The 183,040-nt window shown below is 35.4% G+C and carries 166 protein-coding genes, 3 tRNA genes, 1 other RNA gene and 2 pseudogenes (1 of these 172 running past the window's edge); 134 read left to right on the top strand and 38 right to left on the bottom strand.

Annotation, left to right across the window (positions count from 1 at the left end; all coding sequences use genetic code 11):
- The 3 genes from pstB (RSC39_RS03780) to phoU all read left to right on the top strand — a co-directional run.
- Positions 1–197, top strand: the 3' end of a protein-coding gene (pstB, locus tag RSC39_RS03780; RefSeq protein WP_011676712.1) for a phosphate ABC transporter ATP-binding protein PstB. It extends 613 nt beyond the left edge of the window; 197 of the gene's 810 nt are visible here — the last part of the coding sequence; the start codon falls outside the window, past its left edge; the stop codon is at positions 195–197.
- 270 nt (positions 198–467) lie between these two features.
- Complete coding sequence (gene pstB / locus RSC39_RS03785; RefSeq protein ID WP_003130886.1) at positions 468–1,229, top strand: phosphate ABC transporter ATP-binding protein PstB; 762 nt, start codon at positions 468–470, stop codon at positions 1,227–1,229.
- Between the two features lie 157 nt (positions 1,230–1,386).
- Positions 1,387–2,040 (top strand): phosphate signaling complex protein PhoU, encoded by a 654-nt coding sequence (gene phoU, locus RSC39_RS03790; RefSeq protein ID WP_003130887.1) that lies wholly within the window; start codon positions 1,387–1,389, stop codon positions 2,038–2,040.
- A gap of 81 nt (positions 2,041–2,121) precedes the next feature.
- On the opposite strand, the gene RSC39_RS03795 is transcribed toward phoU, so the two are convergent.
- The 4 genes from RSC39_RS03795 to RSC39_RS03810 form a co-directional block, all read right to left on the bottom strand.
- Positions 2,122–2,703, bottom strand: coding sequence for a histidine phosphatase family protein (locus RSC39_RS03795; RefSeq protein WP_332535211.1), 582 nt, complete (start codon positions 2,701–2,703; stop codon positions 2,122–2,124).
- Positions 2,704–2,724: 21 nt separating this feature from the next.
- Positions 2,725–3,699 carry an LD-carboxypeptidase gene (locus RSC39_RS03800; protein ID WP_332535213.1) on the bottom strand — a complete coding sequence of 325 codons (975 nt, stop codon included), beginning with the start codon at positions 3,697–3,699 and terminating at the stop codon, positions 2,725–2,727.
- Between the two features lie 187 nt (positions 3,700–3,886).
- Positions 3,887–5,158: a serine--tRNA ligase gene (serS, locus tag RSC39_RS03805; RefSeq protein ID WP_332535215.1), complete on the bottom strand. Its 1,272-nt coding sequence runs from the start codon at positions 5,156–5,158 to the stop codon at positions 3,887–3,889.
- 399 nt (positions 5,159–5,557) lie between these two features.
- Positions 5,558–5,917: a DUF956 family protein gene (locus RSC39_RS03810; protein ID WP_231105796.1), complete on the bottom strand. Its 360-nt coding sequence runs from the start codon at positions 5,915–5,917 to the stop codon at positions 5,558–5,560.
- Between the two features lie 150 nt (positions 5,918–6,067).
- Between RSC39_RS03810 and RSC39_RS03815 the strand changes: the two genes are divergently transcribed.
- Positions 6,068–6,763 (top strand): YitT family protein, encoded by a 696-nt coding sequence (locus RSC39_RS03815; protein ID WP_332535219.1) that lies wholly within the window; start codon positions 6,068–6,070, stop codon positions 6,761–6,763.
- 24 nt (positions 6,764–6,787) lie between these two features.
- Here the strand turns inward: RSC39_RS03815 and RSC39_RS03820 are convergent, their stop codons facing one another.
- The 5 genes from RSC39_RS03820 to RSC39_RS03840 form a co-directional block, all read right to left on the bottom strand.
- Complete coding sequence (locus RSC39_RS03820; RefSeq protein ID WP_011676702.1) at positions 6,788–7,171, bottom strand: DUF956 family protein; 384 nt, start codon at positions 7,169–7,171, stop codon at positions 6,788–6,790.
- Positions 7,172–7,313: 142 nt separating this feature from the next.
- Complete coding sequence (locus RSC39_RS03825) at positions 7,314–8,237, bottom strand: PTS system mannose/fructose/sorbose family transporter subunit IID (RefSeq protein WP_021037643.1); 924 nt, start codon at positions 8,235–8,237, stop codon at positions 7,314–7,316.
- An 18-nt stretch (positions 8,238–8,255) separates the two neighbouring features.
- On the bottom strand, positions 8,256–9,068 hold the full coding sequence (locus RSC39_RS03830) for a PTS mannose/fructose/sorbose transporter subunit IIC (RefSeq protein WP_011834717.1): 813 nt from the start codon (positions 9,066–9,068) through the stop codon (positions 8,256–8,258).
- A 78-nt stretch (positions 9,069–9,146) separates the two neighbouring features.
- Positions 9,147–10,136, bottom strand: a complete 990-nt coding sequence (locus RSC39_RS03835; RefSeq protein ID WP_063281070.1) for a PTS sugar transporter subunit IIB — start codon at positions 10,134–10,136, stop codon at positions 9,147–9,149.
- A 269-nt stretch (positions 10,137–10,405) separates the two neighbouring features.
- Complete coding sequence (locus RSC39_RS03840; RefSeq protein ID WP_011676698.1) at positions 10,406–10,609, bottom strand: ferredoxin; 204 nt, start codon at positions 10,607–10,609, stop codon at positions 10,406–10,408.
- Positions 10,610–10,655: 46 nt separating this feature from the next.
- Between RSC39_RS03840 and RSC39_RS03845 the strand changes: the two genes are divergently transcribed.
- The 8 genes from RSC39_RS03845 to arcC all read left to right on the top strand — a co-directional run bounded on the left by RSC39_RS03845 (position 10,656) and on the right by arcC (position 19,367).
- The gene (locus RSC39_RS03845; RefSeq protein ID WP_063281071.1) at positions 10,656–11,174 is read left to right on the top strand and encodes an SAG1386/EF1546 family surface-associated protein; all 519 of its coding nucleotides are present in this window, start codon (positions 10,656–10,658) and stop codon (positions 11,172–11,174) included.
- Positions 11,175–11,293: 119 nt separating this feature from the next.
- Positions 11,294–11,956 carry a (d)CMP kinase gene (cmk, locus tag RSC39_RS03850; RefSeq protein ID WP_332535224.1) on the top strand — a complete coding sequence of 221 codons (663 nt, stop codon included), beginning with the start codon at positions 11,294–11,296 and terminating at the stop codon, positions 11,954–11,956.
- A gap of 79 nt (positions 11,957–12,035) precedes the next feature.
- Positions 12,036–13,427, top strand: a complete 1,392-nt coding sequence (locus RSC39_RS03855) for an LCP family protein (protein WP_081213882.1) — start codon at positions 12,036–12,038, stop codon at positions 13,425–13,427.
- Between the two features lie 282 nt (positions 13,428–13,709).
- Positions 13,710–14,642 carry a LuxR C-terminal-related transcriptional regulator gene (locus RSC39_RS03860; RefSeq protein ID WP_332535226.1) on the top strand — a complete coding sequence of 311 codons (933 nt, stop codon included), beginning with the start codon at positions 13,710–13,712 and terminating at the stop codon, positions 14,640–14,642.
- A 242-nt stretch (positions 14,643–14,884) separates the two neighbouring features.
- Positions 14,885–15,907, top strand: a complete 1,023-nt coding sequence (gene ptcA, locus RSC39_RS03865) for a putrescine carbamoyltransferase (RefSeq protein WP_332535228.1) — start codon at positions 14,885–14,887, stop codon at positions 15,905–15,907.
- A gap of 15 nt (positions 15,908–15,922) precedes the next feature.
- The gene (locus RSC39_RS03870; RefSeq protein ID WP_332535230.1) at positions 15,923–17,284 is read left to right on the top strand and encodes an APC family permease; all 1,362 of its coding nucleotides are present in this window, start codon (positions 15,923–15,925) and stop codon (positions 17,282–17,284) included.
- Positions 17,285–17,295: 11 nt separating this feature from the next.
- Positions 17,296–18,396 (top strand): agmatine deiminase, encoded by a 1,101-nt coding sequence (gene aguA, locus RSC39_RS03875; RefSeq protein ID WP_332535232.1) that lies wholly within the window; start codon positions 17,296–17,298, stop codon positions 18,394–18,396.
- A 23-nt stretch (positions 18,397–18,419) separates the two neighbouring features.
- Entirely contained in the window at positions 18,420–19,367 is a 948-nt protein-coding gene (gene arcC, locus RSC39_RS03880; protein WP_332535234.1) for a carbamate kinase, read from the top strand.
- Positions 19,368–19,753: 386 nt separating this feature from the next.
- Here arcC and RSC39_RS03885 read toward each other — a convergent pair whose 3' ends face one another.
- The 7 genes from RSC39_RS03885 to RSC39_RS03915 all read right to left on the bottom strand — a co-directional run bounded on the left by RSC39_RS03885 (position 19,754) and on the right by RSC39_RS03915 (position 26,770).
- Complete coding sequence (locus RSC39_RS03885; RefSeq protein WP_332535236.1) at positions 19,754–20,929, bottom strand: NADH-dependent flavin oxidoreductase; 1,176 nt, start codon at positions 20,927–20,929, stop codon at positions 19,754–19,756.
- A 100-nt stretch (positions 20,930–21,029) separates the two neighbouring features.
- Positions 21,030–21,332, bottom strand: coding sequence for a metalloregulator ArsR/SmtB family transcription factor (locus tag RSC39_RS03890; protein WP_021037633.1), 303 nt, complete (start codon positions 21,330–21,332; stop codon positions 21,030–21,032).
- Between the two features lie 91 nt (positions 21,333–21,423).
- A complete protein-coding gene (locus tag RSC39_RS03895; RefSeq protein ID WP_332535239.1) occupies positions 21,424–23,205 on the bottom strand; it encodes a MucBP domain-containing protein in 1,782 nt (593 codons plus the stop codon).
- 226 nt (positions 23,206–23,431) lie between these two features.
- Positions 23,432–24,232, bottom strand: a complete 801-nt coding sequence (locus tag RSC39_RS03900) for an LssY C-terminal domain-containing protein (RefSeq protein ID WP_332535241.1) — start codon at positions 24,230–24,232, stop codon at positions 23,432–23,434.
- Between the two features lie 27 nt (positions 24,233–24,259).
- Positions 24,260–24,754, bottom strand: coding sequence for a hypothetical protein (locus RSC39_RS03905; protein ID WP_332535243.1), 495 nt, complete (start codon positions 24,752–24,754; stop codon positions 24,260–24,262).
- 70 nt (positions 24,755–24,824) lie between these two features.
- A complete protein-coding gene (locus RSC39_RS03910) occupies positions 24,825–25,769 on the bottom strand; it encodes a hypothetical protein (protein ID WP_332535245.1) in 945 nt (314 codons plus the stop codon).
- A gap of 5 nt (positions 25,770–25,774) precedes the next feature.
- Complete coding sequence (locus RSC39_RS03915; RefSeq protein WP_332535247.1) at positions 25,775–26,770, bottom strand: hypothetical protein; 996 nt, start codon at positions 26,768–26,770, stop codon at positions 25,775–25,777.
- A 209-nt stretch (positions 26,771–26,979) separates the two neighbouring features.
- Between RSC39_RS03915 and RSC39_RS03920 the strand changes: the two genes are divergently transcribed.
- The 3 genes from RSC39_RS03920 (at position 26,980) to RSC39_RS03930 (ending at position 29,545) form a co-directional block, all read left to right on the top strand.
- Positions 26,980–28,185: a TPM domain-containing protein gene (locus tag RSC39_RS03920; protein WP_332535249.1), complete on the top strand. Its 1,206-nt coding sequence runs from the start codon at positions 26,980–26,982 to the stop codon at positions 28,183–28,185.
- 70 nt (positions 28,186–28,255) lie between these two features.
- Entirely contained in the window at positions 28,256–28,807 is a 552-nt protein-coding gene (locus RSC39_RS03925) for a hypothetical protein (RefSeq protein ID WP_043735483.1), read from the top strand.
- 132 nt (positions 28,808–28,939) lie between these two features.
- Positions 28,940–29,545 (top strand): CPBP family intramembrane glutamic endopeptidase, encoded by a 606-nt coding sequence (locus tag RSC39_RS03930; RefSeq protein ID WP_332535252.1) that lies wholly within the window; start codon positions 28,940–28,942, stop codon positions 29,543–29,545.
- Between the two features lie 249 nt (positions 29,546–29,794).
- Here RSC39_RS03930 and RSC39_RS03935 read toward each other — a convergent pair whose 3' ends face one another.
- The 5 genes from RSC39_RS03935 to RSC39_RS03955 form a co-directional block, all read right to left on the bottom strand.
- Positions 29,795–30,595, bottom strand: a complete 801-nt coding sequence (locus tag RSC39_RS03935) for a bacteriochlorophyll 4-vinyl reductase (protein WP_332535254.1) — start codon at positions 30,593–30,595, stop codon at positions 29,795–29,797.
- Between the two features lie 110 nt (positions 30,596–30,705).
- The gene (locus tag RSC39_RS03940) at positions 30,706–32,442 is read right to left on the bottom strand and encodes an FRG domain-containing protein (RefSeq protein ID WP_332535256.1); all 1,737 of its coding nucleotides are present in this window, start codon (positions 32,440–32,442) and stop codon (positions 30,706–30,708) included.
- A gap of 171 nt (positions 32,443–32,613) precedes the next feature.
- Positions 32,614–33,471, bottom strand: a complete 858-nt coding sequence (locus RSC39_RS03945) for a sugar ABC transporter permease (RefSeq protein ID WP_332535258.1) — start codon at positions 33,469–33,471, stop codon at positions 32,614–32,616.
- A gap of 3 nt (positions 33,472–33,474) precedes the next feature.
- Positions 33,475–34,833 (bottom strand): sugar ABC transporter permease, encoded by a 1,359-nt coding sequence (locus RSC39_RS03950; protein ID WP_332535260.1) that lies wholly within the window; start codon positions 34,831–34,833, stop codon positions 33,475–33,477.
- Between the two features lie 71 nt (positions 34,834–34,904).
- Entirely contained in the window at positions 34,905–36,134 is a 1,230-nt protein-coding gene (locus RSC39_RS03955; protein ID WP_332535261.1) for an extracellular solute-binding protein, read from the bottom strand.
- Positions 36,135–36,501: 367 nt separating this feature from the next.
- On the opposite strand from RSC39_RS03955, the gene RSC39_RS03960 reads away from it, so the two are divergent.
- The 21 genes from RSC39_RS03960 to RSC39_RS04060 all read left to right on the top strand — a co-directional run bounded on the left by RSC39_RS03960 (position 36,502) and on the right by RSC39_RS04060 (position 63,139).
- The gene (locus RSC39_RS03960; RefSeq protein ID WP_332535263.1) at positions 36,502–38,256 is read left to right on the top strand and encodes a glycoside hydrolase family 13 protein; all 1,755 of its coding nucleotides are present in this window, start codon (positions 36,502–36,504) and stop codon (positions 38,254–38,256) included.
- Between the two features lie 242 nt (positions 38,257–38,498).
- Positions 38,499–40,094 carry an alpha-glucosidase gene (locus RSC39_RS03965; RefSeq protein WP_332535265.1) on the top strand — a complete coding sequence of 532 codons (1,596 nt, stop codon included), beginning with the start codon at positions 38,499–38,501 and terminating at the stop codon, positions 40,092–40,094.
- A 26-nt stretch (positions 40,095–40,120) separates the two neighbouring features.
- Positions 40,121–40,726, top strand: coding sequence for a sugar O-acetyltransferase (locus RSC39_RS03970; RefSeq protein ID WP_332535267.1), 606 nt, complete (start codon positions 40,121–40,123; stop codon positions 40,724–40,726).
- Positions 40,716–42,290: an alpha-amylase family glycosyl hydrolase gene (locus tag RSC39_RS03975; RefSeq protein ID WP_332535269.1), complete on the top strand. Its 1,575-nt coding sequence runs from the start codon at positions 40,716–40,718 to the stop codon at positions 42,288–42,290. The genes RSC39_RS03970 and RSC39_RS03975 overlap by 11 nt, the downstream gene beginning before the upstream one ends.
- Positions 42,287–42,583 (top strand): hypothetical protein, encoded by a 297-nt coding sequence (locus RSC39_RS03980; protein ID WP_332535271.1) that lies wholly within the window; start codon positions 42,287–42,289, stop codon positions 42,581–42,583. The genes RSC39_RS03975 and RSC39_RS03980 overlap by 4 nt, the downstream gene beginning before the upstream one ends.
- A gap of 68 nt (positions 42,584–42,651) precedes the next feature.
- A complete protein-coding gene (locus RSC39_RS03985; protein ID WP_332535273.1) occupies positions 42,652–44,001 on the top strand; it encodes an MATE family efflux transporter in 1,350 nt (449 codons plus the stop codon).
- Between the two features lie 18 nt (positions 44,002–44,019).
- Positions 44,020–45,633 (top strand): alpha-glucosidase, encoded by a 1,614-nt coding sequence (locus RSC39_RS03990; RefSeq protein ID WP_332535275.1) that lies wholly within the window; start codon positions 44,020–44,022, stop codon positions 45,631–45,633.
- A gap of 22 nt (positions 45,634–45,655) precedes the next feature.
- Entirely contained in the window at positions 45,656–47,911 is a 2,256-nt protein-coding gene (locus RSC39_RS03995) for a glycoside hydrolase family 65 protein (RefSeq protein WP_332535277.1), read from the top strand.
- Positions 47,912–48,062: 151 nt separating this feature from the next.
- The gene (locus RSC39_RS04000; RefSeq protein WP_011834733.1) at positions 48,063–49,037 is read left to right on the top strand and encodes a LacI family DNA-binding transcriptional regulator; all 975 of its coding nucleotides are present in this window, start codon (positions 48,063–48,065) and stop codon (positions 49,035–49,037) included.
- A gap of 177 nt (positions 49,038–49,214) precedes the next feature.
- Complete coding sequence (locus RSC39_RS04005) at positions 49,215–49,883, top strand: response regulator transcription factor (RefSeq protein WP_011834734.1); 669 nt, start codon at positions 49,215–49,217, stop codon at positions 49,881–49,883.
- Between the two features lie 215 nt (positions 49,884–50,098).
- Complete coding sequence (locus RSC39_RS04010) at positions 50,099–51,469, top strand: HAMP domain-containing sensor histidine kinase (RefSeq protein WP_332535280.1); 1,371 nt, start codon at positions 50,099–50,101, stop codon at positions 51,467–51,469.
- Positions 51,470–51,617: 148 nt separating this feature from the next.
- Positions 51,618–53,360, top strand: a complete 1,743-nt coding sequence (locus RSC39_RS04015; protein WP_332535282.1) for a 1-deoxy-D-xylulose-5-phosphate synthase — start codon at positions 51,618–51,620, stop codon at positions 53,358–53,360.
- 119 nt (positions 53,361–53,479) lie between these two features.
- Positions 53,480–53,752 carry a membrane protein insertion efficiency factor YidD gene (gene yidD / locus RSC39_RS04020; protein WP_021037613.1) on the top strand — a complete coding sequence of 91 codons (273 nt, stop codon included), beginning with the start codon at positions 53,480–53,482 and terminating at the stop codon, positions 53,750–53,752.
- A gap of 118 nt (positions 53,753–53,870) precedes the next feature.
- On the top strand, positions 53,871–55,304 hold the full coding sequence (locus tag RSC39_RS04025; RefSeq protein ID WP_063281099.1) for a 6-phospho-beta-glucosidase: 1,434 nt from the start codon (positions 53,871–53,873) through the stop codon (positions 55,302–55,304).
- Between the two features lie 259 nt (positions 55,305–55,563).
- A complete protein-coding gene (locus tag RSC39_RS04030) occupies positions 55,564–58,269 on the top strand; it encodes a YhgE/Pip domain-containing protein (protein WP_332535286.1) in 2,706 nt (901 codons plus the stop codon).
- Between the two features lie 98 nt (positions 58,270–58,367).
- The gene (locus RSC39_RS04035; protein WP_332535288.1) at positions 58,368–59,108 is read left to right on the top strand and encodes a demethylmenaquinone methyltransferase; all 741 of its coding nucleotides are present in this window, start codon (positions 58,368–58,370) and stop codon (positions 59,106–59,108) included.
- Between the two features lie 31 nt (positions 59,109–59,139).
- Entirely contained in the window at positions 59,140–59,973 is an 834-nt protein-coding gene (locus RSC39_RS04040) for a helix-turn-helix domain-containing protein (RefSeq protein ID WP_332535290.1), read from the top strand.
- Positions 59,974–60,159: 186 nt separating this feature from the next.
- Positions 60,160–60,489 (top strand): lactococcin family bacteriocin, encoded by a 330-nt coding sequence (locus RSC39_RS04045; RefSeq protein ID WP_332535292.1) that lies wholly within the window; start codon positions 60,160–60,162, stop codon positions 60,487–60,489.
- A 17-nt stretch (positions 60,490–60,506) separates the two neighbouring features.
- Positions 60,507–60,821, top strand: coding sequence for a bacteriocin immunity protein (locus RSC39_RS04050; protein ID WP_332535294.1), 315 nt, complete (start codon positions 60,507–60,509; stop codon positions 60,819–60,821).
- Positions 60,822–61,198: 377 nt separating this feature from the next.
- Positions 61,199–61,432 (top strand): hypothetical protein, encoded by a 234-nt coding sequence (locus tag RSC39_RS04055; protein ID WP_332535296.1) that lies wholly within the window; start codon positions 61,199–61,201, stop codon positions 61,430–61,432.
- Between the two features lie 168 nt (positions 61,433–61,600).
- Positions 61,601–63,139: a ClC family H(+)/Cl(-) exchange transporter gene (locus RSC39_RS04060; RefSeq protein ID WP_332535298.1), complete on the top strand. Its 1,539-nt coding sequence runs from the start codon at positions 61,601–61,603 to the stop codon at positions 63,137–63,139.
- Between the two features lie 24 nt (positions 63,140–63,163).
- Here the strand turns inward: RSC39_RS04060 and menA are convergent, their stop codons facing one another.
- On the bottom strand, positions 63,164–64,123 hold the full coding sequence (gene menA, locus RSC39_RS04065; protein WP_332535300.1) for a 1,4-dihydroxy-2-naphthoate polyprenyltransferase: 960 nt from the start codon (positions 64,121–64,123) through the stop codon (positions 63,164–63,166).
- 670 nt (positions 64,124–64,793) lie between these two features.
- Between menA and RSC39_RS04070 the strand changes: the two genes are divergently transcribed.
- Positions 64,794–65,393 carry a transglycosylase gene (locus RSC39_RS04070; protein WP_063281107.1) on the top strand — a complete coding sequence of 200 codons (600 nt, stop codon included), beginning with the start codon at positions 64,794–64,796 and terminating at the stop codon, positions 65,391–65,393.
- A gap of 135 nt (positions 65,394–65,528) precedes the next feature.
- Here RSC39_RS04070 and RSC39_RS04075 read toward each other — a convergent pair.
- Positions 65,529–65,601, bottom strand: a tRNA-Arg gene (locus tag RSC39_RS04075).
- A 47-nt stretch (positions 65,602–65,648) separates the two neighbouring features.
- Complete coding sequence (locus RSC39_RS04080; protein ID WP_332535302.1) at positions 65,649–66,635, bottom strand: Gfo/Idh/MocA family oxidoreductase; 987 nt, start codon at positions 66,633–66,635, stop codon at positions 65,649–65,651.
- 296 nt (positions 66,636–66,931) lie between these two features.
- Here RSC39_RS04080 and udk point away from each other — a divergent pair, with 296 nt between their 5' ends.
- From udk to RSC39_RS04095, 3 genes are all read left to right on the top strand, one after another.
- Complete coding sequence (gene udk, locus RSC39_RS04085; protein WP_011676564.1) at positions 66,932–67,552, top strand: uridine kinase; 621 nt, start codon at positions 66,932–66,934, stop codon at positions 67,550–67,552.
- Between the two features lie 216 nt (positions 67,553–67,768).
- Complete coding sequence (pta, locus tag RSC39_RS04090; protein ID WP_063281109.1) at positions 67,769–68,749, top strand: phosphate acetyltransferase; 981 nt, start codon at positions 67,769–67,771, stop codon at positions 68,747–68,749.
- A gap of 137 nt (positions 68,750–68,886) precedes the next feature.
- Entirely contained in the window at positions 68,887–69,279 is a 393-nt protein-coding gene (locus tag RSC39_RS04095; RefSeq protein ID WP_332535305.1) for a hypothetical protein, read from the top strand.
- Positions 69,280–69,319: 40 nt separating this feature from the next.
- On the opposite strand, the gene RSC39_RS04100 is transcribed toward RSC39_RS04095, so the two are convergent.
- A complete protein-coding gene (locus RSC39_RS04100) occupies positions 69,320–70,105 on the bottom strand; it encodes a Cof-type HAD-IIB family hydrolase (protein ID WP_332535307.1) in 786 nt (261 codons plus the stop codon).
- Positions 70,106–70,296: 191 nt separating this feature from the next.
- Between RSC39_RS04100 and RSC39_RS04105 the strand changes: the two genes are divergently transcribed.
- The 7 genes from RSC39_RS04105 to RSC39_RS04135 all read left to right on the top strand — a co-directional run bounded on the left by RSC39_RS04105 (position 70,297) and on the right by RSC39_RS04135 (position 78,539).
- Complete coding sequence (locus RSC39_RS04105; RefSeq protein ID WP_332535309.1) at positions 70,297–72,543, top strand: DNA translocase FtsK; 2,247 nt, start codon at positions 70,297–70,299, stop codon at positions 72,541–72,543.
- Positions 72,540–73,118 carry a hypothetical protein gene (locus RSC39_RS04110; protein WP_332535311.1) on the top strand — a complete coding sequence of 193 codons (579 nt, stop codon included), beginning with the start codon at positions 72,540–72,542 and terminating at the stop codon, positions 73,116–73,118. Before RSC39_RS04105 ends, RSC39_RS04110 begins: the two co-directional genes overlap by 4 nt.
- A gap of 1 nt (position 73,119) precedes the next feature.
- Positions 73,120–74,124 (top strand): DNA polymerase III subunit delta, encoded by a 1,005-nt coding sequence (gene holA, locus RSC39_RS04115; protein ID WP_332535313.1) that lies wholly within the window; start codon positions 73,120–73,122, stop codon positions 74,122–74,124.
- A gap of 53 nt (positions 74,125–74,177) precedes the next feature.
- Positions 74,178–74,564, top strand: coding sequence for a cell division regulator GpsB (gpsB, locus tag RSC39_RS04120; protein ID WP_011676557.1), 387 nt, complete (start codon positions 74,178–74,180; stop codon positions 74,562–74,564).
- A 133-nt stretch (positions 74,565–74,697) separates the two neighbouring features.
- Positions 74,698–75,080: RNase P RNA component class B (gene rnpB, locus RSC39_RS04125), an RNA gene on the top strand.
- A gap of 119 nt (positions 75,081–75,199) precedes the next feature.
- Positions 75,200–76,354 (top strand): class I SAM-dependent RNA methyltransferase, encoded by a 1,155-nt coding sequence (locus RSC39_RS04130; RefSeq protein ID WP_332535315.1) that lies wholly within the window; start codon positions 75,200–75,202, stop codon positions 76,352–76,354.
- Positions 76,355–76,535: 181 nt separating this feature from the next.
- Positions 76,536–78,539, top strand: a complete 2,004-nt coding sequence (locus tag RSC39_RS04135) for a cell division site-positioning protein MapZ family protein (RefSeq protein WP_332535317.1) — start codon at positions 76,536–76,538, stop codon at positions 78,537–78,539.
- Positions 78,540–78,642: 103 nt separating this feature from the next.
- On the opposite strand, the gene RSC39_RS04140 is transcribed toward RSC39_RS04135, so the two are convergent.
- On the bottom strand, positions 78,643–79,731 hold the full coding sequence (locus tag RSC39_RS04140) for a Xaa-Pro peptidase family protein (protein ID WP_063281115.1): 1,089 nt from the start codon (positions 79,729–79,731) through the stop codon (positions 78,643–78,645).
- A 213-nt stretch (positions 79,732–79,944) separates the two neighbouring features.
- Between RSC39_RS04140 and ccpA the strand changes: the two genes are divergently transcribed.
- The 16 genes from ccpA (at position 79,945) to RSC39_RS04220 (ending at position 96,120) form a co-directional block, all read left to right on the top strand.
- Positions 79,945–80,943, top strand: a complete 999-nt coding sequence (gene ccpA, locus RSC39_RS04145) for a catabolite control protein A (RefSeq protein ID WP_332535318.1) — start codon at positions 79,945–79,947, stop codon at positions 80,941–80,943.
- A gap of 133 nt (positions 80,944–81,076) precedes the next feature.
- On the top strand, positions 81,077–82,042 hold the full coding sequence (locus tag RSC39_RS04150; protein ID WP_332535320.1) for an NAD(P)/FAD-dependent oxidoreductase: 966 nt from the start codon (positions 81,077–81,079) through the stop codon (positions 82,040–82,042).
- A 308-nt stretch (positions 82,043–82,350) separates the two neighbouring features.
- Positions 82,351–82,911, top strand: coding sequence for a CvpA family protein (locus tag RSC39_RS04155; RefSeq protein WP_011834758.1), 561 nt, complete (start codon positions 82,351–82,353; stop codon positions 82,909–82,911).
- A 43-nt stretch (positions 82,912–82,954) separates the two neighbouring features.
- Positions 82,955–85,285, top strand: coding sequence for an endonuclease MutS2 (locus RSC39_RS04160; RefSeq protein WP_043735416.1), 2,331 nt, complete (start codon positions 82,955–82,957; stop codon positions 85,283–85,285).
- 96 nt (positions 85,286–85,381) lie between these two features.
- The gene (gene trxA, locus RSC39_RS04165; protein WP_003129442.1) at positions 85,382–85,696 is read left to right on the top strand and encodes a thioredoxin; all 315 of its coding nucleotides are present in this window, start codon (positions 85,382–85,384) and stop codon (positions 85,694–85,696) included.
- A gap of 241 nt (positions 85,697–85,937) precedes the next feature.
- Positions 85,938–86,141 (top strand): DUF2969 family protein, encoded by a 204-nt coding sequence (locus RSC39_RS04170; RefSeq protein ID WP_011676547.1) that lies wholly within the window; start codon positions 85,938–85,940, stop codon positions 86,139–86,141.
- Between the two features lie 104 nt (positions 86,142–86,245).
- A tRNA-Gln gene (locus tag RSC39_RS04175) sits at positions 86,246–86,317 on the top strand.
- Positions 86,318–86,413: 96 nt separating this feature from the next.
- Entirely contained in the window at positions 86,414–87,103 is a 690-nt protein-coding gene (aroD, locus tag RSC39_RS04180; RefSeq protein WP_011834761.1) for a type I 3-dehydroquinate dehydratase, read from the top strand.
- Between the two features lie 213 nt (positions 87,104–87,316).
- On the top strand, positions 87,317–88,612 hold the full coding sequence (gene purB, locus RSC39_RS04185; protein WP_011676545.1) for an adenylosuccinate lyase: 1,296 nt from the start codon (positions 87,317–87,319) through the stop codon (positions 88,610–88,612).
- Positions 88,613–88,746: 134 nt separating this feature from the next.
- On the top strand, positions 88,747–89,730 hold the full coding sequence (locus tag RSC39_RS04190; protein WP_021037595.1) for a LacI family DNA-binding transcriptional regulator: 984 nt from the start codon (positions 88,747–88,749) through the stop codon (positions 89,728–89,730).
- A gap of 10 nt (positions 89,731–89,740) precedes the next feature.
- Entirely contained in the window at positions 89,741–90,661 is a 921-nt protein-coding gene (rbsK, locus tag RSC39_RS04195) for a ribokinase (RefSeq protein ID WP_332535325.1), read from the top strand.
- Positions 90,662–90,665: 4 nt separating this feature from the next.
- Complete coding sequence (gene rbsD, locus RSC39_RS04200; protein WP_063281121.1) at positions 90,666–91,064, top strand: D-ribose pyranase; 399 nt, start codon at positions 90,666–90,668, stop codon at positions 91,062–91,064.
- Positions 91,065–91,082: 18 nt separating this feature from the next.
- Positions 91,083–92,561, top strand: coding sequence for a sugar ABC transporter ATP-binding protein (locus RSC39_RS04205; RefSeq protein WP_081196131.1), 1,479 nt, complete (start codon positions 91,083–91,085; stop codon positions 92,559–92,561).
- Between the two features lie 2 nt (positions 92,562–92,563).
- Positions 92,564–93,505, top strand: a complete 942-nt coding sequence (locus RSC39_RS04210) for a sugar ABC transporter permease (protein WP_041168731.1) — start codon at positions 92,564–92,566, stop codon at positions 93,503–93,505.
- An 11-nt stretch (positions 93,506–93,516) separates the two neighbouring features.
- Complete coding sequence (locus RSC39_RS04215; RefSeq protein WP_332535328.1) at positions 93,517–94,491, top strand: substrate-binding domain-containing protein; 975 nt, start codon at positions 93,517–93,519, stop codon at positions 94,489–94,491.
- A gap of 198 nt (positions 94,492–94,689) precedes the next feature.
- The gene (locus RSC39_RS04220) at positions 94,690–96,120 is read left to right on the top strand and encodes an MFS transporter (RefSeq protein WP_332535330.1); all 1,431 of its coding nucleotides are present in this window, start codon (positions 94,690–94,692) and stop codon (positions 96,118–96,120) included.
- 64 nt (positions 96,121–96,184) lie between these two features.
- Here the strand turns inward: RSC39_RS04220 and RSC39_RS04225 are convergent, their stop codons facing one another.
- Complete coding sequence (locus RSC39_RS04225) at positions 96,185–96,865, bottom strand: GntR family transcriptional regulator (protein ID WP_011676494.1); 681 nt, start codon at positions 96,863–96,865, stop codon at positions 96,185–96,187.
- A 394-nt stretch (positions 96,866–97,259) separates the two neighbouring features.
- Between RSC39_RS04225 and RSC39_RS04230 the strand changes: the two genes are divergently transcribed.
- The 14 genes from RSC39_RS04230 (at position 97,260) to RSC39_RS04295 (ending at position 114,491) form a co-directional block, all read left to right on the top strand.
- On the top strand, positions 97,260–98,894 hold the full coding sequence (locus RSC39_RS04230; RefSeq protein ID WP_332535333.1) for a mannitol dehydrogenase family protein: 1,635 nt from the start codon (positions 97,260–97,262) through the stop codon (positions 98,892–98,894).
- Between the two features lie 156 nt (positions 98,895–99,050).
- A complete protein-coding gene (gene uxuA, locus RSC39_RS04235) occupies positions 99,051–100,127 on the top strand; it encodes a mannonate dehydratase (RefSeq protein ID WP_046124003.1) in 1,077 nt (358 codons plus the stop codon).
- A 185-nt stretch (positions 100,128–100,312) separates the two neighbouring features.
- Positions 100,313–101,839 carry an MFS transporter gene (locus RSC39_RS04240; RefSeq protein ID WP_332535337.1) on the top strand — a complete coding sequence of 509 codons (1,527 nt, stop codon included), beginning with the start codon at positions 100,313–100,315 and terminating at the stop codon, positions 101,837–101,839.
- A gap of 59 nt (positions 101,840–101,898) precedes the next feature.
- Entirely contained in the window at positions 101,899–102,780 is an 882-nt protein-coding gene (locus RSC39_RS04245) for an aldose 1-epimerase family protein (RefSeq protein WP_332535339.1), read from the top strand.
- Between the two features lie 12 nt (positions 102,781–102,792).
- On the top strand, positions 102,793–104,211 hold the full coding sequence (uxaC, locus tag RSC39_RS04250) for a glucuronate isomerase (RefSeq protein ID WP_332535341.1): 1,419 nt from the start codon (positions 102,793–102,795) through the stop codon (positions 104,209–104,211).
- The gene (locus RSC39_RS04255; RefSeq protein WP_332535343.1) at positions 104,208–105,158 is read left to right on the top strand and encodes a sugar kinase; all 951 of its coding nucleotides are present in this window, start codon (positions 104,208–104,210) and stop codon (positions 105,156–105,158) included. The genes uxaC and RSC39_RS04255 overlap by 4 nt, the downstream gene beginning before the upstream one ends.
- A 2-nt stretch (positions 105,159–105,160) precedes the next feature.
- Complete coding sequence (locus RSC39_RS04260; RefSeq protein ID WP_011676669.1) at positions 105,161–105,802, top strand: bifunctional 4-hydroxy-2-oxoglutarate aldolase/2-dehydro-3-deoxy-phosphogluconate aldolase; 642 nt, start codon at positions 105,161–105,163, stop codon at positions 105,800–105,802.
- A 174-nt stretch (positions 105,803–105,976) separates the two neighbouring features.
- Positions 105,977–107,917, top strand: a complete 1,941-nt coding sequence (locus RSC39_RS04265; protein WP_332535345.1) for a PTS sugar transporter subunit IIA — start codon at positions 105,977–105,979, stop codon at positions 107,915–107,917.
- A 1-nt stretch (position 107,918) separates the two neighbouring features.
- Complete coding sequence (locus RSC39_RS04270) at positions 107,919–108,218, top strand: PTS sugar transporter subunit IIB (RefSeq protein ID WP_063281130.1); 300 nt, start codon at positions 107,919–107,921, stop codon at positions 108,216–108,218.
- A gap of 52 nt (positions 108,219–108,270) precedes the next feature.
- Positions 108,271–109,671 (top strand): PTS ascorbate transporter subunit IIC, encoded by a 1,401-nt coding sequence (locus RSC39_RS04275; protein ID WP_096815791.1) that lies wholly within the window; start codon positions 108,271–108,273, stop codon positions 109,669–109,671.
- Between the two features lie 167 nt (positions 109,672–109,838).
- A complete protein-coding gene (tkt, locus tag RSC39_RS04280) occupies positions 109,839–111,815 on the top strand; it encodes a transketolase (RefSeq protein WP_332535349.1) in 1,977 nt (658 codons plus the stop codon).
- A gap of 79 nt (positions 111,816–111,894) precedes the next feature.
- Positions 111,895–112,965 (top strand): hypothetical protein, encoded by a 1,071-nt coding sequence (locus RSC39_RS04285; protein WP_332535351.1) that lies wholly within the window; start codon positions 111,895–111,897, stop codon positions 112,963–112,965.
- Between the two features lie 63 nt (positions 112,966–113,028).
- A complete protein-coding gene (locus RSC39_RS04290; RefSeq protein WP_063281134.1) occupies positions 113,029–113,280 on the top strand; it encodes a hypothetical protein in 252 nt (83 codons plus the stop codon).
- A 347-nt stretch (positions 113,281–113,627) separates the two neighbouring features.
- Positions 113,628–114,491: an MIP/aquaporin family protein gene (locus RSC39_RS04295; protein WP_332535354.1), complete on the top strand. Its 864-nt coding sequence runs from the start codon at positions 113,628–113,630 to the stop codon at positions 114,489–114,491.
- A gap of 874 nt (positions 114,492–115,365) precedes the next feature.
- Here the strand turns inward: RSC39_RS04295 and RSC39_RS04300 are convergent.
- Positions 115,366–115,731, bottom strand: a complete 366-nt coding sequence (locus tag RSC39_RS04300; protein WP_063281137.1) for a hypothetical protein — start codon at positions 115,729–115,731, stop codon at positions 115,366–115,368.
- A gap of 416 nt (positions 115,732–116,147) precedes the next feature.
- Here RSC39_RS04300 and RSC39_RS04305 point away from each other — a divergent pair, with 416 nt between their 5' ends.
- The 4 genes from RSC39_RS04305 to dapA all read left to right on the top strand — a co-directional run bounded on the left by RSC39_RS04305 (position 116,148) and on the right by dapA (position 119,460).
- A complete protein-coding gene (locus tag RSC39_RS04305) occupies positions 116,148–116,348 on the top strand; it encodes a cold-shock protein (RefSeq protein ID WP_011835124.1) in 201 nt (66 codons plus the stop codon).
- 348 nt (positions 116,349–116,696) lie between these two features.
- The gene (locus RSC39_RS04310; RefSeq protein ID WP_043735290.1) at positions 116,697–117,773 is read left to right on the top strand and encodes an aspartate-semialdehyde dehydrogenase; all 1,077 of its coding nucleotides are present in this window, start codon (positions 116,697–116,699) and stop codon (positions 117,771–117,773) included.
- A 9-nt stretch (positions 117,774–117,782) separates the two neighbouring features.
- The gene (locus RSC39_RS04315) at positions 117,783–118,238 is read left to right on the top strand and encodes an NUDIX hydrolase (RefSeq protein WP_332535359.1); all 456 of its coding nucleotides are present in this window, start codon (positions 117,783–117,785) and stop codon (positions 118,236–118,238) included.
- Between the two features lie 328 nt (positions 118,239–118,566).
- A complete protein-coding gene (gene dapA, locus RSC39_RS04320) occupies positions 118,567–119,460 on the top strand; it encodes a 4-hydroxy-tetrahydrodipicolinate synthase (protein ID WP_332535361.1) in 894 nt (297 codons plus the stop codon).
- Positions 119,461–119,500: 40 nt separating this feature from the next.
- Here dapA and RSC39_RS04325 read toward each other — a convergent pair whose 3' ends face one another.
- A complete protein-coding gene (locus tag RSC39_RS04325; RefSeq protein ID WP_043735285.1) occupies positions 119,501–120,172 on the bottom strand; it encodes an MgtC/SapB family protein in 672 nt (223 codons plus the stop codon).
- Between the two features lie 349 nt (positions 120,173–120,521).
- Between RSC39_RS04325 and RSC39_RS04330 the strand changes: the two genes are divergently transcribed.
- The 3 genes from RSC39_RS04330 (at position 120,522) to ffh (ending at position 126,986) form a co-directional block, all read left to right on the top strand.
- Positions 120,522–122,234 carry a ribonuclease J gene (locus RSC39_RS04330; RefSeq protein ID WP_011834838.1) on the top strand — a complete coding sequence of 571 codons (1,713 nt, stop codon included), beginning with the start codon at positions 120,522–120,524 and terminating at the stop codon, positions 122,232–122,234.
- A 48-nt stretch (positions 122,235–122,282) separates the two neighbouring features.
- Positions 122,283–125,351, top strand: coding sequence for a leucine-rich repeat protein (locus RSC39_RS04335; protein ID WP_332535363.1), 3,069 nt, complete (start codon positions 122,283–122,285; stop codon positions 125,349–125,351).
- Between the two features lie 78 nt (positions 125,352–125,429).
- On the top strand, positions 125,430–126,986 hold the full coding sequence (gene ffh / locus RSC39_RS04340; RefSeq protein ID WP_011676655.1) for a signal recognition particle protein: 1,557 nt from the start codon (positions 125,430–125,432) through the stop codon (positions 126,984–126,986).
- Positions 126,987–127,018: 32 nt separating this feature from the next.
- Here the strand turns inward: ffh and RSC39_RS04345 are convergent, their stop codons facing one another.
- On the bottom strand, positions 127,019–127,561 hold the full coding sequence (locus tag RSC39_RS04345; protein WP_332535366.1) for a GNAT family N-acetyltransferase: 543 nt from the start codon (positions 127,559–127,561) through the stop codon (positions 127,019–127,021).
- Positions 127,562–127,645: 84 nt separating this feature from the next.
- A complete protein-coding gene (locus RSC39_RS04350) occupies positions 127,646–128,221 on the bottom strand; it encodes an NADPH-dependent F420 reductase (protein WP_332535439.1) in 576 nt (191 codons plus the stop codon).
- 191 nt (positions 128,222–128,412) lie between these two features.
- On the opposite strand from RSC39_RS04350, the gene RSC39_RS04355 reads away from it, so the two are divergent.
- From RSC39_RS04355 to RSC39_RS04380, 6 genes are all read left to right on the top strand, one after another.
- On the top strand, positions 128,413–129,120 hold the full coding sequence (locus RSC39_RS04355; protein ID WP_046124016.1) for an AzlC family ABC transporter permease: 708 nt from the start codon (positions 128,413–128,415) through the stop codon (positions 129,118–129,120).
- Positions 129,107–129,433, top strand: coding sequence for an AzlD domain-containing protein (locus RSC39_RS04360; RefSeq protein ID WP_011676650.1), 327 nt, complete (start codon positions 129,107–129,109; stop codon positions 129,431–129,433). Before RSC39_RS04355 ends, RSC39_RS04360 begins: the two co-directional genes overlap by 14 nt.
- A gap of 115 nt (positions 129,434–129,548) precedes the next feature.
- The gene (locus RSC39_RS04365) at positions 129,549–129,791 is read left to right on the top strand and encodes a DUF1858 domain-containing protein (RefSeq protein ID WP_043735271.1); all 243 of its coding nucleotides are present in this window, start codon (positions 129,549–129,551) and stop codon (positions 129,789–129,791) included.
- Positions 129,788–131,245, top strand: coding sequence for a DUF438 domain-containing protein (locus RSC39_RS04370; protein ID WP_332535370.1), 1,458 nt, complete (start codon positions 129,788–129,790; stop codon positions 131,243–131,245). Before RSC39_RS04365 ends, RSC39_RS04370 begins: the two co-directional genes overlap by 4 nt.
- 161 nt (positions 131,246–131,406) lie before the next feature.
- Positions 131,407–132,213, top strand: coding sequence for a glutamate 5-kinase (gene proB / locus RSC39_RS04375; RefSeq protein WP_332535372.1), 807 nt, complete (start codon positions 131,407–131,409; stop codon positions 132,211–132,213).
- Positions 132,214–132,322: 109 nt separating this feature from the next.
- Positions 132,323–133,564 carry a glutamate-5-semialdehyde dehydrogenase gene (locus tag RSC39_RS04380; RefSeq protein ID WP_332535374.1) on the top strand — a complete coding sequence of 414 codons (1,242 nt, stop codon included), beginning with the start codon at positions 132,323–132,325 and terminating at the stop codon, positions 133,562–133,564.
- A gap of 239 nt (positions 133,565–133,803) precedes the next feature.
- Here RSC39_RS04380 and RSC39_RS04385 read toward each other — a convergent pair whose 3' ends face one another.
- The gene (locus tag RSC39_RS04385) at positions 133,804–134,721 is read right to left on the bottom strand and encodes a cation diffusion facilitator family transporter (protein ID WP_332535376.1); all 918 of its coding nucleotides are present in this window, start codon (positions 134,719–134,721) and stop codon (positions 133,804–133,806) included.
- On the bottom strand, positions 134,711–135,010 hold the full coding sequence (locus RSC39_RS04390; RefSeq protein WP_011676644.1) for a metalloregulator ArsR/SmtB family transcription factor: 300 nt from the start codon (positions 135,008–135,010) through the stop codon (positions 134,711–134,713). The genes RSC39_RS04385 and RSC39_RS04390 overlap by 11 nt, the downstream gene beginning before the upstream one ends.
- Before the next feature lie 104 nt (positions 135,011–135,114).
- On the opposite strand from RSC39_RS04390, the gene RSC39_RS04395 reads away from it, so the two are divergent.
- The 6 genes from RSC39_RS04395 to RSC39_RS04420 all read left to right on the top strand — a co-directional run bounded on the left by RSC39_RS04395 (position 135,115) and on the right by RSC39_RS04420 (position 140,343).
- On the top strand, positions 135,115–135,813 hold the full coding sequence (locus RSC39_RS04395; protein WP_332535378.1) for a M50 family metallopeptidase: 699 nt from the start codon (positions 135,115–135,117) through the stop codon (positions 135,811–135,813).
- Between the two features lie 274 nt (positions 135,814–136,087).
- Positions 136,088–136,609: a bifunctional pyr operon transcriptional regulator/uracil phosphoribosyltransferase PyrR gene (gene pyrR, locus RSC39_RS04400; RefSeq protein ID WP_011676642.1), complete on the top strand. Its 522-nt coding sequence runs from the start codon at positions 136,088–136,090 to the stop codon at positions 136,607–136,609.
- Positions 136,610–136,708: 99 nt separating this feature from the next.
- Positions 136,709–138,001, top strand: coding sequence for a uracil-xanthine permease family protein (locus tag RSC39_RS04405; protein ID WP_332535381.1), 1,293 nt, complete (start codon positions 136,709–136,711; stop codon positions 137,999–138,001).
- A 46-nt stretch (positions 138,002–138,047) separates the two neighbouring features.
- Positions 138,048–138,191: a hypothetical protein gene (locus RSC39_RS04410; RefSeq protein ID WP_155723366.1), complete on the top strand. Its 144-nt coding sequence runs from the start codon at positions 138,048–138,050 to the stop codon at positions 138,189–138,191.
- Positions 138,192–138,249: 58 nt separating this feature from the next.
- Positions 138,250–139,182, top strand: a complete 933-nt coding sequence (locus RSC39_RS04415; protein ID WP_011676640.1) for an aspartate carbamoyltransferase catalytic subunit — start codon at positions 138,250–138,252, stop codon at positions 139,180–139,182.
- 87 nt (positions 139,183–139,269) lie between these two features.
- Positions 139,270–140,343 (top strand): carbamoyl phosphate synthase small subunit, encoded by a 1,074-nt coding sequence (locus tag RSC39_RS04420; RefSeq protein ID WP_332535385.1) that lies wholly within the window; start codon positions 139,270–139,272, stop codon positions 140,341–140,343.
- 459 nt (positions 140,344–140,802) lie between these two features.
- On the opposite strand, the gene RSC39_RS04425 is transcribed toward RSC39_RS04420, so the two are convergent.
- Entirely contained in the window at positions 140,803–141,921 is a 1,119-nt protein-coding gene (locus RSC39_RS04425) for an NlpC/P60 family protein (RefSeq protein ID WP_063282386.1), read from the bottom strand.
- 1,460 nt (positions 141,922–143,381) lie between these two features.
- On the opposite strand from RSC39_RS04425, the gene RSC39_RS04430 reads away from it, so the two are divergent.
- From RSC39_RS04430 to RSC39_RS04490, 13 genes and pseudogenes are all read left to right on the top strand, one after another.
- Positions 143,382–143,455, top strand: a tRNA-Ile gene (locus RSC39_RS04430).
- Positions 143,456–143,856: 401 nt separating this feature from the next.
- Positions 143,857–144,219 carry a TIGR02328 family protein gene (locus RSC39_RS04435; protein ID WP_063282414.1) on the top strand — a complete coding sequence of 121 codons (363 nt, stop codon included), beginning with the start codon at positions 143,857–143,859 and terminating at the stop codon, positions 144,217–144,219.
- Positions 144,220–144,539: 320 nt separating this feature from the next.
- Positions 144,540–144,785, top strand: coding sequence for a type B 50S ribosomal protein L31 (locus tag RSC39_RS04440; RefSeq protein ID WP_003130760.1), 246 nt, complete (start codon positions 144,540–144,542; stop codon positions 144,783–144,785).
- 131 nt (positions 144,786–144,916) lie between these two features.
- Entirely contained in the window at positions 144,917–145,447 is a 531-nt protein-coding gene (locus RSC39_RS04445) for a DUF177 domain-containing protein (protein ID WP_332535389.1), read from the top strand.
- Positions 145,448–145,603: 156 nt separating this feature from the next.
- Positions 145,604–146,296, top strand: a complete 693-nt coding sequence (locus RSC39_RS04450) for a response regulator transcription factor (protein WP_011676631.1) — start codon at positions 145,604–145,606, stop codon at positions 146,294–146,296.
- 12 nt (positions 146,297–146,308) lie between these two features.
- Positions 146,309–147,781: a HAMP domain-containing histidine kinase gene (locus RSC39_RS04455; protein WP_332535391.1), complete on the top strand. Its 1,473-nt coding sequence runs from the start codon at positions 146,309–146,311 to the stop codon at positions 147,779–147,781.
- A 185-nt stretch (positions 147,782–147,966) separates the two neighbouring features.
- Positions 147,967–149,208 (top strand): annotated as a pseudogene (locus RSC39_RS04460) (ammonium transporter).
- A gap of 81 nt (positions 149,209–149,289) precedes the next feature.
- Positions 149,290–149,631, top strand: coding sequence for a P-II family nitrogen regulator (locus RSC39_RS04465; RefSeq protein WP_096815772.1), 342 nt, complete (start codon positions 149,290–149,292; stop codon positions 149,629–149,631).
- 168 nt (positions 149,632–149,799) lie between these two features.
- Positions 149,800–151,149: a UDP-N-acetylmuramoyl-L-alanine--D-glutamate ligase gene (gene murD / locus RSC39_RS04470; RefSeq protein ID WP_332535394.1), complete on the top strand. Its 1,350-nt coding sequence runs from the start codon at positions 149,800–149,802 to the stop codon at positions 151,147–151,149.
- Between the two features lie 243 nt (positions 151,150–151,392).
- Positions 151,393–152,466, top strand: coding sequence for an undecaprenyldiphospho-muramoylpentapeptide beta-N-acetylglucosaminyltransferase (gene murG, locus RSC39_RS04475; protein WP_063282390.1), 1,074 nt, complete (start codon positions 151,393–151,395; stop codon positions 152,464–152,466).
- Positions 152,467–153,633, top strand: coding sequence for a cell division protein FtsQ/DivIB (locus tag RSC39_RS04480; protein WP_063282391.1), 1,167 nt, complete (start codon positions 152,467–152,469; stop codon positions 153,631–153,633).
- A gap of 149 nt (positions 153,634–153,782) precedes the next feature.
- Complete coding sequence (gene obgE, locus RSC39_RS04485) at positions 153,783–155,096, top strand: GTPase ObgE (RefSeq protein ID WP_332535398.1); 1,314 nt, start codon at positions 153,783–153,785, stop codon at positions 155,094–155,096.
- Between the two features lie 27 nt (positions 155,097–155,123).
- Positions 155,124–155,294 (top strand): hypothetical protein, encoded by a 171-nt coding sequence (locus tag RSC39_RS04490; protein ID WP_011676623.1) that lies wholly within the window; start codon positions 155,124–155,126, stop codon positions 155,292–155,294.
- A gap of 48 nt (positions 155,295–155,342) precedes the next feature.
- Here the strand turns inward: RSC39_RS04490 and RSC39_RS04495 are convergent, their stop codons facing one another.
- A complete protein-coding gene (locus tag RSC39_RS04495; RefSeq protein ID WP_043735241.1) occupies positions 155,343–155,945 on the bottom strand; it encodes a hypothetical protein in 603 nt (200 codons plus the stop codon).
- 71 nt (positions 155,946–156,016) lie between these two features.
- Positions 156,017–157,054, bottom strand: coding sequence for a tRNA preQ1(34) S-adenosylmethionine ribosyltransferase-isomerase QueA (gene queA / locus RSC39_RS04500; RefSeq protein ID WP_063282393.1), 1,038 nt, complete (start codon positions 157,052–157,054; stop codon positions 156,017–156,019).
- A gap of 321 nt (positions 157,055–157,375) precedes the next feature.
- Here queA and RSC39_RS04505 point away from each other — a divergent pair, with 321 nt between their 5' ends.
- Entirely contained in the window at positions 157,376–158,347 is a 972-nt protein-coding gene (locus tag RSC39_RS04505) for an alpha/beta hydrolase (protein ID WP_332535402.1), read from the top strand.
- Positions 158,348–158,520: 173 nt separating this feature from the next.
- Positions 158,521–159,228 (top strand): glucosamine-6-phosphate deaminase, encoded by a 708-nt coding sequence (locus RSC39_RS04510; protein WP_015082636.1) that lies wholly within the window; start codon positions 158,521–158,523, stop codon positions 159,226–159,228.
- Positions 159,229–159,288: 60 nt separating this feature from the next.
- Here RSC39_RS04510 and RSC39_RS04515 read toward each other — a convergent pair whose 3' ends face one another.
- Entirely contained in the window at positions 159,289–160,443 is a 1,155-nt protein-coding gene (locus RSC39_RS04515; protein WP_332535404.1) for a hydroxymethylglutaryl-CoA synthase, read from the bottom strand.
- A gap of 303 nt (positions 160,444–160,746) precedes the next feature.
- Between RSC39_RS04515 and RSC39_RS04520 the strand changes: the two genes are divergently transcribed.
- The 21 genes and pseudogenes from RSC39_RS04520 to RSC39_RS04620 all read left to right on the top strand — a co-directional run bounded on the left by RSC39_RS04520 (position 160,747) and on the right by RSC39_RS04620 (position 179,229).
- Positions 160,747–161,886, top strand: a complete 1,140-nt coding sequence (locus RSC39_RS04520; protein WP_332535406.1) for a thiolase family protein — start codon at positions 160,747–160,749, stop codon at positions 161,884–161,886.
- A gap of 47 nt (positions 161,887–161,933) precedes the next feature.
- Entirely contained in the window at positions 161,934–163,166 is a 1,233-nt protein-coding gene (locus RSC39_RS04525; protein WP_332535408.1) for a hydroxymethylglutaryl-CoA reductase, degradative, read from the top strand.
- Between the two features lie 84 nt (positions 163,167–163,250).
- Entirely contained in the window at positions 163,251–163,523 is a 273-nt protein-coding gene (gene rpsP, locus RSC39_RS04530) for a 30S ribosomal protein S16 (protein ID WP_011834878.1), read from the top strand.
- A 95-nt stretch (positions 163,524–163,618) separates the two neighbouring features.
- Positions 163,619–163,858 (top strand): KH domain-containing protein, encoded by a 240-nt coding sequence (locus RSC39_RS04535; protein WP_011676598.1) that lies wholly within the window; start codon positions 163,619–163,621, stop codon positions 163,856–163,858.
- A gap of 199 nt (positions 163,859–164,057) precedes the next feature.
- Positions 164,058–165,013: pseudogene (gene hemH, locus RSC39_RS04540) on the top strand (ferrochelatase).
- Between the two features lie 25 nt (positions 165,014–165,038).
- Positions 165,039–165,884, top strand: a complete 846-nt coding sequence (locus tag RSC39_RS04545) for an alpha/beta hydrolase (RefSeq protein ID WP_332535411.1) — start codon at positions 165,039–165,041, stop codon at positions 165,882–165,884.
- Positions 165,885–166,068: 184 nt separating this feature from the next.
- The gene (rimM, locus tag RSC39_RS04550; protein WP_046781860.1) at positions 166,069–166,584 is read left to right on the top strand and encodes a ribosome maturation factor RimM; all 516 of its coding nucleotides are present in this window, start codon (positions 166,069–166,071) and stop codon (positions 166,582–166,584) included.
- A 4-nt stretch (positions 166,585–166,588) separates the two neighbouring features.
- On the top strand, positions 166,589–167,332 hold the full coding sequence (gene trmD / locus RSC39_RS04555; protein ID WP_063282415.1) for a tRNA (guanosine(37)-N1)-methyltransferase TrmD: 744 nt from the start codon (positions 166,589–166,591) through the stop codon (positions 167,330–167,332).
- A gap of 116 nt (positions 167,333–167,448) precedes the next feature.
- Entirely contained in the window at positions 167,449–167,841 is a 393-nt protein-coding gene (locus RSC39_RS04560) for a DUF1149 family protein (protein ID WP_063282398.1), read from the top strand.
- Positions 167,842–167,857: 16 nt separating this feature from the next.
- Entirely contained in the window at positions 167,858–168,703 is an 846-nt protein-coding gene (locus RSC39_RS04565; RefSeq protein WP_063282399.1) for a DegV family protein, read from the top strand.
- 129 nt (positions 168,704–168,832) lie between these two features.
- Entirely contained in the window at positions 168,833–169,615 is a 783-nt protein-coding gene (gene dapB, locus RSC39_RS04570; RefSeq protein ID WP_332535416.1) for a 4-hydroxy-tetrahydrodipicolinate reductase, read from the top strand.
- Between the two features lie 65 nt (positions 169,616–169,680).
- Positions 169,681–169,857 (top strand): hypothetical protein, encoded by a 177-nt coding sequence (locus RSC39_RS04575; protein WP_332535418.1) that lies wholly within the window; start codon positions 169,681–169,683, stop codon positions 169,855–169,857.
- A gap of 59 nt (positions 169,858–169,916) precedes the next feature.
- Positions 169,917–170,222: a GNAT family N-acetyltransferase gene (locus RSC39_RS04580; RefSeq protein WP_332535443.1), complete on the top strand. Its 306-nt coding sequence runs from the start codon at positions 169,917–169,919 to the stop codon at positions 170,220–170,222.
- 199 nt (positions 170,223–170,421) lie between these two features.
- Positions 170,422–171,630, top strand: coding sequence for a CCA tRNA nucleotidyltransferase (locus RSC39_RS04585; protein WP_332535420.1), 1,209 nt, complete (start codon positions 170,422–170,424; stop codon positions 171,628–171,630).
- Between the two features lie 123 nt (positions 171,631–171,753).
- Positions 171,754–173,178 carry a C69 family dipeptidase gene (locus RSC39_RS04590; protein WP_332535422.1) on the top strand — a complete coding sequence of 475 codons (1,425 nt, stop codon included), beginning with the start codon at positions 171,754–171,756 and terminating at the stop codon, positions 173,176–173,178.
- 110 nt (positions 173,179–173,288) lie between these two features.
- Entirely contained in the window at positions 173,289–173,807 is a 519-nt protein-coding gene (locus tag RSC39_RS04595) for a hypothetical protein (RefSeq protein WP_332535424.1), read from the top strand.
- Positions 173,808–173,912: 105 nt separating this feature from the next.
- Complete coding sequence (locus RSC39_RS04600; protein ID WP_332535426.1) at positions 173,913–174,992, top strand: iron-containing alcohol dehydrogenase family protein; 1,080 nt, start codon at positions 173,913–173,915, stop codon at positions 174,990–174,992.
- An 83-nt stretch (positions 174,993–175,075) separates the two neighbouring features.
- The gene (locus tag RSC39_RS04605) at positions 175,076–176,029 is read left to right on the top strand and encodes a LysR family transcriptional regulator (RefSeq protein WP_332535428.1); all 954 of its coding nucleotides are present in this window, start codon (positions 175,076–175,078) and stop codon (positions 176,027–176,029) included.
- A 147-nt stretch (positions 176,030–176,176) separates the two neighbouring features.
- Positions 176,177–178,048, top strand: coding sequence for an ABC-F family ATP-binding cassette domain-containing protein (locus RSC39_RS04610; RefSeq protein WP_332535430.1), 1,872 nt, complete (start codon positions 176,177–176,179; stop codon positions 178,046–178,048).
- Positions 178,049–178,054: 6 nt separating this feature from the next.
- Positions 178,055–178,237 (top strand): hypothetical protein, encoded by a 183-nt coding sequence (locus RSC39_RS04615; RefSeq protein WP_011676583.1) that lies wholly within the window; start codon positions 178,055–178,057, stop codon positions 178,235–178,237.
- A 17-nt stretch (positions 178,238–178,254) separates the two neighbouring features.
- A complete protein-coding gene (locus tag RSC39_RS04620) occupies positions 178,255–179,229 on the top strand; it encodes a Gfo/Idh/MocA family oxidoreductase (RefSeq protein WP_332535432.1) in 975 nt (324 codons plus the stop codon).
- A gap of 10 nt (positions 179,230–179,239) precedes the next feature.
- Here the strand turns inward: RSC39_RS04620 and msrA are convergent, their stop codons facing one another.
- The gene (msrA, locus tag RSC39_RS04625; RefSeq protein ID WP_063282406.1) at positions 179,240–179,791 is read right to left on the bottom strand and encodes a peptide-methionine (S)-S-oxide reductase MsrA; all 552 of its coding nucleotides are present in this window, start codon (positions 179,789–179,791) and stop codon (positions 179,240–179,242) included.
- 905 nt (positions 179,792–180,696) lie between these two features.
- Here msrA and RSC39_RS04630 point away from each other — a divergent pair.
- Positions 180,697–181,044 (top strand): helix-turn-helix transcriptional regulator, encoded by a 348-nt coding sequence (locus RSC39_RS04630; RefSeq protein WP_332535434.1) that lies wholly within the window; start codon positions 180,697–180,699, stop codon positions 181,042–181,044.
- Positions 181,045–181,244: 200 nt separating this feature from the next.
- The coding region (locus RSC39_RS04635) for a bacterial Ig-like domain-containing protein (protein ID WP_332535436.1) at positions 181,245–183,040 on the top strand (1,796 nt) is incomplete at its 3' end.

Consider the following 183,040-nt stretch of genomic DNA (forward strand, 5'->3'; position numbering starts at 1 on the left):
AAGAAACGATGATGGAACTTAAAGAAAATTATACGATCATTATCGTGACTCACAATATGGCTCAAGCTTCTCGAGCTTCTGATAATACAGCATTTTTCTATTCTGGAGATTTGATTGAGTATGATAAGACAAGCACTATTTTCACTCAACCTAGTTTACAATCAACAGAGGACTATGTTTCTGGTCACTTTGGTTAAGAAATAAAAACATCACACATTTATTCAATTTTGTTGTCAAAATTTGATAAAAATTACTGACAAAGCTACAAAGTTGCTAAAATATTTTCTGTCAGTAAAACATACTGATAGAAAGTCAAAAATTTTTTGTCATAGGACAGTCATTTGTACTTTGCCCTGCCAGCAAGCGCTTCAGCGCTTAGTTGGAATGGACAGCGTAGTGCGCAGCACGTAGATGGTACATTACGAATGTGCTAGTAGTTCTATCAGTAACTTATAAAAAGGTAAGATATGGAAAAAGAAGCAGTTTTAACCGTCAGCGACTTGTCGCTTTATTACAGCAAGAAAAAAGCGTTGAATACGATAAACATGACATTCTACAAGAATGAAATTACAGCGCTCATTGGTCCGTCTGGATGTGGAAAATCAACACTATTGCGCTCAATCAATCGTATGAATGATTTGATTCCAACAGTGACTATCACTGGAGCCATTGATTACAAAGGTAAAAATATTTATAGTCCAAAAGTTGATACCGTTGATTTACGAAAAGAAATTGGTATGGTTTTCCAACAACCGAATCCCTTCCCATTTTCAATTTATGAAAATGTGGTTTATGGACTGCGCTTAAAAGGTGTCAAAGATAAAGCACTTCTTGATGAAGTGGTGGAAAACTCACTTAAAGCAGCAAATATTTGGGATGAAGTAAAGGATATTTTGCACAGTTCAGCTCTTGGACTTTCAGGGGGACAACAACAACGGGTTTGTATCGCTCGTGTCCTTGCGGTCAATCCAGAAATTATCTTAATGGATGAACCAACATCAGCCCTTGACCCAATTTCAGCGGCTCGTGTCGAAGAAACCATGCTTGAACTTAAAAAAGATTATACAATCGCTATCGTGACGCATAGTATGCAACAAGCATCACGTATTTCAGATCGTACCGCTTTTATGTTAGACGGGAATCTGATTGAGTATAATGATACAAAAAGTATTTTCTTGAATCCAGAAAAACAAGAAACATCTGATTATATTTCTGGTAAATTTGGATAAATTTTACTGACAGCCTTTGATGCTGACTTTAGAATGGAATTGACCGTTTAGCCAAAAGGTGAAGCGAGATATTGCATTAGCATTCATTAAAGCGAAATATCATCGATTTAATGAATGTCTCATAATAACATTACTATAAAAACAAAGAGGGGTAATTATGTTGCGTACACAATTTGAAGAAGACCTTAATAAACTTCACAATCAATTTTACTCAATGGGCACGCAAGTTTCTGCTCAATTGAATAAGGCCGTTCGTGCCTTTGTTAGCCATGATCGTGATCTGGCTGAACAAGTCATTGAAGGCGACCATGCCATTAATGACCAAGAAAAAAGTCTTGAAAACCAATCATTAGAAATGATTGCACTTCAACAACCTGTTTCTAGCGATTTGCGAACAATCATCACAGTCCTTAAAGCGTCATCTGACCTTGAACGAATGGGTGACCACGTTGCATCTATCGCTAAGGCAACCATTTCACTTAAAGGTGAAGAACGAATTCATGTGGTTGAAGAAGATATTAGCTTACTCGGTGAAAAAGTTAAATCTATCGTTGATGCTTCGCTCAATGCTTATATTCAAGGCAATGATAAACGGGCTCATGAAATTGCTGAACAACAATATGTCATCAAAAGCATGAGTCATGAAATTCAAGAAAAAATTCTTGATGGAATGAAAGAAAACTCTGAAACAGTAACAACAGGTAAAGAATACCTGTTGACATTGGTTTACTTAGAACGAATTACCGGTTACGCGGTCAATCTCTGTGAGTGGATTGTTTACTTGAATTCTGGAAATATTATTGAACTTTAAAATAAAAAGTTACTGACAAGAATTGCTGTCATAGGATAGTCGTTTGTACTTTAGTACATTACGAATATCCTAGCAGTTCCATCAGTAACTTTTTTTATTGTCATAATCAATTTCAATGACTTGGTGGGTCAGATAATTATTTTCAGCAAAGTCCATTTTGATGACATAGGGCATTTTGCCAGCTAAAGATTGAAAATCTTGAAACTGAAAGTCTGGTTGATAAAAATTTAAAATGGTAGAAAGAGAAGTACCATGAGTTCCGATTGCAACTTTTTGATTGTTAGAAGTTGATAAAATCTGTTCAAGGGCTGAAATATTACGATTTTGCACTTCTCGCAAGGATTCTCCATCAGCAAGTTTATAATCAAAATCATTCCATTGTCGCTTAGCAAAGGGCCAAAAATCAGCTATTTCATGGCCAACATTTCTTTCTCTCAAATCAGAAATGAGTTGAATTTCAAGATTTTTAGAGTGAGCAAGAGGATTCAGGGTACGAACAGAACGTTGAAATGGACTGGAAAAAATTTGATCAATCGAAGTATGTTCAAAAGCATCAGCTAAGATAAGTGCGCGTTTTTCACCCTCGGCAGTCAGCGGAACATCCATATCGTCATAGGCTGCATTATCTCTAAGAGAATGTCGAATAAAATAAATTTCAGTCATGTGAATCTCCTTTTTGATGTTCTAACCTTCCAAAATTTCAATTTTTAAAGGTTGGGTTGAAATTTCCACTTGCCCTCCCAGAGGAAAAGTAAAAATCGGTTGAGTATGTCCAAAATCGACATCATAGACGACTGGAATTGTTTTTAAATGAGGGTATTTATCTAAAATAAAATATAAAATTTCTTCAGTCATCCCCTCTTCCTTTGGAAAACGACCAATGACTAAGGCAGAAATTTTAGGATAAACTTGTAAAAAATGAGCTAATTCTCGGTCCCAATCATAAAAATCTTCACCTTCAGCATTTTCTAAAAAAGCAATTGGTTGATTGGATTTGACCTGAGCACTAGTTCCTGTCACAAGCATCAGGGTATTGAGATTTCCGCCAATAATCTCCCCTGACGCTTTCCCATGATTATATATTTTCCAGGTAGCAGGCAGGAGATGACGAGCTTGAGTGGGGTCGTACCAAGCATCACTCGTGTAGAAATCGCTGGCATTTAAAGAATAAGTTGACTGACCAGCGACTGCATTTTGCCAGGAATTAGTTTGAAAGTCTTGCAATTCATCCATTAAAAAGGCGATGTAACCAGGACCATAGTAAGTGACTAAGCCAGTTTTAGCGAAGATTGCTTGATGAAGAACAGTGATATCAGAAAAGCCACAGAAAATTTTAGGATTATTTTTTACAATGTTCCAATCGATATAAGGGAGAAGTTCATTAGAGTTAAAGCCACCAATGGTACATAAAATAGCTTTGACATTAGGGTCTAAAAAAGCCGCATGGAAATCTGCAAGTCGTGAATTAATCGAACTTGATTCAAGCAAATCATTTTCTAAAATATGCTGACCAAAAGTAACCTGATAACCAAGTGCTTCAAGACGAGCTTTTGCTTTTAATTTGTCTTCAAATTTTCCGGTCCGAGTCAAAGAAGAACTAGGTGAAATCACGCGGATTTCATTGCCCTTTTGTAATTTTTTAGGAAATATTTTAGTCATTCATCAAAGCCCTCCGTCAGTAAATTGAACTAATTATAGCATTTACTGACAGCATTGTCATCAAAAATATTTGAAGATTTTAATTTAGGATTCTATTTTGAAAGTTACTGATGGAAATTCTGTCAGTAATCTTAAACAAAAAAATCTACTGACAAGTTATAAAAATTTCTGTCAGTAGATTTTTTTATTATTTAATTACTTCAAGTCCACCCATATAAGGACGAAGGACTTCAGGAACAGTGATTGAGCCATCTTCATTTTGATAATTTTCAAGGATAGCAGCCACAGTACGTCCAACAGCAAGTCCAGAACCATTCAAAGTGTGGAGGAGCTGAACTTTACCCTCTTCGTCACGATAACGAATTTGGGCACGACGGGCTTGGAAATCTTCACAGTTTGAACATGAAGAAATTTCACGATAAGTATTTTGAGCAGGAATCCAAACTTCTAAATCATAAGTTTTAGCAGCAGAAAATCCCATATCGCCAGTAGATAAAGCCACAACACGGTAAGCAAGACCCAATTTTTGAAGAATGTTTTCAGCATTTGCTGTCATTTTTTCAAGTTCGTCATAAGATTGGTCAGGTTTTGCAAATTTAACCATTTCAACCTTGTGGAATTGGTGCAAACGAATCAAACCACGAGTATCGCGACCAGCAGAACCAGCTTCAGAACGGAAAGAAGGGCTCATCGCTGTGAATTTAATTGGCAATTCGCTACCGTCCAAAATTTCGCCACGGTAGTAGTTAGTCAAGGGAACTTCAGCAGTTGGAATTAAGACAAAACCACGGTCATCTTTCAATTCAAAAGTGTCTTCTTTAAATTTAGGATATTGACCAGTTCCAAACATTGATTCTTGATTAACCATATAAGGAGTGATCATTTCAGTATAACCTTCTTTACCGTGCTCATCAAGCATGAAGTTATAAAGGGCACGTTCAAGTCTTGCTCCAGCACCCTTGTAGAAAAGGAAACGTGAACCAGTGACTTTACCACCACGTTCCCAGTCCAAAATTCCTAAATCTTCACCCAAATCCCAATGAGCTTTAGGTTCAAAATTGAAAGTTGGAGTTTGACCAACACGACGAACCTCAACATTGTCATCTTCATCAGCACCAATTGGCGTACTTTCATGAGGAAGGTTTGGCAACATGATGATGATTTCATTCAAGTTTTCTTCAATTTCAGTAAGTTCAGCGTCAATGGCTTTGATTTCAGCAGAAACTTTTTGCATCGCTGCAATTTGTGTGCTAGCATCACCTTTTGCACGTTTTACTTGGGAAATTTCATCAGAAACACTATTGCGTTCAGCTTTCAAAGCCTCAGATTTTACAATAAGTTCACGACGTTTAATGTCTAAGTCATGAAGTTTTTCAAGTTTTTCTTTTTCAACACCACGAGTAGCTAATTTTGCAGCAACGCCATCAAAATCAGCACGGATTTTTTTAATATCAAGCATAAGCTCTCCTTTATTTTTTGTTAATTTTATAATCAATCTACTGACGAAAATTTAAACGCTATAAGTAAGCTAAAAATCTTTTGTCAGTAGAAAAAAAGCGCCCAAATTCGAAATGAATTAGGGCGCGATAATCGCACGGTTCCACCTAAATTATCTATTGATTTACTGAAAAATCCGTCAGTAAAAATAGAACTCTGATGTTTGTAACGTAAACAGAACGTTCTCGTTTTCATGAGAAATTTAAAAGAAGTAGAAAGTCGTTGCTTAATTTTACTTGCTTTCACCAAACGCAAGCTCTCTAAAAAAAGTTCACAAGACCCTTTTCTAAAATTATTTTACCATTTTGTGAATTACTTTGTCAAAAATTTTAAAAGTGATTGCTGCTGGATTAAACATTTTCTATTTTTTGAAAGCACGACGGAAAGGGTCAAGTAAACTTGGGGCTCTGACAATGTTTTCCTTGCCCACATATTCAGCTACTCTCTTTAAAATAGGACCAGAATCTTTAGAAGAAAAGCGAACTTTTGCCTGAGTGTCCAAAATTAAAGAAAATTGCTGACCAAGTTTTCCGCTGATTGAAACATCAACTTCGGCACTTTTTATACTTTTCCAAGAAAAGAAAATATTTTTCCCACGGTGAGGATTTTTATATTGAAATTCAATTCCAGCATTTCCTAAAATAATTTTTCCATTTTCAACGACACCTAAATAAGCCGTTCCCTTTGTCTCCAAAAAAATTTCTGAATTATTAGCTTCCAAAATCGCCCTCATTTCCATTGATACTTGTATTATAACATATCTACAAAGGAGTAGATAATAAATTTTGATTCCAAAGAGGGATATGGTTTATAGATTAATTATAAAAATGTTATCATTAGATTATAAGAAAAAACTAATAAAGGAGGTAAGATGACTTTAATCGGAGTAAAAATTGATCGACTATTTCTCAGAGACTTATTCATACTACTCATTGGTGTAGGACTTTATATTTTATCCATTCAACTATTTGTTGTTCCTAATGCTATGGCAAGCAATGGAATTGCAGGATTTTCAGTCTTTATTCATTTTGTTTTTGGTCTCAATCCAGCCTTGACCTTTTTTGCGGTCAATATTCCATTGTTTCTTGTCAGTTGGAAATTACTTGAACAAAGAGAATTATTACTGACCATCCCAGGAGCATTAGCCATGAGCGGTTGGATGATGATATATGAGGCTATTGGAATTACAGGCTTTCAAATGGACTCATTAATTGCTGTAGGGGTGATTGATGGAATTCTTTCAGGGATTGGAGCAGGCTTAGTTGTCTTATCACAGGGGACATTTGGTGGCTCTATTCTCTTAGCTCGACTTTTTGAAAACAAATGGAAAATTTCTATTGATAAGACATTATTTGGGATTGATATTGTTGTGATGTTATTAGCACTTGTAACTTATCTGGCCCTTCCAAACTTTTTTGTGACACTCCTATCTTGTTTTATTTTTAGTAAAGTGACACGATTCATCGGACGTTCTTCTTATCGTCAGCAAGTTCTTGAAAAATTTGGATTAAGAAAAAGAGAAAGAAGTTGTACTTGCGCGACAAGTGACTGCTCATGTCCCAACTAATAAAAAAATCCCCAAACAGGGATTTTATTTTTTTTTCTTTCTTTTAAAAGCATTTTTAAAAGTTCCAAGGAAACTTGGCGATTTAACCACTTTTTCGTTTCCGAGATAGTGACGAATCCATTTTAAAACTGTTCCTGAGTTTTTCGAAGAAAAACGAACTTTAGAACCGTTTTGTAGAACGATTGAAAACTGACGACCGACTTTAACTTCACCCTTGAGTGTTTTAGAGACGTCACCCTCGACACGAGCAACTGAAGTCCAAGGAAAAGTCATATTTTTTTCAACATTGCGATCATTATAAAATTCAAAAGCAACATCGCCAATTAGAATTTTACCATATTCAGCAAAACCCAAATAAACAATTCCTTCTGTTGAATAATCAGCTTTAGTATTTAGTGATTGAGCCACAGATTCTCTCCATTTCATAGATTAATAATCTAAAAACCATTATACCATAAAAACGCTTTACTTGCTCTAAATATTCTAAAGTTCAAGTGATAAATTATAATAAAAAAACCAATCCGAAGATTGATTTTTGTTAATCCATTGATTACATGATTTGAGCCCAACGACCGAGGATACCCACGATGAAGAGACCAAAGATAATAACGATTGGAGAAACTTTTTTCTTAAGCAACCACATACAAAGGAATGTGATAAGCAAACCAGCAAGACCAGGAATCAATTGATTCAAGTTATCTTGAAGATAAGTTACTTTTGTAGGATCAAGAGAAAGTTTGTTACCTACTTGACCAAGAATCTCATGAAGTTGTGTACCAGATACAGAACCTTTAGGGAATTCTACGTAAGCACCTTTTTGTAAAGGAATTTTTGAAACAACAGCGTTAGCACCGTTGAAGTTGATTGTTACCCAACGTTGAATCAATACACCAAGGACGAACATACCAAGGATAGATGCACCTTTAGTAACAGTTTGGAGAAGTCCTCCACCAAGGTCTTTAGTGATTGCAGAACCTGATTTATAACCAAATTCTTGAGTGTACCACAAGAAAGCGATACGGATTGCATTCCACACGATGAAGAAGAAGAGTGGAGCGATGATTGAACCACCAACAGCCAATGAAGCTGCGATAGCACCAACGATAGGGCGAACTGTAAACCAGAAGACTGGGTCACCGATACCGGCAAGAGGACCCATCATACCAACTTTAACCCCTTGAATAGCGGCATCATCGATATCAGCACCGTTAGCACGTTCTTCTTCAAGGGCAAGAGTTACACCGATGATAGGAGCGGCAACGTATGGGTGAGTATTAAAGAATTCCAAGTGACGTTTCAAAGCTTCTTTAGCTTCTTCGCCAGAAGGGTAGAGTTTTTTCAATGCTGGAATGAGCGAGTAAGCCCAACCACCATTTTGCATACGTTCGTAGTTCCAAGAACCTTGGAGGAACATTGAACGCCACATAACGCTACGACGGATTTTCTTATCAAGAGTTACTTTTTTATCAGACATTTTTTAGATCCTCCTTTCTTAGTAGTCGTTCAAGATGTCGCCAATTGGGTCACCTGATGATGATGCAGTACCATTTCCAGAACCACCAGAAGATTGGAGGTTAAGGTAAACGATAGCGATAACAACACCGAGGACACCAGTTGCAATCAATGTTAATTCAGAGATTGGTGCGAGAGCGAAACCAAGGAAGAAGAAAGGCCATACTTCACGAGTAGCCATAAGGTTGATAACCATTGCATAACCAACGGCAACAACCATCCCACCACCGACAGCAAGACCACCAGAGATAACTGGAGGAATAGCAGCAAGTGCGTTTTGGATAGCTTCAGGTGAGATAACCAAAAGAAGTCCAGCAGGGATAGCGATACGCAAACCTTGACAGATAAGCGCGATGAAGTGCCACATTTCAACACCTGAGTAAGAACCATTTTCCGCAGCACGGTCAGCTTGGTGAACGAGCACAACTGAAAGCATACGTACAAGAGTAGTCAATACAAGACCAGCAGTTGCAAGCAAGATAGCAGCAGGAACGATAGTACCCATGATGTGAGTCAAATCAAAGTTGTTTGATTGAACCATCAAAATAGATGAGGCGATTGAGGCAAGGGCAGCATCGGGTGCGACAGCGGCACCAACGTTAGCCCAACCAAGAGCGATCAATTGAAGCGAACCACCGAGGATAATCCCTGCAGATGCGTGACCAGTAACAATACCGATGAGCGAGCAGGCGATAATTGGTTGGTGGAATTGCCATTGGTCAAGGATACCTTCAAGACCAGCAAGGAAGGCAACGAGAATGACCAAGATTACAGATAAAACACCGTATTCCATGTTTTTTATATCTCCTTAATTAATTAGCTGCCTAATATTCAATTTTATTAATCAGAATATCAGACGAGCATATTCTGATTATTGTACGTTAGCTTTGTTAATCAAACCAAAGAGGTCTGATTTAGAATCAGCCGGAACTTTACGTACGTCGAATTTAACTCCGAGGTCACGCAATTTTTCAAAAGTAGCAACGTCATCTTTGTCCATAGAAAGAACTTTGTTGAGCATTGTTTTACCAGTTGAGTGAGCCATAGAACCAACGTTCAATGTATCAATTGGTACACCACCTTCGATTGTTGCAAGAGCATCTTGTGGAGTTTCGAAAAGAAGAAGTGCTTTAGTGTCACCAAAGCGGGGGTCTTTAGCAACTTCGATCATTTTCTTGATTGGTATAACGTTAGCTTTTACACCAGTTGGGGCCGCTTGTTCAATGAGTTTCTTACGAAGTTCATCTTTAGAAACGGTGTCAGAAACAACGATGATGCGGTTTGCTCTTGAGTCTGGAGTCCAAGCAGTTGCAACTTGTCCGTGAAGCAAACGTGAGTCAATACGAGCGAGGTTAATTTTAATTTTACCATCACCGATGACTGTTCCTTCTGGGATTGCACCTTGAACAGCAGCCGGAGCAGCTGCAACAGCAGTTTCTTCAGCAGGTTGAAGTTCTTCAGGAAGTACTTTAATACCGCCTTTGGCTTCTTTCATAATATTTGCTACGACTTTATCCACTCCAGCAGACGCGTCCATCATGCGTTCTGTGTAGGCTTGGATAAGCATAGGCAGGTTGAGGCCTGTGATGATAGCGATCTTGCGCTCTGGATTTTCACCCATCACTGCACTTGCTTGGTTAAATGGAGAACCGCTCCATAAGTCAGCAAGGACAAGTACTTCATCTTCAGCATCAAATGTTGCGATGGCAGCTTCAATTTTAGCATGCAAATCAGTTGGTCCTTCGCTAGGCATAAAAGTAACAACTTGTACTTTTTCTTGCTCTCCGAAAATCATAGAACCAGATTGTTTGATGCCTGCAGCGAATTCACCATGGCTCGCAATAACAATTCCGATACTCAATGTGAGTAACCTCCTATATAAGATTATAATAAAAATTATTACTTAGTTATTATACTACTTCAAACCGATATTTGCAAATGTTTTCATAAAAATATTACAGTTGTTCTTTAAGGAATGGAAACCCTTTATAATTAATTTGTATAGATAGCTTTAAACCGCGTTTTTTTATGTACAAAATAAAAAAAGATTATCAAAGTAAGATAAATCTTTTTGAAAAACGACAGGAATCGAAAAACTTATGGTAGAATAGTAGTTGATAAAATAATACACTAATCCCTTGAAATTTTGAGGGCTCCGGTAGGACATGATTTGACAGCGAGAAGAAGTGAGGAAGTTTCTGAAAGTTCTTTTTGAACTTCATCCGTATCGTAAAATTTTACGATACCATTATCATAGTAGTCAAAAGTTTCTGGCGCATGGAGATTACATAAACCACATGCGATACATTTATCGGGAATTATTTTTATCTTCATATAAGAAATGATAATAAAAAAATAGTAAAATTGAAAGGAAAAGGTCGTGTCAACAAAAGAACCCTGGAATAATGAAATTTATCGTGCGATGAAAGAAGAATCGACTGAAATGAAAAGACATGATAGAGGAAAAGAAGAAAGCAAACGTCCTTTGACGACACGCTTTTTAACTTTTCTTGTTGTTCTTATGTTCATTCTGGTAGGGCTAGCTATTGGTTTCATCTTATGGAATAATCAAGTCAGAAATACGGCAAGTATTGCTAAAAGTTTCCATCAATCTTCAGCTTTATCAAAATCTAAACAATCAACGAGTCAAACCGCATCCTCTTCCTCAACTGAAGCTAGTACACCAGCTAGCAGTAGTACGGCTACTTCATCCTCATCAAGTAGCAGTTCAGAAACTGGAACAACATATACGATTGCAACGGGTGACTATCCAAGTACAATTGCGGCTAAGACAGGTATTCCTTGGGCGACAATTGCCAGCCTAAATGGAATTACTGCTGATGGATATAATGCTGATGGATCAGCTATTCATGCTGGGCAAGTTTTAAAATTGAAATAAAATTTCACTGACAGAAAGTTAAACAAGCTTCATATAGGAGAAAATCTTTCTTTTAATTCTGTCAGTAAAAAATATGACCTATAAGAGAAAATAAAAGATAAGGTAACGATAAAGATTCTATGAAAAAGATTCAAATTGCGATTGACGGTCCTGCGTCAAGTGGAAAATCAACGGTTGCAAAAATAATTGCGCGAAATCTTGGACTCATTTATTTAGACACAGGAGCCATGTATCGAGTGGCTACTTTGGTTGCTTTGCAAGAAAAAACAGAAGATGCTTCAAAAATCATCCAATTTATTGAAAATCATCCAATTTCTTTTGCAAATGGTAAAAATGGTCAAGAAGTGCTGGTTGGTTTGGATAATGTGACTGAAGTTATTCGGACAAATGAAGTAACAAATGCTGTTTCTAAAATTTCAGCAATGATGGAAATTCGTGAGTTTATGGTTGCTGAACAACAACGAATTGCTCAAAAGGATGGAATCATTATGGATGGTCGTGATATCGGAACCGTTGTTTTACCTCAGGCAAATTTGAAAATATTCCTAGTTGCTTCAGTTGATGAACGAGCTGAGCGACGTTATAAGGAAAATTTATCTAAAGGAATTCCGACAGATCTTGACCGATTAAAAGTTGAAATTGCTGAACGTGATCGCAAAGATAGCACACGAGTAGTTTCACCATTAAAACAAGCAGATGATGCAATTTTGCTTGATAGTACAGGGAAAACTATAAAAGAAATTGTTCAATTTATTGAAGAAAAGGCGAAAAAGCTCATGTAAAATGAGTTTTTTTATATTCTTCTGTATTATAAAATCTTAGTAAGATTTTGCAGGAATTATCAAACTTTGGTATAATAATATGACAATGAATGAAAAAAAGTATAAACGCTTAGAATACTTGAGACATAATATCAATTATCTCACAATCAGAGAGCGTCAAGAGTACTACGAGTTACTCAATGAACTGAAAAAAGATGGAAATTATTCTGAAGCTGAAGACTTTGAAGAATATACGGAACCAGAATATTCCGATTATGAATCAGAAAATTTTCAACAAAGAGATTTGGAATCACCCTCTAATAACTACAATACTAATAGAAGAAATACGAGAGAAAATATCCCAATCCAAGAAAGAAATAGAAATAAAATTTCTACAGGAAACAAAGGTTCCAAAAAAGCGAAATCTGGTAAGAAAAAGAAGCGACATTGGTTGAGAACAATATTTGGAATTATTGTCTTGATTATTGTGCTTATGATTGGTTTCTTTGTGTACGGCTATCAACGCGGAGTCAAGCATGAAGGAAGTCCTGCAAAACAAGAAAAATTTACAAGTTTAAAAAACTCTGATGGATCAGTAAATATTTTGTTACTCGGGGCTGACCAAAGACCTTGGCAATCTTCTGGTGTTGCTCATACGGATAGTATTATGGTTTTACATGTTAATAGTAAAGACCATAAGATACAAATTGTCAGCTTTATGCGTGACACCCTTGTCAATATTCCTGATGTGGGTTCAAGTGATTCCCCGGATGCAAAAATTAACTCTGCTTTTACAATTGGAGAACAATATAATAAGCAGGGGGTAAACTTGATGAGCGAGACATTGAAGAAAAACTTTGGCATTAATTGCCAATATTACGCGGTAGTAGATTTTTCAAGTTTTGCGACAATTATTGATTCTTTATTCCCAACAGGTTTAAAAATTGATGCAAAATTTTCAACAGTAAATGGTCAAACACTTCCGGCTGTACCCGTACCCGATGATCTTGCTGCAACGGAAGGGAAAACTTCAAGTGATAAAGACTTGACGGCAGAAGAGGCTGCGACTTTAGGCTATCCTGATGGTGGAGGAACATTTATGATGATTAAACCAGGAACTCAAAAGATGGACGGTCGCATGTTGTTAAACTATGCTCGTTTCCGTCATGATGATGAGGGAGATTATGGGCGTGTTAAACGTCAACAACAAGTTTTAGAAACAGTGATGTCTAAAATGAAAAATCCACTTGCTTTATTTACTGCATCAAGCGCTTTAGGAACAACGAGAGCTGTGACGATGACTAATATTCCAAATTCCTTCTTCCTAACCAAAGGAATTACGACCTTATTTGATATGAAAAATGGAATTAACTCAACAACCATACCAGCAAATAACGATTGGGAAAACGCTTATGATATGTATGGGGGACTTGGACTTTCAATTGACATGGCTAAATATAAATCAAAAGCCCAAGAACTTCTTGGTCAATAGCAAAGAAGTTACTGATGAAAAAACTGTCAGTAACTTTTTATGATTGAACTAAATAAAAATAAAATGTACAGGATTAATTTCTGGACATTTTTTTATTTAAGAGTTTTTAGATAAAAACAATGATTGCTTTGTCTCCTTAAGATTAGAGGATAGCTTATAAAAATATTCTAATTTTGCATTTTTATGATATGATATGAGTATGATAATATGATAAGTAGGTCTAATCCAATGATGTTAAATTATATTTATACTACTTTTTTAACAATTTTATACACACTTGTGATGTCACTTTCGCTCAGTTTATATCTTAAAGAACGCAAAAGGAATTATTTACTGATAAGTCTTTATTTTTTATTACTTATTTTAAATGGTTTAATTGTGACCATGTCCGAAACTTTTCAAATATTTGCAAATGACTATAATCGACAATTTATGGTCAATCCAATTATTAAAACGATTTACTATCTGGCAACTTTTGGTATCGCCTTAAAATTAGTGACTGATTTATTTGAAGAAAAAGTTAAAGCTTACCAATACGGACTTTATATCGGTTTTGCCCTATGGTTAATAGCCGTTCCATTCATGAGCAACTCGGCTTTAAAAGTTTGGTTGTATTATTTACCAAGTCAGCTCTTGACAGTTTATCTAGGCATTTATTTATTATGTCACTATCGACAGGTTAAGCAAAGCAGTTTTTTAGGGAAATATACGAGGCTGATTGGCATAATGGCCATCATCTTTGGACTATCCATAGTGGTGGAAGATACATTTATTATTTATTTTAGAGATATTTATCATACCAACATGCTTAAAATTCATAACCGAAATGTATCAGAAGATCTTTTCCATATCTCTTTGTGTATTATAGCTATCAAATATTTTTTATCTAATTATCAAACTGAAAATGAAGAAGTTCCACTTGCAGAGAAGGCAAACCTAATAAGTGCTGTTCATGATTCGACAGACGTTTATGAGGAAGAACAATATTATTTCGATAGATTTATGGATAAATATGGAATTACCCAAAGAGAAGGAGAAATTCTTCAACTGCTCCTACAACGTAAACACAATCAAGAAATAGCCAATCAGTTATATCTTTCATTAGGAACAGTCAAAACTCATACTCATAATATTTTTATAAAGCTTCAAGTCGAACGACGTTCGGAAGTTTGCGAAGTCTGGGAAGCATATGAAAAATCAGAACTTAGTCAATAATTTAAAAGCTCCATTTTTTGAATGGAGTTTTATTTATTTATTTATTTATAAAAAGAAAGCGTTTGAAAAAGCACTAAACCCTCCTAAACCTTTTGACTCAACCCCTTGGTAGCAAAGGGGTTTTTGCTTTTTAAAAAGATTAAATCCTCGAGTTGATTGTTTTAAGAAATCAACCTTGTTATACTGAAATCGTTCCCAAGTGGGAAGTCAAATAACTATTTTATTCAGGAGGAATAAACAAAATGGTAACAACTAACAAACGTGATTTCATCACAACAGAAGACTACACTAAAGAAGAAATTCTTGATATTGTGACGCTCGGTCTAAAAATTAAAGCAGCAATTAAAAATGGCTACTATCCACCACTTTTGAAAAACAAATCATTGGGAATGATTTTCCAACAAACCTCAACTCGTACTCGTGTTTCTTTTGAAACAGCGATGACTCAATTAGGAGGACATGCAGAATATCTCGCTCCTGGTCAAATTCAACTTGGTGGACATGAAACAATAGAAGATACGAGTACAGTTCTCTCTCGTCTACTCGATATCATAATGGCACGTGTTGACCGTCATGAATCTGTGAATAACCTAGCAAAACACACAACAATTCCAGTTCTTAACGGGATGTCTGACTATAATCACCCAACACAAGAAATTGGTGACTTGACAACAATGATTGAACATTTACCAGCGGGTAAAAAATTGGAAGATTGTAAAGTTGTTTTTGTTGGAGATGCAACTCAAGTTTGCTTCTCGTTAGGACTAATCGCTACTAAAATGGGAATGCATTTTGTACATTTTGGACCAAAGGGTTACCAACTAAATGAAGAACATCAAGCAAAACTAGCTGCAAACTGTGAAGTTTCTGGAGGGACTTTTGAAGTCACAGATGACGAGGAATCAATTGTTGGGGCAGATTTCCTTTACACAGATGTTTGGTATGGTTTATATGATGCAGAATTATCAGAAGAAGAACGTTTAGCTATTTTCTTCCCTAAATACCAAGTCACTCCAGAAATGATGGCCAAAGCAGGGGTTCATACAAAATTCATGCATTGCTTACCAGCATCCAGAGGTGAAGAAGTTGTTGATACGGTTATCGATGGTTCAGATTCAATTTGTTTTGATGAAGCAGAAAATCGTTTGACCTCTATCCGTGCTCTTCTTGTTTGGTTGATGTCTGACTATGCTGAAAAAAATCCTTATGATTTGAAAGCACAAGCCGAAGCTAAGTCCGATTTAGAAGCCTACTTAGAAAAATAGGAAAGTGTATCATTTATGGAAAATGGAAAGAAAAAATTTAGTCTATTTAGTGCTATTCTTTCTGTCATTTGTGTTGTTTTTGTTGCCGAGGCAGCAGCACCCGTTGCTGCCATTGGTAACTCACAGTTCTTTTGGTGGATTGTTCTCATCGTTGCCTTTCTCTTACCTTATGGTTTAATTACATCTGAACTTGGGACAACATATACTGGGGAAGGTGGTCTTTATGATTGGATTACAAAAGCATTTGGACATCGCTGGGGTTCACGGGCCTCTTGGTTTTATTGGGTAAATTTTCCCTTATGGATGGCATCACTCGCGGTACTTTGTCCCGATTTGTTGCACACAATGTTTGGTTTTCAGTTAAATACTGGTATCTCGCTGTTAATTGAATTAATTTTCATCTGGGTTATTGTTTTGATTAGTCTATACCCAGTAAGTGATAGTGTCTGGATTCTTAATGGTGGTGCGGTAATAAAGGTTTTCTTAGCATTAGCACTGGGAGGTTTGGGAGTTTATTCAGCTTTAACCAAAGGAGTAGCCAATCATTATACTTTGGCATCATTACTCCCAAGTTTTGATTTGCATAGTTTATCATTTATCTCAGTTATCATCTTTAATTTACTAGGTTTTGAGGTCATTTGTACATTTGCAGACAGCATGGAAAATCCCAAAAAACAAATTCCTCAATCAATCATTATTGGTGGAATTGTCATTGCAGCAATATACATGTTTTCTGCGTTTGGGATTGGTGTTGCCATCCCAACGGATAAACTTTCAACAAGTTCCGGTTTAGTAGATAGTTTTCAAGTAATGTTAGGAACACCAACTGGTTGGTTTATTAGTTTGATAGCCTTTCTGTTCTTGTTAACTCTTGTTGGGAATATGGTTTCTTGGTCACAAGGGGTCAATAATATCGCTAGTTATGCTGCTGATAATGGGGATATGCCTAAATTCTTTTCAAAACGACGTGCTTCTAATGGGATTTCTTGGGGAGCAGCTTTGATGAACGGAATTGTAGCGACATTTATTGTTGTTATTGCACCTTTACTACCAAATCAAGATTTATTCTGGTCTTTCTTCTCATTGAATCTAGTTCTATTTTTATTGAGCTATATTCCAGTCTTTCCAGCATTCTATAAGTTGCGCAAGATTGATCCTGATCAACCACGTCCGTTTAAAGTGAGTGGTAGTTCTAGTATGCTGAAAGTCTATATGGCTTTGCCAATGATTATCATTATTATTTCATTGATATTCACAGCAGTGCCTTTGCAATATGATAAAGCTTCCTTGACAGAACAATTGCCAATTACAATTGGAGCGATTATCTTTATCATTATTGGAGAACTGATTATTAAAGTTAAAAAAATACAAAAATAGGAGAGAAAAAAATGTCTAAACGTATTATTGGTACAACACCTAAAGAAGATGGATTTAGAATGCCCGGTGAATTTGAACCTCAAAATCAAATATTTATGATTTGGCCTGAACGTCCAGATAATTGGCGGGATGGAGCTAAACCAGTTCAAATTGCTTTTACTAATGTCGCAAAAGCCATCAGTAAATTTACACCCGTTACCATGCTCGTTTCACAAGCACAATATCAAAATGCTCGTTATCAACTTCCTGAACATGTGCGCGTGCTTGAAGTTTCAAATAACGACTCTTGGGTACGTGATTGTGGGCCAAGCTTTGTAATTAATGATAAGGGCGAACTTCGTGCTAATGACTGGACTTTTAATGCTTGGGGTGGTTTGGTTGATGGACTTTATTTTCCTTGGGATCAAGATGATTTAGTTGCCCAAAAGATTTGCGAGTTAGAACATGTTGATTCCTATCGGACCGATGATTTTGTGCTCGAAGGTGGCTCATTCCATGTTGACGGTGAAGGGACTGTTTTAACTACAGAAATGTGTCTTTTATCTGAAGGACGTAACCCTCATATGAGTAAAGAAGACATTGAAAATAAACTTAAAGCTCATTTGAATGTTGAAAAAGTACTTTGGTTAGGTGATGGAATTGACCCAGACGAAACAAATGGGCACGTGGATGATGTTGCTTGTTTTGTAGCTCCAGGTGAAGTTGCTTGTATTTATACTGATGATAAAAAATCACCATTTTATGAAGCAGCCCAAGATGCTTATAAACGATTAAATCAAATGACAGATGCTAAAGGTCGTCAACTTAAAGTTCATAAATTGACCTGCCCAGTAAATAATGTCACGATTAAAAAAGAATTTAAGATTGATACAGTTGAAGGAACTTTGCCTCGTGAGGATGGGGATATCTGTATTGCTTCCTATATGAACTTTTTAATTACTAACAAAGGAGTTATTGTCCCTCAATATGGTGATGAAAATGATGCTCTGGCTTTAAAACAAGTTCAAGAAATGTTCCCAGAACGTGAAATTGTTGGAGTAAATACAGTTGAAGTAGTCTATGGCGGCGGAAATATTCACTGTATTACACAACAACAACCGAAAGCCAAATAGTATTAGAGAGGACATGAAATAAAATGGCAAAACGTATTGTAGTAGCTTTAGGAGGGAATGCTATTTTAAGCAGTGACCCTACAGCACAAGCGCAAGCTAAGGCACTTAATAAAACCGCTGAACAATTAATGCCTTTAATAAAAGACAATGATGTTGAAATGGTCGTCACTCACGGAAATGGTCCACAAGTTGGTAATTTGCTTTTGCAACAACTTGAAAATGATTCTCCTAAAAATCCAGCTATGCCTCTCGATACAGCAGTTGCGATGACTCAAGGACAAATTGGTTATTGGATGGCTCAGGCTTTTACACAAGCCCTTGCTAATAATGGAATGTCCGAAGTTCCATTTGTTTCAGTAGTAACAAGAACGGTCGTCGACCCTAAAGATGGAGCTTTCAAAAATCCGACAAAACCTATTGGACCTTTTTACAGTAAAGATGAGGCCAAAGGGATTCAAGAAAAATATCCAGATTGGAAAATGATTGAGGACTCTGGACGGGGATATCGTCGGGTTGTTCCATCACCTTTGCCTCTTAAAATTGTCGAAGCCAATGCGATTAAACCCTTGTTAGAAGCAGCGGCATTAGTCACTGTATCTGGTGGTGGAGGGATTCCAGTCATTGAAAGTAATCAGGGCTATCAAGGAGTTGAAGCAGTAATCGATAAAGATTTTTCTGCGGCAAAATTGGCAGAGCTTGTGGATGCTGACGAATTAGTTATTTTTACCTCAGTGGGTGATGTCTTTCTAAATTTCGGGAAACCTAATCAAAAAGCACTTGGGGTTGTTCCCGTCAGTGAAATGCGTCTGTATCTGGAAGAAGGATATTTTGCCGCTGGTTCTATGAAACCAAAAGTTGCTGCTGCTGTTGCCTTTGTAGAAAATACAGGAAAGCACGCAACAATTACTTCACTAGAAAATGTTGAAAATTTTGTAAAAACAGGTGCTGGAACACGCATTGTACCAGATTGATGTGGGATAATTTCGTAAAAATGTCGCTTTGATTTTTTAGGATATTCTTTTTTTACATATCAAAAACAAATATGGGATAATTGATCCAATAAACTAAAAAAGTACGCTCATTTAGAGGTGATGTAATTTATGTTGAAAAAAGAACTCAATAAAATAAATAACGTAAAAACTAAGTATGATTTGTAATGTCATTTATATATGTGTTATAATATAAAAGTACCTCTTAGCGTTGGGGTACATAAGCAAATTCTACGGAGCTTCTCGGATATTGAAGTTCCTAAAAGTCTCTGTTAGTTCAGAGACTTTTTTTCTTTTAAAATTCGAAAATAAAAAACTACTGTAAATGAACAATAGATTTTTATTAATCTGTTTTTAACGTCTAAAAATTAAATATCATACTTTCCTGTATGTAAATTACGGATAGTTTCTCCACCAGGTAAAGGAGGTAGGCCAAGAGAATCTTCACGGCTGAAAGCTTCCAGAAGTCCAGGAGTCAATTGAGAATACTCCACTGTTTCAGGACTAATCTTATGGATGATTGTATCCCCTTTTCCTGAAATAATCTTTTTAGCAAAGTTAGGATCAAGCAAGGTTCCACGAGCTACGGCAATTAGGTCAGCATAGTTTTCAATCGCATCCGCGGCCTTATCTTCTTCAAAAATTCCCCCAACAATTAGTAATTTAGTTTCATTATCCAAAATTTCTTTAAATAATTGGGCATAAGATTTTTCACTATTTTCAGGCTTAGAATTATATCCAGCCCATAATGAAAGATGAATATAGTCAAGTTTATATTTAATGACTTCGGAAATTAGGGTCAAAGCTTCCTTGTAGTCATAACCAACGTTTTTTCCGTGAAGTTCTTCAGGAGAAATACGGTAACCAATAATAAAGTCTTTAGGAGCATATTCATCAACAATTGCTTTAACTTCTTTGACTACAGCTAGGGGAAAGGCCATCCGTTTATCAAGAGTCCCACCCCACTTATCTGTACGAAGATTAGAAAGTTTTGAGAAGAATTGTTGAAGCAAATAATGATTTGCTCCGTGAATTTCTACACCATCAAATCCAGCATCAATTGCTCGTTTAGTAGCTCTTCCAAAGTCAAGAATAATTTCATCAATTTCGGCTAATGTAAGTTCGCGAACAGGATAATCAAGGAAAGAAAAATCAATAGCACTAGGTGCGACAACATCTAATCCATTGACATGACGTCCTACAGCAGCACGACCAGCATGGTGAATTTGAAGAATTGCCTTATTCCCATCTTTTTTTAAGGCTTGTGCAGTTTTACGAAGTCCTTCCAGATGAGCATCAGAGTAAGCCCCTAATTGTTCAGGATATCCTGGGACATAAGCTGGTCCACCATTCTCACTAACATAATGGAATTCAGTAATTAACATGCCTGCCGCTTGTGAGCGCGCAGAATAGTAATGAATAGTATCATCAGAAACAAAACCACCTTTTAAACCAGAATGAGTTTGCATAGGTGACATTACAATTCGAGTATTTAAAGTTGCCCCATGACGCAAGGTAACATGATCAGTAAGTTGATTTGGCATAATTTTATCCTGTTATTATTATATTTAGAAAATGAGAAAGTTAAAACTATAAATCGAGAAATATCGATATAAACTTTTAAAAAGAAAACTAGAAGCTTATCTATAATTCCTTTAAAATAAAATTTTTGAAATCGGAAATCATCTCTTCATTTCGGCGATAGTAAGTCCATTTACCAATCCTAGTAGCAATCAATAAATTATCTTTTTCTAACATAGAAAGATAATGAGAAGTGGTTGATTGAGTTAAATTCAATAACTTTTGAATTTCACCAACACAAACCCCGGTTTCAACTTCATCAATTTTAGTTTCATTAGAAAAATGTTCCTTGGGTTCTTTAAGTAGAGTGAGAATCTTTAAGCGATATTCATTTGATAGAGTTTTAAAAGTTTCAACATTTTCCATAAATCCATTATATCGAAAAAAAGCGATATGTCAATATAAAAGATTATTTTAATCAAAAATAAAAAGAAGTTATTAATAACTTCTTTTTAAATTACTCATGCTTTTTAGTCTTTAAAAGATAAAGTGTAGCACTAGTAAGGATTAAGAGACTCCCTGTAAGTAAAGCGAAAGGAGAGAATGTATCGCCAGTTTCAGGTAAAGCTTCTTTTGGTAGAGTCTTTACTGCTAAAGTTTTAGATGGAATTTTAGAAGTTTTAATTACTTGAGGAGTTGGATTTTTTGTATAAATATAGATAATAGTTTGGGGGTCATTTGTAAATTGCCCTTCTGTGATTCCTTGAACTTCCTTGAAATTGTATCCTGAAATTATCTTTTGCTCGCTAGTATATGAACTACCTATATTTCCAGATTTTATTATTTCGTCAGAAATTGATTTTCCATTGGTGTCTACATACTTGATAGTTACGGTTCCAGTTGTTATAAGATTTTTTGTGTAGACATAAGTAACAGTCTGAGGCTCCGTTGTAAATTTTCCATTTTTATTTCCTTGAACCTCTTTAAAAGTATATCCGGCAATATTTTTTTGTTCGGTACTGAAAGGATTGGCCACATTTCCAGATTTTATTATTTCATCAGAAATTGATTTTCCATTAGTGTCTACATACTTGATAGTTACGGTTCCAGTTGCTATAGGATTTTTTGAGTAGATGTAAGTAACAGTCTGAGGCTCTGTCGTAAATTGTCCATTTGTATTTCCTTGGACTTCTTTAAAAGTATATCCGGCAATATTTTTTTGTTCGGTACTGAAAGGACTGGCCACATTTCCAGATTTTATTATTTCATCAGAAATTGATTTTCCGTTGGTGTCCACATACTTGATAGTTACGGTTCCAGTTGCTATAGGATTTTTTGAATAGACATAAGTAACAGTCTGAGGCTCCGTTGTAAATTTTCCATTTATATTTCCTTGGACTTCTTTAAAAGTATATCCGGCAATATTTTTTTGTTCAGTTGTATATTCTTGATTGATATTACCTGAAAGTGAAATAGGATCTGAAATAGGGAACCCATTAGTATCAACATATTTAACTGTTACTGTAGCCCCAGCTACTGGACTTTTCTTATAAATATAATTTAAGTTTGTTAATTGAGCTTTTTTAAAAGTATCTGCTTCTGGAATTGATACTAAAGTATAGCCTGTGAAGTCTCTTACTTCTGTGGGAATAGAATCTCCAGATTCACCAATAATAGTTGGAGAGGTTAATAATTCTGTACCATCTTCCGTTTTATAATGGATGATAGCACCAGGGCTATCAGAATAATAAGCCCAAGCAAAATTAGCGTTAGCTGGTAAAGTATCTAAAGGTTGCAGTGCATAATTATTTCCAGGAATCTCATTGATTGGACTAACCACTTTTGCAGTGACCACTTGAACCACATAATAATTAAAAAAGTAAGTTTGTCCATCAACAGTCAAGGTTTTGTTAGGAATAGGTAATTTGATAGGATTTTGAAGTCCAGGCCCAACCAAAGTGTCAGGACCAGTAATTGAACCTGCATTAGTGATTGAATTCCCTGAGTCATGAGTAAAATAAGCATTTGTAGAAGTGGTCAGCCCAAAATAGTTGAGCTTTCCTTCTGAGTTCTGATTGAAATCCATTGGAATGGAAATAGAATAATCATTTCTCACATTGTTTATTTTAATTATTCTTCCCATGACATTGGCTTTATCGGAACTTTTAGGATAGTAGGCGCTTACTGGATATTCATAATTAAATAGATTATAGTCAATAGCTGCACTAACCTTTTGTACATTAAAAAATAGAAAAGCAAGGGCGAGTAGTAGTGACGAGATAAGGGATTTCTTATTCATATGGGCTAACTCCTTCTTGTTATTGTTACCTTTAGAGTAGCTTATTGATTACAGTCAGTCAACTAAAACGTTTCTTAAAATAAGAAATTTAGATTTTTGTGCGAATTTTTAATAATTTCCAAAGTACTTTAGTCGTTGTAAGAGCTGTAGATTGGATAAAAAAAGAAGAATACGAAATTAGATTCTTCCTTTTTTTTTACATTTAAGCAATGGTATCATATAAAGTTTATTTAAGTTTCAAATAAACTAAAGAACCATCCGTAGAGATTTTATCTCCGCCACCATTTCTGCTTCGATAAGGATTGGTAAAATGAGTGTATATCTTTTTTTCTTCAACTAGATTGTGTTCAATGAGCTGGTTTGCGATGAGATTTCTTTCTCCATCTATATTTTCATCAATTCGATGGGTGATTTGCCCTGTAAATAAAGAAAAGCGAATTCCAATATCTAAAGAAGCGGCACAGACCCACTCGGACTTTACTCCGCCCGGAAGGTAATAATCTTTGGGAGTCTCCCAAAGTCTAATATGATGTCTTTGTTTAGGACTTCCGGCAATTTCTTTTTCAAAAGAAAGGTCTTGTTTTTTAGAAAATAAAAAGAGAGAGCTGATTGGGGCAGTTGGATAACTTTGATGCAATAAGCTTGATTTTATAATTTTGAGAGAAGACCGCAAAGTAATTTTATCTGATTTTATCCAACCCATTGCTAAAAAAGCGGCTTCGATTTCCTCTTTTGAGCCATCAATTAATAAATTGACGGAGTCTCCTAATACACCGTCAGAGGTTCGTGACCTACCGATAAAGTATTCTGGAAGGTAGATTTTCGTAATGATTTTTGTGACATTGGGGATAATAAGATAGGACAATATTAGCCAAGTGACGATGTAGATAAAAATATGAATTTTACGAGTTAATATATCTCTGAAAAACAAATCATAGATAGTATAGCCAAAAACGATTGCTACTAAAATACGAAAAGTACGAGCGGTAAAATTTATAATTTTGGTTTTTTGGTCCATTAATATCACCTTTCTGTTTTTTATATATTAACTTTATTATTTCAGATTTAAAGAAAATTTATTCACTTTTAAATGACCTTCTTCCATAATAAGTTCCCATTTTTGTACATCTTTTTGAAGCGGTTGTTTTTCAGGCAAAGGTTGTTTTAACATTTGATTAAATCGAGGCATTGATCTTGAAGTTACAAGATATAATAGGCTCCCGTTTTCATCATATGAGAGGGAGTATTTTGCCTTAAGTGATACTTCTACAGTAATTTTATGCTTATATTGGTGTAAATTATTTATTCCTTCAACATGAATATCAAAAAAGGATTCTTTCTTGCCATACATCTCATTACGAGTGATATGTTTATCATGTTTTTTCAGTAAATTTTTACTGTAAAATTGGCTATTTTGATAAAGCTTTGCTTGATTCCAGGAGTCGAGGACAGCTAAAACAAGATTTTCAATCTCATTAATCTTAACAATTTCTTCAGAAATATTTTTAGTGGTCCTATATTTTTTGGCGCTTATTTTTTCAATTTGCAAAAAGATTATTGGTAACACAATGAGAAAAAGAGCTATGAGTAATTTCAAGTAAAATGGAGTTGAAGTCATATTAATTTGTGGTTTTTACGGGTGTGAGATAAGCCTTGAATTCATTATCAGTTGAGCAATCTCTTGTTGTGATAGTGCACTCATCAAATCGAGTGAGATTTGATGCAACAGTAGCTTTATAAGCAGAAACATTAATATCTTGACTTAATTTTGATTCGGGAACACTATAAGTTAAGGTCACTTCTCCTAGTTTCATGAATAAATCTCTGAAAGTTAGGGCTTTTAATTTTTCTTTTGTTGCGATTAGATTTTCAGAGCTACTCCATCCATGACTCAAAAGAGTGTCAAAGTCGGAATATGATAGTTTTATAATCGCATCAGAAATGTTTTTATTTTTAAAGCTGACAGACATCGTTTTATCGCGAGCTCCTCCAGTGAAGGAAACATCAAAGAAGAGGAATTTAGGGTTAGAAATGGATAAGGTTGCATCAGGGTCTGGCGAATCATGGTTTAAATTAACTTGAGCATTTCCTTTGGCATTTGACCAGTTTCCAGCAATAGCTTCTTCATATTCTTTCAAAAAAGATTGGTTTTGCGTTTTCCAAACCTCATTAACCGAATCCATCCGATTTTTAATCGGAGTTATTGCTTTTTTATATTGAATTGAATCTTTCCGATAGTAGGTTATTTTTTGTTTTTTAGTGCTCAGTGTTAAGATATTTCCTGAGTTATCGAAGGTAACTTGATATTTATAGCGTTTGAGATAACTTAGTTCGTGTTTTTTTTCATTGAAATTGTAGTCTTTTACTTTAGTAAAATTAAGGGTAGAAGTACTGCTATCTGGAAAATCTAATAGTTTGAGATTACTTGTCACTTGTGTGGGTTCTTGTAAAAGTTCCCACTGACCTTTTATTAGTGTACTTTCTGACTTCGTTAGTTTGCTACATGCTGAAAGAGAGAGAAAAGTTGTTATTAGTATAGCTACTACGATGATTTTATTTTTCAATTTTTTTACTCCGTTTTAGAAACAGCTCCAGAAATTTGAACCCCTTCATCACCACATTGTGTGATGAGTAAGGCAGTATCAAATGATAATTTTCCGTTCTTATATGAAAGTTCGGAAGGGGAAAAGCTTTGAGAAATTGTGCCAGTATCAGTTGTTACATCATAAGAAAAAGCAATATATTTAATACGTTTAAACATTTGTTCAGCTGTGAGGTCTTTAATGATGTTCAAAAGTTTTTTAGGATCTTCTGAAATATGGTCCGAAGGTTCTAATCCTAATATTCCATTAGGTTGATAAGAAGCATAGGCATTGTGAATTACTTTTTGATCAAAATTTGTTAACGAATCAGAAGAAGCGTGAAATGAAAGATTAGTTCCACCATCAAAAGTTAATGTTTGCATTCCTGGTGCCCAAGCCACACCTTGACCAGTAGTTGCTACTGATTTGAAGTGCCCTGACCATGTTCCAATCATTGCTTCCTTGAGTGATTTTTCAATGATGTCTGTTTTAGAGTTCCAAACGTCATTTAAATGAGTCACTGATTTTTTCTCTTTTTCTTCTTTGTTTTTAATTTCTTTGGTCTTTTCTTTTTCAAGTTTACTTCCTACTCGATAATAAAGGCTTCCACTTATATCTGAACTTGTTGTATCAAATTTTAAAATGTCTTGACCCTGTTCTAACTTATAATCATAACTGTATGAACCAATAATAATTTGTCGTCCTAGTTTATAATCATATTCATTAGTAGACAGTGTGACTTTGTTCTTATCAAATTTGATTTTTTCACTGGTAGATGTGGTTAAGTCTAACAGTTTATGCACGTCGGCAGCACTAGACGTTTTCGGAAGAGTGATCTTACTTTCAGTATATGAAATCCATTCTCCTTGAATAGCCTGCTGAGCGTTAGGGATAGTATCAACGCTATCTTTACTTGAATTTTTACAGCTGCTTAAAATTCCAACAGTAAAAACAGCAAAGATGATAATAAAAAAATTTTTCATAAATCTATATACTCCAATTTTGGTTGTATTACGGTTTTATTATAGCATATAAGTGGATAAATATAAGCAAGATTGTAGGTCAGGTATTTGGATAAAAGCAACATTAAGGCAAGTCAATTTAGAATTAATAAGTAAAAAGGATTACGTTTTAAATTATGGTATAATGTTATGGTAAAATATTTGAAATAAAATGATTTTTGGAGTAATTTATGAAAAGAAAGTTGTTGTTTTTTGTTACGATAGTTTGTGTTCTGATTTGCACAAGCATGATAAAAGTGAGTGCTGATAGTCAGAACTTTGTGGATGACCAGGCAAATATTCTGTCCATAGAAACTAAAGATAAGATTAATTCATCATTAAATGAGTTTGCAAATGCCACAATAAATGGAGAAATGGCAAATCCGCAATATGCGGTCCTTACGATAGATAGTTTGGAAGGAGAATCAATAGAAAAATTTTCTAAGAATTATTTTAATTCTAAAGGGATTGGTGATAAGAAAAATAATTTAGGGATTCTACTTGTTATTGCGGTAAATGATCATAAATATCGTACTCAATTAGGCAAAGGTTGGAATGGAAATTCATTTTTAAATGAAGAGAATATCAAAGAGCAAGTTTATAAATCCGATGTTAATGACGACTTTAGTGCTTTTGATTATGATGAGGCAGTTTGTTTAATGATAAATCGGACACTGAACTTAGCGGAGAATACCTTAAGCTGGAATCGGGACACGATGTTGGTGGAAGAGTCGGGTGAGTATTATTCAAGTAGCTCTAACTATACATCAAATGGAGACGCAGGAGATGCATTCTTATTGTTTTCAATACCTGTTTTAATAATTGGAGGATTTGTTTTCCTATCAATAATTATCTTTAATAAAGTTACTGCTTTTAAACCTAAATATAGTGTCGATGAGGTAATGGATTTTATTACTAAAAATGAAATTTCTTTGCCCTCATTGAAGAAAATAGAAGGCAAACTTAGTAGACAGGAGATTGCTCGGGCTTTTAGATATGATGAACAAGCGACTTTAGACCTTGACTATATGATTCCATATTTTACTAGGATTTCAATTAACTTGAACTGTTTGGAAGGTGTCAGAAACACTGTTTTAGAGAAAAATTCAGAAGAACTAATAACTAAGTACTTATTAAAACTGCAAAATAATAATCATAGAATTTATTCAGATTCTTCTTATCTTATCCGTGATTTAACAATGTTTGTTTCTCAAGGCTCTTCACAAATACTAGCTCCAGCTTCTACGGGTCATTTTTATAGTAATAATTTTAAAGGGACTAAAAAATATAGTGGAGATTCCTATCATGCTTATTCAAACTATAGTAGTGATTATGGAGGTGGATTCTCTGGTGGTGGCGGTTCATCTGATGGAGGAGGAGCTTCAGGAGGTTGGTGAATTAATTTTTGGAGTACTATTACTAATAAAATTTTCATACTTAAATATAAGAAAAATAGAGGTTTTTTAAATGGAACAAAATGTGGAAAATACACTTACATTAAAGAAAGACAAAAGTAGCATAAAAAAGATAAATAGCCTTATTCTTTTTATTTTTATCGTGGGCTATGGAGGTCTTGGAGTTTATCAAATGGGGAAAAATAAATTGGTGACTTATACAGCACTGGCAATATCAATTTTATATATTTTTTCTCTTTTGGTTTCTTTTTTGATTAAAAGAATAAGCAGAAATTCTAAAAAGAAGGCTCCATTCATTATGCAAGTGGAGAATGATGAGTTAATTTATTATCCTTTAACTAATAACACTATTAGTTATCAAATCTTCTTAAAAGAAGTGAAAGATATTCATGTCTTATGGTGGGGGAATGGGACTAATAAAGTAGTCGTTGAATTTTTAGAACAACCCAAAATTTCGTCACGTACAGATGGAGATAAAAAGAACATAGTGGAAAAGAACAAATTATCATTTGAACGACTCGATATCAGTTATAAGGACTTTAATCAATTCTTTAACTCTATGAATGATATCGCTGCTTTTCCTGTTATTTTTGATAAACGATGATTTATATGGAAAAGATTAAAATATAAAATAATAGAGTCAAAGTTTTTCTATATTTTCCTTAATTTTCTAAAGCTATTAACTTTATATGTAATAATTGCACTTGATTAAGGTGCTATAATATATAAATAGGTTATGATACAATTGTTTGTCGGCTTCTATATCATGTCAAGTATTGATTTACATATTGGATATGCTCAAGAATTTACACTTCTGATTTTTAGTATTGTAGGAGTAGTTGTAATTTTTGGCAATCAGGCATTGATATGGTTTTCAAAATCACAGGGAAAGTATATAAAAATTGCTATTGCATGTTTAATTATTAATACGATATGGTCAATGCTTGGAGGAACTATTATTACACTGATTTTTGGTAATTCAGGGAATCACGGCAATGCAGCATTTGGAGATTTTATATTGATATTTTTCGTCCCATTTATGATTATGGGCGAAGAATTATTTTCAATCGGAATATTGGAAACACTTCGTACGAAGTGGGGATTATCAACTATAATTTCGACTTTAGTCACTTCGGTAATCTTTGGATTAATTCATTTTAATACCTATAATGGTGGGAATGTTTTGAGAACAATTATTCAAATCTTATTAGTTCAGGGAGTGGCGAGATTGATATTCAATTATGCTTACTTGAAAACATCGAGTATTTGGACTTCATATGCCGTTCATTTAGTCTTTGATTTAGTGTTTCTATTTGTTTTACCTTTTGTGATACCGAAATAAGAATGGTTTAAAACTGTTACTATTAAAAAAGCAGACTAATATTAGTCTGCTTTTTGGATATTTAATTTTCAGTTATTTTCTTTTTCAAGTAGTTTAGTAAAAGATAAATAACTAAAACAAAATATTCTGGGATAAATTATAAGAATTGAAAGAACTATAAATTTTGATGATTTTAAATAGAGAAAAATTTATAGGTAGTTTTTCCAAAAGTAAGAAGTTATAACATAAGTCTACTTATCAGACTATTTTTTAATCATCTGTCTTTAATTCTCTAAATTGCCCCTCTAGTATATTAATATCTTTTTGATATTCTTTTTCGGAATATTTAGTATCATACCCTCTTTGTAGCTCTTTATTTAATAGATTGGCTGATTTTTTCATTCCTAAAAATGTAACTCCACCAGATGTAACCCCACCTATAACGGGTATAAATTTACTTGCGCCATTAGAGAGGGCTTTTATAGTTAACGTTTTCCCGCTCACTATACGCACAATTTTTTTGAATATTGGGTACCAAATGGTTTTTGATAAACCAGCTTTTAAAATTTTTTTAGAGAAATATTTACTCGTATTTGTCGCTGTTACTCTTAGTAGAGATGCAGCACCATTGACACCGAACATTATTCCCAAAAACAGGAGCATTGCATCAGTGTCAATATGATTATTATTTTCAATGTCAATATCATAAATATAAGCCAGTTGTTGTGCTAAACGAACGGAATAAATCATATTTTGTAAAATATCAGCTGGAATTGTTCCTGCCATGGCTAGCCCACCAGGTATTCCACTAGCAAATGATATTGCCGTCGTCTGAACAATAGTACTATTTATATGCTTTTGAGCTAAATGTTGTCTCTCTTCAAAGGAGACTTTATACGTGTTATTAGCGATCTCTGATTCTGTAACGCTATAGATCTTAGATAAAAACTCAATTCTATTGACATGTGCTATGGGCATGTTTAAAATGTAAGATAAGACGCTCATAATATCTCCATTTTTAATTGAATTAAGTAGTTCAGATTGATTACTTAATATATTTGTTGTACTCATTAACATGTTCTCTCAGTCTTTTTTATAAAAATAATTATATCAAGGCACTTTATACTTTTGTTATAATTGTAAATTTAGCCTATGATGTTTCAAAATACTAAAGTGTTTCATCAAATAATAGTATTTTTTAGAAATTCAGAAACTTTTTCTATTTCAGGATAAATAGTTGCTTGATTGATGCCATATAAGTTAAGCTGTGAGCGGATATGCGTTTTCATTTTCGAGGGTATAATAAAAATTTCATGTTTACCTGATTTGTGATTTTTAAAACGCTTATCATTTATTTTAGAGTTACTTATGGGATTCAGACAACAAACAATAAAGGAACCATTTTGTTGTATAATACGTCTATTATCACGTTTAGGAATAACAAAATAATCTTTCGAAAAAGAATTAGGGTCAATTTCTGGTTCAAAAGGTTTCTCTGTGGAAATCTCATGTCTAAGTCGCTTAATCAACTTATCTTTATTTAATGAGGCAGTGTTTAACTGTTTGGCCAAAAAAAATATCTTTTGTTTCTCTTCAGGCGAAAAGGGAGGTAAGGAGCATAAAATACTGACATTATCACTTCTAGTATACTTTACCTTACTACTTTTTACTGAAAAGACAATCAGTTCTCCGTCAACATCATCGGTTTCTACGGCAAAATATAAGCCTGTAAGAAGATTTTCTGTAATATCCATCAATCTTGTTGGAATCCCATAGTGTTGCATTTTTTTTAATATATCAAGGTGAGTTCGATTATTAAAATCATATTCTTCTGGATTGCGAGCAAGACTTTCCTCATAAATTCTATTTTCTTTAGAAAATATTTTAGGATTTCTAAATATTGAGGGTTTGAGCATATAATTACTATCAGTATGTCCTCGAAAAAATAATCTGCTATCTATCTTGCCTTTGAAAGAAAGAAGATCGGTAAAACTAGAAATGCTATCTATGATATTGATATTAGTTGTAGCTTGATTATAAAGATAGTACGTTTCTTTATCTTTATAATCATATAATTTAAATTTAATACTTTTTCTTTCATCGTTTAATAAAAAATCATTATTGTTGTTTGGGATAGCGTACCTACTAAATAAAGATTTATGATGGATTTTAATGAGTGAGTCATAGTTCCTTTCAATTGTTGAGATAATATGCTGAAAAAAAGTTGTTATTGATTCGTTTTCAATGTTTTGGCTGAGATAGTCTAAAATTATAAAGTCAGACATATTTTTATCGGATGGTGTAGTTGATTTTTTTGCAAGATTATTTAATATATCTCTATAAGAAGAATGGCTGTATTCATCATATTTTAGAGTTAGATTTTCTTGGTGTAACATATTGGTGATTATTTCTGGTTCATAATAATCAGAATTGTGATCATAAAATCTTTCTCCCTCCTCATTATTTTTTATAATATTAATAATTTTTTTGATAAAACTCCCTATATTTTTAGGTCTAGGTTTTAAATTTGAGATTTTTTCGAATAAATAATCTAGACTTTCTAATTCATTTTCATTTAAATAAAAACTATTATCACCAGATAATTTAATATTAGAAATATTATTAAATAAGTAGTTTATTTCATCTACCTTATAGCCCTGTATTTTCAGCAGACTGATTAATTGTTCGCTTGTAATATTCTTAAGTAAATAATTTATACTTTTAATCTCTTCATTATTTAATCTGAGCATTCTGTCTCTAGTTGAATCTGTGGATTTATACTTAAATTGTTTAAAAATATCTTTGGGCTTTTTAGGAAATTCTTTATATTTATCTAAAATAGGACTTAGATTAACGTAACCTTCTTCATGTAATTTTGAAAAAAAGAAATAATAGTAAGAACTTAGTTTAAAAGACATTTTATAACTCCAAAGTTTTATTTATTATTAATTATAAAAAAAATACTAAATATGTGCAAATAAAGATAGTAATAGTTGAATATAAAACTACTCAGTAATTTTGTTACATAATAAAAAAGTTACTGAGTATTAACATTATCAGTAACTTTTTTATTTGTTTAATTAAATTTTTTATCCTTTATCTGCACCAGCTGTGATTCCATTGACGTAGAATTTTTGCATAACTATGAATAAGATTGTAATAGGAACTGCAATCAGTACACTACCAGCGATAAACTGATAGAGATTTGTAGCACTTGATCCTTTTGAATTTGTCATCATATTTTGTAAACCATAGGCTACTGTACGAATTTTTGGATCTCCACCACCCAAGATATAACTTGAGAACATGAAGTCAAGCCATGGTCCGATGAATGCCATCAAAGAAGTATATACAATCATTGGGCGTGAGAGAGGAAGGGTAATATGGATAAATGTTTGCCAGCGTGTTGCTCCATCAATTATTGCAGCTTCATCAATAGAACGAGGGATAGTATCTAAAAATCCTTTGAAGACATAAAACCCTAGTCCAGAGCCACCAACATAAACCAATGCCATACCCCAAAGGTTGAGCATATTAATAGATTTAAGGATTGAATACATAGCAATCATTCCCATAATTCCTGGGAACATACCGATAATCAAAGCAAATTGTAAAAATGGTTTTCTAAATTTAAAACGTAAACGCGAAAGTGCGTAAGACATAATTGTTGTGATAAAAGTATTTGCAACAGCACAAATGACTGCTAAAATAAAAGTATTTAAAAGCCAATGTGCATAAGGATATTGAGAATTATTGAAAATACCTATATAATTTTCCAACGTCCAGTTTTGTGGAAATAAAGATTGAACGAAACCAGTATTATTATTTTTAGCAAAACTTGTTAAAATCATCCATATAACAGGGAAAATCCAAAGGAGTGCCAAAACAACTAATAAAAGGTAACGCAAGGTGAGAGATAGACGTCTCTGAGTTTTATAAGATTTCACTGATTAGCCCTCCTTAAATGCATTAGTTCTACGATATAACGCGAGTGATGCAGTTGCTGTGATAACAAATATAATGATACCAATAGCAGAAGCAAGAGCATAATTTCTTGTAGACTGTGTAGTAAGCTTATAAAGCCAAGTAATTAATAAATCGGTTGTTCCTGCTTGAGCATTTGCCAAGTTATTATCAGTATTTGGTCCTCCACCAGTGAGGAGATAAATAACATTGAAATTATTGAAGTTACCGATAAATTGTTGAATCAATGTTGGTGTCAAAACGAATAATATTTGTGGGAAAGTAATTGATTTAAAAACTTGGAAAGTGTTAGCCCCGTCAATTTTTGCCGCTTCAATTTGGTCTTGTGATAGATTTTGAATAATAGCAGTTGACACTAACATTGTTACTGGAATACCAATCCACATGTTGACACCAATAACTGATATTTTCGCTAAGATTGGGTCAGACAAAAATTGAATTGGTCCTTTAATCCAGTGAGCATTTTGTAGAACACTATTTATTGGTCCATGGTCATCAAGGAACATCCCCATTAAAAGTAAAGAAACAAATTGAGGAACGGCAAATACTACTACAAATACTGTTCTCCAAAATCCTTTAAATTTCACCCCATTGGATTCAATAAGCAAGGCTAGAAGAACACCGCCAAGGAAAGTTGTAAAGGTTGCAGCCACTGCCCAAACAATAGTCCAAAGGAGTAGAGGAAAGAAGGCTTTACCGTAGTCTCCTTGGAAAACTTGAGTGAATGCAGATAAACCAGTCCAAGAGAAACCAATTAGATGTTGAGTATCATAGTTCGTAAAGGCTAAGGTAATCATAAAGATTAACGGAGCAACAGTGAAAGCTAAAATTCCAAGAAGTGGAAGAACCATTAAGGTAATGTAAAGTTTATCATCTAAAAGTGAAGATAAATCTTCCAGTGTTGTTGGGACATGCTTATTGTCACGATTAAGTGCATAGAGGTGACGAAGAGATCTAAGATGAACAACATATAAAAATATAAGTAATCCAATAGCTACTAGCGCAAAAACTCCAAATAGAAGGTAGAGCATGGAATTATCAGGTAAAAGAGTATTATAAACTCCCTCAGAAGCATCCCAAACAACTTTTTTTGTTTTTACTGTACCAAGTGTTCCAAGCATACTAATAGCTTTAAAACCTGAAAATAGTAACCAACCAATAATAATAACTTCACTGGCAAGAAGGAGGAGTCCTTTTAGCCATTGTTTGTTCTTTAATTGAAAGAGTCCCATCACAAAAAAACTCAATTTGGCGAAAATATCCCCTTTAGACCAGACTTCTTTATAAGTGGCTTCAGGTGGTAAATAAGTTTTTTTTCTGAACATATAACTTTGTCCTTTTCTAATAAATAAAGAGATTAGGCTGTGCCCAACCTCTTTAAAAGAGTACTAATGAATTATTTAGTTGCTTTAGAGATAGAATCTTGGAAAGTTTTAAGTTGACTAGCATATTGTGAGGCTGGTGTCTTACCAAGGTATGTATTATTAATCAAAGGAGCAGCTAAATTCCAGAATGTAGCCATTTCTGGAATTTTAGGCATCAAAGTGTCTTCTGGTACTTGTTTGATAACAGCTTGGACTGCAGGGTCTGCGGTAATATCTGAATCAGTTTGTAAAGTCTTAGCAACTGGGATTGCGTTATTTGCTTTATAAAGTTCTTTTTGTGAATCAGCATTAGAAAGATATTGAGCGAGAGAAGATGCAGCGACTTGATTTTTAGATGCAGAGTTAACAGCAAGTGTACCTACACCAGAGAAAGCTTGCATTTTCTTTTCGCCAGAGCCGAAATCAATTGTTGGAAGTGTGGTAACACCGTAATTGTCGCCAAGAATTTTCTTAACATTACTTGCATCCCAAGGTCCATCAAGTACAGCAGAAGTTTTTCCTGATTTCAAGTCAGCAAGTAATGCTTGACCTGATTGAACAACTCCTGTGTTAGATTTTTGTTTAGCAAACCAATTCAAGACTTGAAGTCCAGCATCTCCGGCAACGTCAGTACCGTCTAATGTTTCTCCACCTTTACCAAACAATACTGTACCGTTTGAAAGGAAGGCTGGGTACCAGTTATAAGAGTTTGTAAAGTCTGTACCAATTGCTTTATCTTGTGTAAATTGAGTCCAGCTAGTTGGTGCTTCAGAGAATTTAGCTTTGTTATAGAAGATGATATTTGATTGTTGGTCTTGAGGATAGGCATAATATTTACCTTTCCAAGAGACAGCTTCTCCAGCAACTGAGATATCATTTTTGTCTACCCATTTTGTTGCATCGGGTGAGAGAGGATTAATATAACCAGCTTCTGCCATTGCACCAAGTTGGTCGTTAGGAACTTTGAAGACATCGGCTGCTTTAGCTGGGTCTTTACCAACGTCAGTTTTGGCATTTGCAGAACCAGTTGGTGATTGATTGACTTTTACTTTAACATCAGGATATTTTTTTTCAAAGCCAGTAACTAATGTTTTATAGCTATCAACATTAGCGGGGTCAACCCATAAGGTAACATTACCTTTTACACTATTTGAGCTAGAAGATGATGATTTGTTAGAACTTGCTGATGAACCGCAAGCTGCGAGGGTTGCGAGGGCGAGTACAGATGCTCCACCAAGAGCAACTTTTTTCCATGATTTCATTTTGTGTTTCCTCCTAATGAAAACGGTTTATTTTATACACTCCTCATTTTACGCAACCGTTTGCTTTTTGTCAAGGAAAAAAATATTACATTTTGATTACTTAGAAATTGGTTTATACCGACTTTTCAGCGTATTCTTTAGAATGGAAAATAAATGTTTTAAAAAATAATATGCGAAAATCGTCGCAAACGGTTGCGTCAATGAAAGCGTTATGATAAAATATGATTAATGTGAGATTTATCTTCTCCAGATGTGGTGGAAATGACACTATAGAAAAGCGACGGAAAAGGTGCTTTTCGCTGTCCTTGAGATTAATTGAAAATAGTTTAAGACAGTACAGCCATCAAAAAAATTTGGAGGTTCTATTATGAACAAAGCTGCAATTTATCATCGTCCTGAGTCGGAATTTGCTTATCTTTATGCAAAAAATCTGATGCATGTTCGTCTGCAAACACAAAAATCTGATGTGGAAAAAGTCGAATTATTTTATGGCGATCCTTATTCGTGGGAAGGGCTTGACAACCCTGAAACACAGTATTGGGCTAGTCAAAAAGTTGAGATGAAAAAGTATCTTTCTACTAATATTAGCGATTATTTTGAGGCCGAAATTACTGTTGCAACGAAACGAGTAGATTACTTATTTGTCATTACAGGCTTGGATGGAGAAAAAGTAGTTTACACAGACCAAGGAATGTTTGATTATGATGAGAGCTTGGTGACTAAAAAATATGGGGCTTTCCGTTTACCTTATTTCCATGAAAGTGATCGTTTTAAAGCACCTGAATGGGTCAAAGAAACGGTTTGGTATCAAATTTTCCCTGAACGTTTTGCCAATGGGGATATGAGCAATGATCCTGAGGGAACAAAAGCTTGGAATCCACAAGATGTTCCTGACCGTCAAGATTTTTATGGGGGAGACTTGCAAGGGGTGATTGATCATTTGGAACATTTGACTGAACTCGGTGTGAATGGTATTTACTTTACTCCTATTTTCCAAGCTTTTTCTAATCATAAATATGATACAGAAGATTATATGGAAATTGACAAGCAATTTGGGGATAAGGAATTGTTTAAAACTTTGGTGAAAGAAGCACATGCGCGTGGTATTAAAGTCATGTTAGATGCAGTCTTTAATCACATCGGAGATACTTCTGCTCAATGGCAAGATGTTTTGAAAAATCAAGAAAAATCAAAATTTGCGGATTGGTTCCATGTTAATAGCTGGCCAGCAACTTACACACCAACTGATGATTTTGAAAATGCGGAAAATGCAACTTATGATACTTTTGCCTTTACCCCACACATGCCAAAACTCAATACTGCTAACCCAGAGGTTGAAGCATATCTTTTAAAAGTAGCTGATTATTGGATTTCTGAGTTTGATATTGATGCTTGGCGCTTGGATGTGGCAGATGAAGTAGACCATACTTTCTGGAAAAAATTCCGCACAACTTGTGACGCGGCAAAAGATGATTTTTATATTTTAGGGGAAGTTTGGCATTCTGCTCAACCTTGGTTAGTTGGCGACGAATTCTCTGCTGTTATGAATTATGCCTATACCGATGCGATTAAAGATGGTTTGATTACTAAGAAAATTTCTTTAGAACAAATGGTCTCTAATATTAATACGCAACTTACATTATATCGTAAGCAAGTCAATCAAATGATGTTTAATGTTTTAGATTCTCATGATACCCCAAGAATTTTGACTGTTGCAAAAAATAATAAAAATTTGATGAAATTGGTTGAAACGTTCACATTCATGCAACCGGGTGTGCCTTGTATTTATTATGGAGATGAGTATGCAGTGACTGGTGGAATGGATCCTGAGTGTCGCAAGTGTATGCCTTGGGATGAAAAAAATCAAGATTTAGAGATGTTTGAATTCTTTAAAAATCTGATTGAGTTGCGCAAGCAATATCAAGAAATTTTAAGTGATTCAGAAGTAGAATGGAAAATCGTAGATTCAGAAAATGGCATTGTGAAATTTGAACGTGGAACTTTGAAAGCTATTTTCAATATTGGCGAAAAACCGGCTTATTTTTCGGCTGATGAAGTGGTTTTCTCTAATTTGGTTGACCAAAATAATATTTTACAATATGGTTTTGTAATCTATAAATAGAAAATAGATTCTGTCAGTTCAATGAGACCGAGGGAGTCATTGAATCGGTAAATAAAGAAACTATCGGCTTTGCTGATAGTTTTGTCAGTAAAAATTGCTGACAGAATCTTTGGTTTAGTGAGTATTTTACTGACGGGATTAACTGATAAAGTTGTCAGTAAAAATTAATTGAGTTCGTCCTCCTATATCCTAGGAAAATAGGAATTGGAGAATGAACTTACATCTTAATGGAGTAGTGAAATATGAAAAAAAATTGGTGGCAAAAAACAGTCGTTTATCAGATTTATCCGCGGTCATTTATGGATGCTAATGGTGATGGTGTTGGTGATTTGCAAGGAATTATCTCTAAATTAGATTATCTTGAAAAACTTGGAATTGGTGCCATTTGGTTGAGTCCAGTTTATCAATCGCCAATGGATGATAATGGTTATGATATTTCTGATTATCAAGCAATTGCTGATGTTTTTGGAACGATGGCGGACATGGATGAATTGCTCTTGGAAGCTAAAAAGCGAAACATTCAAATTGTTATGGATTTGGTAGTTAATCATACTTCCGATGAACATAAGTGGTTTGTGGAAGCTAGAAAATCAAAAGATAACGCTTATCGCGATTATTATATTTGGGCTGATGAACCCAATGGTTTGCAGTCGACATTTTCAGGCTCTGCCTGGGAATTTGATGAGGAATCGGGCCAATATTTCCTTCATCTTTTTAGCAAGCGTCAGCCAGATTTAAACTGGGAAAATCCTCAGGTTCATAAAGAAGTTTATGACATGATGAATTTCTGGATTGATAAGGGAATCGGCGGTTTTCGCATGGATGTGATTGATTTGATTGGGAAAGAAATTGACCAAGAAATCACAGGAAATGGGCCTAAATTACATGAGTATTTGCATGAAATGAATCAGGCAACTTTTGGGCAGAAAAATTTACTGACCGTGGGTGAAACTTGGGGAGCAACACCTGAGATTGCGGAGCTTTATTCTGACCCAGAGCGTCAAGAATTATCAATGGTTTTCCAATTTGAACACATCACAAATGCTTATCTTGATGAGGGTGAAAAATGGGATAAAAAGGAATTTTCAGTTTCAAAACTTAAAGAAATTTTAGCCAAGTGGCAAGCTTTAGAAAAAGGTTGGAATTCACTTTTTTGGAATAATCATGATTTACCACGGATTGTCTCAAATTGGGGAAATGATGGGAAATATCGTTTGAAATCAGCCAAAGCTTTTGCGATTTTATTGCATTTGATGAAAGGAACGCCTTATATTTATCAAGGTGAAGAGCTTGGAATGACGAATTATCCTTTTGAATCAATTGAAGAAGTCAATGATATTGAGTCACGGAATATGTTTGCTGAACGCTTAGCTGCTGGTCATTCCGAAAATGAAATCATGGATTCAATTCGTCGTGTTGGCCGTGATAATGCAAGAACGCCGATGCAATGGACGGCAGGAGAAAATGCAGGATTTACTGACGGGAAACCTTGGCTGGCTGTCAATCCTAATCATGGAGAAATTAATGCTGACCAAGCCATGAGTGATCCTGATTCTGTTTTTTATACTTATCAAAAGTTGATTGAACTTCGTAAACAACATGATTGGGTTATTTATGGGGACTTCAAGTTGATTGATTCTGAGGATGATGTTTTTGCTTATTTGCGGACTTATCAGGGGAAAAAATACTTGGTCGTTGCCAATTTATCTGATGAAGAAAATCAATTTAAAACAGGATTTGTCTGTCGTGACTTATTGATTCACAATGAAAATTTCCTGCCTGAAATTTCTCAAATTAAATTAAAAGCTTGGGAAGCCTTTGCTTGTGAAGTGGAATAGTTAAAGCCCAGAAGGGTGAGGTGAAAATGAGCGAATTTAAGAAAATGGTTGCTGGCAAACTCTACAAAGCAAGTAAAGTTGAACCAGAATATAAACCTGATAAAAATCGAGCATTAAATCAAAAAATTAATCAACTCAATCTGCTTGATATAGAAAAAATTGTGGCACTTGAAAAAGAACTTTTTGGTCAAACTGGCGATGAGATATTTGTAAATCCGCCGCTTTACATCGACTATGGTAAAAATACAAGAATTGGTCAACGCTTTTATGCCAATATGGACTGTATCTTTCTGGATGTTGCACCGATTACGATTGGCGATGATGTGATGTTTGGACCTCGCGTCAGTCTGATTACGGCCTCTCATCCAATTGATGCCGGAGTTCGACAGCGTGGACTAGAATATGGAAAAGCAATAACGATTGGCGACCGAGTTTGGCTCGGTGCAGGAGTAATTGTTAATCCGGGCGTTACGATTGGCGAAAATACAATTGTGGGTTCAGGAACGGTAGTGACAAAAAATTTGCCAGCAAATGTGATTGCAGTAGGTAATCCAGCACGAATTCTCCGCGAAATTACTGATTCTGACCGACTTTACTGGGAAGAAAAAGAGAACGAATATTATGAAAAATAAGCTTTTACTTCTGTCAGTAACTTTACTGGCGACCTGTGCTTTAAGTGCTTGTCAAAAAGCAAATTCAAAAGATTCATCAGTAAAAAAAGCGGCTGTCAGCCAAAAGGTTGATGTGAGTTTGTATCGTAATTTTTATGAAATATTTACGAGTTCATTTGCGGATTCAAATCAGGATGGTGAGGGTGATTTAAATGGGGTCACGCAACATTTAGATTATCTCAATACGGGGAATAAAAATTCTACAACAGATTTGAAAGTGCAAGGACTTTGGATGACCCCAATCTTTGCTAGTCCAAGCTATCATGGCTATGATGTCAGCAATTACGAAGAAATTAATCCTAAATTTGGTACAATGGCTGATTTTGAAAATCTGATTGCTCAAGCTAAAAAACGAGGAATTGCCGTGATTTTGGACATGCCGTTTAACCACACGGCGACTGACAATGTCTGGTTTCAAAAAGCACTAGCTGGCGACAAGAAATATATGGCTTATTATAATTGGTCGGACACAGCAAAAGAGGGTTATAGTTTAGCCAGCAACGGTAAATACTATGAGTCAGAGTTTGATAAATCAATGCCAGACCTCAATCTTGCCAATCCTGAGGTCAAAAAAGAAATTGCAAAAATTACGAAATTTTGGTTAGACAAAGGTGTTTCTGGTTTTCGCTTGGATGCTGTTGGTTTTTATTTCTCAAATGATGATAAAAAAACGACGGCCTTTACCAAATGGCTGACAGAAACGGTCAAAAAGCAAAATCCAAAAGCTTATTTAGTGGGTGAAGTTTTTTCAACGGCTTCGGCAATTGATGATATCTATCAGTCAGGTATTGATTCTTTATTTGACTTTCCAAATGCTTTGCAATCAAGTTCAAGTCCAATTAATTCGGCCCTAGTCTTGGGTGAAGGTTCATTGTTTGGTCAGCAAATCGAAGCTTGGGACCAAGAAATTCATGCTGACAACCCCAAAGCCATTGATGCTCCTTTTTTGAGTAATCATGACACGGACCGCTCGGCGACAATCATTAGTTCTTTGTCAATGCAAAAAATGGCGGCTCAAACTTACCTTTTGATGCCGGGAAACCCATTTATTTACTACGGCGAAGAGCTGGGACTGACAGGTTCTGGCATTGACCAAAATAAACGCTTGCCAATGCCATGGTCGGCTGATGGAGCAGGTTCGCCTAAGGAAAATGTTGCGGTTCCTGGTGCGACTGAAACTGCGACAACTGACGGTGGCTCGGTGGCTCAGCAAGCAGCGAATCCAAATTCGCTACTCAATTGGTACAAAAAAGTCTTGCGAATCAAAGCGAAATATCCTGAAATTGCGACTGCCAGGCTGAAAAATATTTCTGTCAGTAAAGATAGCTTGTCTGTCATTAATTATGGAAAGGATTTGACCATTGTCAATAATTTTTCAGATAAAGAAAGTATGACAGTGAAACTCCCGAAAGGAGTTGTCGGCAAAAAAATTACTGACCAACTTTCTGGTGGTGGAGTCCAAGCGACATTGACTGATGGAAAATTGACAATTCCAGCTTACAGTACAGTTATTTTGGAGAAATGAAAATTAATGAAAAAAAGATTAGAACCAGAATTGAAAATCTTGGTTTTGAAGCCTTGAGCGTCTGTCCACCCCTGACAGAATTGTCAGGAAGTTATCTGAATAACTTGACCAAATTACCAAATGGCGAATCTGCAAAGATTTTGAATGATAACAAAACTTATCTAGCGGCACAAATTGAGCCAGAATCAGAAATAAAATGCTGGGGAATTGCTGCAGATGATGAACAAATTGCAATTTTCTCTTATAGCAATCATGGTTCGGATTGCGAACTTTTAGCTTGGGTAAAAATCTAAAAATCACTGATACAGTCTGTATCAGCTCTGTCAAGTCTGACAGAGCTTACTAGAAAGAAGATACAAGGATGAAACAGTCAGATTTTTGGAAACAAGTGCTTTCGTTAGCACTCCCTGTTGCAGCGCAAGGCTTGCTTTATGCCTTTCTTGCCATTATCAATCAATTGATGGTGGGACAACTTGGCGAAAGCTCAGTCGTTGCCGTTGCCCTCGGCTCAAAAGTCATGAGTATCATGGCTTTTACACAAATGGGCTTGACTGCAGGGCTTGGCATACTTGCTAGTCAGCACGTGGGACGTAGCCAACGTGAAAAAATCGCACCTTTGCAAGGTATGCTTTTGTTGGTAGGGATTGGTGTAAGTCTTATCTTCATGCTCATCTCGGTTGCTTTTCCACATTGGGCGATGTCACTTTTCACAGCTGATCCGCAAGTTATTGCGATTGGTAGTTCTTATCAACGCTTGTTAGGCTTGTCCTATCTGCCCGCCATGCTCATTGGGATTTATGCGACCACCTTACGAAGCGACGGTATTGTGAAATTACCACTTTATATCAGTCTGGCAACAGTACCACTTGAAGCTTTGTTCAATTTTGCTTTCGTTTTCGGTCATTTTGGTTTTCCAAAACTCGGCGTTAAGGGGGCAGGATTATCAACAACGATTGTTGTCGTCATTGAGCTTGTCGCCTTTCTTATCTTGATTTATGGCGGAAAATTGACGGGGAACTTCTCCATTCGTCAAATGTTGAATTTCCACTTTCGAGATGTAGAAATCAAGCAATTTTGGCGCTTGACTCTACCATTGCTTGGAGATAATTTGAGTTTTATTCTTTCAGGGAGTATTATCGGCGCGATTTACGGCTTTATGGGAACAGTGCAGACGACAGCGGTCACGATTATGCAACCGATTGAGATGTTGCTGATTACTTTCTTTGGCGGTTTTTCAACGGCAACGAGCGTCATGGTTGGACACAGACTAGGGCGCGACGACATGGACGATGCTTATCATACAAGTAAACGCCTGATTTGGTTGTCAATCCTTGCCCCTCTGGTCATTGCGTTCCTGCTTCTTATTCCAATGCCCTGGTACCTCTCCTTTTACAAACTTACGCCTGAGTCATTATCGCTGACGAAAACAATTATGCTTGTCATGGCGATTTTTGTGCCAAGTAAGATTGTCAATATGGTGCTTGGCAGTGTTTTGGGCGCTGGTGGCGAAACGAAGTTTATCTTTTATCTGTCCATTTTGGGCGGTTGGATCCTCGGGATACCGATTGGTTTAATCACAGCATTTGTCCTCCATTGGGATATTGTTTGGGTTTATGCAGCGGTGACTTTTGAAGAACTGGTACGCGCATTACTTGGCGGTTGGAAAATGCGGACACGGACTTGGTTGAATAATCTTGTCAAAGAAAATTAAATAGTAAAGGAAATAAAAATGAAAACTGATTTTCACAAAATGGTCGGTTACCAAATCTACCCAAAATCATTCAAAGATAGTAATGGAGATGGACTTGGCGACATCAATGGAATCATTGAAGAATTGCCATATTTGCATGATTTGGGTGTTGATTTTCTCTGGATAAATCCCATTTATAAGAGTCCGCAGATTGACGGTGGCTACGATATTTCTGATTTTTATGCCATTGATGAAATGTTTGGCACGCTTGATGATTTTCAAACATTGTTAAAAGAAGCGCATGATTTAGACCTGAAAATCATGTTGGATTTGGTGGTTAACCACACCTCAGACCAGCACCCTTGGTTCATAGAAAGTCAAAAATCAAAAGATAATCCTTATCGTGATTACTATTTGTGGGAAGATGCGAGTCCTAATCAGATGCCAAATGAGTGGATTTCCTTTTTTGGCGGCTCAACTTGGGCTTATGATGAAAAAACAAAACAAGCTTATTTTCACGTATTTGCCAAGGAGCAGCCTGATTTGAACTGGAAAAATCCTAAAGTTCGTCAGGAAATTTACAAAATGATTCGTTGGTGGTTGGATTTGGGAATAGATGGATTTAGGTTAGATGCCATTTCTCATATTCAAAAAATGCCTTGGTCTTATAAAATTAAATCTTGGAAGGGTAATGGTCCGTGGATTCCTTTTATGAATGTTGCTGGAATTGAAACTTACATGGCTGAGTTAAAAGCGATATTTGATGAATATGGGGCTTTGACAGTGGGTGAGGCTTCGGGTGTACAATCCACAGAAGCGCCAGACTGGACTGATGAATCTGGCTATATCAATATGATTTTTGAATTAGAGCATAACGTCAGAAAAGCCAATGACCAGAGTCAAGGAGATACCTATGGCTACAAAAAAGTCATCATGCGTTGGCAAGAAGATTTGCTTGAACGAGGTTGGAATGCTTTGTATATTGAAAATCATGACCAGCCGCGAAGTATTGATACTTTTGGCAATGGCTCGATAGAATCAGCCAATGCACTAGCGGTATCATATATGCTTTTACGTGGGACGCCTTTCATTTATCAAGGACAGGAATTCGGCATGAGCAATTTCCCATTTACTGACAGTAAGCAATTGAGGTCTGATGAGATAATTAAACAATATGACCAATTATTGACAAAATTATCAGAAAAAGAGGCTTTAGAAGAGGTCAGTAAAAACAGTCGCGAACATTCTCGGACGCCTCTGCAGTGGAATGATTCCGAAAATGCCGGATTTACGACGGGACATTCTTGGATGGAAATAAATCCTAACTTTTCTAAAATTAATCGTCAAACCAACCAAGAACTGATTGAACTTTATAAAAACTTAATTGAATTACGGCATAAAGAAACTGCAATTTCGGATGGCTCTATCCATTTTCATTTCAAACGGCACCCGCAAGTTTTGGTTTACGAGCGAGATGAATTTTTAATTATTGTCAATTTGGCTGATAAAAAAGCACATTTGGATTTCTCAAAGATTGCCAATTTTGCTGATGGGGAAACTATTAATTATCAACAAGTTCTGGGCAGCTCAAATAGTCCATTTCAAGAAAAGATGGTTCTGTTAGCCTGGGAATATCGGGTTTATAAAAAATAGAAGGTGAGAACAAAAAAAGATTATGAAACAAATCAAAAGAATTATGGGCATTGACCCTTGGAAAATCACATCAAATCAGATTGAAAAAGAAGATCGACGGTTGCAAGAATCACTCACTTCCATCGGTAACGGCTACATGGGAATGCGTGGAAATTTCAGTGAAACTTATAGTGGGGATAGTCACCAAGGAACTTACATTGCAGGAGTTTGGTTTCCGGACAAAACACGTGTAGGTTGGTGGAAAAATGGCTACCCTGAGTATTTTGGAAAAGCCATCAATGCATTGAATTTTGCTTCTGTTAGAGTTTTTATAGATGACAAAGAAGTGGATTTAGCCGCAAGTCACGTGACTGATTTTAATCTGTCGCTTGATATGCAAAAAGGTGTACTCACTTATACTTATGTAGCTTACGGGGTGCGCGTCACTGCCGAACGCTTTTTCTCAATTGCTCAACAAGAACTTGCAGTTTTTGCTTTTATGTTTGAAAGTCTAGATGGTGAAATACATCAAATCCGGACAGCCTCAGTCATTGATGCAAATGTTCGTAATGAAGATTCTAACTATGATGAAAAATTTTGGACAGTGAAGAATCTTGATAATACAGCAACAGGGTCATTTATCGTAACTGAAACTATCCCAAATCCTTTTGGCGTTGAACAATTTACTGTAGCAGCTAAACAAAGCTTTGCAGGTGATTTTGCTCGAGTAAAGCAAGAAACGAGAGAAACTTCAGTTTTAGATGTTTATGAAGCAAAATTAGTAGAAAATGCCCCACTTACTTTTATCAAAAATGTTTTAGTTGTCACGAGTCGCGATATTAAACCGTCAAATTTAACAAAAGTTCTCTCAAATTTGACGCTTGAAATTTCAAAGAAGACTTATAATGAATTTTATAAAGAACAAGAAGAAGCTTGGGCTAAACGTTGGGAAATTGCAGACGTACAAATTGACGGTTCAGTAGAAGCTCAACAAGGAATTCGATTTAATCTATTCCAACTTTTCTCAACCTATTATGGTGAGGATGAACGCTTAAACATCGGTCCTAAAGGATTTACTGGAGAAAAATACGGTGGAGCAACTTATTGGGATACGGAAGCCTATGCTGTTCCTTTATACTTGGCACTTTCTGATGAAAAAGTAGCAAAAAATCTTTTGAAATATCGTCACAATCAACTTCCACAAGCACAACATAATGCCCGCCAACAAGGCCTTAAAGGTGCCTTGTATCCAATGGTTACATTTACAGGTGTCGAATGTCACAACGAATGGGAAATTACTTTTGAAGAAATCCACCGTAATGGAGCCATGGCCTATGCGATTTACAACTACACTAACTATACAGGAGATGAAACTTATCTCGCTCAAGAAGGTTTAGAAGTTCTAGTTGAAATTGCTCGTTTCTGGGCAGACCGTGTGCATTATAGCCAACGAAATGATAAATATATGATTCATGGAGTCACAGGACCAAATGAATATGAAAATAATATCAATAATAACTGGTACACTAATAAATTGGCAGCTTGGGTTTTGACTTATACTGCTGAAAGTTTGGAAAAATATCCTCGTACGGATTTGATTTCAACCGAAGAAGTTGCTCATTGGGGCGAAATTGTGGATAAAATGTATTATCCAGAAGATAAAGAATTAGGGATTTTTGTCCAACATGATGGTTATTTAGATAAAGATCTAACGCCAGTGGCCCAACTTGACCCTAAAAATCTTCCATTGAACCAAAACTGGTCTTGGGATAAAGTATTACGTAGTCCATATATTAAACAAGCAGATGTGCTTCAAGGAATTTATTTCTTTGGCAATCAATTTTCAATGGCTGAAAAACAACGTAATTTTGATTTTTATGAACCTTTGACTGTTCATGAAAGTTCACTTTCTCCTTCCATTCATGCGATTTTAGCCGCAGAGCTTGGTATGGAAGATAAGGCAGTTGAAATGTATGAACGGACAGCTCGTCTTGATTTGGATAATTATAACAATGATACAGAAGATGGACTTCATATCACTTCAATGACAGGTTCCTGGTTGGCGATTGTTCATGGATTTGCTCAAATGAAAACTTGGGAGGCTCAATTGAGTTTTGCACCATTTTTACCAAAAGCATGGACAGGATATGCCTTCCACATTAACTATCGTGGACGCTTATTGAAAATTTCAGTCGGTCAAGAAGTAAAAATTGAATTATTGCGTGGACAAGCTTTAAGTCTTAAGATTTATGATGAAACTGTAGAATTGAGTGATTCTTATATTACAAAAACAAGGTAGTTTGATTTCTTTAGATGACTTTTTTATCAAAAATCTAAAAAATAGTTGAAAATTAGTCTAAAATTTGGCAAAATAAAATTTGAAAGATTCAAAAAAGAATAGAGAAAGGAGCGCTGAGTTGAGCTAGCTTCGGCTAGTTTCAAGTGAAAATATGGCAGTTACAATTAAAGATGTTGCAAAAAAAGCTGGTGTCAATGCTTCCACGGTAAGTCGAGTCATTAAAGACAGTTCAGAAATTTCGGATAAAACGAAAGTAAAAGTTCGCAAAGCTATGCATGAATTGGGTTATCGTCGTAATGCAGCGGCTCAGATTCTGGCTTCCGGAAAAACAAATACCATTGGAGTTGTCTTTCCCCCGGTCGCCGACAAAGCAAGTCAACCTTTCTTTATGAAAATTTTGACCTCAATCAATGAAACCGCTCGGGATTATGATGTGTCGATTGCTATCGCGACGGGACATTCGGTCGGAGAATTAAAGAAACAAGTTGAACTTCAATTTTCCGAAAAACGGGTTGATGGATTCATTGTACTTTATGCTGGGAAAAGTGATGAAGTTCGAGATTATCTTTTAGAAAATAAGGTTCCTTTTGTTCTAGTAGGGACGCCAACAGAAGGTAAAAACGAAATTACACATGTGGATAATGATAATATGCTCCTTGGGCGTGAAGCTGTTCGGCTTTTAGCCCAATTAAATCATCAGAATATCTCATTTGTAACAGATACGAAAGAAACAGAAGTTTTTGAAGAGCGTTATCAAGGCTTTAAAGATGAAGCAGAAAGATTAGGTCTCAGCCACGATTTATTATTCATGGATAGTAATTTTTCATTAAGAAATGAAACAGCATTAGTGGTTATGGATGATGTCCTATCTTTAAAAGTGGTGGAGCGTTTACGAAGTCAAGGACTAAATGTTCCAGAAGATGTAAGTCTCATTACTTACAACAATTCCATCTTTGGGGCAATGATTCACCCTTATCTCACAACCTTTGATATTCATATTGAACAATTAGGGGCAAGTGCCATCAAGAAAATTTTAGATTTACGTGATAATAAAGAAAACTTACCAGAAAAAACAATCATTCCTTTTGAATTAATTGTTCGGGAATCAACAAAAGCTAGAATTTGAGTTCTAGCTTTTTTAGTTTTGTTTAAGATAGAGTTAAGCCTAGTACAAGACAAAAATATGATAATAGTGTAAAATAATAGAAAGGAATGGGCGCGGTTTTATTGACTTTTCAGCCAATTTAACCAAAAATAATTTATAAATTATTTGCCTTAAAAAATGTGAAAAGGGATGGATTCAATGATTAAAATTTTATTAGTGGAGGACGATTTATCACTCTCTAAATCTGTTTACGATTTCTTAAAATCTTTTGCACAAGTGAAACAAGTTTATGATGGGGTTGAAGGACTCTATGAGGCAGAATTGGGAATTTATGATTTGATTTTGCTTGATTTGATGCTTCCAGAAAAAAATGGTTTTGAAGTTTTAAAAGAACTCCGTGAACAAAATGTGGATACACCTGTCTTAATTATGACTGCCAAAGAATCTTTGGATGATAAAATGCATGGTTTTGATATTGGGGCAGATGATTATTTAACAAAACCTTTCTATTTAGATGAACTTAAAGCACGAATTCAAGCACTTTTAAAACGGACAGGGAAATTGGAAGATTCCAATGGTTTGTCTTATGGAAATATTCGTTTGAATTTATCAAATAAATCAACTTTAGTTGATGACCAACCTGTTGATTTAATTGGTAAAGAGTTTGATTTAGTCGTTTATTTAATGCAAAACCAAAATGTTATTTTGCCAAAAGAGCAGATTTTTGACCGGATTTGGGGTTATGATAGTGACACAACTGTGACGGTTGTTGAGGTTTATATGAGTAAAATCCGGAAAAAATTGAAAGATACAGAATTTGTCAATAATCTTTCAACTTTGCGAAATGTTGGCTATATCTTGAGATAAAATTTTACTGACAGCTTATGGATTTATAAAAACTTATCTATAAACTAAAAATGTGACTTCGGCCAGTTTATTGTGCCAAGCCGCAAGCTTAACGTAGATATGAACTCAGCTTGTCCAATAAGTCAGTGCTAACGAGACGGCCCCAATGCTAAAAGGAGTCAATAAATCACTAGCTAAAAGAACTGTCAGTAAATCTATCTAGAAATGAGACCTCTTTGAAGAATATAATTAAAAAAGTTAAATCTTCAGCTATCGTAAAAAATGATGGGAAAAATTTCCTTCATTTTTTTCTAGCTTTTACAGTGATCTTTGTCGCCCTAGCCGTGATTATTATTCAAGTCATGCAATTGGGAATGTACAGGGCGACTGACCAAAATTTACATAATTTAGCTCAAAATCGAGTGTTTTTGGAAGAAGCTGCCAATAATCAATTTGGTACGAATGATTCACAAGATAGTGGATTTTATGGGCCAAATAATAGTGTTATTTTTTATGACTCAGAAGGAAAGAGTTTCATGCCCTCATCAGAATCAAATGGACGAATCAGTACCAACTTTGTGATGAGTCGTTTGCAAAAGGCTATGAAATTTAATGAAAAGCAAATTAATACCATTCAGACTGTTTCAGTAAAAAATCCCTATGGTGATAACTGGCATTATCGTTATTTGACCACTTCGCAATTTATTATTACAAATTCTGATGGGACAGTCACGCCAGTTTACGTGCAGATATTTTCAAATGTGGATCAAATTCAAGATGCAATGAGTCGGGCGATGTGGGTCATTGTGACCACAATGATTACTTTCTGGATTCTGTCAGTAATTATCAGTCTATATCTTGCAAATTGGACCTTAAAACCAATTTTAGCGGCTTATGAAAAACAAAAAGAGTTTGTTGAAAATGCGTCACATGAATTGAGAACGCCTTTAGCAATCTTGCAAAATCGCCTAGAATTACTTTTCCAAAAACCAACGGCAACAATTATAGACGAATCTGAAAATATCTCCGAAAGTTTATCCGAAGTTCGTAATATGCGGTTGTTGACCTCAAATCTGTTGAACTTGGCAAGACGTGATTCTGGAATAAAGATTGAACCAGAACCCACAACGGCAACCTACTTTGAAAATATTTTCAATAGTTATGAAATGCTTACCGAAAATGCAGGCAAAAAGTTTTCAGGAAACTTGAAATTAGAAGGCACAGTTAATTTGGACCAAGCGCTCATTAAGCAGTTGCTGACGATATTATTTGATAACGCCTTGAAATATACTGACAGTGAAGGTGAAATTTCGGTGGACGTGATAAAAAATGGCGGCTTCCTAACTTTTGCAGTTGCTGATAATGGTGAAGGAATTTCTGATGAAGATAAGAAAAAAATCTTTGACCGATTTTTCCGAGTAGATAAAGCACGAACTCGCCAAAAAGGGGGCTTAGGTTTGGGACTTTCTTTGGCCAAACAAATTGTTGAAGCCTATAATGGGAAAATAACAGTTGAAGATAATAAACCTAAAGGAACAAAATTCATTGTCAAGATTCGTGTGGACAGCACAATTTCAAATCCTGCAAAAATTTTCCAAAAGTTGTAAAATATGAGAGAAAAAAATTACTGACAAATTATGATAAGATAATAGTATCATCCAAATTATGACAATTTTGTCAGTCAATTTACTAGTTTTTTAAAGGCAAATACTGTCAGTAAAAACTAAGTAAATCTATAAAGGAGAAAAATCAAAAATGTCAGTTTTAGAAAAAATAGACAGCCCAGCAGATTTAAAAAAGATTTCAAATAAAGAATTAGAAGAATTAGCTTCAGAAATTCGAGCAGCAGTCCTTCACAAAGTATCAAATGTCGGTGGTCACGTTGGTCCAAATTTAGGCGTGACTGAATTAACAATTGCCCTTCACAAAGTTTTCAATTCACCAGTTGATAAGTTTATTTGGGATGTTTCCCACCAAACTTATCCACACAAAATTTTGACTGGACGTAAAAATGGATTTACTGATGGACATTTCCATGACATTACTCCTTATACCAGTCAAAGAGAGTCTGAGCACGACTTTTTCACCGTTGGACATACCTCAACATCCATTGCTAATGCCTTAGGTTATGCCAAAGCGCGTGATTTGACAAAGGATAAAGGAAATATTATTGCGGTAATTGGCGATGATTCAATTTCAGGTGGACTTGCTATGGAAGCTCTCAATAATGCTGGAGATTTCCAAGGAAACCTGATCATTTTATTCAATGATAATCAAATGTCAATTGCTGAAAACCATGGGGGACTTTACCGTAATCTAGCCGAACTTCGGGCGACAAATGGTCAAGCTGAAAATAACTTCTTTAAAACATTTGGTTTAGATTATAAATATTTAGAAAATGGAAATGATATTGAATCACTTATCAACTTATTTGAAGAAGTAAAAGATATTGATCATCCAATCGTTCTTCATATCCATACTGAAAAAGGTCGTGGTTACCAACCAGCCCTTGAAAATAAGGAAGCTTTCCACTGGCATATGCCCTTTGATCTTGAAACAGGTCAATCGAAAGTGACTGATTCTGGCAAATCTTATAGCTCTATCATGTTAGATTACATGGACAAAAAAGTTTCAGAAGGTTTGCCACTTGTAGCTATCAATGCAGCAATCCCTGGAATTTTTGGCTTGAAACAATTTGCAGCTAAATATCCAGACCGTTATATTGATGCTGGAATTACCGAACAATTTACCATAACATTTGGTGGGGCAATGGCTGCAGCTGGTGCTCGTCCAATCATTTTCCACAATTCGACCTTTGTGCAACGAGCTTATGACCAATTTTGGCATGATTTAGCAATTAATGAAGAACCAGCGATTGTCATTGTTAAAGGTGGGGTTATTTCAGGTTCAGATGAAACGCACCAAGGCTCATCAGCCATGACTTGGATTTCAAACATTCCAAATATCAAATATCTTGCTCCAACATCTGAAGAAGAATTCATTTCAATTCTTGATTGGGCACTTGACCAACATGAAGAACCAGTTGTGATTCAAATGCCAGAACATGGATTAGAATCACGTCCAACAGTTCTAACAGATTTTTCGACGAGTTCATATCAAATGACAAAAGCTGGTGAAAAAGTTGCCATTTTGGCTCTTGGTGGACTTTATTCACATGGTGAAAAAGTCGCTAAGATTTTAGCTGAAAATGGAGTTAATCCTACACTTGTTAATCCAATTTTCATCAATGATTTGGACCAAGCTTTCCTTGAAAACTTAGTTGAAAATCATCAAGTGATTGCCACTATCGAAGATGGAATTCTTGACGGAGGATTTGGGCAAAAAGTAGCCTCATTCCTCGGAAAATATGATGTGAAAGTTTTAAATTTTGGAGCGAAACGTGAATTTAATGATTCTGTTCCTGTTGCTGAACTTTATGACCGTTACCACCTCACCCCTGAATTGATGGTTGCTGATATTCTGAGCCTTTTAAAATAAAAACTTTTACTGACAAAGTCCCAATCATTTCTGTCAGTAAAAAATAAATTACTGACTAGTCTGTCAGTAAAATTAAGAAGAATGAGTATAGATTCTTTCTTAATAATAAAGTGAAATAGATGAAAAAAGTATTAGTGAAAGCAGTACATGGCTATCAACGTTGGATTTCTCCAGCCTTGCCTCCAGCCTGTCGCTATTATCCTACCTGTTCCAATTACATGATTCAGGCAATAGAAAAACATGGACCAGCCAAAGGATTGGCGATGGGAACAGCACGGATTTTACGTTGTCACCCTTTTTGCCAACCAGGTTATGATTTAGTTCCAGAACATTTTAGTCTCCGTCGTAATTGGGCAGAGCCTGAAAAAAAAGAAGAAGAGGACTCAAAATAGTTTTGAGTCTTTTTTATTTATTGAAAAAATTCTAATAAAAAACAAGATGAAATCGCTATCAAAAATAATTAAAAAATGGTAAAATGAAAAAAAGAATAAAAAAGGAGTGTCATCTATTATGCCATTTAGTAAAGATTTTCTCTGGGGCGGAGCTACCGCGGCTAATCAATGTGAAGGCGGCTATAATCAAGGAGGACGTGGACTTGCTAACGTTGATCTTGTGCCTCACGGAAAAGACCGTTTTCCAATTATTACAGGGGAAATGAAGCACCTTGAATTTGACGAGGAACATTTCTATCCTGCAAAAGAAGCGATTGATATGTATCACCATTGGAAAGATGACCTCGCCCTTTTTGCTGAAATGGGCTTTAAGACTTATCGAATGTCAATTGCTTGGACACGAATTTTCCCCAAAGGAGATGAACAAGAACCAAACGAAGAAGGCTTGCAATTTTACGAAGATATTTTTAAAGAATGCAAACGTTTAGGAATTGAGCCATTAGTTACCATTACTCACTTTGATTGTCCAGTTCATTTGATTAAAGAATATGGGGGCTGGCGTAACCGAAAAATGGTTGGTTTTTATGAAAATCTGGCGAGAACAATTTTTACTCGCTATAAAGGATTGGTTCGATATTGGCTGACATTTAATGAGATTAATATGCTACTCCATGCTCCATTCATGGGGGCAGGACTTGTCTTTGAAGAAGGGGAAAATAAAGAACAAGCCAAGTATTTGGCTGCTCATCATGAACTTTTGGCTTCAGCTTTGGCAACAAAAATAGCTCATGAAATTGATCCAGAAAATAAAATTGGCTGTATGTTGGCCGCTGGCGAATATTATCCATTTGATTGTAATCCAGAAAATGTGTTGGAAGCTCAAAAACAAAATCATGACAATCTCTTTTTCATTGATGTCCAATCGCGTGGGAAATATCCTAACTATCTTCTAAAAAGATTAGAACGTGAAGATGTTCAACTTCCAATTGAAGCGGGTGATTTAGAAATTTTAGCAGAAAATACTGTTGATTTTATTTCATTTAGCTATTATTCTAGTCGAGTGGCTAAGATAAAAGACAAGGACGCAGATAAGTCAGCTGGTAATATTTTTGAGTCTGTCACTAATCCCTATTTAAAGGCAAGTGAATGGGGCTGGCAAATTGACCCTCTTGGACTCCGAATTACAATGAATTCTATTTATGATCGTTATCAAAAACCACTGTTTGTTGTTGAAAATGGCTTAGGAGCTCTTGATAAACCAGATGAAAATGGTTTTGTAGCAGATGACTATCGAATTGATTACATGGCTGCTCATATCAAAGAAATGAAAAAAGCGGTTGAACTTGATGGTGTTGAACTACTCGGATATACTTCTTGGGGATGTATTGACTTGGTTTCAGCAGGTACTGGTGAAATGAGTAAACGTTACGGATTCATCTATGTTGACCGAGATGATTTTGGTAAAGGAACTTTGAAACGGACGCCTAAGAAATCATTTAACTGGTACAAGAAAGTGATTGCAAGCAACGGTGAAGATTTAACAAATGAATAATTAAAAAGGGGGGGCTTTCCTCCTTTTTTTATCAAACAAAATATTTCTTTGATTTAAGATTTTTATCTAGCAAGAAAAATTTACAATAGTTAGGCAAGTGTCCATTAAAAGGAAGCAGTGCTAGAACTTTTTTATGAAATATGATAAAATCGTGTATTGCGTAATTTTTAAATCCGCAGTCATGAAGTATGAAAAAGCCTCGATGATATTTAAGAAATTTAAAAAGTTACAAGTGAGATAAGAATGATGAGGATAAGAAGTGAAAAGTATAAAAAATACCTGGAAGTTGTTTGCCCTAGACTGGAAACGAATTTTTAAAAATCCTGTGGCGACTTTTTTAATTGTCGCCCTAATGATAATTCCCTCTTTATATGCTTGGTTTAATATTAAAGCCCTGTGGGACCCCTATGCCAATACTTCGCAACTGCCAATTGCGGTCTACAGTGCAGATAAACCTGCTAGTTTTCAAGATAAAACCATAAACATTGGTGATGAAGTTCTGAAGAATTTAAAGAAAAATCATCAATTAGGTTGGAAATTTGTAGATTCTAAAGCAGAATTAGATAAAGGAGTTAAATCCGGAAAATACTATGCTGGAATTTACTTACCAAAGGATTTTTCAAAAGACCTTTTAAGTTTTACAACCGGTGATATTAAAAAGCCACAAATAGTTTATTCTATTAATGAAAAGATAAATGCTATTGCTCCCAAAATAACCTCTAAGGGTGCTTCATCTCTTCAATCACAGATTTCTGAAGAATTTATTAATACGGCAAGTAGTACACTCTTAAAAACCTTTAATACGATTGGTTACGATATTGATAAAAATATGGTAAGTATTCAGAAGGTTAAGTCAGCAATTTTATCAACAAACGATAATCTAGGAACCATTGACAAATACACCCAACAAGTGGTTGACCTTCATGGTAAAATGCCAGAAATCAAAGAAAAACTGGCTAAGGCTAACGAATTTATTACTTATTTACCTGAAGTTGATTCTTTAGGTCAAAAAGTAATTAGTTTGAATGATAAAATGCCTGAAATTGATAAAAGTTTGTCACTTGTTTTGACTCTTCAAGAAAAAATTCCTGAAATTCAAAACGCTGGTAAACAAATTTCGATGATTGATGAAGACTTTGCGTCAGTTGAAAGTACTATGACCCAAGGCATTCAAGAAGCAAAAGACGGCTTGCAAATCATCAATCAAGTCCAAAAATCAATGCCAGACATTCAAAAATTAGGACAAGATGCAGATAGTTTAGGGACTGTGACATTGGATGCAGCGAAAAAAATGCAGAGCGCATTGCCTAGTATCACGAATAGCGTTCAAATCACTCTACAGTCTATTCAAGAATTTTCAAAAAATACTTCCTCAGTTCTCGCCGTTATTGACCAAGCAATCGCTGATAATCAACTCACTGATGAAGAAAAAGAACAAATAAATAGTTTAATTACCAACTTTATTAACAATATTGCTCAACAAAGAGAAGCGATTCAAAATATTGTTGATTATATGAAACAAGTTCAAGAGAGCAATGGAAGTCATGATTTAGACTCAACAATTGAGCAACTCAATAATCTTGACTCTTTACTGTCAGGACTTAGTACTAGAATGAATCATCTGAATGAGTTGGTACAAAATGGGGATGTCTCTGAAGTTCGTGCTTACTTATCACAAATTAATGATATAGTTACTAAAATCTCTAATTTAGTTGATAATATTGATGTGAGTGGGATTAGTAAAACAATTGATACAGTTTTAACAAACTTGATTAATACAATCACTGATGCCAAAGGTTTATTAAATCAGGCTCAACAAATTGACTTTGAAGCTTTACTAAATTCAACAAGTCAAACAGTTTCTAATGCTATTACCATTTTAGAAAAATATCAAGGTGAAATGCCAGCCATCAAACAAGAAATTCATGATGCAAACTTGATGTTAAATGGGAATATGACGACAATTGTCAATGCAATTAACGAAGGGGCTAGTCTTTATAAAAATGAATTCCCTATCCTTAAAACTAAGTTAGGCACAGCTTCTAATTTCTTTAAAAATGATTATGCTGGTGTTCGCAAAGATTTGACGGATACATTGACGATGGCAAGTGAGAAAATGCCTGACGTCGAGTCTGCTTTGAATCAAGCTAATAGTTTAATCCAAAATGACTGGCCTGAAATCAAATCGGGCATTCAAAAAGCAGCAACAGCCATTCAAAAAGGTGAAAAAGAAGTTGATTTAGGAGAGATTATTAAACTTCTAAAACTTGATGCTACTAAAGAGAGTGACTTTTTGACCCAACCAGTAGAAGTGCAAGAAAATCAAGTTTATCCTATTGCCAACAATGGTTCGGCAAGTACACCTTTCTACACAGCGCTTTGTCTGTGGGTCGGTGCAGTCTTACTTTCAAGTTTGGCAACAACAGAGGTTCACTTATCAGATAAAGATAAAAAACGTTATTCTAAACGTGAACAATTCTTTGCTCGAATGGGAAGTTTCGTAGCCATTGGACTTGCTCAAGCCTTGATTGTAACCTTAGGAAACTACTTTGGTTTAGGGGTAGATGTACGAGACCCATTCTACAGCGTCCTCTTTGCCTTACTGATATCCATCGCCTTTATGATTATGGTTTATGTTCTGGTCGCACTGTTTGGCAATGTAGGTAAAGGAATAGCGATTATTATCCTTGTACTTTCCATTTCTGGTGGTGGTGGGAACTATCCAATCCAAGTTTCTGGAAAATTCTTCCAAGCCATTAATCCTTATTTACCATTTACTCACGCTGTTAATCTTTTACGAGAATCGGCTGGAGGGATTTATTGGCCAAACGCTTGGTTTGCAATAATTATCCTTGTGGCAGTATCAATTGTATTTGTTGCAATTGGGGCCTTTCTCTTCCCACACTTTGAAGATAAAACGAAGAAAATTTCTGAAATCGGAAGTAAGAGTCATTTCTTCCATTAAAATATAAAAAATTGCTGACCTTGTGGCCAGTAATTTTTTTATATTTTATCAATCATAATCAGTAAATAGTAACATAGAAGTTGTGCTATAATAAGTCTATGACTAAAGTAAACGAAGAACGTGTGCAAGAAATCTTTAATAGTATTTCATCAGATTATGATAAAATGAACGCCATTATCAGTTTTAAACAGCATGATTTATGGCGGGCTAAAACAATGAAAAGAATGGGAGATTTAACTGGTCTGTCTATTCTTGATTTGTGTTGTGGAACTGGAGACTGGACTTTTGATTTATCTGAAAGTGTTGGCCCTTCTGGTAAAGTAATTGGTCTTGATTTTTCAGAAAATATGCTCGAAATTGCTAAGGTTAAACTTAAAGAAGAAGCGAAGAAAAACATTGAATTTCTACAAGGAAATGCGATGGCTTTACCTTTTGAAAAAGGAAGCTTTGATGTAGTTACGATTGGTTATGGGCTAAGAAACACACCTGACTATCTTACTGTATTAAAAGAAATTTTTCGTGTCTTAAAACCAGGGGGCAGAGTAGTTTGTATCGAAACATCACACCCAACCTTACCGATTTACAAACAAGCTTTTGAACTTTATTTTAAAAATGTCATGCCCTTTTTTGGTAAAGTTTTTGCCAAATCTTTAAAAGAATATCAATGGCTTCAAAAATCAGCAGAAGATTTTCCAGATGCCAAGACGCTTGAAGAACTTTTTAGAAAAGCTGGCTTTGTTGCCGTAGAATATCAAAAACATGGTGGTGGAGCAATCGCAAGTCATTTTGCCACTAAATCCAAAAAACCTAAATCAAATATTCGTATTGGTAAAAAGTAATCGGTCAATAAAAAAATTTCGAGGAAAAAATATGCCTTATAAACGTTATGGGGAAATTTTTAAAAAACTACGAGAACAAAAGAATTTTTCGCTTTCTCATTTTTCAGAAATAGGTATTTCAAAAGCGAGTTTATCAAGATTTGAATTAGGTCAAACTATGATAAGTTTTGAACGCTTGGATAGTGCGCTGCAAGAGATGAATGTGACTTTAGCCGAATATGAACATTTTATCAATAATTTTTCAATGGATTATAAAGAAGAATTTTTAGAAGATATAATTCTTGCGGATATTGCAGATGACGTCGATAAACTTCATAATCTCTATCTAGAAGCTATGGAATATGATTCAAAAATGCTAGCTTATTGTGCTAAAAGTCGTTATGAAATACTGACACAAACGGAAGCTGATGATGTGGTTGAATATCTCTATGATGTTGGAGAATGGGGATATTTTGAACTTTCGATTTTTTATCTGACTTTGGACAGTTTCAGTGAACGAGAAATTATGTATTTGATGAAAGAACTCTGGGGGAAGAGTAAACACTTATATGGTGTTTTTAAATATCGCAGAAGAGTTCTTCAATCTTCATATCGAGCGGTCGTTTTGCTTTCCTCAAAAGGAACTCGTGACTCAGCTAGAAGTATCTTGCAAAAAAGTTACCCCAAAGATGATTTCTACGACCTCTATGTTGAAAATCTAAGAAATTTGGCGCATGGTTTTTATAGCTATTGTTTCAAAGATAGGATAATAGCTGAAAAGCAAATTAAAAAGGCCTTTGAAGTTTTTCAGCAAGTTGGTTATGAAGATTTAGCAGATTATTATCAAAAACGATATCAAAAGCTTTTAGGAAAATTATTAACATAAAAAAGTCTCCAGATTACTTCGTTGCATTTTTGCAATGATTTAAAAAGGAGACTTTTTTTCTGATAAAATGAAGTTGAAGATAAAAGAAAGCGCGCTTGAAAATTAATGGAAAGGAGAAATATATTAAAAAAATTTAATAGGATGAACAAAATTGTACAAAAATATAATAGAAAGAAGGAAATTCTTATGAAACCAAAACAAATTTATGTAATCCTAATAGCTTTAGCAGTTTTTTCAGAATTTTACTCAATATCAGTGTCTGCCGATTCAGTTGTTTCGAATTCTCAAGAAGTAATAGCTCCTTTAAGAATACTACCACGGATGAATATGGAATTTGAAGGTGGTAGTTCAGATAGTGGATATTGGACCAATACTTCTAATCTAACATTTATTCAAAACACTGCTTCTGGAGTACTTTATTATGATCAAGTAAATCATAAGTATGTTTTTGCTCAAACGAGAGGTCCAATGGGAGTCGCAATTTACGTATTTAATGCTCAAGGAGTAAACTGGTAGAAAGGAGAAAATATAACATGTTTAAAAAGGAGAAAGAAAATAAAGAAAGAATCCTAAAACGAATTGATGAACTTCTGAAAAATAAGTCAGAACTCAAATCACCTGAGAAAGAAATATTATTGGATTATCGCGAACGAATTGAAAAAAGTAAAAACTTTGAATTTGAATTAGTTCATTTCAGAAATGCTTTACTTCCCTTAGTTATTAGTTCTCAACTTTCTCAAGAAGTCTTGAGTTTTTATAAGGAACTTCGAGCTGAAAGAAAAATAGCTTGGGGAGAAGGAAGTTCATTGTTGACAGGAATTTCTCAATTTCCACAAAAAAGAAAGTGATGTAGATTATTTGAGTAAAACTCAGATGAATAATTTTATTTCCTCTGTATAATCTGATTATTTTAGAAAAGAGGCTTTAAATGTTGCTGAGTATCGTTATGCTCTTGACAATCTGGGGGGCTTATTTAATAGGAAAAAAATATAAAGATTCTTTTTTTATCAGCTATGGCCGAAGCAAAAGAGGATTGATTATCATTGCTTCGTCGGTAATACTTCTTAGTTTCTTTGTTTTTGTAAAAAAAGGTAGTTTGTTTCCAGTAGTTTTATTCTCTATTCTATTCTATTAATTGGTTTAGGTATCTATTATTTAATACATGATAGTAAACGAGATTCTGATGAAAAAAAAAGAGAATTAAACTTAACAAGGAGGTAGAGTGATGTTTTTAGTTTTATGGCTGGCGATTATCGTCATCGCATTTCTTCTACAAATCTATGTTTGGCCACGAATTCCAAAATCAATTTTTAAGTATAGAGGTTTAGTCTTATCTCTTTCTCTCATTATTCTTATTTTTGTTGTGAGAATACCATTAGAAATTACTGCATTGACACTTCCATTTTACTTGATGATGCTCTTTGGTTTATTCCTTTTTTGGAAAGATAGAAAACTTTAAGTAAATCTGTAGTTAAAAAATTAAAGGTGCTCGATTGAGTGCCTTTTTGAGTAAATTTATACAGGGGGTGTGTATATTATTAAAAGTACAAAACATAAGGAATCTATTTTATGGTATAATAATCTTGCTTAAAAATTTATTAAAATAAGCGTTAGTAGGGAAGTAGTAATGAAATTAAAAGATATAGAAAAATCAACAAATAAAAATCTTTATCTGCTTTTTCTAAGTGTACTCGTGGGCTTGACTGCGGGTTTTTTGGCCAGTCTTTATCGGTTGGCCTTGGAAAAAGCTGAAAATTTAGGCTTGGGTATTTATAGTTTTACCAGATCACATCTTATTTTTATTCCCCTTCTTATTTTGGGTCTTGTTCTTTTGGCTTTGCTTATTAGTTTTTTAATGACAAGATATCCAATGAGTTCAGGTTCAGGAATTCCGCAAGTCAAAGGTCAGTTGCAGGGTTATTTTAAAAACAATTGGTTTACGACTGCTTTTGCTAAATTTATCGCGGGAACTTTGGCAATGTTTGCGGGACTTTCTCTTGGTCGTGAAGGACCTTCGGTTCAACTTGGAGCTTCAATGGGTCAAATGGTTTCTAGTCGATTGGCCGAAACCGAACGCCATAAAAGGATTCTAATTGCCTCTGGGGCATCTGCTGGTTTGTCTGCGGCTTTCAATGCGCCATTGTCAGGTGTGATGTTCACTCTGGAAGAAGTCTTTAAATATTTCTCTCCTTTGATTTTACTCACTTGTATGACCTCAGCAATGGTTGCTGATATGGTTGCACGATTAATGTTTGGGAGTGGCCCAGTTTTTCATTTTCAAATTGTTGGTTCTATTGACCTGTCAAATTATTGGTTGCTTATTATTTTAGGAATTATTTTAGGGTTCTTTGGTGCTTTTTATAATTGGACCCTTTTAACAAGCCAAAGTTTGATGAAGAAAATTAAAAGTCCTTTCTTACGCGTTTTAATGACGCTTTTAATCGTCGGAGTGACAGGCTTAGTTTTTCCAAGTATAATTGGAAGTGGCCATCACTTAATGGATTCTTTTAGTTTGGGCATGGGTCTTGGTTTTCTTTGTCTAGTCCTCATTGGAAAGTATCTTATTTCAATGATTTCTTATGCTTCAGGTGTTCCTGGCGGAATTTTCTTCCCATTATTAGTTTTAGGAGCAAGTCTGGGTGCTGTCTTTGCTACAATTGTGATTTCAGTTTTTCATCTACCGAGTCATTTATTTGCCAATCTAGTGATTTTGGCAATGGCAGGAACCTTTACTGCTATCGTGCGAGCGCCAATGACTGGGATTTTGCTCTTAGTGGAAATGACAGGGTCATTTGATCATTTGCTTCCTTTGGCATTTGTTTCATTGATTGCATACGTTGTAGCAGATTTATTAAAAGCAGAACCGATTTATGATTCATTGCTAGAAAAAATGTTGAAAGAAAAAGAAATAGAGATTGATGATTCTGATAAACAGATGATGTTTGAAACAATTGTTCAATTTGATTCAATTGCTGACCGCAAGAAATTATCAGAGATTAATTTACCAGAAGGCTGTTTACTTGTGTCAGTACATCGTTCGGGAAAAGATATTATTCCACATGGAGATACCGAGTTACAGGCTGGAGATTATCTAACATTTTTGATTAAAAGGGAAGATGAGGTGCTTGCTCGTGAGCAGCTTCGTCTGGTTCTGAATGAAAAATAAAAAAAGTGATAGATATCACTTTTTTTATTTTGTTAAATATTGCCAAATGATTGAGAGAAGTAGACTAAAGGCATAGGCGCTATTAAATAAGACCATGTTTCTTAAGGAGTAAACAAAACTTCGCGGACTTGGCACTTGATGCTCGTGCGCTTTTAGATTTTTTCTAATGATAGGGAAGGTAAGCAAACTAAGCAAAGTTGGCCATTCAAAAATTCTAAATAAAAAGCCTAGGATAATAGCAAGATAAGAAGCATACATCAAAATTTGGAAAAGTTTAATGCCATAAGGGCGACCAATATAATAAACCAATGTATAACGGTGATTCTTAATATCTGTATCTAAATCACGTAAATTGTTGGCGAGCATGATGTTAGCAATGGTAAAAATAAGAGGTAAGCTGGCAATAATCATAGCAATAGCAGCAAAAATACTGCCGTTTAAGCTAAAAGTATTATTTGTAAAATCAAGATTGAGACTAAAAATTGGGTCTTGAGAAGTATTAATTAAAATGACCATTGCAAAAATTCCAAAGCCCATTGTACCACCGGAAAAGATTTCTCCTAGTGGCATTCGAGAAAGCGGAATGGGCCCATAAGTATAAAAGACACCAATGAAGAAGACAATTCCACCAAGTAAAAAGAAGAGCCAACCTACAAAATAAGCGAGGGAGAATCCAAGAATCAGACTCAGAGCTAACATCAAAAGGATTATAAAGGCAACAAGTTTAGTTGAAAGGTTAGCTTGACCGATGATGTTTTCTTGTTTTTTATAATTTTCATCTTTGGCCTTTTTGTAATCCTGATAATTGTTAATAGCAGTTACGGTCATATCAAAAAGCAGCATAGCCACCAAAAATAAGAGCGAAAGTCCTAGATTTAGGATTTTAAAATAGCTTATACTAAAAAGAATACCAATGAGATAAGGAAAAATACTCGCAATTTTTGTTTTGATTTCGACGAGCTCTAAAAATGATTTGAGAGACATAAAAACTCCTGAAAATATATTTTTAATAAAAATAGCCGTTATTTTACGGCTTTTATTTATTTGTTTTTTGAGAAAAAAAGTTTCTGCATTTTAATAATATTAAAAAAGTTTAAGTGTTATTGTGGACAGAAGTTTACGATTTGACTGAAGTGCTTTCATTTCTATTGTAATTATAACTGATTATAGGCTAAGAATCAATGAAGAACAAAAGAGGAGCTTTGAAATGTTTTCGGTGATAAATTAAATATAAAATTATTTATGGGGAGAGTGAAAACGCTTTGAAAATATTTAAAAACGTATTAAAGATAATACATCATTAGAATTACATTTGAATGAAAGTGCTTTGTAATGGTGTTTGTGAGGAATTCTTAGGGACTTTTTTAAGGTTCGATTAAGTAATGGATAATATAATTGTGCCTCATGAGTGGTAGATAAACTCTATTGCTGATATTAAATAGTTTTTTAACTTACAAATTAAATTGATCAATTAGTTTGCAAGAAATGAATCGTAAAACGTCCATAGCGTGCAATGACGTTAAACTGCTTACGGTAATCCTACACAAGCGTTCGGACTTTATGATGTGTATGGGAAGTAACCATGATGATAGAAGATAGACTGGGCTGATCAAGTCCTATGGAATGTTCTTAGTGGCGAAATCGAAAGGTCTAAATGAAATTAAGTAAAGTTGCTATTTCAACTGGATTAGTTGCATCATTCATGTTTATTGGGGGCGGAATCGCTCATGCGGATACACCTAAATCAACTCATGAAGTTGCTATAGAAGTTATTAACGGAAATTACGGTAATGGAGACGCTCGTGTCACTAACCTTAAAACAAAAGGTTTTGATGCAAAAGCAATCCAAACAGAAGTTAATAACATTCTGACAGGAACAACAACACAAGTTTCTGCTACTGCTAAGACTGCTGAAGAACAACCTACTAAAGTTACATCAGCTGCACCTGCTCAAGCAGCAGAAAGTGTTTCTGGTGGGCTTAATATGAGCCAAACTTCTGGACAAATTGACATCCAAGCTCTTGCTAATTATATGGCATCGAATACAGCTAATGCAGCGGGCTATTCTGCTAGTGAATGGGCTTATATCATCACTCATGAATCAAATGGGATGGCTGATAGTGTGAATTCAAGTTCAGGTGCTTACGGTGCCTTCCAATTATTGGGTCATGGTGAATACGCAGGTATGACTCTGGCTGAACAAATTGCAATGGCAAGCAAACTTCCAGCAGGTAGTTGGGTAGTTTATAACTAAGCATTGATAAAATTCGTCTTTTAATATTTGAACAATAAATCAAACTTAGCGGCTCATAACAATCATTGTCAAGTTAATTGGTAATCGATTGAGTATAAAAAAGAACACCAGATTTGGTGTTCTTTTTTATTTAGATGGCCCCTGCCAGAATCGAACTGGCAATCACCGCTTAGGAGGCGGTAGTTATATCCAATTTAACTAAGAGACCAGAGATAAGTTACTGACAGACTTACAAAATATTTCTGTCAGTAACTTTTAAAGGTATTTATTGTCAGCATCAAAAACGATGCCAGCACTTTGACGCATTTGATATGAGGTTTCAGAAACTTCATTGGCAAATTGATGCAGTTCATAGCTTGCAGCAAAATCTTTGTTTTCTAAAATATGTGCAAAATCTAGAGCTTCATCATAAAGGGAATGTTTTGGGGCTTCAATGTCAATTGTAGATTCTGAGCCATCCATAGCAATGAATTTGGCTGAAGTAATCGCATTAACGCCATCCAAAATCAAAGTTCCATCCGTTGTATAGATTTCACTAGGAAGATAGCTATTTACGTTTCCAGCACATTTGATGGAAACTTTATAATCTTCATAGTCAAGAATACCGACACCTGCTAAGTCTACTCCAGAAGGAAGTATAACGGCGTCATAAGTTGCTTTTTGGGGTTTTCCAAACCAGAAAATTGCAGCGTACAAGAGATAAACACCAAGGTCAGCTAAAAGTCCACCTGAAAATTTAGGATTGAATTTATTTGGAAGTTCACCTTTTAAGAGGGGAGCCATTTTTGACGAATATTTTGAATAAGTAAAATCGGCCCCTTTGATTGTTTTGTCAGCAAGAAAATTTTTGATGATGGAAAATGAATGTTCATGAATATTACGAGCAGCTTCAAAGAAGAAGACATTATTTGCTTTTGCAAGCCCAATAATTTCTGTCAATTCAGTAGGATTTGAGAAAGCTGGTTTTTCAACAATAACATTATGGCCAGCTAGAATTGCGGCTTTTGCTTGTTCAAAGTGAAGAGCGTTTGGACTAGCAATGTAGATGACATCAAGTGGAGCATTGAAAAAATCAGCAAGATTATCGAATTTCTCAATTGCTTCAAAATCGGTAGAAAACTGCTCAGCGGATTCAAGACGACGTGAATAAACGGCAGAAAACTGAAATTTTTCAGTCATATGTGCGGCATCAATAAATGAGCGAGCAATCCAGCTCGTTCCAATTACTCCAAGTTTTAGCATCAAATTCTCCTTTATAGGTGGACAGAAATCTTCGTTAGAAGATTCTAAATTTCTGTTAAAATCTTGTTCTATTATATCAAATTTTTTCTTAAAGGTCATTGCTCTACTATTGAATTTTAAGTAAATAAATTATAAAAATAAGAATTCAAAAGATTCTATGTCACTTATTAAGAGCTTTTGTCAGTAAAATTAAGAGTTTTTGATGTGAACGCTTAAAAAATAAAAAATTGTCAGTTGATGACAAAAAGCCCAAAAATTGTGGTAGAATATATAGAAGAAAATTTGGAGATTTGATTTTGAAGAAAACGTTGATTATTGGTGTCACTGGCGGTTCGGCAAGTGGAAAGACAAGTGTTTCACATGCTATTTTAGAAACTTTTTCAAATGAAAGAATTGCGATGATTGAGCACGATAGCTACTATAAAGACCAATCGCATTTGACTTTTGAAGAACGAACAAAAACGAACTATGATCATCCCTTAGCCTTTGATACAGATTATTTAATTGCTCAATTAAAAGAGCTTCAATACGGACGTGCGGTTGACATCCCGATTTACGATTATGCTAAGCATACTCGCTCTCAAGAAACTTACCGCCAAGAGCCTGTTGATGTTTTGATTGTTGAAGGAATTTTGGTTTTAGAAGACGAGCGTTTGCGTGACTTAATGGATATCAAAATTTTTGTGGATACTGATGATGATGTGCGTATCATTCGTCGAATTCGCCGAGATATTGAGGAAAGAGGAAGAACTCTAGACTCAGTAATTACACAATATCTAGAAGCTGTCAAACCCATGTACCATCAGTTTATTGAACCTACTAAGAGATATGCTGACGTCATTATACCTGAAGGTGTTTCTAATACAGTTGGGGTCGATATTATAACGACAAAAATTGCTAGTATTCTAAATGACTAAAAAAAACTGTCTGCTGACAGTTTTTAATTTTTATTTAGTGAATATCGTGAAAAATTAGTGAAATAAAAGCGCTTCTTGTCCTTAAATAGCAATAATGGTAATGCTTACTTTTTTTGTGAAAGTATGGTATACTTAATTCGTAACAATTGCAGAAAGGAAATCCGCAACTTAAAGCGGTGGGTTATGAGAAACTTGTAACCGAGGGATATTGTTAAAATGGAACTTTTTGAATCACTGAAACAAAAGATTAGTGGAAAAGACTTAAAAATTGTCTTTCCTGAAGGAACTGATGCACGTATTTTAGGTGCTGCAAATCGTCTTAATGCCGATGGATTGATTACACCTGTCTTTATTGGAAATGTCAAAGAAGTCACTGAAACATTGATTTCACGTGGAATTAACCCAGAGGGCTTTGAGATTTACGACCCAGAAAATTGTGGACGTTTTGAAACAATGACAGAAACATTTGTTGAACGTCGCAAGGGTAAAGTTACAGAAGAACAAGCAAAAGAAATTTTGAAAGACCCAAATTACTTTGGAACAATGCTTGTTTATATGGGAATTGCTGACGGAATGGTTTCTGGTGCAATTCATTCAACTGCTGATACTGTCCGTCCGGCTCTCCAAATCATTAAAACAAAACCAGGAGTAAAATCTGTTTCTGGTGCCTTTATTATGGTTCGTGGTCGTGATGACAATGAAAAATATATTTTTGGTGACTGTGCAATTAACATCAAACCTGATGCTCCAACACTTGCTGATATCGCCGTAGCCTCAGCCGAAACTGCAAGACTCTTTGATATTGACCCTAAAATTGCGATGCTTTCATTCTCAACTAAAGGTTCTGGTAAATCAGAAGATGTGGATAAAGTGGTTGAAGCAACAACACTAGTTAAAGAAGGTCACCCTGAAGTTGAAATTGATGGGGAACTTCAATTTGATGCTGCCTTTGTCCCAGCTGTTGCACGTCAAAAAGCACCTGAATCAGAAGTTGCTGGTCATGCAAACGTCTTTATCTTCCCAGACATTCAATCAGGGAATATTGGATACAAAATTGCGCAACGTCTAGGTAATTTTGAAGCCATTGGCCCAATCTTACAAGGATTGAATGCGCCTGTTTCTGACCTTTCACGCGGTTGTAACGAAGAAGATGTTTATAAACTTGCAATCATCACAGCTGCTCAAGCTTTAAAATAATAGATTGAAATTCTGTCAGTAAATTTAAAAATTAAATTATTACTGACAAGATTTTTAGGAATCCGCTCTTTGAGGCGGATTTTTTTTGTTGCCCTAAAAATGTTATAATTAAAAAATAAAAAAGGAAATGAGAAAAAATGACTAAATCAAAAATATTTGCTCTTATTGGGTCAATCATTTTTACAATTCTTGTTCTGCTGGGACTCCTTAGTTTTTGGATGATTATTTCCATGCAAACTGGTTCAGAAATTATGACAGAACTTCAAGAGGCTGGATTTGATAAAAATTTATTATCTACAGCAGCAATGATTGCGGGACTAATTTTAATCGCTTTGCTTGTACTTAATTGGATAGCTTTTGCTAGGTTGAATAAAGAAAAAGGTTGGGGAATTTATTTCTTAGTCGTTGGAATTTTTTACGGACTCGCCTCAGTTTTTAATGGAGCAGGTTTAATTTTAACTTTACCAGTTGCCATTTGTTTCATTCTAGCTTTTGTCTATCGAAGACGAGAAGTACTCGAAAATAAATAAAAAAGTTACTGACAGATATTTTGTCAGTCACTTTTTATTATTATAAGATTCCCCAATGGTTGAACGCATTGATGATTCCATGATTTGTATTTTCAGTAGTGATGAAGTCTGCTAGTTCTTTTAGTTCTGGCACTGAATTTCCCATTGCCGTTTTGTGGTCAGCAGCTTTGAATAAATCAAGGTCATTACGCCCATCGCCAAAAGCAAAGGTTTGGCCAGTGAAATTCAAGACTTCTTTGACATGATTAATCCCCGTGCCTTTATTAGTTGTGCTATTTGTCACATCAATTGAACTAGGAGAATTCATGAAAAAGTTGAGTTCAGGCACTTGTTCTTTATAATACTCAACCTGACTGAGCTGATTCGTTAAAACCAAAAGCATGTTGACTTCTTGGGAAAGATAACGTCTAGCATCTACTAGAGGCATTGGCATGTGGGTGTAAGAATAGGCTCTTTTAGCTAAATCAGTGAGTTCGCTCACCCAATAACCTTGGCTATCGTAAAAAGAAAGGGCTTCTGAATGGGGTTGTGCGGCATCTAGTAATTTTTCAACACTTGCCGTTGGAATTTCTTCCTTATAGATTGTTTCACCTTCTAAAACAATGTACTGACCATTCATAGCAACAGCTCCAGTAATTCCTGTTGTAGCCATAATTTCATCCAGTTCAAAGTGACCACGACCAGTGGCAATAAAAGGCAAGACACCATTTTCACGAATGCGGTGAATTCCTTCAATGACTTCTTGGTCAAGTTTACTTTGACTGTTAAGCAAAGTTCCGTCTAAATCGAAGAAGGCCAAAGCCTTATAATCATTGATATTTTCCATAAAATTATTGTATCAAATTTATGATATAATTGTAAGTGGAATTATCCATCATTTTAATTAAATGATTCAAAATACTGACAAGACTGTCATTAGAATTTGCACAAAACGAATATTCAAAATAAATCATTTAAAAATAATAATTTGACTGACAAGTCTGTCAGTAATCTCAAACTCTTAGTGAAAGTAAAAAAATGCCTGCAAAGAAAAAAACAACTAGAAGAAATACCAAAAAAGAACTACAGAAAAAAGCCGCAACAAGGAAAATGATTGCTTTTTTTGTTGGGCTTCTTTTAATCTTATTTGCCCTTGCTCGCTTAGGAATTGTTGGAATCTTACTTTATAATATTGTTCGCCTGTTTATTGGTTCACTTGCCATTATTTTTCTTCTCTTAGTGGCAGCAATAATGATTCTATCAGTTTTTCGTAAGCAATTTTTGAAAGAAAATAAAAGAATTATTCCAGCTATTATTTTAACTTTTATTGGATTAATGTTTGTCTTTCAAATTCGACTTCATCAGGGACTTAATGAAACTTTCCATCTTATTTGGTCTGATTTAACAGCCGGTCGAGTGATTCATTTTGTTGGTTCAGGACTTATCGGAGCAATCATTACTGAACCCGCCAAAGCCTTGTTTTCAGTAATCGGGGTTTATATTATTGCCGCTGTTCTCTGGCTTGTTGCCATTTATCTCATGATTCCAGGGCTCTTTCCTAAAATGCGTGAAGATTTGCATCAGCGTTTAGCAAAATGGAAAGAAAAACGTGCAGAAAAAGTAGAAGCTAAAAAAGCCGTCAAAGCTCTTAAAAAACTGGAAGAAGAAAAAGAAATACCGGAGCCACAAACTATTTTGCCTGAAGCCGAAAACTCATTATTTACCTCAGCACCTGTGGAAATTCCAATCAATATTCCAGAAGCGCCTTTTGAAGAAAATGAAAATCCAGTCGATGATGAACCAGTGAATTTCATGAATACTAATAATTACAATGGAAATTATAAACTACCAACCATTGATTTATTAGCCGAAGTCCCTGTCAAAAATCAATCAGGTGAACGGGAAAATGTCCGCAAGAATATTGGGATTTTAGAAGAAACATTCAAATCTTTTGGAATAGGTGCCAATGTTGAATCAGCAGTTGTTGGTCCATCAATTACCAAATATGAAATCAAATTAGCAACCGGCACAAAAGTTTCTCGTGTGGTTAATTTGTCAGATGACTTAGCCCTTGCTTTAGCAGCAAAAGATATTCGGATTGAAGCGCCAATTCCTGGTAAATCTTTAGTCGGTGTCGAAATTCCAAATGCTGAAGTTGCAATGGTTGGCTTTCGTGAAATGTGGGAAGCAGGTAAAACTAATCCTAGTAAACTCCTTGAAATTCCGCTTGGTAAGTCTTTAGATGGTGGAATTCGAACTTTTGATTTAACTAGAATGCCCCATTTATTGGTTGCAGGATCGACCGGTTCTGGTAAATCAGTTGCAGTTAATGGAATTATTACTTCAATTTTGATGAAGGCTTTGCCTAGTCAAGTCAAATTCTTGATGGTTGACCCTAAAATGGTTGAATTATCTGTTTATAATGATATACCTCATCTATTGATTCCAGTGGTAACCAATCCTCGCAAAGCTTCCAGAGCGCTTCAAAAAGTTGTTGACCAAATGGAAGAACGTTATGAACTTTTCAGCCGTTATGGTGTCAGAAATATTGCTGGTTACAATGAGAAAGTTCAAAAATACAATGCGGAATCAGATGAAAAAATGCTTGAACTTCCTTTGATTGTCGTTATTGTTGATGAGTTAGCCGATTTGATGATGGTTGCAAGTAAAGAAGTGGAAGATGCCATCATTCGACTCGGTCAAAAAGCACGGGCGGCAGGGATTCACATGATTTTGGCTACCCAACGTCCATCTGTTGACGTTATTTCCGGATTAATTAAAGCAAATGTTCCTTCACGAATTGCTTTTGCGGTTTCCTCTGGAACAGATTCACGAACAATTTTAGATACAAATGGTGCGGAAAAATTACTTGGTCGCGGAGATATGCTTTTTAAACCAATTGATGAAAACCACCCAGTTCGTTTGCAAGGAGCTTTCTTGTCAGATGATGATGTGGAAGCTGTTGTGACCTTTATTAAAGATCAATCAGAGGCACAATATGATGAAAGCTTTGACCCTGGGGAAGTGGATGAGAACCAAGTGGGAACTGGGGCTTCAAATACAGGATCAGGAGACCCGTTGTTTGAAGAGGCAAGAAACATGGTTATTATTGCTCAAAAAGCTTCAACGGCTCAATTACAACGTGCGCTAAAGGTTGGTTTTAATCGTGCTTCTGATTTGATGAATGAGCTAGAAGCTCAAGGAATTGTTGGGCCTGCTAAGGGAACAACTCCTCGAAAGGTCCTTGTAAGTCCAGATGGAGAATTTATTGGAGAAGATGAGTGAGTGAAGAAGTAAATTATCAGCAATTTATTTTAGAAATCTATGAAATTTTGCGCGAGGACCTGCAAAAAAAAGAGCTTTCTAAAAAAGAAAAAAATGTATTGGCTGATGCGATTGTTTTAGACGAGCGTAATGAGCCGATTTTGCAAATCTTAGGGCAACTTTATATGCGATTGGAATTTTGGGACCGTCCGGCCAATGATGAAATCATCAAAGGAGGAATGAAAACTCCAGTAAGAAAACTCTATGAAGAGTTGGGCAAAGATAAAAATATCACTGCTTCACAAAAATTTATTCCTGGTGTGAATGGTTATCGTAATATTACTTGGAGTGATGCTTTATACGGAAATCGAATGACTGAAGATGAGGGATTTATCGGTGGTGGTTATGCTATTTTTGACCCCAGTGAAAAATATAAATCTATGGAAGAACGAATTGCTGTTCCAGAAGGTGACGTGGTCAAAAATGCCAAATCAAGTTTTGGCAAAATGGCACAAATGGGCTGTTTAATCTTTGTTTTAGTGATTGCTGCTATTGTTTTAGTGGGACTTGCTTTAATAATGTTGTTGAGGAATTAATATGACTGTATTTGATGAATTTAACGAAGTCAAAAGAAAAGGGCTCCCTCAAATTTTAGTAATTTTTGGTGATTCAAAAGAAATGGTTCAAGAATTAAAAAGCCAGTTATTGACTTTTGTAAATTTTGAACCGACAGATTTAAGTCAATCCTACTATGACTTAACGCCCAATAATAGCGATTTAGCCTTGGAAGACTTGGAATCCCTTCCCTTCTTTTCTGATTCTCGTCTAGTTATTTTGGAAAACTTGGTCAATTTAACAACGGCTAAAAAAACTATTTTAGATGAAAAACAGCTTAAGCGTTTTGAAAATTTTTTAGATGACCCTTCGGAAACCACCCAGCTTGTGTTGGTACTCTATGGAAAATTGGACAGTCGTCTAAAAGTTGTAAAAAAACTAAAAGCCAAAGCAACTTTGCTTGAAGCACAGGAATTAAAAACACAAGAACTTATTCAATATTTTAGTCATGAAACTTCACTGCCACGGCCTGTATTAAGTCTAATTGCGGCCAAATCTAATGACAGTTTTTCAGTAGTGAAGCAAAATATTGATTTAGTTCAAACTTATGCTTTAGGGCGTGAAGTCACGGTAGATGATGTGGAAAAAGTCGTTCCAAAATCACTACAAGATAATATCTTTGCCTTGACTGACTTAATTTTTAAAGGAAAAATTGATGAAGCGCGTGATTTAGTTCATGATTTAACTTTACAAGGAGAAGATTTAATTAAAATTTTAGCGATTTTGACTAATTCTTATCGACTGTATTTGCAAGTCAAACTTTTTCAAGAAAAGGGTTGGCAAGAAAATCAACAGGTTTCATATCTGAAGATGCACCCTTATCCAGTGAAATTGGCTAATCAATTGGTCCGAAGATTGCAAGTGAGTTCTTTAAAAAAAGGACTTGCTGATTTAATTCAACTCGATTTTGCGATAAAAACGAGTGCAGCTGATAAAGCTTATCTTTTTGATATCCTATTAATCAAGTTGACCTTGAAAAAAAACTGAAAATCTGTTATCATAAATAATGGACATTTTATAATGATGATGAAGAGGTAAAAATGCCGACATTTAAATTTACGCCTAAAGATATCTATGAAGCAGACTTCTCTACAAAGATGCGTGGTTACGATAAAGAAGAAGTCGATGAACTCCTTGATGACGTTATTGCTGATTATGAAACTTATCAGACAGAAACATTGCGTCTCCAAGAAGAAAATGAGTTTTTGAAGAAAAAGATTGCTGAATTGGAAATGCAAGTTTCTAAACCAAATCAAGCAAATCTTGATGATACACAACGCTTTGATCCAAGCCAAGTTCTTCAAGCACGTTCAAGTAAACCAAAAGTGGAAATGCGTAATCCAAGTAATTTTGATTTACTCAAACGAATCAATCGTTTAGAACAAGCTGTTTTTGGCCCTAATGGCATCGCTAGTGAAAACAACTAAAAAATATAAAATTTAAAGTGTTTTATGTTTTGCTGTGGACTTAGAAATAAGGGAAATAGCAAGCTTCACAGATTCGTGAAGTCAAGGATTTTGAAAAAGAGCTTTATAGTTCTGCTTAATTTTTGAAATAACAGTTTTCGGATAATCGCGCGATTCTTTGTGAATCGTGAGGAAAGTCCATGCTCGCGCGTTGCTGAGATGCACGCAGTGATTGTGCTAGGTCAAACAATAAACCTAGGTAGGAGCGTCATGCCTAACGGCTGGCCAAAACGCTAAGTCTTTTGATATGCGTGAGTAGCCTGTAAAAGTGCCATAGAGACGAGTCTTAGTGGAAACGCTAAGAATGGAACGTGGTAAACCCCTCAAGCGAGCAACCCAAACTTATGGTCGGGGCACTTGACTAGCCCAAATGAAGGCGTGGTCGAGGCTGAAATTAAGAATTTTGGCAGACAGATGATTATCGAAGGGGAGATTCATTGATATGGATTGAACTGGAACAAAACATGGCTTATAGAAAACTGTATGACACAGGCTGGGGCTTTTAGCCTCGGCTTTTTTTGATAAATAATTGGTAACGTGAAATAGAATAGTATCTCAGTCTGTAAGAATAATACAGAGATTGGAAAGATTAAAAAATGCAAAAGAAATTCAAATTATTGGCCACGTCTTCAAGTGGTTTGGAGAGTCTAGTTGCTCGCGAACTTCGTAATCTTGAAATTGAAAATGTTTCAATTGATGACCGTTCACGAGTTTTCTTTGAAGGAGATTTGGCGGAAATTGCTAAAGCTAACCTGTGGTTAAGAACTGCTGACCGTGTTAAAATCGTTGTGGGTGAATTTAAAGCTAGAACATTTGAGGAATTGTTTGAAAATGTTTATGACTTACCTTGGGATGAGCTCATTCCATTTGGCTGTCAATTTCCTGTCAGTAAAGCAAAATCTGTGAAGTCAACTTTACATAATGAACCGTCAATTCAAAGTATTACAAAAAAAGCTATTGTAAAAAAATTACAAACGACATATCATCGTCCTGAAGGAGTACCCATTCCGGAAAATGGGGCAAAATTTTCTATCGAAATTGCCTTGCACAAGGATATGGCAACTGTACTGATTGATACGACTGGTGACTCGCTTTTCAAACGCGGTTACCGTTCAGAAAAAGGAGAAGCCCCTTTAAAAGAAAACATGGCTGCTTCAATTATTTTACTAACTAATTGGTTAGCAAATCCAAGTCGTGCCTTTGTTGACCCAACTTGTGGGTCCGGAACATTCACAATTGAAGCTGCAATGTTGGCTTTGAACATGGCTCCAGGAATGAATCGTCCTTTTGCTTTTACGGCATGGCCTTGGTTTGATGAAGAAATTTTGAAACAAGAAAAAGCTTTGGCTCAAAAACAAGTTCGGACAGATTTAAAATTAGATATTCAAGGTTTTGATATTGATGGAAAAATGATTGAAATCGCGAAGCACAATGCACTTGCGGCAGGCCTTTCAGATGTGATAAAATATAAGCAAATGCGACTTCAAGATTTTAGAACAGATAAGCTTGATGGTGTCTTAGTTTCTAACCCACCTTACGGGGTGCGTTTGGAAGATGAAGAGGCTGTAGCGGCTCTTTATGGTGAAATGGGTAAAACCTTTGCACCACTTGAAACTTGGAGTAAATACATTTTGACGAGTGATGTCGCTTTTGAAAAACACTATGGTGCAAAAGCAACTAAAAAACGCAAACTTTATAACGGAACACTAAGAACAGATTTGTATATGTATTTCGGAAAACGGATGAAATAATTTTTTACTGACAGATATTATCGTGTGAACTAGCATCTTGCTATTTTGTTTATGATAACTGTCAGTGAAATTAATTTACTGACAGAAGTTTGTCAATAAATTGATTCAGACGAGTTTGAGCAACTCTCGTTGTCTGATTCACCATTTTATTGGAATAGTGGGAATCTTATTCGGAGGAAAAATGTCAAACAAAAATAAAAAAAACAAAAATAAAAACAAAAATAACAATACTAATAAGAATAAAAACAACCAAAAACCTGAGCAACAAATTGGCGAAAAAACTTTGAAACTTCAAGATTTACAAAATTTTACTGTGGGTGAAATTGTCGAAGAATCAAAACGAGTTGACAAAGAAAATGAAGAAAATGAATCTGTTTTAGATAAATATATTCGTCAGCATCGCGGTGAAATTGAAGATGCTAAAAATAAAAATTTAGATGAATTTATTCAGTCTGAGCGAGAACATATCGAGCCATCAGCAGATAAAGCAGAAGTTCTTGAACAAGAATCAGAAGACGCTTCAAAAGACAAAGCAGTAATTGAAAAAAATACTGACTCAGAAAGCACTTTAGCAGTAGAAAATAAAAGTGAAACTGATGAAGTTAAGATTGAGTCAGAATCAGACTTACCAGAAGAAAAAGACGTTGAGAAAGTTACTGACAAAAAATCAGAAGAAATGAAATCTGGAAAACATGACCTTGTCTTAGACCCCGTTGTGATGGTTGATGCTCCTGTCAGTACATTGCCAGAGCAAAAAGAAAGTCCATCAGTTGAGAAAATAGAAGAAATTGATGAACCAGTAGAAGAGCTTCCTTTAGAAGAAGAAAAAGTTACTGTCCCAATCATGATGTCAGCAAATGAAGTTCCTATGGAGGAAGTGAAGGATGATGAAATTCCAGAAACTTCAAAAGTGGAAAAATCAGAAGCTGAACCAAAAGAACCAGAAGAAGAGAAAAATTCTGATTTAAATGAAGAAGCCAAGGAGACACCTGAAGCGTCTAAAATAGAGGAAGCTCCTACAGACTTAGTTCAAGAACCTAAGGAGAATACAGCTGATATTCCTGATAAAGTGATTACAGCTGATAAGGTAGCTCCCGTTTTGACGTCAGAAAAAATTGCTCCTAAATCCGAAAGCCAAGAAGAACCTCAAGAATCAGCTGAGGAAAAAACAACTGATGGAAAAGGTAAAAATCGAAAAACACCGATTATCATTGGTTTATGTGCTATTGTTTTAATTGCAGCTGGTGCGGTTGGATTTGCACAGTATAATAATCATCAAAAACCTAAAACTGTTCAAACAACGAAAAGTAGTCAGACTGACTTAGATAAATTTGAAAAACAATATGATTCATTCTTTACTGATAAATCACATAATGTTTTGAAAAATAGTCAATTTGAAAACTTAGCTGCGCTTGAAACTTTAGTTAATAGTCACAAAAATTCAATGGCTTGGTCAAATGCAGTATCAGAAACAGAAAGTCTTACAGACCAAATCAATGCCATTAAGAAAGTAAACGCCTTGTTTACAAGTGCCGCAATTACTGATGGAAAACTTGATTCAGCTGCCAAAATAGTGACTAATGTCAAAATTCCAGAAACTCCTAAAACGAGTAATGAAACTTTGAATAAATTGTTAACTCAGGCTATCGATTTAGCAAAAAGTCAAGTGGTTAAAAAAAGCTCGGCCCAAGCCTCTGCAAGTTCGGCAGAAGCCAAAGCGAATCAAGGAGCAGGAACTCAAACCTCATCATCAAGTACAACAAATCAAAGTAGTTCTACAACGAATGCTTCGTCTTCTACAAATTCAAATGCCAATGTCAATGCAAGCACAAACGGCAATGGTTTGAGCTCTAATGGAGTGAATTTAGAAGTCTCAGCAGCACGGGTTCAACCACAAGCTGGTATTAATCCCAATGATCCTGCCTTTACATGGGGGGCTGAAATTAAAGAAATGGTGCTTAATAAAGCACGTGAACGCGGCTATATTACAGGTGATAATTACATTTTAGTTCCGACTGCCATTCATACAACCAACGGTAGTCAAGGTTTCCCTGCAGGAATTGTTAGTGGATATTATAACCTTTATGCACCAGATGGACGTTACTTAGTCTCAATCAATGCAAAAACAGGATTCTTTGTTGGTAATGGCTCTGGTCATGCTGATAATTTAGATTATAGTGAATAAAATAAAAATAATCATCTTTGTGATGATTATTTTTTATAGTGAAAAATTATTTGTCAGTAAAAAACTTTCGCCAAATTTGGCGAAAGTTTTTAATTTTATTTTATTAGAAGATTAATAAATCATGGTCAGTATGAGTGAAGCTTTCACAACCATTATCAGTTACATAAAGGCAATCCTCAATACGAACGCCCACTTTACCAGGAATATAAATTCCAGGCTCATTAGAGAAACACATTCCTTCTTGAATGACGAGGTCATTTCCGGCTACAATTGATGGATACTCATGAACATCCATTCCAATACCATGCCCAAGACGATGGTTGAAGTATTCACCATAACCTGCTTTAGTAATCAAATCACGAGCAACCGCATCAACTTCTTGAGCAGTCACACCTGGTTTGATGAAGTCCATTGCCGCTTGTTGGGCCTCTTTAACAATCTTATGGATTTCAGCATCAAAATCATTAGGTTGACCAATAGCAATAGTACGTGTTGCATCAGATGCATAGCCGCCACTCATCACTCCCAAGTCAAAGAGCAGAAGCTTATTTTCTTGAATTTCGACATTTTCAGGTCCTCCATGAGGATTTGCTGCGCGAGCACCTGATAGTACTAACGTATCAAATGACATTTGAGGAACACCCATACGTTTCATTTCGTATTCAATCTTTGCGACAATGTCAGATTCAGTGACACCATGACGTTCGGCAGCAGTAGCAAAACCAATTTCAAAACACTTATCAGCAAAATCCCCAGCAATTTTCATTTTTTCAATTTCATCTGCTGATTTAATCAAACGCATCCGTTCAATTAATGGAGTCAAGTTCACAAAATTAATATCACCAAATTGTGCTTTTAAACCTTCTGTTTTAGCTAAAGGAATATCTGAGAACTCAACAGCAATTGATTTGACTTCTGATTTTACATGGTTTTTAACAACTTCCCAAGGGTTTTGAGAATCGTCATAACCAAAAATATCTAGGCCACTTGTATGTTCTTTAGCTTTTTCAACTTCCAAGGCAGGGGTGAATAACATAGGGTTAGAATCTCTGAAAATCATCAAACCAGCAATTCGTTCATGGGGATCAATTGCTAGCCCTGTTAGATAATTTAGAGTTGTCGGATTAGTGATGAAAGTCATATCGACTTCTTTATCATTCAGAAAGGCTGAAATACGTTCAATTTTGCTCAAAATGGTTCCTCCAATATTAATGAAAATAAGTTTTCTAAATTCTCCTGAAAATAAAAAACATTATATATCCATTCTACGCTATTTTTATTGAAAAATCACGTAAAAAAACACACTTGAAGGTTGAAAAGGTTTACAGTTCATGATATAATTTGTAAATGAAAATGGTTTTCATAAATACTATGAATAAAAAGAAAAGAAAGAGGATAGCCAAATATGGTAGAATCAACAACAACAATTTATGATGTGGCACGTGTCGCCGGAGTCTCAATGGCAACCGTTAGTCGCGTTGTAAATGGAAATGCAAATGTGAAGGAAAAGACGCGCCAGAAGGTTTTAGAAGCTATTGCTGAGCTTGACTATCGTCCTAACGCTGTGGCACGTGGACTTGCAAGTAAACGAACAACAACGGTCGGTGTTATCTTGCCAACCATCACTTCAACATACTTCGCAGCTATTACCCGCGGAGTTGATGATATCGCTTCCATGTATAAATACAACATGATTTTAGCTAATAGTGATAATGATGTTGAAAAAGAAGAAAAAGTTTTAGAAACTTTCTTGTCAAAACAAGTAGACGGAATTGTTTATATGGGTTCATCATTAGATGAAAAAATTAGAACTTCCCTTAAAAATTCAAGAACACCTGTTGTTTTAGTAGGAACAATTGATGGGGATAAAGAAATTCCATCAGTTAATATTGATTACCATTTGGCTGCTTACCAATCAACAACTAAATTAATCGAAAATGGAAATAAGAAAATTGCTTACATCATGGGTTCATTGAAAGATGTTGAAAACACTGAACGTATGGTTGGTTATCAAGAAGCTTTACTTGAAGCAAAAATTGAGTTTGATGAAAATCTTGTTTTTGAAGGTAATTATAGCTACGAACAAGGCAAATCACTTGCTGAACGCTTACTTGAAAGAGGAGCAACCTCTGCAGTTGTTTCACATGATACGGTAGCCGTTGGTCTCTTGTCTGCGATGATGGATAAAGGAGTTAAAGTTCCTGAAGAATTTGAAATCATTTCTGGTGCAAACTCACCAATTACTCAATATACTTATCCAACATTAACTTCTGTTAATCAACCGCTTTATGATTTAGGGGCTGTAGCAATGCGTCTTTTGACAAAATTAATGCTTAAAGAAGATGTTGAGCAAAACCAATTAGTCTTGGACCATGAAATCATTTCTCGTCGCTCAACTAAATAAAAATTAAGCCCAATTAGGGGCTTTTTTTATTTAAAGTAAAAAGTATTTGACATTTACAAGAAAAGTCGCAATAATAGATAGACAATAGAAAATGACTTTATCTTAAAATCGATAAGGTTTCAAGGAGTTTGATATGCAAGAGTTAGATTTAATTATTGTTGGAGCTGGTCCTGTTGGTCTTTATGCGGCTTTTTATGCAGGAATGCGTGGTTTATCGGTTGCAATAATTGAATCAGCGCAAGTTGCAGGCGGTCAGCCACAAAATCTCTACCCTGAAAAATTAATCTATGATATCGCTGGTTTACCCGCTGTGACTGGAGCTGATTTAACGAAAAATCTTTTAGAACAATTGGCACAAATTTCTCATCGCCTTTTTCTTGGAGAGAGCGTTCAAAAAATTGAAAAAGAAGATGGAATTTTTTCTGTAATTACCGATAAATCAAATAGAAAAGCCAAAGCAGTATTACTAACAACCGGAGCAGGACTTTTAAAGCCTCGAAAATTAGGAATTGATAATGAAGAAAACTTAGCAAATGAAGGAAAAATTTCTTACTTTATCACTTCACTAAAAGAATTTGAAGGGAAAAATGTTGCTGTCTTTGGTGGGGGAGATTCAGCTTTAGACTGGTCATTAATGCTAGAAAAAGTGGCTAAAGAAGTTCATTTGGTTCACAGAAGAACTGCCTTTCGTGGCCATGAAATGACAGTTGATCGAGTGATGAACTCTGGTATTCAAGTTCACACCCCTTATACTTTTTCAAATTTTAATGAGAATGATTTAGAACTAAAAAAAGTGAAGGCTGAAGAAAATTTGAATTTTTCCATTGATAAAATCTTAGTTAATTATGGTTTTTTAACGAATCAGGTGAGCCTAGCTGAAAACTTAGAGGTCAGTCGTAATGGTCGTGTTAAGGCCGATTCAATGATGCAATCTAATATTGAAGGACTTTATGTTGCGGGAGATGCAAGTGATTATGCTGGGAAAATGCCTTTAATGTCTGTCGGTTTTGGTGAGGCGGTACATGCAATTAATGCCATGACGAAAAATCTTGAATTTGATCACCCACTCAGAGGGGGACATTCGTCATCTATTTTTTAATTTTTAATATAAAAAACGTATTCCAAGGGATACGTTTTTATGATATTCAGTATAATACTCGCTTGTCCGTGGTTATTTGGAAGTTCTTATGCGAACTTCCTTGTTACCTCATTAGTCTCTCAATAAGAGACTGAGATTCTCGTTTTGCTGGCATAGTCTATGGAGTACGATATAAGATTGTTTCGTCTTACAGGCTATGGTATAATAGAGAAAGAAAATGTGACTAAAGCTTAGGTTTATTTGTGTAAATTAGTTTGGTCTGCTAGGTTTCCTTGAAAAAGGTAAGAAAAAATAAATTAGGAATTTTTATGATATTAAATTTGATTATTTTAGTGGCCTTGATTTGGGCTTTTATGGTTGGTTATTCACGAGGCTTGATATTACAAGTCATTTATAGTTTAGGAACCTTACTTGCGGCCTTTATTGCCGCAAATAATTATAAAGAATTAGCTCAACAACTCAGTGTTTGGGTTCCTTTCTCTAATGCGACGCAAAATTCACATCTCTTGCTTTTTAGTGATAAACTTCTTTTCCAATTGGATGAAGCCTTTTATGCGAGTATAGCTTTTTTGGCAATTTTTGTAGTCGTTTATCTTATTGTTCGTCTTATAGGTCTCTTTTTGCATTTTGCACTCAGTCCTTTAGGAAAAAACGGGAAGATTATTGCTGGAGTTTTAGGCTTTGCAGCAACTTATTTCGGATTACAAATGCTACTTACGGCACTTAGTTTAGTTCCAATTGCCACTGTACAAAGTCAGCTGGATGCTAGCTTTCTAGCACGTTTTATGGTTTTACACACACCGATTTCATCAGGAATCTTGCAAAACCTGTTTATTGAAAATATTGTCCATATTAATCCACTCGGATAAGTTTAGGGACAAATCTACAAAAATAAATTGAAATATAACTATAATGAATAAAAAAATTCTCCAAATATTGGAATATGATAAAGTCAAAGAGCAGTTTATGAATGCTTTGACGACAGCGCAGGGTCAGAAAGAATTATCTGACTTAGTCCCCTTGACCGATAAAGATAAGATTCAGCTCCTTTTTGATGAGGTTGCTGATTTTCGCTTATTGACTCAAGAAAATGGTTTGTTAAATTTAGGGAAAACAAATGATTTAACTGAGATTCTGCGACGCTTGGAGCTTGAAGCGAGTCTTTCAGGCAAAGAATTTGTTGAAATAAAAAAAGTGATTCAACTTGGAATCAATATCCAACGTTTTTTTGACGAAGCTGAAAATGTTGAAACACCATCACTAAATATTACTTTAGAAAAATTGGTTGATTTATCAGGGCTGATTAAGAAATTAGAAATCTTTGATAATGCCGGTAGTCTTTACGATAATGCAAGTCTGGAATTGATGCACATTCGTGCCTCTATCAAGAGTCATCAGTCAGAAATTCGTAAAATTATGCAAGAAATGCTGACAAAAAATCTCTCATCTTTGAGTGAAAATGTCATCACTATTCGAAATGACCGTCAAGTTCTTCCTGTAAAAGCAGAAAATAAAAATAAAATTGCCGGAGTCGTTCATGATATGTCCGCTTCTGGTCAAACGCTTTATATTGAACCGAATGCGGTAGTTTCACTTAATAATAAGCTTAATCAAAAACGAATTGAAGAACGACAAGAAATTACAAGAATTTATAGAGAACTTGCTGAAGAATTAAAACCTTATAGTTTTGATATTCGGCAAAATGCTTGGCTGATTGGACATATTGACTTTGTTCGGGCAAAATATCTTTATTTGACAGCTAATAAGGCAAGCTTGCCTGCTTTAACAAATGATAAAGATATTATCTTGTTTGCCGCTCGTCATCCTTTGATTGATGCAAAAATGGTTGTGGCAAATGATATTAAATTTGACAGAACACTCAATACAATTGTCATTACGGGGCCGAATACAGGTGGTAAAACTATTACCCTGAAAACAGTTGGTTTACTTACTATTTTAGCTCAATCAGGTTTGCCAATTTTAGCGGATGATGGCAGCCGTATTCATCTTTTTGATGACATTTTTGCTGATATTGGGGATGAACAATCCATTGAACAAAGTTTGTCAACTTTCTCAAGTCATATGACGAATATTGTACAAATTTTAGCTCAGGCTGATGAAAATAGTTTGGTCTTGTTTGATGAACTTGGAGCAGGGACTGACCCGAAAGAAGGGGCAGCACTTGCGATTGCCATTCTTGAAAATTTACGAAAACGAAATGTTAAAACAATGGCAAGTACCCACTATCCAGAGCTGAAAGCTTATGGTGTGGAAACTCAGCAAGTCATCAATGCCAGTATGGAATTTAACATTGATAAAATGCAGCCAACTTATCATTTGCAACTTGGTGTGCCAGGACGTTCAAATGCTTTAGAGATTTCTAGACGATTGGGCTTACCTGAAACAATTATCTCTGAGGCCAGCCAACAAATCTCTGAGAGCGAACATGATGTCAATCAAATGATTGAAAAGTTGGAAGAAAAAACGCGTGAAGTCATTGAAAGTTCAAGAAATATCAAAAAAATTGAACGAGAAAATCAAAGTTTACATAAAGATTTGACGAAAGTTTATAACCAAATTAACCGCGAACGTGACTTTGAATTAGAAAAAGCCCAAAAAGAAGCTCAAGAAGTAGTTAAAAAAGCGAGTCTTGAGGCTCAAGAAATCTTGAAAAATCTTAATGATAAAGCGGCATTGAAGCCCCATGAAATCATCGCTGCTAGAAAAGAACTTGAGGGCTTAGCGCCAACCATTGATTTTTCTAAAAACAAGGTTTTGAAAAAAGCCAAGGCACAACGAGGTCTTAAGCAAGGGGCTGAGGTCAATGTTACTTCTTATGGTCAGCGCGGAAAATTGATTCGTTTAGAAAAAGATGGCCGTTGGACAGTCCAAATGGGTTCAATTACTACTCGTTTAAGTGAAGAAGAGTTTGAAGTCATTGAGACTCCTGAACAAATTCAAGCAAAAACTAAAAATGTCAGCAAAAAAGTAACTTCTAAGGTCAAAGCACAGCTAGATTTACGTGGGATGCGTTATGAAGAAGCAGAACTGGAATTGGACAATTATATTGATCAGGCTTTACTTGCAAATCTAATTCAAATTACGATTGTTCATGGGATTGGAACAGGTGTCATTCGAGAAATGGTTCAGAAAAAACTTCAAAAACATCGTCATATCAAATCTTATGAATATGCGCCAATCAATGCTGGAGGCTCTGGAGCAACCATTGCCATTTTGAAATAAAAAATAAAGTATCTGAAAATCTATTTCCTTGAAATTTTAAGTGATTTACACTAGAATAGTCTTACTGAAGAAAATTATTTCAATGAAGGAGATATAATGGAATATAATATTACTGATGCAACGTTTGATGAAGAAACAAAAGAAGGGCTTGTTTTGATTGACTTTTGGGCAACTTGGTGTGGTCCATGTCGTATGCAAGCGCCTATTTTGGAACAACTTTCAGAAGAACTTGATGAATCAGAACTTAAGATTTGCAAAATGGATGTTGATGAAAATCCAGCAACAGCTCAAGGATTTGGCATTATGTCTATTCCAACATTGATGTTCAAAAAAGATGGTGAAGAAGTAAAACGTATTGTTGGGGTTCAAACGAAAGCTCAACTTAAAGCCGTAATTGCTGAATTATCATAATAAAATTTACTGACAGAATTTTTCTTATTGAAATAAAGGCTGTCAGTATTTTTTTATCTTCTATTATTGTGGAAATTCTGTTAGCAAAACTGTGCTATAGTCCTACTTTTGCTGGAAAGTCTGTCAGTAATATGAACGTGACAAATTGGTTGAAAAATGCTATGATTGAGGAAGAAAATTTTCAAAAATCAAAGATTAAGCACTTAGAAATAGAGCTTAAAAAAACGATAAGGAGTTTGAGATGTCAAAGAAAAAAGATACAGAACTTGAAATCATTGATACAGCTGATGGAGCTGTTATCAAAAGTGGGAAAAAAACAATTGCTGAAATTAAAGAAAAATCAGGAAATTTTGTGGTCAGTCTTTCTGGAAAAGAAATTGCGACAGTGTCTTCATTTGAAGCTGCTTTAGAAGAAGCAATCAAGGAATATAATCTTTCAATTTAAAGAGATTATAAAAAATTATTGATATTTCTTTGAAATAAATAAGTTAAAACTTGAAATTTATGAGGGTTTTTGGTAAAATATTTCTTGTCGTCATCAAGCGATCTTGGGGTATAGCCAAGCGGTAAGGCAAGGGACTTTGACTCCCTCATGCGTTGGTTCGAATCCAGCTACCCCAGTAAAAAAACTTTAAAGGAAACGTTGTTTCCTTTTTTCTTTTTACTAAAATATGCTAGAATAGGGGAAAGCATTTATGAAAATGTAAGGAGAAGTTTATGAGAAGAACAAAAATTGTTGTTCCAATAATGCTGACAGAGTTAACAGAGCTTGAGAAAGTTTCTGTCAGTGATTATCATTCAGCAGATATTGTTGAATGGCGTGCCGATTTTTTGTCAGCAGATGATATTTTTGAGATGGCCCCTAAATTCTTTGAAAAATTTAAAGAGAGCAAGATTCTATTTACTTTAAGAACGGTCAGAGAAGGTGGAAATATTCAGGTTTCTGAGAAAAAATATTTACAGATTTTACAAGAAATTTTAAAGTTTGATCCAGATTATATTGATGTTGAATATTTCAGTCATGGGCCTTCATTTGCTGCTTTAAAGAATTATCGCGAAAAAATTGTCCTTTCATATCATAACTTTGATGAAGTTCCGACCGATTTGACCAGTCGTTTGATTAAAATGCATGAAGAAGGAACGGCTTTTGTGAAAGTGGCTGTGATGCCTGAACGTGAATGTGATGTGCTTGATTTATTGCAGATTACTCGCGATATGACTTTAGAATATGGAAATCATTTTATCAGCATGGCAATGGGTGATTTGGGACGTCTTTCAAGAATTTCAGGTTATTTGACGGGATCTTGTTGGACTTTTGCGAGTCTGGAAAACTCAAGCGCTCCTGGGCAAATTTCACTAAAGGAAACAGTAGAGATTTTGGATCTTTTAGAAAATGAGTTGGCTTAAGGATTGAATGCTTATTGTTCGGTTTCGACAGATAATATTTTTACTTTTATTAATATTGACAGAAATCTCCAAAGGCATTAGACTTGAAAATGATATAATAGTTAGTGAAAAAGAACCTTTCGTTCATTAGAAGATTAAAAATATAGGAATAATTTACTGACAGCTCTAAGGGCAGCACCGAGGGAATTCTGTCAGTAACAAAAGGAGTAAAAAGTGGTTATTAGTCGTTATTCACGTCCAGAAATGGCAGAAATTTGGTCAGAAGAAAACAAGTATAAAGCATGGCTTGAAGTCGAAATTCTTGCAGATGAAGCTTGGGCAGAGCTTGGAGAAATCCCAGTAGCTGATGTGAAAAAAATTCGTGAAAAGGCAACTTTTAATGTTGAACGTATTCTTGAAATTGAAAAAGAAACTCGTCATGATGTGGTAGCTTTCACACGTTCTGTCAGTGAATCATTGGGTGAAGAACGTAAATGGGTCCATTACGGTCTAACATCAACAGACGTTGTGGATACAGCTTATGGCTATCTTTACAAACAAGCCAATGATATTTTACGCAAGGACTTGCAAAATTTCACAGAAATTGTGAAGACTAAGGCTTTGGAACATAAGTATACGGTCATGATGGGGCGTACACACGGGGTTCATGCAGAACCAACAACTTTTGGTTTGAAATTAGCCACTTGGTACAGCGAAATGAAACGGAACATTGAACGCTTTGAACATGCGGCTAAAGCTGTTGAAGCTGGGAAAATTTCTGGTGCTGTGGGAACATTTGCCAATATTCCTCCATTTGTTGAAGCTTATGTCTGTGAAAAATTAGGAACTCGTCCACAAGAAATTTCAACACAAGTTTTGCCACGTGATTTGCACGCAGAATACTTCCAAACATTGGCGTTAATTGCGACTTCTATTGAACGCATGGCAACAGAAATCCGTGGATTACAAAAATCTGAACAACGTGAAGTTGAAGAATTCTTTGCTAAAGGTCAAAAAGGTTCCTCAGCAATGCCACACAAACGTAACCCCATTGGCTCTGAAAATATGACAGGACTTGCTCGTGTTATTCGTGGACATGCGATTACAGCTCTTGAAGATGTTAGCCTTTGGCATGAGCGGGACATTTCTCACAGTTCTGCTGAACGGATCATTGCCCCAGATACAACAGAATTATTAGATTATATGCTCAATCGTTTTGGCAATATTGTTAAAAATTTGACGGTCTTTCCAGAAAATATGAAACGAAATATGGATGCGACTTTTGGTTTGATTTACAGTCAACATGTCATGTTAATGTTGATTGAAAAAGGAATGACTCGTGAAGCTGCTTATGATTTAGTTCAACCATTGACTGCAAAATCATGGGATGAGCAAGTCATGTTTAGACCATTGCTTGAAGAAAATGAACAAATTCGTCACTATTTGAATGATGAAGATATTGATAAAGCTTTTGATTATAACTATCATTTGACTCGTGTAGATGAAATTTTTAACCGTGTCTTTGATTGATTTAAAAGGCCTACTGAAAAGTAGGTTTTTTTGTTATTAAAACGAAATATAAAAAGGATTGACAAAATAAATGAAAACGGATACAATTATACATGTAAATGTGAGAACGTTCCCACAATTGAAAGGAGGAAGCCATGGCCACAATTAAACAAGTTGCACTTGAAGCAGGTCTTTCAAAGTCTACAGTTTCGCGTTTCATTGCTCAAAATGGGTATGTCAGTGATGAAGCCAGAAAGAAAATAGAAGAAGCGATAAAAAAATTAAATTTTACCCCTAACCTCTCTGCTCAGTCTTTAAAAACAAAGAAGAATCAACTCGTTGGTTTGCTTTTGCCAGATATTTCCAATCCCTTCTTTCCCATGCTTGCAAAGGGGGCAGAAGAATTTTTAAAAGAAAAAGGCTATCGAGTGATGCTTGGTAATATTGGTGAAAATCATCAATCAGAACATGATTACTTGAAAGTCCTCTTACAAAGTAATGCGGCAGGTATTATTTCAACTCATGATTTTAAAGAAGAATTTCCTGATTTGGATATTCCATCAGTCATTGTGGACCGAGTTGGACATAAAAGTAACTATGGTGTTTTTTCGGATAATGAATCAGGCGGACGCTTAGCAGCAAAAGTTATTGTAGAGGCTGGAGCCAAAAATGTTGCTGTGGTTAGTGGCCCTTTGAATGCCACAAATATTAATAATCGTTTTAAAGCAAGTATTGCTTATTTAAAAGAAAAGAAAGTTGATTTTAAAGCCTTTTACAGTCAAAGTTATGATTTTGAAGAAATCCAGAAAGAGGCGCGAGAAGTTCTTGCTAATAAAGAAAATTTTGATAGTATCATTGCACCGTCAGATATTCACGCCATGGCTTATATTCATGAAATCCATCGATTAGATAAGAAGATTCCTGAGGAAATTCAAATTATTGGTTATGATGATATACAAATGAGCCAATTTATTTATCCAGCCCTTTCAACTATTCATCAATCTGCATACCAAATGGGACTTGAAGCGGCTCAACTTATTTATAAAATAGCAACTGATCAGCCTATCGAGAAATCAAAGATTGAGCTACCTGTTCATTATGTAGCGCGTGAAACAATTCGACAAAAAGGAAAAGAATGAGGAAAAATTAATGACAAAAGTAAGTGTTGTAGGAAGTATTTCCATGGATTTAGTGACAAGCACAAAAAGAGTTCCACAAGCAGGTGAAACAGTTTTTGGAGAAAATTTTGCGATGGTTCCTGGTGGCAAGGGAGCAAATCAAGCCGTTGCTTTTGCTAGATTAGCTCCCCATGATGTAAATATGATTGGAGCAGTTGGAAATGATGCTTTTGGAGAAACTATTCTAAAAAACTTCAAAGAAAATGCTGTTCTTTTTGATGGTGTGGGAACGGTACCACAAACGACAGGGATTGCCCAAATTACTTTATTTGATGACGATAATCGAATTATCATTATTCCTGGGGCCAATAATGAAGTCCTTCCTGATTATTTAGAGAATTTCTGGGAGAAAATTAAAGACAGTCAACTTGTGGTCTTACAAAATGAAATCCCTCATGAAACTAACCTTGCAGTTGCTAAATTTTGTAAAGAAAATGCGATAAAAGTCCTTTATAATCCAGCTCCAGCAAGAAAAACAGATTTAGAAATGATTGAATTAGTAGATTACATCACACCTAATGAACACGAATGTAAGGAGCTTTTTCCGAATGAGCCTCTGGAGGAAATTCTTGCTAAATATGCGAATCGCCTGATTGTCACTTTAGGAAGTGAAGGAGTGATTTTCCATGATGGTAATGAGGTTCAAAAAATTCCAGCAATTAAAGCTAAAGTGGTAGATACGACGGGAGCAGGGGATACATTCAATGGAGCTTTTGCTTTTGGACTGACCGAAAATCTATCAATCGCTGATTCTATCCAATTGGCAGTGGTTGCTTCCCATTTATCTATTCATAAATTTGGTGCTCAAGGTGGAATGCCAAGTCTAGCAGAAGTTGAAGATAAATTAAAAGAGCTTAAGCTTAATTTTTATAAGAAAAAGAAAGGACTTTGAATTTATGAAAAAAGAAGGAATATTAAATAGTGAGCTTGCAAAAATCGCTGATGATTTGGGACATACTGACCAAGTTTGTATTGGAGATTTAGGCTTACCGGTACCATCAGGTGTCAAAAAAATTGATTTAGCACTGACACGTGGAAAACCTACTTTTCAAGAAGTTTTGGATATTTATTTAGAAAATATTCTAGTTGAAAAGATTTATCTTGCTGACGAGATAAAAGAAAATAATCCTGAGCAGCTAAAAATTTTACTGACAAAGCTGTCAGCAGATGTTGAAGTTGTTTTTGTCAGTCATGAGACCTTAAAATTAATGAATCATGAAGTCAAAGCAGTTGTAAGAACAGGAGAAAATACACCTTATTCTAATATTATTTTACAATCAGGTGTTGCTTTGTGAAAAAGGAGGAAGTCAATTTTGAAAATAGAAATGAAGAACATTTCTAAATCATTTGGAACCAACAAAGTTCTCGAAGCAATTGATTTAACTATCAATTCTGGAGAAGTTCATGCCTTAATGGGGGAAAATGGTGCTGGAAAATCCACGCTAATGAATATTCTGACTGGACTTTTCCCAGCTTCTGGTGGAGAAATTGAGATTGATAAGGAGGATAAAACTTTCAAGAATCCTCAAGAGGCAGAAGGATTTGGCATTAGCTTTATTCATCAGGAAATGAATACATGGCCTGATTTAACAGTCTTAGAGAACCTTTTTCTTGGTAGAGAAATAAAAAATAAATTTGGTGTTTTAGATACAAAAGCTATGCGTAAAAAAGCTACTTTTGCTTTTGAACAATTGGGAGTAACTATTGATTTAGATAAAGAAATCGGGAACTTGTCAGTTGGTCAGCAACAAATGGTTGAAATTGCTAAAAGTTTTTTATCTGATTTGAAAATTTTGATTATGGATGAACCGACAGCCGCGTTGACAGAAAGAGAAACAGAACGTTTATTTTCAGTTATCGCAGGCCTTAAAGCACAAGGCGTTGGTATTATTTATATTTCTCACCGAATGGAAGAAATTTTTAAGATTACCGATTGTGTGACAGTTATGCGTGATGGTTTGGTCATCGATACTAAAAAAACAAAAGAGACAAATGTTGATGAGTTAGTTCGGAAAATGGTTGGTCGCTCAATTACAGATTATTATCCCCAAAAAAATGCTGAAATTCGAGAAATTGTATTCGAAGCAGAAAATTTATCCACAGCTGACTTTAAAAATATTTCTTTTTCAGTTCGTTCAGGTGAAATCCTTGGTTTTGCAGGACTCATGGGAGCTGGTAGAACCGAGGTCATGCGAGCAATTTTTGGAATTGACAAGCTAAAATCAGGCACAATAAAAATTAATGGAAAGAGCCTAACGATCAATAACCCAGCACAAGCAATCAAAGCAGGAATTGGCTTTTTAACCGAAGACCGAAAAGATGAAGGGCTTGTTCTTGATTTTTCAATAAAAGATAATATTACTCTGCCAAGTACAAAGGACTTTATCCATCACGGACTCTTCGATGATAAAACTGCAACAACTTTCGTTAAACAACTTTCTGAGCGACTCAATGTTAAAGCAACAGATGAAGAACAAATGGTTGGCTCATTATCAGGAGGGAATCAACAAAAAGTTGTCCTTGCCAAATGGATTGGAATTGCACCTAAAGTATTAATTTTAGATGAACCAACACGTGGAGTCGATGTAGGAGCCAAACGAGAGATTTATCAATTGATGAATGAACTCGCAGAACGTGGGGTTCCAATCATTATGATTTCCAGTGATTTACCTGAAATACTTGGTGTCGCTGACCGAATTGCAGTCATGCACGAAGGTAAAATAGCCGGGTTTTTAAATAAAAAAGAAGCAACACAAGAAAATGTGATGCAACTCGCAACAGGAGGAAAATGAGTGTGAAAGTTTTAGCTCAAAAATTCAGTTCTTTAACAACAATGATTGCTCTAATTGTCTTGATGATTATCATTACATGTATCAATCCCAACTTCATGACGGCAAATAATTTACTCAATTTGCTTTTACAAGTAACGGCCAATGGTTTTATTGCTTTCGGGATGACATTTGTAATTCTGACTTCTGGAATTGACTTGTCAGTTGGTGCAATTTTAGCCCTCTCAAGTGCAGTTTCTGCAGGTTTTATTGCCCAAGGAATGCCATTGCCACTTGCCGTACTTTGTGCCTTAATTATTGGAGCCTTTCTCGGGGCGATTAATGGGGCACTTATTGCCTATGGGAAACTGGCACCTTTCATTGTAACTTTAGCCACTCAAATGGTCTATCGCGGAGCAACACTTGTTTTTACTGACGGTAATCCAATTACTAAACACATGGATGGCTATTTCTTAGCCTATATTGGACAAGGTTATTTACTTGGTATTCCTTTCCCTGTTATTTTAATGATTCTTGTTTTCATTATTTTATGGATTTTACTTCATAAAACAGCCTTTGGTAAATCAGTCTATGCTCTTGGTGGAAATGAAAAAGCAGCTTATATTTCAGGGATCAAGCTCAATAAAGTAAAAATCGCAATTTATACTTTATCTGGAGCGATGTCGGCAATTTCTGGTTTAATCATCAGTTCTCGTTTATCATCAGCGACGCCACAAGCAGGTTCTGGTTATGAAATGTACGCGATTGCTGCGGTTGTCCTTGGTGGAACGTCTTTAATGGGTGGGAAAGGTCGAATGTTTGGAACTATGATTGGGGTACTAATCATTGGTGTTCTAAATAACGGCTTAAATATTATCGGTGTATCAGCCTTTTGGCAACAAGTTATCCAAGGATTAGTTATTCTCGTTGCGGTTCTTATCGATGTCATTCGTAGCAAACGGAAATAGGAGAGTTGAATATGAAATTAGTAAAAAAATTAACTTTTGCCCTTGTAGCTACTTTAGCAGTCTCAACTTTGACCGCATGTAGTCTTTATACCGGAATTCCCGGTCGTGATGGAAAAGAAAAAGTAGAAGAGGTCGCACACAAGAAAGCAAATGAATTAAATATTGGTGTTTCTATTTCAACAACGAACAATCCCTACTTTGTTTCGATGAACAATGCCATAAAATCAATGGCCAAAGAAAAAAATACAAAATTAACTGTCTCTGATGCTCAAAATGATTCGGCAACTCAACTCAATAATGTCCAAAATTTCATCAGTCAAAATGTAGATGCGATTTTAATTAATCCTGTTGATTCTGATGCGATTGTCCCAGCGATTAAAGCTGCCAATAATGCTCATATTCCAGTAATTGCTATGGATAGAGGAGCAAATGGTGGAACTGTTTTAACAACGGTGGCTTCTGATAATGTTGCAGCAGGTAAAATGGCTGCTCAAGCGGTTGAAAAATTGGTTGGGAAAAATGTAAAAGTTCTCGAACTTTCAGGAACACCAGGTGCTTCAGCAACTATAGACCGTGGAAAAGGATTTAATAGTGAAGCTAAGACCTTAGGATTAAATATATTATCAAGTCAATCTGCAAATTTTGACCGGACTACTGGTTTGAATACCACTCAAAATATGCTGCAATCTCATAAAGATGTTCAAGCAATCTTTGCACAAAATGATGAAATGGCACTGGGAGCAGCTAAGGCTGTTCAAGCAAGTGGACAAAAAATTGCTATTTTTGGAATTGATGGTGAATCTGAGACGCATGATGCCATAAAAGCAGGAACGATGACCGCGACAATTGCTCAACAACCAGCTAAGATTGGTGAAATGGCTTTGCAAGCTACCTATGATTATTATCAAGGAAAGAAAATTGCTTCAGTGATTAATTCGCCAATTTATCTTGTGGATAAAGATAATGTTGATGAACACCAATGGTAAAAAATAAAAAACTCTGTCGCTAGGATAGAGTTTTTTAGTTCTAAAAATGCAGATGAATAATGAATAAAATTATAAATTTGTTCAAGTGATATTTTCAAACTTCGCAAAAAGTAAAATTTATAATATAATAGATAGCTGGGGCTCTTTTAAGGTTGCGAAACAAAAAAAAGAGTTTATCCTCTAAAAAAAGGAGAAAAAATGGGAGAAAATACTGTTCCTCAAAAATCTAGTGATAATGTGGGCTCAATAGTGGCTTTAATGGTTGCCCTATTGGTAGCAATCTTTGCTTTTCAGCTTAATGCTTCAATGCTCTCGCCTGCTTTGGTTACCATGCAGGCTCAATTACATACGACAGCTTCGTCAATAGCACTGACACAAACCATCTTTTTTACAGCTGCGGCCTTATTTGCTTTATTTTTGCCTCGTTTGGCAGATTTGATTGGACGAAAAAAAGTTCTGATTGGGATGCTTACCTTAACAATGATTGGTTGTCTTATTTCTGGATTTGCGACTAATGTAGGAATTTTGATGATTGGTCGTATCTTACAAGGTGCTGCTGGACCTGTAGTTCCACTTTGTTTAATCATCTTGCACGTGAAAGTGCGTGATGAGAAGAGATATGCAAAATTAATGGCTATACTCACTTCAATTAATGGTGGAATTGCTGGAGTTGATGCCTTAGCAGGTGGCTGGTTAGTGAGCCATGGTGGTTTCCGTTCTGTATTTTTTGTTATGGGAATTACGGCAGCACTTGCTATTCTTTTAGTAAGTTTTGGAACGCAAGAGTCAACTGCAAAAGATACGCCAAAAATGGATTGGACTGGAGTCATCCTTTTAGTAGTAGCAATGGGTGCTCTCTTGAGTGCGGTGAATGCTTTGCAAGGAAGCTTTGGAAATCTTGGACTTCCTAATTGGCTTTTAGCTTCAATCTTGGCTCTTTTGGGTCTGATTTGTTTCGTTGGATTTTGGCAAGTGGAAAAACGAGTGAACCATCCGATGGTTCCTATTCATTATTTGAAGCAAAGAAGAACATGGGGATTATTAATTACAACTCTATTAACAATGACTGGTGTTTTTGCAATTATGAATGGAATTATTCCAGCTTTAGGTCAAGATGGTAAGTTTGGTTTGGGACTTGGGGCAGATATGGTTTCTCTTGTCACCCTTACTCCTTATGCGCTTGCTGGCTTATTCTTTGGTCCTGTTTCAGGCTTCTTGGCCGCTCGCTTTGGTTTTGCGAAGGTCCTTCGAGTGGGGCTTTTAACGACGATTATCGGAATAGTTTTGGCTGTTGCTGGAGTGCTACAACCTTCAATCTGGCTTTTATTGTTGGTATCTACCTTCATTGGGATTACCTATGCTGGGATAACAAATATTATGTTAAATGGTCTCGGAATTGTGCTTTCACCAGAGGATAATCCAGGCTATCTTCCGGGATTAAATGCTGGAATGTTTAATCTGGGAGCTGGTCTCAGCTTCATTATTTTATATGCTGTACCAACAGTTTTACATACGAGTGTTGGTGGAAGCAGTTCTGGTTATATTTCTGGGATTGTCACAGGATTGATTCTTGTTATTATTGCTTTCTTTACTTCGTTTTTGATTCCAGATTCTAAGACTGTAAAATAAACCTTGAATAAATATTAATTTATTACTCATCAAAAAACTCTGACGGAATTCCGGCAGAGTTTTTTTATTCTGGTAAATTATCAAAGTATTCTGGGAAAGCTTTTAAAACTGCCATTTCTTCATCAAACATTAAGTGTAAGTGCTTGGCAGCAGCAGCAACGGCTTTTTCTCCATCGTGATTTTCGACGGCCTTTAAAATTTCCTTGTGTTGTTCAATCAAGGTATTCCATGGTAAATCAGAAATCGCAAGACGCAGCCAACGGAATCGGTTGAATTGAATATTAATGGTTTGAAGCCAGTCCCAAACCTGAGCGTGATTGGTCATCAAATAAAAGGTTTTATGAAATTCCTCATCAGCATTAAAAAAATTGTGATATTCAGCATTGGCAGCATATTTTTCTTGAAGTTCAATGGCATCGCGTGCTTGATTTAGCAAAAGACTATTATTTAAAGAAGCTGCCTCAGCAACTATTTTAGCTTCAAGGTTTTCTCGAATGAATCGAGCATTAATTGCTGCATCTAAATCAATTTTTGTGACGTAAGTTCCTGATTGAGGAATGCTATAAATGAGTCCATCACGGCGTAAACGAAGAAGTGCTTCTCTAACAGGCGTTCGACCGAGTTGTAAATCAATTTCGATATTTTTTTGTGAAATCTTTTGTCCAGGACGATATTCATTCCGGAGAATTTTACCTGTAATTTGCTTATAGGCTTGATTCTGTAGATTAAAATTCAATTCATTCATTCTGTAATTATAGCACAGCCAGTAGGTCGAAACAAGGTTTCAAGCTGTGAGCCTTTTTTTAATTCTGACCGAGTGAAACAAGGTCAATAAATTTCCTTTTTTTATTAGCTTTTACTTAGGGTAATGTTCCGTTATGTCAGAGTTGAAAATGACTAAAAGGGACGTTTTTATTAAAGAGATACATCGTCTATTCCTTTTTTTGTTTTGTCTTTCAGGACACTGAATTGAAGGGGATAATGATAAAGTAGGGCAAGTCTAAAATCAAATCATCAAGGCAATGCTGTAAAACATTGTCTTTTTTTTAATATATCCTTGACAACGGTTTCTTAAAAGTGATATACTAGTTTTTGTAAACGAGAAACTGATATATCACTTTTGAATTAAAGGAGAAATAATGGTGAAATTGCTTGATAATTACTTGGAAAAAAGCGAGAGATTTGCGGAGGCAAAGATTAATATTCCAAAGTTTGACCAAGGAAAAGTCGCAGAATCAACAACAGATAATCCGGTCTGGGTTCATTTTGGTGGAGGAAATCTTTTTAGATGTTTTCATGCGGTTGTCGCGCAAGACTTGTTAAATCAAGGAGAACTGAACTCTGGGATTATTGTTGCTGAAACTTATGATGATGAGGTCATTGAGAAAATCTATCATGCTTATGATAATCGTTTTCTATCAGTAACAATGAAATCGGATGGAACTTTTGATAAAGAATTAATTGCTTCTGTTTCCGAAAGTTTTTATTTTAATTCTGAAAATACCGAAGGTTGGGCCCATTTAACAAAAGTATTTGAAAATCCATCTTTGCAATTCACAACTTTTTCAATTACAGAAAAAGGTTATTCACTTCGTGATTCCAAAGATCAATTGACGCCTTTGGCACTTGAAGATATGCAAGGAAGAAGTAAGCCCAAAACCAATATGGGCGCAATTACTTATCTCCTTTATTCAAGATTTAAAGCTGGTAAATTTCCGATTGCCATGGTCAGTACAGATAATTTTTCAGAAAATAGTTTGAAATTGCAGGAAGCGATTTTGACCATTGCTAAGGCTTGGGTTGAAAATGAAATCGTAGAACAAGATTTCTATGATTATCTAATCAATCCTAAGAGAGTAAGTTTTCCTTGGTCAATGATTGACCGAATCACTCCCAATCCGTCTGAAAAAGTAGCAGAATTACTGACAGCTGATGGTTTTGAGGATACAGAAATTTTACATAGTCAAAAACATACAAATATCGCTCCTTTTGTTAATACGGAAGAAGTTCATTATTTGGTGATTGAAGATGCCTTTCCAAACGGGAGACCTGCCTTAGAAAAAGCAGGAGTTATTTTGACTGACCGTGAGACGGTAAATGATGCTGACCAGATGAAAGTTACAGCTTGTTTGAACCCTCTTCATACTGCTTTAGCTATTTTTGGAAGCTTGTTAGATTATCATTCAATTTGGGAAGAAGTTGCTAATCCAGACTTGTTAGCACTTATTAAAAATTTGGGCTATGGTGAGGCTTTGCCTGTGGTTAAGAATCCGAAAATTATTAATCCGACAGAGTTTATTGACCAGTTATTAACTAAGCGTTTGCCAAATAAAAATATTCCAGATACGCCACAAAGAATTGCGGCAGATACGTCACAAAAAATTCCTGTTCGCTATGGGGTAACGATTGGCCACTATATTGCCAACCCAAGATTTTCTGTCAAAGAATTGGAATTTATTCCATTAGTCATTGCAGCTTGGTGTCGTTATTTAATCGGAATTAATGATGAGTTAGAAAGTTTTTCTCCAAGTCCTGACCCACTTCTTGAAGAATTGCAAAGTTATCTTACCAAAGTAAAATTAGATGGTAGTCAAAAAGAAATTCATGAAATTTTGAAACCCATCTTATCTAATCATCAAATTTTCCCACATGAGATGTATCAAACGGGCTTAGCAGAAAAAATTGAGACTTACTTTGAAGAGATGATTCAAGGCAAAGGGGCTGTACTTGCGACGCTACAAAATGCTCTAAAAAAACATGGGAAAAATTACTGACAGATGCTCAGATTATGAGTTGTCAGTAAAAATAAACTTAAAAATTACTGACAGAAAGTTTATGTAGGACCTGACAGTAAAAATTACTGACAATATGAGTCAATTAAAAGAAAGGAAAGTAAATTCTGACACTGACAGAATTTGCAATGTATAAAAATGGAAATGACAATGCGTTGGTTTGGTTCAAATGCAGATAAGGTAGAACTTTCTGAAATTGCCCAAGTTCCAGGTGTTAAAGGAGTTGTTGGAATGATTATGGATATTCCAGCAGGAGAAGTTTGGCCCAAAGAGAGAATTAAGGCTCTTAAAGAGGAAATTGAAGCCGCAGGTTTAAGTTTAAAAGTAATTGAATCTGTCAATATTCATGATGATATTAAAATTGGCTTGCCAACTCGTGATAAATATATTGAGAACTATAAAGAAACGATTCGTAATCTTGCTGAATTTGGAATTGAGGTCATTTGTTATAACTTCATGCCTGTATTTGACTGGCTGAAATCAGATTTGGATTATCGTTTAGCTGATAATTCGCAAACGATGGCTTTTGTTGCTGGGGACATTCCAGAAAATCCTCAAGAAATTATTGACCGTGTTCAAGCGGCCGATGGTGGCTTTTCACTCCCAGGTTGGGAACCAGAAAGATTGTCAGAAGTGAAAGACCTCTTTGAAGCCTACAAAAATGTCGATGAGCATAAATTGCGTGAAAACTTTGCCTACTTTCTAAAAGCAATCATTCCCACTTGTGAAGAAGTCGGAATTAAAATGGCGGTTCACCCAGATGACCCACCATATCCTATGTTTGGTCTCCCTCGTGTTGTGAAAAATCGTGAGGATTTAGATTGGATTTGTAATGTTGTAGATAGTCCATCAAATGCAATCACCCTTTGTACCGGTTCAATTGCCGAAGATCCAGCCAATAATGTCTATGAAATTATGGCCGAATTTGTCAAAAGAGACCGGATTCCTTTTGCACATGTGCGAAATATCAAATTTTTGCCAAGTGGTGAAAAAGATTTTTACGAAGCTCCTCATATGTCGGAGTATGGTTCCCTTGATATGTATAAAATACTGAAAGCCATGTATGATAATGGTTTTGATGGATATATTCGTCCAGACCATGGTCGAATGATTTGGGGAGAAACAGGACGTCCAGGCTATGGCTTATATGACCGTGCACTTGGGGCAAGTTATCTTAATGGGCTTTGGGAGGCTCTTGAAAAAAATAATCAGTAAATAAAAGTTTTATGAAGGAATCTATTTTAAAGAACTTTTTGTGAAAAAAATGTGCGGAGACTTTTCTCCGCTAAATTTAGAACGACGGAGTAAGCGTTTCACAAAGTTCACAATTTAACAAAGTTTATGGAAAAATTTGTCAATTTTCACTGACAAAAATATAAAAAGAGGAGAATCTGTTTAAAATGGCAGAAAAACAAAAAACTTCATGGGTTTACACACCAAAAGAAATTAATACAAGGCGTGGTCTTCTTTACGGCTTAACCGATTTAATGGGTGGAGGCTGGAATAACATTGTTTCTGGCGTCATCTTTGTCTTTGTTCTTTCACAAGGAATTAGTCCTCTTTTTACAGGAGCAGTTTTGGGGATTGGTCGGATTATTGATGCCATCTGGTCCCTCTTTTTTGGGGCAATTACTGACCGGTTCTATCGGACAAAATTAGGGCGAAAATATGGACGACGTCATTTCTTTATTGCACTTGGCGGAATATTATTTGCGATTTTATTTCCAATGTTTTGGATTTCAACTAGCAGTTGGCAATATTATCTTTGGGTTTATGTTGCTATTGAAGTGGCGATTTCGATGATATTAATTCCTTGGGAAACTTTGCCTACGGAAATGACGCCTGATTATAAAAAAAGAACGACTCTCTCAGGAAGCCGAATGTTCATTTCGGCAACTGGGACGGCTATTGTCTTCTTTACCTTGGCTGTACTTAAATCATTTAACAATCCTAATGCCTATCTTTATACGGGAATTACTTGGACAGTTATTTTTGTCATTGCCATCTTCACTTCTTGGCGTGCAAGTTGGGAACGTCCCCTAACTCCAGAATTTCTAGCAGAGCTAGATGCTCAACCACGGCTTGGTTTTGGAGGATTTATGAAAAAAACAGTGACAGATTACTTTGGGACTTTCAAAAACAAATCATTCAGGAAGCATTTATTAGTTTATTTACTATCATTTACAGGAAAAGATTTCTATTCTACTTTACTTCCAACTTTTATCGTGATTGGATTGTCTGGAACATCTGCTAATGCTCCTTGGGTCCTTCAAGCCCTCTCGGCATTTGGGATTCTATCAACCATTGCGGCAGTTAAATTGATGGTCACTCGCGGTCCAAAATATTTATTCACTTTGAGTTATTTGTCAATTATTGTCGCCATGCTTGGTTATTTAGTCATTTATCTGACAGGAATTAATAATCCAATGTGGATGCTTGTGATTGTTTCCATTATTTATCAACTTGGACGAGGAATTTTAGAATTTACTCCTTGGAATGTTTTTCCTTTCATTCCAGATGTTGATCGAATTTTTACACATGGAGATAAGGCTGGCGTTTATGCTTCTGTCATGACTTTCTTTCGTAAATCAACAGGGGCACTTGCAACATATATTGCTGGTTGGGCTCTTGAAGAAATTGGCTTTAATTCAACTACAATGACGACTCATACCAATACACCATTAGGCATTCAAAATGGGATTATGTTGATTTTCATCTTTGTTCCAATTGGCTTGTTAGTGGCCGCCTTGATTGCCGCTCGTACTTTCAAACTTAATCGTGCCAATCATGATATTTTGAAAGCTGAACTACAACGCCTTGAAGAGGGCGGCTCAAAAGCTGATGTCACACTAGAAGCACGTCAAGTCGTTGAATTACTGACAGGTCATCCCTATGAAAAATGTTGGCCAGACCAAGCAGATATTTAGTGACAAAAGCTTAAAAGTTTACTGACAGCTTTTGTCAGTAAATTTATCGGAGAAAAACGATGGAAAATCAATTATTAACACTGAAAAATAATGAACTTACTGTCCAAATTAATCCCAAAGGTGCCGAATTAACACATGTGATTGATGCTGAAAATAAATTTGATTTTATTTGGAATGGTTCTGAATGGCCCAAACATGCCCCAATTTTATTTCCAGCCATTGGACGTTCAACTGATGATGAATATTTGCTAGATCAGAAAAGTTACCCGATGCAGCAACATGGATTTGCGTCAGATTATTCCTTTGAAATTATTGAGCAAAAAGATGATCAGCTAAGTTTGTTATTTAAAGATAACGAAGAAACATATCAATCCTATCCTTTTCATTTTGAATTTAAAGTTACTTACCAATTGGTCAGTAAAAAATTAAAGATTCAATTTGACATCAAAAACCTGTCAGTAAAATCCTTGACTTTTGCTTTGGGATTTCACCCGGCTTTTAACTTGTCAGGAACTTTTGAAGATTATCAACTTGCTTTTGAGACTCAGGACACGAGCTTAAAACAATTTGAAATTGTTAAAAATCCCTTTCCTTATCGCTCAGGAAAAATCAAAGAAATTACAAAGTCTGTCAGTAATTTTCAACTTGAAAGAAAATTCTTTGAAAAAGGCTTAGTCATTTTTGACAATAAAATTGAGCAAGTGAAACTTTTTTCACAAAGCTCTGACTATCAATTGACGATGAAAATGGCGGATTTTCCTTATCTTTGCCTGTGGACAAAAGAAGATGAAAATCTTTCATATCTTTGTATTGAGCCATTTCAAGGCTTGCCTGATATTGTCAATCGGAAACAAGAACTTTTGCAAAAAGAAGGGAACATCCTCCTCAAAGCAAATGAGTCTAAAACTTACGAAGTTGAATTAAATTTTAATAGAAAATAATAAAGGAGAATCATGAAATTTTTATCAGAAGATTTTTTACTCAATAGTGAAAGTGCTAAGTTACTCTTTCATAAACATGCGGAAAAAATGCCAATTATTGATTATCATTGCCATCTTGAACCAGCAGAAATTTATGAAAATAAAAAATATGAAAATTTAACACAAATTTGGCTAGGTGGAGATCATTATAAATGGCGGTTGCTCCGTGCGAATGGCATTCCTGAAAACTTAATTACTGGCGATGGTGATGACTACGAAAAGTTTTTAGCCTTTGCTAAAACGCTTGAAAAATCATTAGGAAATCCAATTTATGAATGGACACATCTTGAGTTAAAACGATTTTTTCACATTGATAAGTTGATTTCAAGCGAAACAGCAAAAGAAATTTGGGACGAAGCCAACCAAATGCTCGCAACAGATGATTTCAGTCCACGCGCATTGATTAAAAATTCAAATGTCAAAGTCGTCTGTACAACAGATGACCCCGTTTCAAAGCTTTCTTATCATAAATCATTAGCCAAAGAAGAAAAAGATTTTAAGGTTCTGCCAGCATTAAGACCTGACCATTTAATTTCCATTACTGACGGACATTTTGCAGAATATCTGACGGAACTGTCAGCAGTTTCTGGAATTGAAATAAAAGGTTTTAAGACGATGATTAAGGCACTTGAAGAAAGATTTGAATTTTTCACAAGTCTCGGTGGACGTTTGTCTGACCACTCCTTATCTACCTATACTTTTGCGGAAACGAATGATGTAGATTTAGATTCTATCCTTCAGAAAGCTAAAGAAAATCAAACTTTAACAGACCTAGAATACAATCAATACATTACAGCATTAATCCTTGAAATTATGAAATTAAATAAAAAATTTGACTGGACAATGCAACTTCATGTCAATGTTAAGCGCTCAATCAATGGTCCTGCTCTTCGGAAAATTGGTGAAAATACTGGATTTGATAGTATGGGGACCCAAGCTAACATTTCAGAAGAACTAACCAAACTATTTAGCAAAGCAGCAGAACTTGAAATTATACCAAAAACGATACTCTATTCACTTAATCAAAATGATTGGCTTGAATTAGCGACACTGATTGGCTGTTTCCAAGGTGAAGGCGTTCAACAATTGCAACTGGGAGCTGGTTGGTGGTTCAATGATACAGCCAAAGGAATGGAAAAACAACTCGAAATTTTTGCTTCACAAAGCTTACTGCCCAATTTTGTCGGAATGTTGACCGATTCACGGAGCTTTTTAAGTTATCCACGTCATGAATACTTCCGTCGAGTCCTCTGTAATTTTGTTGGACAATTGATTGAAAGTGGCAGAATTCCCGATGATGAAGCACTTGTCGGAAAAATGATTGAAGATATAAGTTATAACAATGTTCATGACTACTTTGGCTTCTTTAAAAACGAGGATTCTAAGCAATGACTGAATTTATAACACTTGGCGAACCTTTAGTCGTTCTTGCCTCAGAAAATCAGGATATAAGCTTAGAAGCAGCGGACCATTTCAGCAAATATTTAGCAGGGGCTGAGTTAAATGTTGCGATTGGAATGAGTCGTTTAGGACATGAAGCAACTTATATTTCTAAAGTTGGTGATGATTCATTTGGAAATTTTATTATTGAATCAATAAAAAAGGCTAAAATTGACGATTCCTATTTAACCAAAGATAAAAACTACTCAACAGGTTTTTATTTGAAACAAAAAGTGAGTGATGGCGACCCGACTGTCGATTATTATCGCAAAAACTCTGCCGCCGCTAATTTATCTAGTTCTGAACTAGAAACGATAGATTTATCAGAGATAAAAATTGCCCATCTTTCAGGAATTTTTCCTGCCCTTTCTAAGACCAGTTTAAAAACTTTTCAAGCATTCAATCAAAGATTGACTGAGGCTAATATTTTAACAATTTTTGACCCTAATTTACGACCTGTACTTTGGGATAATCAAGAAAAAATGATAAGAACAATCAATGATTTAGCAAAGCGAAGTCAAATCATTCTGCCAGGAATAAATGAAGGCGAAATCTTGACCGGTTCATCTGAACCAGAAAAAATTGCAGATTTCTATCTCAAGCAGAGTCCTCTAACAAAAACTGTTGTTGTCAAATTGGGGGCTGAAGGTGCCTTCGCAAAATTGAAAAGTGGAGAATCATTTACCCTCTCAGGATTCAAAGTGACAAAGGTTATTGATACGGTTGGAGCCGGAGATGGTTTCGCTGTTGGGCTGGAGTCTGCTTTACTTGAAGGGAAAATACTAAAAGAAGCCGTCAAACGCGCCTGTGCGGTTGGGGCCTTAGCGGTTCAAAGTTCAGGAGATAGTGAAGGTTATCCCACAAAAGAAGAATTAGAAGCATTTTATAAGGAGAAGTAATCATGCAAAGAGCAGAATTATTAAATAAAGTGATTGAATCAGGAGTCGTCTCGGTTGTCCGAGCCGAAAGTGGTGAAAAGGCACTAAAAATCGTAGAAGCCGTTGTCTCTGGAGGAATCACATCAATTGAGTTGACTTACTCGGTTCCTCGAGCCAACGAGGTTATTTCTGATTTGGTGGCTAAATATATTGGAACAGAAGTGGTGATTGGCGCTGGAACAGTATTAGATCCAACCTCTGCCCGTTTGGCTATCGTTGCTGGGGCTCAATTCATTGTCAGTCCAAGTTTTAATAAAGAAGTCGCAAAAATTTGCAACCTCTATCAAATTCCTTATGTTCCGGGTGTTTTAACCCCACTTGAAGCGCAAAATGCTTTAGAATACGGTTCAGAGTTAATCAAGCTCTTCCCAGGAGATATTACGGGTCCTAAAATGATTAAAGATTTAAAAGGACCATTTCCTTATATTAATATCCTTCCGTCAGGAGGGGTAAATGTCGATAATGTTGCTGATTGGTTCGCAGCAGGAGCAGTAGCTGTTAGCGCAGGAGGTGGGGTCACTGCTCCCGCAGCCACCAACGATTATGGGATGGTCACTGAAAATGCTAAGAAATTTATGGCAGCTTTTAAGGCAGCTAAGAAATAAGGTTTAGCTATTGATTTTTCCCTCTGAATAATAAAAAAACTTCAAATTTTGGAGTTTTTTTATTTTCTACAGTTCAGTCCAATTATTTTTATTTAGCAAAAGTAATTTGGACTGTAAGCGCTATATTTTGATAAAATAATTGAGTTATAATAAAAAATACAAGGGAGCGTTTCTATGATTAATTATGATTTAGACATTCTCTTTTTTTCAAATCATAAATTATGGAAATTAGAGCGGATACTGGAGGTCACTAATCTTGACAAAGAAAAATTTTATCGAATGCTGGAGGAATTTAATCAAAAATTAGAAAAACAAAGTTTAAAAAAATTGGAATATAAAAATGGACTCTTAGCAATTCCTGATAAAGTAGAAAATTTTGAAGAAACTCGATATTCTATTAATCAAAAGACATTTATTTTAACAGAAGTTGAAAGGCGGTCATTAATTTATTTACTCATTTTTATTAATAAAACGCCACTTTCAATAGCTCTCTTTCAAACCTATCTTCAAGTAAGTAAAAATACGATTTTAAGTGATTTAAAAAAACTTAGAGAGGAGCTAATGAGCGAAAATATTCAGGTTGAATATTCAAGAAAAAAAGGATTTTACCTTAATTTTGAGGAGAAAATGTTGCAGGAGAAGGCTTGGTACTTTTTACAAAATTTATCTGAGGACTCAGGATTTTATATCTTATCAAAAGTTTTAAATGATAAAAAACCATTAACTATTTTTAAGAATAATCAGCTATTGAAAAAGATGATGCAAGAGCTACAGATTGAGATTGTTTATAGTCGCTATCTTTCGACATTACTGTTTGCATGTCTCTTAAGGCATAGAACTTTCGAAAAGAATAGTGAAAACATTAATGACTTACTCAAATCATTAATTATTGGGATGTCAGACGGTAAAAGTGCAATTGGGCAAGATAATGGTTTATACCGAATGGCTTTTAACATCATGGAAAATGTTATGAAACTAGCTGCAATTGAATTTGATGATTTCACAAAGACCTTTATGGCACTATTAGCTCATCTAACTCCTGCATATTATCGAATAAGAAATCATTTTGAATTGAAAAATGTCTTGCTTGAACGAATAAAAAATGAATATCACTCCTTGTTTTTACTGATGGATAATGCCCTTCGTCCATTAAAAGATGAGGTTGGTGAAATTTCAGAATCTGAGAAGGCATATTTTGTGATTTTATTTGGTGGAGAGATTTATAAAAACAAGTACTCAGGGCAGTCATTAAAAGCAATCGTACTCTGTGTGAATGGGATTAGTTCAAGCTTAATTATGCAAAAAAGATTAGAGAGTTTATTTCCAACAATGGAATTTATTTTAAGTGCTCGGGTCTCTCATTTTGAAAAATTACCTATAAATTCATACGATATTATTTTTTCGACAGTTCCTCTAAAATCAGACAAAAAAGTTTATCTTATGTCCGTCTTCCCAGATCAACGTGAAGAAAATAAACTCTATAATCAAGTTTTGCAAGATTTTCAGCTCCCAGGCTTTGCAAAACCATCTGCTCAAACTATTTTAGATTCAATAGAACCTTACATTATTATAAAAAAACCAGCAAGTAAACTGGATTTAATAAAGATTATTGAAAAAAAGTTAAATCGTACAAGAAAAGAAGGGAAACTATCAGGAGTTATGCTAACAGACTTACTTACAAAAGAAAAAATAAGATTTACCAATAAAGAATTAAGCTGGCAAGAAGCAATTGAACTAGCCGCGCAACCCCTTCTTGATAAACATGAAATTGAAGAGCGTTATATCAAAGCTATTATTGATAAAGTAGAGGCTTTCGGTCCTTATATTGACTTAGGATTAGGAATCGCTCTTCCTCATGCTCGTCCAGAGGAAGGAGTCAAAAAATTAGGAATGTCATTTCTAAGATGTGAACATCCCGTAAAACTGATGGATGATGTAAAGCATGAAATTAAACTTTTTATTGTTTTAGCAGCCATTGATAATGAGACCCATCTTAGAGCTTTATCAACACTTACTAAGATATTATCAAATAAAGAACGCTTGAGTCAGTTACTTGCAGCAACAAATGCAGCAGAAATTGAACAAATACTTTTAGAAGAAGAAGGAGAAAAATAATATGAAATTTGCATGTGTATGTCAATCAGGATTAGGAACCAGTTTTATGGTTCAAATGAACATTCAGTCATTATTAGAAGAATCGGAAGTAAATATTGATAATTTTGAACTGGAACATATGGACGTTGGTTCAGCGACACCAGATAGTGCAGATTATTTTTTTGTTGAGGCAACCTTAGTTTCTGCCCTACCCAATATTCCTGAGGGAAAAATTATTCCACTCAGTTCAATTATTGATAAAGAAGTCGCGCGTGAAGGACTTTATAAAGTTCTTGATGAAAATAATATTCCTCATCAATAAGAGATAATAAATCAGGTCTAATTAGGATATAAACAGACTAGAGGAGAAAAAAATGAACGGGATTTTAAACTTTATTGTATCAGTGGCAACGACTCCAGCGCTTTTAGTTGGATTAATTGCCATGTTGGGTTTGATTTTGCAAAAAAAAGCTGCCACTGCAGTTATCCAAGGCTCAATCAAAACATTTGCCGGATTTTTAGTGTTGACGGGTGGAGCCGGAATTTTAGTTACCTCGCTAAATCCCTTTGCAACGATGTTTCAACATGTATTTAATGCTAAAGGAGTTGTGCCATCAAATGAAGCGGTAGTTGCTTTAGCCTTAGTAAAATATGGCACTCCAGCTGCCTTAATTATGATTGTAGGTTTTATTGTGAATGTGATACTTGCACGTTTTACAAGATTCAAATATATTTTCTTGACAGGCCAAGCCATGCTTTATGTTTCAACAATGTCTGCTGTTGTCCTTATTTCAGCTGGACTAGGTAATGGTTGGTTAACAATCTTGTTAGGTGGAATATTTGAAGGAACCTTACTGACAATTACACCCGCACTAACTCAACGCTACATGCGTAAGATTACAGGGAACGACGGGGTTGCAATGGGCCATACTGGAAATATGGGTTACGCACTTTCTGGCTATTTGGGAGAAAAATTAGGGAATAAAGACCCAGAAAAATCAACTGAAAAATTAAATATCCCTAAAAACCTTGGGTTTTTGAGAGATTCTACTGTTTCTATTTCGCTAGTAATGATGGTTGTCTATGTAGGTTTAGCTCTAATTGCTGGTCCACGTTTTGTCGAAAGTTCCTCATTGTCAGCCGGAACTAATTATATTGTATATGCGATTACTCAAGCAGGAACTTTCGCTGCAGGTTTTGTGGTGGTGCTCCAAGGAGTTCGGATGATTTTGTCAGAAATTATTCCAGCATTCCAAGGGATTGCTAAAAAACTTGTCCCAAATTCTAAACCAGCGCTTGATGTTCCGATAGTATTTCCTTATGCACCAAATGCGGTTTTAATAGGATTTTTTGTCTCCTTTATTGTTGGAGTTATTTCTATGCTAATAATGCTTGGCTTAGGAACAACGGTAATTATTCCTGGGGTTGTTGGTATTTTCTTTTGTGGAGGAGCAGCTGGTGTTTATGGCAATGCTTTTGGTGGTCTACGTGGGGCGATTATCGGCTCACTTGCAAATGGATTACTATTAGCTTGGGGTCCACTATTAATTTTGCCTGCTTTAGGTTCATTTGGGGCAGATGCGTCTTCGACCTTTGCTGACTCTGATTATATTGTATCAGGAGGCTTACTAGGAGTAATGGGAAAAGCTGGTTCAGGGCTATTGATTGTCTTTATTTTAGCTTTCTTGGCAATTGTTTTAATAACTAGCTTAATTTTGAACAGGAGAGATAGACTTCATTCTAAAAAATTAAATAAATCGAATAAATTATCGTAAAAAATTTATATTCTAATAAACCAAGCAATAACAAGCCTTTTCACCGAAATTAAAAAGATTTTCATATAAAAACTAAAAAAAAGAAAAAGATTTTAATTTCGGAGAATGAAAACCGTTTCTAACTTGTGTTATAATGTGAGTATAAATAAAAAATATGGAGAAATCTTATGTTTGATACTACTGATCAATTGGCTGTAAATACGATTCGTACTCTATCATTAGATGCGATTCAAAAAGCAAATTCAGGACATCCTGGACTTCCAATGGGCTCTGCCCCAATGGCTTATGTACTTTGGAGCAAGTTTCTTAATGTAAATCCAAAAACGAGTCGTAAATGGTCAAATCGTGACCGTTTTGTCTTGTCGGCTGGTCATGGTTCTGCAATGTTATATAGTTTGTTACACTTGGCAGGATATAATGTAACGACTGATGATTTAAAAGGTTTCCGTCAATGGCAATCAAAAACACCAGGACATCCAGAAGTTAACCATACAGATGGTGTCGAAGCAACAACAGGTCCTTTGGGACAAGGAATTGCCAATGCTGTTGGAATGGCAATGGCTGAGGCACATTTAGCTGCACAATATAATAAACCTGGTTTTGATATTGTTGACCATTATACTTATGCCTTAAATGGTGATGGTGATTTAATGGAAGGTGTTTCACAAGAAGCAGCTTCACTTGCAGGTAAATTGAAACTTGGCAAATTGATTCTTTTCTATGATTCAAATAATATCTCTCTTGATGGTGATTTATCCATGTCATTTATTGATGATATTCAAAAACGTTTTGAATCATATGGCTGGCAACATTTATTGGTAAAAGATGGTAATGATTTAGAAGAAATCGCAGCAGCTGTTGAAGTGGCTAAAGCTGAAAAATCTAAACCAACAATTATTGAAGTTAAAACAGTCATTGGTTTTGGTGCCGAAAAACAAGGAACTTCAGCAGTTCACGGAGCCCCTCTTGGAGCTGACGGTGTAGCTTTTGCTAAGAAAGCTTATGGTTGGGATTATCCAGAATTTACTGTTCCAGAAGAAGTTTCAAAACGCTTTTTAGAAACAACAGTTGCGCGTGGTGAAGCGATGGAGCAAGTATGGCGTAGCACTTTTGATGATTATTCTGAAAAATATCCTGAGCTTGCTGAACAATATGTAAAAGCTTTTGAAAATGAAACACCAGAGCTTACATTGACCAAACATGAAATGGAAACAAGTAAAGCAAGTCGTGTGACTTCCCAAGAAGCTATTCAAGAACTATCTGCTCAAATGCCAAATCTCTGGGGAGGGTCTGCTGACCTTTCAGCTTCAAATAATACAATGGTTAAAGTTGAAGAAGACTTCATGCCAGATAACTATGTTGGACGTAATATTTGGTTCGGTGTACGTGAATTTGCAATGGGTGCCATTATGAACGGAATTGCTTTGCATGGTGGAACTCGTGTTTATGGTGGAACATTCTTTGTCTTCTCAAACTATATGCTTCCTTCTGTTCGGATGGCTGCTCTACAAAGCTTGCCAGTTACTTATGTCTGGACACATGATTCGATTGCTGTCGGTGAAGATGGACCAACTCATGAACCTGTCGAACAACTGGCTTCTGTTCGTTCAATTCCTAATTTGGATGTGATTCGTCCAGCTGATGGAAATGAAGTAGTGGCTGCATGGCGTCGTGCTGCATCAAGTAAAAGCCGTCCAACCGCACTTATCTTGACTCGTCAAAATCTTCCAGTTTTGCCTGACACATATGAATTAGCCGAAGAAGGTTTAAATCGTGGGGCTTATATTCTTTCTAAAGAAGAAGGTAAACTTGAAGGAATCATCATTGCGACTGGTTCAGAAGTAGCATTAGCTCTTGAAGCGAAGAAGACTTTAGGTTCTGGTATTCGTGTTGTTTCAATGCCTTCAATGAATATCTTTGACGAGCAGTCAGCAGACTATCGCGAAGAAATTTTACCTAAATCAGTTAGACGTCGTTTAGCGATTGAAGCTGGAACAAGTTACGGTTGGGGTAAATATATTGGACTTGATGGTGCAACAGTCACAGTAGACACTTGGGGCGCTTCGGCACCAGCAAATATCGTTCTTCCGGCTTACGGATTTACCGCTGAAAATGTAATTAAAGTATATCAATCTTTAGATTAAGTAATCTATAAAATAAGCTTTGACAGATGTCAAGGCTTATTTGTTTGTCAGTAAATTGAAATAATGGTGAGGGGAAATGATGGCTTTTTGGCATAAGAATAAAAAAGAAGATGAGCCTAATTTGGCTGATATTGATGCAAGTTTTAAGAAAAATGAAGCTGGATTATTAAATAAAAAAACTAAAGTTATGGAAAATTCAGAAGAACTCGCAGTTGATGAAAAACTGTTAGATTTTAATTTTGAGTGGAAGATTGAAAATCCTTTTGATGAAATGGTAAAAAAGTTTGAAAATGGGGAAGAGATACATCTGCAGAATTTTGAAGAAATTCCTTATCGTTATAGTGGCTCGGAGGGATTAGCTTCGTTGACATTTTCTAAAGAGGGTTACTATCTTGAACTTTCTGAGGGGGCAGCAATTTTTATAGAAAATATAAAATTAGATACGCAGATTTATTTTTCAATTTCGATGACTTATGAGTCTTTTACTAGCCATTGGGAGGCTCAAGTAATGGTAACGGAAGATGTGAATCAGGATAATCAAGTTTCATTCGATGATAAAAACGTAGAGCACCCTTATCTGTCCTTACTTAAATATGATTTTGATATGCCAAAAGTCAAAGAACAGTTTAAAACAATCATTTTTAAAGAATTTTTAGCAGCCTATTTTCAAGTGAATGAAAGCAAATATTCAACTAAGAATCTTGGAAATTTTAAAGGTATTGATAGCTTTGTACTGCTAGGGATACCTGAGTATTTCCTACCAGATAAATATCCAGAAGCTACTTATGATGTTTCGGCAGCGAATCCTTTTGAAGAAATTGTTCAAAAATATGGAGAGCGCTTGGCACTCAAATTTGATGGTTTTCAAGAAGATTATCAAGAGGAAACAGAACTTTATCTTAGCCAAAAAGAGGGGGACGATGACTTTATTCAGGTTATGATTAGTCCTGCAGATGTAATTTTTACACTTAGTAAAGCTGGTAAAACAGTAACTTTTGATTTTGATGAATTTGGCAAACTTTATATGATTGATAAAAATTTTGAGGATAAAGAATATATTCAACGCTGTGTAGATAAATTTTTAGAAGTTTATTTTATGTTCAATCAAAGTGAATTTTCAATGACGAATTTAGGAAATATGCTGTGTTAATTCTAAAGTTTTTTTATCAAAATTCCCTAAATGTATAAAAATAATAAAAAGTAGGAGATAAATATGGGAATTTTACTTGCAATTCTTGCGGGTGGGGGCTCGCTTTTGAATTTTATGTATGCTCAAAACCAACTGATTCAATATTTACTGACAGCTCTGTCAGTGGTTTCCTTGTTTGTTTATCAAGGAAAACGGACAAGAACGTCTTATCAGAATAATGGCGTATCTATTTTTACAATAAGATTTGCTATTTGTGTTATAAGTTTTGTGGGTTCAGGCTCAATATTGCTTGCCTTCTTGTTTCATTTGAATTAATATGATAGAATAGGTCTATGCGATGAGTCGAATAATTCTACTTTTGTAGAATTTCGAAGCTAAGGAGTGCTGGGAAATTGAGTTTTCCGCGCAGGAAGCGTGAGCATTTGTCAAAATGTGTGAACCTTTTTGACACACTTTTAGTGCCTTAAAAAGCCCTTGTAAAAGGGCTTTTTTTGTTAGTCTCTTTAAATAAATCAATTTCTTTAAAAAAACAGGTCGAAAAACAATATTTTACCAAATAAATTGTATATTTCGAGGTTATTATTAGCAATAGTTAAGAATAATATGATAAACTTATAGTGTCACATGTTTTATGTAATTTTAAAAATAGAAAGGAAATTATCATGGATGTTTCATGGATGACAAAATATATTGTTGAGGGGTTAGGAACATTACTCCTTGTCCTACTCGGTAATGGTACAATTGCAGGAGTGACGCTCAAAGGCTCTAAAAATGAGGGCATGGGAGGACTTGCGATTGCTTGGGGATACGGAATTGCAATTCTAGTTCCTGTTCTTGCTTTTGCAAATGTTTCAGGGGCTCATATTAACCCAGCAATTACACTCGGACTTGCTTCAGCTGGTCTATTCCCTTGGGCTCATGTTGCGCAATATATTTTAGCACAACTTATTGGTGCAATTATTGGTCAGTTACTCGTCGTAGCGATTTACAAAGAATACTTTGCTAAAACTAATGATGGAGCAATTGCTTTAGGTGCTTTTGCTACAACTAATGCTTTAGACAACGGTTCAAATCGTGGGAAAGCAATTTTCAATGGATTTGTCAATGAAGTAATCGGAATGTTTGTATTTGTTTTCGGAATTCTCAGTTTTACAACGAACTTCTTTGGCGCTGAATCAATCAAATGGATGACAAGTTACGCTCAACAACAAGGAGCCGATGTTACATCTAATGCAACAGTAAGCCAAATTTGGGCTTCAGTTTCAGGGGCCTCATCATCTAAAATGATTGGTGCCCTTGCGATTGGTTTAATGTTTGTTGGCTTGGTTACAGCATTTGGTGGACCAACTGGTGCAGCATTGAATCCAGCGCGTGACCTTGGTCCTCGTATCGTTTATAGTTTCTTACCACAATCAGTTGTTGGTGAAAACAAAGACGCTAAATGGTGGTATGCATGGGTTCCAGTTGTTGCCACAATTGTTGGTGCAGTAATTGCAGCTACCGTATTTAAACTCATGTTTAAATAAAATTAAGGGATAATAGATTGAGTGTTGAGTGTTAGAACTTCAGCAGGATTTCTACCCCTTTTTAATCAAAAATAGATCTCCGATTCAGGAGATCTATTTTATTTTGTTTACTAGTTATATTCTTTCTTTTTTATGAATGTTTTGTGGTAGTATCATTTGTAGACTCTTTGTGTCCTATTTGAAAAATACTTGGATAACTAGTGGGTTACTTACTCAGAATACAAGGGCTTGACTGAAGTGAGATGGCTTTTCTATCTTTTGACCAATTTATTTTCAATCCTAAAACTTAATAAGTGAATTTTATGAAAAACTCACAATATTTTGACCTTTATTTTTTTTACTTTACTTAATTTTGTTGACCTTATAAAAAAATCATTTTTTCTGAATCAATCTAAAATTATTAATTTTGAATATGTTAATTTTACTTATGGATGATTTTTCGCAACTTTCAATTGGAAAACAAGGAGAAGTTATTATAGCATCAAAGCTCAGATGGATGATCAAAAAATTGGAACAATAGGGGAAGACTATTATGAAAAAATTAAGGGTTTTTAAGTTATCGTTATGTTTTAAGTTAAATTTAGTGTAAAATTAAAATGAAATTATTTATGAAAAGAGAGTATAATGTTTAACCTTGATTTGACTAAAATTACGTTTCCTATAATCTTGTTAGGATTAGTAGTTTATATTTTTTTCATTCTCATAGAAATGCTAATTGTGTGGATATTTTGTAATGATGATTTTGAAATTAGTCTTAGACTATTTTGGTTCTTGTTTTTTTTCCCATATGGAGCAGCATTTGTTATTGCTTCGCATATCTAACGTCTGATGGCGTTTTTTTTTACAAAAAAGTAGAGATTTTTTGTCTTCAGGCTTATTTTTTTACAAATTCCACAGCATCAGTGGTTCCTAAACTTCCATCCTTACTTATCTGTTGAAATTTAATATGGGTTTTGTTAATTGGTGTGATGTGAAATTCAGTTCCTTGTTTACTTACAAGTTCGATTTCCTTTTTATCACTTTCGTTAGTGTATTCTTTTGAGCATTTAGAAACTTTTCCATCACTCCCTGATCTGATTTCCCATATGTCATCCTCTTCGGAAAAAGTGTAAGTAACATCCCAAGTTTTACTGTACCATTTTCCTTGTAACCAATCTGCTGAATCTTTTCTATTCTGGCAACCACTTAATAAGATTAAACCCAAACCTAAAGTTAAACCTCCAAGAATTATTTTATTCATATTCTTTCTCCAGATTTATTTTTATTCATAGTATCAAAAGTTTTACTTTAAAGCAAGGCACTTAGCTTAAACATTTTTTATTGGTCAGTGGCATATCCATTTTGTTTGAAAATACATATAAAAATTTATATAATAAGCATATCTATGCATAAGTAATTTATTGTATAAAGTAATTTAGTGTATAGTAAGGTGTCCGATCTTGATTAGACACCTTTTATTATTCATTTAACTTATGAAAAGACACTGGTTCACATTCTATTTATGTGATAACTAGGATTTCTAATAGGTTAGGTAGTTTGACATTGAATCAAATTAGTGTTACTATGAATGAGTAGATTTTGTCATGAGTAAAATGTTTTATAGATTCACTTTTCGCAATATAAGATTTACAATTTTGTCGAAAGGAAATAAATATTATGGCAAATGGAACAGTAAAATGGTTTAACGCTACTAAAGGATTTGGTTTTATTACTTCTGAAGATGGTCAAGATTTGTTCGCACACTTCTCAGCAATCCAATCTGATGGATTCAAATCACTTGACGAAGGTCAAAAAGTTGAATTTGATGTTGAAGAAGGTCAACGTGGACCTCAAGCAGTTAATATCACAAAAGCATAAAATAAATCTGAGAAACTAGACAAAGTTCCAAAGCAATTGCTTTGGAACTTTGTCTAGTTGGTTAAGAAAAGAGCCCGTCCCCTTGCTCCTGTCAAAAATTAGGACACTCTAAAAAGGGAGATTTTTATTTAGTCAAATATGATATAATGAAAGAGTCTTAAACGTAGGTGTCAGCAATTTGCTGACACTTTTTGAGTTTAACAAGAGTAGTGTATTTTCTGAGATACAAAAAACAGTTGGGTAACTCTAAATAAAAGATGATTATTTATCAGTAAGGAAGATTTTTTCTTGCCCTTAGAACTTAAAAGCGCTATAATGATTATAATTTACTGAAAAGGACAGACAATTATGACACAATATAATATCGCGGTCGTTGGGGCTACTGGTGCCGTAGGAACAAGAATGCTTGAGCAATTAGAAAAATCTACTCTTCCAATAGAAACCGTACGTGCACTTGCCAGTAAACGTTCGGCGGGTAAAATTGTAGAGTTCAAAGGTCAAGAGCTTGTCATAGAAGAGTTGACTGAGGACAGTTTTGAAGGCATTGATATCGCTCTGTTTTCAGCTGGAGGTTCAGTTTCTGAAAAATTTGCCCCATATGCTGTAAAAGCTGGAGCGGTAGTTGTGGATAATACATCGTTTTTCCGTCAAAATCCTAATGTTCCTTTGGTTGTTCCAGAAGTTAATGCACATGCACTTGAACAACATAATGGAATTATTGCTTGTCCTAATTGTTCAACAATTCAAATGATGATTGCTTTAGAGCCAATTCGTCGTGCTTATGGGCTTGAACGTGTGATTGTCAGTACTTATCAAGCAGTATCTGGTGCTGGTCAGTCCGCAATTAATGAAACAAATCGTGAACTTCAAGAAGCGCTTGATGGAAAAGCACTGACAGAATTGTCAGCAGAAATTTTACCATCTGCTGGTGATAAAAAACATTATCCAATTGCTTATAATGCGCTTGCACAAATTGATGTATTTACTGACAACGATTATACTTATGAAGAAATGAAAATGACCAATGAAACTAAGAAAATCATGGAAGATGATTCAATTGCGGTTTCGGCAACTTGTGTCAGAATTCCAGTTCTCTATGGTCATTCTGAATCAGTTTATGTTGAAACGAAAAAAGAAGCAGATATTGCTGAGGTCAAGCGTCTAATTTCTGAGTTCCCAGGGGCGGTCTTGGAAGATGATGTCGCACATCAAATTTATCCACAAGCCATTAATTCAGTTGGGCGTCGTGAAACTTTTGTGGGCCGTATTCGTCGTGATTTGGATGCAGCCAATGGGATTCATCTTTGGGTAGTTTCTGACAATTTACTCAAGGGAGCTGCTTGGAATTCTGTCCAAATTGCCGAAACGTTGCATGAACGTGGCTTGGTTAGACCAACTAAAGAATTAAAATTTGAATTGAAATAAGGTATTTAGATGAGCTATGTCAGCGATATCCGTAAGAAAATTGGACATGATCTATTAATTTATCTTGGATCTGGCGTCATTGTTTATGATGATGGGAAAATTCTTTTACAAGAACGAAAAGATAATGGTAAATGGGCTTTGCATGCCGGAGGAATTGAGGTTGGTGAAGAACTTGAAGAGACTGCTCGCCGAGAGTTACTCGAAGAAACAGGATTAAAAGCGGGAAATCTTGAGCTTTTAGGGATTTATTCGGGTCAAGACCGCTTTATCACGTATCCAAATGAAGACCAAGTTTATATGCCAGGGGTTTACTATATTTGTCGTGATTTTGTAGGTGATTTAAGACCACAAAATGAGGAGGTCAAGCAACTCAAGTGGTTTGAAATTACTGAGATCCCTAAAAATATTCATGAGCCAAATCGACGTGTTATTGAAGATTTTATTCGAAAAATTTCCAAAGAGTAACGATGAAATAATATTTTTGACCTTATTTACTAAAGTATGCTATAATGAATCAAACAAAATTAGAGGTTGCAAAGACGAAAAAATTAGTGGAGCGGTGGACGCAATGAAACTGATGGCGGCGTTCTTTGCCGAAAGAAAAATTGTCACAGAATTTTTCTTGGGCTGTATGGTTAAATCCTACAGACTGTCTTTCTGTCAGTACTGACAGAAGGGGGAGCTAATCAAAATCATTTTTGACGAACTTTTGAGAACCTCTTTTGCATAAAAAGAGGTTCTTTTTGACCTCTTGACAGAAGCTTATCAATAAGCTCACCCAAAAGGAGAAGACATGTCAGCAAAAGAAACAATTGAAAAATTAAAAAAAGCACGAATTATCACGGCTTTAGTGACACCCTTTAAAGAAAATGGCCAAATTAATTTTGAAGCATTTCCAAAACTTGTTGAGGATTTGCTTGCCAGTCATACAGAAGGGCTTATTTTAGCAGGAACGACAGCCGAATCGCCAACGCTCACGCATGATGAAGAATTAGAAATTTTTGCCTCAATTAATCAGCTCGTAGATGGACGGGTTCCTTTGATTGCCGGCATAGGAACTAATGATACTCGGGATTCAGTTGAGTTCATAAAAGAAGTTGCAAAATTAGGTTATATTGATGCAGGACTAGCGGTGACTCCTTATTACAATAAACCTTCCCAAGAAGGCATTTATCAACATTTTAAAGCAATAGCAAGTGCTAGTGACTTACCAATTATTTTGTATAATATTCCAGGACGAGTAGTGACTGAAATTCTACCAGATACAATTTTACGTTTGTCCCAGTTGGAAAATGTAATTGCAGTTAAAGAGTGTACAAGTACTGACAACCTAGCTTATCTTATTGAGAATGTACCAGAAGATTTTCTTGTTTACACTGGAGAAGATGGCTTAGCTTTTCATGCGAAATCTCTAGGAGGGCAAGGAGTCATCTCGGTTGCCAGCCATATCTTGGGGCAAGAATTTTTTGAAATGTTTGCTGAAATAGACCATGGCTCGATTCAAGAGGCCGCGGCTATTCAAAGAAAAATATTACCAAAAATCAATGCGCTCTTTAGTGTGACAAGTCCAGCACCAATTAAAACAGTCTTGAACAATAAAGGTTATGCAGTTGGAGGATTACGCTTACCACTTGTCGCTTGTACTGATCAGGAAGCAAAAATAATTATTGAACAAATTGAAAATTAAAAATACCTTTAAAGGTATTTTTTTTATTAAAATATTCTTGTCAGTATTCAATTGACTTAATTTTGCCGTTTGTTTCTAATAAGTTTAGAATTGAAGTGATTTCATAATTTTTAGGTAACTTCAAATATAAATCAACTCTCAAACAATTATTTGATTTCTTTTCAACTTTTAAACTGAGAATTTTAACCTGCTCATCTTTTAATTGATTTTGAAGAAGTTGAAGTCCTTCAAGGTTTTCCAACTGAAGAATAAGATGGTCACTTGTTGCTGATTTTATCCAACGATAATTCTGATGTAAAATAATTTGAAAGAGCAAGATGAGTAAAGTGGCAACAATACCTATAAAATATAAGCCAGAACCGATTGCCATTCCGATACCCGAAGTCGCCCAAATCCCAGCGGCAGTCGTTAAACCATTTACCGATTGATTGTGAACAAAAATCATCCCTGCTCCTAAGAAACCAATACCACTAACAATTTGAGCAGCTATTCTGGAAGGGTCCAGACTGACCCCATGAGTGCTAATGATGTCCATAAATCCGTATTTGGAGACAATAATCATCAAAGCAGCACTTAAGGCAACAATTAAATGGGTCCGGATTCCCGCATTTTTTGAACGACTATTTCTTTCGTAACCAATCGCATATCCGCAAATTCCGGCTAGGATTAGACGAATCAACCAATCCATTTGTGTTAAGAAAGTAATCTGCATAAAATTTCCTCCTTGTCATTTAAAACTTACTTTCCATTATATCGCTATTTTAATTAGAAAAAAAGTAAGACTCATAAAAAATGAAACAGACTTGCTTTTTTGCTTGCTTTGGGTTAAACTTATATTAGTGTATTCTCGGTAGAGATTGGAATGCCAATCTCTTTTATTTTAATTCTCATTAGAGTTATCTTTTCAATATCGCTTGTCCCACTCGACCGATTTCGAGAGTGAATAAGGCAAGGAAATTGCAAAAAACAGGACTGTAAATTTACTGACAGAATTTGTCAATAACTTACAGATTCTTTTTATATCGAAAAAATTATAAATTACACTGACAAGAAAGGTTTTTATGTCTAATATTAAAATCACCCCATTAGGTGGTGTACGTGAATTTGGTAAAAACATGTATTTGGTTGAAGTTGAAGAGCAAATTTTTGTGCTTGATGCAGGGCTTAAATACGCTGAAATGGATCAACTTGGTGTTGATTTTGTTATTCCTGATATTACATATCTCTTAGAAAATGCTGACCGCGTAGCTGGAATTTTCTTAACCCATGGGCACGCGGACTCTATTGGCGCTTTGCCTTATATTGTTTCTGAATTAAAAGTTCCTGTATTCGGTTCAGAATTGACAATTGAACTTGCAAAAATTAATGTAAAAAATTATGCTGACAGCCGTAAGTTTAATGATTTTCATGTTGTCACTGAAGATACAGAAATTGACTTTGGTAAAGCAGTGATTTCTTTCTTCTCAACGACACATACGATTCCAGAAAGTTTAGGAATTGTCATCTCAACAACTGACGGGAACATTGTTTATACAGGTGATTTCCGTTTTGACCCAGCGGTTGCCAAAGGTTACCGTACAAACATGCGTCGCTTAGCGGAAATTGGAAATAGTGGCGTTCTTGCCTTGCTTTCATCATCACCAAATGCTTTGTCAACAATGCAATCTGCCAGTGAACATGAAATTTATGAAAAAATTTATGACCACATTGATGACAATGAAGGACGGGTCATTATTGCTTGTAACGCAGGTAACTTAGGACGAATTCAACAAACGATTGATGCAGCAATCAAGCTCGGTCGTCGTGTCGCCTTTACTGGTGAGGATATGGACCAAATTATTGAAACAGCAACTCGTCTTAATAAATTACAAATTGTTGATAAAAAATCAATCATTAAACCAGCTGAAATCAAAAAATTTGCTGATAATGAATTAGTTATTTTAGAAACAGGACGAATGGGTGAGCCTCTCAAAGCATTGGGAGATATGGCTCATCGCCGTCATAAATACGTTAAAATTAAAGATGGAGATTTAGTCCTTGCTGTGACAAGTCCATCTGTCTCTTATGAAACAACGATTGCTCGTATTGAAAATGAAATCTATAAAGCTGGTGGTGTCATGAAAATGTTGGCTTCAGATTTGAAAATATCTGGTCATGCTAATGCCCGCGACTTACAATTTCTTCTTGATATCTTCCGTCCAAAAAACTTGATTCCAATCCAAGGTGAGTACCGCGAACTTAGTGCTCATGCTGATTTAGCTATGGAAATGGATATTTTGCCAGAGCATATCTTTATTGCCAAACGCGGTGAAACCGTAAGTTTGGAAAATGGAGACATGGTTCCTGCTGGAGTCATTCAAGCTGAAAATGTTATGATTGATGGTTCAGGAGTTGGAGATATTGGATCGGTTGTTTTACGTGACCGTAAAGTCTTGTCAGAAGATGGAATTTTCATTGCGGTTATCACGATTTCTAAGACAGAACGCAAAATTGTCAGCAAATCTCGCGTTCATACTCGTGGTTTTGTTTATGTTAAAACATCGCGTGACTTGATGCGTGAAGCTGGTGAGTTAGTAAATGAAACAGTTGACAAATATCTTGCAGGTAAAGAATTTGATTGGGCAGAAATTAAAGGTTCAATTCGTGATGCTCTTGGTAAATTCTTATATGAGCAAACAAAACGTAAACCGGTGATTCTTCCAGTCGTGATGGAAGCCCGTCAACCTCAAGATTTAAACAAACGTTACACCAAAAAAAATCATAATAAAAAATAAAAGTTACAAAATCTCCTTTTTTTCGTATAGAAAGTTAGGAGGTTTTTTATGTCAAAAAAATCGATTAAGAAAATTACAATGACCGTTGGAGTAGGATTACTGACAGCCATCATGAGTCCTTCTGTCATCAATCAGCAAGTAGTGTTAGATTCGTCAGTAGAAGCGGCGAGTGCGAAAATCACCTATACAGATGCTCAGCAAGTTACTTACAGTTTGGATACAGTAGCAAAAACTGCCGAGGTTACGTCATTTTCTGGTCCGGCCGGTGCTGATATTATCATTCCAGATGTAGTTGTAAGTAACGGTCAAACCTACGCTGTAACTTCAATTGGAACTTATGCATTTTCAAATACAGGAATTCATTCGGTTATTATTGGAAATAATGTTGTGGACATTAATACAAGTGCCTTTCAAACTACGGCTGCCTATTCAGATTATTATAAAAATGCTTTAACAGAAGTTGTTTTGGGACAAAGTGTCCAAAACATAAAAACAGACGCTTTTGCTGGGAATGCTTTGACCAGTATCATATTTCCAAATTCAGTCGTTAAGATTGCAACGAGAGCCTTTGCTAATAATAATCTGACCGAACTTTCTTTTGGACCAAATGTAACTGAAATCATGCCTAAAGCATTTCAAAGCAATCAAATAAGTTCAATCACATTTGATGCTGACTCACTGACAACAGTTGATTCGACAGCATTTTCAGGAAGTCCTGTTTGCTTTTTGAGCTTGGGAAATGGAGTGAGTTTAGCTGATGATGCCTTTAATAAAGTTAGTACTCTTTTTGGACAATTAACTGATTTACCAACAAGTGGAATTCGAACAATTATAGTAGATAGTAATGGAATTTTGGAAAAAAGTTGGACAAATACTGAAAGTTCAAATTCTACAAATAATAACCCAAATAATCCGAGCACAGATTCAGCAATTTCAGATGAAGTAACTGACCAGTTGGATTTGTCTGATGCCTCTGATAATAGTTCCTCCAACGATTCAACAACAACGTTACCTAATCAAGATGAAAAATTAGAACCTAATTCAGAGTCTGATTCCAGTTCTTTAGGCTCCAACTCGAATGAGAATCCCACTAATGGTTTAGACTCAGATTTATCAATGGATTCAGTTTCTAATGAACAAAATGATTCTAGTTTAGATTCGACCAGTTCAGTTCCAACAACTTCAAATACTGAAAACTCAACCCTACCCTCTTCTGAGGAAACTGATAATCCTGATAATAATTCAGACCTAAACCCATCAGAAAATGAGGGAACCATCTTGAACCAAGAAGCTAACAATAGTTCACTCGCTTCTTCAACATCGGTAGATCCCAGCAATTCAGGGAATGATTCCAGTGCTCAAGCTAATGAAAATACAAGTCCTATATTATCTTCCCCAGATATAGTTGATAATGCTAGTAATAGTTCAGGTTCAGATGTATCGGCTAATACAAATCTAAACCCAAAAACTGAAACTCCTCCGACGACTCCTCCAGAGATAAGCAAAGGGTCAGAAACAGCCCCAAAAAGTCCAAATACAGAAAGCTCAACTTCAAACTCACCCTCTTCTGAAGTTACTAACAATTCAGCTAGTAATTCTAGTTCAGATTTACCAATAAACCAAGAGACAAATTCGAGTACCACTACTACCACCACAATCCCATCAGAAGGTATCGACTCAGAAACAGCTCCAATAAGTTCAAATACAGAAAATTCGACCTCAAACTCACCCTCTTCTAAAGTTACTGACAATCCAGCTAGTAATTCTAGTTCAAACTTACCAACAAACCAAGAGATAAATTCGAGTACAGCAACCACCACAATCCCATCAAAAAGTATCGATTCAGAAACGGCCCCAATAAGTTCAAATACAGAAAGCTCATCTTCAAACTCAGTCTCTTCTGAAGTTACTGACAAGTTAGCTAGTAATTCTAGTTCAGACTTGTCAACAAACCAAGAGAAAGATTTAAAGACAGAAGAAAATCCTCCATCAATAACTGTAGAAACTAGTAATGCAAAATCATCCCAAACAGGTTCAATTACAGAAAGTTCAAAACCGGATTTTGCCCTAACTAATAGTACTGATGAAAGTTCTAGTCCAGAATCACTGACTGACAAAAAAACTAGTTCAAGTTCAGAAATCAAAACGGACCAATCTGTCCCAACTTTTGAGTTAGAAGAGTCAGAAGGAAGTCAAACTACGAACACAAGTGTTATTAATAAAATTATCGAAAGTAGAAAAGATACAGAAGAAACAATAGCTATATCAGCTCAAAGTAAAGTTGATTCTAATAAATCTGCTACTGCAAATTTATCAAAAGAATTGGATAAAAACCAACTAGTTGATGAAAAGCCACTAAAAGAGTCACCTGATAAGTCAGCTGATTCAGGCAAGCAGCTTCCAGTTGCTCCAGCAAATAGTCAGGAGAGCAGTGATAAAGCAGCCAGTCCACAAAACATTTTACAAATATTGCCTAATTTACCTGAAAAAAATACGATTAATAAAGTCGAGCCAGAGGATTCAAATTCATACTTAACAGAACAAAATCCGGCCCAGAATTTGAAAGAAATTCTGCCTATACTAAAAAACAGTCCGATAGATTCAGCGAACATTGACCAAGGAATAATTAAAAAAATATTAAAGTCCAATAAAGAGGTCCAAAAAAATCAGTTACAACTTTCGAAAAATTTACCGCTAGCATTAGATTCAGATAAAATCAGTAATGTAAGATTAATAGCTAAAGATAAGCAAAATCAAAATGAGGATGAAAGTTGGAAAACAAGTCCTGACTTTGACAGGATTGCAGTGGAAAAGAGCGAAATGACTTTGACAACTCCTGATTCTAGCACTCAAAATTCGGGTATTTCAAGTAAGAGCGATAGTGATAATTTGAACCAAGAAGGACAATTCAATATAGTAAATCGAGATAAATTGTTTTCTGAAAGGGAAGAAGCTGGCGCGATAATTAGTGATAATCATAAATTAGATCATACTGATGGGCTAAGTAAAAATAATACAAAAATTAAGTATTTCATTAGTCTTTTAATAATCATCATTGGAAGTGCTATAGAATGGTTCATTATATTTTTCAAAAAGAGAAAAAAAGATAATAACTAAAACTTTAGATGTATTCAAATTTAAGTAAAGAAATGTTATAATGAAGTAATTGTAAAAAATAGAATTGGATTATAAAATATGGCATTTGAAAACTTAACGGAACGTTTACAAAACGTTTTTAAAAATCTGCGTGGAAAGAAAAAAATTACTGAGACAGACGTCACAGAAATTACAAAAGAAATTCGAGTAGCTCTTCTTGAAGCCGACGTTGCTCTCCCAGTTGTCAAAAAATTTATTAAGGCAATTCGTGAGCGAGCTGTCGGTGTTGAAGTATCAGAGGCTTTGAACCCAGCTCAACAAGTTATCAAAATTGTTGATGAAGAATTAACAGCTATCTTAGGCGGTGGTGAAGCCGAATTACTCAAATCTCCTAAAATCCCAACAATTATCATGATGGTTGGTTTGCAAGGGGCAGGTAAAACAACCTTTGCTGGTAAACTTGCAAAAAAACTTAAAGAAGAACAAAATGCTCGCCCACTGATGATTGCAGCCGACGTTTATCGTCCAGCAGCGATTGACCAATTAAAAACCTTGGGAGAACAACTTGACATTCCTGTTTATGATGAAGGAACGTCTGAAAAACCCGTTAATATTGTCCGTAATGGTCTTTTAAAAGCTCAAGAAGAACGTAAAGATTATGTGTTGATTGATACGGCAGGTCGTCTTGAAATTGATGATACATTGATGAATGAGCTTCAAGAGATTAAAGCACTCGCGCAACCAACAGAAATTTTACTCGTTGTTGATGCGATGACTGGTCAAGTGGCCGCACAAGTGGCTAAAACTTTTGATGAAAAATTGGATATTACCGGTGTTATTATCACTAAACTCGATGGGGACACACGTGGTGGTGCGGCTTTATCAATTCGTGAAATTACCGGAAAACCTATTAAATTTACAGGGACTGGTGAAAAATTAACCGACCTTGAAGTTTTCTACCCTGATCGTATGAGCTCAAGAATTCTTGGTATGGGTGATATGCTCACTCTGATTGAGAAGGCGCAAGCTAATTATGATGAGGAACAATCTGCAAAACTCGCTGAAAAAATGGCTGATAATCGTTTTGATTATGAGGATTTTGTTGAGCAACTAGATCAAGTTACAAATATGGGACCAATGGAAGATATTATGAAAATGATTCCAGGAATGTCACAAATGCCTGGCTTGGATAAAGTTAAAGTTGACCCTAAAGATGTTGCTAGAAAACGGGCAATGGTTTTGTCAATGACCCCAGCTGAACGTCATTTAGAAGCAGAACTATCGCCAGCTCGTCGTCGTCGAATCGCCGCAGGTTCTGGAAATTCATTTATTGAAGTAAATAAATTCATTAAGCAATTTAATCAATCCAAAGAAATGATGCAAGGAATCATGAATGGTGATATGAATGCGATGATGCAAAAAATGATGGGTGGAGCTGGTGGACAAATGCCAAATATGCCAACCGGTTCTGGAATGCCAGATATGTCAGCCTTGGGAGATTTACAAGGAATGATGGGAAATGGTTCCGCAAACGGAATGCCAGATATGAGTTCTATGTTTGGTGGTGGTTTGAAAGGTAAAGCAACTGAATTTGCCATGAAGCAAGCCATGAAACGTGCTCAAAAGAAAATGAAAAAAGGTAAGAAAAAACGCTAAGAAATGAAAAAACAGGAATTTCTCCTGTTTTTTTATTTAATCATTTTTTCTTTCTGGGTATACTCGGATTTAAGAATCCCCATGAAATAACTGTCATGATATTTTCCACCGGCGAAAAATTGTTCTTTAATCGTTCCTTCAATTTTAAAACCTAATTTTTTATAAATATGAACGGCAGGGGCATTGTCGATATCTACCCACAAATAAACTTTGTGCATGTTTAGAGTATTGAAGGCATAATCAACACCGGTTTTTAGGGCCTTTTGGGCATAGCCTTTTCCAGAAAAACCACCAATAATGATAATTTGAATTTCACAAGTACGATGAATATAATCAATCGACATTAGCTCGACAATGCCCACAAATGTATCATTGGCTTCAATCACAAATCGTCTTTCTGTATTATCATGGATATGTTTATCGTAAAGACTGGTTAATTCATCTAATGATTCATAGGGTTCCTCAAACCAAAGACGCATGGTTTCAGCCTTATTATTAATAATATGAATGTTTCTTAAATCTGTTCGTTCTAAGGCTCTAATTCTCATTGTTGTTTCGTTCGTTAATGTCGTCATTTTTCTTACTCCTTGTTTGAATTTTCTTCTTAAAAATAAAAAGTCTTGTTATTTAATTATAACAAGACTCAAAATTTTAAGCGACTATTTAAAAAGCCCAAAACCACCATTCCAAGATATTTTTTCAGAGGCGGCTAGGCTAATCTGCAAAAATCCTAATGCTTCAAGTTCACGTGCACGTTTAAGAGAACCAGCATCAACCAGCGATAAGCCACTCTTTTCAAGAGCACGAAAGAGTTGTTCTTTGGCTTGTTGACTATCGCTTGCTAAAAGAACAGTTGTTTGGTGTTTGTTTGAGACTTTTTTTGTTGCTAAAGTTTCGGAAAAGCTTGTATTAAATGCTTTGACAACGGTGGAATTTGGGAGTTTGTCAGCAATAATTGCAGCGGCAGAACTATCAGCTGGCACTAGAAGGTCATCAAATGTAGAAAAATCAACAGGGTTAGTAATATCAACAATTATTTTACCATCAAGCTCGTCTGCATATTCTTTGATAATTTCTTCAAGCGCACTATAAGGAACTGCAAAAACGACAATTTCTCCTAGAGGTGATTTGTCTGAATCCGATAAGATGTAATTGACTACGTTTCCGGAAGTGGTAAAATTATCACCAATTGCTGTCCCCATCTTCCCCTTACCAAAAATACTAATATCCATGATATTCCTCCTCTTAATTATGTATTTTAGTTATTAATTTGATTATATCACTGAAAAAATTAAATCTATAATAATCTTACTCGATAAGAGACAAATTAACTAAAAGGCAAAAATATAATGAGATTTTATTGACATTAGCTGAATATTTATGTGATAATATTTAGATATATCTTTTGGAAGTAGGGGTTAAAAATATGAATTCGGAATTGACTTTTAGGCAAGGATTAAAGGATACTTTGCCAACAGTTTTTGGATATATTGGTATCGGAGCAGCATTTGGAATGATTGGTCATAGTGCAGGGTTTAGTGCGTGGGTAATTTTATTACTTTCACTGATTGTTTATGCAGGTTCAGCACAATTTATTATTATTACCATGCTTGCAGTTCATAGTCCACTTTTATCGATTGTATTGAGTGTGTTTTTAGTTAATTCACGAATTATTTTGATGTCTATGACGACAGCCTCTTATTTTAAAAATGAAAGTTTATTAAAAAATATCTTTATTGGAACTTTGCTGACAGATGAAACTTTTGCTCTGGGTATGAATAAACAAAATTATACCGAGGGTAAGTTAAATTTTTCTTGGTTTAATGCCTCGAATATACTGGCATATACGGTTTGGGCTTTATCTAGTCTTATGGGTGCACTTCTAGGAAATTTATTAACAGATCCAGAAAAGTTGGGGCTGGGTTTTGCAATTATTGCAATGTTTATTGGTTTACTCTATTTGCAACTTATTGGTGATAAGACTTTAGGCTTAAAATTACAATTGTTGATGGTTGGGATTACTTTAATCTTATTTTATTTTGGACTAATTTTTATTCCAAGTAATTTATTGATTTTATTTGTCACTTTGCTTGTTTGTGCCATAGGAGTGGGGGTAAAACATGTATTCTTTTAATTTTGTTATGCTGACGATTATTATATGTGGACTTGTCACTTTACTCTCAAGAATTTTACCATTTATTTTGCTTAAAAATGTTAACTTACCTCAGCCTCTTGTAGAATATTTGAGTTTCGTTCCCGTAGTTATTATGTCCGCTTTGTGGATTTCTAATCTTTTTGTTCAACATTTAGGACATTTTCCTTCTGTAAATTGGACTAATTTATTGGCCTCATTACCGACAATTATTGCTGCAATTTTAAGCAAAAACTTATTGGTCATTGTCCTTGTGGGAATTATCTCTCTCGCATTAATTCAAGTTATTTTATAGAAAGTCAAAAAAGAATCCGTAATTTACAGATTCTTTTTATCTTTTAATGAGACTAATATTTTGTTAGAATAAGATGAGATGTCAAAGTTTCTTTACATCTGAAAAGGAGATTAGAATGATTCAACTGGATATAAATACTAAACTTTATGATTTAGCAACCGCTCATCCTGAGATTATTGATTTAATGGACGGCTTGGGTTTTCATGAGATAAAAATGCCTGGTATGCTACAAACTGCGGGAAGAATGGCAACGATTCCCATGGGTGCAAAAATGAAACATATTGATTGGGATAAAATTGTTCATGTTTTTGCTGAAGCTGGTTTTGAATTTTCAAAACCGATGGAGGAAGAAAAATGACTGACATGAAAAAATCAACAACAACGGAGCGTCAAAAAAGAATTGTCGAAATTTTAAGGCTTTTGCATGATGGTGGTTCATTTGAGGAGGCGAAACAAATCTTCAATGAAGAGTTTGATGGAGTTGATGTGTCTGAAATTACCGGTGCTGAAAAAGCATTAATTCAAGGAGGACTCAATCCGTCAGAAATTCAAAAATTATGTAATATTCATGCGGCTGTTTTTAAGGGTTCAATCAAAGATATCCATCAGTCATCTTTAGAAGAAAATATTCCAGGTCATCCAGTTCATACAATGAAACTCGAAAATCAAGTGATTACTTCCTTACTAAATGACGAAATTCGTTGGGTCTTTTCTAAAATTGAAAAAGGAGATTGGACCTTGAAGGGGCGTTTACTTGTGGCAGTGGAGGACTTATATAATATTGATAAGCATTATGCTAGAAAAGAAACATTGATTTTTTCTTTTATGGAAAAATATGGAATTACTGCGCCACCAAAAGTGATGTGGGGTGTAGATGATGCCGTGCGAGAGATGAATAAAGAAGTCATTGCTTATTTAAAAACAGACAAAACAGCTTTAAACCCATTACGCGAAATGCTGGAAAATTTACTGACAGAAATTGAAGAGATGATTTTTAAAGAAGAAGCAATCATGATTCCAATGTGTTTAGATGTTTTTTCTTTAAAGGATTGGGAACAGATTGAGGAGGATTCTAATGAAATTGGTTATTCATTTATTGCAGAGCCTTTAAAATGGCAAGCGTCTAAGGAATCAATTGCAAAGGAAAAAGAACGCGAACCACAAAGGCTTGTGGCGATTGAGTCTGCTAAAGCAATGACAGCAGATATTGCCAAAGAGGCAGCTCCTAAAGTTGTTAAAGCAAAAGAGCTAAAGCGTCAATATGATTGGGAAAAGGTAGAAAGTGAGGGAGTTGTTGTTTTGCCAACTGGAATGATGCACCTCAATGAATTGACAGCTTTATTTAATGTTCTACCTGTTGACTTGAGTTTTGTTGATAAAGAGGATATTGTTCGGTTTTTCTCTGGGGGAGAACGAATTTTCCCACGCGCAAAATCTGTGATTGGACGGCGTGTCATTGACTGTCATCCGCCAAAATCAATGGCTGTGGTTGAAAAAATATTGGAAGACTTTAAATCAGGTGCGCGTGATCAGGCTGATTTTTGGATTGATCTGCATCGTTTCAATAAAAAAGTATATATTCGCTACTTTGCGATGAGGGATGAAGAAACAGGAGAATATCTGGGGTGTTTGGAAGTTTCGCAAGATATTACGGCCATTCAGAACTTGGTAGGAGAAAAGCGTTTAGATGGTCATGAAAAAACGACTTCTGAATATGAGAATCAAGTAGCTAAATCAATGAAAAAAAATACTGACAAAGTTGCCAGAGGTGAAATGCCTGATTTTGTTAAAAAGATGCTAGCTGACAAATAGACTTTTGTTTGAGAGGATAAATTTTCTAGCTGATAAGTTAAAAAATTATTGATGGACTCTTTTCTTGATAAAATTAGGACCGAAAATAAAATTATAAAAATTTTTAATTTTGTTCAATTTGCTCTCGTATTTGTTGGTATATCTTGGTATAATAAATGATTATGACAAGAAAAAATATTTTGAAAGCTCAGCGAATTGTGGTGAAGATTGGCACGAGTTCCTTGATTTTGCCAAATGGAAAAATAAATTTATCAAATATTGACGAACTGGCTTTTGTCTTATCTGATTTGAATAATAAAGGTTATGAAGTGATTTTGGTGACTTCTGGGGCGATTGGTGTGGGCTTGAATGTCCTTGGAATGGACAAACGTCCAAAAGGAATCGCAGACCAACAGGCTTTGGCTTCTATCGGTCAGGTCGAATTGATGAGTCTTTATACGCAAATGTTTCGCCGTTATTCACAAAAAGTTTCGCAATTACTTTTGACTCGTGATGTAACTGATTTTCCAACGAGTCGTGAAAATGCTGAAAATGCATTGAATGCTCTACTTGCACTGGATATTATCCCGATTATCAATGAAAATGATGCAATTGCTGTTGATGAAATGGACCATCAAACAAAATTTGGCGATAATGATAAACTGGGAGCGATTGTGTCTAAGTTGGTTCATGCCGATTTGTTGATTATGCTTTCAGATATCGATGGACTTTTTGATAAAAATCCGACGATTTATGATGATGCTAAAATTTTTAATGAAATTCATGAAATTACTGATGAATTACGCCAAATGGCTGGAGGTGCCGGTTCTCGTTTTGGTACTGGTGGGATGACTTCGAAATTGGCGGCTGCCCAAATTTTATTTGAAAATGGTCAAGAAATGGTTCTGACCAATGGCGAGCGGATTCGAGAGATTCAACAAATTATCGAAGGACGTGAGATTGGGACTTATTTTCATCAAAAATTTTGAGGTACTTCTAAAAAGCAAAGCCGTTTTTGCGATGCGACTAGGTGTTTCAGCGACATAGCGAGCATGGTCAGCCTAGCGAAGCAGGACTCAAAGAAAGAAGGATAAAACGATGATTGAAGAACTTGGATTAAAGGTAAAAACAGCGAGCAAAGAAGTGGCAAAGCTATCAACTGCTGAAAAAAACACTTTTTTGCAAAAATTGGCTGACAGTCTTGTCGAAAATACGGACAGAATTATCAGCGAAAATGCAAAGGATTTAGCAAAAGCCAAAGGACATGGAATTTCTGAAATTATGGTTGACCGTTTACGCCTGACTGCTCAGAGAATCTCTGATATGGCGACAGGATTGAGACAAGTTGCGGAACTTCCTGACCCAATCGGGCAAGTCCTGCAAGGTTTCACTAATCTTGACGGACTTAAAATTGTTCAAAAAAGAGTGCCACTTGGTACGGTCGGAATGATTTTTGAAAGTCGTCCAAATGTAACCATCGATGCTTTTTCACTTTGTTTCAAAACAGGAAATTCTGTCTTGTTACGTGGCGGGTCTGATGCGATTTATTCCAATATGGTTTTAGTTGAAATTATTAAGGAAAATTTGCTGTCAGCAAAAATTACTGACGGAGTGGTTGAACTTTTATCTGACACGAGTCATGCTGAAGCTGAAAAGATGATGCAAGCTGATAAGTTCTTAGATGTTTTGATTCCACGTGGGTCGGCTAGATTGATTAATCGTGTCAAAGAAAAAGCAACGGTTCCTGTCATTGAAACTGGGGTTGGAAATTGTACGATTTTTGTTGACGAATCGGCTGATTTGGATATGGCGACTCGGATTGTGATTAATGCAAAAACACAGCGCCCAAGTGTTTGCAATGCGGCCGAAAGTTTAGTGGTTCATGCAAAAATTGCTGACAAGTTTTTGTCTAAACTCCAAAATGAAATCAATAAAGTCCATGAAGTTGAATTTCGTGCTGATGAACGAGCGTTGAAAGCTCTGTCAGCTGGAATTCCTGCAACTGACGAAGATTTTGGAATGGAATTTTTAGATTATATTCTGTCAGTAAAAACGGTTGATAATTTGGATGAAGCAATTGAGCACATTAATACTTATTCAAGTCGTCATTCGGAAAGTATTGTTACTCATGATTATTTTAATGCACAAAAATTTCAAGATGAAATTGATGCGGCGGCCGTTTATGTCAATGCTTCAACCCGATTTACTGACGGCTTTGTATTTGGTTTGGGTGCTGAAATTGGGATTTCAACTCAAAAACTTCATGCAAGAGGTCCGATGGGACTAGAAGCTCTAACCTCAACTAAATATTTGATTGATGGCACAGGACAAATTCGTTAAAAATAATAAAAGACTCGGCTTATAAAAAGTCGAGTCTTTTGTTTATCAAGGATGTTGTCAGTAAATTCTTGAAATCATTATTTACCCAGTTAATATTTATCCATAATCTCATAAATTCACAGTTCTGTCAGTAAACAATCAAAACTTTTATTTGACAGTATAAAGTTCATAAATCATCACATTGAACTGACAGAAGCAATGTAATCTATAAATAAATTAATTGAAAAGCTGTCAGTAAATTAGACTTCATAAATCATATGTTTTTTATGTTCGTCAACCGTTTCGTCAAGTTCAATTGCTGAGCGGCACACTTTTTCACTTTCCAAAAGCGTGCGAACCGCAATTTTTGCTTCAGAAAAATCTTGATTTTCAGGAATTACAATGTGAATCATGGCTGCATTTTGTTCTCCATCAATTGACCAGATAATAAGTTGAGTAACGCTACGTACTTCTGGGAGTTTTTCAAGAGCGATTAGGAGCTTCTTGTAATCAATATCTTCAGGAACCGATTCCAAAAGAATACGTAAAGTGCCCCAGAATTTTGGAATGGCTTTAGATAAGATGAACAAAGCAATTAAAATAGAAAGAAGAGGATCCAACCAGTACCAATCAACAAAATGAAGGACGATTGAAACAATTAGAACGCCTAACCAACCTAAAACGTCTTCAAGCGCGTGAAGATTTAAGATACTTTCATTTCGTGAGGAACCACGAGCCAAAAGCCAGGCTCCAAATCCATTGGCAACAATGGCAAAAATTGCCAAACCGAGCATACCTGTTGCTTCCACAGGTTGAGGGTTAAAAAATCGAGGAAGAGCCTCGAAAAGGACAATGAAACTCCCTGTAATTAAAATTACACTGGTCAGTGAGGCGCCAAGTAAACTAAAACGTTGATAACCAAAAGAGAAATGTTTATCCTCCCGACGTTTAGAAAATTTTTGGAAAAACCAGGCCAAACCAATGGCTACGGCATCTCCGGTGTCATGCACTGCATCAGACAAAATAGCAGTTGAATTAAAAATGACTCCAAAGATGAATTCTAAAATTGCAAAGAAGAGGTTCAGTCCAAAAACAATCGTCACATTTTGAGAAACGAGTTTGTCCAAGTGGTCATGTTCGTGCTCCAATTTGAGAGCTTTCTTATTTTTAAGACTCATGATTTCCTCCTTCTTGCTCGTCCAGATGCTCTGCAACGTCTTTCAAAAGATGCAAAATATGTCGGTCATAAATACTATAAGTGACTGTTTTTCCAATTTTCTCATTGGTTAAAATACGTGCGTTTTTTAATAATTTTAATTGTTGACTAACGAGTGATTGTGAAAGCTGAGTTCGCTCAACAATCTCATTAACCGTTAAATTATCAGTAGCAAGGCTGGAAATAATTTTTAAACGTCCATCATTAGAAAAAAGTTTAAAAAATTCAGCAATATCTTTTTCATTAATCATATTATTATATTATAATTTTATAATATGTTTGTCAAGCTTTTTTAAATATTTTATTTTAAGGTATTTTTGTTATGATGATTAAGGACAAAAGAAGGGAATGAGGAATGCAAAGTTTAATAAATAAAATCCAACTTTTTTTCGAGCAAATCAATCATTTTAATGATAATCAAAAAATAATTGCTTTAGGACTTTTGGGCGGTTTGTTAGCTGTCCTCTTTGCTTATCGCTATTTAGCTATTTTAATCACTTTACTCCATGAATTCGGTCATGCTTTTATGGCAAAAGTCACTTTTGGGAAGGTTTATAAAATTCATCTAAATCCTGATACATCAGGTGTAACAGAAACAACTGGTGGTTGGCGTAGTCTTTTTATTTTATTATCAGGTTATCCTAGCCCTCTACTATTTAGTGGACTGTTTGTCTGGTTTTTGCGATTAAATCATCCAGAGTTTGTTTTGTTTGTATTGCTTTTTGTCAGTATCTCTGTCCTTTTTGTAATAAGGAATTGGTATGGGGTGCTTATTTGTTTACTAGGGGTAATCCTAACGGGAAGTTTGATTTATTTTGGTCAGTCAGAAGTTTTTACAGGAATTGCAGGGATGTTGATTGCCTTTCTTACTTTAGGCGCTTTTCGGGATGTTAGAGCCGTTTTTCATCATCATTTAGGGCCTTCTGACGCTGATTTATTGCATGAAAAATTTACATTTATTCCTGCTTTTGTGTGGAAACTTGTCTTGCTTTTGCTTATGTTTCTTGCTCTAGTTCCGGTGTGGCGAGGTCTTGCGAGTCTATTATTATTTTGATATAAGAGAATCAAAAAGATTTTTTGACAAAGTTCAAAAACTTTGCTATAATCTATCTAACCTTTAAGATTGTCCAGAGAGGCAGGCAAGGTCAGAAATTAATAATGTAATAATATGATGGATACTGTCCATTTTCTGATACCTACCTGCATTCTCTTTGGAATGCAGTTTTTTTGTATACTGACGGACATCTTATTAATGGAAGTATTAATCGATAAATGAAAGATTTGTCAGTTAACTGACAGATTAATCATTAAGAATGAAAGGAGCCAAAATGGCTAGAAAAGAAATTATTGACGAAATCACAATGAAACGTGCAATTACACGGATCACTTACGAGATTATTGAACGTAATAAAGAACTGGACAAATTGGTTTTGATTGGGATTAAGACACGCGGTGTTTATTTGGCCAAAAGAATCCAAGAACGTTTGCAACAACTGGAAGGTTTGGAAATTCCTTTTGGTGAGCTGGATACACGTCCATTCCGTGATGATAAACAAGCACAAGAAGATACAACAGAAATTGATATTGATATTACAGGAAAAGATGTCATTCTTGTTGATGATGTGCTTTACACAGGTCGGACAATTCGTGCGGCAATTGACGGAATCGTAAAACTTGGTCGCCCAGCCCGTGTTCAATTGGCTGTTTTAGTTGACCGTGGACATCGCGAATTACCAATTCGTGCAGACTACGTTGGGAAAAATATTCCAACAGGTCATGATGAAGAAATCATCGTTCAAATGTCTGAGCATGATGGCAATGACAGTATTTTAATCAAACGTGAAGATTAAGAAATAAGTTCTCTGTCAGTAATTTAAGAAAAAGAGTAATCTATAAGTTACTGACAAAGTTTTCAATAAATATTCAACTTAGAGTTTTAGGAGAAAAAAGTGCACGATAATGATATTATCTTAAAAGTTGATGAGAAACCAGCTGCCAGTCAGTGGTTTGGACTCTCATTTCAACATTTGTTTGCCATGTTTGGCTCAACGGTTTTAGTTCCGATTTTAGTTGGGATTAATCCAGCGATTGCCCTATTGAGTTCAGGACTTGGTACACTTGCACACATGAGTGTTACAAAATTTAAGGTTCCAGCTTACATGGGGTCAAGCTTCGCTTATATTGGTGCGATGACTTTACTGATGAAAAATGGCGGAATGCCAGCCATTGCCCAAGGAGCCATGACAGGTGGTCTGGTTTATCTGATTGTCGCTCTGATTGTGAAATTTGCAGGTAAAGGTTGGATTGACAAAGTTTTACCACCAATCGTTGTTGGACCAATCGTTATGGTTATTGGTTTATCCCTTGCGCCAACAGCAATTAATGATGCCATGTATACCGATGTTGCAAATCTAAAAGGATACAGTTTAGCTTATATCATTATTGCCCTCATCACTGTGTTATCAATTGTCGTTTACAGTATTTATGGAAAAGGATTTCTGTCAGTCGTTCCAATTTTACTCGGAATCATCACAGGTTATGTTGCAGCAATGATTATTGGGAAAATCACTGGCATGACCATCGTTTCCTTTACGGGAATTTCACAAGCCAAATGGTTAACACTTCCACCAATGGAGATTCCATTTGCTAGCTATAAATGGGCTTTCTATCCGTCAGCAATCTTGACGATGGCACCCATTGCTTTTGTCACAATGACTGAACATTTTGGTCATATCATGGTCTTGAATTCATTAACAAAAAAAGATTATTTTAAAGAACCAGGACTTGAAAAAACGTTGACAGGGGATGGTTTAGCACAAATCATCGCCGGCTTTATCGGTGCGCCACCGGTGACCTCTTATGGTGAAAATATCGGAGTCATGGCAATTACAAAAATTCATTCGATTTATGTGATTGCTGGCGCTGCGGTTCTTGCCATTGTTGTCTCATTTGTTGGCAAAATCACAGCTCTTTTACAATCAATTCCAGCACCAGTTATTGGTGGAGCATCAATTGCACTCTTTGGAGTTATTGCAGCCTCAGGTCTGAAAATTTTGGTTGAAAACAAAGTTGATTTTGATATTAAGCGCAACTTATTGATTAGCTCAGTGGTTCTTGTTATCGGGATTGGTGGAATGATTATCAACATCACTCAAAACTTACAAATTTCATCAGTAGCTATTGCTACGATTCTCGGAATTGTCTTAAATCTAGTCTTACCAAAAGATGCTAGCGAAATTTAAATATCTAAAAATTACTGACAGAACTGCCAGTTCAATGTGATGAATAATGAGCATTGAATCGGCGAATAAAAGATTCGTCAGTTTACTGACAAAACTGTCAGTAATTAAAAAAGTGGACTTATTACTGATGGAAATCTCGGTAAGTATTTCGTCAGTAAATAAAAATTTTGTCAGTTTACTGACGAAATAAATATATTGTCAAAAAACTGTTGTGACAGAGAGCACACAGTCAGGGTAAAGGAGACCTTATGTCAGTAAAAAATGGATTAGTTCAACTCGAAAACCTTACAAGCATGGAAAACTTGAGCGTTGATGAAGTCATGGGACTTATCAAAAGAGCCTCAGCTTTCAAAGCAGGAAAAGCAGACTTCGCTTTAGATGAGCAAACTTTCGCTTCAAATCTATTCTTTGAAAATTCTACAAGAACCCATCACAGTTTTCATATTGCCGAACGTAAACTTGGACTTGATGTTCTTGAATTTGATGCACAAGCTAGTTCAATCAGTAAAGGTGAAACACTATACGATACGGTTTTAACGCTTGATGCACTTGGTGTTGACATCTGCGTCATTCGCTCTGGAGTAGAACATTACTACGAAGAATTAGTGAATTCAGACAATATCCACTGTGCCATTGTCAATGGTGGAGACGGTTCAGGACAACATCCAAGTCAATGTTTACTTGACTTGATGACTATTTATGAAGAATTTGGCAAATTTGAAGGACTAAAAATTGCAATTTCTGGAGATTTAACACACTCACGTGTGGCTAAATCAAATATGATGATGTTGCAAAAACTTGGAGCTAGACTTTATTTCACTGGTCCAGCAGCATGGTACAGTGAAGAATTTGACGATTACGGGCATTATGCCAACCTAGACCGTATTTTACCAGAACTTGATGTTCATATGCTCTTACGCGTGCAACATGAACGTCATGACAGTGGTGAAAGTTTTTCAAAAGAAGGTTATCACACTCATTTTGGACTGACGCAAGAACGAGCAAAAATGTTGAAACCAACAGCAATTATTATGCACCCAGCTCCTGTTAATCGTGATGTTGAAATTGCTGACAGCCTCGTTGAAAGTCCACAAAGTCGCATTGTTCAACAAATGAGCAATGGTGTTTACACACGTATGGCCATTCTTGAAGCCATTCTTGCTGGAAAAAAAGCGAAGTAAGTTGAAATTGATGACAATAGGACAAAAAGAAATATTCAAAACTAAATTGTTCTGTTTTTAAAGCAAAGTTTAAAGGAAATAATTATTATGAGCAAAAGACTTTTAATTTTAGAAGATGGAACTATTTTTGAAGGAGAAGCCCTCGGGGCAAATTTAGATGTGACGGGTGAGCTTGTCTTTAATACAGGAATGACCGGTTATCAAGAATCAATTACTGACCAATCTTATAACGGGCAAATTTTGACTTTCACTTATCCAATCGTAGGAAATTACGGAGTTAACCGTGATGATTACGAGTCTATCCACCCAACTTGTAAAGCCGTTGTCGTTCATGAAGCAGCACGTCGCCCATCAAACTGGCGGAAGCAAATGTCATTTGATGAATTTTTAAAATCAAAAAATATTCCCGGAATTACTGGCGTGGATACAAGAGCAATCACTAAAATTGTTCGTGAACATGGGACAATGAAAGCTTCACTGGTTCAAGCAAGAGATGAAGTGGACCATCAAATGAGTCAACTTCAAGCCACTGTATTGCCAACTAATCAGGTTGAAACAAGTAGTACAGCGACTGCTTATCCATCACCAAATACAGGTCGAAAAGTCGTTGTTGTCGATTTCGGATTGAAGCACAGCATTTTACGTGAACTATCAAAACGCGAATGTAATTTGACAGTTGTTCCTTACAATACCAGTGCTAAAGAAATTTTGGAAATGGAACCTGACGGAGTTATGCTGACTAACGGTCCGGGAGATCCAACAGATGTTCCAGAAGCCATTGAAATGATTAAAGAAGTTCAAGGCAAAATTCCCATTTTTGGAATATGCCTAGGTCATCAATTATTTAGTCTTGCCAACGGTGCGACAACTTACAAAATGAAATTTGGTCACCGTGGCTTTAATCATGCTGTTCGCGAAGTTGCAACAGGACGAATTGATTTTACCTCACAAAATCATGGCTATGCCGTTTCATCAGAAAATTTACCAGAAGATTTGATGATTACCCATGTTGAAATCAATGATGACTCAGTTGAAGGAGTGCGTCACAAACATTTCCCTGCATTTTCAGTTCAATTTCACCCAGATGCGGCTCCCGGCCCACATGATGCCAGTTATCTTTTTGACGATTTCATGGACCTCATGGATAACTTTGAAAAATAGGAACTATATATATCAAGGTTTTTAGAGATTATTATAAATTTGTCTTTTTAAAGGGGCAACAAAGGGCAAATAAAAAAACGTTCTAATTAACATCAGGACGTTTTTTTATTTCTGGCATAGTAGTTTTATTCAACACATCAATTCTATCTTTTCTTGATTTATTTTTGATGTTTGTTTAATATTGTTCATAGAAAAATTCACTAATTTACAAATTTTTTCTTGTTGGAGTGGGGATTGTAGTAATTTATCTTTTCCTTTCTTGAGGGCTTATTGCAAGAGTACAAATTGTAATATGGATAATTTTTTTCCTACCGTTTCAGATATAAATGAGGCTTTATAATATATTTATTTCAAAATGAACTATTTCATAAGATGACTAAGTACCTATGCAATAGGTATTATTTTGTCAAAATAAAGAAGAACCTAAAAATAGTTAGATTCTTCTATTATAAAATTTATTTAATTATTAATAGCTCTAAGTGCATACCAAGCAATCCCATTACTTTGCCACCCAGCTTTGATTAAATTATCACGTTCATACGTGTTCATTGTGTAAGTGTGACTGTCTGCATTACCTTTGGCGTTTGGATTATAAAGACGATAGACAGGGAGATTGCCTCCTGAGTGCCATGAAACTCCTTCAGCTTTCCAACCAGCCTTCACTAAACTATCGCGTTCAAATGAACTGGTTGTATAAAGATGACGCCCGTTGTTCGGATTATATAGACGATAAACATCTGCACCTTTGGTAGGGGCTACCCAACCAACACCTTCATATGACCACCCTGCCTTTTTAAGGCTTTGTGCTTCATAAAGAACTCCTGTGTAGTGGTGTTGACCAGCATTTACATTATACAAACGGTGAATATATTGTTCCCCGGCTTTTTGACCATCGTTATTAGGCTCTTTTCCGTTATCCGTCGCGATGATTCTACGAGCAAAACTTGGTTGAAAATATGGGCTTATTGTATTAATTTGAACAGTTTGTCCATAATCAGGTGCGTGGATATATTGATTTCCCCCAATATACATTGCAACATGATATGTAGCTCCTCGGTTTCCCCAGAAAATTAGGTCCCCTGGTTGTAGACTATTTAAAGAAACCTCTGTTCCTAATTTCTCTTGATTAGTAGTAACGCCCGGAAGATTCATCCCTAATGCTTTAGCATATGTATAGTTTATAAGTCTATCACAAGTAAATTGTTTTGGAGGTGTTGCTGTCCCATAAGGAGTTCCAATATATTTTTTTGCCTCAGCGACTAATTTTTCACCATTACTCATAGTAGCTCTTAGAAAAGCTCTACTCATGATTGGATTTTGCTCATCGTAGAACTTAGAAACATCCTCTTCTGGTTCCAAGTAAGGAATATTCATCATATCTGTAAATTGCTCCTCAGAATATCCTTGTTCTAATGTTTCTTTTTTCAATTCAGAGTAGTGCACTTTTTGGTAGTCTTTCGCATCTTGCTTGTTATTGAATGTTGGGCTGTCAGCGCAAACTTTTATTGGTTTCCCTGCACCTAAAAAAACTGACACTCCAAGAATACAGAGCGAGATTAACAGAAATTTCTTTTTCATAGTTCTCCTTTTCACAATAATATTATCAGAAATAAAAATGGATTGCAAAAGAAAACTTAAACAAAACTAAAAATTTAATTGAATGAAAATATAAAATTAACATAGTAAATCTATCATAATTGTATAGAAATTATAGTTCCTACAAATATGAATAGAGTGTTTGTGATGTAATTATCCCCTGCTATTGATAATATATTTTTATTTCTTCTGCTTGGAATTGAGAAGTTGTGCTACTCAGGACAATAGAGTTTTAGAGGATATTGACTGAATGAGATGTTAATAGGCTCGGATGCCGGCTCAGGAGCCACATTTATCTGAATCATATTTGTTATTGAATAAGGTGTAACATGTTCATCGTTTCCTGTAAATCTATCAGTGACATTAAGTTGGAAGGTCTCATTTGCAGAATTGATGGTAGGAGTATTCGCGATCATCCCTATATGTGAATTATTATCTATGGGGATATTAGAAATGATTATATATTCAAGCTTTGGGCTAATGTCAATATCTTCTATCGTGAGAGAAGTACCACCATAGAAAACGAAAGTTGCGGTTCAGGTAGTAATATCTCCTTGGAGAACCTCAATAATCTCAGACTCAAGTCCCATGTTAAAAATCTCAATTGTAGAAATATCATTCTTCTTCAGCCTGTAAAGAAACATCTGATGACATCTTGTCAAGTTGATCTGCCTCTAGGGGAAGAGAGCGATAATAGTAGTAGTAGAAAGTACACTAGTATATAGAATACGAGTGGCGAGTGCAGCAATCGATTTTTCATTTACAAAACTAAAGTAAGATATATAGTACGCTCTAATAATAAACAATAAGCTTTAAAATTATTGTTTGAAGATATTATTAGCTTTATTTCTGATTTGTGGAAGAATTATAGGAGGACTTAGATATGAGTAAATTATAAAATAAAAGCTCTACAATTTGGTTGAAATCTTTAAATTTGGAACTGCTATAATCAAATATATTAAATCAGTGGGTACAGGAAAGATAGACTGTTATGATAACCAGTGACTTATACTTTTTTTGTATAACTAAACTTGGTGTGTCAGAAACTTAAAGATGATATTTCAAATTAGGACTGACTGTTAAGCTTATATAAATTAAAAATGATAATTGTTACTACAGCAGAGTCAGATAAAAAAGTAATTGAGGAGAGTAGGTTTATTATTCGTTTAAGAAATCAGTTTTATAATATAGCCATTCCAAAATTTTTCATAATTTGACTCCTAAGCGCCGTTTGTTTAGCGCTTTTTATTTGAGATTAATAAATATTACCAATTATAAGTGTTAACAAATTGATGATATTTCTTATTTAAAGAGGAATATTGTATAATAGCATTAGTGGAGGAAGACAAACAATTCTTTATTTGATGATGTTGATAATCTGCAGTATCCTCTACACTTATCAGATTTAATAGTCATTGATAGTTACTGCTGATTATCGCATTGGTTCTTTAGCTCAGTTGGTCAGAGCTAACGGCTCATAACCGTTTGGTCGCTGGTTCGAGTCCAGCAAGAACCATAATGTTGAAAGATTAATGGTTTATCGAAAAAAGTCTGAACTGGAATAATCTGACTTTTTTCTATTTTTATACTAGCTTGTAGTAGCGAGTTGAAGAGTAGATTAAATTGAAAACCGAGGGTTTAAATTTTTTTCGGATAACTTTGGAGCTACTAAAGAAATGGCTACTTTATCAAATAGAAAAATCAAATACTTGAGAGAGAGTGTTTGTCAAGGTATAATAGTAGTATCTTTATTTTAGCTACTTATCGTTTAATTCTAGAACTCATCGGTTGAACAATCGGAAAGAAACAATAAGGTCTGCTTTAAATAAGGAAAATGGAGTTCTCCTTTGGGAGAATTTTTTAAATAAGTTAATAAATATTTTGGGACATAAAAATAAAGTCGAAAAGAGAAGAGATATGAGGCTTTGGCATGAACTTTTAATTGAAAAACTTCCTAGAGAACAATTACTGGGACAGCATCGTGAATGTTGCGCTTTGCGTGGAAAAGGGTGGGGAAGACCCCATTCGACAGTGGATTATGTCTTTGATTATTCTCCATATAAGCTCTTTCAATATCATTTGCTCATACTACGTGAGATGAAAGTAAGAGGGTATCATCCTGATGAAAAATGGGATAATTCTTTATATAGAGGTCAGATAAGTGAAGCATATTTGGAACTAAAAGCAGTAGTTTGGACCTTTCCTATTTATCCTGAACATAATGATGCGTATCTTGAGTCTTGTAGAGAAAATTTGCGACAAAAAGGAATACTGCTTTAAATAAGAGATCTGGAAAAGTGGAAGTCTAGGAGAATTTATTTAGGCGATACATTTTGCGACAAAATCTGAATGGATCAACAAACCGGATAAAGCTGGAACTAAGTCTCATAAAATATGGACAGTGTAAGAAATATAACAGGTAAAGGATAGGCTACAAAAGGTTTATTGAGGTGTATTGCCAGTAAAGATAGTTTGTAAAGTTTTTTTCTTGACAAAAGATAATTTTAGCTTGAAATTTACCTAGAATTTTGATAGAATGTTTAAGTATTCGTACAACTTTGGTCTGGCAAACAGTCCAAGGCAGAAAGGAAATTCTAACGATGAAACAAAATATCCATCCAAATTACCAACCAGTAGTCTTCATGGACACAACAACTGGTTTCAAATTTTTGACTGGTTCAACTAAAGGTTCTAAAGAAACTGTTGAATGGGAAGACGGAAACACTTATCCATTGATTCGTGTTGAAATCTCTTCAGATTCACATCCATTCTACACTGGTCGTCAAAAATTCCAAGCAGCGGACGGACGTATCGCTCGTTTCGAAAAGAAATACGGCAAACAATAATAAAAATGGTCATTCGACCATTTTTATTTTTAGCAATATAAAGTTGTCTTTAGACAGCTTTTTATTATGAAAAAATGTAAAAATAAGATAAAATAAAGAAAAATGATTAAATTGTGGGAGAATATTAAAAGATGAAATGGTCTTTAAATGAATTAACAAAAAAAAAACAGATTGCTTTCAATGAGAATTTAGACCTTCGCGAGGAACTTGTGAAACGTTCCGCAGAAATTTTAGATTGTCTACCAATTGAAGTTAGTGGTGAAATTGCTTATGATGATGAATTGTTCTATTTGGATTATCAGATTAAAACGACTTTAACCCTACCTTCTTCAAGAAGTTTGAAACCAGTCAAATATCCAATTGATATCCTAGTCAACGAAATTTTTGCAACCGAGGAAACGCTAAAAGGAAATCAGGAATTACTAGATAATGATTTAATTATTGTTTTAGATAAAGACATCATTAGTTTAGATGAGTCAGTGACTGATAATATTCTATTGGAAATTCCGTTGCAAATTTTAGCTGAAAATGAAGAAGCAGAAGAATTGCCAAGCGGGAAGTTTTGGTCTGTTTTGAGTGAAGAAGATTATGCCAAACAACAAGAAAATAAAAAGGAAGAAAAGAAATCTCCTTTTGATGGTTTGAACGGATTATTTGATTAGATGGCTCTCATTTTTTAACAATTTCTGTTGTTAAGCATAAGAAAGCGAAAACAATTTAAAAAAAAGCGTTAAATAGTTTGTACATAAATTAAATTTATCTTATAATAGTATTATAAGAAATCGAATTATGCAGTTTTTTTAACAAAGGAGAATAATATGGCATCAAAGAAAATTTTGATTATTGAGGATGAAAAGAATTTAGCTCGTTTCGTCTCATTAGAATTAGAGCATGAAGGCTATGCCACTGAGATTAAAGATAACGGACGTTCCGGGCTTGAAGAAGCAACTTCAAAAGATTATGATTTAATCTTGCTTGATTTGATGCTTCCTGAACTTGATGGTTTTGAAGTTGCCCGTCGTTTGCGCAAAGAAAAAGATACTCCAATTATTATGATGACCGCGCGTGATTCAACAATGGACCGTGTTGCCGGTCTTGATATTGGAGCAGATGATTATATTACTAAGCCTTTTGCGATTGAAGAACTTTTGGCTCGTGTTCGTGCATTCTTCCGTCGTGAAGAACATGGTCACGCTGTAGAACGTGCTGAAAACACTTCTTTTCGTGATCTTGTAATTGACAAGACTAATCGTACCGTTCATCGTGGTAAAAAAGTAATTGATTTGACGCGTCGTGAATATGACCTTCTTTTGACATTGATGCAAAATGTTGGAGATGTTGTCACTCGCGAACATTTAGTTTCACAAGTTTGGGGATATGAAGAAGGAACGGAAACAAACGTTGTTGATGTATATATCCGCTATCTTAGAAATAAAATTGATGTTGAAGGACAAGACAGCTATATTCAAACCGTTCGTGGTTTGGGTTATGTGATGCGTGAACGCAAATAAAAAAATAAAAAAATGAAAAAATTATTCACTTTCAACAAGAAAAAGGAAACGGTAGAAGAAAGTTCGGCTAAGCGGTCTATTATGCTTAGTTGGGCTTTTGCTAACACCGTTTTTTGTTTTATTACTTTTACTCTTTTTGCAACATTGACTTATCAACTGACCATAAGTTCTTTCATTAAGGAGGAACAAAGGTTATTGAAAGGTTCAATGGACAGCGTTGAAGAGGTATTAGAAGAAGCGGATGCTCCATTAAATTCAACTAACCTAAACGCTTATATTGAAGCGACATCAAAAATTCAAAATGGGGAATCGGAAGGAACGAGTCTGGGAAGTATTATAGGGACTCGGAAAGCATTTTATATTTATGATTTAAATCATAAATTATTATATTCAACTAATCGACATGATTTTGGATTTCAAAATCAAGGCAATAATGAAATGAAAGAAATTCAAGGTGAGAATCCAGGTTATTTAGTCCAAAGAAAGATTGTTTCTAAAGGGACGGGACAGGTTGTAGGTTATTTACAGGCATTTTATGACACGACAACTTATCATCGAATTTCTAATCTCCTTTTAGTCGTCTTGTTAATTTTAGAAATTGTCGCTTTAATCGTTGCGCAAATGATTGGTTATTTTATGGCGAATTATTTTATGAAGCCTTTAGAAAAACTTTATCAGGGAATGCAGGAAATGGCGAGCGACCCCACGAATGATTTCAAACCTATCGAAATTGAAAGTGGTGATGAAATTGAAGAATTAGCTCATGTTTATAATGATATGATGCTGAAAATGAAAGCATACCTTGAACAGCAAAATCGGTTTGTCTCTGATGTTTCACATGAATTAAGGACTCCGTTAGCAGTTTTGGACGGTCATATTAATCTCTTAAATCGTTGGGGGAAAAATGATCCAGAAGTTTTGGATGAATCTTTGCAGGCGAGTTTGGATGAAGTAGACCGAATGAAGAAAATGCTTGAAGAAATGCTTGCTTTAGCCAGACTTGAAAATGTAGATTTGTCCAGTGAAGAATTGGATTGTGACGTTGGTAAAGTATCTAATCATGCGCTTAAAAACTTCCAACTTCTACATGAGGATTTTGAGATTGTGCTTGATAATCAGCTTATCTACCCTGTCCATGCTCGGATATCTGAAAATCATTTTGAACAAGGATTACGCATTTTGTTAGATAATGCTGTTAAGTATTCTCCAGATGATCGAAAGGAGATTGTGATTACTGTTTCAGAAGATGAACAGTTTGTCATTACTAGTGTTTCTGATAAAGGAATCGGAATTGCTGAAGAAGATATTAATCATCTTTTTGAGCGATTCTTTCGAGCGGATAAGGCACGTAACCGTGAGATTGGCGGAACTGGTTTAGGTTTACCAATTCTGGCTCGTTTAGCCGAAAATTATCAAGGGGAGATTGAAGTTAGTTCTGAGCTTGGGATTGGTTCAACTTTTACCTTAAAATTTCCAAAAATATGATAAAAATGAATTATCTAAAAGATAATTCATTTTTATTTGCTCATTTCATGTTATATAACATAACACGAAACGAGCAAATGATTGACTTTAATAAAAAACTGTGTTATATTTTATGACATGATTAAATATTCAGAAAATATCGGTAAATTTCTTATTTAATCTCGAAATTTTAAAGGAGAATTTTTATGGACACAGGATCGATTGCATTTATTTTAATTTGTGCAGCTTTGGTTTTATTAATGACACCTGCACTGGCCTTTTTCTATGGGGGGCTTGGAAGGCGTAAAAATGTATAGAATACAATGATGATGTCATTGGCACCAATGGCTCTGGCTTCCATTTTATGGGTAATTATTGGCTTTTCATTTTCTTTTTCTGGAAATAATAGTTGGATTGGAAATTTTGACCATTTGTTTATGAATGGTGTAGATATGGCCAAAAATTCATTATTTCCTGCCAATCACATTCCTGACGGTCTTTTTTCTGGTTTTCAGATGATGTTTTCGATTATTACGGTCGCTTTGATTACAGGTTCGGTAGTTGGGAGAATGAGATTTACTCCTATTCTACTTTTTATGGGAGCTTGGTTGATTTTGGTATATTATCCTCTGGCTCATATGGTCTGGGGTGGCGGTTTCTTGGCTCAAATTCATGCGATTGACTTTGCTGGGGGAGACGTTGTTCATATCTCTAGTGGGGTTACAGGTCTAGTTCTAGCATTGGTGCTTGGAAAGAGGCGAGACTATGAACGTTTAGATTATCGTCCACATAATATTCCTTTCGTTGTTTTAGGCGCTGGTCTTCTTTGGTTTGGTTGGTTTGGTTTTAATGCAGGTTCAGCTCTTGCTGCCAATGGTGTTGCGATTAACGCTTTTATGACTACTAATACGGCTGCAGCGGCAGCGATGCTTTCTTGGATGATTATTGAAAAAATTATGATTGGCAAACCTTCAGTGGTTGGTGCTTGTTCTGGAGCGGTTGTTGGCTTAGTTGCGATTACTCCAGGTGCTGGTTTTGTCTCTCTTTGGTCTTCGATAATCATTGGTTTGTTGGTTAGTCCTTTGTCTTATTTTATGATTTCTGTAGTCAAGAAGAAATTTGGTTATGATGATGCACTGGATGCTTTTGGTTGTCATGGAATTGGTGGAATGTTTGGCGGAATTATGACAGGAATTTTCGCAACACCAGCTTTGGCTCCAGAAAAAGGTTATGTAGGGCTAGTTTATGGGTCAGGAAAATTACTTTTGGCTAATCTTACTGCGGTTGTTTTTACAGTTATTTTTACGGCTCTTGTCAGTTGGATTATTATTAAGGTGATTGGACTTATTATGCCGATTCGAGTTACTGACCGTGCTGAGGCAATTGGTCTTGATGATAGTGAGCATGAAGAAACTGCTTATCCAACATTTTTAGGTTTAGATTCTTGATTTTAGTTTATTGATAAGTCTGTCAGTCAATTTATTATAAAAATGAAGGAAATGTATTTTTAAAGATAAGAGAGAAAAAATATGAAAAAAATTGAAGCGATTATTCGAACGGATAAATTAGAAGATTTGAAAAAAGCTCTATCAGACAATGGCTTGGTACATGGAATGACTGTTTCGCAAGTTCTTGGCTATGGTGAACAAAAAGGTTTTGCGGAATATGTTCGTGGTCAGCGAATCGAAACAACTTTACTTTCTAAAATAAAAATAGAAATTGTCTCAATTGATGAAAAAGTTGATCAAATTGTTAATGTAATCACTAAAGCAGTGCGAACTGGTGAAGTGGGAGATGGAAAGATTTTCATTCAACCAATAGAACGTGTGATTCGTATTCGGACATCAGAAGAAGATGCCCAAGCATTGTAAGTAAATATGGGCTGACAAATGGGTCAGCCTTTTTTTGTTTTCTTTGAAAAATTATCGATAGTGCTGTCAGTAATTATGACTGTTGAAAAAAAGGCTGATTAGGGGTAAAATAGATTAGATAAAGTCGTCAGTGAAATATTTTACTGACAACTTAAAAAGGAATAGAAAATGAAAAAAATAACGAAATTTAAAGATCAAAAAATCTTAGTTCTTGGACTTGCCCGTTCTGGAATGGCTGCTGCTCTTGTGCTCAATGAGTTGGGAGCGATTGTTACAGTTAATGATGGCAAACCTTTTGAAGAAAATAAAGAAGCTCAAGTACTATTAGAAGAAGGGATTAAAGTCATCACAGGAAGTCACCCGATTGATTTGTTGGACGAAGATTTTGCACTGATGGTTAAAAATCCAGGAATTCGTTATGATAATCCCATGGTTGAGCGAGCAGAAGCTCTAAAAATTCCAGTGATTACTGAGGTTGAACTTGCGTATTTAGTGAGTGAGGCACCAATTATTGGCATCACAGGAACAAATGGTAAAACGACAACAACGACATTAATTGCTGATATTTTAAATGCTGATGGGCAATCTGCTAAGTTATCAGGTAATATTGGTTTTCCAGCGTCAGAAGTTGCCCAAAAAGCTCAAGCTACTGACACATTAGTGATGGAACTTTCAAGTTTCCAATTGATGGGAATTGATACTTTCAGACCTAAAATTGCTTTAATTACAAATCTTTTTTCTGCTCATTTGGACTACCATGGTTCACAAGAAGCATATGAAGCTGCTAAATGGCGGATTCAAGAAAATATGACAGCAGATGATTTCCTAATTCTCAATTTTAACCAAGAAAAATGCCGTAAATTAGCAGATAAAACAAAGGCAACGGTCCTTGCTTTTTCAACTAAAGAAAAGGTTTCAGGTGCTTATGTTAATGAGGGGAAAATTTATTTTAAAGATGAATTTATCATGGAAGCTTCTGAGCTCTCACTTCCTGGGGATCATAATTTAGAAAATGCTTTAGCGGCAATTGTCGCTGCAAAACTACGTGGAGCGAGAAATGAAGCAATTGTTGAAGTACTGACAAGTTTTGCAGGTGTAAAACATCGGTTGCAATATCTAGGTGAAATTGATGGACGAAAAGTCTATAATGACAGTAAAGCAACTAATATTTTGGCTACTCAAAAAGCCTTGTCAGGATTTGACAACAGTAAACTTTGGCTTTTAGCTGGTGGACTTGACCGAGGCAATGGCTTTGAAGATTTAGAAAAAGATTTAGAAGACTTAAAAGGAATGGTTGTCTTTGGACAAACTGCGGATAAATTGCGGTTGACGGCTGAAAAATTGAATATTCCTGTGTTTGCTAGTCAAAATGTTGCAACTGCTCTTAAAGAAATCATGCCTCAAACGCAAGTTGGTGATACCATTTTACTTAGCCCAGCTTGTGCAAGTTGGGATCAATATAAAACCTTTGAAGAACGAGGCGATTTATTTATCGAGGCTTTTGAGAGCTTAAAATAAAAAATATGATAGAATAAATTACTGACAATTATTAATTGGGACTAATTTGAATACTCAATTTACTGACAGATTAATATAAACAAGTTCATTTTACTGACAATTATCAGGTCTAACTCGTAGGTTATTTATTTCGTTATCGTCCACTTTTTTTCGATTTATTGATTTGAGTGAAGAAGATAGCGGTTAAAGCTCAAAAAGTTTAGATCTATCAGCAAATCCCCAAACCATTGGAGAAGAATAAATATGCGAATTATCATTACAGGCGGCGGCACAGGCGGTCATATTTACCCAGCCCTAGCTTTCCTGAAATATTTAAAACAAGAGGAACCAGATACAGAGGTCCTTTATATTGGAACTAAAAAAGGTTTAGAATCTAAAATTGTTCCACGAGCAGGAATTCAATTGAAAACAGTTGATATTCAAGGGCTAAGACGTTCATTAAGTCCACAAAATATAAAAACTGCCTTTAAATTTTTTAAATCAGTATCAGATGCTAAAAAAATTATGAAGGATTTTAAGCCAGATGTTGTGTTAGGAACTGGTGGATATGTGGCAGGACCAGTCGTTTTTGCAGCGGCACAATTGAAAATTCCAACAATTATTCATGAAGGAAACTCATTTCCAGGAATTACCAATCGTTTTCTTGCCAAAAAAGTTGACCGAATTGCCGTAGGTTTCCATGCAGCGGAGCAATATTTTCCTAGTGAAAAAACAAGTTTCACAGGGAATCCAAGAGCTCAAGAAGTTGCTGATGCAGCTGCTCAAGTTGAAAAGTTTGAACAACCAACAGTAGTGATTTTTGGGGGTTCTCGTGGAGCTTTAAAACTTAATAATGCTTTTATTGAAGCCCTGCCTGAATTGGCTAAACGTTCATTCAAAACAGTTTATGCTTCAGGTGAGATTTATTATGATGATTACAAAGAAACTTTTGATCAATATAAAGAAAATCCAAATTTAGATATTCGACCTTACATCAATAATATGACTGAACTTTTAGCAAAAAGTCAACTTTTTTTAGGGCGTTCTGGCTCAACAACAATCGCGGAAGTGACAGCTTTAGGTTTACCAGCGGTTTATGTTCCTAGTCCAAATGTCACAGCAGACCAACAAACTAAAAATGCTCAAGAATACGTTGATCAAGGAGCAGCAATTATTGTAAAAGATGAAGAATTGAATGGTCAAAGTTTAGTCGAAGCGATTTCAGATATTCTTGAAAACACAGAAAAATATCAAGAAATGCAAAAAGCTAGTCTAAAAGCAGGCGTTCCAGATGCTAGCCAACGCCTTTACAATCTAGTGAAAGAGATTAGTAACTAAATGAGTGAAAAAGATAATAACTTAACCCCTTGGCAGCAAAAACATCTTGAATATCAGAAAAGAAAAGCTGAAGAAGCTAAAAAAGAAAAGAAAGCAAATCAGCCTAAAAAGGCTCGCTTGAGCTCTCCTTTTCTTAAAAGTCTTCCAAAAACTGAAAAAAACTTTGATGACACTGAAGGTCAAGCTGAGTCAGCTGAGTTGTTAGATGAAAACTTGGAAGTCAATCAAGAAGAAAGCCAAGCAAGCGAATATTCAACTGAAAATGAACAAATTGTTGCTCAACTAGATTCTCTTTCCCAAGAATTCAAAGAGGAAGAGAAGCCAAAAAAAGCTAGATTTTCTAAGTTGTTTGAAGGCTCAGCTCCGCTTTTAAAGAAAATGTGGCCAGCTTTATTGGCTGTTATTCTGGTCTTTTTGGGCTCCCTCTATTTGATTTCACCTTTGAGTAAAATATCAACTTTTAGCGTATCAGGGAATAAAAATGAAAGTTCAGAACAAGTAGCCCTCGCTTCAGAAATTAAGACAAGTGATAGTATTTTTAAAATTCTTAATAATAAGGCGAAAATTGAGTCAACGATTGAACAAAAATTTCCTCGAATTTCTACTGTCACGATTAACTATCATTTTCCAAATCGATTTGAGGCGGTTGTTCAAGAACATACCAATAGTGTTTATGTCAAAAGGAATAATCAAACTTATCTTGTCTTAAATAATGGCTATGTGATTAAGACACCGGTTGATGCCAGCAAGCTTGAAAAATTGCCAGTTTTACAAGATTTTACTGATGAAGAAGTCCAGACTTTTGTCAAAGCCTATGAAACTCTTAAACCAGCTATCAAAGCTTTGATGACGAATGTAACGAAAACTCCTACAGATGCAACCAAAGATTTTATCGCAATTGATATGAGTGATGGAAATCAGGTTCGTGTCTCTCTCAGTCAAATGGCTGATCGACTTCCTTATTATCCAAGCATTGCTAAACAAGTTCAGGCTCCACAAGTAGTGGATATGGAAGCGGGAATTTATACGAAACCTAAAGCGGCCTATGATGCTTATCTTTCTCAATTATCCACTTCTAAGTCGGCTTCTATTTCGGCTCAAAATGCTAAAAAGGCTGAAACAAGCGGAGAGAGTACTGCTCAAAGTACAACGACAAGCTCAAATTAAAAGTAAAAAAAGTGATAATTTAGGATTGTCACTTTTTTAGCATAGGGCAAGCTATAAAAAAGCTGGATAAAATGCTATAATGAATAGCACGCATTTTTGTGGGAAAATAATATATAAACTATTTAAAGAAAATTTAGAGGAGAAACTGTATGTCTTTATTTTTAGATACAGCACGAATTGAAGTAAAAGCTGGTAAAGGTGGCGATGGCGCAGTTGCTTTTCGTCGTGAAAAATATGTACCAGATGGCGGTCCTGCCGGTGGTGATGGAGGTAAAGGGGGTTCTGTAATCTTTAAAGTTGATGAAGGAATGTCAACTTTGATGGATTTCCGATACAACCGCATCTTCCGTGGGAAACCCGGTGAAAAAGGGATGAACAAAGGGATGCACGGTCGTGGAGCCGAAGATTTAATTGTTCATGTTCCTCAAGGGACAACTGTTAAAGATAATGAAACTGGCGATGTTTTAGTCGATTTGATTGAAAAAGATCAAGAATTTGTGGTTGCTAAAGGTGGCCGCGGTGGTCGTGGAAATATTCGCTTTGCGACACCACGTAATCCAGCGCCAGAAGTGGCAGAAAATGGAGAACCTGGAGAAGATAAGATTCTACTTTTGGAACTTCGTGTTTTAGCAGATGTTGGTTTAGTTGGATTCCCATCAGTTGGGAAATCTACTTTGCTGTCAGTAGTTTCAAATGCTCGTCCTAAAATTGGAGCTTACCATTTCACAACAATTACACCAAATATTGGGATGGTTCAAGTCGGTTATGGCGATAGTTTTGTTATGGCGGATATGCCAGGATTAATTGAAGGAGCACACTCTGGTGCAGGACTTGGAATTCAATTTTTGCGTCATATTGAACGGACACGTGTCCTTCTTCATATTCTTGACATGTCTGAACTTGAGGGACGTGACCCTTATGAAGATTACAAAACAATCAATGATGAATTGGAATCCTACAATCTCCGCTTGATGGAACGTCCACAACTTATTGTTGCCAATAAGATGGATATGCCAGAAGCAGCAGAACGTTTGGCCGAATTTAAAGAAAAATTGGCTGCTGATTTAGAAGCAGATCAAGAGATGCCTGAAATTTTTGAAGTTTCTGGGTTGACTAAAACAGGATTACAAGGCTTGTTAGCTCGTACGAGTGAATTACTTGCTCAAACACCAGAATTCTTACTTTATGACGAAGAAGCCTTGGGTGATGAAGTAGCTTACTATGGCTTTGAAGACGAAGAAAAACCATTCAAAGTTTCACGCGATGATGATGGTGGATGGCGTTTATCTGGTGAGAAAATTGAAAAACTCTTTATCATGACAAACTTTGACCATGATGAATCAGTAATGAAATTTGCTCGGCAAATGCGTGCCTTCGGTGTCGATGAAACGCTTCGCTCAATGGGTGCCAAAGACGGAGATTATGTACGAATTCAAAAATTTGAATTTGAATTTGTAGACTAAAAATATCAATATTTTCGGAGATTAAAAATGGGATTTAAAATTATTGGTGACCGTGACAAAGACGGAAATTTTATTGCCTCAGCCGATTATTGGACAGATGAACGGATTGATGACTTATTAAAGAAATACAATCCTCACGGTAAATTGACTTTATCAAAGGCTAATCAACAGAAAAATGATGAAAAAAAGACTGATTAATTCAGTCTTTTTTTATTGACGAAATTTATAGTTTTACTGACAGAGAGATTATTGTCTTCTGTCAGTCGTTTTGGCTTGAATTATTTCCTGAAAAATGACTTTATTGACCGTTTTAGATTGGTCAGCAACTTTATAGAGTGCATTACGTTGAAGCGTTTGAATTTGGAAAACTGGGCTGATATTATTTGTCTTATGGAGATTATCTGTAATAATTTGATTAGGATTAAAATTGATATCGTCAGGAACTAGAGAAAGGACTGCTGATTTTTCATAATTTTGCTCAGAAATCGTTTGATTTTCAATGTGAAAACTGATTGCTCTTGGCAGAGACGGAGCTGCCAGAGGAAACCCAGCAATGATTGCATTAAATGAGATATTCTGACCAAAAATCACTTGTTTATTTTTATATTTTTCGAGTTCATTTCTAAGTAAAAGCTCAGCATCCTCAAAAGATAAATTTGGCTGATAATAGAATTTTTTTCGAATATTATTAGTGATTAATTCAAATCCTGTAATTCCAACAACAAAACCATTCGGATTACTTTCAAATTTTTTAAAATGACTTTGCGTCAGAAGTTCATTGGTCGTAATTTGTCCATCGGAGATGACGCTGATAAAATCAGGTAACATGACGATATTAATAAAACTCATTTAAAGATTCCTATAAAAAAGTCTGTCATTACTGACAGATCTTCATTTTCTACTGATGATTCTGTCAGTAATTATTTTTTTGGACGAACAAACATGGCGTCACCAAAACTGAAGAAGCGATACTTTTCATCAATTGCGTGTTGATAAGCCTCAAGAACGAAGTCACGTCCAGCAAAAGCGGCAACTAACATAACTAAAGTTGATTTTGGTAAGTGGAAATTAGTATTAAAGGCATCGACAACTTTCCATTCATAACCAGGTTTAATGAAAATATCAGTCCAGCCAGAATCCGCTTGAATCTCTCCATCAAATTTGCTACCAATCGTTTCTAAAGTACGAATTGACGTTGTTCCAGAAGCGACAATCTTATGACCACTGGCTTTAACGGCTCGGAGTTGGGCGGCAGCTTCCTCTGTCAGACGATAAAATTCACTATGCATATGATGTTCATCAACATTATCTACACTGACAGGACGAAAAGTTCCTAAGCCAACGTGGAGAGTCAACTCAACAATTTTAACCCCTTTGTCAGCAATTTTTTCTAAAAGTTCAGGGGTATAATGCAAACCAGCAGTTGGAGCTGCGGCAGAACCATTTTCTTTAGCAAAAACGGTTTGATAACGTTCTTGGTCTTCAAGTTGCTCATGAATATATGGTGGTAATGGCATTTCTCCTAAGCTTTCCAAGATTTCGAGAAAAATTCCGTCATATTTAAATTCAACAATTCGACCACCGTGTTCGAGAATTTCAACAACAACAGCTTTCAAACGACCGTCACCAAAAACAACTTCCTCGCCAACTTTCATCTTACGAGCAGGTTTAGCTAACGTTTCCCAACGATTTTCTCCCATATCTTTGAGCAGAAGTAGTTCGATATGACCACCCGTTTCAGCACGTTCACCGTGCAAACGAGCAGGAAGCACACGTGTATTATTTAAAACTAAAGCATCTCCGGCCTCGAGTTCATCAATAATATTATAAAAATGTCTATCTTCAAGTTCTTCTGTTTTGGGGTCGAGAATCAATAAACGTGATTCAGAACGTTTTTCCAAAGGCGTTTGTGCAATTAATTCTTCTGGTAAATCAAAATCAAAATCATTTATATTCATAAGTTGTTTTTATTTTACTCCAATCTTTTATCAAGGGTCTAAAATATATTTTATGCTAAACTATTTTAGATTTCCCTCAAGCCTTTCTTTTCAGGTCTATCTCATCAAACTTATCAGTTTGTCATAGAATAATTTTATATAAAAAGAAAAAGCATACTTCACTATTATATCATTTTTTGAAAGCACTAGCTTTGAGAAGTCTATGATTTTTTATATGACGAAAGATGACGTATTGTAAAATTAGTACTAAAGAATATAAGAATTTGCAAAAAAGAGGTTTTAATATTACAATAGTAAAATATAAATATAAAAGGGAATATTATGAAAAAAAGGAAAAAGATGATTATATGGATTCTGGTGGTTTTATCCGTGATTTTAGTCGGAGGATATTTTGCAATCGGAAATTATTTTTACGATATGGCTATTAATGCTCATACCAGCAAATCCTTTTTGACTGGGAATAATGATTCAAAAAAGCAAAAAACACTCTCTAAAAAAGAAAAAGAGAGAAAAGAGCAAAATGAAGCCTTTATGGCTCAGGTTAAGCCAACAGCCTCTTATATCACTTCGTCTGATAAGTTAAAATTGAAACTTTATGCGGCAGATTATATTCAAAAATCAAAGACAAATAAGTGGGCGATTGTTGTGCATGGTTATGGCGGTCAATCAAGTGATATGGCCAGTTGGACACGTCATTTTTATAATAAAGGTTATAATGTTGTTACTCCTGATTTAAGAGGCCATGGGAAAAGTCAGGGAGATTATATTGGTATGGGTTGGGATGACCGAAAAGATATGTTGCTCTGGATTAACACAATCACTCAACGAGACCCTCAAGCAGAGATTGTTCTGCTAGGTGTTTCAATGGGTGGAGCTACTGTCATGAATACCTCAGGAGAAAAACTTCCCTCTAATGTCAAAGCCATTGTGGAAGATTGTGGCTATACTTCAACCGGAGATGTTTTTACTTATCAGCTAAAACAACTATTTGGCTTGCCTAAATTTCCTGTCCTTTATGCTGCGAATACTATGACAGAAATCAGAGCAGGATATAATATCTTCAAGTCTTCTGCGATTAAACAAGTAGCAAAGAGTAAAACGCCAATGCTCTTTATTCATGGGGATAAGGATACTTTTGTTCCTTTTAAAATGTTAGAACCTCTCTATAATGCGGCTAAGGTCGAAAAGGAAAAATTGGTTGTTCACGGAGCAGGACATGGTGAATCAGAAAAAATAAATCCTGACTTATATTGGAGCCATGTTTGGAATTTTGTTGGAAAATATATGTCATAATTATAAAATCAGTCAATAAAATAGCAAAATAAAAAAGTTCTTTATTAAAGAGCTTTTTTATTTTAATTTTGATATTTTTGAAGACAATTTTTAGTTGACATGGTCTTATTTTATGATATAATGAAAGTGTAGAAAAATTGATATATACCAATTTAGGAATGGAGCATATAAAAATGAAAGTTATCGTAGTAAAAAACCAACTTGAAGGTGGAAAAATCGGACTTGATCTTCTTAAAGAATCAATCAACAATGGTGCAAAAACATTGGGACTTGCAACAGGTTCAACACCAGTAGAATTTTATAATCAAATCGTTAATTCAGACCTTGATTTTACAAACATGGTATCAGTAAACTTGGACGAATATGTAGGGCTTGATGGTTCTGATGAACAATCATATCGTTACTTTATGACTAAACATTTGTTTGGAGAAAAACCATTTAAAGAAAACTTCTTGCCAAATGGTAAAGCAACTGACCTTGAAGCTGAAGCAAAACATTATGACCAAATTATTGAAGAAAACCCAATTGATTGGCAAATTCTTGGAATTGGTCAAAATGGACACATTGGTTTTAATGAACCTGGAACACCAGCTGAAATTACCACTCACGTTGTGGACCTTCAAGAAAGCACAATCAAAGCTAATGCTCGTTTCTTTGAATCAGAAGCAGATGTTCCACGTAAAGCAATTTCAATGGGGCTTGCATCAATTATGAAATCTAAAAACATTGTTTTAATGGCTTACGGAAAAGAAAAAGCAGAAGCAATTAAAGGAATGGTTGAAGGTGAAGTGACTACTGAACTTCCAGCATCAATTTTGCAAAACCATGCGAATGTTACTGTTATTGCTGACGAAGCTGCGGTATCATTGTTGAGCAAATAAAATAAAAAAAGTCCTATCAGGACTTTTTAATTTACTGACAGAAAAGCTGTCAGTATTTTTTTATATTTTTTTATATTTACGATGGTTATCAACGACTTCTGAAACAGAATAGGCTGTATCATCACTAAATGAAATGTTGTGATTTAGGTCTAAATATTCGTTAAACATAGTTTCGTATTCAGGAATGCTCAAGCGACTTCTTGCATCTAACATTGATTGATGTTCAACTTTAAGTAAGTGCTTTTCATAACCTTCGACGAGTTCACCAGAGAAAAATTCGGCAACCGTACCAGAGCCATAACTAAAAAGTCCAATACGCTGACCAGCATTCAATTTATCAGAGTTTTCTAAAAGTGAGATTAGACTTAAATAGAGAGAACCAGTATATAAATTACCAACACGACGATTATAAACAATTCCACGTTCAAATTGTTCCATCAGTTCTTCAGCATTAGCTGGTTTTTCTGTTTCAAGCATTGGTAACAAAGCTTTTTTACCCATTTTTGTGTAAGGGGTATGAAAAGCAAGAGCAGCAAAATCTTCAAAGTGTAAGCTTGTCCGGCGGCTGTATTCTTTCCAAATTTTAGCAAAGGCATCAATGTAAGTTTCATTTGAAAATTTGCCATCAACAGTAGGGTAAGCTTGACCAAAAGGTCGCCAGAAATCATAGATATCTTGAGTCAAAGCAACATTATCATTATTTAAGGTCATAATTTTAGGATTAGCAGTGATGAGCATTGCAACGCTTCCAGCCCCTTGAGTAGGTTCCCCTCCAGTATTTAGACCATACTTAGCAATATCAGATGCGATGACTAAAACTTTAGCTTCGGGGTTCAAAAGAACATGGTCCCGGGCCAAAGCAAGACCAGCAGTTGTTGCATAACAAGCTTCCTTCATCTCGATACTTCTAGCAAAAGGTTGGATGCCGAGTAAATCATGAACAACAACTGCCGAAGCTTTTGATTCATCAAGACTTGATTCTGTTCCAACAATAACCATGTCAATCGTTTCTTTATCTTCATCAGTCAAAATACTAGCTGCTGCATTAGCCGCAAAAGTAATTATATCTTGAGTAGCAGGATTCACTGCCATTTCATCTTGACCAATACCTATCTGGAATTTTGCTGGATCAACATTGCGAGCTTCTGCTAAATCCCTCATGTCCACAAAAGTACTGGGAACAAAAAATCCAAGTTTATCAATACCGACTTTCATATTTTAAAAATTTCCTTATCTACTAATATATAGAAGAAAGGAACTCCTTTCAAATGTCTTTGGAATGCTTTAATTTTATCATAAAAATACGTTAAATTCTTAGCTAAGATGTTTTTTATCTATAAAATACTAAGGAAGGTTACTCTAACAAGCTTGTAAAACAAATATTACAAATGACAGATGCTTTGAAAAAATAAAGGCAGATAATTCGTCACTTAGTAGACATCTTTGCACAATTTAATGTAAAGATGCTTTGACAAAAGTAGTTTAAAATATGCTATAATGACTTTCGGAGGTTCATTCGTGAAAGAAATTGTAATCATTGACGCCTTAAGAACACCAGTCGGAAAATATGATGGTGCTCTTGCTGAGTATTCGGCAGAAAAACTAGGAACACACGTTGTTTCAGCTTTATTGTCAAAAAATAAAAATATAAAATCAGATGTTGAACAAGTTATTTTTGGTAATGTTCTTCAAGCTGGTAATGGTCAAAATATTGCGCGCCAAATTGCGGTTAATAGTGGTTTATCAACCAGTGTTCCAGCTTCAACCATTAATGAAGTTTGTGGTTCAGGAATGAAGGCAGTAATTCTAGCTAAGCAACTTTTACAGTTGGGCGAAGCAGAAGTTGTTATTGCTGGTGGAACGGAATCAATGTCTAATGCGCCTATTCTTAAAAATCGTAATACAGAAGAAGAAACATTAAGCATGTTAAGTGACGGCTTAATTGATGCTTTTTCTGGCATTTCAATGGGAATTATTGGAGAAACAATTGCGGAGCAGTTTGATGTTAGTCGTGCTGACCAAGACCGTTTCGCACAAAATTCTCAAGAGAAGGCTGTAGCAGCCAGTCAAGCAGGAATTTTTAATGACGAGATTGTAGCTCTTGGGAAACTTTCTGTTGATGAAACTCCTCGACCTTCATCTAGCCTGGAAAAATTGGCTACATTACGGACAGCCTTTAAGGAAAATGGAACAGTTACAGCTGGAAATTCTTCACCAGTTAATGACGGAGCTTCTGCTTTAATTTTGGCTACTAAAGATTATGCTGAAAAACATGGGATTTCTTATTTAGCTGAATTAGTTGAGAGTGCGGAAGTTGGTATTGATCCCGCAATTATGGGAGTATCACCGATTGATGCAATTCAAAAATTAGTTCAACGCTCAGGCGTTCAGCTTTCAGAAATTGATCTTTTTGAAATTAACGAGGCCTTTGCTGCATCAAGTATTGCTGTCAATCGTGAATTGGGCTTAAAAGATTCTCAAGTTAATATTTACGGAGGAGCGATTGCTCTTGGACATGCTATTGGGTCAAGTGGGGCTAAAATCCTGACAACTTTGGGATATGCTTTGAAACGAGAACAAAAGCGTTATGGAATTGCTAGTCTTTGTATTGGTGGTGGTCTAGGGCTTGCTATTTTATTGAAAAATCCTGACTTTTAAAAATTGATGGAGGAATTGCCCAGTATTTCTGGGCATTTTTGGGAAATATGAGAAAAAAATTTTATCAAATGTCGCCACAAGAGCGATTGAATTCGTTAAACTTATCCGAAAAGAGTCAAGAAATTTTAGGTGAGATGGCCCTAGATACAACTATTTTGGACAATCTCATAGAAAATCAAATTTCTGAATTTGAATTGCCAATGGGAATTGCCCAAAATTTTGTTATTAATGAACAAAGTTTTCTAATACCAATGGTTACAGAGGAACCGTCAGTGATTGCTGCAGCAAGTAATGGAGCAAAAATAGCCGGAAATTTTGTAGCTGAAATTAAAGAACGTTTAATGCGTGGTCAAATTGTATTTTATGATGTTAAAAATTCAGATAAGATTGCAAATGAAATACTTGAAAAGCAAGAAAAAATCTTTGAACAAGCCGAACTTTCTTACCCGTCAATCGTTAAACGAGGTGGCGGTTTGAGAGAGGTTTCTAGTCGGATTTTCTCTAGTCAAAAGTTTTTATCTGTTGATGTCAAGGTTGATGTTAAAGACGCCATGGGTGCAAATATTATTAATTCAATCTTAGAAGGAATTGCTGAACTCTTTGGGAGTTGGTTTCCTGATGAAAAAATTCTGTTTAGTATTTTATCAAATTATGCTACTGAATCACTGGTGAAAGCGACCTGTGAAATTCCGGTTGAACGCCTTTCAAAAAAAGCAGATGGATATGAAATTGGTCAAAAAATTATGGCTGCTTCCCAATATTCAAAAATTGATCCTTATCGTGCTAGTACCCATAACAAAGGGATTATGAACGGTATCAATGCGGTCATTTTAGCTACAGGAAATGACACTCGAGCTATCTCAGCTGCTATTCATGCTTATGCGGCAAAAGATGGAGCCTACCAAGGGTTAGCCAACTGGGAACTTCAAGAGAAAATGTTGGTTGGCGAACTCGAAATTCCTTTACCAGTGGCAACTGTCGGAGGGGGAGTCAAGGTTTTACCAAAAGCACAAGCAGCTATGGAGATTCTGGATATTAGTGATGCTAAGGAACTCGCAAAAGTTATTGCTGCAGTGGGACTAGCTCAAAACTTAGCCGCTTTACGTGCTCTAGTTTCAGAAGGAATTCAACAGGGACACATGAGTCTACAAGCTCGTTCTTTGGCTTTGAGTGTGGGAGCACAAGCGGATGAAATCGCGATATTAAGTCAACAATTACGTAAAGAAAAAGTGATGAATCAAGAAGTGGCCCAAAATTTACTAAAAAATTTGAGAAAATAATAGCCTGTCAAGATTTTTTCTTGACAGCATGAAATTAGTCTGCTATAATATTAAATATAATAAAAAAGAAATAGGAAATATAAAATGTCTGTAAAAATTCGTTTGACTCGTATGGGTTCTAAGAAAAAACCTTTCTACCGTATTAATGTTGCTGATTCACGTGCACCACGTGATGGTAAATTCATCGAAACAGTTGGAACTTACAATCCACTTGTAACTGAAAACCAAGTAACTCTTAAAGAAGAACGCGTATTGGAATGGTTGAGCAACGGAGCACAACCTTCAGATACAGTTCGTAACCTTCTTTCAAAAGCGGGCGTTATGAAAAAATTCCACGAATCAAAACTTTCTAAATAATTTTTGAGATAAGCTGCTTTTTAGCAGCTTTTCGTGAATCTAAAAATCATATAAAATGGACTTGAATAACTTTCAAGTTAGAGTAGAGGTAAGAAATGCAAAAAGATGTGAAAGAACTCGTTTTAACTATTGTAAAACCTTTGGTGACTCAGCCTGATGAAGTTTCTTTGGAAATTATTGAAGGTGAGGAGTTTATGGAATACCATCTCAAAGTTGCTGACGGAGATATTGGAAGAATAATTGGACGTCAAGGTCGAATTATTCAGGCCATTCGTACAGTTGTATACTTTGTTCCTGTTGAAGGGAAAAAAGTTCGACTCCTCGTGGACCAATAATAAGTAAAAATAAAAGAACTCATCATTGATGAGTTCTTTTATTTTTGGAAAACGAACGTTCTATTTGAGAAATAAAATAGTTATTTAGACTTTCCTTTTATTGTCCCCAAAAATATGCTAGAATGAAAAAATATTGATTAATAATTGTAGAAATAATCAGTGATAAATATAAATTAACTGATTTTTATATAGGTGGATAATGGATAAGAAAAAAGGAATTTTATTAGTAGCTTTAGGGACGCCTCGTTCTTGTGAGACAGAGGATGTAAGGGAATATTTAAAAGAATTTTTGGGTGACCCACTCGTCATTCAAAAACCAAGATGGCTTTGGCTTCCAATTTTGAATGGTATTATTTTAAAAGTAAGACCGCAAAAATCAGCAGAGATGTATAAACAAATCTGGACTGACGAGGGTTCACCTTTGATGAGTTACACAATAGCCCAAACCGAACAATTACAAGAACTTCGTGAAGACTTTGATGTTCGCTTTGCCATGACCTACGGAGAGCCCCGCATTGATAAGGTCATTAGAGAGATGAAAGAATCAGGAGTTGAGGATATTACTGTACTCCCACACTATCCTCAATACTCATTAACAACCGTTGAGCCAATTATTCAACAAGTTAAGAAAATAGATGACAAAATTAATGTTATTCGAGATTTTCATCAGATTGAATCTTATACAGACTTACTGGCAGAGTCTATCAGAGAAAAATGGCAAGCCAATCATTATGATAAGCTTATTCTTAGCTACCACGGCATTCCACTATCGTATTTAACGAAGAAGAAAGATGCTTATGAGGCACAATGTATCGAAACTACGCGGCTAGTTGTTGAAAAATTGGGCTTAAAGGAAGAAGAATACGAGCATACTTACCAATCAAAATTTGGTCCTGAGAAATGGTTAGAGCCTGCAACAATCGATAGAATTGCTGAGCTTCCTAAAGAAGATACAAAGAAAGTATTAATTTGTTCTCCAGCTTTGTGGCGGATTGTTTGGAAACTTTATTTGAATTAGAAATTGAAAATAAAGAAGTCTTTGTGGAAAATGGGGGCGAGACTTTTGATTTTGTCCATCCATTTAACGATTCTTTAGAATTTACTAAAGTACTAAGTGAAGTAATCGAGAAAAATAAAGATGAAGTTGAAGTTTAAAATTTAGAGTAAAAGGAAATGCTTAATGAAGAAACAGTATGAAATTATTTCAATGAAAGATCACTATCGGATTCGTCTTGGAATTTTTGAACCACAAGGAAAAGCAAAAGGCGTGGTGCAATTAGTTCATGGTTTTGGCGAATATACGGGTCATTATTTATATTTAATCAATGAATTAGTTAATGCTGGTTTTGTTTGCTTTATGCACGACCAAAGAGGACATGGGGTTCTAGCAGCAGCTAAACCTAAACTTCAGGGACGAGCAAGAAATTATGAGAACTTTATTAGTGATGCCTTAGAAGTCCGAAAAATAATTGGCAAAAGATATCCCAAATTACCAGTTTATCTCTTTGGACACAGTATGGGAGGAAATATTTCACTGAATGTTCTGCTTAGAAATGTTGAAAATCAAAAACTTTATCAAAAAGCAGTTATTGAATCTCCTTGGCTTGCCTTGACAAATCCACCGGCTGTTCCCCTACAAAGGTTGGCTCAAGTTTTAGGGAAATTTAATTCAAAAATTAGAGTTCGTACGGGACTTAAAGTTGATGCAATCTCTCATCGGAGTGATTTAGTTGATTTAGTGACTAAAGATGGAATATATCATGAACTATTATCTTTACGTTTGTTTTCACAAATTATGGAAGCAGGACGTTTTGCCCAAAGTCAGGCCGAGCAGTTAAAGATACCCACCTTATTATTTTGTGGAGAAGAAGACCAAATTTGTTCACCGTTAGCGATTCGTTCCTTTGCTGAAAATGCTGGTGCTAATTTGGAATTAGTTGAAGTTGCTGAGGGCTATCATGCCCTTCATTTAGATACTAAAGCAGATGCTTTTATTGACAAAATGAAGGCTTTCCTGCTTGAATAAGACTGAGTAAAATAAAAGGCTATTTAATTTTGAATAGCTTTTTTATTTTATGATTTTATATTTGCTGCTGAAAATTGAGCCCTTTATATTTCAAAAAATTTAAAATTTTGTATTCTTTAAAAGAAATCTGCTCAAAAATAGTTTCATTTAAATCAGGGCCTAGTTGATATGTTATAATTAGGGAATGGAAAACTTTTACAAAGTAGGAACAATTGTTAATACACAGGGACTTCAAGGTGAAGTTCGAGTACTACCATCAACAGATTTTGCTAATGAACGCTTTTCAAAAGGGGCAGTATTAGCACTTTTTGATGATAAAGATAACTATATTCAAGATTTAAAAGTGAAATCTGGTCGATTACAAAAGAATTTTTATGTGGTCAAATTTGAAGGATTTTATCATATCAATGATGTCGAAAAATATAAAGGTTATGTTGTTAAAATTGCGCAAGAAAATCAAGAAGAGTTAAATGATGGGGAATTTTACTATCATGAAATTATTGGAAGTGATGTTTATGAAAATGACATTTTAATTGGTCAAATCTCTGAAATTCTTCAACCAGGTGCCAATGATGTCTGGGTCGTTAAACGTAAAGGAAAACGTGATTTACTTTTACCTTATATCCCACCTGTTGTCCTGAAAGTTGATGTGGCTAAGCATCGAGTTGATGTGGACATCATGGAAGGATTGGATGACTAAGGGCATGAGAATTGATATTTTAAGTATTTTTCCTGATATGTTTGGTCCACTTAACCAGTCAATAGTTGGCAAGGCTCAAGATAAAGGTATTTTAGAATTACATACTCATGATTTTCGCGAAAATGCCACAAATAAACAGCGACATGTCGATGATATGCCTTATGGTGGGGGACAAGGGATGTTGTTGATGCCTCAACCTATCTTTGATACGATGGATAAAATTCCACAAAAAGCTGAAAAGCCTGCACGGGTGATTCTTTTAGATCCAGCCGGAAAAAAATTTGATCAAAAAATGGCTGAGGAATTGTCAGAAGAAGAACAACTAATCTTTATTTGTGGACACTACGAAGGCTATGATGAACGAATTAAAACTTTGGTGACAGATGAGGTATCTTTGGGAGACTTTGTCTTAACGGGAGGAGAAGTGGCAGCAACTGTAATGATTGATGCTGTTGTTCGCCTTATACCTGGTGTTTTGGGGAAAGCGGCTAGTCATGAAGATGATTCATTTTCTAGTGGGCTTTTAGAATATCCCCAATACACTCGCCCAGAAGATTTTAAAGGAATGAAGGTTCCCGAAGTCTTGATGAGCGGTCATCATGAGAATATTCGCAAGTGGCGTTTGAGAGAATCTTTGAAAAAAACACTAGAGCGCCGTCCGGATTTATTGGATGCATATGAACCTAATAATGAAGAACTAAAAATGCTACAATTATTGCGTGAAAATGTTCAAGATGTGGTAGAATAAAGTAGTGTTAAGAATTTTAGTGAATATTGGGATACTTATTGAATTCAAATAACGAAATGTGTGTTCTTATTGTTCATAGATGCGAATAAAATTAATATAGATAGAGGAATTTTAAAATGACTTTAACGATTGAACGAGAACAAGAATTTGTTAACCAATTTCATTATGATGCTCGTAATTATGAATGGGAAAAAGAAAATGGAACGCCCGAAACAAATCTAAATGTCCAATTTCAACTTGTTCCTAAGGAACAACTTGAACGACTTGGTGAAGAAGATACAGGGCTTCATGCTGTCCTTACATACTTAATTGTATTAGATAATATTGTACTTTCAGGTTTTGTAAGTCAATTGAATTATATACGTGGACGAAAAATTAAAGAACAAGAAGAACTTGAACAAGAGGAATTAGCTCAACTTGCGGCTCCTTTATTTGAACTTCTTAAGCGCATGGTTTATGAAACAACCGAGGTTGCTTTAGATCAGCCTGGAATTAACTTAGAATTTTAATTAATAGAATTGACTTATGAAATTAGCTGTTATTACTGACTCGTCGGCAGATTTTGCCGAAAAATATAAAACTTATCAAAATCTTTTTGTTTTGGATATTCCGATTTCAATTGATGGAGTGGATTACGATTTACAAAAGATTTCTCATGAAGAATGGTATGACCTGATGGCCAAGGCTCAGGAAGTACCTAAAACCTCACAACCTAGTGTAGCTGAACTTGATCGCCTTTTAAAAGATTTAGAAAAACAAGGATATACTCACGTTCTAGGTCTCTTTTTGCCAGCTGCAATTTCTGGATTTTATCAAAATATTTTCTACTTACAAAGCGAATATGAACAAATGAAAGTTCTATTTCCTGAGACTTTTATTACCTCTAGTCCTTTAGGCTATATGGTTGAAACAGTTTTGGATTTGGCAGAAGCTGGTGCAGAATTTGATGAGATTATTGCAAAGTTTGAAGAACAAAGAGAGGGCGACCGCGCCTATATGCTCGTTGATGATTTGCATTGGTTAGCCAAAGGGGGGCGTTTATCTAATGGTGCGGCTGTTCTTGGTACTTTATTGAATATTAAGCCAGTATTAACTTTCAGTACTGAAGGGAAAGTAGAAGTTTTTGAAAAAGTTCGGACTGTGAAAAAAACAATGAGTCGCATGAAAGAACTTTTACTAAAAGAAGTACAAGAACCTTCAGACTACAAGGTTTATGTCATTCAAACTAGAGCAGAAGAAAGAGCACAAGAGCTCTATGACTTTGCTTTATCACAAGGATTTGATGATGTTGAAATAGTTACTTTTGGTCCTGTTATTGCAACACATTTAGGATTGAATACTGTAGCTTATGGTATTTCTCCAAAAAAATAGAGCACGTAAAAACGTGCTTTTATGTAAAGAGAAATATTCTGAATAATAGAAATAATAGCGGTTACTAACAAATACTGATTTATTTACTTAGTTAATTCTTTTATTATAATAAAATGTTTGAGTGAGGATATGATTTTGAATAAAATTAAAGTAGTTGTGGCAGGATTTCGTGGAAAAATGGGTTCGACGGCTGTGCAAATGATTCTCAACGCTCCTAATTTTGAACTTGTCGCTTTATTAGGGAGAAAAGAAGAAGTTTCTGAGGCCTTTGATGTTCCTGTCTTCAATCGAAAAGAGGAACTAGAGAATATTGAAGCAGATGTTTGGCTGGATTTGACAGCTCCAGAGGTTGCTTATGAGAATGCTTATTTTGCGCTGGAACATGGCTTACGACCTGTTGTGGGCACAACTGGATTTACTGAGGATGAAGTGGCTCGTTTAATAAAATTTTCTAGGGAGAAAGAACTGGGTGGACTAATTGCACCTAATTTTGCCTTAGGTGCGGTTTTATTAATGCAATTCTCGAAACAGGCCGTGAAATATTTCCCAGATGTAGAAATTATTGAGTTACATCATGATGGTAAAAAGGATGCGCCCTCTGGAACTGCTGTAAAAACGGCAGAATTGATGGCTGAGGAACGTCTGGCTCATCATCAAGGGGCAGTAGATGAAAAAGAATCATTAGTTGGGGCGCGGGGAGCTGTTCTTGAGGGGATGAGGATTCATTCAGTTCGCTTACCAGGTCTGGTGGCTCATCAAGAAGTCATTTTTGGCTCAAAAGGTGAAGGATTGACCTTGCGCCATGACTCTTACGACCGTTCAAGCTTTATGACTGGAATTGCACTTGGAATTCGTAAAGTGATGACCGTTTCTGAGCTAAAATATGGCTTAGAACACTTTTTAGACTTATAATTTTTTTGACGATAGAGTAAGTTTGCAAGAGCTTTTCTATAATAAAACCTTTAGTGGGGGGCTTTATGAGTAATTTGGAAATTCGTAGATTAGACTTAAGTGATGCTGAGGCATTTATGGATTATATTCATAATTGGTCAACAGATACAAGTCCTTTTAAGATTGATGCTGTAAAAACTTATGCCGAGGTTAATTTGGATAATTTTGCGGAATATGTGGAAAAATTCGGAAAGAGGAAATAAGTGCCGAAAAGCCAGACTGGTCAACAGCTACTAAATATTTTGCTTTCATTAATGGACAAATTGCTGGTGAAATATCTTGTCGTTGGCAAATTGAAAAGGGAATTTTATTAGAATGGGGCGGACATATTGGTTATGGTGTCGCTCCTGATTTTAGAGGTCAGCATATTGCTGAAAAAATGGTCAATTTTGCCCTGCCCAAATATCAAAAACGTTTGATTTCTCAAGTAATGATTTCTGCTGACAAGGGAAATGTGGCCAGTCGTAAAACGATTGAAGCAAATGGTGGAATCTTAGAAAATACTGTGGAAATTGACGGAGACGAAATTTGTCGTTATTGGATTAATTTGGAAAAGTCAATGGAATAAAAATTACTGATAAAAATCGGAAAAAGTTCGTCAACCCTTTTTTGGGCTTGCGTGCTTTTTTCTTACTGACTATTCTTTACTTAGAAGTTTATGTGCTTTTGTCAGTATTTTAATAGTATTCAAAAATTCTGTCAGTAAAATTGGAAGCCTATAATGGGGCTATGCCCCTTTTTCTATAAAAAATGATAAAATAAAAGATATGAAATTAGAAAAATTACCCGAGGAGTTTGTACAGGCTCAGCCGGTTTTAGAAAAAATAAGCGAGCATGGTTTTGAAGCTTATTTTGTTGGAGGTTCTGTACGGGATGTATTGCTTGGGCGAGAGATTCACGATGTAGATATTGCAACGAGTGCTTACCCTGAGGAGATAAAAGATATTTTTCCTTATACTATCGATGTCGGTATTGAGCATGGAACTGTTCTTGTTTTAGCTGGAAAATCGGAAGCCGAGCATTATGAAATTACTACTTTTCGGACAGAATCAAAATATACAGATTACAGACGACCTGACCATGTGGATTTCGTCAGAGATTTACGAGAGGATTTAAAACGGCGCGACTTTACGGTTAATGCTTTTGCCTGTGATTTTGAGGGTCAAATCATTGATTTATTTGATGGTTTAACAGATTTAAAAGAACGAAGATTGACAGCTGTTGGGAGCGCTTTGGAGCGTTTCAATGAAGATGCCTTACGGATTATGCGTGCCATGCGTTTTGCTTCCACTTTGGATTTTAAAATTGAAGAGAAAACTTTTTCAGCCATGCGTGAGCGTTCTCACCTCTTAGAAAAAATTTCGGTTGAGCGAATATTTATCGAATTAGATAAATTATTGTTGGGGAGTGAATGGCGCAATGGTTTGACTTTATTGATTGAATCAGAGGCATGGAAATACTTACCAGATTTTCAAGATTTAGCCTTAAAAAAAGTGCTGACAGAGCTGTCAGTAGATTTTCACTTTAAAAATTCAGAACAAGCATGGGCGGCCTTACTGACCAGATTTTCAAATATTGATGTGAAGGCTTTTTTACGCAAATGGAAAGTATCAAATGAATTTTCAAAATATGTAGCTGACCTTGTTTCAGCCTATGAACTTGAAAATTGGGATTTGGTCAGTCTTTATCATTTTGGTTTGGAAAAAGCACTTCTGGTTGATGAGTTGAAAATTGCTTTTGGAAGGAATATTGACAGAGAACGAGCAGTTTTTATTAATGACCAATTGCAAATTCATGATAAATCAGAAATTGTTATTGCTGGGAAAGATTTGATGGATGAATTTTCACTTAAGCCCGGACCAGAGTTGGGAAAAATATTAAAAACTATTGAAGAAAAAATAGTTAAAAACGAGTTGAAAAATGAGCAGATTGCAATTTTAACAGAAGTTAATAAAATGCTAGAACTTGAAAAATAAAAGTTAACAAATTTTACTGATAGAAATTCTGAAAAAAAATCAATTAAAATTGTATTTCTGCTAGAGACACAATTTTTGATATTCCTATCAATGTATTCTATAAAATATAAAGGGAGAACTAATATGAAAATTGAAAATCGCCGTAAAGGGTCATGTACAACAGTGCTTGTTGGGAAAAAAGCCTCAATTGATGGGTCAACAATGATTGCCCGTAATGATGATGGTCATGAAGCGCTTGATCCACAACGCTTTATTGTCATTGAACCAGAAAATCAAGTGCGTCATTATAAGGCAGTCTTATCTGGTTTAGAATTAGATTTGCCAGATAATCCTTTGCGCTATACTTCGACACCCAATGCTGTCCTAAAAGAAGGAATTTGGCCTGCAGCAGGAATTAATAGTGAAAATGTTGCGATGTCAGCAACAGAAACAATTACTACGAATCCAAGAATTCTCGGACTTGACCCTTATGTGGAAAATGGGATGGGCGAAGAAGACCTTGTGACTCTCGTCTTGCCTTATATCAAAAGTGCTCGCGAAGGAGTCGAACGTTTAGGCCAATTACTGACAACTTACGGAACCTATGAACCAAACGGGATTGCTTTTGCTGACAATGAAGAAGTTTGGTGGTTGGAAACAATCGGTGGACATCATTGGGCAGCGGTTCGCATTCCTGATGATTCTTATGTGGTGGCACCAAATCGAATGAATATTGACGAATTCAAATTTGATAATGATGATTATATGTGTTCTGCTGATTTGAAACAATTAATTGATGAAAATCATTTAAACCCTGATTTTGAAGGTTATGAAAGTCATTATAATCTCCGTCATATCTTTGGTTCATCTTCAATAAAAGACTCTGTTTATAATAATCCTCGAACTTGGTATGGTCAAAATTTCTTGGGAAATGTATCTGAAGACCCACAAAATCAAGAACTTCCATTCATTTGTGAAGCTAGCCGTAAAATCACTGTCGAAGATGTGAAATTTGTCTTGTCAAGTCATTTTGAAAATACAAAATATGACCCTTATGGCACAACAAATCGTCCAGAAGAAAGAAAACTTTTCCGTCCAATCGGAATCAATCGAAATCACAGTGTTCATATCTTGCAAGTTAGAAATAATGTTCCTTTTGAACTTGCAGGTGTACAATGGCTTGCTTTTGGTGCAAATACATTCAATCATGTTGTACCATTTTACACAGCAATTAATGATACGCCAGCTTCTTATCGTGACGCGAAGGGAGAATATGATCCAACAAATATGTATTGGTTGAGCGCAACAACAGCTGTTCTTGGTGATGCGAATTATGATTTATTTGTTGATTTACGCAACACTTTTGAATTAAACACCATGGCGAAATTCCATGAAATTCAAAATGAAACTGATAAAAACTTTGAGCTTGCAGAAGATAAAATTGCTTATTTGACACAAGCCAATGAAAAATTAGCAGAGGCTGCTTTCAAAGCACAAACGGAACTTTTGGGACGTATGGTTGTTCTTGGTTCAGCTAATATGAAATTACGTTTTGACTTTAATGATTAATTTTATCTAAAAGATCTTAAAAAGTAATTGGAAAACTACTTTTTTTAGTTTTATTTTAACTTCAAAATGTTATAATACTATTACAGCTCAAAGCTAGAAAAGGAAAATAAATGAATTCTAGAAAAAGAAAAACAGTGAAGAAACGTAGAGGGGGTAAAGTATTTGCAATATTACTCTCCCTTATTATATTTCTGGCTCTGATTGTTTTTGGTATTGTGATGGTAGGACGACACGTTATTTCCAGTCAAACAGATAATATTGCAGCAAAATTTATACCAGATTCTCAAAACTTAACGGACGCAGCGGATCAAATTGGTTCGGCTACTCCGTCAGCTATTGCAAGCAAATTAAATGAGAATTCGGATACTATCAAGAGTCAATCGCAGGGATTAATCAATTCGGCAAAAGCGACGAGTACTGACACAAAGCTGACCTATACTTTAGAATCTTCTAAGCTTAATAAAGCAACCGTTGGTGCCCTTTTACTTGCAAGTGGTGATCAAGTTAAGGACGTTGCAGATAAAGTCTTAGACTCAATGAAGAAGGCTGGAGTGGCTCAACCCAAACTGCAAATTGATTTGACAGATGACAAGGGAAATATAATCAAAACTCTGGATTACAGTGCCTAACAACATTGATTTAGAATAAAAACAACATTTACTTAATTAAATGTTGTTTTTTTGTGCCTTAAGTGATAGAATATTCTAAATAATTATTTAATTAGGAGGAAAATTATGAAACTCTCAGAAGAAGTCCGTCCCGGAGCAAACAGATACGTGAGTGGTCAAGGAATTTTGCAGGATTTAGAAGCTTACCTTGCGCCATTTAAGGAACTTGCCGTGATTACTGGCGAGAAATCATTTCAAGTTTTTCAAGATTTTTATCCTAAAACTCTTTCTTATCCTATTTTTCATTATGACGGCACAGCATCTGTTGAAAACGGGAAAAAGCTAGCCAAAGAAATCGGTAATGTTGAGGCTATTCTTGCGATAGGGGGCGGGCGTTTGATTGATACTTGTAAAGTAGTGGCACAAGAGCTTGATTGTGAGTTGATAATTATTCCTACTTTAGTATCGAATTGTGCACCTTATACACCAGTTGCTGCGCTTTATCATTCAGACCATACTTTTGATAAAGTCGGATACTTAAATAAAGTCAGTCATTTGACCTTGGTGGATTATGACTTTTTGTTAGCGACTCCCTATGATTATTTCGTTGCTGGAATTGGCGATACACTCGCAAAATGGTATGAAATGGAAGGCATTATTCGTCAAGTCCCCCAAGAAGAACTGTCAGCTTCTGTTCGTTTAGGTTTTGTCAGTGCCAAAGAAATTTTTAAAATATTATTTGCAGATTCAAAGGCGGCTTTGGCGGATTTAAGTAAGCAAAAAGTAAGTCCAGCTTTTGGACGTATTGTAGACACAATCATTGAACTTTCGGGCACGGTGGGCGGATTTGCTGGGACTTATGGGCGGATGTCAGGTGCTCACGCGCTCCATAATGGACTTTCGCTTTGTCCAGAAACCCACGCTATTTTACATGGTTCAAAAGTTGCTTATGGTGTTTTAGTTCAATTGGCTTATACAAGGGACTATTTAGAAATTGAGAAACTATTACCTTTCTATCGAGAAAACCATTTGCCTGCTTCTTTAGCAGAAATAAATTTATCCAATCCTAATTTGAAAAAACTGAAAGAAGCGGCAGAATTTGCAGCGAGTCCTGTTGAATCTTATCGCTTAATTGATGAAAAAGTGAGCGGGGAAAAAATAATCTCAGCGATAAAAGTACTGGAAAGCTTGGTCAGTAAAAAATAATTACTGAAAGTTCTGTCAGTAAATACAAAGTTACTGACCAGATTTTTGATTTTTGAATTAAAAATCTAATGAGGAAAAAAATAATGACGATAAGTTTACAACAACTCAAATATTTTATTGAAGTGGCTAAGATTGGCTCAATCAATCAGGCAGCTGAGATTCTCTATATTACACAGCCTAGTCTATCAAAGTCAATTAAAGACATTGAAATAGAAGTAGGATTGCCCCTTTTACAACGTTCAAGCAAAGGAATTTCGCTGACCGCAGAAGGAACCGAGTTTTTAGGTTATGCTAGACAAGTTGTTGAACAATCTGATTTATTGGAAGCGCGGTGGTTGGACAAAAAGCCATCAAGAAAACTGTGTGCCATCTCGACACAGCACTATGCTTTTGCCGTCAATGCTTTTGTAAATATGGTTAAAAAAACAGAAAGTCAAGGAATTGACGAATACGAATATACTTTACGAGAGGCCCGTACTTATGAAATTATAGAAGATGTGAAGGCCTTGCGCAGTGAACTTGGCATTCTTTACAAAAATTCTTATAACGCAAATGTAATTGACAAAATTTTAAAAGAAAATCGGCTAACCTTTCATTCCTTGTTTTTGGCTGAGCCTCATATTTTCGTAAGTTCGACCAATCCCTTAGCTGACCGACAATTTGTAAGCTTAGAAGATTTAGAAAAATTTCCACGCTTGTCTTATGAGCAAGGCGAGCATAATTCTTTCTATTTTTCTGAAGAGATTTTATCGACTGTTTACGCTAAAAAAGACATAAAAGTGGGAGATCGAGCCACAATTTTTAATCTAATGATTGGCTTAAATGGTTATACCATTTCAACAGGTATTGTCAGTCAGGATTTAAATGGTGATAATATTGTCGCTATTCCTTTAGCAGTTGACGATAATATAGAAATTGGCTGGATTTCACTCAATGATTTTCAACTAACCAGACAAGCTGAACTCTATATCAAAGAATTAGAAGAGATTGTTCATCCCTTTGATATTCGTGAGAGTAAAAAAAATATTGACGATTAATCAAATCTTTTCTGTCAGTAATTTTTTACTGACGGAAAGGAGTCATCAAAGAATCGCTCACTTTGCTAGTAAAAATGATACCTGTCGTTACTGACAGGCTTTTTTATGATATAATCAAAAGTAATATAAGAGAAATTAGGGCAAAAAATGGCAGACTTCATCGCACAAAATTTAAGTAAATCAGTTGGTGAAAAAACGGTTTTCAATTCGATCAATTTCATCATTCATGATCTTGATCGAATTGGACTTCTAGGAGTAAATGGAACAGGTAAAACAACACTCTTAAATGTTATTTCAGGACTTTCTGGTTTTGATGGAGATAAATCGCCTTTTGACCATCCACAAAATTACAAAATTACTTATTTAACTCAAGAACCAGATTTTAATCCCAAAGCAAGTATTTTAGATAGTGTTTTAGATGATTCACTTCCACAAATGAGGGCAATTAAAAACTATGAAGCGGCGCTTTTGGATTTTGAAAATTTGTCTAAATTAGAGCGTGCTCAGTCAGAAATGGATGCCTTGAATGCATGGCAAGTAGAAGCAGATGTCAAAACAATTTTAACTAAACTTCAACTTCCAGAAGCTACAACAATCATTGAAAGTCTTTCTGGTGGACAAAAAAGACGTGTTCAATTGGCTCAAGCTTTAGTCAATGATTCAGATTTGTTATTACTTGATGAACCAACCAACCACCTTGATGTTGAGACCATTGCTTGGTTACAAAATTATCTAAAAAATTCTCGAAGAACAGTTCTTTTTGTGACCCATGACCGTTATTTTTTGGATAATGTTGCAACACGAATTTTTGAGCTTGAAGATGCCGGATTAAAAGAGTATCAAGGAAATTATCAAGATTATTTAGCAAAAAAAGCAGAAGATGAAGAACGTGAAGCCGCAGCGAGTCATAAAGCCAAACAACTTTACCAGTCCGAATTAACTTGGATTCGTAAATCACCACAAGCTCGGGCAACCAAACAACAGGCACGTATTGACCGCTTTGAAGACCTCAAAGATTCAATGAAAACTTCAAAAAATCAAGAGGATTTGGAATTAAATATTGCTTCAAGTCGTTTAGGTAAAAAAGTGATTAATTTTAAGAATGCAGGATTTTCTTACCCAGACCGACAAATTTTCAGCAATTTTGATTTAATTGTTCAACCTCATTCGCGCTTAGGGATTGTTGGGGATAATGGCGTTGGAAAATCAACACTCCTCAATGTCATTGCTGGAGAATTAGAATTAACTGAAGGGCTTTTAGAAATTGGGGAAACCGTCAAAATTGGTTATTTCAGTCAAGAAATTCGCGGACTTGATGAAAATAAACGCATGATAAATTTCCTTGAAGAAGTGGCTTCGGCTGCTCATAATAATAGTGGCGAAAATATTTCAATTGTTAATCTGTTAGAGCAATTTCTCTTTCCAAGAAGTAGCCACGGAACACTCATTTCTAAACTTTCTGGTGGTGAGAAAAAACGACTCTATTTACTAAAGATTTTACTATTACAACCTAATGTGCTTTTACTTGACGAACCAACCAATGACTTGGATATTGCAACATTAACCGTACTTGAAAATTTCCTAGGCTCTTTCCCTGGTGCTGTTTTGACCGTTTCACATGACCGTTATTTCCAAGACAAAGTAAGTAATGAATTACTTGCCTTTGAAAATGGAGAAATCAACCATTATTTTGGTGCTTACAGTGACTATTTAGCGGTCAAAATGGAAGAAAAAATTGCTGACAAAGCTGTCAGTAAAACTGAAAGTCCCGTAATTGCTGACAAAAGAGAAAATACGGACAAAGCCAAACTGACTTATATGGAAAAGAAAGAATGGGAAACCATTGAAAGTCAAATTGCTGAAATTGAAGAACGAATTTCTGAGATTGACACAGAAATGAATGAAAATGGTTCTAATACAGAACTCTTACTTGACTTACAAAAAGAATTAGACAATAAAACAAAAGAGCTTGAAGAAAAATATGAACGTTGGGAATATCTATCAGAAAGGGCCGACTAAAAGATTATGACGACACAAGAACTTATTGAAACCTTACAAAAATTTCCACCAGAAGCAACTGTAAAAATCATTCAAAATGATATCAGTGGAGACCGATTTTTTGATGTTAATACAGTAGAAAATCTTGCTAGAGTCCGTGTTACCACTGCAGGAGTTGAAACTGTAGAAACCGTGATTATCGGGATTTAGTCACAGGAGGAAGTTAAATGTTAAAAATTGGAATCATGGGTGCTGCTAAGATTGTTCCCCGATTTGTAGCAGGTGTAAAAGAAAGTGGGCAAGCAGAAGTTATCGGAATTGCTGCCAGAAATAAAGAAAAAGCAGAAAAAGCCGCTTTGGATTTAGGAATTCCAGAAGTTTATGATGATTATGTAAGTTTAGTAAAGGCAGAAGAAATTGACTTAATCTATATTCCACTTATCAATAAACAACATTATCCTCAAGCAAAGCTGGCCCTAGAAGCAGGTAAAAGTGTGCTTCTTGAAAAACCATTTACCTTAACGCTTAAAGAGTCTCAAGAGTTATTTAAGATTGCAAATGAAAAAAATCTTTTTTTGATGGAAGCCCAAAAATCTGTTTTTCTTCCTGTGATGACCAAAATCAAAAAATGGCTTGATGCCAATGAGATTGGTAAAGTATCTCGCCTTGCAATTAACGATTTTAGACCTCATACCAACCGTGAGAGTTGGGCTTTAGATCTAAAAGAAGGTGGCGGAGCCTTTATCATGCATGCCAGCTATCCACTCTCCGTGCTACAATTTTTATTTGGAACAGGTTTTGATGAAGCAAAAGGAATTTACTGGTCCCCTGAAGAAAATAAAGCAGATTTAGATTACGAAATTCTTTTGAAAAAAGAAGAAATTATGATTAATATCTCGCTTACCACCCGTTTGGATAAAGCAAATACTTTTGTAATTTACGGGGAAAAAGGAGAAATTTCTGTTCCAAATTATTGGAAATCAAATCAAGCAAGTCTCATTAGAAATGATGGAATGATTGAAGAGTTTTCACATCCAATGTCAAGTGAATTCAGTTATGAGATTGATGAAATCGCGGAACTTATCAATAGTGGTAAGAAAAAAAGTGAAAAACTTTCTCCTGAAATGACAATGACGACTGTTAAAATTGTAGAAGATCTATACCAAGAATGGTTTGGAAAAGATTGGCCAAATATAAAATAAAAACACTAGCTTATCTAGTGTTTTTTCTTAAAAATTTAAATTTTCCTTTGAAACGTTGTAAGGCCAAATAACGTTCACGTGCCTTGTGCATCGCTTGATAACGTTTAGGGTCTTTTTTATAGTATTGTTGATGATATTCTTCAGCTGGCCAAAAAGTTTTAGCTTCTTCAATAGGAACAACTATTGGTTTGTCCCAAATTCCAGATTTTTCTAAGGCGATTTTACTTTTTTGAGCAGCAGTTTTTTGTTCTTCACTTTCAACAAAAATTACTGGACGGTAATTTGCGCCTCGGTCATAAATTTGACCGTCAGCATCGGTTGGGTCAATCAAAGACCAATAAATATCTAAAAGTTCATCATAAGAAATTAGTTCATTATCAAATAAAATTTCAACGGCCTCTGTATGACCAGAAGCTTTTGAGAGAACTTGGTCATAAGTAGGATATTCGATCTGTCCTCCTGTATAGCCGCTTGTTACAGCTAAAATACCTGAACGTTCTTCGAAAGGTTCAACCATACACCAAAAACAACCACCAGCAAAAATAGCTCTTTCTGTACTCATCTTACACCTCCATTTGCTCTAAATTAATTATATCATGTGAAAAAATTGCCGCCTCATCATTTGACTCGAATTTTAAAAATTTTGAATTTGGCTTTTTTGTGATAGTAAAGTAAAAAAATGGGTGGTAATGTTTAAAATCATTGATTTTGAGGGCTAATAAAAGATAACTAACTCAAAAACTAACCAAGCAAAGAAAAAGTGTATATAAAAAGTCACTGGTAATAATAACTAGTAATTTTTTATTTAGTGAATTTTGGTATATAAATATATTATTATGCTTTCGTAGAAGTTAAAGGACGGTAGCTAATCTATCAAGGAGGTAATGGCTATGCAAAAATTCATGGGTACTTCTCCCAAAATACAGAAAGGCGAAAAATTTGTTTGTTTATCAGGCGTTAATGTTGGTGATTGCATTTGCAAGAATAACTTTATCTAATAAAAATGAAATATATAGAAGTGTAGGGCATACAATTTAAATTTGAAAAATAGCTAAAAAAATGTATAATATAAAGTACATGAAACATTGTCACTTGATTATAATCAAGTGAAAATACAAATTTGTTAGATACTATTCTTAGTATCAGTGACTTTTAAAGAGTTGTATGGTACTCTCTAGGACTATCTTGTAGTATAAAATGAAAAAGACTCCGAAAAATTAAGGTTTTTCGGAGTCTTTTGTGTCTTATTTTCCCTAACAGTCGTCTATTTATGTCGCTCGTATTATTAAATAGTAACTTATACTTACTTAAATATATTATTTTGAAAATCAAATTATTTAATATTTAACCAAGTATAGGCATTTATAAGTGTTTTCATATCAATAACATCACAAAGCTTTCGGGAAAACCTTAATTTTTCGTAAAATAAAAAATTAAAATTAAAATTGAATTTTGAAAGGATTTGAGATGGATAGAAATGACTTTTATGGGAGAATAAAAAAACTTGCAGAAGCTTCAGATAAATCTTTTAATCAAATTGAGAAGGAACTAGGATACTCTAGAAATGCATTAAGTAACTATAAAGGTAAAACGATGCCTTCTGCAATCCGATTATTAGAATTATCTGAGTACTTTGATGTCACTCCTAGATATTTGATGGGACTGGATGAAATTTATTTTAAAGAAAAGAGTGAAGATAGTCTTACTGAGTTTATTTTTGAAAATTTAAATAAAAAACAAAAACTCGAAATGTGTAGACTATCTCAAGGCTGGTTAGTACATGAAATGAAAATTAATCCAGAAATTACTAACTAAAAAATGAGGAATGTGCGTAATATAAAATATAAAGGAGAGACATTTTGAACAAAAAAAGCTATTTAGCATTATTTAGTACTATGATATTATCATTACCATTGATTGCTACATCAGTAGAAGCGTATGAGTTATCTATAAATTCAGTAACAGCAAATAATGAGAAACAGTTAGAGGATAATCAGGAAGAGAGTATCAAGAGATTGAGTACAGAAGGGAGTACTGACCTTTCTAATTCTACGGGGAGTCAGAAAAATTCTAATTTTGATAAATCAAAAAGTGATGTAGAAATTTTGGAAGAGACTTCCTCAAATAAGAAAGAAGAAAAGGGAAGAGATAGTACTCTTCCTGACAATCAAAACAACAGCAATAATAAAAGTACAACGGAACAACCGAATATTTCATCTCGTTTATATACAGGCTCACCTTTTGAACAAGGAAAAGTTGGAGTGAAAACATCTTATTCTAATGGATGGGGAGAAGGTGATAGTACAATTAGATTAATTGGCTCTGCTCAAACAGCAAATTTCCGTGCTTCAATGAAAAAGGTCGTACAGTCAGATCCGGATCAACGTTATATATTAGTAGGATTTCGTGTAGCAAAAGCATCAAATACTACTGGTAAACTGTTTGATTATGATAAGATTATTTCAAGAATATATTATGATACTTCGAATCGGACTGGAGATGTACTCTCTACTGGAAATTATTCGGATGAATTTTCTAGTGAGGCTCTGAGTGGAACAGATTATCAAGTTTCAGATTATATATACCATGATGAAAAAAAAGGAGTAGATTATACTTTTACCAATTCCTTTAGAGATAGCAATAAAACTTTTGGAATTGAAGCTATGATTCCAACTGTTTCAGACGCATATGATGTGTCTGAGCGCATAGCTATCCAAGCTCTTGTAAAAGATACGCGAAACAACAATAGTATAAGTGCTTGGAATCTGGCGGATTTATATAAATATACTTCTTTTGAAGGAGTGCATAATGCAGAATTACAAGTTAAAGATACCGAGATAAGCCAAAATAGCATATGGGATCCTAGAGATAATTTTATTTCGGGAACTAAGTTTAATGGAACAGAATTTATAAACATGGGACAAACCGTCAAGACTTCAGGTACAGTTGATACAAGTAATCCTGGAAATTATCCAATAGAGTACTCATTTGAAGAGAAGCAGTCTGGAACGATAGCAACAATAAAAGCCATAGCAAATATTAAGGTTATCGCAAACTTAGAAACAATTAAGGCACATGATATTACTATTTATAGAGGTGAGAGTTGGGAGCCAAAAGATTCTTTTGACAGTGCAACAGATATAAAAGGTAATTCGATTGATTTAAATTCTGGAGTTATTATTAGTGGTGCGAACAAAGTAGATACTAACAAAGTTGGGACATATATTGTTACATATAGCAGCGGGAGTGCTAAACAAGATGTGACTATAACTGTTAAAGACAAACAGACGGCAGTTAACGTGCACGACTCAAGCATTTATGTTGGGGATACTTGGAAATCGGAAGATAACTTTGACTCTGCCCTTGATAAAGATGGCAATAAAGTTGATTTCAGTCAACTCACAGTAGATGAATCAAAAGTGGATACCACAACAGCCGGCGTTTATGAAATAACCTACACTTATGGTGGTGTGACAAGCATTGCGAAATTGACTGTTAAAGGTAAACAGACAGCAGTTAACGTGCACGACTCAAGCATTTATGTTGGGGATACTTGGAAATCGGAAGATAACTTTGACTCTGCCCTTGATAAAGATGGCAATAAAGTTGATTTCAGTCAACTCACAGTAGATGAATCAAAAGTGGATACCACAACAGCCGGCGTTTATGAAATAACCTACACTTATGGTGGTGTGACAAGCATTGCGAAATTGACTGTTAAAGGTAAACAGACAGCAGTTAACGTGCACGACTCAAGCATTTATGTTGGGGATACTTGGAAATCGGAAGATAACTTTGACTCTGCCCTTGA

This window comes from Lactococcus sp. (genome assembly GCF_036648155.1).
Lineage (GTDB): Bacteria > Bacillota > Bacilli > Lactobacillales > Streptococcaceae > Lactococcus > Lactococcus cremoris.

Excerpts from the sequence above, each read along its gene's own strand:
- pstB (WP_003130886.1), top strand. The coding sequence starts at position 468 with ATGGAAAAAGAAGCAGTTTTAACCGTCAGCGACTTGTCGCTTTATTAC.
- phoU (WP_003130887.1), top strand. The coding sequence starts at position 1,387 with ATGTTGCGTACACAATTTGAAGAAGACCTTAATAAACTTCACAATCAA.
- RSC39_RS03795 (WP_332535211.1), bottom strand. The coding sequence starts at position 2,703 with ATGACTGAAATTTATTTTATTCGACATTCTCTTAGAGATAATGCAGCC.
- RSC39_RS03800 (WP_332535213.1), bottom strand. The coding sequence starts at position 3,699 with ATGACTAAAATATTTCCTAAAAAATTACAAAAGGGCAATGAAATCCGC.
- serS (WP_332535215.1), bottom strand. The coding sequence starts at position 5,158 with ATGCTTGATATTAAAAAAATCCGTGCTGATTTTGATGGCGTTGCTGCA.
- RSC39_RS03815 (WP_332535219.1), top strand. The coding sequence starts at position 6,068 with ATGACTTTAATCGGAGTAAAAATTGATCGACTATTTCTCAGAGACTTA.
- RSC39_RS03825 (WP_021037643.1), bottom strand. The coding sequence starts at position 8,237 with ATGTCTGATAAAAAAGTAACTCTTGATAAGAAAATCCGTCGTAGCGTT.
- RSC39_RS03830 (WP_011834717.1), bottom strand. The coding sequence starts at position 9,068 with ATGGAATACGGTGTTTTATCTGTAATCTTGGTCATTCTCGTTGCCTTC.
- RSC39_RS03840 (WP_011676698.1), bottom strand. The coding sequence starts at position 10,609 with ATGAAGATAAAAATAATTCCCGATAAATGTATCGCATGTGGTTTATGT.
- cmk (WP_332535224.1), top strand. The coding sequence starts at position 11,294 with ATGAAAAAGATTCAAATTGCGATTGACGGTCCTGCGTCAAGTGGAAAA.
- RSC39_RS03855 (WP_081213882.1), top strand. The coding sequence starts at position 12,036 with ATGACAATGAATGAAAAAAAGTATAAACGCTTAGAATACTTGAGACAT.
- RSC39_RS03860 (WP_332535226.1), top strand. The coding sequence starts at position 13,710 with ATGTCACTTTCGCTCAGTTTATATCTTAAAGAACGCAAAAGGAATTAT.
- ptcA (WP_332535228.1), top strand. The coding sequence starts at position 14,885 with ATGGTAACAACTAACAAACGTGATTTCATCACAACAGAAGACTACACT.
- RSC39_RS03870 (WP_332535230.1), top strand. The coding sequence starts at position 15,923 with ATGGAAAATGGAAAGAAAAAATTTAGTCTATTTAGTGCTATTCTTTCT.
- aguA (WP_332535232.1), top strand. The coding sequence starts at position 17,296 with ATGTCTAAACGTATTATTGGTACAACACCTAAAGAAGATGGATTTAGA.
- arcC (WP_332535234.1), top strand. The coding sequence starts at position 18,420 with ATGGCAAAACGTATTGTAGTAGCTTTAGGAGGGAATGCTATTTTAAGC.
- RSC39_RS03885 (WP_332535236.1), bottom strand. The coding sequence starts at position 20,929 with ATGCCAAATCAACTTACTGATCATGTTACCTTGCGTCATGGGGCAACT.
- RSC39_RS03890 (WP_021037633.1), bottom strand. The coding sequence starts at position 21,332 with ATGGAAAATGTTGAAACTTTTAAAACTCTATCAAATGAATATCGCTTA.
- RSC39_RS03895 (WP_332535239.1), bottom strand. The coding sequence starts at position 23,205 with ATGAATAAGAAATCCCTTATCTCGTCACTACTACTCGCCCTTGCTTTT.
- RSC39_RS03915 (WP_332535247.1), bottom strand. The coding sequence starts at position 26,770 with ATGAAAAATTTTTTTATTATCATCTTTGCTGTTTTTACTGTTGGAATT.
- RSC39_RS03920 (WP_332535249.1), top strand. The coding sequence starts at position 26,980 with ATGAAAAGAAAGTTGTTGTTTTTTGTTACGATAGTTTGTGTTCTGATT.
- RSC39_RS03925 (WP_043735483.1), top strand. The coding sequence starts at position 28,256 with ATGGAACAAAATGTGGAAAATACACTTACATTAAAGAAAGACAAAAGT.
- RSC39_RS03930 (WP_332535252.1), top strand. The coding sequence starts at position 28,940 with ATGATACAATTGTTTGTCGGCTTCTATATCATGTCAAGTATTGATTTA.
- RSC39_RS03935 (WP_332535254.1), bottom strand. The coding sequence starts at position 30,595 with ATGAGTACAACAAATATATTAAGTAATCAATCTGAACTACTTAATTCA.
- RSC39_RS03940 (WP_332535256.1), bottom strand. The coding sequence starts at position 32,442 with ATGTCTTTTAAACTAAGTTCTTACTATTATTTCTTTTTTTCAAAATTA.
- RSC39_RS03950 (WP_332535260.1), bottom strand. The coding sequence starts at position 34,833 with ATGTTCAGAAAAAAAACTTATTTACCACCTGAAGCCACTTATAAAGAA.
- RSC39_RS03955 (WP_332535261.1), bottom strand. The coding sequence starts at position 36,134 with ATGAAATCATGGAAAAAAGTTGCTCTTGGTGGAGCATCTGTACTCGCC.
- RSC39_RS03960 (WP_332535263.1), top strand. The coding sequence starts at position 36,502 with ATGAACAAAGCTGCAATTTATCATCGTCCTGAGTCGGAATTTGCTTAT.
- RSC39_RS03965 (WP_332535265.1), top strand. The coding sequence starts at position 38,499 with ATGAAAAAAAATTGGTGGCAAAAAACAGTCGTTTATCAGATTTATCCG.
- RSC39_RS03970 (WP_332535267.1), top strand. The coding sequence starts at position 40,121 with ATGAGCGAATTTAAGAAAATGGTTGCTGGCAAACTCTACAAAGCAAGT.
- RSC39_RS03975 (WP_332535269.1), top strand. The coding sequence starts at position 40,716 with ATGAAAAATAAGCTTTTACTTCTGTCAGTAACTTTACTGGCGACCTGT.
- RSC39_RS03980 (WP_332535271.1), top strand. The coding sequence starts at position 42,287 with ATGAAAATTAATGAAAAAAAGATTAGAACCAGAATTGAAAATCTTGGT.
- RSC39_RS03985 (WP_332535273.1), top strand. The coding sequence starts at position 42,652 with ATGAAACAGTCAGATTTTTGGAAACAAGTGCTTTCGTTAGCACTCCCT.
- RSC39_RS03990 (WP_332535275.1), top strand. The coding sequence starts at position 44,020 with ATGAAAACTGATTTTCACAAAATGGTCGGTTACCAAATCTACCCAAAA.
- RSC39_RS03995 (WP_332535277.1), top strand. The coding sequence starts at position 45,656 with ATGAAACAAATCAAAAGAATTATGGGCATTGACCCTTGGAAAATCACA.
- RSC39_RS04000 (WP_011834733.1), top strand. The coding sequence starts at position 48,063 with ATGGCAGTTACAATTAAAGATGTTGCAAAAAAAGCTGGTGTCAATGCT.
- RSC39_RS04005 (WP_011834734.1), top strand. The coding sequence starts at position 49,215 with ATGATTAAAATTTTATTAGTGGAGGACGATTTATCACTCTCTAAATCT.
- RSC39_RS04015 (WP_332535282.1), top strand. The coding sequence starts at position 51,618 with ATGTCAGTTTTAGAAAAAATAGACAGCCCAGCAGATTTAAAAAAGATT.
- yidD (WP_021037613.1), top strand. The coding sequence starts at position 53,480 with ATGAAAAAAGTATTAGTGAAAGCAGTACATGGCTATCAACGTTGGATT.
- RSC39_RS04025 (WP_063281099.1), top strand. The coding sequence starts at position 53,871 with ATGCCATTTAGTAAAGATTTTCTCTGGGGCGGAGCTACCGCGGCTAAT.
- RSC39_RS04035 (WP_332535288.1), top strand. The coding sequence starts at position 58,368 with ATGACTAAAGTAAACGAAGAACGTGTGCAAGAAATCTTTAATAGTATT.
- RSC39_RS04040 (WP_332535290.1), top strand. The coding sequence starts at position 59,140 with ATGCCTTATAAACGTTATGGGGAAATTTTTAAAAAACTACGAGAACAA.
- RSC39_RS04045 (WP_332535292.1), top strand. The coding sequence starts at position 60,160 with ATGAAACCAAAACAAATTTATGTAATCCTAATAGCTTTAGCAGTTTTT.
- RSC39_RS04050 (WP_332535294.1), top strand. The coding sequence starts at position 60,507 with ATGTTTAAAAAGGAGAAAGAAAATAAAGAAAGAATCCTAAAACGAATT.
- RSC39_RS04055 (WP_332535296.1), top strand. The coding sequence starts at position 61,199 with ATGTTTTTAGTTTTATGGCTGGCGATTATCGTCATCGCATTTCTTCTA.
- RSC39_RS04060 (WP_332535298.1), top strand. The coding sequence starts at position 61,601 with ATGAAATTAAAAGATATAGAAAAATCAACAAATAAAAATCTTTATCTG.
- menA (WP_332535300.1), bottom strand. The coding sequence starts at position 64,123 with ATGTCTCTCAAATCATTTTTAGAGCTCGTCGAAATCAAAACAAAAATT.
- RSC39_RS04070 (WP_063281107.1), top strand. The coding sequence starts at position 64,794 with ATGAAATTAAGTAAAGTTGCTATTTCAACTGGATTAGTTGCATCATTC.
- RSC39_RS04080 (WP_332535302.1), bottom strand. The coding sequence starts at position 66,635 with ATGCTAAAACTTGGAGTAATTGGAACGAGCTGGATTGCTCGCTCATTT.
- pta (WP_063281109.1), top strand. The coding sequence starts at position 67,769 with ATGGAACTTTTTGAATCACTGAAACAAAAGATTAGTGGAAAAGACTTA.
- RSC39_RS04095 (WP_332535305.1), top strand. The coding sequence starts at position 68,887 with ATGACTAAATCAAAAATATTTGCTCTTATTGGGTCAATCATTTTTACA.
- RSC39_RS04100 (WP_332535307.1), bottom strand. The coding sequence starts at position 70,105 with ATGGAAAATATCAATGATTATAAGGCTTTGGCCTTCTTCGATTTAGAC.
- RSC39_RS04105 (WP_332535309.1), top strand. The coding sequence starts at position 70,297 with ATGCCTGCAAAGAAAAAAACAACTAGAAGAAATACCAAAAAAGAACTA.
- holA (WP_332535313.1), top strand. The coding sequence starts at position 73,120 with ATGACTGTATTTGATGAATTTAACGAAGTCAAAAGAAAAGGGCTCCCT.
- gpsB (WP_011676557.1), top strand. The coding sequence starts at position 74,178 with ATGCCGACATTTAAATTTACGCCTAAAGATATCTATGAAGCAGACTTC.
- RSC39_RS04130 (WP_332535315.1), top strand. The coding sequence starts at position 75,200 with ATGCAAAAGAAATTCAAATTATTGGCCACGTCTTCAAGTGGTTTGGAG.
- RSC39_RS04135 (WP_332535317.1), top strand. The coding sequence starts at position 76,536 with ATGTCAAACAAAAATAAAAAAAACAAAAATAAAAACAAAAATAACAAT.
- ccpA (WP_332535318.1), top strand. The coding sequence starts at position 79,945 with ATGGTAGAATCAACAACAACAATTTATGATGTGGCACGTGTCGCCGGA.
- RSC39_RS04150 (WP_332535320.1), top strand. The coding sequence starts at position 81,077 with ATGCAAGAGTTAGATTTAATTATTGTTGGAGCTGGTCCTGTTGGTCTT.
- RSC39_RS04155 (WP_011834758.1), top strand. The coding sequence starts at position 82,351 with ATGATATTAAATTTGATTATTTTAGTGGCCTTGATTTGGGCTTTTATG.
- RSC39_RS04160 (WP_043735416.1), top strand. The coding sequence starts at position 82,955 with ATGAATAAAAAAATTCTCCAAATATTGGAATATGATAAAGTCAAAGAG.
- trxA (WP_003129442.1), top strand. The coding sequence starts at position 85,382 with ATGGAATATAATATTACTGATGCAACGTTTGATGAAGAAACAAAAGAA.
- RSC39_RS04170 (WP_011676547.1), top strand. The coding sequence starts at position 85,938 with ATGTCAAAGAAAAAAGATACAGAACTTGAAATCATTGATACAGCTGAT.
- aroD (WP_011834761.1), top strand. The coding sequence starts at position 86,414 with ATGAGAAGAACAAAAATTGTTGTTCCAATAATGCTGACAGAGTTAACA.
- RSC39_RS04190 (WP_021037595.1), top strand. The coding sequence starts at position 88,747 with ATGGCCACAATTAAACAAGTTGCACTTGAAGCAGGTCTTTCAAAGTCT.
- rbsK (WP_332535325.1), top strand. The coding sequence starts at position 89,741 with ATGACAAAAGTAAGTGTTGTAGGAAGTATTTCCATGGATTTAGTGACA.
- rbsD (WP_063281121.1), top strand. The coding sequence starts at position 90,666 with ATGAAAAAAGAAGGAATATTAAATAGTGAGCTTGCAAAAATCGCTGAT.
- RSC39_RS04215 (WP_332535328.1), top strand. The coding sequence starts at position 93,517 with ATGAAATTAGTAAAAAAATTAACTTTTGCCCTTGTAGCTACTTTAGCA.
- RSC39_RS04220 (WP_332535330.1), top strand. The coding sequence starts at position 94,690 with ATGGGAGAAAATACTGTTCCTCAAAAATCTAGTGATAATGTGGGCTCA.
- RSC39_RS04225 (WP_011676494.1), bottom strand. The coding sequence starts at position 96,865 with ATGAATGAATTGAATTTTAATCTACAGAATCAAGCCTATAAGCAAATT.
- RSC39_RS04230 (WP_332535333.1), top strand. The coding sequence starts at position 97,260 with ATGGTGAAATTGCTTGATAATTACTTGGAAAAAAGCGAGAGATTTGCG.
- uxuA (WP_046124003.1), top strand. The coding sequence starts at position 99,051 with ATGGAAATGACAATGCGTTGGTTTGGTTCAAATGCAGATAAGGTAGAA.
- RSC39_RS04240 (WP_332535337.1), top strand. The coding sequence starts at position 100,313 with ATGGCAGAAAAACAAAAAACTTCATGGGTTTACACACCAAAAGAAATT.
- RSC39_RS04245 (WP_332535339.1), top strand. The coding sequence starts at position 101,899 with ATGGAAAATCAATTATTAACACTGAAAAATAATGAACTTACTGTCCAA.
- uxaC (WP_332535341.1), top strand. The coding sequence starts at position 102,793 with ATGAAATTTTTATCAGAAGATTTTTTACTCAATAGTGAAAGTGCTAAG.
- RSC39_RS04255 (WP_332535343.1), top strand. The coding sequence starts at position 104,208 with ATGACTGAATTTATAACACTTGGCGAACCTTTAGTCGTTCTTGCCTCA.
- RSC39_RS04260 (WP_011676669.1), top strand. The coding sequence starts at position 105,161 with ATGCAAAGAGCAGAATTATTAAATAAAGTGATTGAATCAGGAGTCGTC.
- RSC39_RS04265 (WP_332535345.1), top strand. The coding sequence starts at position 105,977 with ATGATTAATTATGATTTAGACATTCTCTTTTTTTCAAATCATAAATTA.
- RSC39_RS04270 (WP_063281130.1), top strand. The coding sequence starts at position 107,919 with ATGAAATTTGCATGTGTATGTCAATCAGGATTAGGAACCAGTTTTATG.
- RSC39_RS04275 (WP_096815791.1), top strand. The coding sequence starts at position 108,271 with ATGAACGGGATTTTAAACTTTATTGTATCAGTGGCAACGACTCCAGCG.
- tkt (WP_332535349.1), top strand. The coding sequence starts at position 109,839 with ATGTTTGATACTACTGATCAATTGGCTGTAAATACGATTCGTACTCTA.
- RSC39_RS04285 (WP_332535351.1), top strand. The coding sequence starts at position 111,895 with ATGGCTTTTTGGCATAAGAATAAAAAAGAAGATGAGCCTAATTTGGCT.
- RSC39_RS04290 (WP_063281134.1), top strand. The coding sequence starts at position 113,029 with ATGGGAATTTTACTTGCAATTCTTGCGGGTGGGGGCTCGCTTTTGAAT.
- RSC39_RS04295 (WP_332535354.1), top strand. The coding sequence starts at position 113,628 with ATGGATGTTTCATGGATGACAAAATATATTGTTGAGGGGTTAGGAACA.
- RSC39_RS04300 (WP_063281137.1), bottom strand. The coding sequence starts at position 115,731 with ATGAATAAAATAATTCTTGGAGGTTTAACTTTAGGTTTGGGTTTAATC.
- RSC39_RS04305 (WP_011835124.1), top strand. The coding sequence starts at position 116,148 with ATGGCAAATGGAACAGTAAAATGGTTTAACGCTACTAAAGGATTTGGT.
- RSC39_RS04310 (WP_043735290.1), top strand. The coding sequence starts at position 116,697 with ATGACACAATATAATATCGCGGTCGTTGGGGCTACTGGTGCCGTAGGA.
- RSC39_RS04315 (WP_332535359.1), top strand. The coding sequence starts at position 117,783 with ATGAGCTATGTCAGCGATATCCGTAAGAAAATTGGACATGATCTATTA.
- dapA (WP_332535361.1), top strand. The coding sequence starts at position 118,567 with ATGTCAGCAAAAGAAACAATTGAAAAATTAAAAAAAGCACGAATTATC.
- RSC39_RS04325 (WP_043735285.1), bottom strand. The coding sequence starts at position 120,172 with ATGCAGATTACTTTCTTAACACAAATGGATTGGTTGATTCGTCTAATC.
- RSC39_RS04330 (WP_011834838.1), top strand. The coding sequence starts at position 120,522 with ATGTCTAATATTAAAATCACCCCATTAGGTGGTGTACGTGAATTTGGT.
- RSC39_RS04335 (WP_332535363.1), top strand. The coding sequence starts at position 122,283 with ATGTCAAAAAAATCGATTAAGAAAATTACAATGACCGTTGGAGTAGGA.
- ffh (WP_011676655.1), top strand. The coding sequence starts at position 125,430 with ATGGCATTTGAAAACTTAACGGAACGTTTACAAAACGTTTTTAAAAAT.
- RSC39_RS04345 (WP_332535366.1), bottom strand. The coding sequence starts at position 127,561 with ATGACGACATTAACGAACGAAACAACAATGAGAATTAGAGCCTTAGAA.
- RSC39_RS04355 (WP_046124016.1), top strand. The coding sequence starts at position 128,413 with ATGAATTCGGAATTGACTTTTAGGCAAGGATTAAAGGATACTTTGCCA.
- RSC39_RS04360 (WP_011676650.1), top strand. The coding sequence starts at position 129,107 with ATGTATTCTTTTAATTTTGTTATGCTGACGATTATTATATGTGGACTT.
- RSC39_RS04365 (WP_043735271.1), top strand. The coding sequence starts at position 129,549 with ATGATTCAACTGGATATAAATACTAAACTTTATGATTTAGCAACCGCT.
- RSC39_RS04370 (WP_332535370.1), top strand. The coding sequence starts at position 129,788 with ATGACTGACATGAAAAAATCAACAACAACGGAGCGTCAAAAAAGAATT.
- proB (WP_332535372.1), top strand. The coding sequence starts at position 131,407 with ATGACAAGAAAAAATATTTTGAAAGCTCAGCGAATTGTGGTGAAGATT.
- RSC39_RS04380 (WP_332535374.1), top strand. The coding sequence starts at position 132,323 with ATGATTGAAGAACTTGGATTAAAGGTAAAAACAGCGAGCAAAGAAGTG.
- RSC39_RS04385 (WP_332535376.1), bottom strand. The coding sequence starts at position 134,721 with ATGAGTCTTAAAAATAAGAAAGCTCTCAAATTGGAGCACGAACATGAC.
- RSC39_RS04390 (WP_011676644.1), bottom strand. The coding sequence starts at position 135,010 with ATGATTAATGAAAAAGATATTGCTGAATTTTTTAAACTTTTTTCTAAT.
- RSC39_RS04395 (WP_332535378.1), top strand. The coding sequence starts at position 135,115 with ATGCAAAGTTTAATAAATAAAATCCAACTTTTTTTCGAGCAAATCAAT.
- pyrR (WP_011676642.1), top strand. The coding sequence starts at position 136,088 with ATGGCTAGAAAAGAAATTATTGACGAAATCACAATGAAACGTGCAATT.
- RSC39_RS04410 (WP_155723366.1), top strand. The coding sequence starts at position 138,048 with ATGAGCATTGAATCGGCGAATAAAAGATTCGTCAGTTTACTGACAAAA.
- RSC39_RS04415 (WP_011676640.1), top strand. The coding sequence starts at position 138,250 with ATGTCAGTAAAAAATGGATTAGTTCAACTCGAAAACCTTACAAGCATG.
- RSC39_RS04420 (WP_332535385.1), top strand. The coding sequence starts at position 139,270 with ATGAGCAAAAGACTTTTAATTTTAGAAGATGGAACTATTTTTGAAGGA.
- RSC39_RS04425 (WP_063282386.1), bottom strand. The coding sequence starts at position 141,921 with ATGAAAAAGAAATTTCTGTTAATCTCGCTCTGTATTCTTGGAGTGTCA.
- RSC39_RS04435 (WP_063282414.1), top strand. The coding sequence starts at position 143,857 with ATGAGGCTTTGGCATGAACTTTTAATTGAAAAACTTCCTAGAGAACAA.
- RSC39_RS04440 (WP_003130760.1), top strand. The coding sequence starts at position 144,540 with ATGAAACAAAATATCCATCCAAATTACCAACCAGTAGTCTTCATGGAC.
- RSC39_RS04445 (WP_332535389.1), top strand. The coding sequence starts at position 144,917 with ATGAAATGGTCTTTAAATGAATTAACAAAAAAAAAACAGATTGCTTTC.
- RSC39_RS04450 (WP_011676631.1), top strand. The coding sequence starts at position 145,604 with ATGGCATCAAAGAAAATTTTGATTATTGAGGATGAAAAGAATTTAGCT.
- RSC39_RS04455 (WP_332535391.1), top strand. The coding sequence starts at position 146,309 with ATGAAAAAATTATTCACTTTCAACAAGAAAAAGGAAACGGTAGAAGAA.
- RSC39_RS04465 (WP_096815772.1), top strand. The coding sequence starts at position 149,290 with ATGAAAAAAATTGAAGCGATTATTCGAACGGATAAATTAGAAGATTTG.
- murD (WP_332535394.1), top strand. The coding sequence starts at position 149,800 with ATGAAAAAAATAACGAAATTTAAAGATCAAAAAATCTTAGTTCTTGGA.
- murG (WP_063282390.1), top strand. The coding sequence starts at position 151,393 with ATGCGAATTATCATTACAGGCGGCGGCACAGGCGGTCATATTTACCCA.
- RSC39_RS04480 (WP_063282391.1), top strand. The coding sequence starts at position 152,467 with ATGAGTGAAAAAGATAATAACTTAACCCCTTGGCAGCAAAAACATCTT.
- obgE (WP_332535398.1), top strand. The coding sequence starts at position 153,783 with ATGTCTTTATTTTTAGATACAGCACGAATTGAAGTAAAAGCTGGTAAA.
- RSC39_RS04490 (WP_011676623.1), top strand. The coding sequence starts at position 155,124 with ATGGGATTTAAAATTATTGGTGACCGTGACAAAGACGGAAATTTTATT.
- RSC39_RS04495 (WP_043735241.1), bottom strand. The coding sequence starts at position 155,945 with ATGAGTTTTATTAATATCGTCATGTTACCTGATTTTATCAGCGTCATC.
- queA (WP_063282393.1), bottom strand. The coding sequence starts at position 157,054 with ATGAATATAAATGATTTTGATTTTGATTTACCAGAAGAATTAATTGCA.
- RSC39_RS04505 (WP_332535402.1), top strand. The coding sequence starts at position 157,376 with ATGAAAAAAAGGAAAAAGATGATTATATGGATTCTGGTGGTTTTATCC.
- RSC39_RS04510 (WP_015082636.1), top strand. The coding sequence starts at position 158,521 with ATGAAAGTTATCGTAGTAAAAAACCAACTTGAAGGTGGAAAAATCGGA.
- RSC39_RS04515 (WP_332535404.1), bottom strand. The coding sequence starts at position 160,443 with ATGAAAGTCGGTATTGATAAACTTGGATTTTTTGTTCCCAGTACTTTT.
- RSC39_RS04525 (WP_332535408.1), top strand. The coding sequence starts at position 161,934 with ATGAGAAAAAAATTTTATCAAATGTCGCCACAAGAGCGATTGAATTCG.
- rpsP (WP_011834878.1), top strand. The coding sequence starts at position 163,251 with ATGTCTGTAAAAATTCGTTTGACTCGTATGGGTTCTAAGAAAAAACCT.
- RSC39_RS04535 (WP_011676598.1), top strand. The coding sequence starts at position 163,619 with ATGCAAAAAGATGTGAAAGAACTCGTTTTAACTATTGTAAAACCTTTG.
- RSC39_RS04545 (WP_332535411.1), top strand. The coding sequence starts at position 165,039 with ATGAAGAAACAGTATGAAATTATTTCAATGAAAGATCACTATCGGATT.
- rimM (WP_046781860.1), top strand. The coding sequence starts at position 166,069 with ATGGAAAACTTTTACAAAGTAGGAACAATTGTTAATACACAGGGACTT.
- trmD (WP_063282415.1), top strand. The coding sequence starts at position 166,589 with ATGAGAATTGATATTTTAAGTATTTTTCCTGATATGTTTGGTCCACTT.
- RSC39_RS04560 (WP_063282398.1), top strand. The coding sequence starts at position 167,449 with ATGACTTTAACGATTGAACGAGAACAAGAATTTGTTAACCAATTTCAT.
- RSC39_RS04565 (WP_063282399.1), top strand. The coding sequence starts at position 167,858 with ATGAAATTAGCTGTTATTACTGACTCGTCGGCAGATTTTGCCGAAAAA.
- dapB (WP_332535416.1), top strand. The coding sequence starts at position 168,833 with ATGATTTTGAATAAAATTAAAGTAGTTGTGGCAGGATTTCGTGGAAAA.
- RSC39_RS04575 (WP_332535418.1), top strand. The coding sequence starts at position 169,681 with ATGAGTAATTTGGAAATTCGTAGATTAGACTTAAGTGATGCTGAGGCA.
- RSC39_RS04585 (WP_332535420.1), top strand. The coding sequence starts at position 170,422 with ATGAAATTAGAAAAATTACCCGAGGAGTTTGTACAGGCTCAGCCGGTT.
- RSC39_RS04590 (WP_332535422.1), top strand. The coding sequence starts at position 171,754 with ATGAAAATTGAAAATCGCCGTAAAGGGTCATGTACAACAGTGCTTGTT.
- RSC39_RS04595 (WP_332535424.1), top strand. The coding sequence starts at position 173,289 with ATGAATTCTAGAAAAAGAAAAACAGTGAAGAAACGTAGAGGGGGTAAA.
- RSC39_RS04600 (WP_332535426.1), top strand. The coding sequence starts at position 173,913 with ATGAAACTCTCAGAAGAAGTCCGTCCCGGAGCAAACAGATACGTGAGT.
- RSC39_RS04605 (WP_332535428.1), top strand. The coding sequence starts at position 175,076 with ATGACGATAAGTTTACAACAACTCAAATATTTTATTGAAGTGGCTAAG.
- RSC39_RS04610 (WP_332535430.1), top strand. The coding sequence starts at position 176,177 with ATGGCAGACTTCATCGCACAAAATTTAAGTAAATCAGTTGGTGAAAAA.
- RSC39_RS04615 (WP_011676583.1), top strand. The coding sequence starts at position 178,055 with ATGACGACACAAGAACTTATTGAAACCTTACAAAAATTTCCACCAGAA.
- RSC39_RS04620 (WP_332535432.1), top strand. The coding sequence starts at position 178,255 with ATGTTAAAAATTGGAATCATGGGTGCTGCTAAGATTGTTCCCCGATTT.
- msrA (WP_063282406.1), bottom strand. The coding sequence starts at position 179,791 with ATGAGTACAGAAAGAGCTATTTTTGCTGGTGGTTGTTTTTGGTGTATG.
- RSC39_RS04630 (WP_332535434.1), top strand. The coding sequence starts at position 180,697 with ATGGATAGAAATGACTTTTATGGGAGAATAAAAAAACTTGCAGAAGCT.